Source organism: Amycolatopsis sp. NPDC047767 (assembly GCF_040704195.1).
GTDB lineage: Bacteria > Actinomycetota > Actinomycetes > Mycobacteriales > Pseudonocardiaceae > Amycolatopsis.
In genome coordinates this window covers 57672-281833 of record NZ_JBEYSJ010000001.1, presented here as the reverse complement: position 1 = coordinate 281833, position 224162 = coordinate 57672, and the positions used below count along the sequence as shown (strand labels likewise).

The window sequence follows — 224162 nt, the reverse complement described above, 5'->3', positions numbered from 1 at the left end:
TACAGTCTCGGATATGCGGACTTCGCCGACCCGGACCCCACGGTCCGCGCTGCTCACGGCGGTGCTCGCCGCCGTGGTGACGATGGCGGCGCTGGTGGTCGTCGTCGTGCTGCGGCCGAAACCCGACGGTGCGCCCGGCGTTCCGCCCGTGAGCCTGGAGCCGGCGGCGCCCACCACGGCGACCTGCGGCAGCGGTGCGTGCCGCCAGCTGGCCGCGATGACCGTGGGCGGTACCCCGGTCGTGTTGCTCTCCGACGCGTCCGGCGGTTGGGGGCGCGTGCAGGTGGGGCCGCAGCCGGGCACGGAGTTCGAGCTCGCGATCACCACGATGGGGGCGAAGCTCAACGCGCAGTCGTTGCGCTGCATCGCGGGGGAGACGTCGGCGTGCCTCGTGACCGGCGACGTCGGCGGGGGCGACGGCGCGGGTGGGGCGTACGGCGAGCTGCTCATCGGCTCGGGCGGCGTGTGGCGCGACTTCGGGAAGCCCTACTTCGCCGACGCCGGCACGCTTTCGCTGTTCGACGTCAACACCGACGGCCGGCCCGACGTGATCGTCGTGCGGCACGAGTGTCCGGATGCGACACCGGGCACGCCCAAGTGCCAGGCCGCACCGGTGCTCGCCGAGGTCTACCAGCTGAGCGGTACCGAGCTGGGCTGTACTCGGACGGTGGTGTCGCCGTCGGATCTGAGGGGGTGGCCGCAGGTCGAGGTGCGGGCCTCGGAGCTGCGGCCGTGTGCGGACGGCGGCTGAGCTCGGCTGTTGCTGCTTTCGCCGGTGCCCAGCCGCCGTCGGGTTCGTACTAGGCGCTGACGGGTTCGGCCTTGGCCTTGGCGACCGGCGCGTCGCGCACCGTGTCGTCGAGCAGGCCTTCGGCGCGCGCGACGATGGTCGGGACCACGATCTGGCCGGCGACGTTGGTGGCCGTGCGCATCATGTCCATGATCGGGTTCACGGAGTAGATGAGCGCGATGCCCAGCGCCACCTGCTTGGCGTCGAGGCCGATGAACGCGGTGGTGAGCGTGAGCGCCGTGAGCCAGCCCGTGGTGCCCGCGGTGGCGAGCGCGCCGAGCACGGCGACCACGACGATGCCCACGTACTGCCCGATGCTCAGCTGCACACCCGACAGGTTGGCGATGAAGATGGCGCCGATGGCAGGGAAAACGGCCGCGCAACCGTCCATTTTGGTCGCACTGGCGAGAGGGGTGGCGAAGGCGGCGTAGGACGGTGCGACACCCAGGTTCACCGCGGCCTGACGGGTGAGCGGCAGCGTCGCGGCGGAGGACTGCGAGGCGAACGCGAACTGGATCGCCGTGCCGGCCTTGGCGAAGAACGTGGCCGGGCTGATCTTGGCGACGAACCTCAGCAGGATCGGGTAGACGACGAACAGCACCAGCAGGCAGCCGACGTAGACCGCGGCCGTGGTGGACAGCAGCGGGCGGAAGAGGGCGTCGCCGTAGTTGGACACGGCCGCGCCGATCAGGCCGGCGATGCCGAGCGGGGCCAGGCGCACGATCCAGCCGAGGTAGCGCTGGATGATCTCGAAGACGCTCGTCGTGAAGTCGACGAACGGCTTCGCCTTGTCGCCGAGGCTGTAGGCCGCGGCGCCGATCAGCACGGCGAGGAAGAGCACCTGCAGCGTGTTGCCTTCGGCGAAGGCGGAGAAGAAGTTCTGGGGGAGCAGGCCGTCGATGAAGGCGTCCCAGGAGCCCCAGTCGCTCACGCTCTTCGCGGCCTTGTCGGCGTTCTTCGCCGTGGCCGCGATGCCCGCGCCGAGGCCGCCGGCGCCCGGGTTGAACAGCTTGCCGATCGCGATGCCGATGAGCGACGCGATGAACGACGTGATGGCGAACCACAGCACCGTGCGGCCGCCGAGCCGCGCGGCCGTGCGCCCGCCGCCGAGGCCGCGCAGGCTCGTGATGCCGACCACGATCGCCGTGAAGACCAGCGGGATCACCGCGATCTGCAGCAGCGTCGTGAAGATCGAGCCGATCTGGTGCAGCACTTCGGTGAGTGTGGTGGCGCCCGTCGTCCTGGCGAGAACGCCCAGCAGGGCGCCGACGACGAGCGAACCGATCACGGCGGCCGCGAAGACTCGAGGTTTGGTGTACGCGCGGAGGAAGGACACGAAGCCACCCCAGAGGTCGAAAGTTCCCGTTCAGGCCCGAACCGGGCCGAACATGAACTTTCTTCGATCACTCGGTGGAGTGAAAGTCTTCTCAGGATGTGGGAGCGGTCCAGAGATCCACGACACTCACGCCGACCTCGGTCAGCAGACGGCGTACGAGCGGCAGGCTGAGCCCGATGACACTCGACGGGTCGCCCTCGATGCCCTCGACGAACCAGCCGCCGAGCCCGTCGAGCGTGAACGCGCCCGCCACCTGCAGCGGCTCGCCGGTGGCGATGTAGGCGTCGAGCTCCTCGGCACTGGGCCGTCCGAAGTGGACGGTGGTGCGCTGCGTGCCGGCGGCTTCCTTGGTGCGGTGGCCGTTTTCGACGCGAATGATCGCGTGGCCGGTCAGCAGCTCGCCGGAGTTGCCGGCCATCACCTCCCACCGCCGCCGCGCGACCTCGGGCGTGCCGGGCTTGCCGACCATCTCGCCACCGATCGACAGCATCGAGTCGCACGCCACGATCACCGCGTCGGCGTGGATGCCGGCCACTTCGGCGAACACGGCGTTGCCCTTGGCCGCGGCCAGCGCCATCACCAGCTCGTCGGGCGCCGGATCGGTGAGCGCCGCCGCCACGGCGTCCTCATCGACACCGGACACCACGACACTCGGCTCAAGACCGGCGGCGCGCAACAACGCGAGACGGGCGGGGGACTGGGAAGCAAGTACGAGACGCACGGGTGAAAGCTACCGCGCGTAGCGAGCGTTGCCGAATTGTGACCTGCAACACCCGACCGTGGAGCTAGTTTGTTGTTGCTCGCAACATATCGACCTCAGCTCGCCTCGACGGTATCAAGGCAGATGCCGGGAAGGGACCACGGTGCCGCATGACGGTCCGGGTGACGGAATCCACGCCGCCGACCAGGCTGCGCTCCGCGTGGTGGTCGCGCCTGCGCGCGCCGAAACACCGCGACCCTGTTCGCGCTGGTGGCACTGAGGTCCTGAAGAGCTCCCCACCCCTGCGCGGCTGACCCTGCCGCCGGCCCCGCGCCCCTCGACTTTCTTCTCCCGCGGTAAACGTGCCGCCCCTCGGCCCCGGCTCCCGCACCGGCGGCCGAGGGGCAGCACGTCTTTGCACGCCGAGGCCGCGCAGGCTTGTTCGGACTGACTGGCCCGCTCGGCCGGAGACGAGCGCGGTGGCCCGCAGCTGTCGGCCGCCGCGGGCCGAGCCGGTCCACGCCGCCCTGGGGCCTACTGCCGGCCAACGCTCGTCCGCGGTGGTGCCGCCAGGGGCAACCCCGCCGCCGGGTGGCCTCGCGCTTGCTTTGCCGTACCCCAGCCGAGCCTCGTGAGCGCGAGTTGAAGCCAGGCGCTCACGAGGCTCGCCGTGCCTGTCGGGTCAGGCGGTGACCGGGGTTTCCGAGGTGGTCGGGGTGGTGGGTGTCGGGGCGGGGCGGGGGGTGACGCGGCGCAGGAAGGCGGCCGAGACGACGCCCAGGAGCAGCACGGCGATGGGCAGGATCAGGGTGGCACGGGCGGCGTCGGTGAGGCCGTTGTGGACGGCTTCGGAGGCGAGGCGGCCCGCTTGGGCGGCGACGTCGGCGGGGAGGCCCGGGATGGGCGCGGGGCCGGCGGAGGCGCCGAACTCGCCGGTGGACGCCGCGGCGTGGGCGATGCCGTCGGCGAAGGGCTGGCGGTACTGCTCGGGCAGCTGGGTCGCGGCGGTGGTGGCCTCGTCGGCGATGGAGGCGCTGATGCGGGCCTGCAGGAGCACGCCGATGGCCGCGCTGCCGAGGACGCCGCCGACCTGGCGGGCGGTGTTGAAGATGCCCGAGGCGGTGCCGGCGAGCTGGGGCTGCACCGAGGCCATGGTCAGGTTGCTCATCGGCGAGAAGATGCAGCCGATGCCGAGACCGCAGACGAGCAGCGCCGGGATCAGCGCCCACGGGCTGGTGTCCGGGCGGGCCTGCACGGCGATGATGCCGATGCCCAGCGCGAGCAGCGAAAGGCCGCCCATCACGAGGTACTTGCCGTTGATGCGGTCCGACGCGCGGCCCACGAATGGCGCGATGACACCCGACAGCAGCGACATCGGCGCGGTCAGCACACCGGCAAGCGTGGGGCTCAGGCCGAGCACCGTCTGGATGTAGATGATCAGCGGCAGGAACATGCCGGTCATCGTGAAGCCGACGGTCGTGGCCGTGAGCGTGCCCGCGGAGAAGTTGCGGTTGCCGAACACGGCGAGCGGCACGAGCGGTTCGCGGCGGTTGTACTTCTGCCACAGCACGAACGCCACCAGCAGCACCACGCCGGCGCCGATGAACTCGAACACCGTGATGCCGGCGAAGACCGTGCCCCAGTCGTACTGCTGGCCGTTCTGCACACCGAACACCAGGCAGAACAGGCCCGCCGCCGACAGGAAGATGCCGATGAAGTCGAACGCGTGCGCGTGTTTCGGCTGCCAGTCGGGCACGAGCAGCACCGTCAGGACGATGGCGATCACGCCGATCGGCACGTTGACGAAGAAGATCCACTCCCAGCCGAGGTGGTCGACCAGCACGCCGCCCAGCAGCGGGCCCGCAATGGTGGCCAGGCCGGCGACGCCGCCCCACGCGCCCATCGCCGGGCCGCGCTTGGCGGGCGCGAACAGGTGCGTGATGAACGCCAGCGTCTGCGGCGTCATCAGCGCGGCACCGAGGCCCTGCACGGCGCGGGCCGCGATGAGCATCTCGACGCTGCCGGACAGGCCGCACCACAGCGACGCGCCCGTGAACACGATCAGGCCGGCGAGGAACACCCGCTTCGGCCCGAAGCGGTCGCCCAGGCGGCTGGTGAACAGCATCGGCACGGCGTAGGTCAGCAGGTAGACGCTGATCACCCACACCACGGAGTTCAAGCCCGTGTTGAGCTTGCTCAGCATGTTCGGCACGGCGATGGACACGATGGTGGTGTCCAGCAGGATCATGAAGAACCCCAGGCACAACGCGCCCAGCGCGGCCCACGGGTTAGCTTGTCTTGCGTTCATGGTCTTCCTTGGTGATGAGACTGAGGGAGGGCTTCTCGTCCTGGAACCGGATGCGCCCTGAGGAAAGGTCGGCGTACAGGCGTTCGCACCACTCGAGCTCGAAAACCCGGTGGGCGGCGGCGTAGCGGAAGTCGAGCCAGTAGATCTCCGGGACCGCCTTGTTCCGCACCTTCTCGAACATGACCTGGTCCGCCGCGACGCTCGCGCGCAGCAGCGTGAGGCGGTGCTCCAGCTCGACCAGCGACTTGTCCCGGCCGAGGTCGTCGATGACCGCCAGCCCGCTGAGGAACTCCGGGTACTCCTGGGCGACGTCGCCCAGCATCTCCCGCGCCCGCTGCTCGAACACGTCCCGGCCGGCCGTCGTCATCGCGTACACGGTCCGCTCGGGCCGCCGGCCGTCGCGCTGCGTGTCGACGATCTCGACGAAACCGTTGTGCTGCAACCGTTCCACGGTGTGGTAGAGCGACCCGGCCTTCAGCTTCACGCGCTGGTCCACGTACCGCTCGCGCATGAGCTGAGCCATCTCGTAGGGGTGCATCGGCTTCTCGTGCAGCAGCTCCAGCACGGCCACCCCCAGAGCGGTCAGCTTCGCCGCAACCATGGCTGTTGATCCTTTCGAGTGATCCGGCGTGGTTATTCCGTGTGGACTATACGGTGTTGAGTAGAGGCGGGTCCAGTGCGATTTGCGCTGGTGAGCGCGTTGTCGCACACGGTGATGGCAAGGCTTGGACCCGATGCCGACACGGTAATCCGCGGCACCGACAAAAACGGCGGTCGCTGTGCGTGACCAGCGGAAATGACGCCGCCCGCCGCCCCCGAGAAGGGACGACGGGCGGGTGGTGCGGCGGATCGGCGCGGGCTGCGGTGCTGCGGTGGGAGGTGGCGCCGGGTGTCTCGGAGGATCGGCGTCTCGCGGTGCCGGGGCGGTGGCCGTGGCCACCGGGTGCGGCGGTGGCCACGGTTGCCGCGCTGTCGAGGTGGGTGGCCGCGGATCGGCGCGGTTCGCAGTACTGCGGTGCGCGGAGGCGGCGGCCGCAGCGGCTCGGCGGCCTGCCTGGCACCCGGAACGACGCAGCCCGTCAGCCAGCCACGTGCTGCAGCTGCTTCCGGGCCTCGCGCGCTCGCTTCCCCCACAGGGAGTACCAGCCGGAGATCCCCGTCCCCACCGTCAGTGCGGCTGCGCTCAGGCCCAGGGACCAGTGCACGCCCACCGCGGCGCCGAGGAGGCCGACGGTGAAGCCGCTGCCGGCGCGCAGGCCGTTGGCGGAGACGTTGTAGACGCCGATCACGCGGCCGCGTTCGGCTGGTTTCGCGAGCAGCTGCACCACCGTCTGGCCGATCGACATCGACGCCAGGTTCGCCACGCCGCCGATCACCAGCAGCACCAGGGCGAGTGGGTAGCTCGCGGTCAGGGCGAAGAAGAGGCTCGACAGCCCGTAGATCGCCGTGCTGACCACGGCCGCGAACACGCTCGGTTTGATGCGGCCCGTCGCCTCGAGCAGGATGCCGCCGAGGACGCCGCCGGCGCCGTTGGCGAACAGGAGCACGCCGTAGGCCGTGCCGGCGCTGCCGGCGCCCAGGTCCTGGGCGAAGATCGGCATCGAGCTCTGCAGGGACGCGCCCACGAAGAACGCGCCGAGCCCGGCCAGGATGATCATGCCGACCATCGTCGGGTTCGCGCCGACCTCGCGCAGCACCCGCACCGAGTCGAACAGCCCCACGCGCGGGCGCGCCACGATGCCGCCGTCGCGGGTGTGGCCGGTGAACTTGGTGCGGAACAAGAAGATCGTGAGCGGCAGGTAGAACGCGACGTTCACGAAGATCCCCGCCACCGGCCCCAGCCCGAGCAGCAGCGCCGACCCGACGACCGGGCCGAAGAGGATCCCCAGGCTGCGGAAGGTCGCGTTGAGCCGCACCGCGCTCGGCAGCTCGGCCGGGCCGACGAAGTCGTGCAGCATCAGCTGTTCGCCCGGACCCCACACGGCGCCCGCGACGCCGTGCAAGATCAGCAGCACGCACGCGCTCCAGACCTGCAGCGTGTCGGTGAGGATCAGCACCCCCCACAGCGCCGACACGAGCATGAACAACGCCTGCGCGGCCTGGATGATCCGCCGGCAGTCGTGCCGGTCGGCCAGCCCGCCGAAGTACACCGAGAACAGCAGGAACGGCACCCAGTGGCTGATCACCTCGAAGCCGGTGAGCGCGGGCGAGTGGAACTTCTCCCACAGCACCCAATACGTGATGACGTGCTCGATGTTGTCAGCCATCATCGCCAGCGCCGCGCCGAACAGGTACGGGCGGCAGTCCTTGTTGTACAGCGCGGCGAACTTGCGCGGTGCGGGCGCGACCGGGCTGTCGCCTTCCTCCAGGACGTGCGTCGGCACGCCACACGCGGAACACATGTCGAGTGACCCCCTTTTGCCGCGGCCTACGCTAGACGCGACGTTGCGTCTTGTCTAGAAGCGGATTAGGCTCGCCGAGGTGGGAAACACCACCGCACCGGACACGCGCCGGCACCACGGGAACCGCTACGGCCGCAGCGAGGACGCACGCCGCGCCGTACTGGAGGCCGCCGACGACCTGCTGGTGGAACACGGCTTCGCCGGGCTCACGATCGAGCGCATCGCGGCCGCCGCGGGCGTGGCGAAGCAGACGATCTACCGCTGGTGGCCGTCCAAAGTGGACATCCTGCTCGACGCGCTGGGCGACGACCTCGCCGAAGAGCTCGTGCCACCCGACCACGGCGACCTGCGCCGCGACCTGCGGGAGCACCTCGCGGCCGTCGCGACCTTCCTGACCACGGCCGACGCCGGCGCCGTGTTCCGCGCACTGATCGGCCAGGCGCAGCACGACCCGGAGCTGGCCGCGCGCCTGCGCGCGGAGCAGATCCACGGGCAGCACGAGCGCGACCGGCTGCCGTTCGAACGCGCGGTCGCCCGCGGCGAACTCCCGGCCGACACGGAGCTCGACAGCCTGGTGGAGCAGGCCATCGGGCCCGTCCACTACCGCGTGCTGGTCACCGGCGCGCCCGTCACGCGCGAGTTCACCGACGCGCTGGCCGACCGCGTGGTGAACGCCTGCGCCGGCATCTGACACACCGCCCCAACGCGGCTTCGGTTGCGCTCAACGCACCGAACGCCGCTTTGGGTGCGCTCAACGCACCGAACGCCGCATTGGGGTGTTTGACGTGCTGGGGTCAGCGGGGCAGGGCGGAGGCGCGCCAAGCGCCGTCGCCCGGTGCGGGCGAAGTGCCGAGCCGGGTCGCGCGGTCGTTCCACCACGACGTTCGCCGCCGAGGCGCGGGTGAGCCACCCGAAGCCGCCGCCACCGCCGCGACGACGGCGGTGAGGGCGGCGAGTTCGGCGTCGTCCGGGTTGCCGCGGACGACGCGGAGCAGGGGGCGATCGCTCACGGGAGACCTCACAGGGGGATGTTGCCGTGCTTCTTGGGCGGCAGCGTTTCGCGCTTGGTCTTCAGCAGCGCCAACGCCTTCGTGATGTGGCCGCGCGTGTGCGCCGGAACGATCACCGAGTCGACGTACCCGCGTTCGGCGGCGGCGTACGGGTTCAGCAGCGTGTCCTCGTACTCCTGGATCAGCTCGGCGCGCAGCGCGTCCACGTCGCGGCCCTCGGCCGCGGCGGCCGCGAGCGTCTTGCGGTGCACGATGTTCGCCGCGCCCTGCGCGCCCATCACCGCGACCTGCGCGGTCGGCCAGGCCAGGTTGACGTCGGCGCCGAGGTGCTTGGAGCCCATCACGTCGTACGCGCCGCCGTAGGCCTTGCGCGTGATCACCGTGACCAGCGGGACCGTGGCCTCCGCGTACGCGTAGATCAGCTTCGCGCCGCGGCGGATGATGCCGTTCCACTCCTGGTCGGTGCCGGGCAGGAAGCCGGGCACGTCGACGAAGGTGAGCACGGGGATGTTGAACGCGTCGCACGTGCGCACGAACCGCGCGGCCTTCTCCGACGCCGCGATGTCGAGGCAGCCGGCGAATTGCGTCGGCTGGTTCGCGACCACACCCACGCTCTGCCCGTCGACACGGCCGAAGCCCACGAGGATGTTGGGCGCGAAGAGCTCGTGGACCTCGAGGAACTCGCCGTCGTCGAGCACGCGGGTGACGACCTCGTGCATGTCGTACGGCGTGTTCGGCGAGTCGGGGATGATCGTGTCGAGCTCGCGGTCGGTGTCGGTCACGTCGTCGAAGAACCCGGCAGGCTCACCCGGCTCGAAGGCCGGCGGCTCGGACAGGTTGTTCTGCGGCAGGTACGACAGCAGTTCCTTGACGTAGGCGATCGCGTCCTCGTCGTCGGAGCCCAGGTAGTGCGCGACGCCCGACTTGGTGTTGTGCGTGCGCGCGCCGCCGAGCTCCTCGAAGGTCACGTCCTCGCCCGTCACGGTCTTCACGACGTCGGGGCCGGTGATGAACATCTGCGACGTCTCGTCGACCATCACCACGAAGTCGGTGAGCGCGGGGGAGTAGACGTGACCGCCGGCGTTGGCGCCCATGATCAGCGAGATCTGCGGGATCACGCCCGACGCGTGGGTGTTGCGGCGGAAGATCTCGGCGTAGAGGCCGAGGGAGACCACGCCTTCCTGGATGCGCGCGCCGCCGCCCTCGTTCATGCCGATGATCGGGCAGCCGGTCTTGATCGCGAGGTCCATGACCTTCACGATCTTCTCGCCGTACACCTCGCCGAGCGCGCCGCCGAAGACCGTGACGTCCTGGGAGAACACGCACACGGGCCGCCCGTTGACGGTGCCGTAGCCCGAGACCACGCCGTCGCCGTACGGGCGGTTCTTCTCCAGCCCGAAGTTCGTGGAGCGGTGGCGCGCCAGCTCGTCGAGCTCGACGAACGACCCCTCGTCGAGCAGCAGGTCGATGCGCTCGCGGGCCGTCTTCTTGCCCTTGGCGTGCTGCTTTTCGATGGCGCGCTCGGATCCGGCGTGCACGGCCTCGTCGTAGCGGCGGTAGAGGTCCGCGAGCTTGCCGGCCGTGGTGTGGATGTCCGGTTCTTCCTCGGGCGGAGTCCCGAGCGGCTGCGTCGCACTGCTCATGAAGCGGAGCTTAGCTACCGCCAGGTCGCTTCGCGTGTGGCGTACGCCTCCCCGGGCATAGGCTGGCGGCGTGCTTCCCGTCCGCCCGCTCGGGCCCGCCGACCTGTCCGCCTGCCTCGACCTCGGAGCCGACCGCGACTGGCCGCGGGAGCACCGCAAGTGGTCGATCCTGCTCGACGTCGGGCGCGGTTTCGGCATCGACGCGCCCGACGGCGGGCTCGCCGCCACCTCGATCCTGGTCGAGACGGGACCGGTCGCGTCGATCTCGATGGTCGTGGTCGCCGCCCGCTACGCACGCCAGGGCCTGGGCGGCCGCGTGACGTCCGAGGCCGTCGCGGCCGCCGGCGACGCCACGGTGTTCCTGCACGCGAGCGACTTCGGGCTGCGGCTGTACGAGTCCCTCGGCTTCGTGGCCGACGGCGGCTGCGAAGGCCACCTCGGACTGCTCGCCGACGACGGCGGCCCGGCTTCGCGGCCGATCACGCCGTCCGACGTCGCCCGGGTGTACTCGCTCGACGCCGACGCGCAGGGCTTCTCGCGAGAGGCGCTGCTGGACCGGCTGCTGTTCGAGGCCGAGCACGTCCACGTGACGGACGACGGGTTCGCGTTCGGCACCGTGCTGGACGGCGTGACGGTGATCGGCCCGGTGGTCGCTCCGGACGAGGAGCAGGCGCGCGCGTTGATCCGCGGCATCGCGCGGGCGGCCGGGGGCCGGATCCGCGTCGACGTGGATCTCGCCCACCCGGGTCTCTCCGACTGGTGCCGCGCGTCCGGCCTGCTGCCGATCGGCCCGGCTCCACGCCTGGTCCACGGTGGCCGGCCGCTGCCGGGTGACGCGGTGCGGCGGTTCGCGCCGTACAACCGCGCGCTGGGCTGAGCTCACCGCGCCAGCCAGGACGCCTCGGGTGGTGGCGATGTGGTGCATGTTCGTCTCGCCCCATTCGCCGAGGGTGAGGAGCGCGGTGTTGAGCGCCTGGCCGCGCTCCTCAGGCACGCCAGGCGAAGCCCGTGCCAAGGCGAAGCGGGCTTCGCAGCACGGCGAAGGCGTGACCCCGGAGCGGTTCACGCCGCCGGCGACGGGCGACTACCGCACGGAAGTGTCCTCTGTGGACATCAACGCCCGTGGGCTGGCGCACCGCCTCGAGACTTCTCGGGGCCTCGACGCGCGAGTGTCGGCGGCGGGTGCGTGAGCTGTTGGGCCAGGCAGTCGCGAAGGGGCACGGCAAGCACGGCGTCGCCAGCGTGATCGAGGTGATCCGGCAGCCGTCAGCCGAGGTGCGCATCCAGGCCTGAGCGTCCGGGTGCCACCTCGGGTCGAAGCACCAGGTCACGGCCGTAGTCGCCGCCGTTCTGGTGGCGGAACGGGAGAGGCTCCGTGCACGCGAGATCACGCAACCGCGAACGCAACCCGGAAACGGCCGCGGCGAAGGCGCACGGCGTCATCCGGTCCGCGTCGTACACGGCGAAGGGCGGCAGCACCGACATGCCGGTGTAGAAGAGCGTGCCGTGCTGCAGCCCGAACAGCAGGTCCGGCAATGGACCGTTCACGCCACGCGGGCCGAGCGCCGGGGCGGGCGAGCCGGTGGTGACGACGACCAGCGCGCGTTTGCCGGCCAGTGCGCCTTCGCCGTAGCGGAGGGTGCGGCCGTCTTCGCCGCGGACGTCGTAGGCGTAGCCCTTCACGAAGACGCGGTCGAACCAGCCTTTCAGCATGGCGGGCGTGCCGTACCACCAGAGCGGGAACTGGAAGACCACGGCATCGGACCAGGTCAGCTTGGCCTGTTCGGCCCGGACGTCGGCCGGGACCGCGGCGATCTCCTCGACGACCGGGTTCCACTTCATGGCGTACAGGTCCGACTCGCGCACGTCGTGGCCGAGGGCGCACAGCGTCGCCAGGCCCTCGTCGCGCAGCGCGCCGCCGAGGGAGTGCGGGTCGGGGTGGGCGAAGAGCCAGAGGACGTTCATGCCGCCAGGGTCGCTCGCGGGCCGGACCGGAAAAAGTGGCCCGATGGACAACCTGTGCAAGAATCGGGCCATGTCCGTTTTCCGGCACCCTGACAGGCACCACGTGGCGGTGCTCGTGCGCCACGGCATGCTCGTGATGGAGCTCGGCATCGTGCACCGCCTGTTCGGCCAGGCGCGCTCGGCCGAGGGCGAGCCGCTGTACGAGGTGGTCACGTGCACGCCCGAGCCCGGCGACGTCCGCACCGACTCCGACGTGGTCATCCCCGTCGCGGTGGGGCGGGAGGCGATCGCCGAGGCCGACACGGTGGTGATCCCGGCGTCGTCGCTCGAGTACGAGCCCACCGGCCGCGAGTACCCGCCGGCGCTGGCCGCCGCCATCGACCGCATCCGCCCCGACGCGCGTATCGCGTCGATCTGCACCGGCGCCTTCGTGCTCGCCGCCGCGGGCCTGCTCGACGGCCGCCGCGCGACGACGCACTGGCGTTCGGCGTGCGAGTTCCAGCTGGAGTACCCGCGGGTGAAGCTCAACCCCGACGTCCTCTACACCGAAGATGGCAACGTCTTCACCTCCGCCGGCGTCGCGTCCGGCATCGACCTCTGCCTGCACCTGATCCGGCGCGACTTCGGCGCGGCCGTGGCCAATGAGGTCGCGCGCGGCACCGTCGTCTCACCGCACCGCGAGGGTGGGCAGGCGCAGTTCATCCGCCGCCCGGTGCCCGAGCCGCAGACCGCGTCGACGGGCGCCGCGCGGGCGTGGGCGCTGGAGCACCTCGGTCGGCCGCTGACGCTGCGCGACCTGGCGGCGAAGGAGGCGATGAGCGTGCGGACGTTCACGCGGCGCTTCCGCGAGGAGGTCGGGATCTCGGCGTTGCAGTGGCTCACGCAGCAGCGCGTGGAACGCGCACGGCAGCTGCTGGAGGAGACGGACTTGCCGATCGACCGCATCGCGACCGACTGCGGCTTCGGCACGGCGGCTTCGCTGCGCCAGCACCTGCAGAGCGCGCTCGGGGTGTCGCCCAGCGCCTACCGGAGCACGTTCCGCCGCACCGCGTGAATCGGCGGTCCGTGGGGCACCCTTCGCCCGGGCCACCCCACGGACCGACCCCCAGAATCCGCCGAAGACGGTGGGAGGGTCGTCTTCGCTGCGACCCATTTTCCGGGCGGAATGGGGTGTTCGGTACCAACCTGACCAGGTCTTACAGAATCTGACAGCGTCAGGGAACGACGGTCACCAGCACGTACACCGGACGCTTCGTCGTGAAGAACTCCGTGCCCGCCGCGTCGACCATCTTCCAGCCGATCCAGCAACGGCCCGGTGCGTCCGACGCGGTCACCGGCACGCTGATCATCACGTGCTCGCCGGGCGCCGTGTCGCCGATCAGGACGCGGTCGGGCGTGCGGCAGGTGCCAGGCGCGGGCGGCAGGTCCATGCGCTGCAGGTAGCGCTCGTGCCAGCGCACCGAACCCGCGTTCTCGAGCTCCCACACCTTCTGCACGGTCACGCCGACGTGCACCGCCGTGCCATCGGGCACCGTCACGTCGGCGATGAACTTGGTGTTGTCGCCCGGGATGCGGGCGCTCGGGTCGCCCGCCGGGGTGCCCAGCTTGCCGGGGATGACGAACGCGGCCACGGCCGCCAGCACGGCGACCACGGCAGCGCCGACGACCAGCGCGTTCCGGCGGGTCGAGCGCTTGCGCGGCGGCGGGGCGAGGCGGACGCCTTCGACACCCGGCTCGACAGCATCCGACTCGACAGCATCCGACTCGGCAGGACCCGCCTCGACAGCACTCGCCTCGACAGCACTCGCCTCGGCCGCGCTGACCGGGGCCTCACTGACCTGGGCCACCGCGACGGGTTCCGGCACCGGCGGCACGCCCTTGAGCTCCACCCACCGCGCCCGCCACGGCTCTTCGTCCGCGCCACACGCCTTCACGAACTCCCGTGTGGTCTCCCACGACGGGAACCGCGTGCCCTTCACCGCCTCGTGCAAGGTGGTGTGGGAGATGCAGCCGGAACGTTCGGCCATCTTGCGGAACGACGGGTTGCCGGCGCTCGCGCGCAGCGCGGCCAGCTCCGCGGCGAGCACGTCGGCCGGGTCCGGCTCCGCGCTCATCGGTCTCCCTGGGTGTCAGATCCGCTCTTCCGGACAAGTCTGACACCCGGCGGGGCCTCGCCGGCGCCCGGGGAACGGTCAGCCCAGCGCGGCCGGCGACTCCGCGTCGGGCACCAGCACGCGCGGCACGCCACTGCCGTCGGCCGGCACCGTCCAGACGTCCGAGTGCTGCGTGCCACGCGGGATGGCGTACGCGACGGAGCGGTCGTCGAGCCACGCCGCCTGGTCGTCGACGCTGCGGGTCTCGGCCAACGGCGTCACGTGGCCCGAGGCGAGATCGAGCACCGAGAGGCGCCAGCCCTTCGCCGGGTCGTCGTCGATGGCCGACTTGAACGCGATGCGCGTGCTGTCCGGCGACAGCGAGGGGCACTCCACGTTCTCCCGGATCGACACGATCGTGTGCGCCCGGAAGTCGCCGCGGACCAGGTAGCGGTGACCGGCGGTGGACATCGTGGCGTAGAAGGTGTGGTCGTCGCGGGTGAACGTGACGCCCCAGAAGTTGAGGTCCACGGCCTGGTACGGCTTGCCGTTCAGCGTCACCGCGAAGTCCTCCAGCGTCGGCGCCAGCTCGCCCGTGCGCGTGTCGAGGATGCCGGCGCGGGTGGAGAACACGCCGCCGTTGTAGGAGTCGCCGGTGACGAACACCGTCCACGCCACCAGGTTGCCGCTCGGCGAGACACGCGCGCGGTTGGGCAGGCCGACCAGCGGGATCTCGCGTTTCGATGTGAGCCCGGAGTCGAGCACGGCCAGCTGGTACGTGGTCAGGTCGCCGTCCTGGCGCAGGCACAGGCCGGTGCCTGCGGCGGCGTACACGCGGGCGCAGGTCACCGGCGACACCGCGCGCGGGCCGCCCGGATCCGCCGCCGACACCGTGACGACGTGGCCGCGCGAAGCGTCGGCCGTGCTGCGCACCAGCAGCCGCGGGCCGGGAGCCAGGGACACCGTGCCGGTGGCCGCGACGTCGCGGTTGCGCGCCGCCGCCATCCCGACGTACACCGCCGCCGCGGCGACCAGCACCACGACGCCGGCCACCGCCACCAAGATCCGCGTTTTCATCGCGCCTTCCGAAGGAGTCCGAACGTCACCACGATCGCGAGCACGGCCGCGCCCGCCGCCACGGCCATCGACGGCCCGATGCCCCACACCTGCCACGCCAGCCCGAACAGCGCGGACGAGACGAAGTACGCCACGGCCTGGCCGGTCTGGATGAGCGAGATGCCCGTGGTGCGCAGGGCTTCCGGTAGGACCGGTCCCGCCAGCGCCATCAGCACACCGTCGGTGGCCGCGTAGAACGCGCCGTAGAGCGCGAGCGACAGCACCACCAGCGGCCAGCCCGACACGGGCCCGGCCAGCAGCAGGTAGACCACGACCAGCGCGCTGTATCCGCAGAGCACCACCGGCAGCCGCCCGAACCGGTCGGCCAGCGAGCCCAGCGGCGCGGCCAGCACGAGGTAGGCGAGGTTCGTGCCCACGGCCAGCAGCGGGAACCAGCCCGTGCCGATGTCCTCGCGGCGTTGCAGCAGCAGGTAGACGAAGCCGTCGCCGATGGTCGCCGTGCCGAGCACGCACGCGGCGATCAGCAGCCGCCGCACGGACGCCGACTTCAGCAACGCGGCCGCCGCACGCGGGGACACCGTGCCGGTGGCCGCGCGCGGCGTGCGGTGGTCCCGCACGAAGAGGATGAGCAGCAGCACGCCGATCGCCGCGATGCAGAAGCTGGTGACGAACACCGCGTCGAACGCGTCGGTGCTCGAAGCGCCGACCAGCGCGAGCACACCCAGCGCCACGAGCGGTCCGGCGAACGCACCGGCGCTGTCCATCGCGCGGTGCACGCCGAACGCCCGCCCGAGCATGTCCTGCGGCGCCGACAAGGTGATCAGCGCGTCGCGCGGGGCCGTGCGCAGGCCCTTTCCGGTGCGGTCCGCGGTGATCACCGCGCCGATCGCGCCCGCCGACGCGCCGGCCGCGACAAGCCCCAGCTTCGCGAGGGCCGAGATCGCGTAGCCGATCCCGGCGATGGTCTTGCGCCGGCTCACGCGGTCGGCGAGGTAGCCGCCGACGAGCCGCAGCAGCGCCGTCGCGCCGGTGTACAGGCCGTCGACGAGGCCGTAGATCGCGGGGCTCAGGTGCAGGCTGAGGACGAGGTAGATGGGCAGCACCGCCGTGACCATCTCCGAGGAGATGTCCGTGACGAGGCTGACGGTGCCGAGCGCGAGCACGTTCGCAGCGATCTTCCCCTTGGAGACCTTGTGCTCACTGCGGCCGATGGTGGAGAGGTACACGGACGCGCCCTTCTGGAGCCGCGGGCGCGCCCACTGTGTCTACAGTGGACGCGCCCGCGGAGGGATCACTGCCAGACGTCGAGGATCGGCGACTTGCTCGCCGCGCCCGCGATCCCCGGCAGGCCGTAGGAGGCCTCGATGGTGCGCAGGACCGTGTAGTGGTTGATGGATTCGGAGTAGCTGCCCGGCTTCACGTGGGCGCCGACGAACGTGGTGTAGATCTGGTTGACCGAGGTGCCGCTGTCCTCGTCGAACGTGACGATCAGCAGGCTGTTGTGCGTCTTGGCCCACTGCGCGTACGAGTCGAGGTGGCTCTTCAGCCAGGTGTCACCGGTGCCGATCGAGCAGTCGTGCATGTCGCTGCACATGTTCGGCGTCACGAAGGAGACCGTGGGCAGCTGCGTGTAGTCGGTGGGGAAGCTGGAGTAGCGGACGTTGCTGGCCGCCGGGACGTTCGAGAAGTCCACCCAGCTGTTGTGCTTGCGCTGGTAGTTGCCGCTCACGCAGCCGGTGTAGCCGTCGGACGGCATGGACTCCGAGTAGCCCTTGAACGTCTTGCCGGCGCCGATCAGCTGCTGGCCGAGGTTGGCCTTGCTGCCGAGGTTGGCGGGGCAGGAGTCGCTCGTGACGCCCTGGGTGGCGCCGGAGAACAGGGCGACGTAGTTGGGCTGGCTCGGGTGGGTGATCGCGAAGGAGCTGGTGAACTTCGCGCCCTGGCTGGCCAGGGAAGTGAAGTACGGGGCGGCCGACGAGGTGATGGACGAGGCCTTCTTGTTCTCGAACATCACCAGCACGATGTGGTCGAACGCCGGCACGGCCGCGGCGGCGGGCGCCACGTCCGGTTCGCCGGTGTTCGTGACGGCTGCCGTCACCACGCCGGCCGCGGCCAGCGTCGCCGCGGCGAGCGCGGCCACGATCCGCTTGCGGATCATGAGTCCTCCTGGGTCGGGGGGAAGGGCGACTCATGATGGGGACGCCAGCGGGCCGGGGCGTGCCCGGTTGGGGTCCGGGGCGTGGTCGGAAAATGAACAACAAGGGTGTGGAGTAGCGCATTCGTCCGCTTGGCGCGGTCTGTGGCCGGTTCAGACGGTGGCGACCAGGAAGTCCTCTCCGGTGGACGGCCGCAAGCCGTCCGCGCGGCCGGCGAAGTACCGCTCGGCCAGGGCGGTTCCGGAGACGTGGCGGACGTCGGCGAACACCGCGTCGCGGGCCGTCGCCAGCACCTCGTCGGGCCGGTAGAAGCTGACGAACGGGGTGCCGGCGGCCTTCGCGCCGTCTTGGCTGGCCCGCAGGCCCGGGTGGTCGGTGGTGTCGAGCAGGTCCTGGGGCAGCAGGAAGGTCATGGCCAGCGTCGTGCCTTTCGCCAGGCCGGCGACGGCGCGCAGGGTTTCCGCGGTGGTGGCCTTCGACAGGTACATGCTCACACCCGTGGACGCGAACACCGCGGGTTGTGCCGGGTCGAAGCCGGCGGCCGTCAGCTCGGCGGGCCACGACTGGCCGGATTCGAAGTCGACGGGCACCAACGTCGGCAGCGTGTAGCCGAGAGCCAGCAGGCGCTCGCGTTTCCAGGCCTGGGTGCCGGGTTGGTCGATCTCGAAGACGGTGGTCTTCCCGGGCTGACGCTGGGCGAACGAGTCCAGACCGGCGCCGAGGATCACGTACTGGCTCGCGTTTCGTTCCAGCACCAGCTCTTCGACGAACCGAGCGCGCGCGACCATGCTCGCCCGGAACCCCCGGGTGGTCACGGGATCCATGTCCGGGCGCCGGCGCCAGCCCTCGTCGGGCGCCGCGAGCTCCAGGCCGACGCGGTCTTGGAACACGTGTGGCGCGGCGTCCACTTCGAGGTGCAGGGCGCGCCACAACGCGGTGCGCAGCGCAGTGTTGTCCACACTCATGCCTGCAGTGTCCACAAGCGACCGTCGGGGTCGCGCACGGTCATCTCTTCCGTGCCGTAGTGCGTGGTTTCGTACCGGGTCACGACCTCGACGTCCGGGCCTGGTTCGGCGGCGCCGGGTGCCTTGAGCACGAGCCGCGTGCGGGTCTCCTGCGTTTCCGGCACCTCGGCGATGAACACCGACGGCCCCTGCTTGCCGCGGAACTGCCCCGAGTGGTGGTCGGTCTCGAACTCCAGCTCGAACCCCAGCGACTGGAAGAACTTCGCGGCCTTGCCCCAGTTGTGCGTTTCGAGGAACACGGCCTCGATGCCTTCGGTGGTCATTCGCTCTCCTCCTCGAGGTATTCGCGCAGCGCTTCCGCGACCAGCGCGGACAGCGACGAGCCCGTCTCGATGGCGCGGATCTTCACCTGCTTGATCAGGCTGACCGGCAGGTACACGTTGAACTGCTTCACGTCCTCGTCGCCCACCTCCTGAAGCTAGCATGCTAGCAAGCTAGCCCGCAACGGTTCGCCGCCAGTCCGACGGGCTGACGCCACGGGCGCGCTTGAACGCGACGCTGAACGCGAACGCGTCGGTGTACCCGGTCTCTCGGGCAACGTGGGCGATGGGTTTTTCCGTGTCCCGCAACAGATCCGCGGCCAGCGTCATGCGCCAGCCGGTGAGGTAGGTCAGCGGCGGCTCGCCGACGAGCGTCGCGAACCGGGCGGCGAACGCGGCCCTCGACAAGCCGACCTTGGCGGCCAGCTCGGCGACCGTCCACCGGCGCGCGGGATCGCCGTGCAACAGGCGCAGCGCTTCGCCGACGCTCGGGTCGGCCAGCGCGCGGTACCACGACGGCGGGGTCGGCGACTCGGCGCACCATGCCCGCAACGCCTGGACCAGCACCAGATCCAGCAGCCGGTTGAGCACGGCGTCCTGGCCCGGTTCGTCGCGGGAGACCTCGGCGGCGAGTAGATCGAGCGTCGCGCCGGTGCGGGGTCCCGCCGGCACCACGGCCAGCTCCGGCAGGAGGGCGAGGAGCCGGTCGCTGACCTCGCCGTGGAGCTCGTACGCGGCGCGAAGCATCACCGGCGCGCCGGGCAGCCCGTCTCCGTATGTGCGCGGGGCGAGGAACCAGTGCTCCGTCGTGGGTTCGCCGCTGGGCAGGTACTTGCGGTTGCCGCGGATCGTGACCTGCTCGGCCGTGCCCGGGTCGTCGGCGATCGTGTAGTCGCGGCTGGTGACCAGCGCGATGTCCCCGGCTTCGAGGCGCACGGGCTCGCCGCCGGCCCGGATCGACGCGCGGCCGCCGAGCGTGGCCATCACGGTGAGCGCGGGCGCGTCCGCGTACGAGACCGACCACGGCGGGCGCTGGACCAGCCGGCGCACCAGTGCGGTCCTCGCGCGGGCGCGGTGCAGGAGGTCGGTGAGCACGTCCATGACCTCGACGGTAGACGATCGCAAAGGAATCCTGGACTGTCGACCATGGATGGTCTGGCTGCGGCGGGGTTGGCTGGTCACCATGACCAAGTCGCTAGTCGTGTTCGGAGCCGGCCCGGGAGTCGGCCGCGCCATCGCCCGCCGCTACGGGAAGGCGGGTTACGACGTCGTCCTCATCGCCCGCCGCCGGGCTCCGCTGGAGGAGTTCGCCGCCGTGCTGGCGGCCGACGGCACCACCGCCCACGTGCTCACCGCCGATCTGTCCGAAACCACTTCGATCTCCGCTCTCGCCACGCAGATCCGCGCCCTCGTCGGAGATCCCGACGTCGTCTACTACGCCCCTTCACCCGGCGACCCCGACTTCACCTCCGCGGCGGCGCTCACCTCGGCCCGGCTGCACGCGTTGCTGCCACTGGCCCTCGACGCCCTGATCGCCGTCGTCGCGGAGTTCCTGCCCGCCATGCTCGCGCGCGGCGACGGCGCGATCCTCACCGCGCAGGGCGCCGCCGCCGTCAAGGGCCGGCCCCACATGAGCGGCTGGGGGCCGCTCTTGGCCGCGCAGCGCAACTACCTCCAGTCGCTGGCCGCGGAGGTCGCCGATCAGGGTGTGACCGTCGGCCAGCTCCACATCGGCGCGCGCATCACCGGCACGCCGTTCGACGATCACTACCGCGCTTCGGGCCGGCCGGAGGCTGCTTTCCCGGCCGCCGATCCGGCCGACCTGGCGGAGTTGTTGTGGACCATGCACGCCGACCGCAAACCGCGGGAGCTGCTGGTCCCGTCGGACTGGTGACGCGGTTCCGCCCGCCGTAACTCGGTTGAGCGCCGTCGTACGGTGATCGGTACCAGGGGAACTCGTCGAAGGAGCCGGCCGTGCCATTCACCGAATCGACCGAACCGGTTCCCCCGGAGCTGAGGACCGACGAGTTCTTCCTGCGGCCGATCGTCGTTGGTGACACGGAGAAGGACTACGCCGCCGTGATGGAAACGCGCGAGCCCCTGCGGTTGTGGCGGCAGTCGACGTGGCCCGAGGACGAGTTCACGGTGGAGGAGAACCGGAAAGACGTTCTCGACATGGAAGAACGCCATGCCGCGCACCGGGCGTTCAACTACACCGTGCTCGACCCGGCCGGCGCCCGGTGCGTGGGCTGCGTCTACGTCTTCCCCACGAGCGCCACTTTCCTCACGAAGGCCACGGTGGTCCCGGTCGGTGCCGACGAGTGGGCGGACGTCGACGCGGTCGTCTTCTTCTGGGCCCGGCTGCCCGAAATGGAGAAGGGCATGGACGAACGCCTTCTCGCGGCGCTGCGCACGTGGTTCAGGGACGAGTGGAAGTTCTCGAACACCGCCTACGCCACGAGTGAGCCGTTCACCCAGCAAGTGGAGCTCTTGAAGCGCGCCGGTCTGAACCTGAAGTTCGAGCTGCTCGAACCCGCCAATCCGGGAAAGCGGCTCGTCTTCGGCTGAGCGGAAAGCTCAGCCGAGTTCGGGGAAACACGCGGCGGCGAGCAGGCGCAGGTCCTTCGCGTTCCCGGCGGGCGATCGGTCGGGCGGCGGCCCCTCGGCCGCCGGGCCGGGTACACCCTGGGCGACGCGCCGGGTGTTCGGCGCCTTCTCCAAGGAGTGCGCGCGGTATCGCCACCGCTCGGCGCGGCGGGGCCGGACCCGGCCCGACAGCGCCGCGGGAGCCGGGAGCACCGGGAAAAGCCCGGCCAGGAACTCGACCTCCGCGTACGGCCGGGCGCCCGTCGAGTCGACCGACCAGACGTACAAGGTCACCCACCGGTCGGCGGCGATCCGCATGGCGTACACGTCGCCCGCCGCGGCCGGCTCCGTGCCGACGGATCGCGGAACCGCTGCGGCGCGGGTTTGCTTCGCCAGCTCCCGGACGCGTTTCCCGACGGCGGCCGCGATCGCCGGGCCAGGTGTCGGCCGCGGCGCGTCGAGATCCACGTCGCCGGTGTCGAAGTCCGCGAATACCTCGCGCACGACGTCCTCGCGCAGCCCGTCCGACGATCGCCACCACGCCAGCGGTCCCGGGACCTCGACCCGGTCGTTCGGGCGCTGGTCCCGCTCGACGTAGTCCGACCAACGCCGGGCCAACCCGGGGTGGTCCGCCGTCGCCACCACCCCGACGAGCGCGAGCTCTTCGAGCAGGCCGCCGTATGCGTGGACCGCGGTCGTGCCCAGCAGCCGGTGGCGCTTGAGCTCCGTGCGGGCAGCCCCGTAACCCTTGCCGGCGGGCAAGGTGCGAAGCACGGTCAGCACCGCGCGCAGCACCCAGCGGTCGTGCTCGGACGGAACCGGCCGCGGCTGCCCGGTCAGCTCTTCCAGCGCCAGAACGTGACCCGGCACGTCACCGTCGATCGGCGCGCCCTCAGTGTGCCGCCGGTACCAGGCATCCGTCGGCGCGAGCACCGGCAACGCCTTCGTCCCGCACACTCGGCAGACGTCCGACCCTGGATACGGAACGGACTCGTGCTCGGGCAGCCTGCGCGCGAGGAGCGCCCCGGTCAACGCGGGTCGCCAAGCCCACGACGCCGACCACAACCCGGCGACCCACACCGCTGCCGCATCTGTTGGGCCCCACGCTGCCCCGAGCTCCCGCAGCGTGGTGACCGCCTCGTCGTGGGTGGTCCGCCGGAGTGCGTCGTGCGCACGACCGGCGGCGGCCAGCACCTCCGCGTCGCCCTTCGTCGCGTCCGTGACCCTCGGCAGGGAGACGCCGGTCCGGTCCGCGCTCACCCGCGCGTAGCGCGCGAGCAGATCGACCAGCGCCTCACCGGATTCCTGGCTGTGCACGGCGAAAGGCTATCCGAGCTCGCCGTCGCCAAGACGGCCGAAGTAACGGTGATCAGGCCGGGCGGCCCGCACCCGCGTAGTCGTCGCCGGGGGAGTGGTAGGTGTGGATCTGGATGGCCTGGCCCTCGGTGGGCGCGTTGATCATCAGGCCGTTGCCCAGGTACAGGCCGACGTGGTGGATGCGCGTGGCGGGGGAGCCGTAGAAGACGAGGTCGCCGAGCTGGGGTTCGCCGGTGACCGGGGGCAGGGCGCGGAACTGGCTGTCGGCCGTGCGGGGCAGGGCGACGCCGGCGCTGTCGTAGGACGCCTTCGTCAGGCCGGAGCAGTCGAAGCCCGCGGCGCCGGCGTCGGGGCCGTTGCCGCCCCAGACGTATGGCAGGCCGAGCTGGCCGAGGGCGAAGCGGGTGGCGCGCACGGCCGGGCTGTTCGCCTTCGCGGGGTCGAGGGAGAGCGTGGCGTAGAGCTGCGCGTTGCCGAGCACGCGCTGGCGGAACAGCTCGCTGTCCTTGCTCGCGTACGCGGCGATGGACTTCCACCAGCCCGTGCCCGCGGACAGGTCGGCCCCGCCGGCGCACAGGGCGCGGCCCGCGGCGACCGACGCCGAACTCGGGTCGGTGAGAGCCGGCTTGTCGACTCCCGGGATTTTCGCGCCGTACTTCTTCCACGCCGCCGGCGAGAGGCCCATGGGGTTGTCGCCGTGGCGACCGTGGTCGGAGCCGGCCTCGCCGACGCCCGCGAGCGTCACCCACGACAGGTGGCAGCCGGGGTCTTCGGAGCGCAGCGCGAGCTCGCCGTTGGCGTAGCCGATCAGCGCGTCGGCGGGGATGTCGAGGGGGCCGGCGAGCGACTCGGCCCACTGCTGCAACGGCGTCTTGCCGCCACCGCCGGCAGCGCCCTGACCGGGTTCCTGTGCCGCGACGGGCGCGCTCACCTCGAGCACCGACGGTCCGGCCTGCGCCGTCGCGGCGGTCGCGACGGGAGTCTGCGGCGCGGGTTGGTCGCGGTCGGCCACGAGCCAGCCCGCGGTGACGAGGCCGGCCACGAGCGGCAGCGCGACGAGTCCACGGTGGAACGCACCGCGCGCCCAGGACTTGCCTGCCCCCTTGCCGGCAGCGGCAGACGAGGGCGCGGCTTTTTCATCCGGCACGGCTTTCGAGTCCGGCACAGCGTTTGAATCGAACACAGCGCTGTGCTCGGGGTCAGGCGGCGTCACGGCGTCCAATCTAGAAGAGCGCACCTCTGCGTAACGAGCGAGTCGCTTGCACGTTAGGGGGACTCTCATATTCTGGGCACATGTCTGGCATGGACGCAGCGCGACTGCGGGATGGACTCGGCGATCGGTACTCCCGGGTGGACGTGGTGGAGACCACCGGCTCCACCAACGCCGACCTGCGAGAAGCCCTGGAAGACGGGGGTGTCGACCGCACGGTGCTGCTCGCCGAGGAGCAGACCGCGGGCGTCGGCCGGCGGGCGCGTTCGTGGAGCTCGCCGAAGGGCGCCGGGCTGTACTTGAGCGTGGCGCTGCGGCCCGCGGGCGTGCCCTTCGCGGCACTCGGCTCACTGTCCGTGGTGGCGGGCCTCGCCGTGCGCGGGGTGGCCGCCCAGCTGGGGGTCGACGCCGTTCTCAAATGGCCCAACGACGTGCTCGCCGGACCCGGCCGCGCCAAGTGCGCGGGGATCCTGGCCGAGGCCGTCGCCGGCGGCGAGCCGGCGGTCGTGCTCGGCATCGGCCTCAACGTGCTGCCGCTCGGTGAAGACGTGCCGGCCGGCCCCGGCGGCCTGCCCGCGACGTCGCTCGCCGAGCAGGGCGCCCCCGACCCGGACCGCACCGAGGTCGCGCTCGCCTTGCTCAGCCGCCTTGACGACCTCGAACGCCGCTGGCGCGCCGCGGCCGGCGACCTCACCGCCGCCGGCCTGCTCGACGACTACCGCGCCCACTGCGCCACCCTCGGCCAGGAGGTGCGCGTCGAGCTGCCCGGCGACCGCGCCCTCACCGGCCGCGCCGTCGACCTCGACGCGATGGGCCAGCTGCTCGTCGACGCCACCGACGGCCGCCGCGTGACCGTGTCCGCCGGCGACGTGGTGCACGTTCGCCCGGCGTGACCCGCTGTGCTGATCGTTACCAATCCGACCACAGTCACGGCCGGATGGCTTCGCGGCAACAGTTAGGTGCCGCGCGGGGGTCGGCCTGCTTTTGGTCGGATCGGTGAACCGCGGCGTCCGCGCGCCGCGAGCGCCCTCGCGCCGGTACGGTGAGTCGACCAGCGCAGACACACACCAGGGGAGCGTCCGTCGTGGCCTATCCGGACGATTTGCTCAGTCAGAACGAGGAAGTGGTGGTGCACAGCCACCCGCATTTCAAGATGCTGATCTTCCCGTTCGTCGCCTTCGTGATCACGATCGCGGCCGCCGTCTGGCTCATCCTGCTCGTGCAGGACGCGACGGCGCCGTGGAACAACGTCGGCATGATCGCCATCGGCGTGGTGGCGCTCGTGCTCGTGGTGTGGCTGTTCCTCGCGCCGCTCGTGCGCTGGCGGACCACGCACTTCATCGTGACCACCGACCGCCTGATCGCGCGCGAAGGCGTGGTGAAGCGCACCGGCATCGACATCCCGATGTCGCGCATCAACAGCGTCCAGTTCGAGCACGGCCTGCTGGACCGGGTGTTCGGCTGCGGCACGCTGATCATCGAGTCGGCCTCGGACGAGCCGCTGCGGTTCGACGACATCCCCCACGTCGAGCGCGTGCACACGGTGATCTACCGCGAGGTCAACGACAACCCGTACGACGACTACCGCGGCGCACCCGGGCAGGCCGGCCCCCAGGACACCGAGCCGTTGCCGCCGACGAACCACCCGCCGCGCGGACGGCGGCGCTGACGTGGGCGCCCGCGAAGTCGGCCTGCCCGAACGGGTCCCCGCCGAAGGCCTGCCCCAGCGCGTGACGATCTGGGAGGTCGGTCCGCGCGACGGCCTGCAGAACGAGTCCTCCGTCGTCCCCGTCGAGGTGAAGCTGGAGTTCCTCGACCGACTGGCCGCCGCCGGCCTCACCACGCTCGAGGCCACCAGCTTCGTGCACCCGAAGTGGGTGCCGCAGCTCGCCGACGCCGAACAGCTCCTCGCCGGCCTCGACCGCCGCGAAGGCGTGCGCTACCCGGTGCTCGTGCCCAACGAACGCGGCCTCAACCGCGCGCTCGACGCCGGCGTCTCCGACATCGCGATCTTCGCCAGTGCTACCGAGACGTTCGCGCAGAAGAACCTGAACTCGACGCTCGACGAGCAGTTCGCCATGTTCGAGCCGGTCGTCACGCGGGCGCGCGCCGAGGGCCTGGACGTGCGCGGCTACCTGTCGATGTGCTTCGGCGACCCGTGGGAAGGCGTGGTGCCGGCCGAGCAGGTCGTGCGCGCGGGCAAGCGGCTGCTCGACTTCGGCTGCTCGCAGCTGTCGCTGGGCGACACCATCGGCGTCGCGACCACGGGCCAGGTCACGCGGCTGGTGCAGGAGTTCGAGAAGTCCGGAGTGGACGTCTCGGCGCTGGCTGTGCACTTCCACGACACCTACGGCCAGGCCCTGGCCAACACCGAGGCCGCGTTGCGCGCCGGCGTGTCCACTGTGGACTCGTCAGCCGGTGGCCTCGGCGGCTGCCCGTACGCGGAGTCGGCCACGGGCAACCTCGCCACCGAGGACCTGGTGTGGCTGCTGGAGGGCCTCGGCGTGGAGCACGGCGTGGACCTCGGCAAGCTCGTGGAGACGAGCGTGTGGATGGCCGGGCGGCTCGGCCGGCCGTCTCCGTCGCGGGTCGTGAACGCGCTCGCCGGCTGAGGTGCGCGAGTTCGTTCCGCTCGACGCGGCGTCGTGGCCGCTGTTCGAGCGGCTCTTCGGGCCGGGCGGGGTGCAGGGCGGCTGCTGGTGCGCGTTCTTCCGCCTGACCGGGCCGGAGTTCAAGGCCGCGGGCCGCGACGGACGCAAGGCGCATGTGCGCGGCGCGGCCGGGTCCGGCGTGCCGCTGGGCCTGCTGGCCGTGGTCGACCGCGAGCCGCTCGGCTGGGTCGCCGTGTCGCCGAAGCCGGACAATCCGCGGCTGGCGCGCTCGCCCGTGGCGGCTTCGGCCGAACCCGGGAACGTCTGGGCCGTGACGTGTTTCTACGTCGACCGCCGCGGCCGTCGGCGAGGACTGGCGGCCGAGCTGCTGCACGCGGCCGTCGCGTACGCGGCGGAGCACGGCGCCGACGTCGTCGAGGGCTACCCCGTGGCCGACGGCGACCGGCCGCCCGCGGGATCTCTACCACGGCACGCTCGGCCTGTTCACGCGCGCGGATTTCGAGGTCGTCGAACGACGCGGAGCGGCGCGGGCGTTGGTGCGGCGGAAGATCGCCCGCGCCGGATAAGGTGGAATCACCACCTTGTCCGGTGCCGCGCGGAAGTTCCCCCTATCGGGGAATTGTGTGGAACCGGCTGGCGCGGCGGACGTCTTTCCTGAAGCCGGAGCAACCGAGAAGAGGGTGTCCGTGTCCGAACACGCCGAACCGGTCGACACCGACTTGGCCACCGGGCCCATCCGGCTGCCCGCGCAGTACGGCGGCCTGCTCGACGGCGGGTTCGACGACGCCCCGACACCCCCGACCGGCACCCGTCTCCCGCCCGCACAGCCGGCGCCGCGGCTGCCGTTTCCCGGCCGGCCGCACAACCAGGTCTTCCGCGGGCCCGTGCCGTACCCGGCTCCGCCGCCGCCACCTCCGCCGATGGGCGCGCTGCGCACCGAGCGCGAGAGCGTGCTGGCGTTGTTCCTGGTCCACATGTTCCCGATCGGGCACCTGCCCGTGGCCGCGGACCGGCCCGCGCTGCAACTGCCGTTGCCGGACAACGGTTCCGGGCCGTTCGACCACCCGGACTCCGCGCTGCTCGACGACACCGCCACGCTCGAATACGTCTCGCGCGGCCTCCGTCGCGCGCCCGCCCCGCCGGCCGACCCGCAGCCGCCCGCCGCGCTCTTCGAGGGCTACGAGCCGGGCGCCGAGGACCCCGCGTGGCCACCGGTTCCGGAAGAAAACGCCGTGGTGCTCCCCGAAAACACCCTGCTCGACCGCTTCGGCGACGAACACGGCCGCCTCTTCGCCGCCGACGGCACGCCGTTCGCGCAGCGGTCGCTGCCCGAGTCCGCGCGCCACGCCGGCTACCGGCGCTACCGCGTGGTGAAGCCGGTGCCGATGTGGGGCTCGACCGCACCGGAGTGGTTCGGGCAGCCGGGCGGCGGGATCCGCTACCGTGCCGTGCTGGCCGCCGACGAGCTGGTCACCCTGGGGTTCCTGGCCGACGTCACGCGGGAGGCGCGATGAACACGCAGTCGATCCGGCGCTGGCTCGACCGGCTGGGCGTGCCCGCGGAGGTCGTCTCCGTCGGCACCGAGGCCGACAACGCGTGGTGCCTGATGCCGGCCGACGACGAGGGCTGGGAAGTCTTCTGGCGCGAGCAGGGCAACCGCTACGACTGGGCGCGCTTCACGTCCGAGCAGGTCGCCTGCCACTACCTCTTCGGCCGCCTCGCGTGGTCGCAGGTCGCGCGCGGCGCCGTCGGCGTGCTGCCCGGCCACTGAACCGATCGGGGCCGGGCAGCACCCGCCGGGCTAGCGCTTGAGGAGGCCGAGCGCGGCGTCGTGCAGCGCGCCGTTGCTCGACAACGCCGAGCCGCCCTCGTAGATCGCCGCGCCCGTGAGGTCACTGAACCGCCCGCCGGCTTCCGTCACGAGGACCTGCGCGGCCGCGACGTCCCACGGGTTCACGATGCACTCGGCCGCGAGGTCCAGCGCGCCCTCCGCGACGAGGCAGTGCTGCCAGAAGTCGCCGAACGCGCGGCTCTCCCAGCAGGCCTCCGTCAGGGCGAGGTACTTCTCGCGGGAGTGGTACTCGGTCCACGTGTTGAGGTCCGTCGTGGAGAGGTACGCGTCTTCCAGCGAAGCCACGGCCGACACCGCGAGCCGCCGCACGCCGGCCGTGTCGCTGCTGTACGCGCCGTCGCCGCGCGAAGCCCACCAGCGGCGGCCCAGCAGCGGCGCGGTGATCATGCCGACGACGGGCGAACCGTCCTCGACCAGCGCGATCAGCGTCGCCCAGACCGGCACACCGCGCAGGAAGTTCTTGGTCCCGTCGATCGGGTCGAGCACCCACGCGCGGCCGGTCGCGCCGGCCGTCCCGCCGCGTTCTTCGCCCGCGACGGCGTCGCCGGGGCGCTCTGTGGCGAGGATCGCACGGATGGCGTCCTCGACCGCGGTGTCGGCGTCGGTCACCGGGGTGCGGTCGGGTTTGCGGGACACCGAGAGGTCGAGCGCGCGGAAACGCGCTGTGGTGATCGCGTCGGCGGCGTCAGCCAGCCGGGTGGCAAGGGTCAGATCATCCTCGTAGCCAGGCACGGTCACGATGGTTTCACGGGTGTTCGCCGTAAGGTTGGCGAGGTGAGCATGGTCCTACTTGCCGAAGACGACCCCACCATCGCCGAGCCCCTGTCCCGGGCGCTCCAGCGAGAGGGGTACGAGGTCGAGGTCGTCACCGACGGACCGGCGGTGCTCGGCGCCACCTCCGCCCACCGCGTCGACCTGCTCGTGCTCGACCTGGGCCTGCCCGGCATGGACGGGCTCGAGGTGTGCCGCAGACTGCGCGCCGGCGGCACCGAGCTGCCGGTGCTGATGCTCACGGCCCGTACCGACGAGGTCGACTTCGTCGTGGGGCTCGACGCGGGAGCCGACGACTACGTGGCCAAACCGTTCCGCCTGGCGGAGCTGCTGGCCCGCATCCGCGCACTGCTGCGCCGCCGGGTGCCGGAGGTGCTCGAGTCCGGGGGCGTCCGCATGGACCTCGGCGCGCGGCTCGTCACCGTCGACATGCACGAGGTGCAGCTGGCGAACAAGGAGTTCGAGCTCCTGCGCGTGCTGATGAGCCGCGCCGGCCAGGTCGTGAGCCGCGACGAGATCCTCGCCGAGGTGTGGAACGACCTGGAGTCGAAGACGTCGAAAACGCTCGACATGCACATGTCCTGGCTGCGGCGCAAGCTCGCCGTCGCGGCGGACGAAGCCGCCGGGCGCCCGGCCAAGTCCACTCACTCCGACGGCGAACGGCGCATCGCGACCGTCCGCGGCGTCGGCTTCCGCTTCAACGTCGAATAGCGCCGCGCGATGAGCATGCGCCGCCGCATCCTGATGGCGATCCTGCTGGCCGTGCTCGTGACCGCGGCGGTGCTCGGGATCCCGCTCGGCGTCACGGCCTGGCGGCTGGTGGAGAACCTCAATCGCGAGAGCCTGGCCGAACGCGCGCGCGTGATCGCCGCGACCGTCGACACGCAGGTCGCCAACGGCGACGAGATCGACATCCAGCAGTTCCGCGTCGGCGTGCCGCACGGCGGCTTCCTGGAGGTCCGCGGCGACGGACTGATCGAGAAGCACCTCGGCGTGAACCCCGGGCCCGACCCGGTGGTCGAACGCGTGCCGACGGCACGCCACGGCGAGGTGGTCCTGTCGATCCCGCGGGGTCCGGTGCGCACGAAGCAGACGCAGGTGACGCTGCTCGTGGTGCTGCTGGTGGTGCTGTCCGTCGGCACCGGTGCGGTGGTGGCGACGGTGACCGCGCGCCGGCTCGCGAAACCGCTGCGGCACGTCGCGGACCGCGCCTCGCGCCTCGGCGGCGGCGACTTCCGGCCCGACCCGGGGCGCTACCGCGTGGCCGAGCTGGACATGGTCGCGGAGGCGCTGGACACGTCGGCGTCGGCGCTGGCGCAGCTCGTGCAGCGGGAACGGCAGCTCGTCGGCGACGTCTCGCACCAGCTGCGCAGCCGGCTCACCGCGTTGCAGCTGCGGCTGGAACCGCTGACGGTGCACGGCGACCCCGACGTCGTCGAGGAGTCGCGCGCCGCGCAGGAGCAGGCCGACCGCCTGGCCGAGGCCCTCGACGAGCTGCTCGCCGCCGCGCGCGCGGCCCGCGAGGTGGACGCCGAGCCCGTCGACCTGCACGCGACGCTGCCCCAGGTCGCGGAGGAATGGCGTCAGCTGCTGCGGGTCGAGGGCCGCAACCTGCGCCTGAAGGTCGCCGACGGCCTCATGGCCCGCGCGACGCCCGGCCGCCTGCGCGAGGTCATCGGTGTCCTCCTGGACAACGCCCTGCGCCACGGCGCCGGCACCGTGACGCTGGCCGCCCGCCGCGGCGAGTCCGACGCCACGGTGGTCATCGAAGTCGGCGACACCGGCTCCGGCGTGCCCGACGAGCTCGCCCCGCACATCTTCGAACGCGGCTTCTCCGGCGGCGGCTCCACCGGCGTCGGCCTCGCCCTGGCCCGCGCCCTCGTCGAAGCCGACGGCGGACGCCTGGAGCTGTCCAACAAACGTCCGGCGATCTTCAGCCTGTTCCTCAAGGTGCCCCGCCCGGACGACGTCGGCGAGGTCCGCTGGCCGGCGGAGCCGGTGCCGCGCTAGCGCGTCCGACGCGGGTAGCGGCCGAGGTGAACCGCCTGCTTCGCCCGTTCGAGCAGCGAGAAGCCGTTCTCCACCAGACCCGCGACGACGATCCGGGCGCCGTCGCGCAGCTCGACCTTGCCGCTGGCCGTCCAGCGCGTGCCGCCGGTGCGCTGGTGCACGTAGGCGACGTCGGCCCACTTGACCGTGCGCGTGCCGTGGCGGTCGGTGTGAACGAAACCGCCTTCGTGCAGCCGGAACTCCTCGTCGCCGTGCCGCACCTCGCTCACACCGACGCTCACGCCACTCGCCAGCACGGCGAACGCGAGCCCGGCCAGCCCCGCGTAACCCCCGATCGGCACCACGTGGTCGGACGAGTCGTCGCCGAGGGCGATGAAGGCGAACCAGAGCACGGCCGCGAGCCCGGCGAAGCCGATCACGGTGGCCCACAACGCGACCCGGCGTCGCCGGTGGCGGCCCGCCGTGCGGTGGACCGACACCAGCGAACCCAGCTCGGCGGGACCCGGCTTGGTTTCCCGGACCCGGGCGATCTGGCGCACCTGCTGTCGCCGAAACGCCCTGGACGAGCGGATCTTCGCGATGGTGTACCAGGTCATGCCCACCAGCCAGATCGCGCCGATCACGAGCACGACCTCGGGCACCGCCGGTTCCGCGTCCACCTCACGCCCCCTTCCGGCGGCCGAGGTTAAGGCCGCGGGCGGGGACCGGTCCCCGGCCCGGCGGCTTCCCGGGCCCACTGGGCGAACGTCAGCGGTTTGCGGCCGAGCAGCCGTTCCACCGTGTCGAACACGACGTCCTCGCGGCCGGCTGACTGGCGCTTGAGCTCGAACGCACCGTCGACCGCGTCCGCGGGCCAGCCCAGGGCGAGCAGGCGCGCGCGGGCGGCGGGTTCGGGCTCTTCGACGTAGCGCACCGGACGCCCCAGCGCGGCGCCGAGGATGGCGACCTGCTGGGCGGGCGTGAGGGCTTCGCCGCCGGTCAGTTCGTAGGTGGCGCGCTCGTGGCCGGGGGTGGTGAGTGCGAGCGTGGCGACGGCGGCGATGTCGCGGACGTGCACCAGCGCCGACGCGGGGTCGCCTTCGGGGACGTACACGGCGCCGTCCGTGCGGGCGGTATGGAGCCAGAAGCGGCGGTTGTCCATGAACGCGCCGGGGCGCAGGATCGTCCACGCCGGACCGGCTTCGCGGATCGCCCGCTCCCCGCGGGCGTGGGCGCGGGTGATCGGGTCCGTCTGTCCGAAGTGGACGCCCGCGGTGGACAGCTTCACGAGGTGTGTGACGCCGGCCCGCGCGGCAGCCCCGGCCAACGCGGTTTCCCGCGCGGCCAGGTCACCGCCGTGGCCGGAGGTCAGCACGAACACTCGGGAGACGCCGGACAGCGGCACGGAGTCGACGTCGTCGAGGTCGCCGCGCACCACTTCGGCACGCGGGTCGATGCGGGCGCGGGCCGGGTCGCGCGTGAGGGCGCGGACAGGGGCACCGGCGTCGAGCAGGGCGGGAACGAGGGCGCGGCCGACCTTGCCGGTGGCGCCGAGAACGAGGATCACGAAAAGAACTCCTTGAGACAGAACGAAAACGCACGAGGGCACGAGACGGGAAAAGGGTCCAACCGTCACCCGCGATCGGGTGCGGTCCTCTTCGCGCTCGGCGACCACCTCGGATTCGTCCCACCGGCCCGGTCGACCCCGGGCGGCGTCTCAAGAAGGAACAACGACGAACAGGACGCTAGGCAAACACAGGTCCGCGCACAACCGAGTTACCGCGGCAGCCGCGTGACCTGTTCACGCCGGCGTTCGCCCAGTTCGGCCGGGAAGACCCACTTCTTGAAGCCCCAGTACCGGAACACCATCGCCAGCAGCATGCCGATGATCGAGCCGCTCGCGAAGTCGGCGAACTCCTGCACGAACCTCGAGACGAACGGCTCTTCGAGGTGCAGCACGTACCGCGAGACGTACAGCGGGATCAGGTTCACCACCACCGCCACGCCGCTGATCACGAAGAACAGCGCGGCCTCGTGGGTCCGCTCGCGCCCGCCGCGGGTGCGGAAGGACCACTCGCGGTTGAGCACGTACGACACGATCGTGGCCACGATGATGGCGATGGCCTTCGCGGTCGTCGGCTTCGACTCGAGGACGCTGAGCTTGAGCAGGTACCAGACGCCATTGTCGACCACGAAGGTCGTGCCGCCGACGATCGCGAACTTCAGCATCTCCCGGTGCTTGATGAGCACCGAGCGCAATGGCTCCGGTGTGCGGGCCAGCACGGTCTCGACAACGGTCACGCCCGCCAGTTTAGAGAACCCGAGGTCACCGCGGGTCTCAGGCGGCCTTCCTGTCGGAAATGTCCGCATCGTCCGATGACCTCACCGCACGCAGGCGGGCACCCTCCGTGGGGAACACCCACTTCTTGAACGCCCACCAGCGGAACAGCGTGCCCAGCAGCGTCCCGAGGATCATGCCGCTCACGAAGTCGGCCACTTCCTGCCCGAGCAACGTGAGGTGCGGCTGCTGCAGGTCGAGCACGTAGCGCGAGATCCACTGCGGCAGCGCGTTGAGCCCCAGCGCGATGCCGCTGATGAGGAAGAACAACGCGGCCTCGTGCGTGCGCTCGCGGCCACCGCGGGTGCGGAAGGACCACTCGCGGTTGGCGACGTAGGAGAAGATCGTGGCGATCAGCACGCCGATGATGAGTGCCGTGACGGGATTGCTCCGCAGCACGGTGAACTTCAGGACGTAGGTGATCGCCGTGGTGATCAGGAAGCTGATCCCGCCGACCACGGCGAACCGCAGCAGCTCGCGGTGCTTCGCCAGGAACCCTCGCACCCGGGCGACGCTACCCCCTCAGCCAGTCGAAAAAGCCGCGGGGCTCGATCGACGGCGGGGTCTCGCCGGGTTTGCCGGAGTTGCCGCTTCCCGGGGTCGGGGGCGCGCTCGTGGTGGTCGACGGCGTGCTCGGCGGGGTGGTGGTGACCGGGTCCGTGGGCTTCGCCGGCGGGGTGCTCGACGGCGTCGGCTTCCGGTGCGGCGGCTTCTTCGACGAGCTGGCCGACTCGGGGGTGTCCGAGGTCGTCGTCGAGGAAGAAGGGGAAGAAGTCGGCGTCGGCGGGACTCCGGTCGTCGGGTACGGCACGTCGCAGATCCCGAGCCAGCAGCCGAACGACACCTTGGCCTGCTGCGCCGCCTTGCCGAGTGTGGCGTTCACGGTCACGGCCGCGTTGTGCGCCGGGCGGCCCTTGAGGCGCACCCACAGGTTCACGTGCTGGCCCGGCGCGAGCGCGCCCCGCGTGGTGCACGTGGCGCCCGTGTCGGTGGAGTGGCACGGGAAGCCGCTGAGGCTCCACGACTGGTACAGCGCGTGGTCGAAGGTGACGGTGACCGGCTTGGTGGTGTCGCCGGTGTTGCGGACGCGGACGTAGACGAGCGGGTTGCGCGTCCACGGGAACGCCGAGAGCCCGTCGGTGTCGGCCTGCAGCGCGAGCAGGTCGGGTGGCGACTTCACGGTGACCTTCACGCTCACGGCGACCTTGATCGTCGCGCCCGCCGTGACCGAACCCGTGACGGTGCCGCCCTGCGCGGAGTCGTCGGCCTGAAGGCGGAACGTGAGCACGGCCGTCTGACCGGGCTGCAGGCCGGAGCCCGTTTTGCACGTCACGGTGCCGGTGCCGCCGGGGCAGTCGATGCTGAGCTGGGTCGTCGCCGGGGTGTCGGCCTGGCGCGAGAACCCGCTCACGGCACCGCCGCCGCCACCCGCGGGCACGGCGGACACGCCGGGCGGCAGGTTCAACGCGACCTGGACGGGGTCGGACGGGCTGCCGCCGTCGTTGCGGACCGTGATCGGCAGGTTCACCGGCCCGGCGCCGGGCTGGAGTTCGAGATCACCCGAAGGTGTGGTCGCGGACATCTTCGCCGCCGCGGGTGCCGCCGGGGGAGGCGGTGCCGCGGGCGGAGCGGCGGGCGGCGGCTGGACCGGCGGGGGTGCCGGGACCGCCGGCGGCGGCGCCTGCGGAGGTGCGGGCGGGGCCGGCGGCGCGGGAGGCGCGGGCTTGGCCGGCGGCACCGCGGGCGCGGCGGCCGGCGGCGGAACCTGCGCGGCCACGGGGATCTCCTGCGGCGAGCCGGCCGCGGCCAGCGCGACCGCCACTGTCGCCACGATGGCGGCGCCCGAAGCCGCGACACCCACGAACTGACGGGGCGCGGAAGCGGCGGCCGCGGCACCGGCCTTGGCGCCACCCGCCGCGGCGGCGCCCGCACCCACGGCGGCACCCGCCGTGGCCGCGCCCGCCTTCGCGGCGCCGATCGTCGCGAGGTAACCCAGCGCGGCGCCGCCCAGCACGATCGGGGCGATGATCGCGCGCAGGCCGCCGTTGACGTCGGCGAGCTCGGCGGCCAGACCGCGGCAGTCCTCGCACTCGTCGAGGTGGCTCTCGACCTGGGCTCGCTCGCGTTTGGACAGCCCGTCGCGAGTCCACGCGCCGAGCCGCTCCGCGGTGGCGTGACAGCGTTCGGCGGCGGTTTCCTGCAGGTGGACCTGCAGGTACGCCTGGCGCAGGCCCTCGCGGGCGCGGTAGGCGAGGGCGGACACGCCATTCGCGGTCAGGCCCAGCAGCGGCGCGACCTCCGCCGGGCTCTGCTGCTCGATCTCGGTGTGCCAGAGCACGGCCTGCCAGCGTTCGGGCAGCCGCGCGAACGCCTTCGCTGCCAGCGTGCGCTCGAGCCCGGCCACGGCGGTGTCGGAGAACGGCACGGTCAGCGCCTCGCCGACGGCCCCGCCGACGTCGCTCATGTCCTCGTTGAGGTCGACGCGGCGGTCGCGTCGGGTCTTGTCGTACGCGGTGTGGCGAAGCGCGGTGAGGAGGTACGCGCGGAACGCGGTGTCCGGACCTTTGCCGCCGCGCAGCGTCTCGAGGACCTTCGAGAAGGCCTCGGACACGAGGTCGTCGGCCTCGGAGCTCGAGCGCGCGAGCTGGCGGGCGAGGTTGTGGGCGGCGCCGCTGTGGCGCTCGTACAGGGGCCCGTAGCTGGCGATGTTCCCTGAGCGGACCTCGGCGATCAGCTCGGCGTCGCTCTTACCGGACAGATCGGCGGGAACGGTGGACACGGGGCTCCTTCATCTGGCACACGCGGCCTTGGCCAGCCACGATCTACCTCTCCAACGCGAGCACAAGTGTGACGGACGCGGCGATACGCGTCACCTCGTGGTCGGCGTGTTGACTCCGTCGGCGCAACAAGTTCACCCGGGTCTGGGGTGTGTCGCTGCGGCGGTCCTGCGAAAAAGACCCCGGAACGCCGTCACGCGGACGGCGGTGTCACGTCCCCTGAGTGGAGCAGGACAAGATCGACATCGACCGGGAAGGAGCGGTGGCCAGTGGACGTACCGGCGACCGGGGCACTGTCCGGTCCCGCCGGCGAGCAGGAGTCCCGTGCCCGGTTCGACCGGGACCGGAACCTACGCGCCCTGCGGGCCAGATGGCGCACCGCCAGTCTCGCCGCGGGGTGGCGTTTCCCGAGCGACTGGGCACTGCCCGAAGTGGACGCCGTGTGCGCCGCGGTGGTCCGCCACGGCGCGACGGGCGCCGAGACGGCGCTGGCCGGCCTCGGCCGCGCCCGGGCCGCCGCGGGCGCGAACCTCGCGGAGACGCTGTCCGACCTGGCCGCGCTGCACGCCGTGCTCGACGACCCGGACGCGGTCGACGGCTTCGTCTCACCGGACGTCGACGCCACCCCCGCCCGGTTATTGCGCGTGACCGCACTGGCTTGGGCGGACGTCGCCACGGATCAGCTGGTGCACACCGAGGTGACGGATCCGTTGACCGGCTTGCCTTCCGCCTCGTATCTGCGGACGCGGCTGGCAGAGGTCTACCGGGCGAGCGCCGCGGACGAACACGTGCTGCTCGTGGTCGCAATGGACTTGACCACCGTGTCCGGCTGGCCCCGGCTCACGGGGATGATCTTGGTGGCCGACGCGTTGCGCGCGGTCTTCGACACCGGCGAGAGCCACGCGACGCTGGGGCCGTCGGTGGTCGCGGTGCTGTGCCGCCGGGACGGCCGCCTGGCTTCGCGAGGCGTGGCCCTGCGCCGGGCCCTGAACGACCGGCTGTCGGTCGACGCGCAGCTTCGCGAGGTCAACCGGCCGCGCGTCTCGGCGGTCCGCCTGCCGGGTTCGCACGACAGCGCGTGCGACTTGCTGTCCGACCTGGCCCGCGGCTGACGTTGTCCGGAGGTGCGCCGGATGTGGTTCTGATCTTGGCCCGGTGAAGGCTCGCGGCCCGACCCATCGGGCCTGCTGCGGCGCGTTCATGATTTCCTGGTGTGGTGACCAGGACCGTTCCCTCCGCCTTCGACGGCGAAGTTCCGGTGAGCGCTGCCCAGCCTCGCCTGGCCCTGCGCAGGTCACTCGCCAGGCTGTCGATGCGGCCGCGGTCGATCCTGATCCTCTCGGTGATCCCGCTGGTCGCGATCGGCGTCGGGATCTGGGGCTGGACGCACGAGTGGGGGCTGGGCGTCGACAGCGCGGTCTACCGCGGCGGCGCGCTCACCCTGCTGCACGGGGACTCGCTGTACGACACCAACACGCTGTCCACCGAACCGTGGTGGGCGCTGCTGCCGTTCACGTACCCGCCGACGGCCGCGTTGTTCTTCGTGCCGCTCGCGCTCGCGCCGACGCAGGTGGCGTGGGGGTTCCTGACAGCCGTGTCGCTGGGTGCCCTCGCGTTGTCGGTGCGGATCTCGATCGGTGCGTTGCCGCGTCCCGACGAGGACGGGCCGCGGTGGTGGGCCTCGCCCGCGCGGTCGACGATCGTGTTCTTCGTCGTGTTCCTCGGTCTGGAACCCGTGTGGCGCACGATCTTCCTGGGCCAGATCAACCTGATCCTCATGGCCATGATCCTGCTGGACATGCTCGTGCTCGGCGCGCGCGGCAGCCGGTGGGGCGGCGTGCTGGTGGGCGTCGCGGCGGCGATCAAGCTGACGCCACTGGTGTTCCTGGGTCACCTGTTCATCACCGGCCGCCGCAAGGACGCGTTGCGCGGGCTGGCGACGTTCGTGGTTCTGCAGGGCCTGATGTTCCTGATCAACTCCCACGACGCGTGGCGCTACTGGACCGCGACGCTGCCCGACACCGGCCGCATCGGTCCCGTGCACTGGGCCGGCAACCAATCGCTCAACGCGCTGATGAACCGCGCCACCGACCTCGCGCCGTGGGCGTCGAAGGCCGCGATGGGCATCGGCCTGCTGCTGGCGATTCCGGCGCTGTGGCTGCTGATCCGCTTCCACCGCAAGGGTCAGGCATTGGCCGCGCTGCTGGTGACGGCGTTCTGGACGCTCCTGATGTCGCCGATCTCGTGGTCGCACCACTGGGTGTGGGTCGCTCCGCTGATCGTGCTGCTCGTGTCGCGCCTGCCGAAGACGACACCCGCCACGGCGTGGAAACGCTGGCTGGGCACGGGGCTCGTGGCGTTCGTGTTCGTCAGCTGCGTGCTGCTGATCCTGCCGAACGGGCGCAACGTGGAGCTGCACTGGAAGGTGTGGCAGAACGTCCTCGGTGACGCGTACATCCTGATGCCGGTGGTGCTGGGGGTTGCCTTGATCCTGCGGTGGGGGCTGCAGCGGCGGGCGCGTAATCGCGGTTCCTCGCCGGATGCGGGGCCGGACACGGGACCGGGTTCCGGTTCCGCGCCGGGTTCCGGTTCGGGTTCGGGGGAGGCCGCGGACCGTGCCGACGCCACGCCGGCTCACTGACCCGCGCCTGCTGGCGCTGCCGTTCCTCGCACTTGTCCTCGGAGTCGTCGTCTGGCTCACGCATCGGCACCTCGGTGCCGACAGCGCCGTCTACCGGGCCGGGGCGCTGACCCTGCTCAAGGGCGAGCCGCTCTACACCACCGGCGACCTCACGACGCTGCCCGACTGGGTCCGGTTGCCCTTCACCTACACGCCCGCCGCGGCCGCGCTGTTCGTGCCGCTCGTCCTCGTGCCGGCCGGGCTGGTGTGGGGCGTGGTGGCGGTGTTGTCGGTGGTGTCACTGACGGTGGTGATCGCGGTCGTCGCGCACCCCTCGCGCTGGTGGCTGCTCGGCGGCACGGTGCTGGCCTTAGGCCTGGAGCCGGTGTGGAAAACGCTGTTCCTGGGCCAGATCAACCTGATCCTGATGGCGTTCGTCGTCGTCGACGTCCTGGTGCTCTCGCTGCGCGGCTCACGCTGGGCCGGCGTGCTGATCGGCGTCGCCGCGGCCATCAAGCTGACGCCCCTGATCTTCGTACCGCACCTGTTCTTCACCGGCCGCTGGAAAGACGGCCTGCGCGCCCTGGGCACCTTCGTCGGCCTCGAGGCGATCATGTTCGCCGTCATCCCGCACGACGCGTGGTTCTTCTGGACGAAGTCCGCCACCGACCCCAGCCGCGTCGGCTCGGTCACGTGGATCTTCAACCAGTCGCTCAACGGTCTCGTCAACCGCGCCTCCGCCCTCGCCCCGTGGTCGCTCACGGTGGCCGTCGCGGTCGGCGCGGTGCTCGCCGTGCCCGCCGTGTGGCTCGTGATCCGCCTGCACCGCCGCGGTGAACCGGTGGCCGCCCTGCTCGTGACGGCGTTCTACGGGCTGCTGCTTTCCCCCGTTTCCTGGTCGCACCACTGGGTGTGGGCCGTGGCGCTCATCGCCCTGCTCGTCACCACGGGCCGCCGCTGGTGGGCCCTCGCCGCCACCGCGTTGTTCGCCTCGCACATCGTCATGCTCGTCCCGAACGGCGCCGACATCGAGCTCAGGTGGGGCCTGGGCTGGTCGATCCTGGGCAACGCGTACGTCATCGCGGCGGCCGGCACGATCCTCGGCCTGGCGGTCCGCGAGGTGCGGATGAGCTCTCCGGTGGCGAGGCTGGCGAAATAGCGCCGCTCCCCAGCGTCGGATCCACGTCGTACAGTGGAACGACTGCCGGGAGGTGCATGGCGGTGGTGAACGGCGAGGCGGCCGAGCGGGCCTTCGCCGGACAGGCGTGGCGAGAGGTGTACGCGGGGCTCACCGGAGGTCGTGCGGCACTGACCGCGGACGATCTCGTACGCCTTTCGACGGCGGCTTACCTGCTCGGGCACGACGACGAGAGTTTCGAATCGCGGGAGCGCGCGTATCTCGAGTACGTGCGGGACGCCTGCCCGGCCGAGGCTGCCCGGTGCGCGTTCTTCCTGGCCCTGCCGCTGCTGTTGCGGGGTGAGCCGGCGCGCGCGAACGGCTGGCTGGCGCGGGCGCGGCGGCTGCTCGACGAGCACGGGCTGGACTGCGTCGAACGGGGTTACCTCCTGGTGCCCGTCGGCCTGCAGCGCATCCACGGCGGGGACACCCGGGGCGCGCACGACGCGTTCACCTCCGCGGTGGAGATCGCTGCCCGCTTCGGCGACGCGGACCTCCTGGCGCTGGGCCGGCACGCGCAGGGCCGCGCCCTGATCAAGCTGCACCGCACCGCCGAAGGACTGGCTCTGCTCGACGAGGCGATGGTCTCGGTGACCTCGGGCGAGGTGTCGCCGATCCCCGCGGGAGTCGTCTACTGCAGCGCGATCGAAGGCTGCCACGAGGTTTTCGACGTCGTCCGCGCACAGGAGTGGACGGCGTCGCTGAGCGCGTGGTGCGCGGCGCAGCCGGACCTGGTGCTCTTCCGCGGCCAGTGCCTGGTGCACCGTTCGCAGGTGCTGCAGGCGCTCGGCGCGTGGCCGGAAGCCCTGGTGGAGGCCCGCCGAGCCGGTGAGCGGCTTTCCGGTCCACGCCGCCAGCCGGCGCTCGGCATGGCGCTGTACCAGGAAGCCGAGCTGCACCGGCTGCGCGGCGAACTCGCCGCGGCCGACGACGGCTACCGGAGCGCCGGCGAGTACGGCCATCCCACCCAGCCCGGCTGCGCGTTGCTGCGCCTGGCCCAGGGCCGGATAGCCGCGGCGGTCTCGGCGATCGGCCACGCCGTGGTCGAGGCGGCCGACGACCACCTCGTGCGCGCCCGGATGCTCGCGGCGCAGGTGGAGATCGTGCTGGCCGCCGGAGAACCGGCTGCCGCCCGCGGCGCGGCCGACGAGCTGTCGGCGATCGCCGCCGAGATCGGCATGCCACTGCTGTGGGCGACGGCCGCGCACGCGCGAGGCTCGGTCCTGCTGGCGGAGGGCGATCTCTCGGCCGCGCTCGGTGAGCTGCGCGCCGCGTGCGAGGGGTGGGCCGAGCTGGACGCGCCGTACGAGGGAGCGCGCACACGCCTGCTCATCGGCCGGGCCCGGCAGCTGACGGGCGAGGAGGACGCGGCCGAAGTGGACTTCGCCACCGCGCGCGAGGTCCTGCAGCGGCTCGGTGCGGACGTCAGTGCTCCGCCGACTTCGCAGACCTCGCTCACCGAGCGGGAACTGCAGGTGCTGGCATTGGTGGCCGAGGGGCTGTCGAACCGGCAGATCGCGGCGCGGCTGGTGATCAGCGAACACACCGTGCGGCGGCACCTGCAGAACGTGTTCGCGAAGCTCGGCGTGCCTTCGCGCGCCGCCGCGGCCACCCACGCGGTGCAGCAGCACCTCATCTGACCCGTGGTACGGACGGACCATCCCACTTCGGGCGAAGTGGTACGGCTGTTCGATGCCGCAGGCGTCACCGGCTCCTAACGTGCTGGTCAGGAGGTAGGACTGATGAACGAGCACACCGAAACCGTGGTCATCGGAGCGGGGCAAGCGGGGCTGTCGGCGGGGTACCACCTCGCGCGGCGCGGCCGCGACTTCGTGATCCTCGACGGCAACGACCGGATCGGGGACAACTGGCGCTGCCACTGGGACACGCTGCGGTTGTTCACGCCGGCCCTGGCAGCCGGGCTGCCTGGCATGGCGTTCCCGGGTCCGCCGATGCACTACGCGACCAAGGACGAAATGGCCGACTACCTGGAGACCTACGCGCGCCGGTTCGCGCTGCCCGTGCGGGGTGGGCAGCGCGTGGCGCGGGTGTCGCACGACGGGGCCGGTTTCGAGGTGACCACGGAGACGACGACGTTCACCTGCGACAACGTGGTGGTCGCGACGGGCACGTTCGGCCGCGCGCCGCGCGTTCCCGAGTTCGCCGACCGGCTCGACCCCGGGATCCGGCAGCTGCACTCCAGCGAGTACCGCAACCCTTCGCAGCTGAAGCCGGGGCCGGTGCTGGTCGTCGGCGCTTCGCACTCGGGCGGCGACATCGCCTTCGAGGCCGCCCGGGCGGGCCATCCGGTGGTGCTCAGCGGGCCGATCCGCGGCGAACTGCCGTTCGACATCAACCGGCGCCCGGCGCGCGTCCTGTTCCCGGTGCTGTTCTTCGCGGCCAAACACGTGCTGACGCTGCGGACGCCGCTGGGCCGCGCGCTGCGGTCCGAAATCCGGGCACACGGCGGGCCGTTGATCCGCGTGAAGCGCGCCGACCTGACCCGCGAGGGCGTCGAGCACGTCGCCGACCGCACGACCGGCGTCCGCGCCGGTGCCCCCGTCCTCGCCGACGGCCGGGTGCTCGACGTCGCCAACGTCGTGTGGTGCACCGGCTTCCGCCAGGACTTCTCCTGGATCGACCCACCCGTCACGGACGACTCCGGCTGGCCGCGCGAGGACCACGGCGTGGCGACCACGGCCCCGGGCCTGTACTTCGTGGGGCTGTCCTTCCAGTGGGCCTTCTCGTCGATGCTCGTCGGCGGCGCCGGCCGCGACGCCGAGTACGTCGTGAAGCACCTGACCGCGCGCACCGACGCGGCGGCCCGGCCCCGAACCGGCCGTACACGCCTGGGCGCGGGTGCCGGTGGCGCCGGTCACTGAGCCGGTACCCGCAGCTCCGCCAGGTCTCGCCAAGTAACCTGAGCGGCGCTATGGACAAACGAACCGGTCTTCCCGTGGTGGGCATGGTGGGCGGTGGGCAGCTGGCCCGCATGACGCACCAGGCGGCGATCGCCCTCGGTCAGTCGCTGAGGGTCCTGTCGGCGAGCGCCGACGATTCGGCCGCGCTGGTCGCGTCCGACGTGGTCATCGGGCACCACACGGATCTCGAGGCGCTGCGGAAGTTCGCGCAGGGTGTCGACGTGCTCACGTTCGACCACGAGCACGTGCCCGGCGAGCACCTGCTGACGCTCGTGATGGAGGGCGTCGTGGTGCGGCCGGCGCCGTCGGCGCTCGGGTTCGCGCAGAACAAGCTCGTGATGCGCGAGATGATGGCCGGCATGGAGGTGCCGGGGCCGGACTTCGCCGAAGTGTCCACTGTGGACGACGTGATCGCCTTCGGCGCGGCGCACCGGTGGCCGGTGGTCCTCAAGGCCGCCCGCGGCGGGTACGACGGCCGCGGCGTCTGGATGCTCGACACGGCGCAGCACGCGCGAGAGGTGGTGCCGAAGCTGCTCGACGCGAGCACGGCGCTGCTGGTCGAGGAGAAGGTCGAGATGAAGCGCGAGCTGGCGGCGCTGGTCGCCCGCTCGCCGTTCGGCCAGGGGGCCGCGTACCCCGTGGTCGAGACGGTGCAGACCGGCGGCATCAACACCGAGGTCCTCGCCCCCGCGCCCGGCCTGTCCGAGGAGCGCGTGCACGAAGCGCAGGACCTCGCGTTGCGCATCGCGTCGATGCTGGACGTCACGGGGCTGCTGGCCGTCGAACTGTTCGAGACGGAGCGGGGCCTGCTCGTGAACGAGCTGGCCATGCGCCCCCACAACTCCGGCCACTGGACGATGGACGGCGCGCGCACATCGCAGTTCGAGCAGCACCTGCGCGGCGTGCTCGACTACCCGCTGGGCCGCACCGACCTCGTCGCGCCCGCGTGCGTGATGGCCAACGTGCTCGGCGCCGACGTCGCGCCGCAGATGAGCCCGGACGAGCGCGTGCATCACCTGTTCGCGCGCTACCCCGAGGTGAAGATCCACCTCTACGGCAAGCAGGACCGCCCCGGCCGCAAGCTCGGCCACGTCAACTTCGTCGGCGACAACATGGACGACCTGCGCAACCGCGCGCTGCTGTCGGCCCACTGGCTGTCCCACGCCGTCTGGCTCGACGGCTACGAGATCCACTGAGATCCACCGAGATCCACTGAGTCCACTGAAGGGAACACATATGGCGCCGCAGGTGGGCGTGATCATGGGCAGTGACTCCGACTGGCCCGTCATGGAGGCCGCCGGCCAGGCCCTGGCGGAGTTCGGCGTGGAGTACGAGGTCGGCGTCTACTCCGCCCACCGCACCCCGCAGCGCATGCTGGACTACGCCACGTCCGCCGCCTCCCGCGGCCTGCGCGCCATCATCGCCGGTGCCGGCGGTGCCGCCCACCTGCCCGGCATGGTCGCCTCCGCCACCGTGCTGCCCGTCATCGGCGTCCCGGTGCCGCTGAAGTACCTCGACGGCCTCGACTCGCTGCTGTCCATCGTCCAGATGCCCGCCGGCATCCCCGTCGCCACGGTCTCGGTCGGCGGCGCGCGCAACGCCGGCCTCCTCGCCGTGCGCATCCTGGCGGCTTCGGACCTGCAGCTGCAGTCGAAGCTGGCCGAGTTCCAGTCGAGCCTGGAGACGCTGGTGCTGGAGAAGGACGCGGCGCTGCGCGAGAAGGCCGGCCAGTAGGTCAGGGCAGCTGCTTGCGAAGCTCCCGCTTCAGCACCTTCCCCGCCGCCGACACCGGGATCTCGTCGACGAAGTGCAGCTCCCGGATCCGCTTGTACGGCACCACCTTCTCGTTCACGGCGGCGATCAGCCGGTCGGCATCGAGGTCGGCATCCGGCTGCCGCACCACGAACGCGACGGGCAGCTCGCCGACGTCGGCCTGCGGGCGGCCGACCACCGCGGCCGTCGCGACGCCCAGCAACGCGATGAGCAGCTCCTCCAGCTCGCGTGGGAAGACGTTGTACCCCTTGTACAGCAGCATGTCCTTCTTGCGGTCCACAATGGACAGGTAACCGTCGTCGTCGAGCACGCCGATGTCGCCCGTGTGCAGCCAGCCGTCGACGAGCGCGGCGGCCGTTTCGTCCGGCCGGTTGCGGTAGCCGCGCATCATCTGCGGCCCCCGCAGGCACACCTCGCCCTCGGCGCCGGCGGGCAGCGGGGTCTCGTCGAGGCCGACGATCTTCACCTCCGTGTCGAAGATCGGCCCGCCGACGGAGCCCACCTTGCGCACACCTGAGCGGTACGACGGTGAGATCACCGCGCCCATCGTCATCTCGGTCAGCCCGTAGCCCTCGGCGATCACGACGCCGGGGAAGCGCTCGTGGAGCGCGCGGATCATCTCGTGGTTCATCGGCGCCGCGCCGGAGCCGATGCTGCGCACGGACGACAGGTCGGCCGTGTGGAACGCGGGCGTCGCCAGCAGCGCGGCGAACAGCGCGGGCGCGCCGCCGAGTGAGGTGACGCGCAGGCGTTCGGCGTCGGCGACGTACGCGGCCGGGTCGAAGCGCGCGTGCAACACGGTCTGGGTGCCGCTGAGCAGCAGGGCGTTGAGGCCGGCGATCACGCCCATCGCGTGGAACCACGGTGTCAGGTTGATCGCGACGCCGGTGCCGAGGCGCCCGGGCCACTCGTCCTCGCTGCCGATCTGGTCGAGAATGACGTCACCGTGCGTGTCCAGCGTCGGGACGGACCCGCTGCTCCAGCACGCGCTCTGGAGCGTGTTGGCCACGATGTTGCGGTGCGTGAGCTCCACGCCCTTCGACCGGCCGGTCGTGCCGCCGGTGTAGGCGAGGTGGGCGAGGTCGCGGTGGACGTCGATGGCCACGTCGGGCCGGGTGGCGGGCGCTTCGGTGAAGAATTGTTTGAACTCCACGACGTCGTCGGACCAGGCGGGCGCGCTCGGCGCGACGACGATCGTCAGCCGGGCCGGGATCCGGTCCGCGACCGCCGCGACGGTGCCCGCGACCGGCCCGAACGTGACCACGGCGGCGGCTTCGCAGTCGGTGAGCTGGAAGGCCAGGTCGTCGGGCGGGAGCAGCGGGTTCGTGGGGCTGAAGGTCGCGCCGGCGAGCAGGGTGCCGTAGTAGGCGACGGGGTAGGCGAGGCAGTTGGGCAGGTGGATCGCGACCACGTCGCCGTGGCCGATGCCGCGGGCGAGCAGGGCGTTGGCGAACTTGCACGCACCTGCGTAGGTTTCGGTGAAGGTGAGGCTGTCGTCGCCCATGGCGAACGCGGTGCGATCACCGAAGCGGGCGGCGGCGCCGGCGAGTATCGAACCCACCGGAACCTCGGGGTAGGTGAGGGAAGCGGGCAATCCGGGCGGCGGCGTCGACGCGGTGATGGCCATCACCCGACCTTACGAAGAGTGCGGCCAAGGACACAAGATCGAGCGGAGCGCCCGGCGTGAACGAGCGCTAACATCGACAAAACTCTCCCCATTGCTGCAGAGAAGGTGACGGAAGTGGCCGAGGGCCTGTACCAGCTTGCCGAGGAGCACGAGGAGCTGCGGGCCGCGGTCCGGGCTCTGGCCGAGAAGGAGATCGCGCCCTACGCGGCCGACGTCGACGAGAACGAGCGGTTCCCGACCGAGGCGCTCGAGGCGCTGAACAAGTCGGGCTTCAACGCCGTGCACATCGGCGAGGAGTACGACGGCCAGGGTGCCGACGCCGTGGGCGCCTGCATCGTGATCGAGGAGGTCGCGCGGGTCGACGCGTCGGCGTCGCTGATCCCGGCGGTGAACAAGCTCGGCACGCAGCCGATCATTCTGTCGGCCTCGGAAGAGCTGAAGAAGATCGTGCTGCCGTCGATCGCGCGGGGCGAGGCGATGGCGTCGTACGCGCTGTCGGAGCGCGAAGCCGGCTCGGACACCGCCTCGATGCGTGCGCGGGCGAAGCTCGACGGTGATCACTGGGTGCTCAACGGCACCAAGGCGTGGATCACCAACGCGGGTGAATCTTCGTGGTACACGGTGATGGCCGTGAGCGATCCGGACGCGGAGAAGAAGTCCAACGGCATTTCCGCGTTCGTCGTGCACAAGGACGACCCGGGCTTCTCCGTGGGGCCGAAGGAGAAGAAGCTCGGCATCAAGGGCTCTCCGACGCGCGAGATCTACTTCGAGAACTGCACGATTCCGGCCGAGCGCATCATCGGCGAGCCGGGCACGGGGCTGAAGACGGCGCTGAAGACGCTCGACCACACCCGCCCGACCATCGGCGCGCAGGCGCTGGGCATCGCGCAGGGTGCGCTGGACGCCGCGATCGCGTACGTCAAGGACCGCAAGCAGTTCGGCAAGTCGATCTCGGAGTTCCAGGGCGTGCAGTTCATGCTCGCCGACATGGGCACGAAGATCGAGGCCGCCCGCCACCTCGTCTACGCCTCCGCCGCCGCCTCCGAGCGCGGCGACAAGCGCGCGGGCTTCATGGCGTCCGCCGCGAAGGCCTACGCGTCCGACATCGCGATGTCCGTGACCACCGACGCCGTGCAGCTCTTCGGCGGCGCCGGCTACACCCGCGACTTCCCGGTCGAGCGCATGATGCGCGACGCGAAGATCACGCAGATCTACGAAGGCACGAACCAGATCCAGCGCATGGTGATGGCCCGGGCTCTGCTCAAGGGCTGAGGTTCTCGGCTTTTCGGCCCGCGCACCTTTTCCGGGTGCGCGGGCTTTTTCATTGCCGTCGCCAGCCGGCGCGGATCTTGGCGGCGTCTTCGATCCGGTAGAGGACGTCGAGGCAGATCAGTTCTTTTTCTTCCAGTTGCAGCAGCCTTGACTCGGTTTCGGGGTCGGTCGCGTCGGCGTTCTTCGCCAGGTTGATGCGCTGTTGTTTGAACGATTCCCGCTGCTCGCTCCAGGTGCCGGCCAGACGGTGCAGGTCTCGGGCGGTGTAGCGCAGGATCTCTTGCATTCTGGGCACTTCGCGTTCGACGAAACGGCTTTGCAGCGTGCGGACTTTTTCCTCGGCGTCGTCGCGGTGGCGGTTGGCGGTGTCGGCGGCGTCGGTCGCGGATTCCAGTTCTTCCGTCGCTTGGGACAGTTGTTCGAACAGGCTTGACCGCGCGGGCTGGACCATGTTCGCGAGCGAAGTGTCGAGGACCTTCGCGATGGCGACCGCTTCACTGAGGCGAATTGTCCGGCCGGTGGTGCCGTCGGCGTGTTTCTCGATGCGGGTGATGGCCGTGCTGTCGAGTTGGATTCCCACTCGTTCCAGCTTCTTCGCGAGCCCAGCCTGGGACACGCCCAGCTCTTCTCGCAGCGCACGCATGTTGAGGGCGAAGGTGCGCTCGGCTTGGGCGCCGATGGCGTCGCCGGGCGCTTCGCGCGGTGGTTCCGGGAGATCCTGCACGAGGAGCAGTGTAGTGCTTGACGCGCAGCGCCGCTTGAGGCACGCTGGGTGACAGCGGTGCTGATGGAGCACTGTGCTGCACGAGGAGCAGTGGATGAGGAGTGTTGATGGCGAAGACGTGGTCCACCGAGCGGCAGACGGTGCTGGTGCACGTCGAAAACCGGGACTGCTGGGCCGACGTCGAGGTCGACGGCGCCGGGGCGCGCGAGCTTGCCGCGCAGCTGGTTGCCGCGGCGGAGTTGATCGAGGTGTCGTCGAGGGGGATCGAGGTGCCGTTGCGGGGAGCGGCGTGACGAAGAGGACTCGGCGGTCCTTCGCGCGATTCCCGGCGGAGGCAGAAGAATCGAGGTGAGGGGTGGAGAAATGAGGGCCGAGCTGTGGCCGCCGGGTGGCTTCCGGTGGGGCGATCGCTGGGCCGGGCGCTCGGCAGGAAGGGAGTGGGATGGCGTTTGCGGAAGAGGCGTTCGCCGCGTTCAGGCGAGGGGAGACCGACGCTGTCGAGAGGATGAGTCGCACGGAGCTCGCGCGGGCGAAGGCCGCGGGTGACGCGGTCGGCGAGGTCGATGCGTTGTGCATGTTGGCCCGGGTCGCCGTGCGGGGTGGGGACTTGGCCGGGTGCCGGGAGCTGGCCGTGGCGGCGCTCGAGGTTGCGCGCCGCAGTGGTGACTCGGCGTTGGAGCGGGGGCCGGTGCATGTGCTGGCGGCGGTGGCGCGGATGAAGGGAGAGCTGGAGGAAGCGAGGGAGTTGTTCGCGCGGAGCATCGCGTTGCGGGAGGAGGCGGGGCTGGCCGATCTCGTGGTCTGGGAGCAGCTGAACCTCGGGTACGTCGAGCTGGAGTCCGGCGATGTCGGGCGGGCGCGGGAGTTGTTCGAGGGAGTTCGGCGGTACGCGAGGGAACACGACGTCGGCGACCTGGTGCCGTACGGCGAACTCGCGAGTGCCGTGCTGGCGGAGAGGGATGGCGACGCCGCTGAGGCCGTGCGGTTGCTGGCGGAAGTGGACCGGGCGTTGCGGGAGCGGGGCCAGGTGCTCGATCCTGACGACGCCGAGGTGCGGGAGGCGTTGCGAGCGCGGCTGGTCACGACACTGGGAGAGGAGGGGTGTTCGACGGAAAGCTAACCGTCCACTTTGGCCGGTGACGTCCAGCTCGCCAGGAGGCGCAGGCGTTCCTCGGAAGGGGAGCCCGGCTCGACGGTCGTGATGCCGAGGGTCTGCTCGGGGTCGTCGACGGGGGTCATGGCTTCGTAGCCGAGGGTCAGCTCGCCGACGAGCGGGTGGTGGTAGTGCTTGACGCCGTGGGTGCGTTGGAAGACGTCGTGGTCGGCCCACCAGTGGCGGAAGTCCTGGTCGCGCACGGAGAGTTCGCCGATGAGCTCCGCGAGGGCGGGGTCGTGTGGGTAGCGGCCGGCGTACAGCTGGAGGGTGGCGACGACGCCGCGGGCGGCGCCTTCCCAGTCGGTGTAGAGGCCGCGGACGGTGTCGTCGAGGAAGATGAGCCGGGCCATGTTGCGGGAGCGAGGAGGAAGGGCGTCGAAGTCGGCGTAGAGGGCGCAGGCGAGGCGGTTGGCGGCGAGCACGTCCATGCGGCGGCCCAGCACGATGGCCGGCACGTGGTGGAGGCTGTCGAGCACGAGCTGCAGGCCCGGGCGCACGCGCTGGGGCGGCAGGGGCCGCGGCCGTGAGCGCGTGGGCTTGGCGAGGGTGAAGAGGTGGGTGCGCTCGAGGTCGTTGAGCTGCAGGGCTCGGGAGATGGCGTCGAGGACGGACTCGGAGACGTTGAGGTTGCGGCCGCGTTCGAGGCGGACGTAGTAGTCCACGCTCACGCCCGCGAGCTGCGCGACCTCCTCACGGCGGAGGCCGGGCACGCGCCGGGGGCCGGGGTGCGGGGTGAGGCCCGCGTCGGCGGGGGTGATCTTCGCTCGGCGCGAGCGCAGGAAGTCCCGGAGTTGCTCGCTCATGCGATCCAGCGTAGGGCCGATCGCCGCCGCGAGAGGGGGTCTGCTGGACCCCCGGTGGAGGGAGTCCTCTCACCTCGGGAGCGAACGGTGGTTGCGTGGGAACCATGAAACGACGCATTCTCGGCGGCACCGGCATCTCCGTGAGCGAATACGCGCTCGGCACGATGATGTTCGGCGCCATGGGCAACACCGACCACGACGAGTCGGTCCGCATGATCCACGCGGCGATCGACGCCGGCATCAACTTTCTCGACACGGCCGACGTGTACTCGGCCGGGGAGTCGGAGGAGATCGTCGGCAAGGCGCTCGCGGGGCGGCGCGACGCGGTGGTGCTGGCGACCAAGTTCGGCCTCCCCATGGGCGAGGATCCGAACCAGCGCGGCGGCTCACCGCGCTGGGTCAAGCGGGCGCTGGAGAACAGCCTGCGCCGGCTCGGCACCGACTACGTGGACCTGTACCAACTGCACCGTCCCGACCCGGACACCGACATCGACGAGACGCTCGGCGCGCTGTCGGACCTCGTGCGCGAGGGCAAGGTGCGGGCGATCGGCAGCTCGTTCTTCTCGCCGGAGGAGACCGTGGAAGCGCAGTGGACGGCCGAACGCCGCGGCCACCACCGCTTCCGCACCGAGCAGCCGCCGTACTCGATCCTCACGCGCGGCGTAGAGCAGCGCGTGCTGCCGACCGCGCAGCGCTACGGCATGGGCGTGCTCACGTTCGGCCCGCTCAACTCGGGCTGGCTGTCCGGCCGCGCGGACCCGACCGCCGGGCACCGCAACGCCGGCCGTGGCGCGCAGATGTTCGACCTCTCGCGGCCGGGCGTGCAGGCGAAGGCCGACGCCGTGGCCGAGCTGACCAAGCTCGCCGCCGACACGGGGATCTCCGTGCCGCACCTGGCGATCGCGTTCGTGCGCGCGCACCCGGCGGTCACGTCGGTGCTGATCGGCCCGCGCCGGCCCGAGCACCTCACCGATCTGCTGGCCGGCGCCGACGTGGAGCTGAGCGACGACGTGCTCGACCGCATCGACGAGATCGTGCCGCCGGGTGTCGACGTGCACTCGGGCGACTTCTACATCAACCCCACGCCGGCGATCCTCGACAAGCGTTTGCGCCGGCGCTGAACCACCGGCCGCGACGGGGCACTTCGCGAAGCGCTTGCGGCCGGCGCTGAACCACCCGGCCGCGGGTTACTTCGCGGTGGCGAGCAGCAGACCGATGACCTGGACGGCGTCGTCGAGCCGGGGTTCGCCGCCGAGGAGCTGGGAGTACATGAACGAGTCGCCGATGCGGATCACGGCCTGGGCGACGGCCTCGGTCGGGGCGTCGAAGTGGAGGCCGTTGCGGTCGAGCAGTTCGGTGAACAGGCGCGCCGCGCGGGACTCGACCTCGCCGGGTGACATGATCACCTTCGCGAACAGCACGGGGTCGCGGCGGGCGAGGTCCTTCAGGGGCGCGAGCGTGACGACGGTGCGCATGAACCGCTCGACCACCACGAGCGTCCGCGTGAGGCCCGGGGGACCGGTCACGCCGGACTCGATCGCGAGGTAGGTCCGTTCGGTGCTGTCGGCGAGCACGCGCCCGAGCAGCTGCTCGTGGTTGCCGACGCGGCGGTACAGCGTCGCGCGGCTCAGGCCGAGTTCGGCCGCCAGTGCCGACATGTCGATCGGCCGGCCGCGCAGGTACGCCTCGGTCGCCGCGCGGACGACGTCGTCGGTGGAGGGTGGGCCGGCCATCCGCGCAGTATGGCCGAGTCCGCTTGCCAAAACACCTCGAACGTGAGACAAAACGTTTGTCTGTCTCAATGCGGAGGTGCGGTGTGGCCACGGTGACCGTGAACGGTGGGCAACAGGTCCACTACGTCGACCACGGTGGCGACGGCCCGGCCGTCGTCCTGCTGCACAGCTTCCTGATGGACGTCGACATGTGGCTCCCGCAGGTCGAGGCGTTCCGCGGTGACCACCGCCTGATCGCGATCGACGAGCGCGGCCACGGCGAGACCCCCGCGGACGGACCGTTCGACTACTGGGACATCGCCCGCGACGCGCTCGCGGTGCTCGACCACCTCGGCTTCGACCGCGCCGCCGTGATCGGCACCAGCCAGGGCGGGTTCGTCGGCCTGCGCATGGCGCTGCTCGCCCCCGAGCGCGTGACCGCGCTGGCCGTGCTCGGCACGTCGGCCGACGCCGAGCCCGCCGAGGTCGCGGCCGTCTACCGGCAGCTCGGCGACGTGTGGGCACAGGACGGCCCCGACGGCGTGATCGACGGCGTCGCCGCCATCTGCTTCGGCGACAGCTTCGACGCCACGGCGTGGAAGGCCAAGTGGCGCGAGCACTACCAGGGTGAGCAAGCCCGCCTGCTGATCGGCGCCCTCGCCGGCCGCGACAGCCTCCTCGACCGCCTCGGAGAGGTCCAGACCCCGGTGCTGGTCCTGCACGGCACGGCCGACCGCGCCTACCCCCTCGAGAAGGCCGAAGAACTCGTCAACGGTCTGCCGAACGCGAAACCGCTGGTCACGATCGAGGACGGCGCGCACTTCCTCAGCCTCACCCACGCCGCCGACGTCAACCCGCACCTCAAGGGTTTCCTCGCCGCGCACGCCGCGCGCTGATCCACGCCACACCGGCGAATCGGCGGCGGAGACCAGGCATTCGGGTGAGGATTTCCCAGCCTCTTGCCCGACCCGGGCGCATGTGAGACATGTGCCATGCTGATCCCGAACGCGGAGGTGTCGGATGGCCACGGTGACCGTCAACGGTGGGCAGCAGGTCCACTTCGTCGACTACGGCGGTGACGGCCCCGCTGTCCTGCTGCTGCACAGCTTCCTGATGGACATCGACATGTGGCAGCCGCAGGTCGAGTCCTTCGGCGCGGACTACCGGCTCATCGCGATCGACGAACGCGGCCACGGCGCCACCCCGGCCGACGCGGACTTCGACTACTGGGACGTCGCCCGCGACGCGTTCGGCGTGCTGGACCACCTCGGCATCGAGCGCGCCGCCGTGATCGGCACCAGCCAGGGCGGGTTCATCGCCCTGCGCATGGCGCTGCTCCAGCCTGAGCGCGTGACCGCGCTGGCCGTGCTCGGCACGTCCGCGGAGAGGGAGGCCGAAGGCACCGCCACGGTCTACCGGCACCTGATTGCCGCTTGGCTCGAAGCCGGGCCGGAGCCGCTGGTCGACGGCATCGCCACGTTCTGCCTGGGCGACTTCGAAGCGTCCGACTGGAAGACGAAGTGGCTCAAGGTCCCTGGCGAGAAGTTCCAGCGGATCATGGAGACCCTCGTCAGCCGCGACAGCGTGCTCGAACGCGTGGGCGAGATCCAGGCGCCGGCGCTCGTGCTGCACGGCAGCGGCGACAACGAGTACCCGATGGCCCGCGCCGAGTCGCTCGTGGCCGCGCTCCCCAACGCCGAACCGCTGGTCACGGTCGTGAGCGGCGCGCACTTCCTCAGCCTCACCCACGCGTCGGACGTGCAGCCCCACCTGAAGAAGTTCCTCGAAGCCCACGCTGCGGGCAAGTAACCCACTTGGAGGAGTTTCCGTTCCTCTCTCAACGCGTTAACTGATCAGGTGACTGGGGTCACCATCGGTTCACGGAGAGGTGGAGCGGATGGGCGTGCGCGCGTTCGGGCGTCGGGTAGTGGTTCTCGTGGCGGCACTGGGAGCGGTCGCCCTGAGTACCGGCACCGCGGACGCGGCGGTGAAGGAGCCGACCGGCCCGGTCCAGCCGAACATCATCTCGGCGGCGCTGTACTCCGTGGTGCAGCCGACCATCGCGCCACCGGGCGCCAACGACTGGAACTGCAAGCCTTCCGCCGAGCACCCCAACCCGGTCCTGCTGTCCAACGGCACCACGGCCAACGCGTACGAGAACTGGGCCAATCTCTCGAAGGTGCTCGCCGACCACGGCTACTGCGTGTTCGCCGGCAACTTCGGCGGCTCGCCGGGCAGCTTCCTGCAGACCGTCGGCCCGGTCGCGGGCACGGCCACGCAGCTCGCGCAGTTCGGCGACAAGGTCCTCGCGGCCACGGGCGCGGCGAAACTGGACATCGTCGGGCACTCGCAGGGCGGCATGAACCCGCGCTACTGGATCAAGTACCTGGGCGGTGCCTCGAAGATCGGCAAGCTCATCGGTCTCTCGCCGTCGAACTACGGCACGAGCCTGTTCGGCCTGCTCAGCACCCTGCAGGCCATCCCGCCGGTGCGTGACCTCGTAGGCCTCGCGTGCGCGTCGTGCAACGAGCAGTCCACTGGCTCGGCCTTCCTGACCGACCTCAACGCCGGCGGCGACACCGTGCCCGGCATCGACTACACCGTGATCCAGACGAAGTACGACGACGTGGTCACGCCCTACACCAACGCGTTCCTCAAGCCGGCGCCGAACGTCAAGAACATCGTGCTGCAGGACGTCTGCTCGGCGGACTTCACCGACCACCTCGGCATCCCGTACGACCCGATCGCCGAGCGCGAGGTGCTCAACGCGCTCGACCCGGCGCACGCGCAGACCCCGAAGTGCGTGTTCGTGCCTCCGGTGATCAGCTGAGCGACTGGTACATCACGTGCAGCCCGACGTACCCGTGCGTCGGGTGGTGGAAGGCCCCGGGCACCGTGCCGATCACGGTGAAGCCGAGTGATTTCCACAGGGCGACCGCTCGGGTGTTGGTCTCGACGACGGCGTTGAACTGCACCCCGCGGTAGCCCTCGGCGCGCGCCCACTCCAGCATGTTCTCGCCGAGGGCGCGGCCGGCGCCTCGGCCGGCGGAAGCGGGCGCCACCATAAAGCTTGCGGTCGCGATGTGCGAGCCCGGTCCTTCGCGGTTCGGCCCCATCTTCGCGGAGCCGAGAATGTCACCGAAATTGTTCACAATCACGGCTGTGCGCGACGGCGGGGATGCCAGCCAGTAGTCGCGGGCGGCCTGTTCTCCCAGGTCACGGGGCAGCGCGTAGGTCTCACCAGCGGCGACGATGGTGTGCAGGAACGGCCAGATGGCGGGCCAGTCCTCGCCTGTCGCGTCGCGGATGAGCACGTAACGAGGATTCCAGAAGTAGGTACAAACGCGAACTCTTTTCGTCCCGTTGTGCCATTCCGGTTGTGCAGGCCCGCGGCAGAGTGTCACAGTCGTCGACATGTTCTGGCCGGTCCCTGACACCTGGAAGCCGAGCGACGACGCCGAGCTGGTCGCCGGCTGGCGCTTGTGGCTCGAGCTGAGCGACCGCGCCTGGCCCACGGCCGCGTGGGATGGCACCCCCGCCGACGCGGTCAAACAGCTGCGCGAACTGCTCGACGCCTTGGACGACATCGAGACCGTGTACCGCGAGTCCTCCGCCGACCCGTCGGAGGAGTTCGTGCACGTGATCCAGGCCCTGGCCCTGTGCGCGAGCGCCGTGATCGGCCTGTGGTGGGACGACTTCGCGCCCCTGGACTCCGACCGCGCGCCCAAGCTCCACGAAGACCTGCAGCGCTTCGCCGCGCACGCCGAACAGGTCCTGACGCTCCTGGCCACCCACGGCGGCTGGGCCGCCCTCGACTCCGTCCGCCGCGGCCCGGCCTGAGTCCACACGCGACAGTCGATTGAGCCGAACGGCCCAATCGCCGGGCTAATCCTGTCCAGGCGGGTAGCGGCGGTCATCGGCGGGTAAGCCTCCGGCAACGGAGGTGCCCGATGACCGCTCCCCAGTCCGCCGCAGCCGCGGCGAGATCGCACGTCGAAAACCCGCGCCGCAGCAAGGTCGCGCAAACGCTCGGCCGCGCCGGAATGGCGTGTTACGGCTTGGTGCACCTGATCATCGCCTACCTCGCGCTGCGCATCGCCTTCGGCGGTGGCACCGGTCAAGCCGCGGACCAGAACGGTGCGCTGCAAGAGATCGGCTCCAACGCGTTCGGCACCGCGGTGCTGTGGGTGCTCGCGGTCGGGCTGATCGCGTTCGGCTTGTGGCAGGTGCTCATGGCCGCGACCGGGTACGAGTGGGTGTCCGGCGGCAAACGGGTGCGCAAGCGCCTCGGCTCGGGCGGCCGCGCGATCGTGGTGTTCGCGCTGGGGTACAGCGCGATCCGGATCGCGGTCGGTGCCGGTTCGTCCGCGGGCAACCAGCGCCAGCAGGAGGCCACCGGGAAGGTGCTCGCGTTGCCTGCCGGGCCTGCCCTCGTGGTGGTCGCGGCGTGCTGCGTGGCCGCGGTCGCCGTCGCATCCGGTGTGAAGGGTGTGCGGCAGTCGTTCCTGGAGGACCTCGACACCTCAGAGCTGCCGCGGGGCACCCGGCGCTGGGTGGCCCGCCTCGGCACGGGTGGGTACGTGGCGAAAGGCGTGGTGCTCGCGCTGGTGGCCGTGCTGCTCGGGTATGCCGGTCTGCAGTCCGACGCTCGGGAGGCCGGCGGTCTCGACGCGGCGCTGCGGACGTTGGCCGGGCAGCCGTTCGGCGCGGTGCTGCTCACGATTGTCGCGTTAGGACTCGCGGCTTTCGGTGCGTACTGTTTCGGGGCGGCGTGGGCGCACAAGCGGTGACGCTCAGCGCGGCCGGTATTCGGCGAACTCACTGAAGAACACCCCCTCGCCCTGTGTGAGTGCGGGCAACGCCTGTTCGAACTCGTGCACGGATGCGGCCGGGATCGTGCCGGTGACGGTGCAGCCGGTGGCCGTGACCGCGGGCTCGTCAGGCACGGCGCGCAGCTCCACGAGCTTGCGGAGCACGCCGCTCACCGCGTTCGCCGGGGCCTCGACTTCGAAGCTGTGCACGGGTTCGTGCACGCGGGTGCCGGCGGCGCGCAAGGCTTCGGCGACCACGAGCGCGGTCATGCCGCGGAAGTCGCCGGCTGTGGTGAGTGGCGGGAAGAACGCGGCGTCGGTCAGGGTCACCACGCAGTCGATCACCGGGCGCGGGCGGTGGCTCAGCTGAGCGCGCACGGTCTCCTCGATGGCCTTGTGGAACGCCAGCGGCAGCGACCCGAGCTCCACGCCCAGCCGGTACCCGACGCCGGAGGCCGGCGGGCCGGGTTCCACGCGCAGGCCGACGGTGGCGAAGAAGTACACGCGTTCGTCAGGTGCGCGGTGGCCCACGGCGTGGCCCTCACGGCAGAGGCGTTCGACGAGCAGGATGCGGGACTCCTCGAACTCCGCGGCCACGCCGAAGTCCTCGGCCAGCGTCGAGCGGATCACCTCTTTCTGGACCTCGCCGTAGAGCCGCACGGAGACTTCGTGTTCGTGGCGGCGGACGCTGATCAGCGGGTCCTGTTCGGACAGTCGTTCCAGCGCCGAGTACAGGGCCACGGCGTCGTCCGGGTTGACGGGCCGCACCACCGTCTCCAGGCTGGGCGGGGCGAAGAATCCGGGCTCGGCCAGGGGGTCGGCGAGACCCAGGTGGTCGCCGATCCGCATGTCCTTCAGTCCCCAGACGCGGGCGACGTCGCCGGCGCACGCCAGGCCGTCGACCGGGGTGGCGCCGTGTTCGTAGACGCGCACGGCGGACGCGCGGCCGGTCAGCTCGGTGACCGTGCCGTCGGTTTCGCGGCGGTGGAAGGGAAACGGCGTGCGTGGGCTCAGCGAGCCCGACCGCACTCGGACGTACGCGATCTTCTCGCCGGCGCGCCCACGTTCGATCTTGAACACGGTGGCGGCCAGCTCTCCGGCGTCGGTGCGTTCCCGTGCCGGAAACAGGTCCCGGACGCGCGAGAAGAGCGCGGCCACGCCCGCGCCGGTGATCGCCGAGCCGAAAACCACCGGGTGCACGGCTCCGCGTGCGACCTGGCGAACGAGGGCCGCGTGGTAGTCCGGTTCCCGTCCCGCTACATAGGACGCGAGGAACTCGTCGTCGTCCGCCAGGGCTTCGGCCAGGTGCTCGCCGGGCGGCAGCGGCACGGGTTTCGCCTGCGGCGTCCCGAGCCCGGTCACCGTGTCGAGGGCGACGCAACGCGGGGAAAGCCGGGTGCGCAGGGCGTCGAGCAGGGTGGATTCCTGCGCGCCCAACCGGTCGATCTTGTTCACGAACACGAGCACGGGAATGCCGAGGCGGGTGAGAGTCCGCATGAGCACGCGGGTCTGCGCCTGCACACCCTCCACTGCGGACACGACGAGCACGGCGGCGTCGAGCACGCCGAGGGCACGTTCGACCTCCGCGATGAAGTCGGAGTGACCGGGGGTGTCGACGAGCGTGAGCCGGTGCTCGCCCGTGGTCACGGCGACCACGGCCGACTTGATGGTGATGCCGCGGCGGCGTTCGAGCTCCAGGGAATCGGTCTGGGTGTCGCCGGAGTCGACGCTGCCGAGCCGGCCGATCACGCCGGTCTCGAAGAGCAGGCGCTCGGTCAGGCTGGTTTTACCGGCGTCGACGTGCGCGAGAACGCCAAGGGTGAGGGTCTTCATGGGTGGGTGAGGTCCTCATCGATGCGATGGACAGGCCGAACTGGGGTCGGTCGGACTGTCGGCGCATCGGGGTCTCCTCACCGTCTCGGACAGGGCGGTCGGCACAATACCGCTCGGTGACGGACGCGTACAGCGAGTATTTTCCGGTGCCTGTCGGTTTCCTGTCGATCACTCGCCGAAGCGGGCTTCGGTGGTGCGACCCGACCTACTGTGGGCCGGGACAGTGGGAAGATCACCGATCAGGAGTTTTTGATGGACACTCGAGTCAAGGATGTCGCCCTGCTGCTCGGCCGGATCGGCGTGGCAGTGGTTTTCTTCGTCCACGGGGTGCAGAAGTGGAACAGTGGCATCGGCGCCACTGCGAACTTCTTCAGCCAGGTCGGTGTCCCGCTGCCCTCGGTCGCGGCGGTGTTCGTGATCATCCTCGAGGTGCTCGGCTCGATCGCCTTCGTCGCCGGCTTCCTGCTGCCGGTGATCGCCCTCGGCTACGTCGTCGACATGACGGGCGCGCTGCTCTCGGTCCACGTGTCCAACGGCCTCACCGGCGACAACGGCTACGAACTCGTGCCGGTGCTCGGCCTGGCCGCCCTCGCCCTCGGCTTCAACGGCGGCCGCCTGTCGGTGGACCACGTGCTGTTCTGGCGCAAGCGCGAGGCGCGGCCGGCCGAGCTGGAAACCGTCTGACGTCCGTCAGCCGAGGTCGGTCGTGGTGCGTTCGGCGTCGCGTTTGCGGTCGAGCTTCGCCGGGTCCGCGTGGGTGACCTGGACGAGGTGGGCGCTCGCGGCCAGGGGCACGAGGAAACCGTCGAGGACGCCGTCGGGGATGGTCCAGTCCAAGGTGGACAGAGCGCGGTCGGCGGCGGTCAGGCCCAGCTTTTCGGCGCGCGTACGGGCTTCCGAGAGAATGTCGTCCACAGTGGACGAGCCGAGCGCGGGAGTGTCACCCGGGATGGCCGACATCGGGGTGAACTGGTCGCCCGACATCCGCGCCTCGGTGAGGTAGTCGAGCGCGCCGCCCGCCGGGGGAGTGGACAGGCCGCGGCCCATCGGGTCGAGGGAGACCACGGCGACGGCCGGGGCGTCGACGGAAGCGTCGGGGCCGATGAATACCACGCGCGCGCCGTTGGGCTCGGGGACGACGCGGGCGCCGCACCACCAGGCGCCGAGCAGGATGCCGGCGGTCTGCCAGTGGGCGGGCAGCTGCACGGCGACGTCGTCGCCCGGCTCGACGTCGAACTCGTCGACGAGCCAGTTGGCCGTCTTCGCGGCCCAGTTCAGCGTGGTCGCCACCGACAGCTCGACGCGGCTGCCGAGCTGGTCGTCGTAATGCGTGATCAGCGGTTTCGCGGGCGACGCCAGCAGCGGGCGCAGCAGCTGTTCGGTGAGGCTCATGCAGTCCAGGCTAGCCGGGGCTTCAGTCGACGCACGGCACGCCGGGGATGCCCGATTGCAGTTGGAGTGCGGGCGCACCCGCCGCGGCCCCGCCGCCACCCATCGGCGCGCGCCCGACCAGGCCGGCCACGAACTTGCGCACCGCCGTCGGGTCGACCTCGACGATGCTCTGCCCGTCGGCGCTGCGGCCGTTGGCCGTGATCACCGGCACGGTCGTGAAGTTCAGGTCGCCCGACGCCACGCCCTTCACCTGCTGCGCGAAGTCGAGCACGTCGAGGCCGTCGTCGAGCGTGATCGAGCGGTGCACGGCGTCCATCAGGCTGCTCATCGTCGACGGGCTGGTCAGCGTGCCCGCCGACAGCACCTGGTGCAGCGCCGAGGACAGGAACGCCTGCTGCCGCACGATCCGGTCGAGGTCGCCGTGGGGTAGGTTCTTGCGCTGGCGCACGAACGACAGCGCCTCGCCGCCGGACACCGTCTGCACGCCGCGGCGGAAGTCCGCGCCCGAGTCCTTGTCCGACGTCGAGTGGTTCAGGCACACCTTCACGCCGCCGAGGGCCTCGGTGAGCAGGTAGAAGCCCAGCAGGTTGATCTCGGCGTAGTGGTCCACGCGGATCTGCGTGAGGTCCTGCACGGTCTGGACCAATACCCGGCGACCCTCGCTGTCGGAGTCGCGCTCGATCTTCGCCTGGTCGCGCTCGCCCTTGGCGCGCTCGGCGTCCGCGAACTGGGCCTTCGCCACGCCGTACGCCGAGTTGATCTTCGCCTGGCCGCGGCCCGGGATGTCGACCCAGCTGTCGCGCGGGATCGAGACGCCCGACGGCTTGCTGCCGTCCTTCGGGAAGCGCAGCAGGATGATCGTGTCGGTGTTGATCCCCGCCTTCTCCTCGGTGCGCAGCGACTTCAGCATGCTCGTCGGCAGCGGGTTGCCCTGCGCGTCGGTGCGCGCGTCGCTGCCGACGAGCAGGATGTCGGTGGCGCCGTCGTCGGCGGGCGGGGCCGGCGGTTCACCCGCGCGGGGGGTGAGGACGTCGGTGGTGGGGACGTTGCTCTGCAGCTGGTCCTTCGTCACGTACGCGTAGCCCGTGGCGCCCAGCGCCAGCACCGACACGAGCCCCAGCGCGATCCGCCGGGTGATGCGGCCGGCGCGGCCCGGGCGGACACGTGGGGTCCGCACCGTCGGCTGTGGCAGGTCCAACCGGGGGTAGGGCGACGGCTTCCACTCGGAAGACTCCGCGGATTCGTCACTGTCCGTGTCCGATTCCGGCGTCTCGTCAGCCTCAGCCGGCTCGACGGCTTCTTCCGGCGACGGCTCTGCCGGCTCCTCGCCCTCGACCCGGTCCGGCTTGTCCTCGTTCTCGTCCACCCCAAGTACCTCCCCATAGCCCAGCCTAGAGGCCCGCCCCGGCCGCCACGCTGAGTGCCCGACTCTAGTTGACGCAGGGCACTCCGCCGGCCGTGATCGGCGGAGTGGGTGGTGCGGCCGGCGCGGTGGGCGTTGTCGGGGTGGTCGTGACCGTCGATCCCGACCCGGCGCCCGCGCCGCGCCGGTCCTTGCCCAGCAGCACGCGCACGTGCCCGGCGGTGACGTCGGAGTCGGGCTCGGCCTCGAGGTCGCCGCCGAGGGCCTGGCGGACCAGCGCGAGCGCGGCGTCGTCGGCCGGGTTGTAGCGGATCACGGTGCTCGCCCGAGCGGACAGCTTCGTGTCACCCGCGAGCTTGAAGCCCTTGCCCTGCAACAGGGTGTGGGTCTGGGTCGCGACGTCGGCGCCGCTGCCGTCGAACAGCTCGACCGTCACGGCGCCGGCGCCGGGCAGCGTGGCGGGCGTCGAGGTCGGGGTGTCGGGCGTGCCGTCGGAGGTGAGCCGGTCGACCTCCGCCTGAACCTGGGCCGGGTCGACGCGCAGCACGTCGGCGCCGCCGATCACCGCGTTGCCCTGCGTGGGGATGGTGTGGAACTCGACGTTGCCACCCGTCAGGCCGCGCATCTGCTCCGCGAACTCGGTGAGGTCCCAGCCCTCGGAAAGCACCACGGACTTCTTCACCGCGGCCACGAGCTGCGCGATCTTGGCCGGGTTGGTGAGCACGTCGCCGGAGAGGACCTTGTTCGCCAGCCCCGAGAGGAACGCCTGCTGGCGCGCGATGCGGTCGAGGTCGCCGTTGGGCAGGCCGTAGCGCTGGCGCACGAACGCGAGCGCCTGCACGCCCGAGATGCTCTGGCGGCCCGCCGGCAGGTCCACGCCGGACTTCTTCTCCTTCACCGGCGCCTTGAGGCACACGTCCACGCCGTCGATGGCCTTCGTGATCTCGTAGAAGCTCGCGAGGTTCACCTCGGCGTAGCGGTCGATCATGCCCGGCTTGCCGATGAACTTCTCCAGCGTCGCCACGAGGTTCTTGCGACCGGCCACCTTGGACTTCTGGTCGACGTCCTTGAGGTCGGTGTCACCCTGGTTCTGCAGCGTCTTGAACGTGTCGTTGTAGGCGTACACATACGCGCTGTTGAGCTTGTGCTTGCCGAAGCCGCCGGTGATCTCCACCCACGAGTCACGCGGGAAGGAGATGGCGACGGCGTGCTGCCCGTTCTGGGGGATGTGCACCAGGATCATCGTGTCGGTCTGCTTTTCACCGTCCGCGATGCCGGCGTGGAGCATGTCGAGCACCTCGCGCGGCAGCGGGTTGCCCTGCGCGTCGGTGCGGCTGTCCTGGCCCACGAGGAGGATGTCGATGGCGCCGTCGAGCGGCTTGGCGTGCGCCTCGGGCTGGTCGAAGATCTGCGTGGTCGTGAACCCGGTCTGCGGGTCGCCGATGAACTGCCAGCCGTACCAGGTCAGGGCCAGGATCACGATCGAGAGGATCGAGAGCACGACCTTGCCACCGCGGCGCAGCCCGACGAGCACGCCGCGGCCGTGCGCTGCCGGTACCCGCTGCGACGGCAGCGGAGACCCAGGCCACTCGGTCACGCGTTCCTCCCCCACCCATGCCCCGTGGGCACCGGAGTGCCTTCGGGAGACTCTACCGAGTCTCGGGTGGGTCATCCGTAGTCTGGTGGTCGGATTGCCCGGTCGGGCACGAGAAGCGGGCACGAAGGGTGGAGAAGGATGCGAGTCCTGGTCACGGGCGGTGCGGGATTCATCGGATCGCACTACGTCCGGCAGGTGGTTTCGGGTGCCTACCCGACGCTGCGTGACGCCGAGGTCGTGGTGCTGGACAAGCTCACGTACGCCGGCAACGAGGCGAACCTCGACCCGGTCGCCGACAGCCCCCGCCTGCGGTTCGTCCGCGGCGACATCTGCGACGCGCCGCTGGTCTCGGACCTGATGCGGGGTATCGACCTGGTGGTGCACTTCGCGGCGGAGTCGCATGTGGACCGTTCGATCCTGGGCTCGGCCGACTTCGTGCTCACCAACGTGCTGGGCACCCAGACGCTGCTGCAGGCCGCGCTGGAGGCGGGCGTCGGCAAGTTCGTGCACGTGTCCACCGACGAGGTCTACGGGTCCATCGCGGACGGTTCGTGGTCGGAAGACCACGTGCTGGAGCCGAATTCGCCGTACTCCGCGTCGAAGGCGTCGTCGGACCTGATCGCGCGCTCCTTCTTCCGCACGCACGGCCTGCCCGTGTGCGTCACACGGTGCTCGAACAACTACGGCCCGTACCAGTTCCCTGAAAAGGTCATCCCGCTCTTCACCACCAATCTCCTCGACGGGCTGAAAGTGCCGCTCTACGGCGACGGCCTCAACGTGCGCGACTGGCTCCACGTCGACGACCACTGCCACGGCATCCAGCTCGTCGCCGACGGCGGGCGCGCCGGCGAGATCTACAACATCGGCGGCGGCACGGAGCTCACCAACCGCGAGCTCACCGGACGGCTGCTCGACGCGGTGGGCGTCGGCTGGGAGCGGGTGGAGCCGGTGGCGGACCGCAAGGGCCACGACCGGCGCTACAGCGTCGACATCACCAAGATCAGCTCCGAGCTCGGTTACGCGCCGCGGGTGTCCTTCGAGGACGGTCTGGCAGGTACGGTGCGCTGGTACGCCGACAACCGCGCGTGGTGGGAGCCGCTGAAGGGCCGCGCCGCGCTCGGTACGTCCTGAGGATTTTCGTGCTTTTCGTGTGGAGGTAAGACGGTGCGGCTCGCTCTGCTCGTCCCCGGCGGTTCCGGCCAGCTCGGCCGCGACCTGGCAGCGCTCGCGGGTCCCGAGGTGGAGGTGGTCGCGCCGGCTTCGGCGGAGCTCGACGTCCGCTCGGCCGGCGAGGTGGTCCGGGCGCTCGACGCGCTGGTTTCCCGGGCCGCCGCCTCGGGTGCGGCGCCGGTGGTCGTGAACGCGGCGGCGTACACGGCGGTCGACGCGGCCGAGCAGGACGAGGTCCGCGCGTTCGGGGTGAACGCCGACGGGCCGCGCGTGCTCGCCGCCGTGTGCTCGTCGCGGCGGGTGCCGCTGGTGCACGTGTCCACGGACTACGTGTTCCCGGGCGACGCTTCGCGGCCGTACGAGGTCACGGACGAGCTGGGACCGAAGAGCGCGTACGGGCGGACCAAGGCCGCCGGCGAGGACGCGGTGCTCGGGTCCGGCGCGTCGGCCTGGGTGGTGCGCACGAGCTGGGTCTACGGCAAGAGCGGGGCCAACTTCGTCAAGACCATCCAGCGGCTGGAGGGCGAGAAGGACCAGCTGACCGTGGTGGACGACCAGACCGGGTCGCCGACGTGGTCCGCGGACCTGGCCGCCGGGGTGGTGGAGCTGGCCGGGCGGATCGCGGCCGGCGAAGGTCCGTCGTCGCGGGTGCTGCACTGCACCGGCGAGGGCGAGGTGACGTGGTGCGGGTTCGCGAAGGCGATCTTCGAGGAGATCGGCGCGGACCCCGAGCGGGTGCGGCCGTGCACGACCGAAGAGTTCCCGCGGCCGGCGCCGCGACCCGCGTATTCGGTGCTGTCCAACGCGTCCTGGCGCGAGGCGGGGCTGACGCCGTTGCGGCCGTGGCGCGAGGCGCTCGCGGAGTACTTCCGGAGCTGACCGGTGAGGGCGCGGTGCGCCCTCACCGGCGGTTCAGCGCTTGGCGGCCCGGCGGTAGGCCTCGACGGTGAGCGTCGCGCAGTTGCGCCAGGTGAAGCCGGCGGCGTGCGTGCGGCGGGCCGTCGACGTGGCCGTCGCGTGGGGATCGAGCACGGCTTGCCGCAACGCCGTCGCCAGGCCGTCGACGTCGTCGTAGGGCACGAGCGTCGCACACGGACCGGCCACTTCCCGCAGCGCCGGAATGTCCGTGCAGACCACGGGAACGTCCGACGCCATGGCCTCCAGCACCGGCAGCCCGAAGCCCTCGTCGCGCGAGGGCAGCACCAACGCCGCCGCCCCGGCGACGACGGTCCGGAGGTCCACATCGGACAGATAACCCGTCTGCCCGGAACGCGGCAGCCGCGGGAACGGACCCGGCCCGGCGAACACCAGCGGCGGCAGATCCGGCGCGGACGCGTGCGTGCGGGCCAGCCAGTCGAGGCCCTTGCGTGGCCCGGCGGCACCGGCGAACAGCAGGTACTTCTCCGGCAGGCGGAGCTTCGCGCGCTGGCCGTCGTCCGGCGGACGCGCGGTGAACCACGCCGGGTTCACGCCGAGCGGGGTGACGACGATCTTGTCGCGAGCAACGTCCAGGCGCTCGGCCACCGAGTCGGCGACGGCCGCGGTGGGGGTGCAGATCACGTCGGCGCGGCGGGCGCCGCGGCGGACCAGCTCCGGCAGCGTCCGGTCGGACGGCGCGAGCTCGCCGGGTTCGTCGAGGAACGCCAGGTCGTGGATGGTCAGCACGCCGGCGGCGCGCAGCCGGCCGGGGAGGACGAAGTTGGTGCCGTGGACGACGTCGGTGGGGCCGGCGAACAGCTCGACCGGCGGCAGCTCGGACCGCAGCCACGCGCGTCGCAACAACCGCGCGGGCACGGGCATCCCGCGCGCCCGCGCGCCGTGGGGCAGGACGCCGCGCAGCTTTCGCCAGCCGCGCAACGTGAACGCGACCGCGCGAGGGTCCACTTCGGACATCGACGCGAGTTCCTCGCTCAACGCCGCCGTGTAGCGGCCGATGCCCGTGCGGGAGCCGAGCAGCGGGGTGCCGTCGAGCAGCACGCGCAGCGGTCGGTCAGCCACGGCGCAACCGTTGCCGGGCGACCTTCACGACGCGGCCGCCGACGCGGCGGGCCAGCTCGCTCGGGCCGCCCTGAGCGAGGTACTCGCGGACGAGGTCGACGTCGCGGCGGACCAGCGCCGTGCCGCGGACGGGGGCGGTGGTTGTAAGGTCCGCGCCGCCCGGCAGCCGGTCTGCGGCCGGGCGCGGGTTGCGGCAGAACTCCACCAGCGGCTTCAGTGCCTCCGGCCACGCGTAGCGGCGCGCGACCTCGGCGATCCGCTCGACGCAGCCGGCCGCGAACTCCTCGTCGTACAGAGACTTCTCCAGCGCGGCCGCGAGTGCCTCCGCGTCCTCGGCCGGCACGACGACCCCGAGCCGCTCGGTGCGGACCAGGTCGGCGAACGCGTCGCCGTCCGTGGTGACGATCGGCAGGCCCGCCCACAGGTAGTCGAGCACGCGGGTGCGGAAGGCGAACGTGGTCTCGACGTGCTCGTAGTGCGTGGTCACGCCGCAGTTGGCGTCGAGCAGCCAGTTCTGGCGCTCGCCGTAGGGCACCCACTGCTCGTTGAAGAACACGTGCTTGTCCGTGAGGCCGAGCGAGTCGGCCAGCCGGATCGTGCGGGCGCCGATGTCCATCTCGGCGACCTCGGGATTCGGGTGCTTCATACCGAGGAACACGAGCCGTGCGTCGTCGCGGTTCCGGCGGAGCAGATCCACGGCGCGGATGAGCGTGAGCGGGTCGAACCAGCTGTACACGCCGCCGGCCCACAGCACCACGCGGTCGGACTCGCCGAGCCCGAGCGACGCACGCAGGCCGGGGCCGGTGCGCACGGGTTCCTGCGGCGAGAGACCGAACGGCACCACGGCCAGCAGCGACTGCGTGGTCGGGTCGGCGTCGTAGAGCCGCGGCGAGAGCCGGCCCAGCGCGGCGAGGTGGCCCAGCCAGAAGTGGCGCTGGCGCTCGGAGGCGCAGAGGAAGAAGTCGGCGCGCTCCAGCTGTGCGTCGAGGACCTTCGTGACGCCCGCGAGGTCGAGTGCACGCTGGTCGTCGGCCCCGCCCTTGCCCTGCTCCAGCAGCTCGAGGTGCATGGGGTCGTAGACGTCGGCGACCACGATCTTGTTGGCGTGCTGCTTCTTCAGCGTCGGCGCGAGCTCCAGCACGTGACCCTGCAGGATGATCACGTCGGCCCACTCGATGGGGGCGTCGAGGTCGCGGAACTTGCCCGAGCTGATGCGGAACGCCGCGGCCGGCGGTGAGAGCAGCGGGTTGGTGGTCATCAGGTGCACTTCGTGCTCGGCGGCGAGCGTCGAGGCGATGTTCCACGCGCGGATCGCGGGGCCGGCCATGCGCTCGGTGATCGAATCGCCCGTGAGCACGAGGATCTTGCGGCGCTGCCCGAACACGGCCTCGATGCCGAAGGCCTCGACAAGGATTTCGTGGGCCCGCAGGTAGTCCGGCAGGGGATATGCGGGCTCCAAAGCCTTGCGCAGCAAGGGAAGCAGGTCGGCGTCGGTGCGGACGCGGGCGGCCTGCTCCTCGGCGCGGGACTCGGCGAGCGACGGCATCATTTCCACGAACCGGTCGATGGCCAGCACGCCCGCGACGGTCGTCCGCGGCACGGCGAGGTCACCCGTCTCGACCGGGCCGACACCCTTTTCGAGGTTCAGCTGCTCGGGGTCCAGGCCGCCGCGGGCGGTGGCGCGCCGGACGGCCAGCGCGAGCGCCGCGGGCAGCGCCTTGGCGAGCGACTCGTCGGAGAGGTTCTTGTACAGCGCGGCGAGCGCGTTGCGTTCCAGGAGAAAGGTCTCCCGGCCGGTCTCGGGCGCGTCGACGGCGGACATCGTGCCGTGGTGACGGTGGTACGCCAGCGATTCCGGTACGTAGCGCACGCGCCAGCCGCGCAGGTTCAGCCGCCAGCCGAGGTCGACGTCCTCGTAGAACATGAAGAATCGTTCGTCGAACCCGCCGAGCTCGGCGAACACCGAGGCGCGCACGAACATCGCCGAGCCGGTGCCGAAGAGCACGTCCTTGGCGACTTCGCGCTCGGCCTCGGGCACGTCGGCCAGCGGGCTGCCCGCGTGGCGCTTGTAGCCCATGCCGAACCAGGTCAGGCCCGCGTCGACGAAGTCGGTGCCGGTGCCGTCCCAGTCGACGACCTTGCTGGCCACCGCGGCGACGGTCGGCTGCGCCTGCAGCTCCGCGACGGCCGCGGAGACCCACGCGGGCGCCGGGCGGGCGTCGTTGTTGAGGAAGGCGAGCACGGTGCCGTTGGCGTGCTTCGCGCCGAGGTTGCAGCCCCCGGCGAAGCCGCTGTTCACGGGCGACTCGATCAGCTTCACGGCCGGCACGGCGGCGCGGATGCGCTCGGCGTCGTCGCCGCCGGAGGCGTTCTCGACGCAGATCAGCTCGACGTGCTCGTAGTCCAGGTCGGACAGCGCGCGAAGGCAAGTGATCGTGTCTTCGGCGCCGCGGTAGTTCACCACGATCACCGAGACGAGCGGTTGCGGTTCCCCCAGCGCCAAAACGAGCTCCTGTCCGTGATGTCGGGCCTCGCCCAGCTTAAAGGCCCGCCCAGGCGTCCCAGATCGCCCCTCGGCCGAGGGTGGTGATCTCGCCTGTGCGTCTGCGGGCGCGCAGGGTGGCGGGGAGTCTCAGGGCCACTTCGGCCAGCACGCGAGCGCGGAGGCCGACGCGGAAGTTGGCGGCGGCGGGCTTGTTGCGGCGCAGCGGGAGCAGCGCGGTGATCAGGGCGAACCGGACGATTTCGCGCACGGCGATCGCGGCCGGGGCGCAGCGGAGGAGCATGAGGAGGCGGTTGCGTTCGTTCCAGCGGTGGAACAGGGGAGAGCCGGGTTTGGTGCTGGCCCCGTGGCGGTGGTGGACGCGGGCCTTCGGGGCCGAGACGACGTGCCAGCCGGCCAGCCGCAGGCGCCATGCGGTGTCGGTGTCCTCGTAGTAGCAGAAGAAGCTCGCGGGGACGCCGCCGACGGCTTTGAGTGCGTCCGTGCGCAGGAGGGCGGCGCCGCCGCAGAAGCCGAAGACCTCGTCGGCGGGTTCGGTGAGGTCGGCGCCGTGGCCGTCGGCGGTGAGGCGGACGCCGGTCGACTGCGTGGTGCCGTCGGCCAGCTCCAGCCGGCTCGTGACGGCGGCGGCGAGCGGCTGTTCGGCCAGGGTGTCTTCGAGCTCGGCGAGCCAGGTGGGTTCGGGGGCGGCGTCGTCGTTGAGCCAGGCCACGTGTGGGGTGGTGGTGTGGTCGAGGGCCACGGCCATCGCGCCCGCGTAGCCGGTGTTGCGCTTGAGGCGGATGACCTGCGGTTTCGACGGGTGCGCCTGGAGGAGGGCGGCCGTGCCGTCGTCGGAGGCGTTGTCGATCACGAGCGTCCGATGTGGACGCGTCTGGGCGGCGAGGGCGTCGAGGCAGGCCTCGACGTGAGCCGCGCCACGCCAGGTGACCACGACGACGGTGCTGCCGGTTTCCGCGCTGGTCACCTGGGTGAGAATAGCGGCGTGCCCGAACTGGTAGTGCTCGCCGAGCAGCTGCTCGCCCCCGTCCCGGGTGGTACGGGCCGGTACACCGCCGAACTGCTGCCCGCGCTGGCGCGCACCGCGCCGCCGGGCTGGACGGTGTCGAGCGTGGTCGCGCGCCACGCGGATGTTTCTGCCGCCGTCGTCGAAGGCGTCGAGGGGCCGCGCGCGCTCCCGGTGCCGCCGCGCGCGTTGGTCGGCCTGTGGCAGCTGGGCGTGCCCTGGTGGCCGCGCGGCGACGCGGTCCACGCGCCGACGCCGTTCGCGCCGCCGCGCCCGCCCGCGGGCAAGACGCTGACCGTGACCGTGCACGACACCGTGCCGTGGACCCACCCGGAGACCCTCACCGCCCGCGGCGTGAGCTGGCACCGGTCGATGATCGCCCGCGCCGCGCGCCGCGCGTCGACCTTGATCGTGCCGACGCGCGCGGTGGCCGACGAGCTGGCCGTCCTGGTGGACGTGACCGTGCCGGTGCGCGTGGTGCCCCACGGCGTGACTGTGCCCCAGGGCTCGGCGGCGCTGGACCTGCCGTCGAAGTACGTCCTCGCGGTGGGGACCATCGAGCCGCGCAAGGGCATCGACGTGCTCGTGGACGCCGTCGCCGCGGTGGGCGACGTGGCCCTGGTGCTCGCCGGCCAGCCGGGCTGGGGCGGCATCGACCCGGTCGCGCTTGCCGCTTCACGCGGCCTGACCGACGTGCACGTGCTGGGCAAGGTCACCGACGCGGAACTGGCCACGGCCCTGCGCGGCGCGAGCGTGCTGGCGGTGCCCAGCTTGGCCGAGGGCTTCGGGCTGCCGGTGCTCGAAGCGATGGCCTCGGGGGTCCCCGTAGTGCACACCGACGTGCCTGCCCTGGTCGAGGTCGCCGGCGGCGCGAGCGTGGTCGTACCGCGCGGCGACGCGGTGGCCTTGGCCGCCGGGCTGCGCGAGGTCCTCGGCTCCCCTGCACGCGCGGCGGACCTGGCGCGGCTGGGCCGCGACCGCGCGCGGGAGTTCACGTGGCGATCCGCCGCGGAGGCGGTGTGGGCGGCGCACCGGAAGCGGACGTGACCGCGGGCCGGGTCTCTGGAGTCGGCTGGGAGCCGGACACGGGCCAGTCATCGACGTGGTCCGGTGCTGGATGGCGTGTGGTGGGAACTGGCGGCCGACCCGGTGTCGGCTCGGCGGGGACCGTCGCTCTGCGTGAGCGCTTTTCGTGAGCTGCTACCCGACGCGAGCGTAGGTTCGCCGCCAGTCGGCGTGAGTGCGGACGGCCGGGCGGTGCGCGAGCGCCCCATCGGCGCTGCCTGAGCTTGGGCAGCGAACGTGAGTGGCGCGCAAGATCGTTTGCGGCGATCTTGCCGCGTCGGCAGGCAACACAGTGCCGGAGGCGGACAACACAGCACAGTTCGTCGGTTCCTCACCTATGCGTTGGGTGATCGCCGTACTCTGCTCACGTGACCGGTGATCCCCGTGTGCTGATCGACGCGACCGCGGTGCCCGCGGATCGGGGTGGCGTCGGCCGGTACGTGGACTCGCTCGTCGCGGCGTTGGACCAGGACGGGGCGCGGCTGACGGTCGTGTGCCAGCCCCGGGATCTGTCGCTGTACGACCGGCTCGCCCCGGGGGCGCGAGTGGTGCCCGCGTCGCCCGCGACGTCCACTCGGACGGCCCGGCTGACCTGGGAACAGGCGACGTTGCCGCGGCTCGTGCGTCGCCTGGCGGCGGACGTCGTCCACTCGCCGCACTACACGATGCCCCTCGCGAGCCCCGCGGCTTCGGTCGTGACGCTGCACGACGCGACGTTCTTCACCGACCCCGTGTTGCACTCGTCGGTGAAGGCGCGGTTCTTCCGCGCGTGGACGGTGGCCGCCCTGCGCCGCGCGACGCTGTGCGTCGTCCCGAGCCAGGCGACGGCGCTGGAGCTCGGCCGCGTGACCCCCGTGCGGCACGCGGAACTGGAAATCATCCACCACGGCGTGGACTCGGAACGCTTTCACCCACCGTCCCCCGAGGAGATCGCCGCGGCGCGCGCGGCCGTCGGCATCGGGCGGACGCCGTACATCGCGTTCCTTGGGGCGCTTGAGCCGCGCAAGAACGTGCCGGCCCTGATCCGCGGTTACGCCCGCGCCGTCGCCGGCCAGCCGGACGCGCCCGCTTTGGTGCTCGCCGGCCAGCCCGGCTGGGACACGCAGGTCGAACGCGCGCTGGACGCCGTGCCGCACCGGCTGCGCGTGATCCGCGCCGGCTACCTGCCCTTCGGGACCCTCGCGGGCTTCCTGGGCGGGGCCGAGCTGGTCGCCTACCCGTCGCTGGGCGAGGGCTTCGGCCTCCCCGTGCTCGAAGCCATGGCCTGCGGCGCCGCCGTCCTGACCACCCGCCGCCTCTCCCTCCCGGAAGTCGGCGGCGACGCCGTCGCCTACTGCGGCGTCGGCGCGGGCGACGTGGCCGCCGCGATCACCGAACTCCTCGCCGACCCGCCCCGCCGCGCCTTCCTCTCCGCAGCCGCCCAGCAGCGCGCGAAGGACTTCTCGTGGGCCACAACGGCGGAACGTCACCGCGAGGCGTATGAGAAAGCGTGGGACCGGCACCGCCGGATGCACTGAGCCAGGTTCTGCCAGGTTCTGCTACCATGATCGTGCGAGGTCCCGGTGGGACCGAGAAGAGAGCCTGTGATGCGTCCGGACGGTCGTCTCACAGGCTTTTCGCCTTTTCAGAGCCGAATGTGCTCCTCGATCAACCCTTCGATCTTGTGCGTCCAGTTCCCGGCTGCGCCGAAGCACCAGGCGACGGCGTCGGAGATCCAGAGCAGGGGCTCGAGCGTTGAGTCCAGGTGTTCGTAGGTCAGCTCGGTCTTAGACGGTTGAGTACCCAGCGTCTCTTGAATCGTCCGGCGGTCGTGGTCGTCGCGCTCGTTCCTGGTGTCCAGGACGAGACGGTGCGCGCGGCTTTCGAGCAGGTCTTCGACAGCCCTGCGCAGGCATTGCTGCCGCACGGCTTCTTCGGTCTTGGGTGTGCACGACCCGGTGTACATGCGAACAGAGACCGACATCTTGGCCATTTGATCGATGAGTTGTCTTCGCCGAGGCTCCTTCTCCTTCTTGAAATGAAGCTCCCGCGCCACGGAGGAGCAACTCCGTCAACGCGCGCCGCGTTGGGCGGAGGTGGGCAGGTTCGACGAGGGTGACGCACAGCAGGAACTGGCGATTCCGCGCCGATTCGTCGACGAAAGCGTGCACAGACATCCGCTCATTCTGGCCGCCCTGCCATCACCCTTGGTGACGGGGTTGATCCATGCCCGTAGCCGTGCGTGAGCGGGGGACAATGGCGCCCGTGACCGAGCAGCAGCGCACCTACGGCGACAAACTCGCCGTCGTGACCGTGACCTACTTTCCCGGCGACATGCTCGAGAAGTTCCTCGACACGTTGGACAAGGCGACCGACCGGGACGTCCGCGTGGTGGTCGCGGACAACGCGTCCACGGATGGCGGGCCGGAGAAGGCGGCGGAGCGCGAGAACGTGCAGCTGGTCAGCATCGGCGAGAACGTCGGGTACGGCACGGCCGCCAACCGCGGCGTGGCGGCGCTCGACGACGGCTACGGGTGGGTCGTCGTGGTCAACCCGGATCTGGAGTGGGAGCCGGGGTCGTTGGACGCGCTGCTGGAAGTGGCGAAGCGGTGGCCGCGTGGGGGTGCGTTCGGGCCGTTGATCCACGATCTCGACGGGACCGTCTACCCGTCCGCGCGGTTGCTGCCGTCGTTCGGGCGCGGGATCGGGCACGCCGTGTTCTCGAAGGTCTGGCCCGGCAACCCGTGGACGCGCCAGTACCGTCAGGAGAACGCCGCGCCGCAGGAGCGCACGTCGGAGTGGCTGAGTGGCTCGTGCCAGCTGTTCCGGCGCGAGGCGTTCGACTCGGTGGGCGGCTTCGACACGCGCTACTTCATGTACTTCGAAGACGTCGACCTCGGCGACCGGCTGGCGAAGGCCGGCTGGCTGAACGTCTACGCGCCCTCGTCGAGCGTGATGCACATCGGTGGCGTGTCGACGGCGCGCGTGTCGAAGAAGATGCTGCGCGCGCACCACGCCAGCGCCTACCGCTACCTCGCCGACCGGCACCAGGGCGTGCTGTGGAAGCCCGTGCTGGCGGCGGTGAAGCTCGGGCTGGCCGTGCGCGTCAAGCTCGAAGGAGCCTGATCACAGCCCGTCGAGCCGCCGCGAGAGGTTCGACCTGCCGGTGCTCTGCTTGATCGTCGGCACCAGCCCGGTCAGCTCTTCCTCGGCCGGCTCCCGCAGCGGGCTCGGCACGGGCGCGGCCTGCGGACGCGGCACCAGCGGAGTGGTCACCTGCGCGGACGGCACCTCCAGCGGCGTGGTCGTGCTCGGCTTCGCCAGCGGGTGCTCGTCGTTCTCCTCGATCAACGACGCCGGGAGCTGCGTCGTCGTGTCGGGATCCTGCTGGTCGAGCTCCGAGACCACGGATCTCGGGATCTGCTGCGTGTTGGAGGCGTCCATCGGCGACGTCATGTTGTCCGGCGTCACCACGAAGGCGCCGCGGGAACGGGCGCGTGCGAGCAAAGCGTCCGCGCGATCGCGGGGGTCCATCCCCTCGGCCTCCCGACTGACCCGGGGCCTCTGGGGAAAGGCCCACCTGTTTCCTGTCTAGGGTAGGCCCTCGGGGGCGCAGCCGTCAGCGTTTCCCGCGGCTTGTCGCTCAGCGGTGCGTGATACAAGAGGAGTTTTCTGTGACGTCCGAGCTCGAGGTCGACGCCGTCGTGCTGGTCGGGGGCAAGGGCACCCGCCTGCGGCCGCTCACCCTGTCCGCGCCGAAGCCGATGTTGCCGACGGCCGGGACCCCCTACTTGAGTCACCTGTTCTCGCGAATTCGCGCGGCCGGGATCCGCCACGTCGTGCTCGGCACGTCCTATCGCGCCGAAGTCTTCGAGGAGTACTTCGGCGACGGTTCGGCCCACGGCCTCGAACTCGAGTACGTGGTCGAGGACGAGCCGCTGGACACCGGCGGCGCCATCCGCAACGTGTACGACAGGTTGCGCGCGGACCACGCGATCATCTTCAACGGCGACATCCTCTCCGGCGCCGACCTGCGCCATCAGCTCCAGACCCATGTGGACACCGGCGCCGACGTCACCCTCCACCTCCAGCGCGTGCCCGACCCGAGCCGGTTCGGCTCCGTCCCCACGGACGAGCACGGCCGCGTGCAGGCGTTCCTCGAGAAGACGCCCAACCCGCCGACGGACCAGATCAACGCCGGCTGCTACGTCTTCCGCCGCTCGGTGGTCGAGACCATCCCGGCGGGCCGGCGCGTGTCGGTGGAGCGCGAGACCTTCCCCGGGCTCCTCGAAGCCGGCGCGCACCTCCACGGCTTTGTCGACTCCTCGTACTGGCTCGACGTCGGCACGCCCGAGGCGTTCGTGCGCGGCAGCGCGGACCTGGTGCGCGGCATCGCGCCGACGTCCGCCCTGGCGGGCCCGACCGGCGAGTCGCTGGTCCTCGACGGTGCTTCCGTGGCCTCGTCCGCTCAGCTGACGGGCGGGACGACGATCGGGGAGAAGGCCGTGATCGGCGACGGGGTGACGGTCGACGGTTCGGTCGTGTTCGACGAAGCCGTGGTCGAGGCCGGGGCCATTGTGGAGCGTTCGGTGCTGGGTCGCGGCGCGTTCGTGGGGGCGGGCGCGGTGCTGCGGGGCGTGGTCCTGGGCGACGGCGCGTCCGTCGGCGCCGGCTGCGAGCTCCTCGACGGCGCCCGCGTCTGGCCCGGCGTCACCCTGCCCGACGGCGGCATCCGGTTCTCGAGCGACGCATGATCGAGTGGCGACCGCCCTTCCCGCTGGACCTGGCCGCGGTGCTGGGCCCGCTCAGCCGCGGGCGCGGTTCGCTGAACTTCCGCGGTGAGCGTGGCGTCTGGTGGCTGGCCGCCAACACGCCGTCCGGCGTGGGCACGCTGGCGCTGCTGCGCCGGCCCGACGGCGTCGTCGAGGCCGACGCGTGGGGTCCCGGCGCGGAGTTCCTGCTCGACGGCGTGCCGGCGCTGCTCGGCGCCGAGGACGACGACACCGGCTTCGTCGCGCACCACCCCGTGGTCGCCCGCGCGCGCCACGACGCCCCCGGCCTGCGCCTCGGCTCGACGCGGCGCGTGTGGGACTCGCTCGTGCTCGCGGTGCTGGAGCAGAAGGTCTCGGGCAAGGAGGCCATCCGGTCGTGGGCCGAGCTGTGCCGCTGGTTCGGCACGCCCGCACCCGGCCCGGGACCGGCTTCGCTGCGCGTACCCCCGTCCCCGGTGGCGATCAGGTCCATTGTGGACTGGAACTGGCACCGCATCGGCGTGGACCTCAAACGCCGGACAGCGCTGATCAACGCCGCCCGCGTGGCTCCGCGGCTGGAGGAAGCCGTGGCGCTCCGGGGTTCCGCAGGCCGGGCCCTGCTGCGCAAAGTGTCCGGCATCGGCGTGTGGACCGCCGCCGAAATCGCCCAACGCGCCTGGGGTGACCCGGACGCCGTCAGCTTCGGCGACTACAACATCCCGAACATGGTCGGCCACACACTGCTGGGCCGGCGCATCGACGACGAGACCATGGCCGAGTTGCTCGCGCCCTACGCCCCCCATCGCCAGCGCGCGATTCGGTACCTGGAAGTCGGCGGGGCCCGCGCGCCGCGGTACGGGCCCCGCATCGAACTCCGCGACTACCGCGCGATGTGACCTACTGCGGCGGCTGTTGACCCTGGCGGGGCTGCTGCTGCGGATACTGCTGCTGTGGCGGCGGATACTGCGGCCCAGGCTGCTGCTTCGGCTTCCGCCCCACGGTGAACTTCAGCACGAGGATGACCACCAGCACGATGATCAGCAGCGCTGGGAGCACAAAACGCAACACGACGGCTGAATCTCCTTCTCAGTTCCCGAATCCGGACGGCGGCTGTTGACCCGGCGGCTGCGGCGGATACGGCTGCTGCGGGTACTGGCCGGGCACCGGAGGCTGTTGTTGCGGAAAGCCGGGCTGACCCTGCGGATATCCCGGCTGTTGCGAAGAAAATGGCAGTTGGCCCGGGTACTGCTGCTGAGGGCCGGGCTGCGGCGGATACGACGGTTGCTTCGGCTTTCGCCACACCGTGAGCTTCAGGACGAGAAGGACTACGAGCAGAGCCACCAGCAGGATCGGCGTGATCAGGTTGTGGATGTTCACCGGTCGCCTCAGTTCCCGAATCCGGACGGCGGTGTTTGACCCGGCTGCTGCTGCGGGTACTGGCCGGGTACCGGAGGCTGTTGCTGTGGATAACCGGGCTGACCCTGCGGGTATCCCGGCTGTTGCGGATAGCCGGGTTGCTGCGCCGGCTGTCCCGGCGGGTAGCCGGGCTGTTGCGGGTAACCCGGATACCCCGCCTGCCCGGGCGGATAACCGGGGTCGCCCGGGTAACCCGGCGGTTGCATTCCTTGCCACGGCGGCGGAATCGGCGGCTGACGGCGTTTCTTCGAAGACCGCACGCCCACCACGATGGCCGCGACGATGCCTGCCAGCAGCAGCAAGATGATGAGATGCCAAGGCTGAATGGCGTTCACGACAAAAGTCCCCTCTCCCCGGCCCATGGTCATCGTAGGGGGAGTGGCCGTCGGGGGCTGGGCGAGACCGGAGCGGTCAGCGCAGCGCGGCCGTCACGATGGCGAGCGCCTCGTCCGTCGACAGGCCCAGCTGTCGCGTCACTGCTGCATAATCGGCGGCCGCCGACAGGGCCCGCGAACGCGACTCGTCCCCTGAGGCACCCACGAAGCTGCCGGCGCGGCCGCGCGTTTCGATCAGGCCGGCTTCCTCCAACTCCCGGTACGCGCGAGCCACGGTGTTCGGGGCGACGCCCAGGTCCGAGGCCAGCGCGCGAACGGTAGGGAGCTTGGTGCCGACGGCGAGGGTGCCGGCGTTGATCTGCGCGGCGATCGACGAGCGCACCTGCTCGAACGGCGGCACCGAAGAGGCGCTGTCGTAGCTCACGGTCACCGCGAAACCTCCCTAACGCCGGCGCTTCCTGCGCAGGCTGACGACCACACCCACGACGACCAGCACGAACGCCACCCCGAACCCCACGGCCACGACCCAGCCGCTCACGAACCCGCCGTCGCCGGTGTGGATGTGCGGGTTGGCGAGCACCAAGGGCATGCCGACCATGCTAACGGGACGAAACGGCCGCGTTCACGAGTTCGGCCAGATCCTCCGACCCCGCGGGCAGGGCGTCGACCGGCCACCAGCGCAGGTCGTCGGACTCGTCGCTGCGGACGGGCAGCGCCCCGGCCGGCGCGCGGACCGCGTAGCGCACGTCGAAGTGCCGCGTCGGCACGCCGAGGGAGCACGTGATCGGGTGGACGTCGAGGTGCACCGGCTCGGCGCCGATCTCCAGGCCCGTCATGCCCGACTCCTCCGTCGCTTCGCGCAGAGCCGCGGAGGCGACCGACGCGTCGGACGGCTCGCAATGCCCACCCAGCTGCAGCCAGCGGCCGACACGCGGGTGCAGCGTCAGCAGCACCTGCGTACCCGTCGAGTCGAGGACCACCGCTGAGGCCGTGAGGTGCCCGGCCGCGCACGAGCGTTGCACGGTGTCGTCCCGCGTGGCCAGGAAACCCAGGAACGCCTGGCGCAGCGATTCCTGCGAGCCCAGGGAAGGAGCCCACGCCGTCAGGATCTTCACCGCATCCGCATGCAGCGTCACAGTTCGACCAGCCCTTCGCCCGGCTCACCCAGCGAGCGCGCGGCAGGCGTTTCGAGCGGGTGCCCGATCGCGACCGCGCCCAGCGGCTCCCAGCGCGAGTCCAGGCCCAGCGTCGAGCGCACGAGGTCGGCCGCGAAGATCGTCGACCCGATCCAGCACGAGCCCAGGTCCTCCGCCGCCAAGGCGACCAGCAGGCCCTGCACCGCGGCGCCGGCGGCGACCGTGAACATCGTGTGCTCGCAGTCGTTGCGCCGCTGGTCGCGGTAGGTGTGGGCGCCCTCGGGCACGAGGAACGGGATCACGACCTCGGGCGCGCGGTACAGAATGTCCCCGCGCGACAAGCGTTTCTCGATCTGCGACGGCGTGAAGTCGTCGTTCGACAGGTCCGCCCGCCACGATTCGCGCATCGCGTCCAGCAGCTTCGCGCGCAGCCCGGTGTCGCGCAGCCACACGAACCGCACGGGGTGTGTGTGGTGCGGCGCGGGCGCGGTCAACGCCGCCGCGACCGCGCGCCGGACGACCGAAGGATCCACCGGCGCGTCGGAGAACGTGCGCACGGAACGCCGGTGCGGCACGGCTTCCCGCCGGCCCTGCGCCAGCGCTTCGTTGGTGCCCAAGCGGAACAGGTCCTCGTCGACGGGCCGGATCAGGTTCCGCGCGGTGGAGCCGTCGTCGGTGAGCTGCAGGCCGCGCACGACCGCCACCGGCAGGCCGCCGAGCTTGCCCTTCACCAGGTCCGCGGCGGCGGCGAGCTCGTCGGCCACCGCGATCTCCGTGACGGCCAGCTCGTTGCCCTGCGAGTCGACCTGCCCCGCGTACGCGTGCAGCACGCGCAGTCCCGAAGCGCCGATCGCCGCGTCGGTCTGCCCGACGCGCCACGCGCGGCCCATCGTGTCCGTGACGACAACGGCGACCTCGACACCCAGCCGGTCCCGCAGTCCGCCGCGCAGCGCGTGGGCCGACGCGTCCGGGTCCGCGGGCAGCAGCGCGACCTCGTCGCCCTGCACGTTCGACGCGTCGATCCCCGAAGCGGCCTGCACGATCCCCAGCGGGTTCTCCGTGATCACCGTGCGCGCCACCCGCGCGACGACCCGCACCGTCTCCTGGTCGATCAGCTCGCGTCGCGCCGCGTCCCGGGCCTCCGGGTCGCTCGGCACGCGCACGAGCCGGCCCTCGACCTTCGAGAACACCTTGCTCGTCACCACCACGACGTCGCCCGACCGCAGCCACGGCGCGGCCGCGACGATGGCGCCGGTGAGATCGTCGCCGGGACGGAACTCCGGCAGCCCGGTCACGGGCAGGATCTCGACCTTGGCCGACGCGTGATCACTGAACTCAGACACCGGACACTCCCGCAACGTCGAAGGCCGCCCGCACCATCGCGGCCGTGGCGTCCACATCGGACATCAGCAGCGGCACCGCGCGCACGTCGACGCCCGGCACCGTCACGTCGTGGTCCTCCTCGGCGACGAGCCAGCCGTCCAGCACCCCGCCGTCGGAGCGGGCGCCGTAGTGCCGGCCGACCGCCTCGGCGGAGGTCTCCACGCCGATCGCCGTGAGGCACGCGTCGGCCATGCCGCGCAGCGCCTTGCCGCCGATGATCGGCGAGATCCCCACGACCTTGGCCTTCGACTTGCGCAGCGCCTCGCGCACACCCGGCACCCCGAGCGTCGTCCCGACGCTCACCACCGGGTTCGACGGCGCGAACAGCACCAGGTCGGCCTCGCCCAGCGCCTCGAGCACACCCGGCCCGGGCTTGGCCTCGTCGGCGCCGACCGAAACGATCGAGTGCGCCGGACGGTCGGCCCGGTAGCGCACCCACCACTCCTGGAAGTGGATCGCCTTCTGCTGCTCCGGCTGGTCGGGGTCGTCGATCACCACGTGGGTCTCCACGCGGTCGTCCGACATCGGCAGCAGCCGCACGCCCGGGCGCCAGCGATCGCACAGCGCCTCGGTGACGGCCGAGAGCGGGTAGCCCGCGCGCAGCATCCGCGAGCGGATCAGGTGCGTCGCGATGTCCTTGTCGCCCAGCCCGAACCACGTCGGCTCCGCGCCGTACGCGGCGAGCTCCTCCTTGACGACCCACGTCTCACCCGCGTGGCCCCAGCCGCGTTCGGTGTCGATGCCACCGCCGAGGGTGTACATGCAGGTGTCGAGGTCGGGGCAGATGCGCAGGCCGTGCATCCACACGTCGTCGCCGGTGTTCACCAGCGCCGTGACCTCGTGCGGGGACGGGCTCTCCGGCTCGCCGATCGCGGGCATCCCGAGTGCGGTCTTCACGCCGAGCAGGAAGCGCGCGCCACCGACTCCACCGACCAAAACGACGATCTTCACGACTGCGGATCCTCGCACGCGCCCGGTCCCAGGCCCCAGTAGCGGTACCTGTGGTGCTCCGTACAGCCGAGCGCGGAATACAGCTTCAACGCGCCTTCGTTGTCCACGGCCACCTGCAACACCCACCTCTCCGCACCGTGCGCGCGACCCCACCCGGCCAGCGCGGACATGAGCGCCGACGCGAGCCCGCGCCGGCGGAACTCCGGCCGCACGGCCAGGCGCGACACGTGGAGCCACCCGTCCACGATGGCACCGCGCACGGCTCCGGCGGTGACACCGGCAGCGTCGTCCACGTCGACCACGCCATAACCCACCTTGCCCGTGCTCAGCACGTGGCGTTCGGCCGCGCCCGGCGACGGGCTGTCGGCCGCCAGCTCCCACCACGCCGTGGTCGGCTCGTCGAGGATCTCGGCGTCCTGCGCGGGCCCGGCCGGCAGCGGCCCGACGAGCACCGACACCTCGTGGCCCGCAGCGTGTTCGGTCCACTCGCGCCAACCGGCGGCTGCGACGGCACGCTCGGTGGCGCTGTCCTGGATCACCTGCGCAACAGGTGGGATCCCCCGATCGTGGGCGAAGTCACAGACGGCCGTCAACGCGGCGGCCACGCTCCGGCCGGGGTCGCCCACGGCGAGTGCGCTGTTGGCGCGCCCGGTGAAGCCGTCGGCCCAGCGCAGGCGCCAGTCGCCGAGGGGTTCGTCGACCACCGGGGGCCAGGCCCGCGCACACACGAGTTCGAGCATTTCCGAGTCGTTCACGGTTAGATTGTCCTTGACGCGGCACCCCATTTTCGCAGGGAGAACCGATGAGCTACGTGCGCAGGGACGACAAGCACAACGACGACCTGGTCGACGAGATCGCCGACGGTTTCGAACGCACGCTCAAGGAGAAGCGCGAGGGCGACACCAAGCCCACCGGCCCGGGGTTCACCATCACCGGCGACGCGCGCAACGCCCCGAAGCCCCGCCGCCGGGACCGCTGAGCGGGACATTCGGCCCCATACCAGGGGTATGGCTAAGGGTTGCCTAAGCACCACCGGTGCCTCGGGAAGCGCGTAATGTCCGCAGGGACTGGCTAAGCAGAGAAAAGCAGGAGTACGCAGTGACCTACGTGATCGCCGAGCCCTGCGTCGACGTGCTCGACAAGGCGTGTATCGACGAGTGCCCCGTGGACTGCATCTACGAGGGCGAGCGGATGCTGTACATCCACCCCGACGAGTGCGTCGACTGCGGCGCCTGCGAACCGGTCTGCCCGGTCGAGGCGATCTACTACGAGGACGACGTCCCCGACAACTGGGCCGACTACACCAAGGCCAACGTCGACTTCTTCGACACGCTGGGCTCGCCCGGCGGTGCCTCCAAGGTCGGCAAGACCAGCCACGACCCCGCCTTCATCAAGGCGCTGCCCCCGCAGGGCGAATGACGACCCGCCCCCTGCCCGACTTCCCCTGGGATTCGCTCGCCGAGGTCAAGGCCCGCGCGCAGGCGCATCCCGGCGGGATCGTCGACCTCTCCGTCGGCACGCCCGTGGACCCGGTTCCGGCCTCGATCCGCGACGCGCTGGCATCGGTATCGGAGATCCCGGGCTACCCGGCCACCCACGGCACGCCCGCGCTGCGGACGACCGCCGTGGAGGCGCTGGGCCGGCGCTACGGCGTCGAGGGGCTCGAGCCGGACGCGGTGCTGCCGACGATCGGGTCGAAGGAAGCCGTGGCCTGGCTGCCGCGGCTGCTCGGCCTCGGTCAGGGCGACACCGTGGTGATCCCCGAGCTGGCGTACCCGACCTACGAGGTGGGGGCGCTGCTGGCGGGCGCCGACGTCGTCCGCGCGGACGGGCTCACGCAGCTCGGGCCGCAGCGGCCGGCGATGATCTGGCTCAACTCGCCGTCGAACCCGACCGGCAAGGTGCTCGGGGTCGAGCACCTGCGCAAGGTCGTGGAGTGGGCGCGTGACCGCGACGTGATCGTGGCGTCGGACGAGTGCTACCTCTCGCTCGGCTGGGACGCCGAGCCCGTGTCGGTACTGCACCCGTCCGTCCACGGTGGACGGCTCGACGGGCTGCTGGCCGTGCACTCGCTGTCGAAGTCGGCGAACCTCGCGAGCTACCGCGCCGGGTTCATCGCCGGCGACCCGAAGCTGGTCAAGCAGCTGCTGGAGATCCGCAAGCACGCCGGGATGATCGTGCCGCGTCCGGTGCAGGAAGCCATGGTGGCCGGCCTGACCGACGACGAGGCCGTCGCCGCGCAGCGCGAGCGGTACCTGCGCCGCCGGCTCGTGTTGCGGAAAGCGTTGCAGGACAACGGTTTCGAGATCTCCCACTCCGAAGCCGGGCTGTACCTCTGGTCCACGCGCGGCGAACCGGCGCTGGACACCGTCGCATGGCTGGCCGAGCGCGGCATCCTCGTGGCGCCGGGCACGTTCTACGGCCCGGCCGGCGGTAACCACGTGCGCGTGGCCCTGACCGCCACGGACGAGCGCATCGACGCCGCCGCGGAGCGGCTGAACTCCTGATTCCCGGGCGGGCGCGCTTCGGTGCGCCCGCTCAGAAATCCCGTCCCGTGAAGCCCCGGTAGACGAACCTCGTGAGCGCCTCGACGGCCTCGTCGTCACTCGGTGCCGTCCAGCCCGTCGGCGCCGGCGCGGTGAGCCACATCTGCGCGAAGTTGTCGATCAGCTGGTACATCATCACGATGCTCAGCTGCGTCGACGCGGGCAGCTCGTACCCGGCCGCCGTGACCCGCTCGAGGTGTCCCGCGATGTCGGCCGCCTGCGTGACGCCGAAGCTCGCGAGCGTGCTCGCGAACCCGTCGTGGACCATCGACGCCTGGCGCAGCGCCTGCATCGTGGCCGCGTTTTCCTTGTAGAAGGCCCAGTACTGGCGCACGTGCCAGCGCACGGCCTCGGGGTCGCTGAAGTCCGACAGGTGGCCCTCGGAGGCCGCCTCCTCGTCGCCCGCCGCCGCCAGGTCGCCCAGGAGCGCCTCGAGCAGCTCCTCCTTGCTCGCGAAGTGGTTGTAGAACGAGCCCGCCGCCCGGCCGGCTTCCGCCGTGATGTCGGTGATCTTCGTGTTCAGGTAGCCCTTGCGCGCGAACACGCGCTTGGCGGCCTCCTTCAACGCGGTCTCCGTCTCGGCGGCCTTCTCCTTGCGGCTCGTCGCCGTCATCTCGGCACCTCCCTTGACAGGAACGCTAGCAGCGCGCATTCTGAATTCAGATTCACTGAATTTGAATTCACTGGAGGGGACATGGACACCACGGTGCTGATCGCGGGAGCCGGCCCGACCGGCCTGACCCTGGCGATCGAACTGGCCCGGCGCGACGTCGCGGTCCGGATTGTCGACAAGGCCCCGGCCTTCTTCAACGGCTCGAGAGGCGACGGCCTGCAGCCCCGCACGCTGGAGGTTTTCGAGGACCTGGGCGTGCTCGACGCGGTGCTGGCGGCGGGCTCGCCGCAGTACCCGATGAAGGTCTACCTGGACGGCGAGTTCGTGCAGGAGCGCTGGATGAGCGACACCGTCGAGCCGACGCCCGCGGTGCCGTACCCGAACATCTGGTTCCTCGGGCAGTCGCAGACGGAGGGCATCCTGCGCGAGCGGCTGTCGTCGTTCGGGGTGCGGGTGGAGCTCGGGGTGGGGCTGGTGGGGTTCACGCAGTCCGCTTCGGGCGTGACGGCTTCGCTGTCGACGGGGGAGACGGTCGAGGCTTCCTACTTGGTCGGTGCCGACGGCGGGAAGAGCTTCGTGCGCAAGGCACTGGGGATTCCGTTCGAGGGCACGACCGACGAGTCGATCCGGATGTTGCTGGGGGACGTCCAGGCTTCGGGCCTCTCGCACGACTCGTCGTACTGGTTCGCGCCGGCTTCGTCGCCGATGAGCGGGGTGGCGTTCACGCCGCTGGCCGGCACGCCGCACTTCCAGTTCGGGGCGCCGCTGGGGGACGGGGACCTGGCGGTGGAGACCTCGCTGCCGGCGTTGCAGGCGCGGCTGGACTCGGTGTCGGGCGGCGGGATCCGGCTGTTCGACCTGGCCTGGTCGACCGTGTGGCGGCCGAACATCCGCCTGGCCGCTTCCTTCCGCGTCGGGCGCGTGTTCCTCGCCGGCGACGCCGCACACGTGCACCCGCCGACGGGTGGGCAGGGGCTGAACACGGGGGTCCAGGACGCGTACAACCTGGGCTGGAAGCTGGCCTCCGGGTCTCCCTCGCTGCTGGACACCTACGAACCCGAGCGGCGGGCGGTGGCGGCGCGGGTGCTGGGCGTTTCGACGGCTCTGATGGAGAAGTACGCCGACGGCGACGAGGACGCCCATCGGCGGGGGTCGGAGACACAGCAGCTGGATGTCGGGTATCGGGGTGGGCCGTTGGCCGCTGCTGGTTCTGGCTCGCTTCGGGCTGGGGACCGGGCTCCGGACGCGCCGTTGGTGGACGCGAACGGGAAGCCGGTGCGGCTGTTCGAGCTGTTCCGGGGCCCGCACGCGACGGAGCTCGTCTTTGGTTCGGGTGCGGTGGGTTCCTCCCCGGAGGCGCACCGGATCTTGCCCGCCGGGTCGATGGCTTCGGGCTCGGATCTGGTGGACGCGGGCGGCCACGCGCACGCGGCTTACGAGGCCACGGCGGGGCGCCGCGTGCTGATCCGCCCGGACGGCTACGTCTGGTCGATCACGGCGGAGTGATCTGGCCGAGGGTCAGAGAGCCGTGTCTGCCGCCTTGTCGATGCGGGCCCAGACCGCCGGCCAGGCCGCGCGGGCCTCGGTGCGCTTGAGGAGTTCGTGTTCGGCGATGCGGCCCGCGATGAAGCCGACCTCGCTGTCGACGCTGGCCAGCACCGCGCGCACCCTTTCGGCGGCGATCACGGCGTCCTGGTGGTCGCCGAGGACGGTCTGGAGTTTGCGGGTCGACTTGACGAGTTCAGTGAGGGCGGTGGCCTGCTTCTTCTTCGCCGACGAGCGGGCCAGTTCGGCGGTGTAGCGCAGCTTCTTGCCGTAGATGCGCAGGGCGTGCAGGTCGTCGTCCGGCGGGTCCGCGGGCAGGGCGCGGACGGCCTTCGACAGGCGGCGGTACGGCTTGCGGACGTCGGTCGCCAGGCTGCCCGAGCCCAGCGGCGTGGGGTCGAGCTCGTGGTCCGGGATGCGCGTGAGCTGGGCGATGCGCTGCAGCAGCGTGGCGTAGCGGGCGCTCGACAGGGCGCGCGTCAGGCGGCGGCGGGCGGCGCCGCGTTCGGTGACGAACTTCGAGACCAGGCGGCGGCCCGCGGGCTGGTCGCGGACCTCGAAGGTGGCGATCACCTCGCGCAGGTGGCCGATCAGCACGTCGTAGTCGCGAACCTCGCCGAGGGACTGGCCGAGCCAGCCCAGCTCGGCGCGCACGGGCTCGGCGGACTCGCCCAGCAGCGCGCCGGAGGTCTTCAGCACGCTGCGCATGCGCCGGAGGGCGACGCGCATCTGGTGCAGGTCTTCGGGGTCCGTGCCGCTGCGGGTGCCGGGCTCGCGCGACAGCAGCTCGCGCAGCTCGTGGTCCAGCTTGGCCCGGATGTGGGTGGCCGCCGGGTCCCGGGGGCCGGCTTTCGCGGGCTCGTCGGGCAGGCCGAGCTCGGCCGGGGTCGTCGGCTCAGGTGCGCGGCGGCGGGTCGAGGAGGGCAACGATTCGGTGGTCACGACATGAATGGTAAGTGAACACGCAGGCAGAGTGGATGTGACTCGTGACGAAAAGGGCGCGACCCCGGTGGGGCGCGCCCTTTTCGGCAAGACGATCAGTTTGCGTGCAGCGCTTCGTTCAGTTCGATCCCGACGCCGGTGCGCGACACGACCTCCACCGCGCCCGTCGCCGAGTTCCGCCGGAAGAGCGCACCCGAAATACCCGAGATCTCCCGCGCCTTCACGGTCTTGCCGTCGACGACGACCTTCGTGCCGGCCGTGATGTACAGCCCGGCCTCGATCACGGAGTCGTCGCCGAGGGAAATGCCCACGCCGCCGTTGGCGCCGATCAGGCAGCGCTCGCCGATCGCGATGACCTCCTTGCCGCCGCCCGAGAGCGTGCCCATGATCGACGCGCCGCCGCCGACGTCGCTGCCGTCGCCCACGACCACGCCCGCCGAGATCCGGCCCTCGACCATGGACGCGCCGAGCGTGCCGGCGTTGAAGTTCACGAAGCCCTCGTGCATCACGGTCGTGCCGGAGGCGAGGTGCGCGCCCAGGCGCACGCGGTCGGCGTCGGCGATGCGCACGCCCGAGGGCAGCACGTAGTCGACCATCCGCGGGAACTTGTCCACGCCGTACACGGCCACCGCGCCACGCGAGCGCAGCCGCAGGCGGGTCTGCTCGAAGCCCTCGACGGGGCACGGGCCGTGGTTCGTCCACACGACGTTGGCCAGCTTGCCGAAGATGCCGTCGAGGTTCTGCCCGTGGGGCTGCACGAGCCGGTGCGACAGCAGGTGCAGCCGCAGGTAGGCGTCGTGCGCGTCGGCGGGGGCCGCGGCCAGGCTGCCGATCGTCACGCGCACCGCGACGACCTCGACGCCACGGTCGGTGTCGGGCCCGAGCAGCGCCGCCGCGGCGTCACCGAGCAGCTCGGTGGTCTCGGCGGCCGACAGCCGCTCGGTGCCACTGGTGCCGGTGCCGGTCAGCTTCGGGTGCGGGTACCAGGTGTCCAGCACCGTCCCGTCGGACGCGACGGTGGCCAGCCCGACGCCGACGGCGCCGGTCGTTTCGGGGTCAGGGGTCTGCTCGCTCACGCCGGTCACGGTAGTCGAGCCACGCGCCTCAACCCGTGGTGGCCTGCTGGTTCACGAGCTTCTTCACCGACGTGAGCGCAGCCGAGATGGTGATCAGCGCCTGCGTGCAGGCGCCGCCCGCGGTGGGCACGGTGGTGCAGCCCGCCCCGCGGAACGCGCTCACGCCCTGGTCGAGCGCGGCCGCCGCGTGATCGAGCGCCACGTCGACGGTCTTGCCGGCCGCCGCGCGCTCGTGCACCGACGCGGCCGTGCCGCCGACCTCCGTGACGAACTTCTCGCAGCCCTTGGGCAGCTGCGTCTGCGGGCTCGTGTAGCAGGCGTCGGCGGACAGCGCGTCGAGCTTGATCGGCAGCGCGTCAGGGCCCGGCGACCCGGGGTTCGGGCCGGGCGTGGGGCCCGCCTCGGAGCCGCAGCCGGTCAGGACCAGGGACAGGAGGACGCCGCCGAGAGCGACCAGGGAGCTTCGCGTGCGCACGTCCCTCACGGTAGCCCTCGGGCCGGGTCGGTACGGTGCCGGTATGACCTCGCTGGACCTGCGCGCCGACCCCGCCGACCTCACCGCCGCCCTCGTCGACGCGTTCAGCGTCTCCGGCGAGGAGGCCCGGCTCGCCGACGCCGTGCAGGCCGCGCTCACCGAGCAGGCGCCGCACCTCGAGGTGGTCCGCAACGGCGACGCCGTGCTCGCGCGCACGAACCTCGGCCGCAGCTCGCGCGTGATCCTCGCCGGGCACCTCGACACCGTGCCGGAGAACGCCAACCTCCCGTCGCACCGCACCGGTTCCGGCGACGAAGAGCTGCTCCACGGCCTCGGCTCCGTCGACATGAAGGGCGGCGACGCGGTGTTCCTGCACCTCGCCGCCACGCTGCCCGAGCCTCGCCACGACGTGACGTTCGTCTTCTACGACAACGAAGAGGTCGAAGCGGTCAAGAACGGCCTCGGCCGCATCGAGCGCGAGCTGCCCGAGTGGCTGGCCGGCGACCTGGCGGTGGTCGGCGAGCCCTCCAACGGCGTCATCGAGGCCGGCTGCCAGGGCACGCTGCGCGTCGAGATCCGCACGAGCGGGACCCGCGCGCACACCGCCCGCGCGTGGATGGGCGAGAACGCGATCCACGCCCTGGCCGAACCCCTGCGCCGGCTCGCCGAGTACGCGCCGCGCGTGGTCGACATCGACGGCCTCACCTACCGCGAAGGCCTTCAGGCCACCAAGATCTCCGGCGGCGTGGCCGGCAACGTCGTGCCCGACGCCGCCGTGCTCACGGTCAACTTCCGCTTCGCCCCGGACCGCAACCCCGCGCAGGCCGAGGCCCACGTGCGCGAGGTCTTCGACGGCTACGACGTGACGCTCACGGACCTCTCACCGGGCGCGCTGCCTGGCCTTTCGGCGCCGGCGGCCGCCGAGCTCGTGGCCGCCGCCGGTGGCCGCGCCGCCGCGAAGCTGGGCTGGACCGACGTCGCCCGCTTCGCCGCGCTGGGCATGCCGGCCGTCAACTTCGGCCCCGGCAACCCGAGCCTCGCGCACACGCAGCAGGAACACGTGCACGTCGCGGAGATCCGCCAGGTGGCCGACGTCCTGCGCAAGTTCCTGGGCTGACCCCCGGCCGAGTCCTGCGCACCGCACCCGACGTGGTGTTGGTTGCTGAACGCACCGAACGCCACATTGGGTGCGTTGGGTGCACCGAACGCCGCATTGGGGTGCTCGCCGCGACCCGGTGGCCGGGGGTGAGCGGCCGGGTGGCTAGGCCGTTCCCGCGCGGACGGCCTGGATGTCGAGCTGGATCTCGATCGTCGAGCCGACCATGACCAGGCCCTTGGCGAGCGTCTGCTGCCAGTTGATCGTGAAGTCCTCGCGGTGCAGCTCGGTCGTGGCGACGGCACCGAGGCGGTCGCCGTTCCACGTTCGCAGGCCCAGGTAGCCGGCGTCGAGGCGGACGCCGCGGCTGGCGCCGTGCAGGTTGAGCGTGCCGTCGATGCTCCAGCGGTCGCCGGGCGCGCGGCGGAACCGGTGGCCGTGGAAGCGGATCTGCGGGAAGCGGCGCACGTCGAGGAAGTCGGGGGAGCGCAGGTGGTCGTCGCGCTTGTCGGCGGAGGTGTCGATGCTCGCGGCGTCGATCACGACCTCGACGGTGGAGTCCTCGATCTGCTTGCCGACGACGATGCTGCCCTGGAAGCTGCGGAACCGGCCGTGGACCTCGCACAGCCCGATGTGCCGCGCGATGAACCGGATGGCCGTGTGGTCGGGGTCGAGCACCCATTCGCCCGGGTCAGGCAGCTGGCGGTTGTCGTCCGGCACGAGCCGCAGGTCTTCGAGGGAGGTGTGGTCGCCGCTCACGACCTCGACCGTGCTGTTGCGTGGCTGGTAGCCGCGCGCGCTCACGGTCACCGCGTACGTCCCGGCCGACAAGGTGCTCACCGCCAGGCCGAACTCGTCCGCGACGGCCTTCGTCTGCCGCTGGGTGCGCTTGTGCAGCATCACCATCTGCGTGCCCGGGAGCGGGCGGCCGTGCTCGTCACCGACCCGCACGCTGAGGAGTCCGGCTTCGGCGTTGAACGTCACGGGCCCGCCACGCTGTCCGTTGTTTCGCTTGCGCCCGAACACGTCGTCTCCTCTGCTCGACTTTGTCGGGGCACGTTATCAGCGACGTCAACGACAAGCCTTGGGCCACAGCGGGAACCGGGAGCGGTTCCGGCGCCGAGGCCTGGTGTTCGGGGCCCCGGCGCCGGATTTCAGCGGCCTTCGAGCGAGCGGACGTTGTCGCCGAACGTCCAGTTCTTCGAGCCGTCCCAGTTGATGGACCAGGTCATCAGGCCCTTCACGCCCGAAACAGCGCGATACGCCTGCGAGACGAGGTTCGGCGCCAGATACCCGCCGCCGGCACCCTGCTGGGCCGGGAGGCCGGGTACCTGCTTGTCGAGCGGCACTTTTAGCGTTGTGCCCTGCACGACCAGGCCGTTGGCGAGGCAGTTGGTCTGCGTGGTGAAGCCCTGCACGGTGCCGGCCTCGTAGGAGTCTCCGGAGCAGCCGTACATGGAGCCGTTGTAGTACTGCATGTTCAGCCACCACAGGCGGCCGTTGTCCGCGTACTTCTTGATGATCGGCAGGTACGAGCCCCAGATCGAGCCGTAGGTGACGCTGCCGCCGGTCACATAAGCGGTTTCGGGCGCCATCGTGAGGCCGAAGTTCGACGGCATCTGCGCGAGCACGCCGTCGATGATGCGGATGAGGTTCGCCTGCGAAGCCGAGAGCGAGTTGATGTTCCCGCTGCCGGTCAGGCCGGTCTCGATGTCGATGTCGATGCCGTCGAAGTTGTACTTCTTGAGGATCGGCACGATCGTGCTCACGACCTTGTCCGCCACCGCCGACGACGACAGGTCGATGCCCGCCGCCGCGCCGCCGATGGACATCAGGATCGTGGCGCCCGAGGCCTTCGCGGCGCACATGTCGGCCGGGGTCGCCACCTTCACGCCGGCGTCCATGCCGTCTTCCCACAGCACCGTGCCGTCGGAGCGGATGACGGGGAAGGCCGCGTTGATCACGTTGTAGCCGTGGGACTTGATGCGCGCGTCGGTGATCGGGACCCAGCCGAGGCCCGGGTGCACACCGTTGGCGGCGCCGTCCCAGTTCTCCCAGTAACCCTGCAGCACCTTCCCGGCGGGCTTCGACTTCACCGCACACGTGTCGGCCTGCACCGACGCGCCCGCGGTCCCCGTGAGCCCCGCCAACGGCAGGGCGAGCGCGGCGGCCACCACCGCACCGAAGATCCGTGACCTGCGACCGAACATCCCGGCTCCCGTCTCGCGACAACGCTGTCCCAGCACGCGGCGTTCCGACGAACGGTAGGCGGCGTATGGAGCAGTTGACTACCTACGAACGGGTGGTCTAGACAAATAAGTGGTCTGGACAAACCGGCCGAGGGCGGCGACGCCGCGTCGCCACCCTCGGCCTTGTCCTCACGTGGTCGCCAGCTGCCACACCGCGTAGCCGATCGCGTCGCTGTTGCGCTCCAATGGCGCGTCCGGGATGTTCGCGACGGTGTCGCACGCGCGGTGGTAGCAGTTGTCGAACGCCGCCCCCGCCGTCCCGCCCCACTTGCGTTGCTGCGCGGTGGTCTTCACGTCACCCGCGCCGGTGGCCAGACCGCCGACGGGAATCCCCGCACTCTTGAACGACGCGTGGTCCGAGCGCCCGTCGCCCTCGCGGTCGCCCTCGGTCTGGATCCCGACGGACGAGAAGTACCGGTCGAACACGTTCTTGATCGAAGCCACGTCGTCGTAGACGAAGTACCCCCAGTTCTTCGAGCCGATCATGTCGAAGTTGAGGTACGCGGTGATCTTCGCGCGCTCGGCCGCCGAGAGGCTGTTCACGTAGAACTTCGAGCCGCGCATACCCGACTCTTCGTCGGCCCACCACGCGAACCGCACGCGCTGGGCCATCGCCGGGTCGGTGCGGGCCAGCGTCAGCGCGACTTCGAGAATTGACGCGCTGCCGGAGCCGTTGTCGTTGATGCCCGGCCCGGCGCTGACGCTGTCGAGGTGCGCGCCCAGCATGAGCACGCGGTTCGAGTCGCCCTTCGGCCAGTCCGCGATGAGGTTCTGCGTGCGCCCGGCGCAGCTCGTGCACGTCTGGCGCGTCACGGTGTAGCCGGCGGCGCGCAGCTTGCCCTCCACATAGGACACCGAGGACGCGTAGCCGCCACCGGCCGACCGGTTGCCGCCGTTCTGGCGGGCGATGGCCTCCAGCTGGCCGAGGTGGGTCTTGATATTGGCGAGCGAGATGTCCGGCGCGACCGCGGCCGACGCGACCGGCGGTTGCGCCAGCGAGCTTACCGCGAATGCCAGCGTTGCCAGTCCCGCGACGGCTTTTTTCTTCCACAGCAATGGTTTCCCCTTCCACGGGGGGAGGCCGCCGCCCTGGGGAGCGGCGGCCTCCGGGCGGGCTAGACGGTCAGCGTCCAGGAGTCGAGCCGGCCGGTGTCGGCGCGGGCGACGTCGCGGGCGCGCAACTGCCAGGTGCCGTTGGCGGCTTCGGTGGAGGCGTTCACGGTGTAGGTGGTGTCGATGTTGTCGGCGGAGTCGTTGCTGGAGTTCTTCAGGCGGTACGCGGTGCCGTCGGGGGCGACGAGGTCGAGCACGAGGTCACCGACGTAGGTGTGCACGATGTGCACCTCGACCCGGGTCGAAGCGGAGGCGGCGCGAGCGCAACCCGCAACAGTGAGGCTGCTGGCCACGGTCGCGCCCGCGTCGGGGATCGCGACGTCGGTGCCGTTGGAGACGGCGGCGCAGTCGGTGGGCGGGGTGGTCGTGCCGCAGCTGGTCGGCTCACCGGTCGCCGCGGGCACGCTCACCGCGTCCCACGCCGCCTTCACGGTGGTGAACTCCGCGCAGCTGTCCGGGTACAGCGCGAGCGCCGTCTCCAGCGTCGCCTTGCGGGCGGCGCGGTGGTTCCACGACGAGGTCTTCTTCAGCAGCGCGTTGTAGAAGATCTTGCCGGCCTTCTGGATGCCGATGCCGGTCACGCTGCTGCCGTTGCACGTCGGGCTCGCCGGCTTGCCGACCGGGGCGGAACCCTCGGCCAGCAGGTAGAACCAGTGGTTCTGCGGCCCCGCGGCGGCGTGCACCTCGGGCGGCAGCGACGTCGAGTAGCAGTTGGGGTCGCGCACCAGCGACGGGTTGTACATGTAGCGGATCGGGCCCTGGCCGTCGAGGTTCACGCCCTCGCCCACCTCGTAGTCGGGCCGGTCCTTCGGGTTGTTCGCGTACGCCTCGGTGAGTGCGCCGAAGATGTCGCCGGTCGACTCGTTCATGCCGCCGTTCTCGATGCTGCCGCCGGCGCCGCCCGGGGTCGTCTGGAAGATGCCGTGGCCGAACTCGTGGCCGACGACGTCCATCGACGAGGCCTGGCGCTGGTTGTCCGACGAGTGCCCGAAGTGCGTGGAGCGCCCGTCCCAGCCGGCGTTGACGTCGTCGAGCCCGACCGACGCGGGGTAGCCGCCGCCGGTGCCGTTGATGCCGTTGCGGCCGAGCCAGTCGCGCAGCATGTTCCACTCGGTCTGCACGCTGTAGAGCACGTCGACGCACGCGGTTTCGAGGTCGGTGCCGTTGCCGTTGCCCCAGCTGTCGTCGGGGCCGGTGAACACCGAGCCGCCCTCGCGTCCGCAGCTGATGCCGGGACGGCCGGGGTCACGCATCGAGAACGACGAGCCGGAGCCGGTGGTGTCGATGCTGACGCTGCCGGCGTAGAAGCTGTTGCCGGCGGCGAGCGGGGCCGCCGCCGTGGTGCCCGCTTCCCGATCGCCCGCCTCCGACTTCCAGTCGTCGCGCTGCTGGAGCACGGCCCCGGTGGCGGCGTCGACGAACACGTGCAGGCTGCTCGGCGCCTTCGCGGTGCGGCCGGTGACCACGACCTCGTAGGCGAGCTTGGGCTGCTTCCCGGCGAGGACGACGAGGTCCGGCTTGGCCACACCGTCCACAGTGGTCAGTTGTCGGCGCGCGGTGTCGGCGGCGCGCGTGGCGTCGAGCGTCGCGATCGTCGCGACCGACAGCGGCGCGGTATCGGCCGCCGTGGTGTCGCGGACGCGCCCGGTGCCGTCGGCGACGACCACGGCGTCGCCGCCCACCACGCGCAGGCCGCGGTAGGTGCGTTCGTACGCGCTGTAGTAGAGCCCGCCCCCGCCGGCGGTGGTGCCGACGCGGTGGAACGCCTCGTCGGCGCTCGAACGCAGCGCGGAGAGGCTCGTGGCCTGGTCGGACGCGGTGGCCGCCAAGGTCAGGGGGTCGGCCGGTGGGGGTGCGGCCGACGCGGGCGCAGCCGGGACGGTGAACGCGGACAGGGCGAGCCCGGCGGTGGCCAGGCCTGCGGTGATCCCTCTTCTGCCGGTCATCGGGTTCCCTTCGGGGACGGGGATGATCACCGTGAGTAAAGGAGTCGTCACAGGGTCGGTCAATGCTCCGAATGGCCCAGGAAAGCATTACTCGGGCATTAATCAACCGCGAAAAACCCTTGAACATCAGGGCGTTTCCCGGTCCGCGGTACGCGGGGCTACTTTCGTCGGGACTTGCCGTGAACCGGCCGTTGGTAGGTGTGGACCGGTGGTCCACAAGGGACCGTTCACCTCGCGGTCACCGGCGTCGCCCAATGGTGGCGACGCTGGGGTTCTGCCTGGCGGGACGGCCCGTAGGCTGGGTTGGTGAGTGAACAGTCTGAGTTTCCGGACGGCCAGTACCCCGAGCGCCCGGTGGAGCGCCACAAGGGCCCGGTCGTGCTGCGGCGCGACCGTCGTGACCAGGGCAGCACCACCGACCAGCGGCTCCTGGACGCGCGCGGCCCGAGCGACTGGGTGCACACCGACCCGTGGCGGGTGCTCCGCATCCAGGCCGAGTTCGTGGAGGGCTTCGGCGCGCTCGCGGAGGTGCCGCGCGCGGTGACCGTGTTCGGCTCCGCGCGGACCAAGCGCGACGACCCTGAGTACGACCTCGGTCGCAAGATCGGCGGCGCGCTCGCCGAAGCCGGCTTCGCCGTGATCACCGGCGGCGGGCCGGGCGCGATGGAGGCCGTGAACCGCGGTGCCAACGAGGCCGGCGGCTTCTCCGTGGGCCTCGGCATCGAGCTGCCGTTCGAGCAGGGCCTGAACCCGTGGGTCGACCTGGGCGTGAACTTCCGCTACTTCTTCGCGCGCAAGACGATGTTCATCAAGTATTCGCAGGCCTTCATCTGCCTGCCCGGCGGCTTCGGCACGCTCGACGAGCTGTTCGAGGCGCTGGTGCTGGTGCAGACCAAGAAGGTGACCAAGTTCCCCGTGGTGCTGTTCGGCACCGAGTACTGGGGCGGGCTCTACGACTGGATCTCGAAGTCGGTGCTCGACGGCGGCAAGATCAGCGAGAAGGATCTCGACCTGCTGCACCTCACCGACGACATCGACGACGCCGTGCGCGTGGTCGAGGAGTCGTACCAGGCCTGGGAGGACACCCACTGATGAGCTCGTTGCGCCGGATCTGCGTCTTCTGCGGGTCCTCGATGGGCTTCTCCCCGGCGTACGCGGAGGCTGCCGCCGAACTGGGCAAGCTGCTGGCCCAGCGCGGGATCGGGCTCGTGTACGGCGGTGCGAGCGTCGGCACCATGGGCGTGGTCGCCGACGCCGCGCTGGCGGCGGGCGGTGAGGTGATCGGCGTGATCCCCGAGGCGCTGTCCAGCGTGGAGATCGCGCACGCGGGCCTCACGGAGCTGCACGTGGTCCCCGACATGCACCAGCGCAAGGCCAAGATGGCGGCGCTGTCCGACGGTTTCCTCACGCTGCCCGGCGGCGCCGGGACGTTGGAGGAGCTGTTCGAGGTGTGGACCTGGGCCCAGCTCGGCCTGCACTCGAAGCCCATCGGCCTCGTGGACGTCGGCGGCTACTACGGCCCGCTCGTGTCCTTCGCCGACCACATGGTCACCGAAGGGTTCCTCGGCGCCGGCTACCGCGACCTGCTGCTGATCGACTCCGACGTGTCGGCCCTGCTCGACCGCTTCGCCGAGTACGCCCCGCCCGCGCCCCCGAAGTGGAACTGACAGCTCAAGCAGCGCCCTCGCTCGGGCGCTTGTGGTAGGTGTCCACGTACTCCTGGCCCGACAGCTCGAGGATCGAGTACATGACTTCGTCGGTCACCGAACGCCGGATGGCCGACGACGAGTCCTGGCCCTCGTAGCGCGAGAAGTCCAGCGGCGTGCCGAACTTGATCTTGATCTTGCACACGCGCGGGATCTTCGAGCCGTTCGGCTGGATGCCCTCGGTGCCCCACAGCGCGACGGGCACGACCTTCGCGCCGGTGGACAGCGCGAGCGCCGCGACGCCCGTGTGGCCGCGGTGCAGGCGGCCGTCGAGCGAGCGCGTGCCTTCGGGGTAGATGGCGAACACGCCGCCGTCTTCGAGCACGCGCCGCCCGGCCTCCAGCGCGGCGAGGCCGGCGGAGGCGCTGCCGCGCTCGACGGGGATGTAGCCCAGCGCGTCGAGCGAGTTGGCGATGAAGCGGCCCTTCAGGCCCGTGCCGGTGAAGTACTCGGCCTTGCTGAGGAAACGCACCTTGCGCGGCGTGGTGAAGGTGATCACGCCGGTGTCCAGTGCCGCGCGGTGGTTGGCGGCGAGCAGCACCGGTCCGTCGGCCGGCACGTTCTCCACACCCTCGACCTCGGGGCGGTAGATCGCGCGGACCAGCGGGCCGAGCACGAAACGGACGAGCAGGGGCAGCAAGGGGTCTCCCTCCGGCGGGCAGGTCGGTGTCACCAGCATGGCACGATCGGCCGATGAGCTGGTTCGAACGTCGCACCTGGCAGGAACCCGCGTGGACGCCCGCGGACATCCTGGCGGCCAAGCGTGACCGCACGGTTTCGGTGGTGCTTCCGGCGCTGGACGAAGAGCGAACGGTCGGTGACGTCGTCGCGTCGGTGCGGCCACTGCTCGGCACCGTCGTCGACGAGCTCGTGGTGGTCGACTCCGGCTCCACCGACGCCACCGTGGAGGTCGCGGCCGCGGCCGGCGCGCGCGTGGTGCACCGCGAGGACGTGCTGCCCGACCTGCCGCCGCGCCCCGGCAAGGGTGAGGTGCTGTGGCGGTCGCTGGCCGCGACGACCGGCGACGTCGTCGTCTTCCTCGACTCGGACCTCGTCGACCCGGACCCGGCGTTCGTGCCGGCGTTGCTCGGGCCGCTGCTCACCGAACCCGGCGTGCACCTGGTCAAGGGCTTCTACCGGCGCCCGTTGCGGCTGGAGAGCACGGGCGGCGGCCGGGTCACCGAGCTGCTGGCCCGGCCCGTGCTGTCCGCGCTGCGCCCGGCGCTGGGCGAGCTCGTGCAGCCGCTCGGCGGCGAGTACGCGGGCACGCGCGAGTTCTTCGAGTCGGTGCCCTTCGCCGGCGGCTACGGCGTGGAGATCGGCCTGCTGCTCGACGCCGAGCAGCGCTACGGCCTCGACGGCCTCGCCCAGGTCAACCTCGGCGTCCGCAAACACCGCAACCGCTCGCTGCTGCAGCTGGGCGTGATGGCCCGGCAGATCCTCGGCACGGCCCTGGCGCGCTGCGGCGTGCCGACCCACGCCGAGGCGCGGCTGACGCAGTTCGTGCAGGTGTCGGGGGAGTGGCTGCCCGACGTCAGCGAGATCCCCGTGCTGGACCGGCCGCCGATGGCGCAGGTGCGGGCCGTCCGTCCTCGAGGCTGAGCACGCGGTCGAAGTTTTCGAGGTGCTCAGGCCGGTGCGTCACGAGGACGACGGTCCCTCGGGCGTTCGCGAGGACGCGGGCGAGGACCTCGTCGCCGTGGGTTTCGTCGAGGCCTTCCACCGGTTCGTCGAGCACGAGCACCGGCGGGGCGGCGAGGACGGCGCGGGTGAGGACCAGGCGCTGGCGCTGGCCGCCGGACAGCGTGGTGGCGTCGCGGTCGAGCGGCACGTCGAGGTCGGTGACGGCGCAGGCCGTGCGGAGCTCGCCGTCGGTCGCCTTGGGCGCGGCGATGAGGAGGTTTTCGCGGACGGTGGTGGCGAAGACGTGCGCGTCGGCGAGGGCGCCGGAGACCACCCGGGGGCTGGGGCCCTGGATCGGGTGACCATCCACTGTGGCCTGTCCGGACGTCGGTGCAGTGAAGCCGAGCAGGACGTGGAGCAGGGTGGTCTTGCCGGCGCCGGACGGGCCGAGCACGCCCAGCCGGGTGCCGGGCAGGAGGTCGAGGTCGATGTTCCGGAGAGCGGGTTGACGGCCCGGGTGGTGGACTGTGACGTTGTCCAGCTTCAGGTGACCGGGTCCGGTGTGTTCGGGGGTTTCCGGTGGCGTGGTCGCGAGCAGTTCACGCACGCGGCCCAGCGACGTCCGCAGTTCGGGAACGCGCTGGGCCGCGGCGGTCAGGGGAAGGACGATCTCGAACAGGGCCAGCACAGCGAGCGTCAACGCGGCCGTCACCGGCAGGCTCGCGCCGGCGAGCAAAGCCACGGCGGCGGTGGTCGCCAGCTGGACGAGGGCGCCGGCCGCGGTCAGCACGGACAGCCGGGCCGAGACACTGCGGGCCCGTGCGGCTATTCCGTCGATGATGGCGCCGGCGGCTTTCGTCGCCTGGGGCTCGACGCCGTAGGCCACCAGTTCGTGGCGCCCGGTGACCAGCTCGACCGTGCGCTCGGCCAGCTCCTGCCGCGCCGGCGAAGTGAGAGCCTGGCTCTTCGCCGTGACTCGCGCGGCCAGCCACGGCAGCAGCCCGCCCGCGAGGAGCAGCCCGGCCACGAGCACTGCCGCGGCCGCGAAGCTCACGAACCCCGTGACCACGGCCAACGCCAGGCCCACGAGCCCGGCCACCGCGGCCGGAAGCGCCAGCCGCAGCACCGCGTCCTGCACCGCGTCCACATCGGACACCAGCCGCGTCACCAGGTCGGCGCCGGAGTGCTCGGCGACGCGCCGCGGCACGAGCGCCGCGTACACCCGAGCACGCAACGCGCCGAGGTACCGCAGCACGACCTCGTGCCCGGCCAGCCGCTCGGCGTACCGCAAACCGCCGCGCGCCAAGGCGAACACCCGCACCGCCACGATCGCGACGGTCAACGCGGCGAGCGGCGGACGTTCGGCCGCCCGCATCAGCAGCCACACCGCCGTGCCGGTGAGCGCCAGCCCGGAGACCTCGGCCCCGGCGGCGAGCAGTGCGGCGCGCAGCAGGCGTGTGGTGTTCATCGGACCTCCAGCGGGACTCGGCCGCCCGCGAGTGGGATGGTGCGGGTGGCCATGGCGGCCAGCGCGGGGTGGTGGGCGACGAACAACGCCGTGCGGCCGGGCAGCAACGCCGCTGTTCCGGCGAGTACAGCCTGTTCGGTGCCGCGGTCGAGGCGGGCCGTGGGTTCGTCGAGCAGGACCAGCCCGGCGTCGGTGCGGGCGAGTGCGCGGGCGAGGCCGACGCGTTGCCGTTGGCCTGCCGACAATCCTGCGCCCAGCTCGCCGATGCGGGTCGCGTAGCCCTCGGGCAGGTCGGTGACCACGTCGTCGAGCGCGGCGGCGCGGGCGGCGGTGCGCACGTCGGCTGATGAGCCCAGGGCGATGTTCTCCGCGACGGTGCCGCTGAACAACGTCGGCCGCTGCGGTAGCCACGCCGTGTCGCGCAGCCAGGCCGCGTGGTCGAGGGACCGCAGGTCCACGCCGTCCACGAGCACGCGGCCGGCGGACGGCGTGACGAACCCCAGTAGCACGGCCAGCAGCGTCGACTTCCCGGAACCGCTCGGCCCGGTGAGGGCGACGTGTTCGCCGCGGCGGATCATCAGGTCCACTTCGGACAGTGCGGCGACTTCGCCGTAGTGCACGGAGACGCCGGCGAACTCGATCTCCGGCGGCCCCGCCGGCCGGGTGACCGTGCCACCGCGTCGAGTCGCAAGCGGCGTGGCCAGCGCTTCGCGCAGAGCCGTGAGCCCCTCGGCCGCTGCGTGGAACTTCGCGCCCGCCGCGCGCAGCGGCAGGTAGGCCTCGGGCGCGAGCACCAGCACGAGCATCGCGGTGTGCGCGGTGAGGGAGCCCTCCAGCAGGCGGAAGCCGATGGGCACGGCGATCAGCGCGATCGACAGCGTCGCCACCAGTTCCAGGACCAGCGACGACAGGAACGCGACGCGCAGCGTGCCCAGTGTCGCGTCGGCGTGCGCGTCGGCCATCGCCCGCACGTGCTGGGCTTGTGCGCGGGCGCGGCCGAAGAGCTTCAACGTGGGCAGGCCGCGCACGGCGTCGAGGAAGTGCCCGCCCAGCCGGGTCAGCAGCGCCCACTGCCGTTCCGTCCGCGCCTTCGCGCGAGCCCCGACCAGCGCCGCGAACACCGGGATCAACGGCAGCGTGGCCACCACGATCAACGCCGACGTGAGGTCCGTCGTGACCAGCCGCACCACCACGGCGATCGGCACGAGCACCGACGCGACGAGCGCCGGCAGGTAGCCGGTGAGGTACGCCGTGGTCGCGTCGACGCCCCTCGTGACCTGCGTGGTGACCACGCCGGCGTCGGCCGTCGACCCGAGCAGCCGCTGGCGCAGCCCGGCCTGGGCGCCGGCCGCGAACCGCCCCGTGACCACCCCCATCGCGAGTGCCAGCAGCACTCGCAGGGCCACAGCGACGACCAACGTGACACCCAGGCCGCCGCCGGTGAGCAGCGTCGCGAGGCCTTCGGCCTGCAGCAGGACCACGCCGGCGGTCAGCGCGCCGAGGAGTCCGAGCAGGACCAGGTACCGGCGCAAGCCGGGCAGTGACGGCATTTCGTTCCCCCTCTAGAAGTGCAGCAGCGACTGCCGGTCGACGGGCCCGCGGTTCGCCCGCCAGGTCAGCCACTGCACGACCACCAGCACCACGAGCACCGGCACCGCGAACCACACCAGCAACGACGCCGTCTCAGGTGCGGTGAACGCGTCGGAGACGGTGAGCGCGTACCCAGGGTCCGAAGTGGACACCAGGATCGTCGGGAATCGCAGCGCACCGACCACCAGCGCCGGGGTCGCCGACAGCAGCATCGCCGCGGGCAGTGCGAGCCGGTACCGCTTGGCTCGCAGTCCGAACAGGACGGTGCCGAACGCGGCGAACGCCAGTGCCGTCACCGCGACCGCGGCCCACGAGATCCCCGAAACGGCAAGCGCCCCCCACGCCGTGGCCACCACCAGGAACGTGCCGACGGGCGTGGTGAACGTCTTCGCGAGCCGCGCCGACCGGCCGGTGAGCTCCGCCGGCCCGCGCACGGCGAGGAACACCGCCCCCTGCAGCCCGAACAGTGCCACGAACCCGAGGCCCCACAGCACGGCGTACGGGTCGAAGAGCGCGAGCACGTCGTCGACCGGGTTGCCCTTAGCGTCGACCGGCAGGCCGAGCACGAGGTTGCCGAGGAACAGGCCCCACGCCAGCGTGGTCACGAGCGCGCCCGCCGTGATGCCGAACGACCACGGTCCGCGGCGCCCATCCGGCCGGCGGCTGCGCAGCTGCACCGACGCGGTGAACGTGACGAGCCCCAGCAGCAATGCCACCACCAGCACGTACGCGCCGGCGAACACCCGGCCCTCCAGGTGCGGGAACACCCCGAACAGCACCCCGACCGCCGCGATCAGCCACACCTCGTTGGCCAGGAAGAACGGCCCGAGCGCACCCAGCGCCCGCCGTTGCTTCGCCTCGTCCCGGCCGAGGCCGGGCAGCAGGAAGCCCACGCCGTAGTCGTAGCCGGCCAGCGCGAAGTACCCGCCGAGCAGCAGCCCGAGCACACCCCACCAGATGGTCGTCATCGTCAGACTCCGCTCAGTACGGGAAGTTCGGGTTCCGCGGGCGCCTCTTCCGGCTCGGGCCCGCGCCGCGCGACCCGCGACATCAGCACCCAGTCGGCCACGGCGAGCGCCGCGAACAGCAGGCCGAAGGCGATGAAGGAGAACAGGACCTGGCCGCCGGGCACGTCCGCGACCGCGTCGGCCGTGCGCAGCTTGCCCCAGATCAGCCACGGCTGGCGGCCGAGCTCCCGCACGAGCCAGCCGCAGATCGCGGCCGCGAACGGCAGCACGATCGCCGGGACCATCAGGTAGTGCAGGAACCGGGCGCGCATCAGCCAGCCGCGGATCAGCAGGATCGTGCCGGCCAGTGAGCACAGCAGCGCGACGAACCCGATCCCGATCATCGCGGCCAGCGGCACCCCGACGGCACTCTCGCCGAGCTTGTCCGGCTGGTACTTCGCCAGCTCGCCGAACTGCTCGAAGCCCTGGTTGATCGTGACGATGCTGCCGATCAGCGCCGTGACCACGCCGAACCGCATCGAGCGGGTGAAGAAGTCGACCTCCGCGGTGCGCTTGAGGAAGTGGTACGCGCTCACGCCGGTCACGAAGAAGCCGCCGGTCATCAGCGCGCCGCCGATCACGTGCGGCAGCGACGCCACGAGGGCCGGGTTGGTGAGCAGCGCGCCGAAGTCGTCGAGGTGCAGCACGCCGCCCTGCAGGTGGCTGCCGACCGGGTTCTGCAGGAACGAGTTGGCGACCATGATGAACAGCGCCGACGCGTACGCGGTGAGCGTGACCAGCCAGATCAGCGACAGGTGCAGCCACTTGTTGAGCCGGCCCCAGCCGAAGATCCACAGACCGAGGAATGTGGACTCGAGGAAGAACGCCACCAGCGTCTCGATCGCGAGCGGGGCGCCGAATACGTCACCGGCGAATGCGGAGAGCCCGGTCCATGTGAGCCCGAACTGGAATTCCATCACGATTCCGGTCGCGATGCCCAGCGCGTAATTGATCACGTACAGCCGGCCCCAGAACCGGGTCATGCGGAGCAGCTGCGGCGTGCCGCTGATCGTCGCGCGCGTCTGCATGACCGCGGTCACGGTCACCAGACCCAGTGTGAGCAGCACGAACAGGAAGTGGAACGACGTGGTGGTCGCGAACTGGAGTCTCGCGATGGGTAGGGGGTGCATGGCGAGCGAGTGTATAGGTAGTGCGACTACATGTAGTAGAGAAATCTATGAGACCAGGGTCATCTCAGGGTTTTCCCCGGGTCCCCTGCGAGGAACGGGGGATTACGCTTCCGGGGACAACATGAGTAGACTGCCCACCTATGAAGGCGGACACGTTGCGCGGGCACCTCGACGCGCTGCTGCTGGCTGTGCTCGACGGCCGGAAGCTGCACGGTTACGCGATCATCGAGGCGCTCTCGCTGCGGAGCGACGGCGCGCTCGACCTGCCGACCGGGACCGTGTACCCGGCGCTGCGCAGGCTGGAGCGGGCCGGTTATCTGGCCAGCGAGTGGGACGTGGTGTCGGGGCGCAAGCGCCGCACCTACCGGCTCACCCGCTCCGGGCAGCAGGCGCTCGCCGCCGAGCGGGCCGAGTGGCGGGAGTTCACCACGGTGATCGGCGGCGTCCTGCGGGCGGAGGCATGACGGCGGGGGAGGTCCGCGTGAACGCGATCGAGGGGTACCTGAGCGACCTCGACCGGCGGCTCGTCGGCTGCCGGTCGACGAAGGACGACCTGCTCGCCGAAGCGCGAGACGGCCTGCACGACGCGGCGGACGCGTACCGCGAAGGCGGCTGGCCGCACGACGAAGCCGAGCGCCGCGCGGTGGCCGACTTCGGTGGCGTCGACGTGGTGGCCGGCGACTACCAGGCGGAGCTGTCCATGCACAGCGGCGTGCGCACGCTGTGGAAGCTCGTGCTCGGTGTGCCCGCGATGCAGCTTTCCTGGGACTTCGCCCGGATCCTCACGTTCGGCGACTGGACGCGCCTGTCGACCCCGACGCCCGAGTGGTACCGCGTGGCCACGCACTTCTCCCACGGCGCGGTGTTCGTGGTGCCGGCCGTGGGGCTCGTCGCGCTGGTCTGCGCGCGGTGGCTGAGCCGGCGCGTCGACGGCGTCCGCCTGGCGCGCACGTGCGGGTTCTTCATCGCCGGCGCCGTCGGGATCAACCTCGCCTCGGTGCTCACTCTCGTGGTGGCGACGGGGTTCGTGGACGTCTCGCGGCTGTTCCTGTCCGTTCCGTGCGTGTTGCTGATGGTGGCGTATGTACTGCTGTCGGTGCGTCTGGTCGTGCTCGCGCGACGTTCCTGGGGCCGGTGTGCCACGATCGTGGCGTGACGACCGCGCTGATCTACCTCGTAGTCATGCTGCTGGTGGCCGCCGTGGTGTTCCTGCTCGCTGCCGTGGTGTTCGGCCGGGGCGAGGAGCTGGCCCCGCTGCCGCCGGGCAGCTCGCCCACGCGCCTGCCCGCCGAGGACATCACCGGCGAGGACGTGCGTCACGTGCGCTACCAGCTCGTGCTGCGCGGGTACAAGATGTCCGAAGTGGACTGGGTGATGCGCCGGCTCGGCGTGGAGCTCGACGAGCTGCGCGGCCGCGTCGCGGAGCTCGAAGCGGCCCAGCCGGAGCCGAGGCCCGCGGGTGAGTAGTGACCTGATCCTGTCCGTCGAGGTCGAGGCGCCGGCGGGCACGACGTGGCTGGCGCTCACCGACTGGCCGCGCCAGAGCGAGTGGGTGCTCGGCACCACCGTGCGCGTGCTCGAAGGCAACGGGCGCAGTGTCGGCTCGAAGATCGCGGCCACCACGGGGATCGCCGGCGTCGGGTTCACCGACACCATGGAGGTCACCGCGTGGGAGCCGCCGCTGCGGGTGACGATGCGCCACCTCGGGAGCCTCGTGCGCGGCACGGCGGCGTTCCAGGTCGTGGCCAACGGGCCGACGCGCTCCACGTTCGTCTGGGCCGAGCACCTCGACCTGCCGTTCGGGCTGATCGGGCGCCTCGGCTGGCCCGCGGTGCGCCCGGCGTTCTCGCTCGGGGTGCACCAGTCGATGAAGCGGTTCGCGAAGTTCGTGCAGGACTATTCGGTCGGTGAGCAGTGACCGAACTGCTGGGCCAGGACGGCGTCAAGCGCTGCTCCTGGGGGAACTCGACGCCGGACTACGTGGCCTACCACGACGAGGAGTGGGGCACGCCGCTGCACGGCGAGGCCCCGCTGTACGAGCGGCTGACCCTCGAGTCGTTCCAGTCGGGACTGTCGTGGATCACGATCCTGCGCAAACGGGAGAACTTCCGCAAAGCGTTCCGCAAGTTCCAGCCGGCGAAGGTCGCGCGCTTCGGCGACGCCGACATCGAGCGGCTGATGGCCGACGCCGGCATCGTGCGCAACCGCGCGAAGATCCTCGCGGCCATCAACAACGCCCGCGCGATCGCGGACCTGGACGTGCCGCTCGACGAGCTGCTGTGGTCGTTCGCCCCGGCGAAGCACAAGCGGCCGCGGACGATGGCCGACGTGCCGGCCGTGACCGACGAGTCGAAGGCGATGGCGAAGGAACTGAAGAAGCGCGGCTTCGCGTTCCTCGGCCCCACGACGTGTTACGCGCTGATGCAGGCGACCGGCATGGTCGACGACCACGTCTCGGGCTGCTTCCGGGCCAAGCGCTCGTGAGTGTTCCGTCCGGTTTCGGCCGGACGGAACACCCCCCGCGGACTACTTGCCCTGGAAATTCGGCTTGCGCTTGCCGACGAAGGCCTCCACGGCCTCGGTGTGATCGGCGGTGGCGCCGAGCGCGGTCTGGGCCTCGTCCTCGGCCGCGAGCGCTTCGTCCAGAGAGGACTGCGCGGCGACGGCCAGCACGTGCTTGATCTTCGAGTACGCCACCGTCGGGCCGGCGGCCAGCTTCGCGGCCACGGCCTGGGCGCGCGCGGCGAGCTCCTCGTCGGGCACGACCTCGCCGACCAGGCCGATGCGCTGGGCCTCGCTCGCGTCGACGGTGCGGGCCAGCAGCATCAGCTCGGCGGCGCGGCCGAGGCCGATTAGCCGCTGCAGCGTCCACGACGCACCCGAGTCGGGGCCGAGGCCGACGTTCGCGAAGGCCATGAGGAACGACGACGACTCGGCGGCGATCCGCAGGTCACTCGCGTAGGCGAAGGCGGCGCCAGCGCCGGCGGCCGTGCCGTTGACCGCGGCGATGACCGGCTTCGGCATGTCCACGATGGCCTTGACGATCGGGTTGTAGTGGTCGCTCACCGTGTGCAGCGGGGCCGGGTCGTTGGCCTGCAGCAGCCCGACGTGTTCCTTCAGGTCCTGTCCCGCGCAGAACGCCTTGCCCGCGCCGGTGAGCACGATCGCGCGCACGTCCGCGTCGTCGGCCGCGGCGCGCAGCTCGGCGAGCAGCCGTTCCTTGAGCTCGACGGTCAGCGAGTTGTACGCCTCCGGCCGGTTCAGGGTCAGGGTGCGCACGCCGTCTGCGTCGGCGGTCAGGAGGACGTCGGGTGTGGTCACTGTGGTGCTCCTCTTGGCGTAATCGTGGGTCCTCCGCCGAGTCTTTCAGCCCCGCGTGGCGCATACCAGCACCGATACGGCGGCAAATGATCGGTCCGCGTTCGCGCCCGGCCGCTGATGAGGGACAATGGGGGTCAAGACCCGGCTGGCATGGGAGTGCGCGACCCGGGCGCGCCGGTTGAGACGGAGGGAGCACGCTATGGCGGCCATGAAGCCCCGGACCGGAGATGGTCCCCTCGAAGTGACCAAGGAGGGGCGGGGCCTCGTGATGCGAGTGCCATTGGAAGGTGGCGGCCGTCTCGTCGTCGAGCTCTCCGCGGAAGAAGCGAAGGACCTCGGCGCAGCACTTCAGGAGGTCACCGGCTGATTCCGGCTCCCCTCCCCATCCACTCACCGAACCCCGGCCTCCTCATGGAGGCCGGGGTCGCGGTTCGTCTGCGCCCAAAGGTTGCTCACCGTGCGTAACTCACTACCGCCTGTCCCGACCAAGCTGCCCGAGATCGAGGTCGCCGACGCGTTCCGGCGCGGGGCCCCGCAAGTGGTGCTGGCACTTTCGTCCGCGGAGCTGGAGCTCGGCGGGGTGAAGGCGACCGGCAAAGCGGGCGACGTGCAGGAAGTCCCGTCCGACGGCGCGGTCCGCTGGGTCGCGGGCCTCGGCGCCGGCGAGCCGCGCGACTACCGCCGCGCGGGGGCGGCCCTGGCGCGCGCGGTGTCCTCCGTGGACCAGCCGGCTCGGACCGTCCAGGTGGGGCTGCCCGAGGACGTGGCCGCCGCGCACGTCGGCGAGCTCGCGATGGGTTTGCTCCTGGGCGGCTACCGGTTCGTCGTGACCACAGAGGACCCGAAGCCCGCGGTGCAGACCGTCCGGCTGGTGAGCCCTTCGGCCGCGGCTTACGCGGACGAGGTCGCGCGCGTGCGTGAGCTGGCGGCCGCCGCCGCGCTGACGCGGGACCTGGCCAACGCGCCGTCGAACATCAAGAACCCCGCGTGGCTCGCGAACACCGCCGCGAAGGTCGTCGGCTCGGCCGCGGTGACCGTGAACGTGCGCGACGAGAAGTGGCTCGCGGACAACGGCTTCGGTGGCGTGCTCGCGGTCGGGGGAGGTTCGGACTCGCCGCCGCGCCTGATCGAGCTCTCGTATTCTCCGCGCGGCGCCAAGACCCACCTGCTGTTCGTGGGCAAGGGCATCACGTTCGACACCGGCGGCCTGTCGGTCAAGCCCGCCGACGGCATGCACCTCATGCGCACCGACATGGCGGGCGGCGCGGCCGTGATCGCCTCCGTGCGCGCCATCGCCGCGCTGGGTCTGGCCGTGCGCGTGACGGCGTTGGTGCCCGCCGCCGAGAACCACGTCTCCGGTGGTTCGTACCGGCCCGGCGACATCGTCCGCCACTACGGCGGCCGCACCACCGAGGTCGGCAACACCGACGCCGAGGGCCGCATGGTCATGGCCGACGCCCTCGCCTACGGGATTCAGACGTACAAACCCGACCTCGTCGTGGACGCCGCCACCCTCACCGGCGCCATGAAGGTGTCCCTCGGCCTCCGCACCGGCGGCCTCTTCTCCACCGACGACGACTTGGCCGCCCGCGTCATCGCGGCCGGCACCCGCGCCGGCGAATCCTGGTGGCGCATGCCCCTGGTCGACGACTACGCCCCCTCCATCGAAGGCGAACTCGGCGACGTCCGCCAAGCCCCCGGCGGCCCCGGCGGCATCATGGCGGCCCTCTTCCTCCGCGAATTCACGGCCGGCCTGCCCTGGGCCCACCTCGACATCGCCGGCCCCGCCCGCGCCGACAAAACCTACGACGACGTGGTCCCCGGCGCCTCCGGCTTCGCCGCCCGCACCTTGGTGGAACTGGCCGCCTCCTACTCAGCCTGACCCCACACGAGGCCGCACACCCCAATGCGGCGTTGGTTGCGCTCAACGCACCGAACGCCACATTGGGTGCACCCAGCGCACCGAACGCCGCATTGGGGCGCTTTGGCGTCCCCACCCACCACCCACCCCAGGTGCCTAGGCTGGCCCGCATGCTCATATCCAGAACCGCCGACCGCGTGACGCTGGACATGGATCTCGCCGAAGCCAAACGCCTGGGAGTGGCCCTGCGCGAAGGCCCCCTCACGCTGTCCCGCGCCGAATTCTTCATCCGCACCGGCGTAGCGGCGGAATCCGCCTGCTCCGTCGCCGACACCCTCATCGACGCGAAGGACCTGACCACCGCCCCGGTCGAAGTCCCCTTCCCAGCCGGCGACGAGGCAACAGAAAACCCCCGCCGCCCTCGCCCGCAACGCAACCCTCAGGCCTGACCCCCCAGCCCCTCGCTCCGCCGCAGCGAATGCCACCCGCGCCCGCCGCACCCCAATGCGGCGTTGGGTGCGCCGAGCGCACCGAACGCCACATTGGGGCGCTTTGGCCACCACCAAACCGCCGCCAGCCTGCCCAACCCACGCCCCACCCAGGCCGCGCAAAACCCCACCAACCGCCGCCCACCTACGCGACGAAACCTGCACCCAGCCCCGCCCCGGCACCCCGATCCGAAGCCTCCTTGCGGCCGGCGAGCCGTTGTCAAGGCACGCTTTCCCGCCTTGACAACGGCTCACAGGCCGTCAACACAATCCAGCTTCGGGGTGCACCCCCAACGCAACACGCCCTGCGAGGACCAAGAACCCCTCACACCCCACCCAACACAAACTCCCGAAAAACCCCCACAGCCCGACTAACCGGCTCCCCTCTCCGCCAAGCCAGCCCGATCGTCCTCCCCACCCCCGGCTCGATCGGCACCTCCGCCACCCCCGCCGGCGCCCCCGGCTCAAAGTGCGGCAACAACGCCACCCCCAAGCCCGCCGCCACCAACCCCCGCACGGTGTCCGACTCCTGCCCCTCGAACGCCACCTTCGGCGAAAACCCCGCCTCCGCACACAACTCGTCCGTGATCCGCCGAAGCCCATACCCGGGCTCCAACATCACGAACTCCTCATCCGCCAGCTCCTCCATCCGCACGCCCGCCCGCCGAGCCAACCGATGCCCGGACGGCACCGACAACAAAATCGGCTGCGTCGACAACACCGCAGTCTCGAACACGACGTCGTCGGGAACCGGCGCCAGCAACGCCAAATCCAGCTCCCCACCCGCCAACCGGTCGACCATCTCCTGCCGCGACCCCTGCACCAACGTGAACCGCGCCCCCGGCACCTGCGCCCGGTACCCCCGCAGCAACGACGGCACCAACGACCTCCCCAGCAGATGCAGGAACCCGAGCACCACCCGTCCGCTCTCCGGCTCGATCTCCTCCCTCGCCAGCCGCGCCCCCGCGTCGACGGAAGCCAGCGCCCGCTCCGAAGCCTCCGCGAGCAACTCGGCCGCCCGAGTCAGCCGGATCCCGCGCCCGTCCGGCACCGTCAACGGCGCGCCCAACGACTCGCCGAGCGCGGCCAGCCGACGGCTCACTGTGGGCTGCGGCACCCCCAGCAACTCGGCCGTGCGTGTGACGTTCCTCGTGCTCCGCAGGGTCGCGAGGAGCAGCAGGTGGGGCGCGAGCTGGGAAGTCAGGCTTTCATGCGTCACAGTATGGATTATCGCGCACAACCGTATTGGACGTATTGGTTAGCTCTCCTTACTTTCGGCAGATGTGACCACTACCGCCAGTACCACCGTCCGGGTCAAGGTCGCCGTCGCCGCTGCCGGGTTCACGTCGTTCGCGCTGCTCTACGCGCCCCAGCCGGTGCTGCCGCAGCTCGCGCAGCAGTACCACCTCGACCCCGGTGGCGCGTCGCTCGCGGTGAGTGTGGCGACGGGGGCGCTGGCGATCTCCGTGCTGCCCATCGCGGCGCTGTCCGAGGTGGTCGGGCGCCGGTCGGTGATCATCGCGTCGGTGGTGATCTCGGCGGTGCTGGGGCTGCTGCTGCCGCTCGTGCCGTCGTACTCGGTGATGCTCGTGCTGCGGGCCGTCCAGGGCGTGGCGATCGCGGGGTTCCCCGGCGTCGCCACGGCGTACCTCGTCGAGCGGCTCGGCAAGGTCGGGGTGGCGGCGGCGGTGGGTGCGATGATCGCCGGCAACTCCATCGGCGGCATGACCGGCCGTCTCGCGACGGGCTTCACCGCGGGCCCGCTGGGCTGGCGGGGCGCGCTGTACGTCGTGGCCGGCATCTCGCTGGTCTGCGCGATCGTCACCGTCGTCGCGCTGCCGAGGGGCCGGCAGCACCGGGAAGACCGCCAAACCCTGCGTGACGTCGGCATCGGCCTGCTCCACGCCGTGCGCAAACCGGTGCTCCTGGCCCAGTACGCCGTCGCGCTGCTGGCCATGGGGTCGTTCGTCGCGCTCTACAACGCCGCCGGCTTCCGCCTCACCGGCGAGCTGCACCTCTCGCCGGCCATCGCGTCACTGGTCTTCCTCGCCTACGCGCTGGGCTCGGTCTCCTCGGCGACGGCCAACCGCCTGGCGACGAGGATCGGCCGCCGCCGCGCCATCATCGGCGCGCTGCTGCTCATGGCCGTCGGCGCGGCCCTCACGATTCCGGACTCCGTGGCCATGGTCGCCGTCGGTTTTGTAGTGCTGACCTGCTCGTTCTTCGCCGCCCACGCCATCGCCAACAGCTGGGCCGCCGCGGAGGCGCCGGAGAACGCGCGCGGGCAGACCGGCGGTTTCTACACGCTCATGTACTACCTCGGCAGCAGCGTCGGCGGCGCGGTCGGCGCGGTGATCTACGGCGAAGCCGGCTGGGCCTGGCTCATCGCCGCCGTGGCCGTGTGGCTCGTGCTCGCGGCGGCCGCCGTCGGGGTGGGCACCACCGTCCGGCTCCGCCCGCGCGAGCTCGCGCACACGTGAGAACTCAGCCGACCGCCGCCACCAGCAGCCCGCCGCCGACCGGCAACAGGGCCGGGACCAGGCGTTCGTCCTCCCGCATCGCCCGCGCGACCTCGCGCAGGGCGAGCGTCTCCGGGTCGCGGCGCGACGGATCGGCGACGCGGCCGCCGGCCAGCACGTTGTGGAAGGCGATGATCCCGCCGCGGCGCAGCAGCGAGACGCCCTTCTCGTAGTAGTTCGGGAACTCGAGGCGCGCCGCGTCGACGAACACCAGGTCGTAGCCACCGGGGGTGAGCCGGGGGAGCACGTCGAGGGCGCGGCCGACGATCAGCCGCGTGCGGCCGGGCGGGATGCCCGCTTCGCGGAACGTCGTGCGCGCCGCGCGCTGGTACTCCGGCTCGAGGTCGATCGACGTCAGCACGCCGTCGGGAGCCATCCCTCGCAGCAGGTGCAGGCCGCTCACGCCGACCCCCGTGCCGACCTCCACCACGGCCCGCGCGCCGAGCGTCGCGGCGAGGAAACGCAAGGTCGCGCCCGCCCCCGAGGCCAGCGGCGCGCAGCCCAGGTCGGCCGCGCGCGCCCGCGCCGCGGCCAGTACGTCGTCGTCGGGAAGGTACCCGTCGACGTACTCGGCGCCGACCGGCTCGGCCGCCGAGGCCGCATGCGTCCCGGAACTCACGCGCGAAGGTTAGCGTTGCTTGTCCATAAATCAGCGAAGGCTCCCTGGTAAGCCCGCCGAAATAACTTCTCAGGCTGCTCTCAGTCCCGTCTCACTAGAACCATAAGGAGACCCGACAAACTCAATCTCGACCGCGCGGGAACACCGTGCCCGAGAGCAGCGTTGGCTGAGCAGAAGAGGAGAGTCGCAGATGGAGGTGCCTGCTCCCCTGATGCAGAACGCCGACAAGTCGGAACCCGAGCCGGTGACCGTGGACTCGGGCGAGGCCACCTGGACGCCCCCGTCCTGGGACGAGGTCGTGCGCGAACACGCCGACCGCGTCTACCGCCTGGCCTACCGCCTCACCGGTAACACGCACGACGCCGAGGACCTCACGCAGGAGACGTTCATCCGCGTCTTCCGCTCGCTCGCGTCGTACAAGCCGGGCACCTTCGAGGGCTGGCTGCACCGCATCACCACGAACCTGTTCCTCGACATGGCCCGCCGCCGCTCGCGCGTGCGCATGGAGGGGCTGCCGGACGACACCGACCGCATCGTCGGCGACGACCCGAGCCCCGAGCAGGTCTACACCGACACGCACCTCGACCCCGACCTGCAGGAGGCGCTCGACGAGCTGCCCCCGGAGTTCCGGGCCGCCGTGGTGCTCTGCGACGTCGAAGGCCTCTCCTACGAGGAGATCGGCGCCACGCTGGGTGTCAAGCTCGGCACCGTCCGCAGCCGCATCCACCGCGGCCGGCAGGCGTTGCGTGCGTCGCTGGAGCGCCGCCGTGCGCTCCGCGACGAGTCTGCGAAGGTGTCGGTATGACCGCTGCGCGAGGGTGGGGTCTCCCCGAGTCGCACTTGCTTCCCGATGTCGTGGTCGCGCTCGTCGACGGCGAGCTGTCGCTCGGCGCGCAGGACCGCGCGTCGGCCCATATTGCCCGTTGCCCGGGCTGCGCGGCCGAGGTCGCCGCCCAGCGGCAGGCCGTCGAGGCCGTGAAGCGCGCCGGCGAGCCGTCGATGTCGGCCGGGTTCCTCGCGAGCCTGCGGTCGATCCCGGACCACACCGAACTGCCCGGCACCCCCGACAACCTGGCCATGACGGCCGACGGCCAGCTCGTCGCCATCCAGCGCCCCGACCGCGTCGCGGGCCTGCGAGACGCGGGGGTTCTCGGAGGTACTGCCCCGTTGGGCTCGTCCACGCCGCTCGGGCACTCGTCCCACGTGCTCGGCGGCGGCCGTTTCACCCTCACCCGTAAGCGCGCCGCCCAAGGCGCGGGCGTCGTCGTCTCCGGCTTGGTGCTGAGCGCCCTGGCCCTGGTCGGCACCACCGCCGACAGCGGCGAAGGCGCCCCGGACACCGGCGGCGTGCCGCAGCCGAACGCGAACCTGCTGCCCGCCCAGATGGCCGTACCCCGCTCCGAGCCGACGCTGCCACCCCCGTCCCCGACGTCGCCGACAGCCACGCCGGTGGTCGACCGGCTGACCCCGGTCCCGACTCGCTGAGCCGCCCGCACCGCTTCTCCAGGGGGAGGCAGCGGTGCGGGGCAACAGCCTGTGCTGCCGGTGTGTTCGACACTGCGCCGGTCGGCCTCCGGCATTCCAGCGCGCGGAGTCAGCCATCGACCATCGACTGTCACGTGGGTGGTCGCCCGCGTTCCAGCTCTCCGAGCCGACCCGCCGCAACGGAGCCAAATTGCCGTCGCCCGGCTACGCGGGCGGTCCCGAATCGACTCGATGAGCGGCCCCCGACCACCGCGCCAGATCGGGCCGGGAGCGCGGGGCAACAGCCATTTCACCGTCGTCTGGGCAGACTCGGACGTCGAGGCTTGGGTATCGTCACGCCCAGCCACCTGATCTCAGCCCCGGGGAATGATGACCGAGCAGCCGAACGCGAACTCCGCCCAGCCGCCTGCCGCGGGCGACGATCGGCTGGGGCCACGGCCGCTCGATCGCCCCGCCGTGGACCCGGCGCAGGAGGCGGTGTTCGGCCGGCCGCGTGGCGTCGACGGGGCGTTCGACAAGCTCTACACGCCCGCCGCCAACGGCAAGGGGAACCTCGACCTCGCCCCGCCCACGCCCGAGTCTCTGGCGGAGGCGTTCCGCCGGCCGCCGGGGGCCGAAGGGGTGGTGCTGGAGCGTCCGCGGGAGGCGACCGGCGAGCAGCCCGCGCCCGAGGATCCGCTGTGGACGGACAGTCGCGACCCGTGGCGTGATCCAGCGGCCGGTGCCGTGCTGGCCGGTCCGGCGATGCCGGCGGAAGACGAAGAGAAGCCCGGCAAACGCCCATCTGGTGCGCTGCTGAGCCTGCCCGAGGTGCTGTTCGGCCGTCGCGTGAAGCCGAAGGCGCTCGCGCTGCTCGGCGTGGTCGCGCTGCTCGTGGGTGCGGTCGGCGGGCTCGTCGGCTGGTGGATCGCCGACACGGGTTCGGCGCTCACCGGCAGCGCCACGATCTCCGAGGCCGAAGCGTCGAAGGAACGCCCGCCGGGGTCGATCGCCGACATCGCGAAGCGCGTGTCGCCCGCGGTCGTCTCGCTCGAGGTCTTCAAGCCCGGCGCCGACTCCGGTGAGCAGGGCTCGGGCGTGATGATCGACCCGCAGGGCTACATCCTCACCAACGAGCACGTGGTCACCACCGCCGTCGCCGACCCGACCGTGAAGATCACCGCCATCTTCAACGACGGCACGCGCACCGAAGCCAAGATCGTCGGCTCCGACCAGAAGACCGACCTCGCCGTGGTGAAGGTCAACGTGACCAACCCCGTGGTGATGCAGATCGGCAAGTCGGCCGACCTGCAGGTGGGCGACGCCGTGATCGCCGTCGGTTCGCCGCTGGCGCTGCAGAACTCCGTGACGTCCGGCATCGTCAGCGCGCTCGACCGGCCGATCACGGCCGGCGGCGACAGCGGCGAGCCGCCCGTGACCTACGAGGCCATCCAGACCGACGCCGCCATCAACCACGGCAACTCCGGCGGCGCGCTCGTCGACTCCACCGGCGCGCTGGTGGGCATCAACTCGTCGATCCGCTCCTCGAGCGCCGACGGCGGCAGCATCGGCATCGGCTTCGCCATCCCGAGCGACTACGCGATGAAGATCGCCAAGGCGCTGATCAAGAACGGCAAGGTCGTCCACGCGGACATCGGCATCAACGCCTCGTCCACGGTCGCCGGCTCGTCGACCATGGGCGCGCAGGTGAAGAACGTGGAGCCCAACGGTCCCGCGGCCGCGGCCGGCATCAAGGAGGGCGACGTGATCACGAAGATCGGCGACCGCCTGGTGCGCGACTCCGCGGAGCTGACCGTGGCCGTCCGCAACCACGACGTCGGTGAGGTCGTGCCCGTGCAGCTGGCGCGCGCCGGCGCGGTGCTGGTTGTCGACGTGACTCTCGGATCCGACTGATCGACGTCACATCGTCTTAAGCCCCGCTTCGTCCTTCGGGCCTGCCGGAACGCGGGGCGGCCCGGGTACTCTGACCGGGGAAGTACCGAGCGGAGGTTCACGGGTGTTCGACAGTGTCGGATGGGGCGAGATCCTCGTGCTCATCGTCGCGGGGCTCTTCATCCTCGGCCCGGAGCGACTTCCGGAAGCCGCGTCGTGGCTGGCGAAGAGCGTGAAAAAGGTCCGCGAGTTCGCCAACGGTGCGCGCGCGCAGCTGCGCGAGGAGATGGGGCCGGAGTTCGACCAGCTCCGCAAGCCGCTGGAGGACCTGCGCGGGCTGCGCAACTTCGACCCCAAGCGGGTCGTGACCCAGCACCTGTTCGACGGCGACGCGGATCCGTTGGGGCTCAACGGTTTCAACTCCACGAACGGTTCGAACGGGACGAACGGCTCCAACGGTTCCGCCGCCGTGAAGCCGCAGAGCGCCCCGCCGCAGGCCGAACCGCTCAAGCCGGGCGAGCGGCCCCCGGTCGACCCCGACGCCACCTGAGCGCCGGGTCCGTCCCCTTGCGACCCGTCCGGGTGTGACCTCGGCCGGACCTCGTGACGTCGGGTGCGCGCCGACTTGCGGCGCCGGGAACGGGCGAGTTGGCTGTGCCGGGTTGCCGATGTGGCGGCCGGCCCGGCGTGACCCGACCTCTCGCACGACCAGACGAACTTCCTGGGTAGCCTCGGGCAAACCGCCCATAACGACCCTGGAGGTCTCTGACATGTCACGCCGTGCGGGCGCTCTGGCCGCCATCATCGCCGCCGCGGGTGTCCTGGCCGCCGCGTGCACCGCGGACGACGAGCCCAGCACCCAGCCACCGGCCACCTACACGTCGGTGCCCGCCCCCGCGACGACCGGCGGCCCGTCCGGCTCGCCGTCCCCGAGCAGCACGCTGAACGCCCCCGCCGGCGACCAGGCCTTCGTGAAGCGCGGCGCCCAGACCGGCGTGCCCGACGTCGACGTCCTGATCACGCTCGACTGGGCCAAGGGCAAGATCAGCCCGCCGGCCGGCACCGTCGACGTGCAGGTCGGCAACCGCGTCCGGGTCGTGCTCACCTCGGACCAGCAGGTCGACGTGAACGTCGACGGCCACCCCGAAGCCGCCACCGCCGTCGGCCCAGGCGACTCCGCGAACATCGACTGGGCCGTCACACAGCCCGGCGCCACCGCGGTGACGCTGGGCGCCGACAAGACGCTGCTGACGACGGTCCGCGCCTCCTGACCTCAGGCGCGGACCCGGCGGACCCAGCGGTTCGAACGGCCGGGCTCAGCGGCCGGCGGGGCTGACGTTCAGCATCATCCCCGCCAGGCCGCGGGCCCGGACGGTGAGCTTCTTCGCCGCTTCCTTGAGCACGAGCGACGCCGGCGCGTCCGGCTCCGCCAGCACGATCGGCGTGCCCTCGTCGCCCTGCTCACGCAGGCGCGGGTCGAGCGGCACCTGGCCCAGCAGCGGCACCTGTGAGCCCACGGACTTCGACAGCGAGTCGGCCACGGCCTGGCCGCCACCGGAGCCGAAGATCTCCATGCGCTCGCCCGAGGGCATCTCCAGCCACGACATGTTCTCGATCACGCCGGCCACGCGCTGCCGCGTCTGCATCGCGATCGCGCCCGCGCGCTCGGCCACCTCAGCGGCAGCCTGCTGCGGCGTGGTGACCACGAGGATCTCCGCGTTGGGGATCAGCTGCGCCACCGAGATCGCGATGTCGCCGGTGCCCGGCGGCAGGTCCAGCAGCAGGATGTCGAGGTCGCCCCAGAACACGTCGGCGAGGAACTGCTGCAACGCGCGGTGCAGCATCGGGCCGCGCCACACCACCGGCGCGTTGCCCGGCGTGAACATGCCGATCGAGATCACCTTCACGCCGTGCGACTGCGGCGGCATGATCATCGTCTCGACCTTGGTCGGCTTCTCGCGCGCGCCCAGCATGCGGGGGATCGAGTGGCCGTAGATGTCCGCGTCCACGACACCCACCGAAAGGCCGCGCTCGGCCATCGCGACGGCCAGGTTCACGGTGACCGAAGACTTGCCGACCCCGCCCTTGCCCGAAGCCACGCAGTACACGCGGGTCATCGAACCCGGCTGCGAGAACGGGATCACCGGCTCGGCGGCGTCGCCGCGCAGCGACTTGCGCAGCTCCGTGCGCTGCTCGTCGCTCATCACGTCGAGCTCGACCCGCACGTCGGCGACGCCGGGGAGCTTCTTGACGGCCTTGGTGGTGTCCTCGGTCAGCGTCGCCTTGAGCGGGCAGCCCGCCACGGTGAGGTAGATGCCGACAGCGACCACGCCGTCTTCGCCGACCGCGACATCCTTGACCATGCCGAGGTCGGTGATCGGCTTTTTGATTTCGGGGTCGTACACGTCCTTCAGCGCGGTGCGGACGTCTTCGACGCTGGGGAGTTGCTGTGTACTCGTCACCAGACCCATGTTACGTACCGGTCGGCACGTCCGATTTCGCCGCCTGCTTCGCCTTGCGTGACTTCGGGCTCATCGCGAGGTCGTCGCGCAGCCGATCGAGCTCGCTGCGCAGGTAGTCGCGGGTGGCGACCTCGCCGACCGCGAGCCGCAGCGCCGCCAGCTCGCGTGCCAGGTACTCGGTGTCGGCCTTCGTCTGCGCGGCGCGCGTGCGGTCCTCTTCGAGGGAGACGCGGTCACGGTCGTCCTGCCGGTTCTGCGCCAGCAGGATGAGCGGCGCGGCGTACGCGGCCTGCGTGGAAAACGCCAGGTTGAGCAGGATGAACGGGTACGGGTCCCAGCGCAGCGACACCGCGGCCAGGTTCAGCACGATCCAGACGATGACGATGAGCGTCTGCCAGAACAGGTACTTGCCGGTGCCGAGGAACCGCGCGATGCGCTCGGTGAAGCGGCCGAAGGTGTCCGGATCGATGTTGAGGCGAAACCGCGCCTGGCTGCGCGGCTGGTCGAGCCGGCGGCCCGAGGTGAGTTCAGGCACGGTCGGCCTCCTGGATGTGGGCTTCGGCCTGGTCGTGGACTTCGGCGGGCACGTCGGCAACGTCGTGCAGGCCGGTTTCACGCCAGTCGTCGGGCAGCAGGTGGTCGAGCACGTCGTCGACGGTGACGGCGCCCAGCAGGTGTTCCTCGGCGTCGACCACGGGGCCGCACGCGAGGTTGTACGCGGCGAAGTAACGGGTGACCTCAGCCAGTGAGGCCTCGGGCCGCAGCGCGGTGAGGTCGGTGTCCACGGCGCTCGCCACGAGCTCCGCGGGCGGCTCGCGCAGCAGGCGCTGGAAGTGCACCACGCCCACGAACCGGCCGGTCGGCGTCGCCGTCGGCGGGCGGCACACGAACGCCATCGTGGCCAGCGCGGCGGGCAGGTCGGCGTTGCGGATGTGCGCGAGCGCCTCGGCCACGGTCGCGTCGGGCGTGAGCACCACCGGTTCCGGGGTCATCAGACCGCCGGCGGTGTCGGACGAGTAGGCCAGCAGCCGCCGGACCGGCTCCGACTCCTCGGGCTCCATCAACGCCAGCAGCCGGCTCTGGTCCGCCGGCGCCAGCTCGGCCAGCAGGTCGGCGGCGTCGTCGGGGCTCATCGCCTCGAGGATGTCCGCCGCGCGCTCCTCCGACAGGTAGGCCAGCAGCTCTTTCTGGTCGTCGTCGGGCAGCTCTTCGAGGACGTCGGCGAGGCGTTCGTCGTCCATCGCGTCGGCGACCTCGTGCCGGCGCTTCAGCGGCAGGTCGCGCACGGTGGCGGCGATGTCGACGGCCCGCATGGTGTCGAAGAGCATCAGCAGCTGGCCCGCGCCTTGGGGTTCCCGCGCCGACAGATCGGTGAGGCCCAGCCCGGCGACCTCGTTCCACGGCACCACGTGCATGGCGGTGCGGCGGCGGGCGATCCCGAGCCGGGTCTGGCGTTCGCGGATGGCGAGCTTCGCGAGCACCCAGTCGCGCGTGCGGGTGGGTTCCATCGCGGCGTCGACGACCGCCACGCGCGTGTCCGTACCGGCGAGCGACGCGTGCGCGTCGAGCAGCTGCCCGCAGACAAGGACTTCGTTGGGGCGCTGGGTGAAGTGCCGCATGTTCACCGATCCGGTGGCCAGCGTCACAGCCGTCGGCTCGATCGTGGTGACGCGCAGCATCGGCACGAAAACGCGCCGCCGCGTCGCGAGCTCGACCACCAGGCCGAGGATGCGGGGCGGCTGCTGGTCGAGCCGGAGGCCCGCGACGACGTCGCGGACCTTGCCGATCGACTCGCCGTCGGGCCCGAACACCGGCAGACCCGCCAGCCGAGCCACGAAAACCCTGTTCACGGCAGCCATGAGGCAGACACTATCCGCAAGCAGGCCCCGGCGCCCGCGTCGCGCGACCGTGTCTTGCCAGCGTCCTCTCAGCTAGGACTCGCAGGCCCAGGCGGTCAAAGCGGGCAGAGCCGCAGAGGAGGGCTGCTCGTCGCCGAGGTCGGTGAAGTCGCGCAGATCCGACTCGAACCACAGCCGGTTCTGCACCGCGCGCACGAGCGTCCACGCGCGGGCGCGATCGGGGTCGAGTCCCGTGGCGGCCAGCTTGGCGTCCACTGTGGATTCGCCGAACCGGTTCCACAGCAAGGAGAACACGCCGTACTCGAGGTCGCCGGCGATCGGTTTGGGGTCGATCACGAGCCACGGTTCGCGCCGGGCGGCCAGCACGTTCTCGTAGTGCAGATCCTCGTTCACGAGCAGCGCGCCCGCGGTGGGGCCGAGGTCGCGACACACGGCGAGGGCCGCGTCGAGCTCGCGGCGGGGGAACGGGCCGCCGAGGTCGTGCCAGGTCTTCGGCAGCTCCTCCAGGAGGCGTTCGGCTTCGCCGGTCAGCGTCCGCGACAACTCCGGTGGCGCCGGCACGGCCAGCCGGCGCGCGAGCTCGCTCATGATCTCCACGGCTTCGAGCACCGGCTCGGTGTGCAGGGTCCGCGTGTGGTCGAGGCGCTCCAGCAGCTGCACGCCTTCTTCCGGCGCGGACTCCAGCAGCAGCACGGCACCGCGACCGGCCCATGTGGACAGTGCCAGCGGCTCGTCCCGGGATTCCTCGTGCGGCCAGCCGAGTTTGAGCACGACCGGCGTGCCGTCGATCCGGCGCGCCGGCTGCACGACGCCGACGAACCCGTGCATCGCCTCGCCTTCGAACTCCAGGCCCCATTCGCGGGCGAAGCGATCGGCCAGGCCGGGCAGCGCCGCCAGCCACGGCTGGGACTCCGGTCCGAGGACCCGGGGCGCGCGGGTGGCGAACGACGGCGGGATCACGAGTCGGGGCACTCGACCATCGTGGCAGTCACGTCGAGTCATTTCCCTGGGCACCAAGCGCGCGTACAGTAAAAATCCAGGGGTTCTGCGATCCCGGGGAGCTGCCATGATCGTTGAAATTCTCAGCGCGGTGGTCGTCGTGGGCGGAGTCTGGCTCGCCTCCGGTGTGCGCGTGGTGAAGCAGTTCGAACGTGGCCTGGTGTTCCGCTTCGGGCGGGTTCGCCCGGAGGTGCGCGGGCCCGGCCTGACGCTGCTGGTACCGGTTGCGGACCGCATGCACAAGGTGAACATGCAGATCGTCACGATGCCCGTGCCGGGCCAGGACGGCATCACGCGTGACAACGTGACGGTCCGCGTCGACGCCGTTGTGTACTTCAACGTGGTCGACCCGGTGCTGGCCGCGGTCAACGTGCAGGACTACCGCGCGGCTGTCGGCCAGGTGGCCCAGACGTCGCTGCGGTCCATCATCGGCAAGAGCGACCTCGACGACCTGCTGTCGAACCGGGAACGGCTCAACCAGGGCCTCGAGATCATGATCGACAGCCCCGCGATCGACTGGGGCATCCACATCGACCGCGTCGAGATCAAGGACGTGGCCCTGCCGGAGTCGATGAAGCGCTCGATGTCGCGCCAGGCCGAGGCCGAACGCGAACGCCGTGCGCGCGTGATCTCCGCCGACGGTGAGCTGCAGGCGTCGGAAAAGCTCGCGCAGGCCGCGGCGGCCATGAGCGACCACCCGGGTGCGTTGCAGCTGCGCCTGCTGGAGACGGTGGTGCAGGTTTCGGCGGAGAAGAACTCGACGCTGGTGCTGCCGTTCCCGGTGGAGCTGCTGCGCTTCCTCGACGCGAACACCCCGCAGGGCAAGAAGCAGCCGGCCGAGGAGCCGGCCGCCCCCGAGGCACCCGAGCCCGAGCCGCCCGCGCTGGAGCGACCCGTGCCGCAGGTGACCGCGCCGGTGCCCAACGGGCACGCCGGCCCGCCGCAGCCGCGCCAGGAGGGTGACGCGCTGGCTGAGTGACGGCTGCTAGTTGTCGAGGTACCCGTTGGTCCCGAGGATCACGATCGTGACGAAGAAGCCCACGTACAGCGCCACGATCACGTAGCCGATCACCACGGCCGAGAGCGCCATGCCGCGGCCGCCCGCTTCGCCGCGGTTGGCCTTCGCGAGCGCGATGTGGCCCATGACGATGCCGGGGATCGCGATCAGGCACGTGAGCAGGCCCAGGAGCGAGCAGACGAGCGCGCCGATGGCGAGGCCGTTGGACTGCTGCGGGCCGTACGGCGAGTACGGCTGACCGTAGGGCTGCTGCGGGTAGGGCTGGCCGTACGGCGCGGCGGCCGGCACGCCCGGAACACCGGGACCTCCCGGCGCACCCGGGTACGAGGCGGTCGGGCCCGGGTACGGCTGGCCGGGGTAGGCCGGAGCCGCGTACGCACTGGACGGCTGGACACCGGGGTACGCGGCGGCCTCGGGCTGGCCGGGCGCCGCGAAGCCGCCGGAGGGCTGGCTTCCGGGCGCGGCGTACGGGGACGGCTGCTCACCGCTGCCCGGCGCCGCGTACGGCGATGCGGCCTCGGTCGAGCCCGGCGCGGCGAACGCGGTCTCGCTCGAAGACCCGGTGCTGTCCGGCGCTGCGAAGCTCATCGGCTGGTCGCTCGCCGTGCTGACGCTGTCGGGCGAGCCGAACCCCGTCGCGTCGGAAGCCGGCGGGTCGTACGGCGCCGGGTCCGCGGTGGCCGGCGGGTCGTACGAGCCGGGTTCGGCGGTCGCCGGCGGCTCGTACGCCGCGGTTTCGTTCGGCCGGTCCTGCGGCTCGGACGGGTTGGTCATCGGGTTCCCCCTCGGTTCTGGTGGTCGCCCACCGCGAGCCTTCTCAGCCGAAGGCGCCGTACTTGTCGAGCTCGTGCAGCACGAGCGGGATCATGATCCCCCACACGGCCAGCGCCAGGTAACCGATCACGAAGCCGGCGATCGCCAGCGCGCCGCCGGTCGCCCGCCCGTGGCGCGAGCGGTAGTAGGCGATGTGGCCCATCACGACCCCGGCGATCGCGGCGGGCGCGCACACGATGAAGCCCGCGATCGAGCACACCAGCGACCCGATCGCCAGGCCCGCGCCGGGTGGCGGACCCTGCGGCGGGTACGGCTGGTGCTCGAACGACGGGTGTTCGTAGCTCTCGTTCATCACGCTCCTTCCCAGCCACAGGTTGCCTGGAAACGCACTTTAACGGGGCAAACGCGGCTCGAGCGTGAGCACCCTCATAGGCGGGTACCCGCGCGGCCGTCCATACTCCGCGGTAACCCCGCGGAAGGAGCCCGTGATGGCCCGCCTCGCCCAGACCGCCGGCCTGACCGACGTGCAGTCCGAGATCCTCGCGACCGTGCGTTCGTTCGTGGACAAGGAGGTCATCCCGCGCGCGCAGGAGCTGGAGCACGCGGACGCCTACCCGGCGGAGATCGTCGAGGGCATGAAGGCATTGGGCCTGTTCGGCCTCACCATCCCCGAGGAGTACGGCGGCCTCGGCGAGTCGCTGCTCACCTACGCGCTCGTGGTGGAGGAGATCGCGCGCGGCTGGATGAGCGTCTCGGGCGTGATCAACACGCACTTCATCGTCGCCCACATGATTTCCCGTCACGGCACCGAAGAGCAGAAGCAGCACTACCTGCCGCGGATGGCCACGGGTGAGGTGCGCGGCGCGTTCTCGATGTCGGAGCCGGACCTGGGTTCCGACGTCGCCGCGATCAAGACCCGCGCCCGCCGCGACGGCGACGGCTACGTGATCGACGGCGCCAAGATGTGGCTCACCAACGGCGGCACCTCGAACCTCATCGCGTTGCTCGTGAAGACCGACGAAGGTGCGCAGAAGGCCCACCGCAACCTCACGACGTTCCTCGTCGAGAAGCCCGAGGGCTACGGCGAGGTGCTGCCGGGCCTCACCATCCCGGGGAAGATCGAGAAGATGGGGTACAAGGGCGTCGACACCACCGAGGCGGTGTTCGACGGCTTCCGCATCGACGCCGGCCAGGTGCTCGGCTGCGCGCCGGGCGAGGGCTTCGCGTACATGATGGACGGTGTCGAGGTCGGCCGCGTGAACGTGGCCGCGCGGGCGTGCGGCATCGCGATCCGCGCGTTCGAGCTGGCGGTGGAGTACGCGCAACAGCGCAAGACGTTCGGCAAGCCCATCGCCGAGCACCAGGCCATCGCGTTCAAGCTCGCGGAGATGGCGACGAAGGTCGAGGCCGCGCACCTGATGATGGTCAACGCCGCGCGGCTCAAGGATTCCGGCGCTCGCAACGACGTCGAGGCCGGCATGGCGAAGCTGCTCGCGTCCGAGTACTGCGCCGAGGTCACGCAGGACGCCTTCCGCATCCACGGCGGCTACGGCTACTCGAAGGAGTACGAGATCGAGCGGCTCATGCGCGAGGCGCCGTTCCTGCTGATCGGCGAGGGCACCAGCGAGATCCAGAAGACGATCATCAGCCGCGGCCTGCTGCGTGAGTACAAGTCGAAATCCTGAACACCTGCCTGACCACACCCCCTTCGCTGCCCGGAGTGCCCGAGTTCACGCGGAAGTGCACCGGACCGCTCGTACATTGGAGTGGTGAGCGAGCTTTCGGACGCCGAGCTGACGCGCGCCGCGCAGTCCGGTGACGTGACGGCGCTCGGTGTGCTCCTCGCGCGCCACGAAGCCGGCATGCGCGGCGTCGCGATCGCGCTCCTCGGCTACACCGCCGAGGCCGACGACGCCGTGCAGGACGCGGCCGTGGTGGCACTGCGGCGGATCGGCGACGTCCGCGACCCGGCCGCGGCCGGCGCGTGGCTGCGGATGGTGGTGCGCAACGCCTGCCGCGCGCGGCTTCGGTCCACACGCGACATTCCCGTCGCCGACGGCTGGGACCTCACCGCGTCGACGCTCGCCACTCCCGAGCAGCTGCTCGACGACCACGCCTTGCGCGACTGGGTCTGGCAGGCCGTCGAACAGCTCTCGCCGCCCGTGCGGATGGTGATGATCCTGCGGCACTTCTCGCTCGGCGTCACGTCGTACGAGCAGATCGCGCGAGCGCTCGGCGTCCCCGTCGGCACCGTGCGCAGCCGGCTGAACCACGGCCGCGCCAAGCTCGCCGAAGCACTGCGCGCCACCGCGGCTTCGGCCCACGACGACGCCGGCGCGCTCGTCGCCGGCAGCAAGCTCGACGCGCTGGACACCCTGGCCGCGGCCGAGCGCGGCGAGTTCACCCGGGTGCTCGCCGACCGGTGGGCCGAGGACGTCGTGCTCACCGCGGGTGACGTCCGCGGCGTGGGCCACGACTTCCTGCTGCGCGGCATGGAGGGCGATCTCGCTGCGGGCGTGCGCCAGCGACCGGTGCACGTCGTCGCGAGCCGTGACGTCGTGGTGTGGGAGATGGACCTGGTCAACCCGCCCGACGACCCGACGCACTGCCCGCCCGGCGTCGCCTGGCTGATGACGCTGGACGGCGGCCGCGTGTCGGAGCTGCGGCTCCACCACGCGCCTATGGTCGCCGTCACAGCGAACGGATCGAACTAACCGCCGCCGCTGCGCATCGTGCGGGTGTCCAGAACACCCGTACGAGACGGAGCACCCCGTGACCGACCCAGCTGTGACCGACCGACTTTCCCCCGGCACCCACACCGTCGAGCTCGACGGCCTCGCCCAGCGCTACCACGTGCACGGTTCCGGGCCCGTCCTGCTCGCGCACTCCGGTGGCCCCGGCGTCGACTGGGAGTACCTGCGCATGCCGGTCGTGGAGGAGCAGCTCACCGTCGTCTACCCGGAGCCGATCGGCACCGGCGGTTCGAGCCGGCTGGCCACGCACCCGGACGGCTACACCCGCGACCGCTACGTCCGTGCGGTCGTCGCGCTGCTCGACCACCTCGGGCTCGAGAAGACGCTCTTCCTCGGCCACTCCCACGGCGGGTTCGTCGCCCAGCGCCTCGCGCTGACACACCCCGAGCGCGTCTCCGGGATCGTGCTCTACGACAGCGCGCCCGTCGTCGGAGCAGAGCACGGTGAGGAGCTGATGCGTCAGCTGGAGGCGTACGCGGCCCGCTCCGAAGGCGACCGCGGTCTGCCGGACGTGCTCGCAGCGTTCCAGTCGATCGGCTCGATCTCGTCCGACGAGGACATGACCCGGGCCGTACGCGGGGTCCTGCCCGCGTACTTCGCCGACTTCCGCGCCCGCTTCGCCGAGTTCGGCCCGCTGCAGGATCAGGTCGGCGGCGTCTACATCTCCGGCCGCGACGCCGACGGCACCCCCGACCTGTTCGACGACCGTCCGGTGCTGACCACGATCGGGGTGCCGGCGCTCGTGGTCGTCGGCCGCTACGACGTGATCTGCGGCGTGCGCTGGGGCCGCGAGCTGCACGATGGGATCCCGGGATCGCAGCTCGTGGTCCTGGAGCACAGCGGGCACTTCGGCCACCTGGAGGAGCCCAGGCCGTTCGCCGACGCGGTGGCCGGTTTCGCGAAGGGGCTGGACCACTGACCCACCGCGGGTGAACGGCATTCACCAGTACGCGGTTCGCACGGTTCGCCGGTTCTTGACAAGATGGACCCCTCGGACCGGACGAGTACGCAGGTGATGATGGTGAGCAGTCCCTTTGGTGGTGGACGGCCGGCCGGGCCGCCGCGGCTCCCGACGCCGCCCACCGGCTGGCCGATCGGGTCGTACGGTACCTACGAGGAAGCCCAGCGCGCGGTGGACTTCCTGGCGGAGAGCGAGTTCGCGGTCACCGACGTGACGATCGTCGGCGTGGACCTGATGCTCGTGGAGCGCGTGATCGGCAGGCTCACGTGGGGCCGGGTCCTGGGCGCGGGCGCGATGTCCGGCGCGTGGTTCGGCTTGTTCGCCGGGCTGCTGCTGGGCCTGTTCGTGAACCAGGGCTTCGCGTTGCAATTGCTCACCGGGCTCGTGCTCGGTGTCCTTTCGGGTCTGTTGTTCGCGGGTATCGGCTACCGCGCGGCCCGCGGGCGCCGTGACTTCTCGTCGGCGAGCCAATTGGTGGCCGGCCGTTACGACGTGCTGTGCCAGCCGCGTTCGGCCGAACAGGGGCGGGAACTGCTCTCGAAGCTCGCGTTGAAGCCGCCACCCGCCACCGCCTGACGCCCGTTCTCCACTGCCCGGCGCCGCATCCCCGTGGTGCCGGGCAGTGAAGAAGAAGGGGCCGATTAGGGGCCTTCCTAGGCCGAATTCGGGTTGTGCCGATGGCGAATTCGTGCTGAGTCACCCGAATGGAAGCACTCCCGGTCCACAGTTCGCCCCAATAATTCCGGCGTTTCGCGCTGCACAAGCCTGAATCGTTACGGATACTGCTTGCGGGGTGTGATCGCCGGGCATAGGTTGTCCGACACCAGTCGGGCGGCCGCGTCCTCCAGCGCGACCGACCGAGCACTAGCACGTCGGGGTGCTGGCGCGACTCGCCTCATCGCGTCGTGATGCCTGGGGGCGTCACGGTAACCGGCGTGCGCGGGTGAGGAGGCTTTTGTTCGATGGGGAAGAAGAGGCTACGGGGTCGCTCGCCCGCCCGAACGGGCGCGCTGCTGGCCGCCGGATTGATGACCACGGGTCTGCTCGCCGCGTGTGGCACGGGCGGGGGACCGATGAAGATCAACGTGTACTACGCGCCTGAGGACAATTTCCAGACCGTTGTCGACAACTGCAACAAAGCCGCGAACGGGCGCTACGAAATCGTCTACAACAAACTCCAGCGCGGTGCCGACGACCAGCGAATCCAGATGGCGCGCCGGCTCGCCGCCGGTGACACCTCGATGGACATCCTCGGGCTCGACGTGACGTGGGTGTCGGAGTTCGCCGAGGCCGGCTGGGCGGAGGAGTGGACGGGCCAGAACAAGGCCGCCGCGTCCGACGGTGTGCTGCAGGGCCCGCTCGAGACGGCCACCTACGAGGGAAAGCTCTACGCCGCACCGAAGAACACCAACGTGCAGCTGCTCTGGTACGACGACCGCATCACCCCGAACCCACCGAAGACGTGGGACGAGATGATGCAGATGTCGCAGCAGCTCAAGCAGGAGAAGAAGCCGTACAGCATCGTCTTCACCGGTGCGCAGTACGAAGGCCTGGTCGTCATCTACAACACGCTCGTCGAATCGCTCGGCGGCCACATCCTGTCCGACGACGGCAAGTCCGTGGTGATGGACCAGGGCGCGGTCGACGCGCTGGCGCTGCTCAAGCAGGTCACGTCGTCGGGCATCACGGACCCGTCGCTGACCAACCAGAAGGAGGACGACGTCCGCCAGACGTTCCAGCGCGGCAACGCCGCGTTCGAGCTGAATTGGCCGTTCGTCTACGCCTCCTACGCCGAGGAGAAGCCGCAGGACCTGTCGCACTTCAAGTGGGCGGTCTACCCGGAGGCGAAGGCCGGCATGCCGGCGAAGACGACCATCGGTGGTTACGACCTCGCGGTGAGCACGTATTCGCAGCACAAGCCCGAGGCGTTCGAAGCCGCGTTGTGCTTGCGCAGCGCGGAGAACCAGAAGTTCTCGGCCATCAACGACGGTGTGCCGCCGACCATCGAATCGGTGTACCACAACGACGTTCCGCTCGACCCGTCGAAGCCGGCGTCGAACGACAACCCCAACATGGCCATCAAGTACCCGATGCGCGACACCATCCTCGACGCGTTGAAGACCGCCGCGGTGCGCCCGCTTTCCCCGGCGTACCAGAACGCGTCCACGGTCATGTCGAAGATCCTGTCGCCGCCTTCGGAGATCGACCCGCCCGTGACGGCGCAGCAGCTGCGGGAACAACTCAGTGACGCGCTCCAGTCGAAGGGAGTGATCCCGTGACCGTCCAGGACCCCTCAACCGGCACCGCCGACCCCGCCGAACCCACCGGCGCACCACCGGCCGCGCACGAGGCCGTGAGCCACCGCAAGGGAAAACCCGTTCTCAGCGAGGGGAAGAAGGCCGAACGACGGCTGGGCCTGTGGCTCTGCGCGCCGGCGTTCCTCGTGATGATCGCGGTGACGGGCTACCCGATCGTCTACTCGATCTGGCTTTCGCTGCAGCGCTACGACCTGAGGTTCCCGGCGCAGCAGGAGTTCATCGGGTTCGCGAACTACGGCGCCGTGCTCACCAGCTCCTACTGGTGGACGGCGTTCGGCACCACGATGTTCCTGACCGTGGTGTCGGTGGCGATCGAGTTCGCGCTCGGCATGGCGCTCGCGCTGATCATGCACCGCACGCTCGTGGGCCGCGGGCTCGTGCGCACCGTCGCCTTGATCCCGTACGGCATCGTCACGGTCGTGGCGGCGTTCTCGTGGTACTTCGCGTGGACGCCGGAGACCGGTTACCTCGCGAACGCCCTCGGTGAAGGCGCGGCGCCGCTCACCGAGCAGTGGCCGTCGCTGTTCATCATCATCCTCGCCGAGGTGTGGAAGACCACGCCGTTCATGGCGCTGCTGCTGATGGCCGGCCTCGCGCTGGTGCCGGAGGACCTGCTCAAGGCCGCGGCGATGGACGGCGCGAGCGCGTGGCAGCGGTTCACCAAGGTGATGCTGCCGGTGATGAAGCCCGCGATCCTCGTGGCGCTGCTGTTCCGCACGCTCGACGCGTTCCGCATCTTCGACAACATCTACGTGCTCACGAACGGAGCGCAGGATACGGGGTCGGTGTCGATGATGACCTACGACAACCTGGTCAAGGGTCTCAACCTCGGCATCGGGTCCACGATGGCCGTGCTGATCTTCATCACGGTGGCGATCATCGCGTTCCTCTTCATCAAGGTGTTCGGCACCGCCGCACCCGGCACGGACGACGGGGGTAAACGCTGATGGCCATCGGTGGTGCGGTCACGACCGGCCGCAAAGTGAGGTGGGGCCTCGTCGACATCCTCGTCGTGGCCTTCGCGCTGATCCCCGTGCTGTGGATCATCTCCCTGTCCTTCAAGACGAAGGACACGCTCAACGACGGCAGCTTCTGGCCCCAGCAGTGGACGCTGAAGAACTACGCCGACATCTTCCAGACGTCGGAGTTCCTGCGGGCCTTGGTGAACTCGATCGGCATCGCGGTGATCTCCACGGTGATCGCGGTGGTGCTGGGCACGATGGCGGCCTACGCCATCGCGCGCCTCGAGTTCCCCGGGAAGCAGCTGCTCGTGGGGCTTTCCCTGCTGATCGCGATGTTCCCGCAGGTCTCGCTCGTCACGCCGCTGTTCAACATCGAGCGCAACCTGGGCCTGTTCGACACGTGGATGGGGCTGATCCTGCCCTACATCACGTTCGCCCTGCCGCTTTCGATCTACACGCTCTCGGCGTTCTTCCGGGAGATCCCGTGGGAGCTCGAAAAGGCGGCGAAGATGGACGGCGCGACGCCGGCCCAGGCCTTCCGGAAGGTGATTGCGCCGCTGGCTGCGCCGGGCGTGTTCACCACGGCGATCCTGGTGTTCATCTTCTGCTGGAACGACTTCCTGTTCGCCATCTCGCTGACGTCCACCACGGCGTCGCGCACGGTGCCGGCCGCGTTGTCGTTCTTCACCGGGTCTTCGCAGTTCGAGGACCCGACGGGTCAGGTGAGCGCGGCCGCGGTCGTGATCACCATCCCGATCATCCTGTTCGTGTTGTTCTTCCAGCGTCGCATCGTGGCGGGGCTGACGTCCGGTGCGGTGAAGGGCTGAGCCATGGCTGAAATCGTCCTCGACAAAGTTTCGAAGCGTTACCCCGACGGTGCGCTCGCGGTGTCCGAAGTGGACATCACGATCGCGGACGGCGAGTTCATCATCCTCGTCGGCCCGTCCGGCTGCGGGAAGTCGACCACGCTCAACATGGTGGCCGGGCTGGAGGACATCTCGTCCGGCGAGCTGCGCATCGACGGCAAGCGCGTGAACGAGCGGGCGCCGAAGGACCGTGACATCGCGATGGTGTTCCAGTCCTACGCGCTCTACCCGCACATGAGCGTGCGCGAGAACATGGCGTTCCCGCTGCGACTGGCCAAGGTGGACGACGCGACGGTGCGCGCGAAGGTGGAGGAGGCGGCGAAGATCCTCGACCTCACCGCGCACCTGGACCGCAAGCCGTCGAACCTCTCCGGTGGCCAGCGCCAGCGCGTGGCGATGGGGCGCGCGATCGTGCGCAACCCCAAGGCGTTCCTGATGGACGAACCACTGTCCAACCTGGACGCTAAGCTGCGCGGGCAGATGCGCACGTCGGTGTCGAAGATCCAGAAGCAGCTGGGCACGACCACGCTGTACGTGACCCACGACCAGACCGAGGCCATGACGCTGGGCGACCGCGTGGTGGTGCTGCGGGCCGGGTACGTGCAGCAGATCGGCTCGCCGCAGTTCCTCTACGACAACCCGGCGAACCTGTTCGTGGCCGGCTTCATCGGCTCGCCGTCGATGAACTTCGTCCCGGCGACGCTGGAGAACGGCGAGCTGCACAGCCCGCTGGGCACCACGCCGCTCACCGACCGCGTCCGCCGCATGGCCGAGGCCGCCAACGCCCCGCGCGAGGTGATCGCCGGCATCCGGCCGGAGAACTTCGAGGACGCGTCGCTCGTCGACGCCGCCCAGCGCGGTGCGGGTTCCACGTTCACCGCGCACATCGACGTGCTGGAGTCGATGGGCTCGGAGAAGTTCGCGCACTTCACGGTGGAAGGCGAGGTGGCCACGTCGGCCGAGCTCGCCGAGCTGGCCGCCGACAGTGGTTCCGCCGACGTGCCGGGCGCCGCGTCGCTCATCGTGGCCCGGCTGTCGGCCGAGTCGCAGGCCGCGGAGAACGCGGACCTGGAGATCTGGTTCGACGCGGACAAGGTCAAGCTGTTCGACCCGAGCAACGGCCGGAACCTGACCTACCAGGACTAGGTTCCCGACCCGGAGGCCCCTTCACGCTCAGCGCGGGAAGGGGCCTTCGTCGTGCTCAGGGGATCTTCGCGAACACCAGCGCCGCGACCTGGCTCGCGGTGGGGCACGCGGCCGCGCCGCTCGAACCGCTCGTGTCCACCACGCTCACCACCGCCTGCTCGCCGCGCCCCGGGGTGTCCGGCGACGGCTGCGTGGTCGTCAGGTGGCAGAACGCGCCGTCGGTGCTCTGGCGCGCCGTGCGGCCGCCGAGGGTTTCGGTCGCGCCGGTGGGGGCTTGTTTCTGCACGGAGAACGCGACGCTCACCGTGCCGCGGATGCAGGAGTGGCCCGACAACCCGGCCGACGGTTGCGTGCCGGCTCCGGCGATCGCGTCGAGCTCGTGGACGTTGAGCAGCGCGCACGGGTCCACGCGGCCCCACGAACGGTCGGGGAACTGGTGGTGGCGCACCTTGCCGCCGCTCGCGGCGGCGAGGACCCCGCCCACCACGGCGTCGGCGTCGGAACAGCGGTCGGCCGACGCACCGGCGCCTTCGCCGTCGGTCACGGCGACGTTGAGGCGGATGCCGTCGGCGAACGTCACCACGCGCGAGCACGTCTTGTCGGGCGTGAAACCGGCCTGCTGCACGGCGACGCCGTCGGGGAGCGGGCCCGAGTACTCGTACGGCTTCACGTTCGGGTCGGCGTCGGCCGCCAGCGGGCCCACGCTCACCGTGTGCTGGCGCCCGCTGCGCACGTAATCGGTGCGGCAGTCGGTGAACGACGAGTCGGGGTCGTCGGCCGTCGCGCCGCGCAGGCGGGAGACGTCGAGCAGGCTGCAGTAGTCGAGCGTGGTGAAGTCGCCGAGCGCCGCCACAGCCGTCATCGGCGAGGGGGCTTGCGAAACGGGCGCGGGGGCGGCCGCCGAGGAACAGCCGGCGAGCAGCAGCGCGCCACCGAGCGCGACGACAACAGGTCCGAAGGGGGAGCGCACGGGGTGCAGTATCACCACGAATCGCGCGAAAAATCAGCCCTGACAGGGAAATCCCACACCGCGCTGTGGTGTTCGCGCAGGTCAGCGTCGTGAAATCGAACGCCGGCGCGAGCGTGGCGAGAAGACGGGCCCGGGCCCTTAGGGGTCCGAATCGTCCCGGGGAGCGATGTGCCCGCGGCGCGGTCCTGGTGTCCTGGAGTCACTGACCCAACGGGAGGGGACCACGATGACCGCACCTGTCACGCAGAGGCTGAGCCGCCCGCGCAACGACCGCATGATCGGCGGCGTGTGCGCCGGGCTCGCCCGCCGCTTCGGCACCACGCCGGGCAAGGTCCGCGTGCTCGCGCTGCTGTCCTGCCTGCTGCCCGGCCCGCAGTTCGTCGCGTACCTGATTCTGTGGGCCATCATGCCCAGCGAGTGACCCTGCCTTTGCGCGCCCCAATGCGGCGTTCGGTGCGTTGAGCGCACCGAACGCCGCGTTGGGGCGTTCGGTGCCGCGAGCGGGACTTACTGCTTCGGGCGAGGGATGGGCGGCGTCGCCGGGTGGGGGTGGCGGGGCTGGCGCCACGCGCACATCGCCTGGTCGATCTCATCCTGGTCGAGCCCGGGGTGCGGCAGCGCCGTCGCGCGGCCCGGCTCGGCGCGCAGGCCGTCGAGGATCAGGGCGAGGCAGCGGCGCCACAGGTGCGGCTCGACGGCGCTGGTGTACTCGATCGCCGCGCCGACCATCTGGTGGATGAGCGGCAGGTCGGTGGGCACGAGGTCCGCCCGCAGCTGGCCGGACTCCTGCGCGCGCTCCATCACCCGCGTGATGAGCGGCACCATGTGCGCCTTCACCTCGGCCACGTGCTCGTGGCCGAACGCCTTGGACAGCATGATCTCCCGCAGCCCGCGGTCCGCGGAGTGCAGCTCGACCGTGCGCCACACGAAGTCGACGAAGCCGTCCCACGGGTCTTCGGCGCCCAGCGCCTGCTCCGCGAGGTCGGCGATTTCCTGCAGCCGCTCGACGAACATCGCCTCGACCAGGTGTTCCTTGCTGGGGAATCGCCGGTAGACGGTGCCGACGCCCAGACCGGCGTGGTGTGCGACGTCGTCGAGCGTCGCCTCCAGCCCGCGTTTGCCGAAGACGGCGCGAGCGGCTTCGAGGATGCGCCTGCGGTTGAGCTCGGCGTCACGCCGCAGCGGCCGCGCCGGTGCGGCGGGAGCAGCGTCCCGTGTCATGACGCCCAGGTTACCAAAAGAAGTCGAGACACTGTCTCCGGTTTTTGTGTACCTTGGGTCGAGTAAGGGGAGGTATCTACTCCACATAGCGCTGTGATCACTATCCGTGAGGGAAATCCGCATGCCTGACTCGACGGCCACGCTCGAGCGTCCGGGGGAGGACGCGCCGAGCCACGCCCAGAACCCGCACCATTCCAGACGCTGGGCCATCCTCGTGGTGATCGGCCTGGCCCAGCTGATGGTGGTGCTCGACGCCACCGTCGTGAACATCGCGCTGCCTTCGGCGCAGGTCGACCTCGGCTTCTCCAACGACGCCCGCCAGTGGGTCGTCACCGCGTACGCGCTCGCGTTCGGCAGCCTGCTGCTGCTCGGCGGCCGGCTCGCGGACCTGTTCGGCCGCAAGAACGCGTTGCTCGTGGGCCTCGCCGGCTTCGCCGCGGTGTCCGCGATCGGCGGCGCGGCGAGCAGCATCGAGATGCTGCTCATCGCCCGCGCGGCGCAGGGGGTGTTCGGCGCGCTGCTCGCGCCGGCCGCGCTTTCCTTGCTCACCACCACGTTCACCGACCCGAAGGAACGCGGCCGCGCCTTCGGCGTGTTCGGCGCGATCGGCGGTGGCGGTGCCGCCGTCGGCCTGCTGCTCGGCGGTGTGCTCACCGAGTACCTCGACTGGCGCTGGTGCATGTTCGTGAACATCGTGTTCGCGGTCATCGCCTTCATCGGCGGCGCCCTGCTGCTGCGCCGCCAGGAGTCCGACGGCCCGCGCCCGAAGCTCGACCTGCCGGGCACGATCAGCGCGTCGGCCGGTCTGTTCGCCCTCGTCTACGGCTTCTCCAACGCCGAGCACGACTCGTGGGGCTCGGTCTCCGTGTGGGGCTTCCTCGCGGCGGGGCTGGCGCTGCTGGCGACGTTCGTCGTGCTGCAGCAGCGCGTGAAGCACCCGTTGCTGCCGATGCGCGTCCTGCTCGACCGCGACCGCGGCGGCTCGTACATCGCGATGTTCCTCATCGCCATCGGGATGTTCTCTATCTTCCTGTTCCTCACGTTCTACGTCCAGCAGAACCTGAAGTTCACGCCCATCGAGAGCGGCTTCGGCTTCCTGCCGATGGTCGCCACGCTGATGGCTGCCGCCACCACTGCGACAAGCGTGCTGCTGCCGCGCTTCGGGCCCAAACCGCTGGTGCCCACGGGCATGCTGATCGCCGCCGGCGGCCTGCTGTGGCTGAGCGCGATCGACGTCGACAGCACGTACGTCGGGGGAGTGCTGGGGCCGCTCATGGTGCTCGGTGTGGGCATCGGGCTGTCGATGGCGCCGGCGATGAGCGTCGCGACGTTCGGGGTCGAGCTGCACGACGCGGGCGTCGCGTCGGCCACGGTCAACACGATGCAGCAGGTCGGCGGCTCGATCGGCACCGCGCTGCTGAGCACCCTCGCGGGCAACGCGGCGACGTCCTTCCTGGCCGGGCGCACGCCCACCCCGCAGCTCGCCGCGGCGGCCGCCGTGCACAGCTACACCACGGCGTTCACCTGGGCCGCGGTCATCTTCGCGGCCGGCGCCGTGATCACCGGCCTGCTGCTGCGCCCAGGTGCGCCTCGCGGCGCGGCCGTGGTGCCGGCGGTTCACGTGTGATCACTGATCGGGGGTGAACGGTCCCTTCCCGGCTCGGCCGGGGAGGGACCGTTCGTTTTTCAATGCCGGTAACCCGTGTCGTGGCGTGCCCGACTGACCGGGCATGACGGATCCGGCGAAGGTGTTCTTCAGCGATCCCGGCTACGACGGCCAGTTCACGCGCACGCTCAACGCCGCGGTGGTGCACGCGGCCGACCTCGGCGAGGCGTTCGCGACGGCGCGCGGCGTCGGCAAGCTTTCCGGCGGCGGCTGGTACGACGCGTGGTCGGCCCCGGCGGATCGGGCCCGGGTGGCGGCGGACTCGGCGCTGGCGGCGGGTGACCGCGTGAGCGCGCGGCACGCGTTCCTGCGCGCGAGCGAGTACTTCCGCCAGGCGTACTTCTTCATCCGGTCCGATGTGGACGATCCGCGGCTGCAAACGGCCTACCGTGGTCACGTCGAGGCGTTCGCCGACGCCGTGAAGCTCCTCGAACACCCGGCCGAGGCGGTGCGGATCCCGTACGAGGACACGACTCTGCACGGCTACTTCTTCGCGCCGCACGCCTCCGATACACCGCGGCCCACCGTCGTGCTGCCGTGCGGCTACGACTCCACGGCCGAGTCCGGCTGGCTCGACGTGCCCGCCGCCGTCGACCGCGGTTACAACGTGCTCGTCTTCGACGGCCCCGGGCAAGGCGAGACGCTCTACGTCCAGCACCGGTACCTGCGCCACGACTTCGAACACGTGCTCACCCCCGTCCTCGACTGGCTGCTCGACCGGCCCGAGGCCGACCCGGCGAAGGTGGTGCTCGTGGGCCGGTCGTTCGCCGGCTACCTGGCCCCGCGCGCCGCGACCGCCGAGCACCGGATCGCCGCTCTCGTGTGCGACCCGGCGCAGCCGGACCTGGGCGCGCGGGTGCCGTCCGGTGCCGCGGCGCTGGCGGCCGCACCCGTGGTGCGCGTGCAGATGCGCCGCAACGCCGACCGCGCGGAGTTCTTCCGCGCCCGGATGGCGGCGCACGGCCTCGACTCCGTCCGCGAGTACTTCGCCGAGCTGCGCCGCTTCACGATGCTGGCCGACGCGGCGAACATCACCTGCCCGGCCCTGCTCGTGGAGTCGGAACACGACTTCACGGCCGGCGGCGGACCGCAGCTGCGCGACGCGTTGACCACAAATGCCCAGGTCGTGCAGCTCACCGCGGCCGAAGGCGCCGACGGCCACTGCGCCGGCCTCGGCCAGCAGGTGTGGACGGGCACCGTCTACCCGTGGCTGCGAAAGACGCTGGCCGCTTGATCGAGCCATTGGACGGGTCCGGCCATGTCCTGGAGGCTCAGGTCGCGACGCGATACCGGAGATGCACGACGCCGTTGTCGAATCGGCGCTCATCGAGGAGTTCCAGATCGGCGCGAACGTCACTGGGCATCGCCGGCTTTCCGCCGCCGATGATGCTGGGCCAGACGAACAGCCGGCACTCGTCGACCAACCCGGCCGTGAACGCCTGCGCCGCCAGGTGTGCGCCCCCCACGGTGAGATCGCTGGTGGCTGAGGCCTTCATCGCGCGCACCGAATCAGCATCGAAGCGTTTTTCGAGCCGGGTCTTGGCGGTTGACGCCGCGGCCAGTGTCGTGGAGTAGACGACTTTGTCCGCCGCTTGCCAGGCGGTCGCGAAGTCGGCGGTGAGGCCGGACTGCGCGGCGAGGGCGGCGTCGGTTTCCCAAGGGGCCATCGTTTCGTACAGCCGGCGTCCATAGAGGAACGTGCCCACGGCACGGATGAGGTCGGTGGTGGCCGCGAACACGTCGTCGTTGTGCGGGTACAGGTTGAAGGCGCCGTGTTTGTCCTCGATGTACCCGTCGAGAGACATGTTCGTCACGTAGATCAGCTTGGCCATGTCACAACACCTCGACGCTCGACGGCGAGGTGCGGGTACCGATCAGAGCGGCGTCCAGCTTGGTCAACGCTTCGCGCCAACCCTGCTCGGCATTGCCGGTCTGGTGCCGGGGGAGCCACTGGCGGATCTCGAGTCGCGTCCGCCCGTCGGCCTCGTCGGAGAACTCGACCCGGAGTCTCGTCTCGAACGGCTCGATGCCGTCCGGGAGCTGACCGGTGACGTGCATGCGGCCGTCGAGGAGCTCGCCGTCGGTGACGTCTGTGAGCTCGACGTAGACGTGGACCCGAATGCCGGGATCGGCTGGGGAGACCTCCGTCCATCGCTGGTGGCCGCCCGGGCGCACGTCGAAGTCGATCTCCTTGCGCGGCAACGAATTGCCGATCGGGCCCCACCAGGCCACGAAGTGGTCCGGCTCGGTGAAGGCTCGGTAGACGAGCTCCCGCGGCGCGTCGAGCACGCGCGAGATGTCGATCTGCGGGGGTTCTGCCTGCATCAGGGCTCCTTGTGGTCCGAGGCCGTGTCGGTGGGCGTTGTGGGGTCGCCCTCCGTCGAGTCCGTTGCGCGTTCAGCGGCCTGCACGGCGGCGAGGTGCGCGTCGAGGCGGGTGAGCGACGTGTCCCAGAACTTCCGGTAGCGCTCGATCCAGTCGGCCGCCTCGCGCAGCGGGGCAGCTTCGAGGTGGCTCGCGCGCCACTTGCCGGAACGCGTCCGCGAGATGAGCGTGGCGCGTTCGAGCACCTTCAGATGTCGCGATACCGCCGGCATCGAGATGGCGAGAGGCGCGGTGAGCTCGGTGACCGTGGCATCGCGCTCGGCCAGTTCGGCGAGGATCGCCCGCCGAGTCGGGTCCGCGAGTGCCGAGAAGACGGCGCTGAGCTGATCGGTGCCGGCCACTCCCGCCTCCCATACATTTAACCAACACGTTAAACGTATGGGAGGGGAGCGAGGTCCGTCAAGGCAGCTGCGTGCGCCGATGGGCCTGAGGCCGACGATCGACCCATGGCTCACTTGTCGGCTGAGAACCGTTCCCACGCCGACTGCCGCGTCACGCCCAGTGCTTCACCGATGCGCGCCCAGGCGACGCCGCGCGAACGCAGCAGATCCACCTGCGCCTGGATGCGTGCGTCGGCCTGGGCGCTCACCATGGCCATGCGCGGGATGCTCTGCAGGATCTCGTCGTCGGACTTCCGTTCCCACAGCGTGACTTCCGGTGTGGCCGGCTCGTGCTGCCCGGCGAGGATCTCGCCGCACAGGCCCACGCAGCCGTCGCAGATGTACACACCGGAGCCGGAGATGAGTTTGCCGACCTCGTCGGCGGGCTTGAGGCAGAAGGAGCAGTAGCTGTCGTCGGTCATCGCGGGACCTCCCCAGGAGCGTGTCAGGACTGCCCTGACGCTAGCGACGTCAGGGCGATCCTGACAAGAGCTCAGTGGCGACGAGAGCGCAGTGCCTCGATCACGTCGTCGTCCCAGCGGTGGGTGCGGATGAGCCGGTACCGCTCGGCGGCGACCCACAGGTAGGCCTCGGCGTCGGTGCGGTCGCCGACCAGGTCGGCCTGGCGCAGCATGCCGGTGACGGGCGTGAACTCCTCGTCGAACCAGCGCTGCGCGAGCTTGGCGCGGTCGGTGAAGCGGCCCTCGTCCTGCATGAGCCGGAAGCCCCAGGCTTCCACGTGCTCGCCGAGCTGCGCGTAGTCCCACGGGTCCGACATGATCACCGACGCCCGCGCGTGGCCGGTCAGCGGCACGCGTTCGAGGAACAGCCGTCGGTAGTCCTTCACGATCAGGTCGCCGCGGTAGCGGATGCCGGTGGGGTTGAGCTTCGTGCGCACCACCGTGACCTGGGCCTCTATTGTGGACACACCCTGCGCGTGGGCGACGGACACGCGGTGGTGGCCGTCGATGATGAAGTGCAGCTCGCCCACGCGGTACACCTCGATCGGCGGGATCGCCTCCCCGCGGCGGGCCGCGAGCGCGAGCCGTTCCCAGCGTTCGCGCACGCGCCCGGACGTCGGGCGGAAGCGGCGGTCGAAGTCGCGGCTGCGGTCCACCGTGCCCACGATCGAATCCAAAGTGATCACTCGCAGCCCGATGCGCGACTCGCCCGCGTAACCCAGCGCGTCGACGACTTCGTGGAACGGCAGCATGATGTTCACGTCGTCGGGCTCGCGGCGCAGCCAGGTGGACAGTCGCGAAAGGACCTGGCCGCGACGGGCACGCAGGAAGTCGTGTTCGGCGTCGGCGCGAGGGAAACCCGTGGGTCTGGTCATCGCGGGAACTCCATGATCCGGTGGCCCACCACGTTGCGCACGCGGGTGGTGCCGACCACGCGGTCGGGCACCGGTTCGCCGTGCGGGTGGATGTGGCCGTGCAGCAGCCAGCTCGGCCGCAGCGTGGCGATCGTGCGGTGCAGGCAGGCGAAACCGCGGTGTGGTGGGTCTTCGCGGTCCCCGAGGTGCAGCGGAGGGGAGTGGGTGAGCAGCACATCGACCTCGCGCCCGTCACGGCGGCGCCGCCACTTCGCGCGCCGCTCCAGCCCGCGGGCGCGGCGCGACTGCTGGCGCTGCGTCCACTGGTTCGGGCCGTCGTTGTAGCGGATCGAGCCGCCGAGCCCGGCGAACCGGAGGCCGGCGACGTCGACCACGCGTCCGTCGGCGTTGATCCCGCCCGCGGGGCCGGGCCACTCGGTCGGGAAACCGTCCTTCATGGACAGTCCGCCGTACCGGGTGTAGCCGCTCAGGTCGGGATCGTGGTTGCCCGGCACGAACACGCACGGCACGTCGAGCGCGCCGGCGAGGAATTCGAGGTAGTCGTAGGGCAGGTCACCGGCGGCGACGACGAGGTCGACGTCGAGCGAGCGGACCGCACCGGTCCACAACCGCTCGTCGACCTCGTCGGCCACCACCAGCGCCTTGGGCATGCGCCCAGGGTAAGGCCTGGTGGCGTCACTTCATGCCGTGCGAGAACCCCGGGTTGAGGCTGATCACGGTGACGATGCCGAGGATCCAGACGATCCCGAGGGCCAGGGCCCAGAACTTGAGGTTGGTCAGCAAACGAGGCATGGGGGTGCTCCTGTAGCGCTACCGGGTGAAGGAACGGGGACCGCGTGGCGGCCTAGAGCCAGCCGTTCTTCCGGAATATTCGGTACAGGAGCAAGCAGATCGCGAAGATCACCGTGACCGCGATCGGGTAGCCGAACTTCCAGTGCAGCTCGGGCATGTAGTCGAAGTTCATGCCGTAGATCCCCGCGCCCATCGTGGGCACGGTGATGATCGCCGCCCACGCGGTGATCTTGCGCATGTCGGTGTTCTGCTGCAGCGAGATCTTCGCGACGGTGGCGTCGACCAGGGTGCTCAGCAGCTCGTCGAACGCGGCCACGCGCTCGGACACCGTCACGAGGTGGTCAGCGACGTCGCGGAAGTACGAACGCACCTCGTCGGGCACCAGCCGCGTGTAGCCCTCGGCCAGACGCGAGACGGGCGTGGCGAGCGGCAGCACGGCGCGGCGCAGCTCCAGCACTTCCCGCTTCATCAGGTAGATCTGCTCGGCGCTCACCAGTGAACGCGGCGCGAAGACCTGCGCCTCGATCTCGTCGATGTCGGACTCGATGCGGCTGGAGACCTCGAGGTAGTGGTCGACCACGTGGTCGGCGATGGCGTGGACCACCGCGGCCGGGCCGAGGCTCAGGCGCTCGTGGTCGTCGTCCATGTCGCGGCGCAGCCGGGCGAGACCGGAGTGGTTGCCGTGGCGCACGGTGATCACGAAGTCGCGGCCGAGGAACACCATGAGCTCGCCGGTCTCGACGATCTCGTTGGCTGTGGTCGGCGACTCGTGCTCCACGTAGCGGACGGTCTTGAGCACCAGGAAGAGCGTGTCGTCGTAGCGCTCGAGCTTCGGGCGCTGGTGGGCTTCGAGCGCGTCTTCGACGGCCAGCTCGTGGAGCCCGAACGTGTCGGCGATGCCCTGGATCTGCTCTCCGTCCGGTTCGTGCAGTCCGATCCAGACGAACCCCGCGTGCCGCTTGCGCACCTCTTTGATGGCCTCGGAATGCGTCCAGCGGCCGGGCAACCGAGCGCCGTCGACGTACACCGCGCAGTCGACGACGTACGCCGACAAGGGCACGGGGATGGGCCGCTCGAGCATCGGCTTGGTGCGGCTGCCGCCGCGGCCGCGAAGGCCTCCGAGGGAGGGGATGGCAGGCATGGGATCTCCTGGGCTGGCGTCGTGGTGGAACCCGAAGACGACGGCCAGGCGGACTTCAGCGTCCGTCCGGCATCACCGGCGTTCCCTGTTCGCCGGACCTACCAGGAGAAAAATCGGCCGGCCGGCTGGGCGGGAACGCTGGGACTACTAGGGAGCGGACTATCGCCACTACTCATGGGGCGTTCCTCACCTCCTTCGGGCCGGCGCGATCGTGAGACGCGGAGAGTGGTGGGGCTCGCGTTGACGCACGAACACCAATGGTCGAGGGTACTCCTCACCACCGGTGAGTGTCGCAAGTGGCTCAGGCGGCGTTACCCCGGTACGGAGCTGTTCGAGGAGGAGCGCGGGTGGCCATCGCCCTGGAAGAGATCAAGCGGCGGTTGCGAACGTTCGCCGAGGTCGAGGCGCGCGGCGTTTCGCCGCTGTACGACCACCTCGCCACGCAGGCGGCCGAGGACGACGACGTCGCCGGCCTGCTCACCGACGCCCGCGGCGGCGAGGCTCGCGGCACCCTGCTGCTGGCCGCCGCCCACCGCCTCATCCAGGCCGACCCGATCCACCCGCTGTCGCGCTACTACCCGTCACTGGGCGGGTTCGACGGCGTGGACAACGAGACGTGGCCGCTGTTCCGCACCTTCCTGCTGGAGCGCGCGGACAAGGCCCGCGAACTGATTTCGACGCGCTACACCCAGACCAACGAGGTCCGCCGCGCGTCGCTCGTCTACCCCGCGGTCGCGGCGGCGGCCAAGGAAGCGGGCGGCAAGATCGCCCTGCTCGAGGTCGGCTGCAGCGCGGGCCTGCTGCTCGGCCTCGACCGCTTCTCCTACCGCTACCAGTGCGACGGCGGCGAACAGCTCGTCGCCGGGCCGGCCAAGGCCGCCGTCGGCCTGCACTGCGCCCTGGACCTCGCGCCCGGCGCCGTGCTGCCGAAGCTGCCGAAGAAGGTCGCCGTCGCCGCGCGCGCCGGTCTGGACCGCGCGCCGGTCGACCTCGCCGACGAGGACGAGCTGGCCTGGCTGGAGGCCTGTGTCTGGGCCGACCAGCCGGACCGCATCCGCCTGCTGCGGACGGCCGCCGCGGAACAGCGCAAGCACGTCCCGCCCCTGATCGCCGGCGACGGCGTGGACGACCTGGCCGCGGCCGCGGCGACGCTGCCGGCCGAGCTGCCCTTGGTGGTCCTGACCAGCCACGCGCTGGCCTATTTCGGTGACCGCCGGGCCGACTTCGTGGCCGAGCTGGCCGCGCTCGCGGCCACGCGCCCCCTGTGGTGGGTCACGCAGGGCTTCTACGAAGCGGGCCTCAAGCTGCTGCTGCCCGACCGCACCGACCTGGACGCCCTGGCACCGGACCCGTCGGACGCCGGCGTACTCGGCCTGGTCACGTGGTCGGACGGGAAGCCGGTCGTCCGCACGTTGGCCCGGACGTCGCCGCACGGCCAGCGCATGACCTGGCTGCCGGCCTGACCGCCGGCGCAGGTGCACCGGCTGCACGCTGTGTCACCTGTGTCACATTCACCCCATCAGTCACACCCGTGGACCGTGCGCGCTTGCGTCTTCATATGCATGTGCATTGATACGGAATTGCTCAACTCCGCATTTCCCGTGCTCATCCGGCGGTCTGTGCGGAGATAACACCATTCACCGGCGTGCGAAAACCACGAACATTCGCGCAAGCAATCGCCGTGTCGCGCAATTACACCGATGGAATCAGGCTCGCGGCAACGCACCCCAGTCACGCAGCGTGATGAAAAGCAAGTCCACGAGCCGGCCCGACGTGTCCAAATCCACCAGTTCGGCCGAGTCGACCCAGCGGGCGTCGTCGGCGTCGTCGCCGGCGGTGAGGGTTCCGGCCGTGACGACGCACTCGTAGTCCCGGATGTCGTAGGGGCCCCGGGCGACCATGCCCACGAATGTGTGCGGGCTCACGTCGAGTCCGGTCTCTTCGCGCAGCTCGCGGACGACGGCTTCGGCGTCCGTTTCGCCCTGTTCCACGCGGCCGCCGGGCAGTGACCAGAGGCCTTTGCCCGGATCGTGGCCACGCTGGATGAGCAGCAGTCTGCCCTGGTCGTCGAACACGATGCCGCCCACGCAGGGCACTCGGGTGTCCATGGGTGTCAACCATAGATTCGTCACGCTGTACACGGAGAGTAGCCGTACGGTACACTTCGGACGGCCTGCTGACCCATGCGCGGGACTTTCCTGCCGCGTGGGTGGTTGGTGCGGTACAACGTAGAAAGTCAGTTTTCCGGTGCCACGTTTAGAGACGGGATTGATCGCTGTGAACGCGAAGAAGCTTGCGGGTCTCGTGGGTATCGCGTTGGTGCTGTTCTTCGTGATCGCTCAGCCGAACCAGGCGGCAGGTCTCGTCGGCAACATCGTCGACTTCCTCCGTAGCTCGGCCGAATCGGTGGTCTCGTTCGTCAGCAACGTCTTCAACGGCTGACGGGGGATAACCTCGAGACATGTTCGCGCCACGCGACCCCGACGAGTACCTGCTCGACACCGAGCGGCGGGTCATCCGCATCCGCCGCCACTGGGCAGTGCTGCTCTGGGACACGTTCGAGGCGGCGGCCCTGCTCGCCGTCTGCGTGCTGGTCTCGTACCTGTTGCCACCGTCGTTGTGGGTGGTGCAGAACATCCTCTGGTACGTCGCGCTGCTGGTCGTGCTGCGGTTCGCCTACGCGGTGGTCCAGTGGTGGGTGGAGCGCCTCGTCGTCACGGACAAGCGGTTCGTGCTGACCAAGGGCGTCATCACCACGAAGGTGCTGATGATGCCCATCACGAAGGTCACCGACCTCACCTACGAGCGGCCCGGCTGGGGCCGGGTGCTCGGGTACGGGACGATGGTCGTCGAGTCCGCCGGTCAGATCCAGGCGCTGAACCGCATCGACTACCTGCCGCGGCCCGAGGAGTTCTACGACACGATCTCGGAGCTCGTGTTCGGCGACAAGCAGAAGCAGGCCGAGCGCTTCTCCATGATCAAGGCGCAGCGTGCCGCGAGGGGCAAGAAGCCCGTCGGCTGACCTGCGGGCGTTGTCCCAGGTACCGGCGTCGCTGTGACGCAGCGCATCGTCGAGAATGGTCACGATGCGCATCGACCTGCACGCCCACTCCACGGCCTCAGACGGCACCGACAGCCCTTCCGGGCTCGTCGAAGCTGCCGTCCGGGTCGGCCTCGACGTGGTCGCGATCACCGACCACGACACGACCGCCGGCTGGGCGCCGGCGGCGGAGGCCGTCCCGCCCGGGCTGACTCTCGTTCCCGGCGCCGAGCTGTCCACCGTGTCCGTCGACCCGGAAACGGGCTGGCGGATCAGCGTGCACCTGCTCGCGTACCTCTTCGACCCGACCGCGCCCGCGCTCGTCGCAGAGCAGACGCGCCTGCGGGCCGAACGACGCACGCGGCTGTGCGCGATGGCGGACCGCATGGCCGCCGACGGGCTCCCGATCGACGCCGACGAGATCATGGGCCTGCTGCCTGCCGACTCGCCGGCGGGTCGCCCGCACCTCGCGCAGGCGCTCGTGCGCGCCGGGCTGGTGTCGAGCGTCGACGAGGCCTTCGCGGAGTACCTCGGCAGCCGCCGCGGTTACTACGTGCCGCGCCACGACACCCCCGTCGAGGAGGCGATCGACATGATCGTCGCCGCGGGCGGCGTCACGGTGATCGCGCACCCGTTCGCGTACAGCCGCGGCGCGACGATCAGCGAGGACACCCTGCGTGATCTGGCCCGTCGCGGCCTGACCGGCGTCGAGGTCGACCACCCCAACCACGAGCCGGCCACGCGCGTCCGCACGCGTGAACTCGCCGACGAGCTGGGGCTCATCCGCACCGGGTCGAGCGACTACCACGGCACGAACAAGACGATCGGCCTCGGCCAGGAGACGACCGACCCCGGTCAGTTCGAGCAGCTCGTCGCGCGCGCCACCGGGTCGCAGATCGTGAAGGGCTGAGATGGGCGTCGCGCAGTTCTTCGACGCGAAGCTGTTCATCAGCGCCACCATCACGCTCATCGTGATCATGGACCCGCCGGGCACCGTGCCGGTGTTCCTGAGCCTGGTCGGCCGCAAGCCGATGGCCACGCGCGTGAAGGCGGCGCGCCAGGCCGTGCTGGTGTCGCTGCTGGTCATCACGCTGTTCGCGGTGGCCGGGCAGGCGATCCTCGCGTACCTCGGCATCGGGATCCCCGCGCTGCAGGGCGCCGGCGGCCTGCTGCTCCTGCTCATCGCGCTGCAGCTGCTCACGGGCAAGGGCGGCACCGAACCCGAGGCGGCCGACGACGTCAACGTCGCCCTCGTGCCCCTCGGCACGCCGCTGCTCGCCGGCCCGGGCGCCATCGCGGCGACGATCGTGTTCGTGCGCCAGGCCGACGGTCACCTCGGCGCGTACATCGCGCTGGGCTGCGCGATCGTCGCCGTGCACTTCGTGATCTACACGTGCATGCGCTTCTCGGGTGTGGTCATCCGGCTGATCAAGGAAAGCGGCATCACGCTCGTCGCGAAGATCGCGGGTCTGCTGCTGGCGGCGATCGCCGTGGAGCTGGTGGCGAACTCGGTGAAGGGCTTCATCGCCGGGAACTTCTGATCAGCGGAGCTTCCTGGGCTCCGTCAGCAGTTCACTCGCCGAAGTGTGCACCTGGGCCAGGAGGCCCAGAAGTCGGTCTCGCTCGGGTTCGGTGAGGTTCGCCGTGAGCTTGGCTTCCAGCTCGCGCCGCTCGGCCTCCACCGGCTCCTGGAGCGCGCGCCCGGCGTCGGTGAGCCACAGCCGGACGAGGCGGTTGTCCTTGTCGTCGCGGCGGCGCGTGAGCAGGCCTGCGGCGGTCATGCGGGTGGCCATCTTGACCACGGTGGGCGTGGTGACGTGCACCTGGGCGGCGATCTCGCCGGGGGTGGCTCCGTCGGTGGCCCAGAGCGCGGCGAGGAGCACGTTCTGGCCCTCGTGCAGGCCGTGGTCGCGCATCGCCGAATCGGAGAGCGCGCGGACCGCCTTGTGCGTCTTGCTGAACAGGTCGAGGAACTCGGGCACCACGCCTCCCCAATCGATTGACGGCTAATCATTTCCCGGCTAACGTTTTCTTGAAGTCGATAGACGGCAAACGATCTGGGGAGTTCATGCTACTGGTCATCGGAGCCACCGGGAACATCGGCCGTGATCTCGTCCGCGAGCTGGCGGACGTGGGTGCGGACGTCCGCGTGCTGACCCGCGATCCCGCCCGCGCGGCGGACCTGCCCGCGCAGGTCGTTGTCGGCGATGTGGAGGAGCCGTCGACGCTGCCGGCGGCGTTCGCGGGGGTGGAGCGGTTTTTCCTGCTGACACCCGGGCTGGGCACCACCGGCGTGGCCAACGCCGTTGTGGCGGCACGCGAAGCCGGCGTGCGTCACGTCGTGCACCTGTCGTCCAGCAACGTGCTCGGCGACCCGATGCCGATGATGGGCCGCTGGCACCACGAGCGCGAGGAGCTCGTGCGGGCGTCGGGAATCCCGTTCACGATCCTGCGGCCGGGCGGTTTCATGCTGAATGCGTTGGAGTGGCGAGAATCCGTGCGGGCCGGGTACGTGCTGGACGCCCTCGGACCCGGCCGGCAGGCGCCGATCGACACCGCCGACATCGCGGCCGTCGCGGCGTTGGTGCTGACGTCGGACGGGCACGAGGGCGCGGAGTACGTGCTGGACGGAGGCGAACTGCTGACGGTCGCGGACCAGGTGGCGATCCTGTCCGCCGTATTGGGGCGGGAGATCGAGGTGCGGGAGCCGAGCTCGCCCGACGAGATCGTGCGGTCGCGCTTCCCTGCGGGGGCGCCGCCGGCGCTCGCCGAGGCCTTGCTGGAGGCCGCCGCGCTGATGCGGGCCGACGTCGAAGGTTCGCGCACCGACACGGTTTCGCGGCTGCTGGGGCGTGAGCCGCGGACGTTCGCCGCGTGGTGTGAGCGCAATGTGGCGGCGTTCGGTTGAGAGGCCGCCCCCGCGCCGGAAAGTGTCGGTGGTGGTGCGTAGCGTGGGCGCCGGAACCGAACGGGGGTCGAGTGAAGGAACAGCTGGGGTTCGATTTCGGCGTCGAGCAGCCGCAGCGGCTCACGAAGGTGTCGCCGGCGCGGTTGAGCACGTTCGAGGACTGCCCGCGCCGCTACCGCCTGAGTTACCTGGAGCGCCCCATGCCGCAACGCACCGGCCCGTGGGCGCACAGCACGCTGGGTGCGGTGGTGCACAACGCGTTGCGGGCGTTGTTCGACCTGCCCGTCGCCAAGCGCACGGCGCAGCGCGCGATGGCGCTGGTCGGCGAGTACTGGAAAGACGCGGGGTTCGAGGACGCCGAGCAGGCCGCGCGTTACCGGGCGCGGGCCAAGGGCTGGGTCGGGGAGTACGTGGAGGACCACGACGTCACCGAGGATCCGATCGGCCTCGAGCGCTGGGTGTCCGCGCCGGTGAGCACCACTGGCGGACGGCCCACGATGATCATCGAGGGCCGCGCCGACCGCATCGACCAGCGCGGCGGCGAGCTGGTGATCGTGGACTACAAGACCGGTCGCCGCGCTCCCGACGAGTACGAGGCCCGCGCTTCGCAGGCGTTGGCCATGTACGCGGTGGCTTCGTCGCGCACGCTTCGCTTGCCCTGCACCAAAGTCGAGCTCCACCACCTGCCCACCGGCACGATCGCCGCGGCCGAACACACGCCCGAGTCGCTGAACCGCCATCTCCAACGCGCCGAAGAAACCGCGGGCGACTTGCGGTTGGCCACCGATACCCTCGATGCAGGCGCCGACGGCGACGCCCTCTTCCCCGCCCGCCCCGACCGCCGCTGCTCCTGGTGCGACTTCCGCCCGAGCTGCGCGGAAGGCCAGCAGGCGGGCCCCGCGTCCCAGCCCTGGGACCTCCTGGCGCCCTGACCACCCTCCCTCCGAGTCGATGATTGGACGGACCCCCACCGTGGCCTCACCCGACACCGAGGAACTGACCGCCGCCCCCCTGGCCGCGGCGGACGTGGCCGCTCCTGCGGCGGGCGGCGCCGACGTGTCGGACAACGCGACGGCGCCTTCGGCCGAGGCCGTGGCACCGGCTGAGCGCGCTTCTGCCGCCCCGGCGCAGACCACGACCGACGCCTCGCAGGGCAGCAGCGTCTTGCCACAACCCGTGGACGCCCCGCCGCCCGCCAACGAGATGCCCCGAACCGATTCCGGAGCTGCCGCCGCCTCGGAGCGCGGCGAGGTAGCTGAGGACGCCTCTGCCTCCGCGGCCCAGACCGGCGAGGCCGCAGCTGAGTACATCCCCGCCTCCGCGGCCCAGACCGGCGAGGCGGCGGCTGAGTACGTGCCTGTCGCGCCGCCGCAGCGGATCGAGGCCGTCAGTACGGGAAAGCCGCGTGGGCGTTGGTGGCGCGGCTTCACCGGGTCGATCGCCGCGGGGCTGGCCGTCCTGGCGGTGGGCGTGCTGGGCGTCGGCGCGGTCTGCCTCGCCACCGGGGCGCCGGGGCCGAGCGTGCTGTTGCTGGTGGGCCACCCCGTCGCCGCGGTGGCCGCGTTGGTGCTGCAGCGGGTCGCCGACCGGCGCTACGGCCGCACGGCCGGCCTGGCGGGCCTCGGCGTGCTGGTGGTCGCTTTCGTGGCGCTCACGGTGTTCTGGTGGGCCTGACGCCCCGGGCGCTCTCCGACGACGAAGCCGCCGAGCTGTACGACGTCCTCAACACCTGGGGCGACTTCCCCGCGGACCGCTTCTACGACGGCCTCGTCGAGAGCGCGCAGGACGTCCTCGACGTCGGCTGCGGCACCGGCGGCATGTTGCACCACGCCCGCGAACGTGGCCACCGAGGTCGGCTGGTCGGCCTCGACCCCGATCGTGCGGCGCTCGCCCGCGCGAGGCGGCGCACGGACGTCGAGTGGCGGGAAGGAACGGCCGCCGCGCTCAGGTCAGAGGCCGAGTTCGACCTCGTCACGATGACCGGCCACGCGTTCCAGTGCCTGACCACCGATGAAGACCTGCGCTGCTCCCTCAGCGCCATCCGCCGCGCATTACGGCCTGGCGGAAGGTTCGCGTTCGAGACGCGCCACCCGCAGGCAAAGGCTTGGGAGGACTGGACTCCCGCGAACCAGGTCACGGTCTCGCGGCCACGCCCGCTCCGCCTGTGGCACGAGGTCGAGTCGGCCGTCGGCGACGTCATCACGTTCACTGAGACGTCGGCCGACCCCGAAGGCGCCGTGCTGCGCGTCGACCGCGCAGCGCTGAGGTTCCTCGGCCCCGAAGAGCTGGACGCGTTCGTCGCGGCAGCCGGATTCGCCGTCGAGGAGCGGTTCGGCGACTGGGAGCGCGGCCCCCTGACCGAGCAGAGCCGCGAGATCGTCACGATCGCTAGCGCAGTGCGGCAACCACAGGGCCGCGCTGCTCAAGCAGCACCGGGCCCAAAGCCGTGAGCCGGACGACGCCGTTGTAGCCGCCGCGGTCGACGCCGACCGTGCGGATGGTGGAGCCGTTGGATTCGTTGAGCACGGCCAGGCCGCCGTTGATGGGCACGACGAGCTGGCGCGCGAAGGTGATGCCGGGGCCGCGGGTGCTGTCGAGGGTCCAGCGCGGGGTGAGGTCGTCGCGGGACAGGGCGACGGTTTTGGTGCCCGTGAACCAGTACACGCCGCTGTCGGTGCGGGTGGTCTGTTCGACGCCGCCCGCGGGGTCGCCCGCGAGATCACTCGCGGGGAGGTCCATGGGGTAGGCGGAGCGCTCGTTGCCGTCCGGGCCGTAGATGACCAGCAGCTTCTGGTCGGGCAGCAGCACGGCCGTGAAGTCGCCCGACATGGCGATCACGCGGGCGCGCGAGCCGGCCAGGACGGAGCTGAAGACGACCTGCGGCTCGTCCTCGTGTTCGGCCGTCGCCTTGTAGACGGTGAGGCGGTCGTGGGGGTCGCCGGGGCAACGCTCGATCACGCCGACCTTGTCGGCGGCCGCGGCGACCGTGCCGTACGTGCAGCCCGTGCGCGGCTGCTTGTTCGGGTTGACCAGGAACGGGACCTGGCCGTACTCCATGCTCTTCACGAGGTCGTCGCGCCAGGTGTCGAGCAGGTGCTTGCCGGTGGTGGTCACGTGGCTGCCGTCGCTGACGAGCTGGGTGCCGAGCTCCGCGTCACCGTTGCGCTGGGCCGTGATCTGGCCCGTGGTGGGGTCGAGCTGCGTGACCTCGCTGCAGCCCATTGCCTTGTGGTACACCGCGTTCACGCGGCCCCACGCAGTGTCCACAGTGCACAGTTGCAGGTTCTCGCGCGTGTAGTGCCAGCGGATCTTGCCGGTGAGCGGGTCGCGGCCCGCGACCTCGCCGCCGTCGGCGGTGGTCACGGTGTCGCCCTCGCCGATCGGCACGGGCGTGGCCGAGCTGGGCGCCTGCCACAGCTGAGCCATCGAACCCGGCACGGCCGCGGGCGCCGGCGGCAAGGTCGGCGGCGTCGAAGCGAGCGCGCGGCTGGTGTGCAGGTTGTCGCTGTTCAATGCGACAACCAGCGCCACGACCACCACGACCACGGCGATCAACGCCGCGATCACCCGATCCCGCCCGCGGTTCCACGGCGAACGCCGCACGCGGACGGGAGGCCCCGTCACCGGGCTCGGAAAGCCCTGCGACGGGGGCAGAACATCTTCGGTGCCGAGCGGGCGGTGCGAAACCACCCCGGAGTCCGAAGGCGGGACAAAAGCCGGAACGTCCGGTTCAGACTGGTCCGGTGCGCCGTCCTTGTGGTCGCTCACGTACCTGACTCCCGCCGTCGGCTCCGCTGTTCCCCTCAGTCTGCCGACGCAGGTGTATCAGACGTCGCGGAGGGGCGGCGACGACGGCGCCGACGTGCCGGACGCTCACCCGTTTCTCCGGTTTCTCCCGAAACCGAGGCCGACGCGGTGGCCGCACCGGCGGGACCGGTCGACTCACCACCGCCGCCACTGCGGGTGCGGCGACGCGAGCGCGTGCGCTCCTCACCCGAGGCGGAAGCCGAGCCCGTCGCAGCGGCCTCGGAGGACGAAGCAGCAGCGGCGTCCGCCTTCTCGACCGCCTCAGCGGCCTTCGCGCCACCACGGGTGCGCTTGCGCGGCGCCCGCGTGCGCTTGCGCGGCGCGTCTTCCGAGCCGGCACCGGCGCCCCGACCACCACGGCCGCGGCGCTTGCCGCCCAGGTCCTCTTCCTCCTCGGCGGCCAGCCCGGCGCGGGTCCGCTTCGCGAGCGGGAGCCGGCCGGTGGTGCCCTCCGGGATGCCGAGGTCGCTGAACAGGTGCGGCGACGACGAGTACGTCTCCACCGGCTCCGGCTTGTCCAGACCCAGCGTGTCGGAGATCAGCTTCCAGCGGGGGATCTCGTCCCAGTCGACGAGCGTGACCGCGACACCCGTGCGCCCCGCGCGGCCGGTGCGGCCGATGCGGTGGACGTAGGTCTTCTCGTCCTCGGGGCACTGGTAGTTGATGACGTGGGTGACGTCGTCGATGTCGATGCCGCGCGCGGCGACGTCGGTGGCCACCAGCACGTCGACCTTGCCCGAGCGGAACGCGCGCAGCGCCTGCTCGCGGGCGCCCTGGCCCAGGTCGCCGTGGACGGCGGCCGCGGCGAACCCGCGCTCCACCAGGTCGTCGGCCACCTTCTGCGCGGTGCGCTTGGTGCGGCTGAAGATCATGGTGAGCCCGCGGCCCTCGGCCTGCAGGATGCGCGCGATGACCTCGGGCTTGTCCATCGAGTGCGCCCGGTAGACGAACTGGGTGGTGCGCTCGTGGATCGCGCTCGCGTCGTTCTCTTCGGCGCGGATGTGCGTGGGCTGGCGCAGGAACGTGCGCGCCAGCGTGATGATCGGGCCCGGCATCGTGGCGGAGAACAGCATCGTCTGCCGCTCGTCCGGCACCATGCGCAGGATGCGCTCGATGTCGGGCAGGAAGCCCAGGTCGAGCATCTCGTCGGCCTCGTCGAGCACGAGCCCGCGGACCTTGCCCAGCACCAGGTGCTGCTGCTCGGCCAGGTCGAGCAGGCGGCCCGGGGTGCCGATCACGACGTCGACGCCCTTGCGCAGGGCCTCGATCTGCGGCTCGTACGGACGGCCGCCGTAGATGGCCAGCGTGCGGATGCCGAGGTGCTTGCCGGCGCCCTTGAGGTCGTTGGCGACCTGGATGCACAGCTCGCGGGTCGGGACCACGACGAGCACCTGCGGGGTGCCGTCGCCGGGGACCTGCACGCGGTGCAGCAGCGGGACGCCGAAGCCCAGCGTCTTGCCCATGCCGGTGCGGGCCTGGCCGATGAGGTCGTCGCCCGCCATGGCCAGCGGGAGCGTGAGCGCCTGGATGGCGAACGTACGCTCGATGCCGGCCTCGCTCAGCGCCTTCACGATCTCCGGCTTCACGCCGAACGAAGCGAACGTGGGCGCCTCGGGCTCGACCTCGACGCCCGCTTGCAGCGGGTGCGAGGTGTCGAGCGCGGCCGGGCCGGACTCGCTGTGTTCCAGCGCGACCGCGGGGGTGGTGGTTTCTTCGGTTGTGGACTGTTCTGCGGTCAGGGTGATCGCCTCTCTCGTGACCAGCGCGCACAGGCCGGTTGTCACTCGACACTCGACCGGGGGTCTGACGGGCACCGGAGAGTTACGCTCGGCGCCGCAGCCGCCCTCCCGGGAATGCCGCTGGAGGCGTGCACGCACAAATTTCGGCGAACCCCGGCAGCCCTGGTGGCGCCGGTCGCCCGCCTGTTTCCCGCAGCCATGAGACGTGCGGAAGCCTTGTTTATCTTTCCGCAGTGTACCTGGTCAGGAGTTTTTCAACAGTACCGGGCGCGACGGCGCGGCGTGGGATCGGTCTCTTCACGGCGTCGACCACGGGTTCGGCGATACCCTCGTCGCCGTGACCGACCCGAAAGAGATCAGCGAAGGCGTCGTCGACCTGCTCGGCGTGATCGCCTATCTCGAGCTGTCCGCGTTCGACCGGATGGCCGAGGACGCCCGCACCGCGCCGACGCTCGCCGGCCGCGCCGCGCTCGCCTCCATGGCCGCGGCCGAGATCGGTCACTTCGACATGCTTTCGGCCCACCTCGCCGCCCACGGCGTGTCCGTCGACGACGCCATGCGCCCCTTCGTGGCCCAGGTCGACGCCTGGCACGCCTCGACGCGGCCCAAGTCGTGGCTGGAATCGCTGGTCAAGGCCTACGTCGGCGACGGCCTCGCGGCGGACTTGTATCGCGAGATCGCCAGCTGGCTCGACCCGGAGACGAAGGACCTGGTGCTCACCGTCCTCGCCGACACGGGGCATTCCGCGTTCGCCGAGCGCGAAGTCGCCGCCGGCATCAAGGCCGACCCGAAGGCGCGCGACAAGCTCGCGCTGTGGGGTCGGCGGCTGCTGGGCGAGGCTCTCACACAGGCCCAGTACGTGGTCGCCGAACGCGATGGCCTGGCCGAACTCATCGTCTCCGGCTCCGGCGACCTGTCGGGAATCGCCGGGTTGTTCCGGCGGTTGCAGCAGGGGCACACGAAGCGCATGCAGGCGCTCGGTCTGGGCTGAAGTGCCGGTTCACCACGCGGTGGCGCGACACCGCAGCGCTGCGGTTGGGCTAGCCTTGCCAGGCGTAACGACAACGAATTTCCAGCGGAGGTCCCACGTGGAGGTCAAGATCGGCATCAAGGACACGCCGCGCGAGCTGGTGGTGTCCAGTGGCCAGACCGCCGACGAGGTGGAGAAGCTGGTCGCCGAGGCCCTGACGGCCGGTGACGGGCTCTTCCGCCTCAACGACGAGAAGGGCCGCAAGTACATCGTCCCGTCCGACCGCATCGCGTACGTCGAGATCGCCCCCTCGGACGTCCGCAAGGTCGGCTTCGGCGTCGGCGACTGAGGTCTCGCCGGTTCTGGCGGTTCTTGAGGCTTTACCGGAAAGCCGCCCTGGGCTTTGGCCTGGGGCGGCTTTTTCTTGCCCTTGGTCGGGCCTGGGCGGTCGTGCTCTGAAGGTCCGGCGGTTGCCAGCTGGACCTAGGCGGTCGCCGCTTCCACTTCTTCCAGGCTCGTCGGCACCGAGAACGGCGGAGTGGACGTCCCCATGATCCGGTAGCGGCCCCACGGGTCCGGGTCCGAAAGCTCGCCGGCAGCCGAACGATCACCCACCACCACCGTGCAAGCCGTCTTCCGGCCGCCCACCGCAGCGGAGAGCTCGGGGGAGGTGGAAACCCGTCCGTACCAGTGGTAATACCCGTCGATCGGCTGGAAATAGCCGCGCAGGTCGATCTGCACAGCCATTTCCACGCCGTCGACAACAAGGGTCGCAGTGCCGGCGTAACCGTCTTCGTCGCTCATAAAAAGCCTCCCAACGAAAGAAACCGAGAGAAAGCGGCTCAGCCCGCGTCGCTGTCCGCGGGGGACTCGGTTTTGCGGCCGAGCTGGACGACCTTGTTCTCCTCCAGCGGCAGGTTCGGGTCGATCACCACGCCGTGCTGGCGGGTGAGTCCGTCGATGGCCGCCCAGATGATCTGCGTGAGGTATTCGACCACGGAGTCGCGGCTCATGGAGCGGCGGTCGAGCCACCATTCGCCCGTGCTCTGGACCATGCCGACGATGCCGTGCGCCCACGGTTCGGCCGCGCCGGAGTCCATGGAGAACATGCGCATGTAGTCGCCGAGCAGGGCGGTCAGGGCGGTGGCGATGACCTCCTTGTCCTCCGCGACGACGTCGGCGTCGGTCACCGTCTTCTCCTGCAGGCCGCCGCGGGCCAGGAGGCGGTAGAGGTTCGGGTGCTCCTCGATCACGGAGAAGAACGCGTCCAGCGCCATGCGGATGCGTGGCACGGGCGCGAGCTCCGCGTTGATCGCCGGGATCAGGCGCTCGAACAAGATCTCCGTGCCGCGCTGCCCGAGGGCCACGTACAGGTCGGCCTTGTCCTCGAAATGCCGGTACAGCACGGGTTTCGTGACGCCGGCCTCGGCCGCCACGTCCTCCATTCCGAGGTCCGGACCGTGGCTGTCGAGCGCTCGCAGCGCGGCCTCCACGAACTCCGCCCGTCGCGCGATGCGGTGCTTGCGCCACCGGTCCCGCCGGGCGTCGCCGGTCGCGGCCTCCCCCGGAGCAGGGTGCTTGCCGGACTGCTTGCTGGCGCGCTTGACACGTTCGATCACCCGGGTCATGCTACCAGAGGTAACTGTTACCTCAAGTTACAGCTACAAGAGAGAGGGCGAGCGATGACGCGGACGCTCAAGGAGACCGACCGGGAGAAGACCGCCGACCGGCTGCTGAAGTCTTCGGCGAACAAGTTCTACGACCCCGACGTCGACATCGACTGGGACGCACCGCTCGTCGACGGCAAGAACTACATCCTCCCCGAGCGCTCGTCGCTCTACGGCACGAAACTGTGGGACACCCTCACCCCCGAGCAGCGCATCGAGCTCGGCAAGCACGAGGTCGCGAGCGTCGCCACCACCGGCCTGTGGTTCGAGATCCTCCTGATGCAGATGCTGCTCAAGGAGGTCTACGACGAGGACCCCACGAGTTCCCACGCGCAGTTCGCCCTCACCGAGATCGCCGACGAGTGCCGCCACTCCACGATGTTCGCCCGCATGGCCGCGCGCATCGGCTGCCCCGCCTACGGCCCGGTGCCGGCGCTGCGCCAGTTCGCGAAGCTGATGCCCACGATCTCCTACGGCCCCGCCCGCTACGGCGCCATCCTCGTGGCCGAAGAGGTGCTCGACCGCCTGCAGCGCGAGCAGATGGTGAACGAGGACGTGCAGCCGCTGGTGCGCATGGTCAACCGCATCCACGTGCTCGAAGAAGCGCGCCACGTGACCTTCGCGCGCGAAGAGGTCACGCGCGGGATGGCGAAGCTGGGCAAGCACGAGATCACCTACCAGCAGTTCATCATCGCGTTGATCTCGTACTTCGTCACGCGCGCGTTCATCAACCCCAACGTCTACAAGGCCGTCGGCATCCGCCCGCGCGACGGCGTCGAAGCGGCGTTGAACAACCCGCACTGGCGGGGGACGATCGCGTGGGCCGGGGAGAAGATCATGCCGTTCCTGCAGGAGTCGGGCCTGGTCGGCTTGCCGGGGCGCTACTTCTGGAAGAAGTCCTTCCTGCTGCCGGAGGGCAAGTGACCACCCTCGAACGGCTCCGCAACCCTTCGCGGGAGCACCGGTTCGTGACCGGCGACGGGGCCGCGCTGCACGTAGAAACCTCCGGTCCCGCCGACGCGCCGGTCACGCTCGTGCTGGTGCACGGCTGGACGCAGGACCACCGCACGTGGGACGGCGTCGTCGGGCACCTCGGACCGGCCACGCGGGTGGTGCGCTACGACCTGCGTGGCCACGGGGGATCGTCGTCGGCTCGACGGGGGGCGGCGACGATCCCACGACTCGCGGACGACCTCGCCGAGCTGATCGCCGAACGCGTCCCGAACGGCCCGCTCGTGCTCGCCGGCCATTCCATGGGCGGCATGACGATCATGGCGCTCGCCGAACGTCATCCGGACCTGGTGAAGGCGCGCGTCGCCGGCGTGGCGTTCGTGGCCACGTCGTCGGGCCAGATGGACCGCATCACGCTCGGGCTGCCGGGGCCGGCCGGGTCGATATCGGCGCGGTTCGAGCGCCGGCTGGCCAAGGCGCTGGCCCACCGCAAGGGCGACCGGCTGCCGCTGAGCCCGGCGATGGTGCGGTCCGGCGCGCGGTTCCTGGTGTTCGGCGACAAGCCGAAGCGCGGCGACGTGGACAGCGTCGTCGACCAGCTGCTGTGCGCGCATCCAGCGTCATTGGGGGAATTCCAGGACGCGATCTCCGTGCACGACTGCCGCGTGGCGTTGCGCGCGCTGCGGACCGTGCCGGCGGTGGTGCTGGCGGGGGAGAAGGACCGGCTGTGCCCGCTGCCGCACGCGAAGGTGATCGCCGACGAGCTGCCCGACGCCGAGTTCGTCCGCTACCCGGGCGCCGGGCACATGCTGCCGCAGGAACGCGCGGCCGAAGTCGCCACGCGCGTCAAGACCCTGCTGAACGCCGCTAGGACCCTTGCCCCATAAGAGACTTCAACGCGGCAACGGTCGCGGGCACATCCTCGAACACCGGCGTGTGTCCAGTGTCCACTGTGGTCAGTTCCGCCGCGGGCAGGTGTTCGACCAGGTACCGCGCGTCCGCCACGGACCGGGCCCGGTCGCGGACGCCGTGCAACACCTCGACCGGACACCGGATCGACGCGAGCTCCGGCGTCAGATCGAGATCGCGCTGGCTCGTCAGCACCTCCAGCGCGGCCTCCTGCGGCACGCGCGCGGCGTAGGCGAGCAGGTCGTTCCGCAGCTCCACCGGCAACGGTGAAGCGAACGACCGGTCCAGCACCGCCGCGTGCAGCTCCGGCCCCCAGGCCTGCGAAATCGTCGTCAGGATCCCGTCGACGTCACCGTGGCCCCGCATGTGTGCGCCGGTGTTCGCGAGCAGCAACCCGGCCACCAGCTCAGGGTGATCAGCTGCCAGCCGCAACGCGATGCAGCCACCCGTCGAATGCCCCACGAGCAGCACCGGCCGGTCGATCCGGGCTGCGATCCGCGAGGCCACGTCGTCGATCCGCCACGGCCCGGGCGCCGTCATCCAGTCCACGGCGTGCACCACGCCCGGCCACGCCCGCGCGAGCGGACCGAAGACCGCCGGGCTGCAGAGCGTGCCGGGGACGGCCACCACGAGCGGGGTCAAGCGCGTCAGCCGTCCTTGAGCGGGAAGCCACCGCCGATGCCGCGCCACGCGAGGTTGGCCGTGAGCGCCACGGCTTCCTCCTGCGACATCGCCTGGTTGTGCTGCAGCCAGTAGCGCGCCGAGACCTGCGACATGCCCACGAGGCCGACGGCCAGCAGCCGGGCCTTGTGGTCGTCGAGCCCGGCGTCCGCGGTGATGGTCTCGGTGATGGCCTCGACGCTGGCCGAAGTCGCGCGGTCCACCGCCTCCTGCACGGCCGGCTCGCCGCGCAGGTCGCTTTCGAAGACCATCCGGAACGCGCCGGCGTCTTCACTCACGAAGTCGAAGAAGGCGCCGACCGTGGCCGGCACGCGCTGGCGGTTGTCGCTCGTCGAGTCGAGCGCCCCCTTCACGCGGCTCACCAGGTCGTCGACGTGGCTTTCGAGCAGCGCGATGTAGAGGTCGAGCTTGCCGGGGAAGTGCTGGTACAGCACGGGCTTGCTGACGCCCGCCTCCTCGGCGATCTCGTCCATGGCCGCGGCGTGGTAGCCGTTTTCGGCGAAGACGCGTTGCGCGGCCGTCAGCAGCTGGGCGCGGCGTTCGGTCCTGGGCAGCCGGACGCCTCGTTGCTGCAGTCGCGCCATTTCCGTCATTCTTCCTCCCGTCCACGGCTTCGCCGGGCAGTAGCACCACCGCGTGAAGCGGGTTTGAGATTACTCGCGGGTACGCCTGAAACGCCAAGTGTCGGGCATCCTGGGGTGGTGACCACATCCACGACGCGCCCGGCGACCGCGACGGCGGTGCGCCCGGCCGTGACCCACGTGCCGCTGTCCACGGCGCCGTTGCCCGCGCTCGAGCCGGTGCTGCCGCCGTGGCCCGGTGTCGTCGAGGACGTGGGCGGAGTTTCCCTGAACGTACGCCGCACCCCCGGACCCGACGGTACCGTCGCCGTCTACGTCCACGGGCTCGGCGGGTCGTCCAGCAATTGGACCGACCTCGCCGCGCTGCTCGCACCCACCGCGAGCGGCCGCGCGATCGACCTGCCGGGCTTCGGCTTTTCCGAGCCGGCCCCTGGCTTCGATTTCAGCCTCGACGAGCACGCCGAGGTCGTCGCGCGCTACATCGAGGGCCTCGACGCGGGGCCGGTGCACCTGGTCGGCAACTCCATGGGCGGCGCGATCGTGCTGCTCGTGGCCGCCGCGCGCCCCGAGCTGGTCTGCACGCTCACGCTGATCTCGCCGGCGATGCCCGACCGCCGCCCGGACCCGCGGCGGCTGTCGGACCCGATGATGGCGCTGGCGTACCTGCCGGTGATCGGCGCGCGCGTGCGCCGCCGGCTGGCTTCGGCGACGGCCCGCGAACGCGCGGCCCAGGTCATCAAGCTGTGCTTCTACGACCTGGCGAAGTTCCCCGAGCAGCGGCTCGACGAGCTGACCGAGGAACACGGCGCCCGCGCCGCGCTGGCCTGGGCCGCGCCCGCCATGGCGCGCAGCACGTTCGGCATCTTCCGGCGGTGGACCGCGGTCGGCGACGCGTCGCTGTGGTCCGTGGCGGCGCGGGTGAGCATCCCCACACTCGTCGTCTGGGGTCTTCACGACCGGGTGATCTCCGTGCGACGCGCCCCGCGCACCGCCCGGCTGCTCCGACACGCCCGGCTGCTGGTCCTTCCCCGAACCGGGCACGTGGCTCAGATGGAACGCCCGAATGTCGTAGCGCGGGCCGTCCTGGGGCTGTGGGAGGCCGCCGAGAAGGGCACCTGGTAGTCCGAACGGGTGACAGATCATCTCTCGGTCATCAGCCGGTCGCCGAGAGCATCACGGTTCGGATATGGCACCCTGGGGCGGTGGACCGGCCCAAGGACGCACGAGGAGACGACCGGCGAGCCTCGTACGCCGGTTCAGCCAGGCGTGCGACGTCGGCCTCGGCAAAGAATTCGTCGAGCAGTTCGTCGACCAGCTCGAGGAGCTCTCGCAACTCACCCCTCACGGACACGGGCTCGCCGCGCGTCGGCCAGTTCCGGCCGTCGAAGCCGCCCGCCCAGCGCGTCGGCGAAGACCGCTACCGCCCCGGCTCCCGGCGCACCAGCGCGGAGCCGCTGAAGGCGTCGTGGCAGCCGAAGGGCGACGAGGAGAAGCCCGCCGCCCGCAGGCCGGCCGCGAAGAAGCGCGGTGTCGGCGGGTTCGTGAAGACCTACGGCTGGCGCGTGTACGCGTTGCCGATCCTGGTCGTCATCACCGCGCTCGTCGTGGTGAACACGGCCACGAGCCCGGCCGAGCCCGGGTCGACCACCACCGCGGGCACCGGCGAGTCGGCGGTGGGCGACGCGGCGGCCGGCGCGATCGACGGCGGCCAGGCCATCCCCGAGAACCCCGCCAAACCGGCGGACGTGAACGTGCCGACGGCCGAGCTGCCCACGGGCGGCAACTACACCGAGAGCGGCAAGGGCACCTGGCACGTCGTGCCGGGCTCGGGCCCCACGGTCGGCAAGAGCGGCAAGCTGTACACCTACACCGTCGAGGTCGAAGACGGTATCGACCCGTCGAGCTACGCCGGCGACGACAGCTTCGCCACGGCCGTGCAGGGCATCCTGTCCGACCCGCGTAGCTGGACGTGGAACGGCAAGATCCGGCTGCAGCGCGTGGACGCGAGCTACCCCGACCCGAGCTTCCGCGTGAGTCTCACCACGCCGAACACGACGCACCGCGCCGACGCGTGCGGGTTCCAGATCAAGTTCGAAGCCTCCTGCTACCGCCGCAGCATGGGCCGCGTGCTCATCAACCTCGCCCGCTGGGTGCGCGGCGCGAAGGCCTACGGCGCCGACATGACCGGCTACCGGCAGTACGCCATCAACCACGAGGTGGGCCACGCGCTCGGCAACAACCACGTGGGCTGCCCCGCCAACGGCGATCCGGCGCCCGTGATGATGCAGCAGTCGTTCGGCGTGGCCGACGACTACGTGGCGATGCTCAACAACATCCCCGGCGGCGACAAGGGCAAGGTCGCGGCCGACCACCACGTCTGCGTGCCCAACGCCTGGCCGAACCCGACGCCGCAGGCGTAACCACGGTCTCGCCGAACAAAGCAACCCTCGTCCCACGATCCGGACGCCGGGAAGCCCACCTTGCCTGCGAGCGTTGTGGATACTGGGATTGACTACGCGATCCACGCGAGTATGGAGGACCCGATGTCAGACACGGCACTGCCGCCGCTCGTTGAGCCGGCTGCGGAGCTCACGAAGGAAGAGGTGGCCCGGTACAGCCGCCACCTCATCATCCCGGACGTCGGGGTGACCGGGCAGAAGCGGCTGAAGAACGCGAAGGTCCTGGTCATCGGTGCCGGCGGCCTCGGCAGCCCCGCGCTGCTGTACCTCGCCGCGGCGGGGGTCGGCACGCTCGGCATCATCGACTTCGACGTGGTCGACGAGTCCAACCTGCAGCGCCAGGTCATCCACGGCGTGTCCGACGTCGGCAAGCTCAAGGCCGCGTCGGCGCAGGAGTCGATCGCCGAGATCAACCCCCTCGTCAAGGTGCACCTGCACGTGGAGCGGCTGGAGTCGTCGAACGCGCTGGAGATCTTCAGCCAGTACGACCTGATCCTCGACGGCACCGACAACTTCGCCACGCGTTACCTGGTGAACGACGCCGCCGTGCTGCTGGGCAAGCCGTACGTGTGGGGCTCGATCTTCCGCTTCGAAGGCCAGGTCAGCGTCTTCTGGGAAGACGCGCCCAATGGCAAGGGCCTGAACTACCGCGACCTCTACCCGGAGCCGCCGCCTCCCGGCATGGTCCCCTCGTGCGCCGAGGGTGGCGTGCTGGGCGTGCTGTGCGCGTCCATCGGCTCGATCATGGTGACCGAGGCGATCAAGCTCATCACCGGCATCGGTGATCCCCTGCTCGGGCGGCTCATCAGCTACGACGCGCTGGAGATGAAGTACCGCGAGGTCAAGATCCGCAAGGACCCGGAGACCCCGAAGATCACCGAGCTGATCGACTACGAAGCCTTCTGCGGTGTCGTGTCCGACGAGGCCGCGCAGGCCGCTTCGGGCAGCACGATCACGCCGGCGGAGCTCAAGGCCAAGTTCGACAACGGCGACGACTTCGCCCTCATCGACGTCCGCGAGCCCGGCGAGTACGAGATCGTGAACATCAAGGGCGCCACGCTGATCCCGAAGGACCGCATCCTCTCGGGCGAGGCGCTGGCCGAGCTGCCGCAGGACAAGCCGATCGTGCTGCACTGCAAGTCGGGTGCGCGTTCGGCGGAGGCGCTGGCCGCGCTGCACGCGGCCGGGTTCAAGGACGCCACGCACCTCGGTGGCGGCATCCTGTCTTGGGCCAAGCAGATCGACCCGAGCCTGCCCACCTACTGACGGTTTCCGCCCAGGAAGGCCTTCCCGGTTCGCCGGGGAGGCCTTCCTGGCGTTTTGGGCCGGTGGCGGCGGCTGTGTCTGAAATATGAAAGCGGTCCGTGACCAGCGCGTCTTCTCGTTCGTGGGGCGCACAGGCGGGTACCTTCGGTTCTCGTGCGGTCCACTCTCGAACGGCCACCCGAGCGGGTGTGCGCGGCCTTCGGCGGCGACATCGGCCTCGTTTCGGCGTTGCCGGATTCGACGGCCTGGCGCTGCGGCGACCTCGTGCTGAAGCCGGTTTCGGACCGGTCGCGCACGCTGTGGACCGCCCGCGCGCTGGAGCACGCCGAGGATCCGGGCCTGCGGATCGCGAAACCGGTGCGCGCGAGTGACGGCCGCTGGATCGTCGGTGACTGGTCGGCCTGGCGCTACGTCTCGGGCACGGCCGAGAACCACGTCGACGGCGCCATGCTCGCCGCGGTGAAGCTGCACCGCGCCACGGCCGACCTGCCGCGGCCCGATTTCCTGTCCGCGCGCGACGACCTCGACGCGGTGGCCGACCGCATCGCGTGGGAAGAGCTCGACCGCCCGCTCGACGAGGCCAAGGGCGGCCGCTGGTTCGAGGTGCTCGCGCCTTCGCGCCGGCCGATCAAGCTGCCGTTGCAGGTCGCGCACGGTGAGCTGCTCGCGGGCGTGCTCTTCGACGGTGACGCGGCGCCCGGCATCGTCGACTTCGTGCCGTACTACCGGCCGGGCGAGTGGGGCGCGGCGATCGTGGCCGTCGACGCCCTGGCGTGGGGCGGTGCCACCGGCGAGCTGCTCGACCGCTGGGCGCACCTGCCGGAATGGCCGCAGCTGCTGCTGCGCGCAGTGCTGTTCCGGTTGGCGGCCAACGCGTTGAACCCGCGCTCGACGGGCGCGGCGCTCGACGGTCTGCGCGCCGCCGCGCGCGAGGTCAGCGCGATCCTGTAGTTCTCACCGCGGGCGCGCGGGAAGTGGCGAGTGATGTCAACTGCCTGAAACAATCAGGCATCTTCAGGTAACACGGCGTGCTTAGCGTCGGGGCCATCGCCGACCCCGAGGAGCGCCCGTGCCGCACGTCGACACGCATTGCCCCTACTGCGCGTTGCAATGCGGGATGCGCTTGGCCGGCACGCGCGTCACGCCGCGCGACTTCCCGGTCAACGCTGGCGGTCTGTGCCAGAAGGGCTGGACGTCCGGGGAGCTCCTGCGGTCCGGCGATCGGCTGACCACGCCGCTGATCCGGCGCGACGGTGAGCTGCAGCCGGCGAGCTGGGCCGAGGCGCTGGATCTCGTGGCGGCGAAGCTGCGTGAGCTGCGTTCGTCGCACGGGCCCGACTCCGTCGCGGTGTTCGGCGGCGGCGGGCTGACCAACGAAAAGGCTTACCTGCTGGGGAAGTTCGCGCGGGTCGCGCTCGGGACCTCGCAGATCGACTACAACGGCCGGTTCTGCATGTCGTCGGCCGCGGCGGCGGGGCTGAAGGCGTTCGGCGCGGATCGCGGACTGCCGTTCCCCGTCACGGATCTCGCGGACGCGGACGTCGTGCTGCTCGCCGGGGCGAACCCGGCGGAGACGATGCCGCCGTTCGTGCAGCACCTGCGAGGTGCCGAGCTGATCGTGATCGACCCGCGGCGCACGCCGACCGCCGAGCTCGCGAGCCTGCACCTCGCGCCGGCGCCGGGGACGGACCTGGCTCTGGCGTTGGGAATCCTGCACGCGGTGGTCGCCGAGGGACACCTCGACAAGTCCTATGTGGATCTCCGGACGGCCGGGTTCGACGAAGTGTGGCGCCTGGCCGCTGCGTGGTGGCCGGAGCGGGCCGAGCGCGTGACGGGTGTTGCCGCGGCGGACCAACGACGGGCCGCCGCGACGTTGGGTGAGGCGCACAACGCGTATGTCCTCACTGCGCGGGGGACCGAGCAGCACGCGACGGGGACGGCGAACGTCGGCGGGTGGATCAACCTGGCGCTCGCATTGGGGCTGCCCGGTCGCCTCGGCTCCGGGTTCGGCTGTCTCACCGGTCAGGGCAACGGCCAGGGCGGGCGCGAGCACGGGCAGAAGGCCGACCAGCTACCGGGATACCGGAAGATCGACGACCCGGCCGCGCGCGAGCACGTCGCCCGAGTCTGGGGCGTCGCGCCGGAGAGCCTGCCGGGGCCGGGGCGTTCGGCGACGGAGCTGCTCGACGCGCTGGGGCAGGAGGGCGGGCCGAAGGCGTTGCTGGTGTTCGGCAGCAACGTCGTGGTGTCGGCGCCGCGCTCGCGGCGGGTCCAAGATCGACTGTCCGCTTTGGACTTCCTCGTGGTCGCCGACTTCGTGCGGTCGGAGACGGCCGAGCGCGCCGACGTCGTGCTGCCCGTGACGCAGTGGGCCGAGGAAGACGGCACGCTCACCAACCTCGAAGGCCGGATCCTGCTGCGCCGCAAGGCCGTCGACGCGCCGGCGGGCGTCCGGTCCGACCTCGACGTGCTGCGGGAGCTCGCGATCCGGCTCGGCCAGCCGGCCGAGCGGTTCCCGGTCCACGCGGAAACCGTCTTCGAGGAGCTGCGCGCGGCGTCGAAGGGTGGCACGGCGGACTACTCGGGCGTCACCTACGACCGGCTGCGCGCCGGTGACGCGCTGCACTGGCCGGTGCCTTCCGCGGAGCATCCCGGAACCCCGAGGATGTTCCTCGACCGTTTCGCCCACCCGGACGGCCGGGCGAGGTTCGTCGCCGTCGACCACACCGGGCCCGCTGAGCTGCCCGACGCAGAGTTTCCCTTGCAGGCCACCACGGGCCGCGTCTTGCAGCATTACCAGTCCGGTGCCCAGACACGCCGGATCCCGGAGCTGGTGGACGTCGTGCCCGAGATGTTCGTGGAGGTCCACCCCGACACCGCCGACCGCGCCGGTCTCGCCGAGGGGGAACGGGCGCTGGTCCGTTCGCGGCGCGGCGAGACGGTCGCGCGGGTGCGGTGCGTCGCCTCGCTGCGGCCCGACCTGGTGTTCCTGCCGTTCCACTTTCCCGGTGAGGGGCGCGCGAACCTGCTGACGAACCCGGCGCTGGACCCGGTGAGCCGTATGCCGGAGTTCAAGGTGTGCGCGGTCGCACTGTCCAGAGTGGATGCTGGAGTGGACGCATGAGCGCCCGGCACGTGGTCGTGGCCGGCTACGGCATGGCCGGGGCGCGGCTGGCCGACGAGATCCGCCGCCGGGACCCGTCGGCGGAGCGGGCGCGGCTGACGATCGTCGGAGCCGAGCCGCATCCCGCGTACAACCGGGTGCTGCTGTCGTCCGTGCTCGCCGGCGGGCTGAGTGCGGCGACGGTGCGGCTGCACGACGAGGACTGGGCGGCTCGCGCGCACGTCGACCTGCGGCTGGGGACGTCCGTCACGGGTCTCGACCGCGCGAACCGCCGCGTGGAGACCACCGACGGACCGCTGGACTACGACGCGCTCGTGCTCGCGACCGGCGCCACGCCGTGGCTGCCGCCGGTGGAAGGGCTCGAGCCGGGGCCGGGCGTCGCGACGTTCCGGACCCTCGACGACTGCACCCGCATCGTCGACGCCGCCCGGCCCGGCGCACCCGTCGTGGTGCTCGGTGGTGGGCTGCTCGGCCTCGAAGCCGCGCGCGGCCTGGCCGGGCGCGGCGCGAACGTGACCGTGGTGCACCCGCACGGCCACCCGATGGAACGCCAGCTCGACGCCGGTGCCGGCCGCGTGCTCGCTCGGCGGCTCGCCGAGCTGGGCGTGACCTTCCGCTTCGACGCGACGGCCGCGCGCCACCTGCCCGGCGACGGCGTGAAGCTCGACGACGGCAGCTTCGTCCCGGCTGATCTGGTCGTGGTCGCCGCAGGCGTCCGGCCGGAGACCGCGCTCGCCGAGGCAGCGGGGCTCGAAGTGGACCGCGGCGTGCTCGTCGACGACCTGCTCCGCACGAGCGACGGCCGCGTCCACGCCCTCGGCGACTGCGCGCGCCACGCGAACGCGCCGGCCGGGCTCGTGCAACCCGCGTGGGAGCAGGCGGCGGTCCTCGCGGATCTCCTCACGGGCACCGACACCGCAGCGCGCTACCGCGGCACGACCGTCGTCACGCGGCTGAAGGCTCGCGGTGTCGACCTGACCGCGCTCGGCGAGACGCACGCGAGCGACGACGCCGACGTGCTCACGATCGACGACCCGTCCGGCGGCCGCTACGGCAAGCTCGTGGTCCGCGACAACCGAGTGACCGGCGCGATCCTGCTCGGCTTGCCCGACGCCGCCGCGACCGTCACGCAGTTCCACGACCGCGGCATCCCGCTGCCCGAAGACCGGCTCGCCGTGCTGCTCGGCCGCGCGCTGCCCGCGGGCACGCCGGCCGCCGCGAGTCCGGCCGACCTGCCGGCGTCGGCGTTGATCTGCCGGTGCAACGCCGTGACCAAGGGCCGGCTCGTCGACGCGTGGCGCGGCGGCGCCACCGACGTCGCCGCGCTCGCCCGTACCACCCGCGCCACCACCGGCTGCGGCGGCTGCCACGACACCGTGTCGGCCGTGGCGGGCTGGCTGGCCGCGCAGTGACCATCCGACTCTCTCTTGCCAAGGAGGACGCCGTGAAGAACCGCTGGATCGAGCACTGGGCACCCGAGGACGAGACCTTCTGGGAGACGACCGGAAAGCGGATCGCCCGCCGCAACCTGTGGTTCTCCGTGTTCGCCGAGCACATCGGCTTCTCGATCTGGACACTGTGGTCGGTCATCGTGCTGTTCATGGGGCCCGCCTACGGGTTCTCGGCGGCGGACAAGTTCCTGCTGGTGTCCACACCGACGCTTGTGGGCGCGATCATGCGGCTGCCCTACACGTTCGCGGTGGCGAAGTTCGGTGGTCGCAATTGGACGATCTTCAGCGCGGCGCTGCTGCTGGTGCCAACGGTACTGACGGCGATCGTGCTGCACCCGGGAACGTCGTTGGGCACCTTCGTGCTCATGGCCGCGCTGGGCGGCGTCGGCGGCGGGAACTTCGCGTCGTCGATGACGAACATCAACACGTTCTATCCCGAGCGGTACAAGGGCTGGGCGCTCGGCCTCAACGCGGGCGGCGGCAACCTGGGTGTCGCCGTGATCCAGCTGGTCGGGCTGCTGGTGATCGGCACGGCCGGGGCGACCGCGCCGCGGCTGGTGCTGTTCATCTACCTGCCGCTGATCGTGATCGCGGCCCTGTGCGCCGCGCTGTTCATGGACAACCTCGCCACCGTCCGCGGTGACACCAGGGCCATGCGCGAGGTCGTCCGATATGGACACACGTGGGTGATGTCGCTGCTGTACGTCGGCACGTTCGGCTCGTTCATCGGCTACAGCTTCGCGTTCGGGCTGGTGCTGCAGAACCAGTTCGGCCGCACGCCGTTGCAGGCCGCCGCGGTGACGTTCCTGGGGCCGCTGCTCGGCTCACTGGCGCGGCCGCTGGGTGGCCGGCTGTCCGACCGGCTCGGCGGCGGCCGGGTCACGTTCGCCACGTTCGGCCTGATGGCACTGGCCACGGTGGTGCTGGTGCTGGCGTCGTCGGCGAACTCGCTGGTGTTGTTCACGATCGCGTTCATCGTCCTCTTCGTCCTGACGGGCGTCGGCAACGGCTCGACGTACAAGATGATCCCGGCGATCTTCCAGGTGAAGGCGCGCGCGGCCATCGACCTCGGCGGTGACGAGGCCGCGGAACTGCTCAAGGCCCGCCGCCTGTCCGGCGCGTTGATCGGGCTGGCGGGGGCGATCGGCGCGTTGGGCGGGTTGTTCATCAACCTCGCCTTCCGGCAGTCGTTCGCCGACGCGCACAGCGGGATCCCCGCGTTCATCGGGTTTCTGGTCTTCTACGCGGTGTGTGTGGGCGTGACGTGGCTGGTGTACCTGCGCAAACCCGCAGTGCGGGCGCAGGTGGCGCTGGCCGGGGCGGAGGTCTGATGAGGACACTCGTGGTGGCCGGGCACGGCATGGTCGCGCACCGGCTCGTGGAGGCGCTGCGCGCGGCGGATCGGGCGGGCGAGTGGCGCGTCGTGGTGCTGGCCGAGGAGAACCGGCCGGCGTACGACCGGGTGGCGCTGACGTCTTATGTGGACACCTGGGACCCGGCGGCCTTGGCCCTGCCCGGCTCGGACTATGCGGAAGATCCCCTCGTGGAGCTCCGGCTGGGTGACGCTGTGGCAGCGGTGGACCGCGGAGCTCGCACGGTGACCACCGCGTCCGGCCGCGTGCAGGAGTACGACGCTCTGGTGCTGGCCACCGGGTCGCGGCCGTTCGTGCCGCCGGTGCCGGGTCGCGACCTGCCGGGTGTGTTCGTGTACCGGACGATCGAAGACCTCGATGCCATCCGGGTGGCCGCCTCGAAGCCGGGCCGTGGGCGCCGGTCCGCGGTGGTGATCGGGGGCGGGCTGCTCGGGCTGGAGGCCGCGAAGGCGTTGCGGGATCTGGGCTTGTCCCCGCACGTGGTGGAGATGGCGCCGCGGCTGATGCCGTTGCAGGTCGACGAGGGCGGTGGCGCGCTGCTGCGGCGGCTCATCCAGCAGCTCGACGTGACCGTCCACACGGGAACGTCGACGGACTCTCTCGAAGCCGACGGGTCCCGGCTGCTGGCCAAGCTCGGCAACGGCACCGAGCTGGACGTCGACCTCGTGGTGTTCTCCGCGGGGGTCCGGCCGCGCGACGATCTGGCGCGGGAGTGCGGCCTGGCCGTGGGCGAACGTGGTGGGGTGCTCGTGGACGCCGAGTGCCGCACCAGCGATCCGGCGGTGTTCGCGATCGGCGAGTGCGCGGCCGTCGAGGGGCGGGTGTACGGGATCGTCGCGCCGGGGTACGCGATGGCGGAGGTCGTCGCGGCGCGGCTCACCGGGGGAGCGGCGTCGTTCCCGGAGCCGGACACGGCCACCAAGCTGAAGCTGATGGGAGTGGATGTCGCCAGCTTCGGCGACGCGCACGCGGCGACCGAGGGCGCGCTCGAAGTCGCGGTGAACGACGCCGTGGCCGGCACGTACAAGAAGCTCGTGGTCACCGACGACGGCCGGACGCTGCTCGGCGGCGTGCTCGTGGGCGACGCGGCCGAGTACCACACGCTGCGGGCGCTGGTCGGCCGTCCGCTGCCCGCGGAGCCGGGTGCGCTGCTCGCCCCGGCCGGCGGCGGCGCGGCGGTCGGGGTCGAGGCGTTGCCGGACGAGGCGCAGATCTGTTCGTGCAACGGCGTTTCCAAGGGTGCGCTGACGCGGGCGATCCACGAGGACGGCTGTGACTCGGTCGGCAAGCTCAAGGCGTGCACGCGAGCGGGCACGTCGTGCGGCTCGTGTGTGCCGATGTTGGGGAAGTTGCTCAACGCGTGCGGAGTCGAACAGTCGACGGCGCTTTGCGAACACTTCAGCCAGTCGCGGGCGGAGCTGTTCGAGATCGTGCGGGCCACGCGCATCACCACGTTCAGCGAGCTGGTCAGCCGCTACGGCACGGGCTCGGGCTGCGCGGTGTGCAAGCCGGCCGTCGCGTCGATCCTGGCGACGCTCGGCAACGGCCACATCCTCGGCGGTGAACAGGCGACGCTTCAGGACACGAACGACAAGTTCCTCGCCAACCTGCAGCGCAACGGCAGCTACTCCGTGGTCCCGCGCATCCCCGGCGGTGAGATCACGCCGGAGAAGCTGATGGTGATCGCTCAGGTCGCGAAGGACTTCGGGCTGTACACGAAGATCACCGGCGGCCAGCGGATCGACCTGCTGGGTGCCACGGTGGACCAGCTGCCGGAAATCTGGCGGCGGCTCGTGGACGCGGGGTTCGAGTCCGGGCACGCGTACGGCAAGGCGCTGCGGACGGTGAAATCGTGTGTCGGTTCGACGTGGTGCCGCTACGGCGTGCAGGACAGCGTCGGCCTCGCGATCGAGCTGGAACTGCGGTATCGCGGGCTGCGTTCGCCGCACAAGATCAAGTCCGGCGTCTCCGGCTGCGCGCGGGAATGCGCCGAGGCGCGCGGCAAGGACTTCGGCGTGATCGCGACCGAGCACGGCTGGAACCTCTACCTCGGTGGCAACGGCGGCGCCACCCCGCGGCACGCGCAGCTGTTCCTGTCCGATGTGGACACCGAGACGCTGATCCGCACGATCGACCGGTTCCTCATGTTCTACATCCGCACCGCCGACCGGCTGCAGCGCACGGCGCCGTGGCTGGAGGAGCTCGACGGCGGCCTGGAGCACCTGCGCGCGGTGATCGTCGACGACAGCCTCGGCATCTGCGAGGACCTCGACGCCGCGATGGCCAAGCACGTCACGGACTACGAGGACGAGTGGCGTGGTGTGCTGGAGGATCCGGAGAAGCTGGCGCGGTTCAGCTCGTTCGTGAACGCGCCGGGCACACCGGACCCGTCGATCTCGTTCCGGCCGGAGCGCTCGCAACGGGTTCCGGTGCTGCTGGGCGTGCCGCAGCTCGGGAAATCGGAGGTGCGGCGATGACAACGTCGATCGAACGGACCTGGACGGCCGTGTGCGCGGCCACGCGAGTGGGCGACTGCTCCGGCGTGGCGGCGCTGGTCGAGGGCGAGCAGGTGGCCGTGTTCCACGTCGGCTCGGAGTGGTTCGCGCTGTCCAACTGGGACCCGTGCAGCGGCGCGGCGGTGCTGTCGCGCGGGATCGTGGGTGACGCCGGGGGTGAGCCCGTGGTCGCGTCGCCGGTCTACAAGGAACGGTTCTCGCTCCGCACTGGACAGTGCCTCGACTCGCCGGGCGTTTCCGTGCCTGTCTACCGCGTGCGGGTGCGGGAAGGAATCGTCGAGGTGGGCTCCCCGTGACGGACGTGCTCCCGCTGGCGGGTTTCGTCGCCGGCATCACGGCGGCGCGCCGGGCCGACGAGCTCGGCGCACTGCTCGTGCGCAAGGGAGCTGGCGTGCGGTACGGGCCGGCCATCCGCATCGTCCCGCTCGCCGACGACACCGAACTGCACGCCGCCACCGTGCGCTTGCTGGAGTCCACAGTGGACGTCGTGGTCGCCACCACCGGCATCGGCTTCCGCGGCTGGGTGGAGGCCGCCGAGGGCTGGGACCTCGGCGAGGCGTTGCTGACCCACCTCGCCCGCGCCCGCCTCGTCGCGCGCGGCCCGAAAGCCACGGGCGCCTTGCGGGCCGCGGGCTTGTCGGAGGACTACTCCCCGCCGTCGGAAAGCAATGCCGGCGTGCTGCAGTACCTCCTTGAGTCCGGTGTGGACGGCTTGACGATCGCCGTGCAACTGCATGGCGAACCTCTGCCGTTCTTCACCGAGGCCCTGCGCGCGGCAGGCGCGGCCGTGATCGAGATCCCTGTCTACCGCTGGGTCGGCCCGGCCGACCCCGGCCCGCTCGACCGCCTGCTGGACGCCGTGCTCGACGGCACCGTCGACGCCCTGCCCTTCACTTCCGCACCGGCCGCCGCGTCGACGCTCGCCCTGGCCCGCCGCACCGGCCGCCTGCCCGGCTTGGTCGACGCCCTGACGTCTCGCGTGGTCGTCGCCTGCGTCGGCCCCATCACGGCCGCACCCCTTGCCGCGCTGGGCATCCCCACCGTCCAGCCCGCGCGCTCCCGCCTCGGCGCCCTCGCCCGCACCGTCGCCGATGCGCTCCTGGCCCGCACCCCGTGCCTCACCGTCGCCGGCCACGCCCTCGAACTGCGCGGCCACGCCGTCCTCCTCGACGGCGACTGGCACGACATCGCCCCGGCCCCCATGGCCCTGCTCCGCGCCCTGGCCCACTCGCCCGGCCGGGTCGTCTCCCGCCGTGAACTCACCACGTCCCTCCCCGGTGGCGGCGAGGAACACGCGGTCGAGACCGCCATCGGCCGCCTGCGCACCGCCCTCGGCGGGCCGGCCGTCATCCAGACCGTGGTCAAACGCGGCTACCGGCTTGCGGTGGATCGGTGAGATCGGCGGGGATACTGGAGCCATGCCGCACCCGCACGAGACCGCGATCACCCACGTGGCAGCACGCGCGGCTGGTGCGCCCGCGGACCCGTCGTGGCGAGTGACCCTGCACTTCCACCCGGACCGGCTCGTCGCCGGGGCCCCGATTCTGGACCTGATGGCTCGTGACGGCGTGTACCGGTCGCAGTTCGAGACCGGCACCGGAAACGGGGGCCTCACCGCGCATCCCGGCGGCGACCGCTGGCGCTGGGAGAGCCGGATCTTCGGCGGCGCCTACGACGACGCACCGCCGGCGCAGCGGCCGAAGTACGGTTCGCTGAACTTCCGCCGCCGCCGGATCGGCGGCTCACCGCGGTTCGGGTCGGCCCACCTGCGCCTCGCCGCGCCGGTTCTGGTCCGCACCACGTTCTGCTACCCCGACAGCTTCTTCCAACCCCGGCGGTTCGGCGTCGCGGCAAGCCTGTCCGCGCTGATCACCGCAGCCCTGAGCGACGATCCGGATCCGCTCGACGACTACGTCGAAGCGCACGTCCACGGCGTGCTCGATCTTCGCGCCGACGTCGAAGCCGTGGTGCTGGATCCCTGCTACCGCGGCACTCCGATCGAGGCCGCCGCCGCCCGGTTGCCGTGTGCCGTCGAATGGCACGGCGGCTTCGTCCTGACCACGAGCGAACTGCGCCGGCTCCCGGAGTACCGCGGCCCGGAGTTCGTGCGGCTCGGGGAATCGCTGGCTCGCGACGGACGTCTCGATCCCCGTGTGCTCGGCGACGCGTCGCGCACCGGCCGTCACGACGAGCAGGCGCTCAAGCGGGTGTGGCACTGCGTGGCGAGGTTCGGCTCCGCCGAGTTTCGAGACTGAGCACGTACCGGACCGTCCGAAAAGGACGCAACCGGTCACGCGCGGCTCCTGGCCGGCCGTCGGCCGCTGAAGTCCGGCAGCTCCAGTGCACTGTGCTCCGGGCGGCCCGGGCCGCCGGGCAACGTCGTGAGTTCGCGCAGGTAGGCGTTGCGCTCGGCCAGCGCTTCGGCCGTGGCGGGGAACATCGTGGCGTTGCCTTCGGAGACCAGGGCCTGGTTGGCCTCGACGAACGGACGCGCGGTCTGTTCGTAGGCCTCGAACGCCGTCGTGTGGTCGGCGCGGGTGGCCAGCTCACCCGCAAGCACGTACGCACCGACCAGCGCGGTGCTGGAGCCCTGGCCCGTGAGGAACGACGGCGCGAACGCGGCGTCGCCGACGAGCGCGACGCGCCCCGCGGACCAGCGCGGCAGGTGGATCTGGCTGACGACGTCGAAGAACAGGTCGTCGGCCGTGCGCATCCCCTCGACCAGGCGGGGGATTTCCCAGGCGTCGCCCGCGAAGACCTCGGCGACGAGTTCGCGCTGCGCGTCCGGGTTGCGGAACGCCGCGAAGGGCGGCTCGGGACGCGCGAAGGTGAGGAAGCCGTGGATCTGCTCGCTCTCGCCCGCCGCGTAGAGCGCGGCGCCGCGGCCGGGCAAGCTCCAGAGGACGCCCTCGCGGTGCAGGCCGAAGGTGTTGGGCACCGTGAAGCCGGCGAAGCAGTAGCCGAGGTAGGTGTGGAACTGCTCTTCGGGACCGAACTTCAGGGCGCGGACACCCGAGTGCAGGCCGTCGGCGCCGATGACCAGGTCGAACGTGCGGCGCCGGCCGGTGCGGAAGGTCACGGCGACTCCGTCGTCGTGGTCGTCGAGGGCCGCGACGCTGTCGTTGAAGAGGAACTCGACGCCTTCGCGGATGGTGCTGTAGAGCGCTTCGGCGAGGTCGCCGCGGCGCACTTCCAGGTCGCGGCCCTCGATGCCGCCGGTGATGGCGTCCGGGCGCAGCGAGGCGATTGTGCTGCCGTCGGCGCCGAGAAAGGTGAGCTGCCGCGTGTTGACGTCGGCCTCACGCAGCCGCGGCATCAGGCCCATCTGCTCGACCACGCCGAGGGCGGTGCCGCGGATGTCAATGGGGTAACCGCCGCCGCGCAGGGCCGCGGCCTTCTCGACGACGGTGACGGCGAAGCCGTATTCACGCAGCCAGTAGGCCAGCGCGGGACCGGCGATGCTGGCGCCGGAGATCAGGACGGTGGTCATGGTGACTCCTCGATAGCTAAGTTAGGTATGCTTCTCGCGAGCACAAGGGTCCCTGGTTCGGCCTTGCGCCTTGAGGCAACTATATAGCTAACTTAGGTATGTAAGAGGTGTGATGAGCGACACAGAAGACCGGCTCGACCCGATGACGGTGCTGCCGCGCCTGATGCAGCTGAGCACGGTGCTCAACCGCAGCCATATCGCCGAGCGCGCCATGGAGCAGGCCGGCCTCACCCTCGACCGGCCGGCGCTCACCGTGATCATCACCCTCCAAATGGCGGGCAAGCCGCTTCGCGTCGGCGAGATCGCCACGCGCATGCAGGTCGTCGGCCCGCACGTCACGCGCCACCTGAACGCCCTGGAGAAGCGCGGCCTCGTCCGCCGCGTCGCCGACCCCGACGACCAGCGCGCCCGCCTCATCGAACTCACCCCGGACGGCGCCGCCGCGGCCGGGCGCTACCTGCAGACCGTCCTGAGCTGGTTCACCGAGGCGGTCGCCGACTGGTCCATCGAGGACCAGCGAACGTTCGGCACGCTGCTCAACCGCTTCGTCGACGACCTGACGGCTCGGGTGTCCGAAGTGGACTAAGCCGTGTCTCTGAACGTGCGACGCAGTAATCGCCGATAGCCCCACAGTGTCCTGTGTGACCACGAAACTGTCCCACGGGGCATCGGGGGCGCTGCGGCGTTTCGCGGGCCGGGTTGCTCGCGGCTCGGTCGGGCATCCGCTTCTCGACGGGATCGACTATGGGGACGATCTGCGCGACTCCCCGAGCCAGATGGAGGCTCTGTTCGCGATCTTCGCCAACGTGCTGGAACTCGACGATCAGGGCGAACCCGTGAACGATGATGACGGCCACTACGACGGCGCCGCGGTTCGGAGATCACGGCCCTGATCCCGCACCCGCGCAGTTCGGTCGGTTGGCTGCGGAGGTGTAAGTCTTGTCCTCCGGCTAGATTCGCGGCTGCCCACCTTCGACGCGGGGTACCCGGATGCCGGGCAGAACCGCCTGCAACTGCTTGCCGTCGCAGCCCGGCCCAGCAGCGACCACGGCGGCCCTTGCCGTCCACCGCGTAGCGGACCTTGGTCGTCGGTCCGCCGCGCGCGCGTCACTCAACGGTTTGAAGACACGGACTAGGCCCAGGTGACCGAGAAGTCCGCGTACCCCCGCGCCGTGGCGGCCCGGGAAGCTTCTGCCTCAGCCGCATCCCGATCCGCCGCGCGGAGTGGGTCGAAGGCGGTCACGGTGAAGGCCAGGCGTTTGCCCGAGCCGCGGGTGCGCCAGACGCCCATCAGTTCGCCGTCCACCAGCAGTGCGCCGGGGCTGCCGAGGATTTTCCACACTTCCTTCGCGCGGGCCTTGTCCGGCACCAGCACGGTTTTGTCGCGGGCCTGAGTGAACGGGTCCAGCGGCGGCAGCAGCCGGACCACCGACGGGGTCGGCGGGTTCTCCAGCGCGGTCACCTGGTCGGCGGGCAGGAACGCCCGGCGACCGTCCACTTTGACCTCGGCCAGATCGTCAGGCCAGGCGGCCGACAGGGCCGTCTTCGCCGTGCCCACGAAACCCGCCGCGTCGCCCTGGGTGGCGGGGCCGTTGGCGACCAGGTAGCCGCGCACGACGCGTGATACGGCGGCCGCGTCGGGTGAAGTCCGCATGCGGCCGCGGTTTTCCAGCGGCGCGAGCGTCGCCGGGGACTGGTCGGCCTCCAGGCGCACGCCGCCGTGGAGGGTGGCCAGGCGCATGAGCTGCTCCTGGATGTGCGTGGCGTTGCAGGGCCGGCACCAGCGCGAATACGAATCCGGCAGCTCACGCGTGGCGGCGGCGCTCGCGGCGCCCTTCGACATCGGCTGCGTCACGACCTTGCGGATGGCCCGAGCGGCGGTGAAGAGCACCTCCGACGCGGGCACGCCCGTCGCGCCGATTTCCTTCTTCTGCCACAGCATCCGGGCCAGGGCGTCGGCGTCGTCGAGGGGGATCAGCGACGTCACGAGCTCGCGCAGGTCCTCGCGCCGGTGGAAGTGCGGGGCGCCGCGGTGGGACCAGACGAGCACCACGCGTGGATCGTCCACAAGGGACGTCGGTACCACCGGCGACGAAGACCGCGCCGAGAGGGCGAGCAGGGCGGTGTCACGCATGCTGTCCTGCAGGCCGAGGTCGAACAGCGGCGACGCCACCGGGTCCGCCAAGTCCCGGTGCAGCCCGTGCCGCGCGACCCGGTACGCCATCACCTGCTTGCGTGACACCTCGAGCACAGCGGCCTCCTTCAGCTCAGCGCGTAGTCGAAGGTGTACGACACCGTCGGCTCGCCCATCGTGCCCTTCACCGTGCCCGACCCGGTCAGGCCGGTGAGCTCGCCCGTCGCCGAGCCGGCCACGACGTCGAACTTCGACCAGATGCCCTTCGGGTCGAAACCGCCCTCGTGCCGGACCACGAACGTGCCGCGGCGGCCGTCCACGGTCGCGTCGAACCGCTCGAAGCTCGGTGACGTGGTGCCGCCGCCGTCGTAACCCTCGCCCGCGTAGTACAGCAGGTAATCGCAGATCGACTCACCTTCGATCACGCCGCTGTACTCCATCGTGGCGTGCGCGTAGGCCACGCGCGGGCCGCCTTCGCTGCCGCTGGCGAGGTGTTCGTCCCAGTTCTTCATGCTGAACGTGTTCATGGGGACCACTCAACCGCCCATACCTGTCAGCTTGTGTCAGGATTTTCGGTCATACTCGATTCATGCGCGCGTCCCGGCTGCTCACGGTGCTTCTCCTGCTGCAGAACCGCGGCCGGATGACGGCCGAGGAGCTGGCGGCCGAGCTGGAGGTCTCCGTCCGGACGGTCTACCGCGACATCGACGCGCTGTCGGCTTCCGGCGTGCCCGTCTACGCCGATCGCGGCCGCACCGGCGGCTACCAGCTGGTCGACGGCTACCGCACGCGGCTGACCGGGCTCACCGAGGAGGAGGCGCAGTCGCTTTCGCTGGCCGGGCTGCCCGTCGCCGCCGCGGAGCTGGGGCTAGGCACGGTGCTGGCGGCGGCGCAGCTCAAGCTGTACGCCGCGTTGCCGAAGGAGCTGCGCAGCCGTGCGGGCCGCGTCGCCGAGCGGTTCTACCTCGACGTGCCCGGGTGGCACCGCGGGATCGAGAGCCTGCCGGTGCTGTCCGAGGTCGCCGACGCCGTGTGGACGAGCCACCGCGTCCGGATCCGCTACGAACGCTGGGGCCAACGCGAGGTCGAGCGCGTACTGGAGCCGCTCGGCCTGATTCTCAAGGCGGGCAACTGGTACCTCGCCGGGCGGTGCGAGGGGACCGATCGCACGTACCGGATTTCGCGGATCCGGGAGCTCACGGACCTCGGCGAGGACTTCGAGCGACCGGCGGATTTCGACCTGCCTCGTTACTGGCAGGAGTGGTCGGAGCAGTTCGAACGGCGCATGTACCCGCGGCTCGCGACCGTGCGCCTGTCGCCGCGGGCGCAGGGGCTGCTGCCGTTCTACGCGGGCAGCGTCGGCGCGCGGGCGCTGCGCGAGGCCCGGGACGGCGGCGCCGTCGCGGATGAGGAAGGCTGGCTCACGATGCAGCTGCCGGTCGAGCCGGGGGAGCCCGCGATCGGCGAGTTGCTGCGGTTCGGGCCGCACCTGGAGGTGCTCGAGCCGGTGGACCTGCGGGCGCAGCTCGCGGAGGCGATCAGGGAGATGGGCGCGACCTATGGGTGAGCTGGACGGGGTGCGGATCGGCGTCACGGCCGAACGCCGCGCCGACGACCTCATCTCGGCGCTGCTTCGCTACGGCGCGCAGGTGCGCCACGCGCCGACGATCACCATCGTGCCCCTCGCCGAAGATCCCGAGCTGCGGCTCAGTACCGAAGCCGTGCTCGCCGCGCCGGTAGCGTTCACGGCCGTCACGACCGGCGCCGGCTTCCGCGGCTGGCTCGCCGCCGCCGACGGCTGGGGCCTCAAAGCCGACCTGCTCACGGCTCTGGGCGCGTCCCGCATCTTCGCGCGCGGCCCGAAAGCCGTCGGCGCGGTGCGGGGCGCGGGCTTGCGCGAGGAGTTCTCGGCGCCGGGGGAGAGCAACGCCGAGCTGTTCGGAGAGCTGGTCTCCGCGGGAGTGGTCGGTTCCCGCGTTGCCGTCCAGCTCCACGGCGCCCCGCTGCCGGAGTTCACCGGTCTTCTGGTCGGCGCCGAGGTCGTCGCCGTGCAGCCCTACCGCTGGCACTCACCCGCCGACACCGCCCCGGTCGTCTCCCTGGCCCACGACATCCTCGCCGCCGAGGTCGAAGCCCTCGTCTTCACCAGCGCGCCGGCCGCCACCAACTTCCTCACGCTGACCGCCGGCACCGGCGCCCACGACGTCCTCCGGCGTGGTGCGATCAAGACCTTCTGCGTGGGCCCGGTGACCGCGGCGCCGCTGGAAGCGCAGGGCATTCCGACGGTTCAACCCGACCGGCAACGGCTCGGCGCTTTGGTGAAGCTGGTGGTCTCGACACTGGGGAGGGCTTGATGGGTGAGTTCAGGGGTTCGTTCGCGGTGCCGCTGGACGACGAACGGACCCAGCTCGAGGCGTTCATCGAGGAATACCGCGTGGGCCTCGAGAAGACGCTCGGAGGGCTCACCGAGGAGCAGGCCCGCCGCCGCCTCGTGCCGTCGGCGACCACGCTGCTCGGGCTGCTCAAGCACGTCACGTGGATGCAGCGCGTGTGGTTCGAGGAATGCGTCGGCGGCACGTCCCGCGGTGAGCTGGGGCTGGTGCGGAGCCCGGACGAGTCGTTCCGTCTCGCCGACGACGACACCGTCGCCTCGGTCACGGCGGCCTACCGGGAAGCCTGCGCCACGGCGCGGACCGCGGTCGCGGACCTGGCGCTGGACGCCGTCGTGACCGGCCACCGGTCCGGCCCGCGCACCGTTCACTGGGTGTACCTGCAGGTGCTGCGCGAGCTGGCCCACCACTGCGGCCACGCCGACATCCTGCGGGAGCAGGTCCTGGCCGCCTGAGGTCAGGACGCCGCTTCCACGCGCTCGCGCCCGACCGCGTCCTCGCTGAGGCCGTGGCGCCAATAGCCGGTGAAGCAGATGGCCGCCTTGTCGAAGCCGCGGTCGCGGACGAGGTGGCGGCGGACGTGTTTCACGATGTCGGCCTCGCCCGAAACCCAGGCGTACGGCGCACCACTCGGCAGCCTTGCGGCGCGGACGGCATCGAGCAACGCTTCGCCGTGAGGCCGGTTGCCGCGCACGATCCAGTGCAGCTCGACGGCGCCGGCGGTTTCGAACGTCTGGCGTTCGGCGCGATCCGGGATCTCGACGTAGATCGACGCGCGGGCCGAGCGCGGCAGGTGCTCCACGATCGCGCCGATCGCCGGCAGTGCGGTCTCGTCGCCCACGAGCAGCTGCCACTCCGCTGCTTGCGGCACCTCGTACAGACTGTGCGGGCCCACGAACGCCACCAGGTCGCCGACCGCCGCCCGCGCGGCCCACGCCGAAGCCGGGCCCAGATTGTCGTCGTGCAGGACGAAGTCGACGTCGACCTCGTCGAGCTCGGGCCGCAGCGCGCGCACGGTGTAGGTGCGCATCGGCGGCCGGGCGCCGTCGGGCATCGCGAGGTAGGTCTTGTACCAGGACACCACGTCGCCGCTCGACGGCGCGGGCGGCAGCTGCGGCTCGTCCTGGCCCGGCAGCGGGAAGAACACCTTCACGTACGCGTCGGGCCCGAAGCCCTCGGTCGCGGCGAGTGTTCTGCAGTCGAACGTGATCCTCACCATCTGCGGGGTGACCCGCCGGACCGCGGTGACCCGGCCGCGGTGCGAAGCTAGCAGCGCCATTAGGCAAACCTAACCTAAATATCGGGGATCTCAAAGAGCCCGACGGGAGCGTCCTCGTCCACCAACCCGTCCGGCTGCCAGCGGTACTTGCGCAAGTCCACGCGCTGGCCGTCCGCGAGCACGCCCTCCGCGCGCAGGAGTTCGAGCTGGCGGTGGGCCAGATGGGGCGCCGGAGTGCCGTTGGCGCGCAGGATCCGCTGCCACGGCAGGTCGTGCCCGTCTTCGGCGAGCACCCGCCCGACCAGCCGGGGCGAGGGTGCACCGCTGAGCGTGGCGATGTCGCCGTACGTCGCGACGGTCCCCGCGGGGACGTCCTTGATGACAGCCCGGATCCGTTCGTGCAGTTCGTCGTCCATCCCCGCACTTTGCCGCACCACACCGACAGTTCAACGTCCCGACCCGGGAAAGGCGTGCCGGTGCGCCACCCGTGCGTGTCAGCATGGTTCCATCGCTGGTGTGAACGGGCGGAGAACGGCACACGGACAGGCGCGGCTCGTGCGCCCGCCCGCCGCCGGCGCACCCACGTTCACCTGGGACGCGGGCGCGCGCCGGCTGCTGTCCGCGCCCGCCGGGTTCCTCCGCGTGCTCGGCGGCCCCGGCACGGGCAAGACGACCTTGCTCGCCACCGCGGCCGCGCGCCGCATCGCCGACGGCGCCGACCCGGAGAGCGTGCTCGTGCTCACCTCGTCGCGCCGCGCGGCCGACGCGCTGCGGGCCGACATCACGCGCCGCCTCACGTCCGATCCGGAGCAGTCGTCGGTGCTGCCGCGCACGGTGAGTGAACCACTCGTGCGCACGGTGCACTCGTACGCGTTTTCGCTGCTTCGCCTCGAAGCCCGCGCCGAAGAGCTGCCGCCGCCGCGGTTGCTGGCCGGCGCGGAACAGGACGTGGTCGTGCGCGAGCTGCTGCAGGGTGACCTCGATGTCGGCGCACCCGACTGGCCCGACCAGCTGCGGCCGGCGCTGCTCGTGCCGGGCTTCGCCGAAGAGCTGCGCGACCTGCTGATGCGCGCGGCCGAGCGTGGGCTCGGCCCCGAGGACCTCGTGGAGCTGGGCCACCGCAAGGACCGCGAGGAGTGGGTCGCGGCCGGGCACTTCTGGGCGCAGTACGAAGAGGTCACGCAGCTGCAGGGCGCGGGCGGCAACGCGCTCGGCGTCCGCAGCGCGCCCGCGCTCGACGCCGCCGAGCTGGTCACCTCCGCCCTGCTCGCCCTCGAAGACGACGAGGAGCTGCGGGAGCGCGAGCGCGGCCGCGTGCGGCACCTGTTCGTGGACGACGCCCACCACCTCGACCCGCTGCAGGTGCAGCTGATCCGCCAGATCGGCCAGACCGCGGCCGAGTTCGTGGTGGCCGGCGACCCCGACCAGTCCGTGTTCTCCTTCCGCGGCGCCGATCCCCGGCTGTTCGCCGACACGGACGCCGAGGGCGACCGCACGGTCACGCTCACCACCTCGCACCGCCTCGCCCCGGCCGTGCGCGAAGCCGTGACGAAGCTCGGCGCGACGCTGCCGGGCGCGTCGCAGCATCGGAAACTCGCGTCACCCCCGGGAAAACGCGGCGGCAAGGTCCGCGTCCGGCTGATGCCGACGCCCGCCGCCGAGGCGAGCTGGATCGCCGACCAGCTGCGCCGCGCCCATCTCGTCGACGGCGTGCCGTGGTCCGAAATGGCGGTGCTCGTGCGCTCGCCCGCGCGGACTTTCCTGGTCCTGCAACGAGCTTTGCGCGCGGCGGGGGTGCCGATCGGCTCGGCGACGCAAGAGCTGCCGCTGGCCAAGCACTCCGCCGTCCGGCCGCTGCTGGCCGTGCTGCGGATCGCCGCTCAGCCGGAGCTGCTCGACGTCGACCTCGCCGAAATGCTGTTGTCCTCGGCGCTGGGCGGTGCCGACCCGCTCGCGTTGCGCCGCGTCCGGCGCGGTCTGCGCCGGCTGGAGCTGGCCGGCGGTGGCCAGCGCTCCAGCGACGAGCTGCTCGTGGAAGCCCTGCGCGGCGGCGACATCCTGGTCGGGCTCCCCGACGCCGAAGCGACGCCCGTGCGCCGCGTCGGCAAGCTGCTGAGCGTCACGCACCAGGCCGTCGCGCGCGGCGAAGGCGTGGAACAGGTGCTGTGGGAGCTGTGGGAGGCCAGTGGCCTGCAGGAACGGCTGCTGCGGTTCGTCGACCGCGGCGGGTCGCTCGGCGCGCAGGCCGACCGCGACCTCGACGCCGTGGTCGCGTTGTTCGACGCCGCCGGTCGTTATGTCGACCGGCTGCCGCGCGCGAGCGTCGCGTCGTTCGCCGACTACCTGTCGTCGCAGAACATCGCGGGGGACACGCTGGCGCCCGCGGCGATCCCGGGCGAGGGCGTGTCGCTGCTGACCGCGCACGCGGCCGCGGGTCGCGAGTGGACGGTCGTGGCCGTGGCCGGCGTGCAGGAAGGCGCGTGGCCGGACCTGCGGCTGCGCGGTTCCCTGCTCGGCGTGGAGCGGCTCGTCGACCTGCTGTCCGGAGTGGACGATGGTGACAAGGTGTCGGCCATCGCCCCGATCCTGGCCGAGGAGCGGCGCTTGTTCTACGTCGCCGCCGCCCGCGCGCGCCGGACGTTGCTGGTCACCGCGGTGGCGGGCGAAGACGAGCAGCCGTCGCGCTTCCTCGACGACCTGGAGGAGAACGGCGCCGACGACGGTGCGCTCGATTCCCGCATGAAGCCACCCGGCCGGTCGCTGGTGCTGGCCGAGCTCGTCGGCGAGCTGCGCGAGGTCGTGTGCGACGACAAGGCCGACCCCGAGCGGCGGGCCCGCGCGGCGAAGCAGCTCGCGCGGCTGGCCGACGCCGGCGTGCCCGGCGCGCACCCCAGCACGTGGTACGGCCTGCTGCCCTCCTCCACCGACGACCCGGTGCACAAACCCGGCGACCTCATGCGGATCTCACCGTCCACAGTGGAAATCCTGGTCAAGTGCCCGCTGCGCTGGCTCGTCGAGCGCCACGGCGGCAGCGACCCCGCGCAGCTCGCCGCCGTCACGGGAACGCTGGTGCACGGCCTCGCGCAGGCCGTCGCCGGCGGCCGCACCGAAGACCAGATCCAGGCCGCGCTCGACGACGCGTGGGTGCGCGTGGACGCCGGCGCCCCGTGGTTCTCCCGGCGCGAGCGCAACCGCATCGAGCAGATGCTGCGCAACTTCGTCGCGTGGCTGGAGGGCAGCCGCAAGGAGCTGATCGAGGCCGGTGTCGAGCAGGACATCGAGGTCGAGTTGCCGATGGGCGACGACGAGGTGCGCGTGATGCTGCGCGGCCGCGTCGACCGCGTGGAGCTGGACAAGGACGGCCGGCCGGTGATCGTGGACATCAAGACCGGCAAGGTGCCCGTGTCCAGCGCCGACGCCGAGCAGCACCCGCAGCTCGCCGCGTACCAGCTCGCGGTGCTGCTCGGCGCGATCGAAGGCAAGAACACCCCGGGTGGCGCGCGGCTGGTGTACGTCGCAAAGACGAACAACAAGACCGGTGCCACGCAACGCGACCAGCCGCCGCTCGACGACGACGGTGGCCGGCAGTGGCTCGACCTCGTCCGCTCGGCGGCGGCCGCCGCGGCCGGGCCCGACTACCAGGCCCACGAGAACCCCGACTGCGACCGCTGTCCCGCCCGTGGGTGTTGCCCGCTGCGCCCCGAGGGCAGGCAGGTGACCGGCCCGTGAGCTTCCGGCTCATCGCCAACCCGGTCGAGCCCGCGGAGATCGCCGACGCGCTCGGCCTGCACCGCCCGACCCCCGAGCAGGCCACGGTCATCGCCTCGCCCGTCGAGCCGTCACTCGTCGTCGCCGGTGCCGGCGCGGGCAAGACGGAGACGATGGCCGCGCGCGTGGTGTGGCTGGTGGCCAACGGGATCGTGAGCCCCGAGCGCGTGCTGGGCCTGACGTTCACGCGCAAGGCCGCGCGCCAGCTCGGCGAACGCGTTCGCGCCCGGCTGCGGCGCCTGGCCGGGTCCGGACTGCTGGAGAAACTCGACCCGTCGGGCGGGTTGCGCGCCACGGTCGTTGCGGGCGAGCCCACCGTACTGACTTATCACGCCTACGCCGGGCGGCTGCTGTCGGAACACGGCCTGCGGCTGCCGGTGCAGCCGGGTGTACGGCTGCTGTCGGAGACGTCTTCGTGGCAGCTCGCGCACCGCGTGGTGTCCACTTGGGACGACGACCTCGACACCGACCGGGTGCCGTCGTCGGTCACGGCGCAGCTGCTCGCGCTGGCCGGGGAGCTCGGCGAGCACCTCGTGTCGACGGAACGGCTCGCGGAGTACACGACGTGGCTGTGCGAGGTGATCGAGAACGCGCCGCGCGCCAAGGGCCAGCGGGCGGCGCTGCCGCAGAAGCTGCAGGAAGTGATGGCGGCGCAACGGTTCCGGCTCGCGTTGCTGCCGCTCGTCGAGGCGTACCACCGGCGCAAACGGGCCGAGGGCGCGCTCGACTTCGCCGACCAGATGTCGCTGGCGGCGCAGCTGGCCGACGGCTACCCGGCCGTGATCACCGGCGAACGCGAGCGTTACGGCGCCGTGCTGCTCGACGAGTACCAGGACACCGGCCACGCGCAGCGCGTGCTGCTGCGGTCGCTGTTCGGCGGGGGAGACCACGCGCCGATGCCGGTCACGGCCGTGGGCGACCCGGCGCAGGCCATCTACGGCTGGCGTGGCGCTTCGGCGGCCAACCTGCCGCGCTTCACCACCGACTTCCCGCGCCGCGACGATGGACGGCTCGCGCCCGCGCACGAGTTCGGCCTGCTCACGAGCTTCCGCAACCCACCACAGATCCTCGACCTGGCCAACGCCGTGGCCGAGCCGCTGCGGGCGCGCGGCCTCGGCGTCGAACCGCTGCGGGCGCGCGACGGCGCCGGCCCGGCGGACATCGCCGTGGCGCTGCTGCCGGACGTGCGCGCCGAACGCGAGTGGGTGGCCGACGCGCTGGCGCGGCGCTGGCTCGCCGAAAAGGAGGAGACGGGCAAGCCGCCGACAGCCGCCGTGCTGGTGCGCCGGCGCGCGGACATGGCGCCGATCGCGGCCGAGCTGCGGATGCGCGGGCTGCCGGTGGAGGTCGTCGGCCTCGGCGGGCTGCTCGACGAACCGGAGGTCGCCGACCTCGTCAGCACGCTGCGGGTCCTGGCCGATCCGCTCGCCGGCAGCGCGGCGGCCCGCCTGCTCACGGGTGCACGGTGGCGGCTCGCGGCGGCGGACCTGGCCGCGCTGTGGCGACGTGCGGGGGAGCTGTCCTCGCCCGCACCGCAGGGGGATTCCGAAGACGAACCCGTGCTCGTCACCGAACGCGCCGAGCAGGCCGGGCTCATCGACGCCGTCGACGAACCCGGCAAGCCCGAGCGCTACTCCGAGGACGGCTACCGGCGGATCCGGCGCATCGGCGCGGAGCTGGCCGCGTTGCGCCGGCGCCTCGACCAGTCGTTGCCCGAGCTGGTGGCCGACGTCGAACGCACGATGCTGCTCGACGTCGAGTCCCTGGCCCGCCCCGGCTCGGCCGGCCGCGCGCACCTCGACGCGTTCGCGGAGGTCGTCACCGACTACGCCGAGACGGCGCCGACCGCGACCCTGCTGTCCTTTGTGGACTACCTCAACACCGCCGCCCACGCCGAGGACGGCCTCACGCCCGGCGAGGTCGAGGTCGTACCCGACCGCGTGCAGGTGCTCACCGTGCACTCCGCCAAGGGGCTGGAGTGGGAGGTCGTGGCCGTGCCGCACCTCGTGGCCGAGGTGTTCCCGAGCAAGCGCCGGTCCTCCTCGTGGCTGCGCACGTCGACGTCGCTGCCCGCGTTGCTGCGCGGCGACTCGGCCGACCTGCCGGAGCTGCGAGTTTCCGACGGGTTCGACCGCAAAGAGGTGCAGGAGGCCCTCGAACTGCATGAGGAGGGCTTCGCCGAGCGGGAGGCCGACGAGGAACGTCGGCTCTGTTACGTCGCCCTCACGCGCTCGGAACGCGCGCTCATCGTGTCCGGCCACTGGTGGAACGAGAGCAGTACACGCGCGAAGGGACCGTCGGTGTTCCTCACGGAGATCGCCGACGTCGTGCGCGAGGCCGACCCGCCGATCGGCGTGCTCGACGCGTGGGCCGACGAACCCGCCGACGACGAGGAGAACCCGCTGGTCGCGGACTCCCGCAAGGCGAGCTGGCCCGTCGACCCGCTGGGCGACCGGCGGACCGGGGTGTCGACGGGCGTCGAGATGGTGTTCGCGGCGATGGCGGCGTTGCCTGAAACACCTGAAACACCCGACACGCCCGAAGGGCCCGAACCCGCGAAGGCCGAACCCGAGCAGCCGGAACTCTTCGGCATCGGCGAGGACGACGAGGTGCCGCTCCCGCCCGAACCCGACGAGTTCGACGAAGAACCTTACGAGGACGAAGAAACCTACGACGAAGACGACGATTCCGACGAAGACGAAGACGAAGTCGACCCCGAAGACCCCGACGGCTGGGCCGCCGACACCGACGTCCTGCTCGCCGAACGCGCCCGCGCCCAGGCCACTGTGGACCGGGTCGTGCTCCCGGCCCAGCTTTCCGTGAGCCAGCTCGTGGAGCTCGCCGCCGACGCCGAAGCCCTCGCGCGGAAGCTGCGCCGCCCGCTTCCCTTGCCGCCCAACACTTTCGTCCGCCGCGGCACGGCGTTCCACACGTGGCTCGAACAGCGCTTCTCCGGCGAGGGCCTGCTCGACATCGACGACCTGCCCGGCGCCGCCGACCTCGGCGAGGCCCCCGACTCGGATTTCGAGGCGCTGCAAGAAGCCTTCGAACGCAGCGAGTGGGCCGAACGCGTGCCGCTGGCCGTGGAGGTGCCGTTCTCGGCCGACGTCGAGGGCATCACCGTGCGCGGCCGGATGGACGCCGTCTACGCGGATCCCGACGGCGGCTGGACCGTGGTGGACTGGAAAACCGGCTCCGTGCCGTCAGCCGACCGCCTGCCCGCGCTGGCCGTGCAGCTCGGCGCGTACCGGCTCGCGTGGGCCGCGCTGAAGAACGTGCCGGTGGACCGCGTGCGCGCCGCGTTCCACTACGTCCGCCACGGCCACACGCTCAGCCCCGCGGACCTCCTCGACGCCGAAGGCCTGCGCGACCTGCTCCGCAGCGTCCCGCGGGAGTGAGCTTCAAGCGTTGTCGCGGACCTTCAACGCCCACTTGACGAGCGGCCACTGCGCCGTCAGCCGGAACCACGCCGCCGCGCGCACCGGCGCCGCCAGCTTCTTGCGCTCGAAGTCCAGCGCCATCTTCACGTTGCCCGGGAACACGCCCACGAACAGCAGCGCCGCCGCGAGCCCGCCCAGCCGGCGCGTCCGGGGCAGCGCGATGGCCGCGGCCACGCCGAGCTCCGCCGCACCCGAGGCGTACGTCCACGCGCGACGCGAACCGGGGAGCTCCTCCGGTACCAGCGCGTCGTACTGCTTGGGGCGCAGGAAGTGCGTCAGGCCGGCGGAGGCGAGGAAACCGGCCAGCCAGTAGGCGGGCCGTTGCGGCCTGCTGGAGTCGGACATGCGTCCAGCCTGCCATAACGTGATCACCGCGACGGGTGTGCGGGAGATGACCTTCGGCTATCCTCCCCGCTGTGAGTGACGCCGAACACCCGCGGGGAGCCGGTGCATGAAAGCCCTGAAACGGCTGCCCCTGAACGTCCGGCTCAACGACCGCCCCGACCACGAGCTCGTCGGCGTGATCCGGATGCCGGAGTTCACGTCGAGCCCGATGCGCTCGATCGTCAAGCGGATCATCGGCGCACTGCTCGCGCTGCTGGCCACGGTGCTGATCGTGTTCGCCGACCGCGGCGGCTACCGCGACGTCAACGGCGACGGGGTGTCCTTCCTCGACGCGATCTACTACTCCACCGTCTCGCTCTCCACGACCGGCTACGGCGACATCGCGCCGATGTCGGCCTCCGCGCGGCTGGTGAACGTCCTCATCATCACGCCGTTGCGCGTGCTCTTCCTCATCGTCCTCGTCGGGACCACGCTGGAGGTGCTCACGGAGCGCTCCCGGCAGGCATTCAAGATCCAGAAGTGGAGGACGAAGGTGCGCGACCACACCGTCGTCGTCGGGTTCGGCACGAAGGGCCGCTCGGCCGTCAACGCGCTGCTCGGTGACGAGGACGTGCAGCCCAGCCGCATCGTCGTCGTCGACACCGACCAGCAGGCGCTGGAGGCGGCCAGCTCGATGGGCCTGGTGACCGTGCACGGCTCGGCGACCAGGGCCGACGTGCTGCGCGTGGCCGGCGTGCAGCACGCGAAGGCCGTGGTCGTGGCCCCGAACCGCGACGACACCGCCGTGCTGGTCACGCTCACCGCGCGTGAGCTGGCGCCGAAGTCGCACATCGTGGCGTCGGTGCGGGAGGCGGAGAACGTCCACCTGCTCAAGCAGTCGGGCGCGAACCAGGTCGTGGTGTCGAGCGAGACGGCCGGGCGCCTGCTGGGCATGGCGACGTCGACGCCGCTCGTGGTCGACATGGTCGAGGACCTCATTACGCCGGAGTCGGGCCTGGCGATCGCCGAGCGCGCCGTGGAGCCGTCCGAGGAGGGCGGTTCGCCGCGGCACCTGCCCGACATCGTGCTGGGAGTGGTCCGCGACGGCGTGCTGTACCGCGTCGACGCTCCGCAGGCCGACGCGATCGAACCGGGCGACCGGCTGCTGTACGTCAAGAAGGTCACCTCGGCCGACAAGGTCGAATCCTGAGCCGTCGAATCCTGAGCCGTGACTTCCTGACCGCTGGGTGACGGCCGATCGGCGGACGGTGACCGGGCCGCCGGGACCTCACTGGGTTTTGCCCCGTGGATCTGGAACCATGGCGGCGTGCAGCTCTCCGACCTCACGAGCAAGACCTCAGTCCAGAGGTGGCTGCAGGTGGGCATCCCGGCTGCCGCCGGCGTGCTCGTGGTGGTGCTGGCGTGGCTCGCCGGGCCCGGCCTGTTCGGCATCGCGGGCAACGACGCCGGCGCGCCCGTGCAGGCGGAGGTGACCCAGCCGGCCGAGTGTTCGGCGGGCAACCCGGTCGAATCCGTCACGTTCAGCCTCGGCGGAAAGCCGCGCCAGGGCACGCTCAACGGTTGCGGCCACGCCAAGGGCGAACGCGTCGAGGTCGGCGTGCCCGTGGACGCTCCGGCCGACGGCGCGATCACCGTCAGCGCGGCCGACGCCTCGGCGGGCGCTCAGGACGCGCGCGGCCCGGTCGCGCTCGTGCTGCTGGTGTTCGCGTGCTTCGCGGGCGGCATGTACGCGTTCCTGGTCATCCGGGGCTCGGGGAAACTGGCCCTCCTGCACTGAGTGCGCGCTCGATCTCGCCGAGCTGCCGCCGGGCACCGTAGGCGTCCGGCACGTCGTGTTCCTCGATGAGGTCGACGGCCTCGCGCAGGAAGCGCCTTGCCTGCTCGTGGTCACCGGCTTCCGCGTGCGCCTTGACCACCTGCTCCAGCACTTGCAGCGCCCAGCGCCAGCCTTGCGACGCACGGAACCGATCGATCGAGGTACGCCAGATCTCCGTGGCCCCGGCCAGGTCGCCCGCCGCCAGCCGGACCTGAGCGATCGCCCCCTGCGCGGTGCGCAGCGCGAGTTCTTCGCCGGCCGCTTCGCAGAGCTCGGCCGCGTGCTCCGCCAATGCCACCGCCGCGTCGAGCCGGCCGAGCTTGGCCAGGGGGTAGGCGATCCCGGCCATCGCGATCATCTCGGCCTTGGTGTTGCCGACGGCTCGATGCAGCTCCATGCCCCGCCGGAAGTGGTCGACGGCTTCGGCGTACCGGTCCGGGCCGCCGACATCGCCCAGGATCTGCCCGAGGTTGATGTGCAGGTAGGCCCGCTCGGCGTCGTCGGTCTGCAGGTCCATCGAGCGGCCCAGCTCACGCAGGCAGTCCTCGTGACGCTGCACGGTGTAGTACGCCAGGCCGAGGCTCCGGTGCAGCTGTGCGACCAGCGGGTCGGCGCCGTCGATGGTCTCCAGTGCCAGCTCGATGCCCGAGGCCCATTCCTCACCGCGGACGAACTGCTCGTAGGGCATGGCCAGCGAAAGCGCCAGCGGCGCCGTTTCGCAGCGCAGTGCCGGGGTCGCGGCCAGCTCCCGGACCAGCAGGGTGAGGGTGGGCAGCTCGGCCTCGTACCACGCCACGCCGTCGTCGTACCCGCCGATCCGGGTCACGGTCACACCCGGCTCCGCCACCGGTACGCGGTCGTTGGGTGGCCGCACCGGGCGCAGCGCCAGGGTGGCCGCGTGGGCGACGCACCGGTAGTGGTTGACCAGCCGCCGCAGCGCCGCCGCCCGCTCCTCGGGTGAGTCCGTGGCCTCCATCAGCTCCAGGGCGTACGCGCGAACCAGATCGTGGGCGGTGAAGCGGTCCGGCCGGTGCTCGGTGAGGTACCGGACGCGCGTGAGTTCTTCCAGCAGTTCGCGGCCCTGCGGCAGCGGCACGCCGGCGAGGCTCGCCGCGGCCTCGGCGGAGATGTCGGTGCCGTGGTGCAGGGACAGCAGCCGGAACAGCCGCGCCGCCGCCTCGCCGAGAGTCCGGTACGACCAGGAGAAGACGGTGCGGACGTCGCCCACGTCGTCGGTGCGGAAGGCCGCCAAAGTGCCGCGGGTTTCGCGCAGCGTCGTGGCGAGGGCGGCCAGGGTGAGCTGCGGACGCGTGCGCACGCGGGCCGCGACCATCGCCAGCGCGAGCGGCAGCCGGCCGCACAACCGGATGATCTCGGTGGCGGCCTCGGGCTCGGCCGTCACCCGCTCTTCGCCGAGCCGCCGGCCGAGCGCGTGGCGGGCTTCGTCCTCGGTGAGCGTGTCGAGCGTCAGCACCTCGGCGCCGTCGGAGACGACCAGGGACGCGAGGTTGTTGCGGCTGGTCACGATCACCGCGCAGCCCGGTGTCCCGGGCAGCAGCGGCCGCACTTGCTCGGCGTCGCGGACGTTGTCCAGCACCACGAGCATCCGGCGGCCGACCAGCAGGCTGCGGTACAGACCGCTGCGTGCGTTCAGCCCGGTGGGCACCGAGCCGGGCGCGAGCACTTCGAGGAAACCCCGCAACGCGTCGGCCGGGTCCACCACCGCCCCGCCGGGGTCGAAGCCGCGCAGGTCGACATACAGCTGGCCGTCGGGGAACTGCGCCGCCACCCGGTGGGCCACGCGGACGGCCAGGGACGTCTTGCCCACGCCCGCGAGGCCGTCGATCACCGCCAGCGGCATGGTCCCGGCGTCCGCGGCCGGCTCCAGGACGCGGGACAACGTGGTCAGCTCGGCGTCGCGCCCCGTGAAGGCGGCCAAACCCGGTGGCAGCTGCGCGGGCCGCACTCGCGGAGCGGCCGGCCGTTCGGGCCGGCGCTCCGGTTCGGCGAGCAGCTCCCGTTGGACTCGGGCCAGCTCGGGCCCGGGCTCCACGCCCAGCTCGTCGACGAGCCGGTCCCGGATCGCCCGGTGGACCTCGATGGCGAGCGCTCGGCGTCCGAGCGCCGCGAGCACGCGAATCAGGCGCGCGTGCACGCCTTCGTCGAACGGGTCCAGCGCGGCCACCCGCTGCAGGTGCGGCAAGAGCGGCTGCGGCGACTGCCCCGTTTCGAGGGCGAGATCGGCGGCCTGCATCAGGACCGCGGCGACCTCGCGGGCGATGCCGGTCAGCAGCGCGGCGACGCGCGACGGCACGGCCGCCCCGGCTCCGGCGGTGGCGCGGCACAGGTCCAGGGCGTTGACGAACCAGGCCATCGCCTCGCCCGGCTCCTCGACCTGCCGGGCCTGCTCGGCGAACGCGCGGAACTCGGCGAGATCCGACGTCGTGGCACCGGGCCGCAGCGCGTACCCACTCGAATCGCGCACCAGCCACGAGCCCTGCGTCCGCGCGGGCAGGCCGGGTTCCACCAGCCGCCGCAACGCGCCGACGTAGCGCTGGATCACGTTGGCCGCGCTGGCCGGCGCGTCGTCCTCCCACAGCAGGCCGACGAGCTCGTCGAGCCCGGCCGGGTGGCCGCCGCGCGCGAGCAGGACCGTCAGCAGCAGGCGCTGCGCGGGCGGGCCCAGGGTGAGCTCACGATCTCCCCGCCACGCGCGCAGGTGGCCGAGCAGCTCGAACCGCACCTGCGGTGCGCCGGGCGTGCTCACCTGATCCCTAGCTGACCAGGGACGAGGGCGCCGCGAACGTGTTGCAGTCGGCGATCCGGTTGGCCTTCGCGCCTTGGCGCCACCAGTAGGCGTAGTGGGCGTTGGTGCCATGGTCGTGGCTGTGGGAAGTGTTGTCGCCGCGGGTTTCCTGGTCGTTCCAGGCCTTGTTGTACATGTCGCGGGTGATCGTGCCGCCCTGGTCCACGTGGGCGCCGAGGAACATGCCCGAGAAGCACTGGGCCTGCAGCTCCTTACGGCGCGACATCTCCAGGCCTTCGGGGCTGTTCTGGCCGGCCGCGTAGATCTTCTGCCACGCGGCGTCCATGATCCCGGCGACCTCCTGCACGTGGTGGCCGTACTCGTGCGCGAACAACGCCAGGTAGACGCCCGGGTTGTTGCCGTACTGATCGGTCTGCAGCCCGGCGAAGGGCACGTACAGGTTGTCCTCGCAGTAGTACGCCGCCGTCGCGATACCGACCTGGATGGTGCCGCACGCGGTCTCGAAGCTCGGCCCGGTCGGGAAGTGCAGCGCGGGCGGGGTGAACGGCAGGTCGTAGGCCTGGAGGAACGGGCCCCACGCCGCGTCGAGGCACTTGCTGGCCGCGGTGAAGAACGCTTCCGCGCCCGACTGCGTGCTCTGCCACGCCGGCAGGTCGCAGACGCGGTTCTGCAGCCCGGCGTTGGGGTCCTGCAGGATCGGGTGGTCGGCGAGCTTGAGGATCTTCTGCGGGCCGGTGGAACTCGGCTCGGACGTCTCGGTCGGCGCCGACGACGCGGTGGAGGACGAGCCGTTGTTCGGCGGCAGCTCGAACGCGCTGGTCGGCGCGGACGCCGGCGGGTTCTGGTAGCCGGTGGCGTTCACGTTCTGGCTCGGCCGGTTCAGCGCGACGATCGCGACGACCCCGAGCACCAGCACCGTGACGGCACCGAGCGCGATCCCGATGATCGCGCCCGGCGACTTCTTCTGGTGCTGCGGAGGGAAGCGCTGCGGTGGGTACTGACCCATCCACGGGCTCTGCGGCGGCGGCCCCTGCGGAGGTCCCTGGGGCGGACCCGGCACCGACGGACCCTGCCGCGGGGGCCCCTGGGGTCCCTGCCTGCCGGGCCCGTGACCCGGGACCGGCGGCGGTTGAACGGTCCCGCGAGGCGGCACCTGGCCGTAGGGCGGTTGCGTCATCAGGGCAGTCCCGGAGGGTCTCGGCACGGGCCGGGCGGCCCCCGGCTTCCGTTCAGCATATCGGGGGAACGGGGGCCGTACGCAGCGCTCGTGCCGACGCCGTCACCCGACCCGGGTGTCACCCCAGGTCTGGCCCGGTTTGGGCGCCTCTGGAAGAGTGAGCGGCAGCAAGTGACGGGTCGTGAGTACGAGGGGCTTCGATGACAGACACACCCGGTTCGCCGGGGTCCGGCGCGCCCGACGACGACGCGCCCACCCCGAGCCAGGGTTTCCAGCGCCCCGAACCGACCAGCCCTGACCAGACCGGCACCTCCGCGTCCGGCACTCCTGGGTCCACCGCTCCTGGTTCCACCGCTCCTGGGTCCAACAGCGCGCAGCCCGAAGGCGCGCGACAGACGCCGGGCACCGACGGCGTTCCGCAGCAGCCCCAGACCCCGCAGACCCCGCCGCCCGGCTGGCAGTCGCCGGGCGGGCAGACGCCGCCGTCCGGTGGCCAGTGGCAGTCGCCCGGTCAGCAGTACGGGCAGCCGATGCCGCAGTACCCCGGTGGCGCCTACGGGCAGCAGGGCGGCTGGACTCCGCACGGCCTCGGCAAACCCGGCGTGATCTCGTTGCGCCCGCTCAACGTCGGCGACATCCTCGACGGCGCGATCACCGCCATCCGCCGCTACCCGGTGCTGATCCTGGGCACCTCGGCGGTCATCGCGGTGATCGTGGCGGGCCTGACCCTCATCGTGCAGCTGGTGGTGCAGCCCGACCTCAACCGCGTCGCGACGCTCGGCCCGGCCGCCACGCAGCAGGAAGCGCTCGACGCGATGTACAACGTGCTGGGCAGCACCGCGTTGTCGCTGATCCCGGCGCTGATCATCACGCTGCTCGGCCAGACGTTCCTCACCGGCTTCCTCACGGTCGTGATGGGCAAGGCCGTGCTCGGCCGCCCGGTCGACTTCCGCTCGGCCATGCAGGAGGTCACGCCGCGGCTGCTGCCGTTGCTGGGCCTCACGATCCTGTACGGGCTGGCCACCATGGTCGCCGCGATCTTCTGCCTGCTGCCGGCCGTGATCCCGTACGTGTTCTGGGCGCTCGCGAGCCCCGCGCTGGTGCTGGAGCGCGGCACGATCCGCCAGGCCTTCGGCCGTTCACGCACGCTCGTGTCGGGCGCGTTCTGGCGCGTGCTCGGCATCCTGCTGCTCGCCGCCGTGATCGGCTGGCTGATCACAGCGATCATCGGCATCCCGTTCGACCTGGGCTCCGGCGCATTCTCGGGCCTGTTCGACCCGCAGGCCACGGCGCCGGTCCAGACCACCGGCGGCCTGGTGCTGAGCGCGGTGGGCTCGGTGATCGCGAGGACGATCGTCGCGCCGTTCATCGCGCTGGTCACGGTGGTCCTCTACATCGACCAGCGGATGCGCCGCGAGGGCATGGACATCGAGCTGGCGCGGGCCGCGGGCCTCAACCCGCCGCCGGCGCCGCGGCAGGCGTGGTGACGTTCCTGCTCACCGACGTCCCGGTCGACATCGACCGGGACCCGGCCCGCCTGCGAGCGATCCAGGAGCTGAGCGACCCCGCGTACGCGGCCGCGCGACCCGGGCTGCTGCAGCGGGTCGCGCAGTGGCTGGGCGAGAAGTTCAGCGAACTGCTGAACAGCCTGTCCGGGGTGCCGGGCGGGCCGTTGGGGCTGCTGCTGATCATCGGGCTCCTGATCGTGCTGATCGTGGTGGTGCGGCTGCGTGTCGGGAAGGTCGGGCGCGCGGCACAGGCGGCGCGGCAGGTCTTCTCGGGCCGTCGCCGCAGCGCCGCGGAGTACCGGAAGGCGGCCGAACAGGCTGCCGCGCAAGGACAGTTCGCCGACGCCGTGCGTGAGCGGTTCCGCGCGATCGTGCGGGGTCTCGAAGAACGGGCGCTGCTGGACTCGCGGTCCGGCCGCACGGCCGACGAGGCCGCCGCCGAAGCGGGCGCGCTGCTGCCGGACCTCGCCGCCGGGCTCGCGCTCGCCGCGCGGCACTTCGACGACGTGCACTACGGGGGCCGGCCCGGCACCGAAGCCGCGTACCTCTCCGTGACCGCGGTCGAAGACCGGGCCCGCTCCGCGCGGCCGGTGCTGGTGGGCGCGTGACGAGCACTTCGGTTTCGCCCGATCTGCGGCGCATCTGGCGCGGCGTGCGCGTTCCACTCGCGCTCCTGCTGCTGATCGTGCTCGCCGGGCTCGTGCTCGTGCTCAGCCGCGGCGACCAGACGAGCGGCGAGCTCGAACCGGGTTCCTACGAACCGAACGGCAGCCACGCGCTTTCCCACCTGCTGCAGGAAGAAGGCGTCGACGTCCACCCCGTCCACACCATCGCCGAGGCGCTGGCGCAGGTCGACGGCGGCACGCTCGTGATCACCGCGCCGGACCGGGTGCCGGGCGACGGGCTCGTGGACCTGCGCCGCCGCGTCGCGCACCTCGTGCTGCTGGCGCCGGGTCCGGAGGCACTGTCCAAAGTGCTCCCGACGGTGAGCGCCGTCGGCAGCGGCGATGTCGCCACGCTCGACCCCGGCTGCACGGTCGGCGCGGCCGTCGGCGCGGGACCCGCCACGCTCGGCGGCACGCGCTTCCGCACCGACGACCCCGAAGCCCGCCAGTGCTACCGCGACGGCTCGGCGCCGACGTTCGTTCAGGTCGCCGACCGTTCGGGCACCGTCACGGTGCTCGGCACGGGCGCGCCGCTGACCAACGACCGTCTCGCCGACGAAGGCAACGCCGCGCTCGGCATGCGGCTGCTGGGCGACCACCAGCGGCTCGTCTGGTACGTGCCGTCGCCGGCGGATCCCGCGCTCGGCGGCGGGCAGAAGTCCTTCTACGAGCTCATCCCGCCCGGCTGGCGCTACGGCGCCTTCACGGCCGGGATCGCCGTGGTACTGCTGGCTTTGTGGCGTGCACGCCGCCTCGGCGCGGTGGTGACCGAACCGTTGCCGATCGTGGTGCGGGCGGCGGAAACGGCCGAGGGCCGCGCGCGGCTGTACCGCCGGGGCGGCGCGGCCGGACACGCGGCGGAGACGCTGCGGGAAGCGGCCCGCGCGCGGCTGCGCACGAGGCTCGGCTTACCGCGCGACGCCGAAGCGGCCGCGGTCGTGGAGACGGTGAGCGCGCGCACGGGCCGCAACCCGGCCGAGGTCGGCGGCGTGCTCTACGGTCCGCCCCCGGCCGACGAAGCCGGGCTGGTCCGGCTGGCGGACGAACTGGACAGCGTGGAACGAGAGGTGGAGCGGTCTTGAGTACCGAACAGACGCAGGCGCCGAATCAGGCTCAAGACGCGCGAGCGGCCCTGATCGCCCTGCGCGCCGAGGTCGGCAAGGCCGTGGTCGGCAACGACGCGGCCGTCACCGGGCTCATCCTGGCGCTGCTCTGCCGCGGCCACGTGCTGCTGGAGGGCGTGCCCGGCGTCGCGAAGACGTTGCTGGTGCGGGCTCTGGCGGCGTCGCTCGACCTGAAGACCACGCGGGTGCAGTTCACGCCCGACCTGATGCCGGGCGACGTGACGGGTTCGCTCGTGTACGACGCGCACAGCGGCGAGTTCTCGTTCCGCGAGGGCCCGGTGTTCACGAATCTGCTGCTGGCCGACGAGATCAACCGCACGCCGCCGAAGACGCAGTCGTCGCTGCTGGAGGCGATGGAGGAGCGGCAGGTCTCGATCGACGGCACGCCACGGCCGTTGCCCGATCCGTTCATGGTCATCGCGACGCAGAACCCTGTGGAGTACGAGGGCACCTACCCGCTGCCGGAGGCGCAGCTGGACCGGTTCCTGCTCAAGCTCACGATGCCGGCGCCCTCGCGTGAGGACGAGATCGGCATCCTCTGGCGTCACGCGCAGGGCTTCGACCCGCGTGACCTCGCCGCCGCGGGCCTGCGTCCCGTCGCCGGCGCCGAGCAGCTCGCGACCGCGCGCCAGGCCGTGGCGCGCGTGACGATCGGGCCCGAGGTGATCGGTTACGTCGTGGACCTGTGCCGCGCGACGCGGGAGCTGCCGGCCGTGCGCATCGGCGTTTCCCCGCGTGGCGCAACGGCTTTGCTCGCCGTCACGCGCGCGTGGGCCTGGCTCGCCGGCCGCGACTACGCGACGCCGGACGACGTGAAGGCGCTGGCCCGGCCGGCGTTGCGGCACCGGCTCGACGTGCGGCCCGAGGCCGAGCTCGAGGGCGTGACCGCCGACGGGGTCCTCGACCGGGTGCTGGCCTCCGTGCCGGTGCCGCGCTGAGCGGTGGCCCTCACCGGGCGGCTCGGGCTGCTGGCGCTGCTGGGTGCGCTGGTGGTCGGGCTCCTGTTCCCGTCCGCGACCGGCGTGCTCGGCGTCGTCGTGGTGCTGCTCGTGCTGGTGGCCGTGGACCTGCTGCTCGCCGGCAGCGTGCGTGCGCTGCGGTTTTCGCGCAGTGGCACCACTTCCGTGCGCCTCGGCGAGCCGGCCGAGGTCACGCTGACCGTCACGAACCCGGGCCGGCGCGCGGTGCGCGGGCTGCTGCGCGATGCGTGGCCGCCGAGCGCGGGCGCCGACGACCGGCACCGGATTTCCGTGCCACCGGGCGAACGACGGGTCTTCACCACCGCGATGCTGCCCACTCGCCGCGGCGACCGCGTGGCGTTCCGCGTGACCGTGCGCGCGGCGGGACCGCTCGGGCTCGCGGCGCGCCAGGGTTCGCACGAGGTGCCGTGGTCGGTGCGCGTGCTGCCGCCGTTCCACAGCCGCAAGCACCTGCCGTCCCGGCTGGCGCGGCTGCAGCAGCTCGACGGCCGCAGCGCCGTGATGATCCGCGGCCAGGGCACGGAGTTCGACTCCTTGCGCGAATACGTCGCCGGCGACGACGTCCGCTCCATCGACTGGCGCGCCACGGCCCGCGCGGCCGACGTGATGGTCCGCACCTGGCGTCCGGAACGCGACCGGCACGTGGTGCTCGTTCTCGACACGGGCCGCGTCTCCGCCGGCCGCGTCGGCGACGCACCCCGCCTCGACGCCGCCATGGACGCCGCGCTGCTGCTGGCCGCCTTGGCCTCGCGCGCCGGCGACCGCGTCGACCTGCTGGCCTACGACCGCCGCGTGCGCGCCGCCGTGCCGGGCTCGTCGGCCACGACGTTGCTGCCGTCGCTCGTGAACGCCATGGCGCCACTCGAACCGTCCCTCGTCGAGACCGACTCCCGCGGCATGGTCGCCGAAATCCTCCAGCGCACCCGCCGCCGCGCCCTGGTCGTACTCCTGACGGGCCTCGACGCGGCACCGCTGGAGGAGGGCCTGTTCCCCGTGCTCAGCTCCCTGACCTCCCGGCACCAGGTGATCGTCGCGTCCGTGGCCGACCCGCGCGTCGCCGAGATGGCCGCGGGCCGCGGCGACGCCGAAGCCGTCTACGACGCCGCCGCGGCCGAGCGCACCCTGGCCGAACGCGCCTCCGTCACCGCCCGCCTGGGCCGCCGCGGCGTCGACGTGGTGGACGCCGTGCCGGAGGACCTGCCCCCGGCGCTGGCGGACCGGTACCTGGCGCTGAAGGCCGCCGGCCGGTTGTAGGGGATCCGGCACTCGATGGAGTGGCTTCCCTTGGTGCCCCGCACTCCCTGCTGTTAAGCCGGAAGCAACTTCGGCTCCGAGGGAGTGCGCGTGCGTCGGCTGGTGTTCGTGGTGGTAGTGCTGCTGTTCGTCGGATCGGGCGGGGTCGCTGAAGCGGCCGACGGTGCGCCCGTCTACCTCGCCGACGGTGGGGGCACGGTCTCCCTCGCCGCCGCCGGCGGCAAGGTGCAGCTGGCCGACGCGAAGGACCCCGGTGCGGCCTGGACGTACGACAAGGCCTCCCAGCACTACCGCAATGTCGCGAGTGGACAGTGCCTCACCGCGCAGAGTCCGGTCGACGGCGTGGGCGTGCTGCCGGCCGCGTGTGCCGACGGGGACCACCGGCAGCAGTGGCGCCGTGTCGCGGGCAACCCGGGGCTGGTGACGATCGCGAACGTCGCGACTGCGCGTTGCCTCACCGCCGAGGCGCCGACGCCGGGCGCGCGGCTGTACCAGGAAGTCTGTTCGCTGCCGGGCCTGTCCAACGCGTGGGCCGCCGGCGGCCGCACACTCGCCATCCTGTCCGGCAACGGCCAGCACCTGGCCACGAAAGACCCCGCGAGCCCGTTCGTGGTGCGGGTGATCGGCGACAACGGCCAGCCGGCGCCCGACGTGCCCGTGACCTTCTACGTCCACGCCGCCCGCGCGCAGAACGTCCTGGTCTTCGAAGGCGGCAAGGAAACCGCGCAAGCCAAGACTGGCGCCAACGGGGAAGCCACGAGCCCCAAGCTCGTCCTCACCGACCCCGGCGAGTTCGACATCCGCTTCACCGGCAGCGCCACCCTCGACGACGGCAACTCCATCGCCTTCGAGGGCAGCTGCCTCTGCTAACCCGCCTCGGGCAGCGCGTCGCCGGTGTAGCGGCGGTCGAGGTCGCCCAGCTCGCCGTCGCGGGCGGCGCGGCGGCCGAGGGTGAAGACGTAGGTCAGGAACAGCAGCTCGACGACCGCGCCGATGCCGATGCGCACCCACGTCGGCCAGCCCGAAGGCGTCACGAAGGCTTCGATCACGCCGGACACCAGCAGCACGCACGCCAGCCCCAGCGCGATCACGACCACGGACCGGCCCTGTTCGGCCAGTGCGGCGCTGCGCGAGCGGTGGCCGGGGTCGATCACGGTCCAGCCGAGCTTCAGGCCGGTGCCCGCGGCGATGAACACGGCCGTGAGCTCCAGCAGGCCGTGGGGCAGCAGCAGGCCGAGCAGCACGTCGCCGCGGCCGGCCGAGGACATCAGGCCGATGGCGATGCCCGCGTTGAGCGAGTTGAGCCACAGCGCGCTGATCACGGGCAGGCCGAGCGCGACACCCAGGAACAGGCAGGTCGCGGCCACCCAGGCGTTGTTCGTCCACACCTTCGCGGCGAACGAGCTCGCCGGCCCGGTCGAGTAGTACGTCTCGTACTGGCCGCCGGGCGCCGTCATGGCCTTGATCTCATCGGGGGAGACCAGCGCCGAACGCACGGACTCGTCGCCCGCGATCCACACGCCGAGCACGGCCATCACGACCACCGACGCCAGCGCGGCGGGGATCCACCAGCGCCGGCTGAGGTACACCGCGGCCGGGAACCGGCGGGTGAAGAACAGCGCGACCTCGCGCCACGCCGGGCTGTGAGAGCCGGTGACGGCCGAACGGCCCCGCGCGACCAGCGTCGACAGCCGCGCCAGCAAGGCCGGGTCGGGCGCCGTCGAGCGGATGATCGACAGGTGCGTCGCCGTGCGCTGGTAGAGCGTCACGAGCTCGTCGGCCTCGGCCCCGGACAGCCTGCGCTGCCGCACGAGCTCGCCGAGCCGGGCCCACTCCGCACCGTGCGCCGCGACGAAGACGTCGACGTCCACCCGATCACCTCCTGGAACACCAGCCTAGGGCTCACCGCGCCGTGACTGTTGCCGATCCGGCCACAGTCACGGCGGAAGCGCCGCGACATACTGGCGGCGCTCTGCCGGGTATTCGCCTGCTTTCGGGCCGGACCGCCAACTAGGCTGGCCCGGTGCAGGAAGAGTCCGATCTCGTCACCGGTGAGGCCGTGGTCCTCGACCTTCGGGTGGCCAAGCTCGCCAGCCGCGGCGTCGCGATGTTGCTCGACGTGCTGGTGCAGGGCGCGCTCCTGCTGATCGTCGTGGTCACCGTGACCCTGACCTCGTCCGATCTCGACCCGGCGCTCACGATCGCGCTGCTGCTGTCGGTGTTCGTGCTGATCGTGATCGGCTACCCGGTGCTGTTCGAGACGCTGACGCGCGGCAGGTCGCTCGGCAAGATGGCGCTCGGCCTGCGCGTGGTTCGGCTCGACGGCGGCCCGATCCGCTTCCGCCACGCCCTCACCCGCGCGCTCGCCGGCTTCTTCGTCGACTTCTGGGCGCTCGGGTTCCTGGGCGCGGTGGCCGTGATCGTGTCGCTGAGCTCGTCGAACGGCCGCCGCGTCGGCGACTACCTGGCGGGCACGCTCGTGATCCGCGAACGCGTGCCGCAGAGCGCGCAGGCCTACGTCGCCATGCCGCCGGGCCTCGAGGACTGGGCCGCACAGCTCGACCTCAGCCGCCTGCCCGACGACCTGGCGCTCGCCGCACGCCAGTACCTCAACCGCTTCCACGAGCTGCGCCCCGACGCCGCCCACGCGCTCGGCCAGGGCCTCGCCGACCAGACGGCCCACGCCGTGGGGGTGGCGGTGCCACACGGGATGCCGGCGTGGGTGTTCCTCTCGGCGGTGCTGGCGGAACGGCGCAACCGCGACCAGGCGCGGCTGGCGCAGCAGGTGTACGCGGGGCCGCCACCGGCTTACGCGGGGCCTCAGCCGGCCTATCAGCAGACTCAGCCGCAGCCGTTCCAGCAGCAGCAGTCGCCTTCCCAGCAGTTGCAGCCGGTCGTCCAGCAGAGCCAGCAGCAGTTCCAGCCGACGGCCCAGCAGACCCAGTCCCAGCACTCCCCACCGTCAACGGCCGAGCAGCCCCAACCGTCCCAAGAACCCCAGGCGACGGCCCCGCAGCCGGAGAACCCCTTCACCCCGCCGAGCTGACCCGTGCTCCTCGAACTCGCCACGGCGCTCGCCGGGCTCACCGCCGACGTCACCGCCACGGCTCACCCCGACGGTTCCGTCACGGTCACCGAACAGGTCACCACGGCCACCCCCGCCACCCACCGCATCGCCCTGCGCGTGGCCACCACCGACGACGAGGACCGCGTCTACACCGTCCGCGACGCCCGCCTCACCGGCTCCGGCCACCTCGACGAGAACTCCGACGGCCTCGTCGCGACCTACACCGGCCCCGCCACCCTGTCGTACACAGTGGACGGTGCCGTCGCCGACGGCGGGCAGCTGCGCTGGCAGGTCACGGGCGGCTGGGACCAGGACCTCACCCGCCTGACCACGGCGTTCAGCGCCCCCGGGATCTCCACTGTGGACTGCTACGCCGGCGCCATCGGCTCGGCGCGCCACTGCACGTTCTCCGAGCTCGGCGCCGGCGGCATCGCCCGCGTCGAGCAGGACGGCCTGCGCCCCGGCGAGCGCGTGGACCTCGCGGTCGCGATCCCGCCCGGTGTGCTGCCCGTGAACGCCCGGTTCGTCGCGGTCTCCCCGGTCGCCGAGTTCTTCAAAGGGCCGGGCATTCCGGTGCTCGCCCTCGTCCTGCTGCTGATCGCCGCCGTGCCGACGTGGCTGCACCGCCGTCGCGGCAAGAACCGCATCGAGGTGCTCAGCCGTGGTTAGCCTCCGTAGCTTCGCCGTCGTCCTGGCGATCCCGGCCCTGGTCCTCGCCGCCGCCCCGGCCCAGGCCCAGGACCTGCCCGCCCTGCCGCAGAGCGCCGAGGTCACGCTCAAACTCCAGCGCGACGGCAGCCTCTCGGTGACCGAGGCCGTCTCCGTCCCGGCCGGCACCACGATGACGCGCACCCTCCCGCTGCGCACGTCCGCCGACGCCGGCCACGACCGCGTGCTCACCGTGCGCGACCTCAGCATCGAGGGCGCCGGCAGCGCGCAGACCACGGACGACCAGATCGTCGTCGACCTGCGTGGCGGAACTTCGGTGGTGCGCTACACCGTCGTCGGCGCTGTCGGCCGCTCGCTCGGCGTCGAGCACCTGACGTGGGACCTCGCCGGCGGCTGGGACACCCGCCTGGAGCTGCTGCGCGCGACCTTCGCCGCGCCGAACCTGCCCGACGCCGTGACCTGCCTCGCGGGCCCGCCCGGCTCCGCCACGCCGTGCGGCGCCGCGCAGCTCGACCACTCCGGGCTCACGCGCGTCTCGGTGTCGAAGCTGGCGCCGGGCGACCGCGTGGAGCTCACCGCGGAACTGCCCGCCGGCACCGTGCCCACGACCGAGCAGCTGGTGCCCGCGAAGTCCGTGGCCGGCGCCTTCCTCGTCACCGCACCGATCCTGGCCGCGTGGCTCGCCTTGGCGGTGCTCGTCCTCGCCGGCCTCGTGACGGTGCCGGTCCTGCGCCGTCGCGACCGGGCCGCCGCGCTCCCGGTCCGCCTCGAAGCCGACGGCCAGTTCTCCTCACCCCAGGGTGTGCTGCCCGGCCACGTCGGGTTCCTGCTCACCGGCCGCACCGACGACCTCGACGTCGCCGCGACCGTGCTCGACCTCTGCGTGCGCAACTACCTGTGGGTCAGCGAAGACGGGGAAGAAGGCTGGACGCTCCACCGCCGCAACCCGCCCGACGAGTACCTCACTGCCTTCGAACGGACGGTCTACGAAACCGCCGTCCCCGGCGACTCGGCGCCGCTGGCCACCATCACGCCGGACATCGAGGACGAACTGCGCACGGCCGTCGTCCGCCGCGGCTGGCTCACCCGCCGGCCGGCCCTGCTGGCCAAGATCGCCGTCCGCCTCTGCTTCTACGGCGTCTTCCTCACTGCCCTGCTCGCCTTCACCGCCGGCTACGCGCAGCTCGGCCTGGTCGTGGTCGCCACCGGTGCCGCGCTCGGCCTTTTCACGCAGTGGCTGCCGCCGCGCACCCAAGACGGCAGCCTCCTGCGCGACCAACTCCTGGGCCTGCGCACCGAACTGGCCAACCCGGCCGAAGTCACGGAACTCATCTTCTCCCGCGCCCTCCCGTACGCCCTCTCGCTCGGCGAAACCGACCAGTGGCTCGGCACACTCGCGGCACCGGATTGTTCGCTTCAGGCGTACTGGTTCGGCGCTCCCGCCACACCTGCCCGGACCAGCGCTTTCCTGGCCGCGCTCGGCGCCGCGACGACGAGCGCGCGCCACACGCTGGGAGCGGTGCCACCAGCCGAGCCGAGGGTCGGGTCCTCTGCGTAGGGTGGGGGGCATGGCCGATCCCGAGCTCGTCCGTTTCACTATTGACAACGGTCTGCGCGTGGTGCTCGCCCCGGACCCGACCGCGCCTGTTGTCGGGGTCAGCGTGCACTACGACGTGGGCTTCCGTTCCGAGCCGGAGGGGTTGACGGGTTTCGCGCACCTCTTCGAGCACTTGATGTTCCAGGGCAGTGAAAGCCTGGAGAAGCTGGCCCACTTCCGCCACGTGCAGTCGAGCGGCGGGACCTTCAACGGGTCCACCCACCCCGACTACACCGACTACTACGAGGTGCTGCCGTCCGCGGCCCTCGAGCGCGCGCTGTTCCTCGAAGCCGACCGCATGCGCGCCCCGAAGCTGACGGCGGAGAACCTGGCGAACCAGATCGAGGTCGTCAAGGAGGAGATCCGCCTCAACGTGCGCAACCGTCCGTACGGCGGGTTCCCCTGGATCCTCCTGCCGCCGGTGCTGTACTCGACGTTCGCCAACGCCCACGACGGCTACGGCGCGTTCGAGGACCTCGAAGGCGCGACACTGGACGACTGCGCCGCCTTCTTCGACACCTACTACTCGCCGGCCAACGCGGTGCTCACCGTCGCCGGCGACTTCGAGGTGGAGAACGCCAAGGCGCTCATCCAGAAGCACTTCGGCGACGTGCCGCACCGGCCCGCGCCGGTCCGCCCGTCGTTCGCCGAGCCGCTGCCCACCACGGAGCTGCACGGCGAGCACGAGGACGCGCACGCGCCGCTGCCCGCGATCGCCGTGGGCTACCGCATGCCCGACCCGATCAACGACCTCGACGGTTACCTCGCGTACCTCGTGCTGGCCGGCGTTCTCACCGACGGTGACGGCTCCCGCCTGCAGCAGCGCCTGGTGCACCGCGAGCCGCTGGTGGTCGACATCGGTGCCGGTGCCGGGCTGTTCGGCCCGTTCGAGGCGCGCGACCCCGACACGTTCACGATCACCGCGATCCACCCGCCGGACGTGGAGCGCGAGCGCGTGCTGGCCGCCCTCGACGAGGTGCTGGACGAGCTCGCGACGACGCCGCCGGACGAGCAAGAGCTCAAGAAGGTGACCGCGCGCTGGGCCGCGAGCCTGCACTCGGAACACGACCGGCTGGTGTCGCGCACGCTGGCGCTGGGTGCGTTCGAGCTGCTCTACGGCGACGCGTCGCTGGTGCACCGGCTCGCTGACCGCATGTCGGCGGTCACCGGCGAAGCCGTGTCGGCCGCGGCGAAGGCGCTGCGCCCCGACGCGCGCGCCGTGCTCGTCGTGAAGCCCGCCGCCCACACCGAAGGGATCGAAGAGCAGTGACTTCGGCAACGCATCGCAGCGCGCAGGAGATCGGCCGCACGTCGACCGGTCCGCGCCCGCTGCCCCCGCTGGGCGAGCAGCGCGCCGCCACCGACCTGTCCCACGTGGACACCACGCTGAGCAACGGCCTGCGCGTGCTGGCCGTGCGCAAGGCTTCGGTGCCGCTGGTGGAGGTGCGGCTGTGGATCCCGTTCGCGGGTGAGGACGCGCTGCACCCGGCCACCGCGGAGGTGCTGGCCGAGACGCTGCTCACCGGCACGGCGAAGCGCGACCGCGTGGAGATCGACGCCGAGCTGGCGCTGATCGGCGGCGACCTCGGCGCCGGCGTGGACCCGGAACGCCTGTACCTCAACGGTTCCGCGCTCTCCGATGGCCTGCCGACGCTGCTGGACGTGCTCGGCGACGTGCTCACCGGCGCCACCTACGGCGAGCCCGAGGTGACCCGCGAACGCGAGCGGCTGATCGAGCGCATCGCGGTGTCGCGCACGCAGCCGCGCACGATCGCGCGGGAAGCGTTGCAGAAGCAGCGCTACGGGGATCACCCCGTCACGCGTGAGGTCCCGCAGGCCGACGATGTGGCCGTCGTGACGCCGGAGCAGGTGCGGGCGCTGCACGCGGCTTCGGTGCTGCCGCGTGGTTCCGTGCTGGTCATCGTGGGCGACATCGACCCCGACGCCGTGCCGGCCGAGCTCGAACGCGCACTCGGTGGCTGGGCCTCGGACCGCTCGGCTCTCGTGCTGCCGCCGCTGCCGGAGCTGACCGGCGGCAACGTGCTGCTGGTGCCGCGCGCCGGCGCCGTGCAGTCGCAGATCCGGCTTTCGGCGCAGACGGTGGCGCGCACGCACCCGGCGTACCCGGCGCTGCAGATGGCGAACCTGGCGTTCGGCGGGTACTTCTCCTCGCGTCTGGTCGAGAACATCCGTGAGGACAAGGGTTACACCTACGGCGCCCACTCCGGCTTCGAGTTCACCGGCGACAACGCGGTGGTGAACGTCGACGCCGACACGGCCAACGAGGTCACCGCCGCCGCGCTGCTCGAAACGCGCTACGAGCTGGCGCGCCTCGGGCTCGTGCCGCCGACGGCCGAGGAGGTGGAGTCGGTGCGCCAGTACGCGATCGGCTCGCTGCTCACCTCGACGTCGTCGCAGTCGGGCCTCGCCGGGCAGCTGATGGCGCTGGCGACCACGGGCCTCGGCGTCGAATGGCTGCAGGAGCACCCGGCGCGGCTCGCGGCCGTGACGGGGGAGCAGGTGGCCGAGGCGGCGCTGGAGTACTTCGCGCCCAAGCGGTTCACGGGCGTGGTGGTCGGCGACGCGGAGCTGCTCGCGCCGAAGCTGACCGCGCTGGGCGACGTGACGGTGGGTTCGGAGTGACCGTCCCTTTCGAACTGGCGGCGCTGCCGACCCTGTCGCGGTCCACTGTGGACCGTCAGGAGACGTTGCGCACCAACCCGGAACGCCTGATCTCGAAGTGGTCCGAAGCCCGCGTGGTGCTGCTCGACGACACCGGCCGCACGCCGGTCGTCGAGGGCAGCTCTTCGCTGGCCGCTCGCAAAGCCGTTGATTTCGGCACGGAACCCCCGGCTGACGCGGTGTTCCTCGGCGAGTGGGAGGACACCGACTACTGGTCCCTGCCCGGCCGCCCCGAGGGTGACGCGGAAACCGTGCAGATGGCCGGCAGCTGGGGCGTGGTCGAAGAGGTGCCCCGGGTCGACGGCGAGATCTGGGTCGAGCTGCGCGGCTACGGCGACCAGCTGGACGACACGTCGGCCGGCCTGTTCACCACCGCGCAGGCCCTGCGCCACTGGCGGCGCCAGTCCCGCTTCTGCACCCGCGACGGCTCACCCACGAACCTGATCCAGTTCGGCTGGGCCAGCAAGTGCGAGGCCAAGGGCCACGAGGAGTACCCGCGCACCGACCCGGCCGTGATCTGCCTCGTGCACGACCAGGACGGCGTCAACGGCTCCCACGTGCTGCTCGCCCGCCAGCCGGTGTGGCCTGCCGGCCGCTACTCGGTGCTCGCCGGCTTCGTGGAGGCCGGCGAGTCCCTGGAGGGCTGCGTCTCACGGGAAATCCGCGAGGAGGTGGGCGCGGAGGTGTCGGACATCCGCTACCTGGGCAGCCAGCCCTGGCCCTTCCCCCGCTCGATCATGCTGGGCTTCACCGCCCGCGCCGACCGCTCCGCCCCACTGGTCCCCGCCGACGGCGAAATCGAGGAGGCCCTCTGGGTCTCCCGCGCCGAGGTCCGCGCCGCCTTCCACAACAGCGGCACGAACACCCCGACCCCCATCGCGGGCGGCGCTTCGGAGATCATCCTGCCCGGCAACTCGTCGATCGCCCGCGTGATGCTGAAAGCGTGGGCAGACGCGGAGGAGTGAGCTTCGGCTTGTCCGTGACAGGGCCCTTCCCGGCTTGAGCCGGGGAGGGCCTTTGTCGTTCGCCGCTGGGTGTTTCGCTGTCCCCGGTTTCCGGGACGGACGGCGCCCGGCGAGCCTCCGCCGACCGCGCTCTCCCGGTGCCAGCATGGGGCTCATGGACACCGTCGCCGTCCCGCGGAGCGTCGTCAGTGCGCTGAAGCAAGCCAGCGTCACCGGAACAGCCACCGTGCTGATCGACCGTTTCCGCACCACCGCCCGGGACGAGGTCGCCCGCCCGCCGGCCGCGTTCGGCGAGGTCCTGGCGTGGCTGTGGCAGACCGATGCCGATGCCGCCGTGATCCACATCGCCGAGCTGATGAAGCAACTGCGCGAAAACCATCCGCTCGCCCACGTCGTGACGCCGCCCGTCGGATTCGCTGAGCTCCTCGACGGCGTGCGCGAGTGCTTGCCTGCCGAATTCACCCAGGCCGACCTGCTGATCTCCTACACCCGCACCACGCTGGGCGACTTCTACGGCGGTTGATCGCCCCCCCCCCCCGGCTTCGCACCGCACCCGAGGCCGACCCCCGTGGGCCGGTCGTGCCGGCGGACTCGGAAGTCGAAACTGGGCAAGCGGTTCGGCGGGTAGGGATCAGCTATCAGACGGCGAAACCGTGGCCAGGGGCGGTGGTCGAGCGCGCTGGCCGGTTCGGGATGCTGCGGCACCCGCCCGACGGTTACGCACCTGGCTTGGTCCGTGACACCGGGGCGCCAAGCTCGGGCCCCGCCTGCTGCTCGCCGTCTAGCGCAGCTGTTGCAAACACCGCAACAGCTGCGGCCCCTCGCCGGATGCTCCCGGCCGCACACGCTGAGCACTCACCCCATCACCCACCGCTGCGCCCGAAACCTCCCCGACTCGAAGTGTTACCCGCTCGTTCCGGATGACCATTGACGCGGTGTGGCCCCGCTCACTACAGTCGCCCGAAACCGTCTGTAAAGTATCCTAATTAAGGGGCCACGAGTGCGCGCCGGAAGTCCGCGGATGTTGCGTGAGATCAACGATCGCGCGGCGATCGAGGCGTTGTTGCGGGGCGGGCCGCTTACGAGGGCGGAGCTCGAGGTCGTGATCGGGCTGTCGAAGCCGGCCACGGCGCAGCTGTTGACGCGGCTGGAGCAGGACAACCTCGTGGGCAAAGCCGGCGAACGCGCGGGTGGCGGGCGCGGGCCGCGGGCGCAGCTGTGGGCCGTCAACGGCAGTCTCGCCCACGTCGCGGCCGTGGACCTCACGCCGCACGTGGCCGATTTCGTGATCGCGGACGTCGCGGGGACCGTCCAGGCCGAGTACCAGGTCGAGCTGCCCGTGCACGAAGGCGCCGACGTGATCGGCACGTTCGGCAAAGCGCTCAAGCACGTCACCCGAAAAGCGGGCAAGAGCCTCGACGACCTGGCCAACGTCGTGATCGGCGCCCAGGGCGCGTTCGATCCGCGCACGGGCCTGCTCTCCTCCGCGCCGCACATCCCCGGCTGGCTCGGGTTCGACGTGCCCCGGAAACTCAGCGAAGAGCTCAGCATCGCCGTCACCATCGAGAACGACGTGAACCTGGTGGCCGTCGAGGAGATGACGGTCGGGAAAGCCCAGGACGTCGACGACTTCGTGATGGTCTGGCTTTCCGAAGGCGTCGGTGGCGCCGTGGTCATCGGCCGGCGGTTGCTGCGCGGCGCGACCGGCGGTGGCGGCGAGATCGACTGGATGCGCGTGCCCGATCCGGCCACTGTGGACACCGGCGACCGCTGGCCCGAGGCCGGCGCGCGCTTCGGCAACCTCGTCGACTCGCCCGCCATCGCCAGGCTCGCCCACGCTCACGGCCTGGCCGCGAAAACCGGCCCCGAAGCCGTCGAACAGGCGACAATCCAGAGCCACCACCGCTTTCTCGACGATCTGGCCCGCCGCGTCGCCGGTGGCCTCGCGAGCCTCGTCGCCGTGGCCGACCCGCAGCTCATCCTGCTTTCCGGCGACACGAGCCGGGCCGGCGGTGAGGAGTTCGCCGCGAGAGTCGCGACCAAGCTCCACGAACTGGTCCTGCCCCGCACCCCCGTCGCACTCGCTTCGGTGCAGGGCAACGCCGTGCGCGCGGGCGCGTTGCAGTCCGCGCTCGCCACCGCCCGTGAAGACGTCTTCGGCGTCGTCACCCCGACGCTCCGCGGGCCGAGCCGACCCGCAGAGGACACAGCGGGAGCGCCGCGCGCGGCACTTCCGAGCTCTGCCCCGTCCCCGACCGAGTAACCACCATGAGGAGGAGGGTCATGGCCCCCACGACCCGCATCCGGAGGATCGCGCGAAGGCGTGGTTCTCTGCTGCTGTCCGCCGCGGCCGCCGCCACGCTGCTGGCGACCGCCGCGTGCGGCGCGGCCGCGCCGAGCGGCTCGGGCGACGCCGCCGCGCCGCCGAACAAGGACGACAAGCTCACCCTCACCGTGTACAGCAAGTTCACCGACCGCGAGTACGGCGTGGTCACGGCCGCGTTGAACAAGCTGAAGGCCAAGTACCCCAACATCACCATCAACCACGAGGGCAACCAGGACGACGACAAGCTCACGCAGTCGATCCGCGGCGGCAACCCGCCCGACGTGGCCATCTCCTTCTACACCGACAACCTCGGCGCGTGGTGCTCCACCGGCAGCTTCCAGGACCTCAAGCCGTACCTGGACCGCGACAAGATCGACGTGAACCAGATCCCGCAGGCGGTGCGCGACTACACGTCGTACCAGGGCAAGCGCTGCGCCATGCCGATGCTCGCCGACGTCTACGGCCTGTACTACAACAAGGACATGTTCGCGGCGCACGGCATCTCCTCGCCGCCCAAGACCACGACCGAGCTGTTCGAGGACGCGAAGAAGCTCACCGAGTTCAACGCCGACGGCTCGATCAAGACGATGGGCTTCATCCCGTCGATGCCGTTCTACGCCAACCAGGCCCAGTACTGGGCCCCGAACTTCGGCGCGCAGTTCATCGGCCCGGACGGCAAGTCGTCGATCTCGTCCAGCCCCGGCTGGAAGGCGATGTTCGAGTTCCAGAAGAAGCTCATCGACTTCTACGGCGGCCACGACAAGGTCGAGAAGTTCAAGGCCGGCCTCGGCGACGAGTACTCCGCCGACAACGGCTTCCAGAAGGGCAAGCTGGCGATGATGTACGACGGTGAGTTCCGCACCGCGTTCATCAAGGACCAGACCCCGACGCTGAACTACGCCACCGCGCCCGCGCCGGTGCTCGACAGCATGGCCGACCACTACGGCGCCGGCTTCGCCACCGGCACGATCATCGCGATCCCCAAGGGTGCCAAGAACCCCGGCGCCGCGTGGGAGCTGATCAAGCAGGTCACGCTCGACACCGACACGCTCGTGGACATGGCCAACGGCCTCAAGAACGTGCCCAGCACCACGGCTTCGCTGTCCTCGCCGAAGCTCGACGCTCCGCCGCAGTTCAAGACGTTCCTCGACATCTACGGCAGCGGCAAGCTGGTCGCCAACCCGTCGACGCCGATCGGCGACGCCTTCCTCAAGGCGGTCAACGACTTCGCCGAGAAGTGGCAGGCCGGTTCGGTACCGGACCTCGACGCCGGCCTCAAGCAGGTCGACGCCCAGGTCAACGACGAGCTGGCGCAGAAGGGCGCCGGCGGATGACCTCCGTCCTAGAAGCCAAGACCCCGTCCGCACCCGCCAAGGTGCGGGCGGGGTCGGCCCGGGCCAAGCGCCGTCGCACGGTGTTCTACTTCATGGCGCCGGCGACGCTGGGGTTCCTGATCTTCTTCGGGTACCCGCTCATCGCCACGATCTACTACTCCTTCACCCGCTACGACCTGATCAATCCTCCACAGTGGATCGGGTTCGACAACTACGTGCGCATGTTCACCAGCGAGCCGCTGGTGAAGACGGCCGCGTACAACACGTTGTGGCTCGTGATCATCCTGACCATCTGCCGGGTGCTGTTCTCACTCGGCGTCGCGTCGGTGATCTCGCGGCTGAAGTCGGGCGTCGGCCTGGTGCGCACGTTGTGCTACCTGCCCGCGCTCGCGCCGCCGGCCGCGGCGACGCTCGCGTTCGTCTTCGTGTTCAACCCGCAGTTCGGCCCGGTGAACCGGTTCCTGCACCTCGTGGGCATCGACGGCGGGCTGTGGTTCAACAGCCCCGTGATGTCGAAGCCCTCGCTCACCCTGCTGGCGCTGTGGGGTTCCGGCGAGCTGATGATCATCATCCTGGCCGCGCTGCTCGACGTGCCGGCCGAGCAGTACGAAGCGGCCGAACTCGGCGGCGCCGGTCCGGTCCGCCGGTTCTGGCACGTGACGCTGCCCTCGATCTCGCCGGTGCTGCTGTTCGGCGTGGTCAACTCGATGATCTACGCGCTGCAGTTCTTCACCCAAGCGATCGTGGCCGCGTCCGCCTCGGCGGGCACAGCCGACGTCGCCGGGAACTCGAAGCTGATCGGCGCACCCGAGAACTCGACGCTGACGTATCCGATCTGGCTGTACGTGCAGGGTTTCCGCTACTTCAACATGGGTTACGCGGCGGCGATGGCCGTGCTGCTGTTCATCGTGTCCGCGGCGTTCACGTGGGTGCTGGTTCGGCAGCTGCGTAAATCCCAGCACCAGGAGGAGGGCGCATGACCACCATTTCGGCCCCAGCACCCGCACCGGCGCCGCCCCGCGTCCAGTTCAAGCGTCGTTGGGACAAGCGGCTGGGCTTCATCGCGACGCACGCCATCGGCATCGCGCTCGGTGTGATCTTCGTGCTGCCGCTGCTGTTCGTGTTCCTCACCGCGGTGATGAAGAGCGACCAGGCGATGACGTCGAGCCTGTGGCCCACGGAATGGCACTTCGAGAACTTCGTCGAAGTGTTCAAGAAAGCACCGCTGCTGGAGTACTTCGGCAACAGCCTGCTCTACTCGTCTCTCGCGACGATCGGCGCGCTCGTGTCCGCCATCCCGGCGGCGTACGGCCTCGCGAAGCTCAAGTGGCGCGGCCAGAACTTGTTCTTCATGCTCACGGTGGCCGCGATGATGCTGCCTCCGCAGGTCACGGTCGTGCCGCTGTACGACCTGTGGGTGCGGATGGGTCTCACGGGCACTCTCGTTCCGCTGATCGTGCCGTACTTCTTCTTCGACGCGTTCTCGATCTTCCTGCTGCGCCAGTTTTTCCTTACCATCCCCAAGGATTACCTGGAAGCGGCGAAGATCGACGGCTGCAACGAGTTTCGCGCGATGACCCGGGTGCTGCTGCCGATGGCTCGCCCCGGGATCGCGGCCACCGCGATGTTCTGTTTCCTGTTCACCTGGAACGACTACTTCGGACCGCTGCTCTACACCGGCGAGAACCAGGACAACTGGCCGCTTTCGCTGGCCATCGCCTCGTTCCGCGGCATGCACCACGTGGAGTGGAACCTCACGATGGCCGCGACCGCGCTGATCATGGCGCCGGTGATCGTGCTGTTCGTGTTCGCGCAGAAGTCGTTCGTCAAGGGCATCACGTTCACGGGAGTCAAGGGATGAAGCTGGCAGTCGTCGGTGGCGGGTCCACCTACACGCCGGAGCTGGTCGACGGCATCGCGGGCCGCAGGTCCACTTTGGATGTCGACGAGATCGTGCTGATCGACCCGGACGCCTACCGCGTGGAGACCGTCGGGGGGTTCAGCCGGCGGCTGCTCGACCACGCCGGGCACCCGGCGCGGGTGCGCACCACCGCGAACCTGGAGGAAGGCGTCGAGGGCGCTTCGGCCGTGCTCATCCAGCTGCGGGTGGGCGGGCAGAAGGCGCGGGCGTCGGACGAGACGTTCCCGCACGCGTGCGGCTGCGTCGGCCAGGAGACCACGGGCGCGGGCGGCCTCGCCAAGGCCCTGCGCACGGTGCCGGTGGTGCTCGACATCGCCGAACGCGTGCGCAAGGTCGCGGGTGACGACACGTGGATCGTGAACTTCACGAACCCGGTCGGCATCGTCACGCGGGCGCTGCTGCAGGAGGGCCACCGCGCGGTGGGGCTGTGCAACGTCGCGATCAACCTGCAGCGGAAGTTCGCCAAGCTGCTGGGCGCGTCGACCGACGACGTGCGGCTCGTCCACACGGGACTCAACCACCTGAGCTGGGAACGCGGCGTGCTCGTCGACGGTGTCGACCGGCTGCCCGAGCTGCTGGACCAGCACGCGGAGTTCCTGGGTGAGGAGGTGACCGCGCCCGTCGAGTGGATGCGCCGGATGAACGCCGTGCCGTCGTACTACCTGAAGTACTACTACTCGCACGACGCGCAGGTGGCCAAGCAGCTCACCGAGCGACCGCGCGCCGAGGTGGTGAGCGACGTCGAGGAAGAGCTGCTGAAGATCTACCTCGACCCGGAGCAGGTCACCAAGCCAGACTCGCTGGAGAAGCGCGGCGGTGCGTACTACTCGGAGGCCGCCGTGCAGCTCGTGCACGCGCTGACGGCGGGCGGGCCGGCCGAGGAGCACGTGGTGAACGTGCGCAACGACGGCACGTTCTCCTTCCTGCCCGACGACGCCGTGATCGAGGTCTCGTCCACTGTGGATTCCGAGGGTGCCCGCGCGATTCCCCAGCCGACGGTGGAGCCGCGCTTCGCCGGCCTCATCGCCGCGGTGACGGCGTATGAGAACCTCGCGCTCGAAGCCGCCGTGAAGGGCGGACGCGACCGCGTGGCCGACGCGCTGCTGGCCCACCCGCTCATCGGCCAGTACACGAAGGCCGACCAGCTGGCCGACTCCCTCGTGTCGATCAACCGCGATTTCCTGCCGTGGGCGCGCGGATGAGCGAAGCCGGACCCGCGGTCGTCGCGATCGACGGGGGGAACAGCAAGACCGAGGTGCTCGTGGTGTCGCGCGAAGGCGTCGTGCTCGCCGAATCGCGCGGCCCGGGCGCCTCACCGCAGAACATCGGCGTCGACGGCTGCGTCGCGGCGTTGGAGACGTTGGTGCTGTCGGCCTTGACGTCGGCGGGTTTGCAGACGGCGCGGCCGTTCGGCGTGCACACGTCGGCTTACCTCGCGGGCCTGGATTTCCCGCGTGAGGAAGCGGCGCTGCACGCCGCGTTGTTCGCGCGCGGCTGGAGCTCCACCCTGCACGTGGGCAACGATGTGCTCGCCCTGCTGCGCGCGGGCAGCTCCGACGGCACCGGCGTGGCCGTGGTGTGCGGCGCCGGGATCAACGGCGCCGGCGTCGGCCCGGACGGGCGCGTGCACCGCTTTCCCGCGCTGGGCAAGATCTCCGGTGACTGGGGCGGCGGTTACCGCCTCGGTGAGGAAGCCTTGTGGTGGGCCGTGCGCGCGGAGGACGGCCGCGGGCCGTCCACGGCGTTGCAGGCGGCGGTGTCGGGCTTCTTCGGTGTTTCGCGGGTGTTCGACGTGGTGCAGGGCCTGCACTTCAAGGAGATCGACTCCGCCCGGATCCACGGCCTGTGCCCGCTGCTGTTCGACGTCGCCGCCGACGGCGACGAGGTCGCGCAGCAGGTCGTGACGCGGTTCGTGGAGGAGGTCAGCGTGTTCGCCGCCGTGATCCTGCGGCGGCTCGACCTGACCCAGTCGGCGCCGGAGGTCGTGCTCGGCGGGGGAGTGCTGACGGGCGTCGGCCCGTCGGTGATCTCGGAGATCGAGCGGCGCTGCCTGAAGGTGGCTCCGCGGGCGGTGGTGCGCGTGGTCGACGTGAACCCGGTCGTCGGCGCGGCCCTGTTCGGCCTCGACGAGCTGGGCGCCTCCCCTGCGGCCAAGGCCGCCCTCAAGGCGGCCACTCAACGCGCCCCAATGTGGCGTTCGGTGCGTTGAGCGCACCCAATGCGGCGTTCGGTGCGTTGAGTGCACCGAACGCCACATTGGGCGCTGGGGGCCGGGCCTCAGCCGACGATGTTCTTGCCGGTCTCCAGCACGGACTTGAGGTCGGACAGTACCCAGGCCCAGCCGCCACCGGCGTTCTCGCCCGGACCGGCGTCGACGTTCTCCATCGCCCCCGACACGAGCGCCGCGTGTCCGGGCGCGCCCGTGACGTCGTGGGTCACGGTCAGTCTGGTGCCGGCGGTCTTGGTTTCCTCGATGTCGTAGGTGAGCGTGGTGTAGGGCTCCGCGACGAGGCTGGGGTCCATCAGCAGCTTCCACGTGATCACGAGCTTGCGCGGCGGGTCGGACTCGAGCACCTCGCCGTCCAGCAGGTCACTCGTGAAGCCCGCGTCGATGAACTCCTGCGTCGGCTTGGTGCGGTGCTTGCCGCCCGTCTTGAGGTCGAACTCGGCCAGCCCGGAGTACCCGTACTTCTGCGTCCACTCCGGCTTGGTGATCGCGTCCCAGATCGCCTGCGGCGTCGCCTTGATGTACACGCGGTTGACCTGCACGGTCTTGGTCTCGGTCATTTCGGTGGCTCCCTCTCCAGATCGGTCTTGAGCTCCATCAGCGCCGACACGTGGCGCTCGGTGTACTTGTCGATCCACCGGTCGTGGATCTCCCGGATCGGCACGGGGTTGAGAAAGTGGAGCTTCTCCCGCCCCTCCTTGCGCGCGACGACGAGACCGGCTTCCTCGAGCAGCTTGAGGTGCTTCATCACCCCGAACCGCGTCATGTCCACTTCGGACTCCAGCTCGGTGAGCGTGCGGCCGTCACGCTCGAACAGCCGGTCCAGCAGGCCCCGGCGGGTCGGATCCGCCAGCGCCTTGAACACCAGGTCATCGTCAGGCACTCGCCGAGAATAGGTGACCAAAAGGTCACATGTCAACCCGTGCTCGAACCAGGGTGTGGTGTTTGTGCTGATCAGCGACCGCGGCTGCTCGCCGGCGTCCGGCCCGTCACCCGCTTGAACGCCGCGCTGAACGCGCTCTCCGAGCCGTATCCCCAACGCGAAGCCACGGAAGCGACCGTCCGGCCCTCGGCCAGGTCCCGGGTGGCGCCGGAGATCCGCCGGTGCAGCAGGTAGTCCATCGGCGACAGTCCGACGAGTGCCTTGAACCGCGTCGCGAACACTGTGCGCGACAGGTGCGCCTCGCTCGCCAGGTGGGCCACCGTCCAGCCGAACGCGGGGCGCCGGTGCATCGCGGCGAGCGCGGCGCCGATGGCCGGGTCGCGGAAGCCGGCCAGCCAGGCGGGGCGCGCGTCGGCGCCGAGGAGGCTGCGCAGCACGTGGAGGGACAGGATCTGCGTGAGGTGCTCGCGCATCGCGCCGCCGCCCGGTCGGCCGGCGGTTTCGAGCGCCAGCAGCCGCAGCGTCGAGTTCAGGACCTCGGCGGTGTCCGGGTCGGTGATGCGGGCCGAGGAACCGAGGTCCTCCAGCAGCACCGCCGCCACGGGGTCGGTGAAGTCCAGGGTGGCGCCGACCAGGGCGACGTCGGCGGCGGAACCGGCCCGCCCGTCGTTGCCGGCGAACACGCTGCGGGCCTCGATCGGCGCGACGTCCGGCGTGCTGGCCGTGACGTACGCGGCGTCGCGGCCCACGAGGTAGCAGCCACCCGCCGTCAAGAAGACCGGCGCCGATCCCTCGGGCAGCACCCAGCACGAACCCGCCGTCACGGTGATCACCTTGGGGTGCGAGCCGCCGAACCGCACCGCCCAGTCGCCGCCCGCCGTGAGCCGGGCCGGCAGGGCCGGGCGGACGTCGGCCATCGACAGGACGCCGGCGAGGGGATCCGGACGATCCAGCACGAGCTCCGAACGCTCACTCATGGTCCGCACCCTCCGCTCTGCCTAGCGTGGGAAGCACCGAAGAAAGGAACCTCCGTGCAGTACCAACAACTCGGCGCCACCGGAACTTTCGTGTCCAGGATCGCACTCGGCACCATGACGTTCGGCGGCTCCGGCCGGAAGCCGTGGGACGTGATCGGCGGACTGGACCTCAAGGCGGCCGACGAGCTGGTCGGCATCGCCCTGGACCACGGCGTGAACCTCATCGACACGGCCGACATGTACGCCGGCGGCGAGACCGAGGAGCTGCTGGGCAAGATCCTCAAGGGTCGCCGCCGCGACGTGGTGCTCGCCACCAAGGCGTACTCGCGCATGGGCGCCGGCCCCAACGAGGTCGGGCTCTCCCGCGTGCACCTGCGCCACGCGATCGACGACAGCCTCCGCCGCCTGGGCACCGACCACATCGACCTCTACCAGATCCACGCCCACGACCACCTGACCCCGCTCGACGAGACCCTCTCGGCCCTCGACGACGCCGTCCGCCAAGGCAAGATCAGCTACATCGGCACGTCCAACACCTTCGCCTGGCAGCTGGCCAAGGCTCTCGGCGTCGCCGACTTGCACGGCTACTCGCGGTTCGTGTCGCTGCAGGCGTACTACTCGCTCGTCGGGCGTGACCTCGAGCGCGAGCTGCTGCCGCTGGTCAACGAGGAGAAGCTCGGCCTGCTCGTCTACAGCCCGCTGGCCGGCGGCTTCCTCTCCGGCAAGTTCACCCGCGGCAGCCAAGACGCGTCCGGCCGCCGCGCCCAGGCCGACAACCCGCCCATCGACCGCGAGCGTGGTTACGACATCGTCGACGCGCTGCGCAAGGTCGCCGAGCGCCACGACGTCGGCGTCGCTCGCGTCGCGCTGGCCTGGGTGCTCGCGCAGCGCGGCGTGACCAGCGTGATCGTCGGCGCGAAGCGGCCCGACCAGCTGCACGAGAACCTCGCCGCCGTCGACCTGGAGCTCACCGAGCAGGACCTCGCCGAGCTCGACGCCGTCAGCGCGCTGCGCCCGGAGTACCCGGCCTGGACCCTCGACGGCGCCTACCCGTCGCGAACGCCCTAGAGCAAGCCGCCCAGCGGCAGGATCAACGCGATCGACACGACCGAGATCACCGTCTCCATCACCGACCACGTCTTCAGCGTCTGCCCCACGGACATGCCGAAGTACTCCTTGACCAGCCAGAACCCGGCGTCGTTCACGTGCGAGAAGAACAGCGAACCGGCGCCGATGGCCAACACCAGCAGGGCGTTGTGGGTCGGGTCGAGGGTGGCGGCGAGCGGCGCGACGATGCCGGCGGCGGACACCGTGGCGACGGTCGCGGAGCCCGTCGCCAGCCGGATCGCCACGGCGACCAGCCAGCCGAGCAGCAGCGGTGACAGGTGGGCGCCGGTGGACAGGTTGGTGATCACGTCGCCGACGCCGGCGTCCACCAGCGTCTGCTTGAAACCACCGCCCGCGGCCACGATGAGCAGGATGCCCGCGATCGGCGCGAGCGAGTCGCTGATGATCGACGACAGCTTCGCGCGGTGCAGGCCCGCCGGGCGGCCCAGCGTGACCATGCCGACGAGCACCGCGAGCAGCAGCGCCACCAGCGGGTCGCCGACGAAGTCGAGCACGCGGCGCACGGCGTTTTCCTTGCCCAGCAGGATGTCCGAGAGCGCCTTCAGCAACATCAGCGCCACGGGCAGCAGCACCGTGGTCAGCGTGGCGCCGAAGCTGGGCCGTTTGTCGACCTCGGTGCTCTCCGACTCGGGCACCAGGCGCTGCGGCGGGGTGGCGTCGGGCACCCACCGCGCGGCGACGCGCCCGAACAGCGGGCCGGCGATCACCACCGTCGGGATGCCGACGAGCAGGCCGAGCGCGAGGGTGATGCCCACGTTGGCACCGAGCGCGCCCGCCGCGGCCAGCGGGCCGGGGTGCGGCGGGATCAGCCCGTGGAGCACCGACAGGCCCGCGAGCGCCGGGATTCCCAGCAGCAGCACGGGTTTCCCGCTGCGCATGGCGACCAGCAGCACCACCGGGATCAGCATCACGAGGCCGATCTCGAAGAACATCGGCAGCCCGATCAACGCGGCCACCAGCGCCATCGCCCACGGCAGCCCCTTGCCGTGCACGCGCCCGAGGATCGTGTCCACGATCCGGTCCGCACCACCGGAATCGGCCAGCAGCTTGCCGAGCATCGCGCCGAACGCGATCAGCAACCCGACCGAAGCGACCGTGCTGCCGACGCCGCTTTCGAAGCTCTTCAACAGCTTGTCCACGGGCATGCCGGCCACGAGGCCCAGCACGCCGGAGCCGATCGTCAACGCCAGCAGCGGGTGGAGCTTCAGCTTGCTGATCAGCACCACGATCACGGCGATGGCGAGCACCGTCGCCAGGATCAGGCGGGTGTCGTGGCCGGTCCAGCCGGCGGCGAAGGTGGTCATGCACGCTCCTGGAACGCGTGAATCGCCGCCTCGACGAGGGCGGCGGGGCTTTCGGTGATCTCCAAGACGAGGCCCGGCTCGTCCGGCTGCAGCGGTTCGAGGTCCGCGAGCTGGGAGTCGAGCAGCGACACGGGCATGAAGTGGCCCTTGCGGGTCTGCATGCGCTCGGCGAGCACGTCGCGATCGCCGTGGAGGTGGAGGAACCAGACGTTGCCGCCGGCTCTCAGCTCGTCGCGGTACCGGCGTTTCAGCGCGGACGACGACACGACCCCGCCGGATTCCTGGTGTTCCGCAATCCAGTGCGCGATCGCCTGCAGCCAGGGCTCACGGTCGGCGTCCGTCAGCGCGTGGCCGGCGGACATCTTCTCGATGTTCGCCTTCGAGTGGAAGCTGTCGGCCTCGGCGTACTCCACGCCGAGGTGCTCGGCCAGGGCCTCGCCGACCGTCGTCTTCCCCGAGCCGGACACGCCCATCACGACGATGACGGTCATCCGCACCTCCTTGTGTCCGGAAGAGTCAAACCCAAAAGTAGTACTTATTCAAGAAGAAGTACTACTTAATCGAATCAGAGCGGTACGTTGGCCGCGTGGGGAGCGACCGGCACGAAGAAGTCCTCGACGCGCTGGGCGCGGCGATCGCCAACGGCGAGCTGGCGCCGGGCGCCGTGCTGCGCTCCGACGAGCTGCAGGAACGCTTCGGCGCCTCGCGCACGGTGGCGCGCGAGGTCGTGCGCGTGCTGGAGACGATGGGGCTGACCACGAGCCGCCGCCGCGTCGGCGCGATCGTGAGCGACCCGGGGGAGTGGAACCACTACGACCCGCGCCTGATCCGCTGGCAGCTCGACGGTTCGGGGCGCGCAGTGGCGCTTCGGACGTTGACGGAGCTGCGCTCGGGCGTCGAGCCGTGCGCCGCGCGGTTCGCGGCGCTGCGCGCGACACCGGAGGTCCGCGGGCGGCTGCGTGCGCTGGGCCACCGCCTGGAGGAGACGGCCCGGGCCCGCGATCTGACGACGTTCCTCGGCCACGACATCGCGTTCCACGACCTGCTGCTCACCGCGTCGGGAAACCCGATGTTCGCGCAGCTGTCCTCGGTGGTCGCCGAGGTGCTCGCGGGCCGCACCTCCCACGGCCTGATGCCCGAGGAACCGCAGCCCGAAGCAGTCGCGCTGCACGTGGAAGTCGCCGTGGCCGTGGACGCCGGCGACGCGGACCGGGCCGAGCGCGCCATGCGCGACATCGTGGACCAGGCACGGGACGAAATCGCCGCCGCGGTGTCGAGTAATCTCGGCGGGCAATAACTCGCCAGGCCATCGCGTCGGCGGCATCGAACCACGTTCCCGGGGGGCACTGTGCCGATCGTTACCAATCCGGCCACAGTCACGGCCGAATGGCTTGGTGGCAACGGTTACGTGCCGCGTGGGGGTCAGCCTGCTTTCGGCCGGATTGGTAACTGGTGAGCGCGGCACGCGCGATCGGCTTGGTGCTCGGCCTGGCGGCCGACGGCGTCCTCGGCAACCCCCGGCACCGCCCGCCCGTCACCGCGTTCCGCCGCGTGGTGACGCTGGGCTCCGGCGCCGCGGTGCGCGCCGGGAGCGGTGTTGCTGTTGGGGCGTCTGGGGAATCCGCAGGCGGTGCGCCCGCCGGAGAGCGCTCCACCACGATGTCCGCCCGCGCCGCCGTCACCGGTCTTGGCCTGGCGGGTGCCGCGGTCGCGGCCGGGCTGTTCGCCGAACGCGCCGCTCGCGACCGGCCCGTGGTGCAGGCCGTGGCCACGGCGGTCACGACGTGGGCGGTCGTCGGTGCCGCCGGTCTCGCGACGCAGGGCACGGAGCTCGCGCGCGACCTCGAAGAGGGCCGGCTCGAACCTGCGCGCGGCACACTGTCCGAACTGGACCCGCGCGTCGCCGACGGGCTCGGCATGATCGCGCTTTCCCGTGCGTCCGTGGAGACTCTGGCCGAGAACACGTCCGAAGTGGTCGTCGCGCCGCTGCTGTGGGGAGCGCTCGCCGGCGTGCCGGGGCTGCTTGCGTCCCGGACCATCAGCGTCCTCGCGCGCGGCTCGGCGGGCCACTGGCTGGTCGCCCGGCTCGACGAGCTCGTCCACCTCGTGCCGACGCGGATCGCCGCGGCCCTCACCGTGCTGGCCGCCCCCGTCGTCGGCGGTTCCGCGGGCGGCGCGTGGCGGGCTTGGCGGCGCGACACGATCGCCCACCCGAGCCCCAACGCGGGCCGCGTCGAGGCCGCGTTCGCCGGTGCGCTGGAGATCCGCGTGGGCGGGCGCACGGTGTACCCGCACGGGGTGGTGGAGCTGCCCGTGCTGGGCGTCGGTCGCAACCCCGACGCCGGGCACGTCACGCGCGCGGTGGAGCTGTCGCGGGTGGTCGGCTGGCTGGCGGGCGCGACCTCGGTGACGGTGGCCGTCCTCGTCGGCGCGCGCCGCCGCCGTCGTAGGTGAGTCAGCTGCGCCGCTGAAGGTGCTCCAGCGCGGCCGCGTCCAACGGCCCGCCCCGAGCCGCCAGGTTCCCCGAGATCCGCTCCCGGTCGGCCGGCGTCTTGTTGCCGCCGTACTTGAACTTCGCCTGCACGGACGTCACGGTCAGCTCGATCCCGCGGATCCCCGGCAGCAGCCGCCGGTCCGGCGCGTCGACCGACGACACCGGGGTCCGGCCGCTGCCCGGCTCGAAGTGCCCGAGCTGCCGGTTGAGCACCTCCGCCTTCTCGGCCGGGTCGTCGACGATCCGCACGTCGCAGGCGAGCTGCGCGCTCGCGTAGTACGACGTCGGTACGCCCACGGCCGGGTCGTCCGCGGTGTTCCAGTCCGACGGGATGTAGGTGTACTCGCCGATCACCGTCAGCAGTGCGCGCGGGTGTTCCTCCAGCAGCGGCCACACCGGGTTGGGCCGCGCGAGGTGCAGCCACACGGTGGCTTCGCCGTCGAAAGTGAAGTGCGTGGGGACGACCACCGGGAGGTCACGGCCGCGGCCACCGGCCACGAGCTGACCGAAGTCGTGGCCCTTGAGCCACTGCCGCCATTCCGCGTCGTCTCCGGCGTCCCAAGGGTGGATCAGCATGTCACCGAGTATCACCCGGCGAAGTGGCCCCGAGAAAGGGCCAGTTCCGGGCTGGAGCAGGAGACCACTTGCCTACGCCGAGGGAGTGAACTCTTCCTCGTCCTCGGCCAGCATCTCCGCCACGGACTTGCGGCGCGTGCGCTCCGGCTTCTCCGTGGTCAGCGCACCGCCGGGCTTGAGCTCCCGGATCGTGAAGTACAGCCAGCCCAGGACCGCCATGCTGCCGAACGCCAGCCACTGCAACGCGTAGGAGAAGAACGGCCCCGAGTCCAGCTGCGGCAGCGGCAGCGCGCCGAGCACACCGGGCTGGTTCTGGTCGAGCTGGAAGTAACCGGGCCGGATCTTCAGGCCGGACGAGCGCGCCACCACCTGCGAGTCGACGGTGTAGCTCTGCAGCTTCCCCTTCGTCGACGCGTCGGAGAACGCGTCGCGGTGCTTCGGGTCCACCTCGTCGCTGCGCACCCGCGCGACCACGGTGACCTGGCCCCCGGGCGCGGCGGCGTAGGGGAGGACCCCGGACTGGTCGTCGAGCCGCACGTAACCGCGGTCGATGAGGTACACGGTCCCGTCGGCCGCGCGCAACGGCGTGAGCACCTCGAACGCGGCCTCACCCTGCACGGTCCGCAACCGCGCGACGACCTCCGCCGACGGCAGGTACGTGCCCGTGATCGACACGAGGTGCCACTCCGTCTGCTGGCCGGGCGTCGAGCCGGCGGGCAGCAGCTGCGCGACGGGCGCCGGCTGGGCCGTGAACGACGCGGTGAGCGCGTTGTTCTGGGCCTCCTGCTCGGCGTCGCGCCGGAACTGCCAGGGCGCGAGAAGGGTGTAGCAGCAGACGGCGAAGGTGAACACCACCACCGTCAGTGCCAGCCAGCCGGGCCGGAGCAGAAACCGCAACCGCACCCCTCCACGGTAGGCCGTCGTCCCCACGGACCGCGCGGCGACCTCTCCCACCTGTGATTTCGTGCGGGACAAACCGGTCCTAACCGTGCGCGCGGACCCACTCGATCAGGCCGGGCATCGCGCGCTCGATCATCGCGAGCACGTCCTCGAAACCCTCGTCACCGCCGTAGTACGGGTCCGGTACCTCTGCGCCGACCTTCGCCGACGGGTCGAACTCGCGCAGCAGCCGCACCTTCGCCGGATCCTCGACGCGTCCGCGCAGGAAGTCGAGGTGCCCCTCGTCCGCCGCCAGCAGCAGGTCGGCCTCGAGGTCTTCGTCGTTCACCTCCGACGCGACGTGCTGCGTCGGGTAACCGTGCGCGCGCAGCGTCGCCTGCGCCCGCCGGTCCGCGGGCTCTCCGGCGTGCCACGGCCCGGTCCCGGCGCTGGACACCCGCACGGCGTCCGCCAGCCCCGCCTCGGCGAGCTTCGCCCGGAACACCAGCTCCGCCATCGGGGAGCGGCAGATATTGCCTGAACAGACGAACACCACTGAAGTCACGGGTCCCGAGTCTGCCGCAACCGTCGTGGGAAGATCCCCTTGTGCCTGCCCTAGCCGAG

231 protein-coding genes and 1 pseudogene (1 of these 232 only partly in view) are annotated in these 224162 nt (G+C 71.2%); 129 read left to right on the top strand and 103 right to left on the bottom strand.

Annotated features, from left to right (window positions below; genetic code table 11):
* Positions 1–13: 13 nt before the first annotated feature.
* Complete coding sequence (locus AB0878_RS01380; RefSeq protein ID WP_366575433.1) at positions 14–751, top strand: hypothetical protein; 738 nt, start codon at positions 14–16, stop codon at positions 749–751.
* A gap of 49 nt (positions 752–800) precedes the next feature.
* Here the strand turns inward: AB0878_RS01380 and AB0878_RS01375 are convergent, their stop codons facing one another.
* The 5 genes from AB0878_RS01375 to AB0878_RS01355 form a co-directional block, all read right to left on the bottom strand.
* Entirely contained in the window at positions 801–2126 is a 1326-nt protein-coding gene (locus AB0878_RS01375; protein ID WP_366575431.1) for a dicarboxylate/amino acid:cation symporter, read from the bottom strand.
* Between the two features lie 91 nt (positions 2127–2217).
* Complete coding sequence (locus AB0878_RS01370) at positions 2218–2847, bottom strand: nucleoside triphosphate pyrophosphatase (protein WP_366575429.1); 630 nt, start codon at positions 2845–2847, stop codon at positions 2218–2220.
* A gap of 661 nt (positions 2848–3508) precedes the next feature.
* Positions 3509–5134: a DHA2 family efflux MFS transporter permease subunit gene (locus AB0878_RS01365; protein WP_366575427.1), complete on the bottom strand. Its 1626-nt coding sequence runs from the start codon at positions 5132–5134 to the stop codon at positions 3509–3511.
* Positions 5115–5735 (bottom strand): helix-turn-helix transcriptional regulator, encoded by a 621-nt coding sequence (locus AB0878_RS01360; RefSeq protein ID WP_366575425.1) that lies wholly within the window; start codon positions 5733–5735, stop codon positions 5115–5117. Before AB0878_RS01360 ends, AB0878_RS01365 begins: the two co-directional genes overlap by 20 nt.
* A gap of 478 nt (positions 5736–6213) precedes the next feature.
* Positions 6214–7518 (bottom strand): MFS transporter, encoded by a 1305-nt coding sequence (locus AB0878_RS01355; protein ID WP_366575423.1) that lies wholly within the window; start codon positions 7516–7518, stop codon positions 6214–6216.
* A 97-nt stretch (positions 7519–7615) separates the two neighbouring features.
* Here AB0878_RS01355 and AB0878_RS01350 point away from each other — a divergent pair, with 97 nt between their 5' ends.
* Entirely contained in the window at positions 7616–8227 is a 612-nt protein-coding gene (locus AB0878_RS01350; protein WP_285970429.1) for a TetR/AcrR family transcriptional regulator, read from the top strand.
* Positions 8228–8330: 103 nt separating this feature from the next.
* Here AB0878_RS01350 and AB0878_RS01345 read toward each other — a convergent pair whose 3' ends face one another.
* Positions 8331–8546: an acyl-CoA carboxylase subunit epsilon gene (locus tag AB0878_RS01345; protein WP_366575421.1), complete on the bottom strand. Its 216-nt coding sequence runs from the start codon at positions 8544–8546 to the stop codon at positions 8331–8333.
* Between the two features lie 8 nt (positions 8547–8554).
* Positions 8555–10189, bottom strand: coding sequence for an acyl-CoA carboxylase subunit beta (locus AB0878_RS01340; protein WP_220246313.1), 1635 nt, complete (start codon positions 10187–10189; stop codon positions 8555–8557).
* Positions 10190–10259: 70 nt separating this feature from the next.
* Between AB0878_RS01340 and AB0878_RS01335 the strand changes: the two genes are divergently transcribed.
* Entirely contained in the window at positions 10260–11066 is an 807-nt protein-coding gene (locus AB0878_RS01335) for a GNAT family N-acetyltransferase (RefSeq protein ID WP_366575419.1), read from the top strand.
* 88 nt (positions 11067–11154) lie between these two features.
* Positions 11155–11379, top strand: a complete 225-nt coding sequence (locus AB0878_RS01330) for a hypothetical protein (RefSeq protein ID WP_366575417.1) — start codon at positions 11155–11157, stop codon at positions 11377–11379.
* Between the two features lie 76 nt (positions 11380–11455).
* Here AB0878_RS01330 and AB0878_RS01325 read toward each other — a convergent pair whose 3' ends face one another.
* Positions 11456–12154, bottom strand: a complete 699-nt coding sequence (locus tag AB0878_RS01325; RefSeq protein WP_366575415.1) for an NAD(P)H-dependent oxidoreductase — start codon at positions 12152–12154, stop codon at positions 11456–11458.
* 70 nt (positions 12155–12224) lie between these two features.
* Here AB0878_RS01325 and AB0878_RS01320 point away from each other — a divergent pair, with 70 nt between their 5' ends.
* The gene (locus AB0878_RS01320) at positions 12225–13208 is read left to right on the top strand and encodes a helix-turn-helix domain-containing protein (RefSeq protein ID WP_366575413.1); all 984 of its coding nucleotides are present in this window, start codon (positions 12225–12227) and stop codon (positions 13206–13208) included.
* 160 nt (positions 13209–13368) lie between these two features.
* On the opposite strand, the gene AB0878_RS01315 is transcribed toward AB0878_RS01320, so the two are convergent.
* From AB0878_RS01315 to AB0878_RS01280, 8 genes are all read right to left on the bottom strand, one after another.
* The gene (locus AB0878_RS01315; protein WP_366575411.1) at positions 13369–14268 is read right to left on the bottom strand and encodes an NBR1-Ig-like domain-containing protein; all 900 of its coding nucleotides are present in this window, start codon (positions 14266–14268) and stop codon (positions 13369–13371) included.
* Positions 14269–14346: 78 nt separating this feature from the next.
* Complete coding sequence (locus AB0878_RS01310; protein ID WP_366575409.1) at positions 14347–15324, bottom strand: hypothetical protein; 978 nt, start codon at positions 15322–15324, stop codon at positions 14347–14349.
* Positions 15321–16550: an MFS transporter gene (locus AB0878_RS01305; RefSeq protein WP_366575407.1), complete on the bottom strand. Its 1230-nt coding sequence runs from the start codon at positions 16548–16550 to the stop codon at positions 15321–15323. Before AB0878_RS01305 ends, AB0878_RS01310 begins: the two co-directional genes overlap by 4 nt.
* Positions 16551–16615: 65 nt before the next feature.
* Positions 16616–17482: an alkaline phosphatase family protein gene (locus tag AB0878_RS01300; protein WP_366575405.1), complete on the bottom strand. Its 867-nt coding sequence runs from the start codon at positions 17480–17482 to the stop codon at positions 16616–16618.
* A gap of 150 nt (positions 17483–17632) precedes the next feature.
* The gene (locus tag AB0878_RS01295) at positions 17633–18445 is read right to left on the bottom strand and encodes a class I SAM-dependent methyltransferase (protein WP_366575404.1); all 813 of its coding nucleotides are present in this window, start codon (positions 18443–18445) and stop codon (positions 17633–17635) included.
* Positions 18442–18768: a VOC family protein gene (locus AB0878_RS01290; RefSeq protein WP_366575402.1), complete on the bottom strand. Its 327-nt coding sequence runs from the start codon at positions 18766–18768 to the stop codon at positions 18442–18444. The genes AB0878_RS01295 and AB0878_RS01290 overlap by 4 nt, the downstream gene beginning before the upstream one ends.
* Positions 18765–18914 carry a CopG family transcriptional regulator gene (locus AB0878_RS01285; RefSeq protein ID WP_366575401.1) on the bottom strand — a complete coding sequence of 50 codons (150 nt, stop codon included), beginning with the start codon at positions 18912–18914 and terminating at the stop codon, positions 18765–18767. The genes AB0878_RS01290 and AB0878_RS01285 overlap by 4 nt, the downstream gene beginning before the upstream one ends.
* A gap of 25 nt (positions 18915–18939) precedes the next feature.
* Positions 18940–19866: an AraC family transcriptional regulator gene (locus tag AB0878_RS01280; protein WP_366575399.1), complete on the bottom strand. Its 927-nt coding sequence runs from the start codon at positions 19864–19866 to the stop codon at positions 18940–18942.
* 82 nt (positions 19867–19948) lie between these two features.
* Between AB0878_RS01280 and AB0878_RS01275 the strand changes: the two genes are divergently transcribed.
* Both AB0878_RS01275 and AB0878_RS01270 read left to right on the top strand, forming a co-directional pair.
* Positions 19949–20659 carry an SDR family NAD(P)-dependent oxidoreductase gene (locus AB0878_RS01275; protein WP_366575397.1) on the top strand — a complete coding sequence of 237 codons (711 nt, stop codon included), beginning with the start codon at positions 19949–19951 and terminating at the stop codon, positions 20657–20659.
* Positions 20660–20739: 80 nt separating this feature from the next.
* Positions 20740–21333 carry a hypothetical protein gene (locus AB0878_RS01270; RefSeq protein ID WP_366575396.1) on the top strand — a complete coding sequence of 198 codons (594 nt, stop codon included), beginning with the start codon at positions 20740–20742 and terminating at the stop codon, positions 21331–21333.
* 9 nt (positions 21334–21342) lie between these two features.
* On the opposite strand, the gene AB0878_RS01265 is transcribed toward AB0878_RS01270, so the two are convergent.
* Positions 21343–22668, bottom strand: coding sequence for a hypothetical protein (locus tag AB0878_RS01265; protein WP_366575395.1), 1326 nt, complete (start codon positions 22666–22668; stop codon positions 21343–21345).
* 52 nt (positions 22669–22720) lie between these two features.
* On the bottom strand, positions 22721–23815 hold the full coding sequence (locus AB0878_RS01260; protein WP_366575939.1) for a C40 family peptidase: 1095 nt from the start codon (positions 23813–23815) through the stop codon (positions 22721–22723).
* 146 nt (positions 23816–23961) lie between these two features.
* On the opposite strand from AB0878_RS01260, the gene AB0878_RS01255 reads away from it, so the two are divergent.
* From AB0878_RS01255 to AB0878_RS01230, 6 genes are all read left to right on the top strand, one after another.
* A complete protein-coding gene (locus AB0878_RS01255; RefSeq protein ID WP_366575393.1) occupies positions 23962–24771 on the top strand; it encodes a biotin--[acetyl-CoA-carboxylase] ligase in 810 nt (269 codons plus the stop codon).
* Positions 24772–24962: 191 nt separating this feature from the next.
* Complete coding sequence (locus AB0878_RS01250; protein WP_366575391.1) at positions 24963–25547, top strand: PH domain-containing protein; 585 nt, start codon at positions 24963–24965, stop codon at positions 25545–25547.
* 1 nt (position 25548) lies between these two features.
* Positions 25549–26490: a hydroxymethylglutaryl-CoA lyase gene (locus AB0878_RS01245; RefSeq protein ID WP_366575390.1), complete on the top strand. Its 942-nt coding sequence runs from the start codon at positions 25549–25551 to the stop codon at positions 26488–26490.
* Position 26491: 1 nt separating this feature from the next.
* Positions 26492–27148, top strand: coding sequence for a GNAT family N-acetyltransferase (locus AB0878_RS01240; protein ID WP_366575389.1), 657 nt, complete (start codon positions 26492–26494; stop codon positions 27146–27148).
* 28 nt (positions 27149–27176) lie between these two features.
* Positions 27177–28004, top strand: a complete 828-nt coding sequence (locus AB0878_RS01235; protein ID WP_366575387.1) for a TNT domain-containing protein — start codon at positions 27177–27179, stop codon at positions 28002–28004.
* The gene (locus tag AB0878_RS01230; protein ID WP_220246333.1) at positions 28001–28261 is read left to right on the top strand and encodes a hypothetical protein; all 261 of its coding nucleotides are present in this window, start codon (positions 28001–28003) and stop codon (positions 28259–28261) included. The genes AB0878_RS01235 and AB0878_RS01230 overlap by 4 nt, the downstream gene beginning before the upstream one ends.
* A gap of 30 nt (positions 28262–28291) precedes the next feature.
* Here the strand turns inward: AB0878_RS01230 and hisN are convergent, their stop codons facing one another.
* Entirely contained in the window at positions 28292–29080 is a 789-nt protein-coding gene (hisN, locus tag AB0878_RS01225) for a histidinol-phosphatase (protein WP_366575386.1), read from the bottom strand.
* 42 nt (positions 29081–29122) lie between these two features.
* Between hisN and AB0878_RS01220 the strand changes: the two genes are divergently transcribed.
* Both AB0878_RS01220 and AB0878_RS01215 read left to right on the top strand, forming a co-directional pair.
* Positions 29123–29824 carry a response regulator transcription factor gene (locus AB0878_RS01220; RefSeq protein WP_366575938.1) on the top strand — a complete coding sequence of 234 codons (702 nt, stop codon included), beginning with the start codon at positions 29123–29125 and terminating at the stop codon, positions 29822–29824.
* 15 nt (positions 29825–29839) lie between these two features.
* Positions 29840–31123 (top strand): ATP-binding protein, encoded by a 1284-nt coding sequence (locus AB0878_RS01215; RefSeq protein WP_366575936.1) that lies wholly within the window; start codon positions 29840–29842, stop codon positions 31121–31123.
* Here the strand turns inward: AB0878_RS01215 and AB0878_RS01210 are convergent.
* From AB0878_RS01210 to AB0878_RS01190, 5 genes are all read right to left on the bottom strand, one after another.
* Complete coding sequence (locus tag AB0878_RS01210) at positions 31120–31782, bottom strand: hypothetical protein (RefSeq protein WP_366575384.1); 663 nt, start codon at positions 31780–31782, stop codon at positions 31120–31122. The genes AB0878_RS01215 and AB0878_RS01210 overlap by 4 nt on opposite strands.
* 26 nt (positions 31783–31808) lie before the next feature.
* Complete coding sequence (locus AB0878_RS01205) at positions 31809–32669, bottom strand: NAD(P)H-binding protein (RefSeq protein WP_366575382.1); 861 nt, start codon at positions 32667–32669, stop codon at positions 31809–31811.
* Positions 32670–32878: 209 nt separating this feature from the next.
* Complete coding sequence (locus tag AB0878_RS01200; RefSeq protein ID WP_366575380.1) at positions 32879–33403, bottom strand: GtrA family protein; 525 nt, start codon at positions 33401–33403, stop codon at positions 32879–32881.
* A gap of 37 nt (positions 33404–33440) precedes the next feature.
* Entirely contained in the window at positions 33441–33944 is a 504-nt protein-coding gene (locus tag AB0878_RS01195) for a GtrA family protein (protein ID WP_366575378.1), read from the bottom strand.
* Positions 33945–33954: 10 nt separating this feature from the next.
* Positions 33955–36219, bottom strand: a complete 2265-nt coding sequence (locus AB0878_RS01190; RefSeq protein ID WP_366575377.1) for a sigma-70 family RNA polymerase sigma factor — start codon at positions 36217–36219, stop codon at positions 33955–33957.
* A 267-nt stretch (positions 36220–36486) separates the two neighbouring features.
* Here AB0878_RS01190 and AB0878_RS01185 point away from each other — a divergent pair, with 267 nt between their 5' ends.
* From AB0878_RS01185 to purE, 7 genes are all read left to right on the top strand, one after another.
* Positions 36487–37329 (top strand): GGDEF domain-containing protein, encoded by an 843-nt coding sequence (locus AB0878_RS01185; RefSeq protein ID WP_366575375.1) that lies wholly within the window; start codon positions 36487–36489, stop codon positions 37327–37329.
* A gap of 104 nt (positions 37330–37433) precedes the next feature.
* Positions 37434–38858: a glycosyltransferase 87 family protein gene (locus AB0878_RS01180; protein WP_366575373.1), complete on the top strand. Its 1425-nt coding sequence runs from the start codon at positions 37434–37436 to the stop codon at positions 38856–38858.
* Positions 38859–38865: 7 nt separating this feature from the next.
* Positions 38866–39996: a glycosyltransferase 87 family protein gene (locus AB0878_RS01175; RefSeq protein ID WP_366575934.1), complete on the top strand. Its 1131-nt coding sequence runs from the start codon at positions 38866–38868 to the stop codon at positions 39994–39996.
* 56 nt (positions 39997–40052) lie between these two features.
* Positions 40053–41654, top strand: coding sequence for a LuxR family transcriptional regulator (locus AB0878_RS01170; protein ID WP_366575371.1), 1602 nt, complete (start codon positions 40053–40055; stop codon positions 41652–41654).
* A 102-nt stretch (positions 41655–41756) separates the two neighbouring features.
* Positions 41757–42896, top strand: coding sequence for an FAD-dependent oxidoreductase (locus AB0878_RS01165; protein WP_366575369.1), 1140 nt, complete (start codon positions 41757–41759; stop codon positions 42894–42896).
* Positions 42897–42946: 50 nt separating this feature from the next.
* On the top strand, positions 42947–44131 hold the full coding sequence (locus AB0878_RS01160; protein WP_366575367.1) for a 5-(carboxyamino)imidazole ribonucleotide synthase: 1185 nt from the start codon (positions 42947–42949) through the stop codon (positions 44129–44131).
* A gap of 40 nt (positions 44132–44171) precedes the next feature.
* Positions 44172–44669, top strand: a complete 498-nt coding sequence (gene purE, locus AB0878_RS01155) for a 5-(carboxyamino)imidazole ribonucleotide mutase (protein ID WP_364053176.1) — start codon at positions 44172–44174, stop codon at positions 44667–44669.
* Between the two features lies 1 nt (position 44670).
* Here the strand turns inward: purE and AB0878_RS01150 are convergent, their stop codons facing one another.
* Complete coding sequence (locus AB0878_RS01150) at positions 44671–46335, bottom strand: AMP-binding protein (RefSeq protein WP_366575365.1); 1665 nt, start codon at positions 46333–46335, stop codon at positions 44671–44673.
* Between the two features lie 105 nt (positions 46336–46440).
* On the opposite strand from AB0878_RS01150, the gene AB0878_RS01145 reads away from it, so the two are divergent.
* Positions 46441–47607, top strand: a complete 1167-nt coding sequence (locus tag AB0878_RS01145) for an acyl-CoA dehydrogenase family protein (RefSeq protein ID WP_366575363.1) — start codon at positions 46441–46443, stop codon at positions 47605–47607.
* Positions 47608–47656: 49 nt separating this feature from the next.
* Here AB0878_RS01145 and AB0878_RS01140 read toward each other — a convergent pair whose 3' ends face one another.
* Complete coding sequence (locus AB0878_RS01140; protein ID WP_366575361.1) at positions 47657–48331, bottom strand: helix-turn-helix transcriptional regulator; 675 nt, start codon at positions 48329–48331, stop codon at positions 47657–47659.
* A 107-nt stretch (positions 48332–48438) separates the two neighbouring features.
* Here AB0878_RS01140 and AB0878_RS01135 point away from each other — a divergent pair, with 107 nt between their 5' ends.
* Complete coding sequence (locus AB0878_RS01135) at positions 48439–48624, top strand: hypothetical protein (protein WP_366575360.1); 186 nt, start codon at positions 48439–48441, stop codon at positions 48622–48624.
* A 149-nt stretch (positions 48625–48773) separates the two neighbouring features.
* Positions 48774–49451 carry a hypothetical protein gene (locus AB0878_RS01130; protein ID WP_366575358.1) on the top strand — a complete coding sequence of 226 codons (678 nt, stop codon included), beginning with the start codon at positions 48774–48776 and terminating at the stop codon, positions 49449–49451.
* On the opposite strand, the gene AB0878_RS01125 is transcribed toward AB0878_RS01130, so the two are convergent.
* Positions 49448–50290, bottom strand: a complete 843-nt coding sequence (locus AB0878_RS01125; protein ID WP_366575357.1) for a helix-turn-helix transcriptional regulator — start codon at positions 50288–50290, stop codon at positions 49448–49450. The two genes, AB0878_RS01130 and AB0878_RS01125, sit on opposite strands and share 4 nt — an antisense overlap.
* 104 nt (positions 50291–50394) lie before the next feature.
* Here AB0878_RS01125 and AB0878_RS01120 point away from each other — a divergent pair, with 104 nt between their 5' ends.
* The gene (locus AB0878_RS01120) at positions 50395–51411 is read left to right on the top strand and encodes an aldo/keto reductase (RefSeq protein ID WP_366575355.1); all 1017 of its coding nucleotides are present in this window, start codon (positions 50395–50397) and stop codon (positions 51409–51411) included.
* 66 nt (positions 51412–51477) lie between these two features.
* On the opposite strand, the gene AB0878_RS01115 is transcribed toward AB0878_RS01120, so the two are convergent.
* On the bottom strand, positions 51478–52023 hold the full coding sequence (locus tag AB0878_RS01115; RefSeq protein ID WP_366575353.1) for a QsdR family transcriptional regulator: 546 nt from the start codon (positions 52021–52023) through the stop codon (positions 51478–51480).
* 83 nt (positions 52024–52106) lie between these two features.
* Here AB0878_RS01115 and AB0878_RS01110 point away from each other — a divergent pair, with 83 nt between their 5' ends.
* From AB0878_RS01110 to AB0878_RS01100, 3 genes are all read left to right on the top strand, one after another.
* A complete protein-coding gene (locus AB0878_RS01110) occupies positions 52107–52898 on the top strand; it encodes an alpha/beta hydrolase (protein ID WP_366575351.1) in 792 nt (263 codons plus the stop codon).
* A gap of 124 nt (positions 52899–53022) precedes the next feature.
* Positions 53023–53811, top strand: a complete 789-nt coding sequence (locus AB0878_RS01105) for an alpha/beta hydrolase (RefSeq protein ID WP_366575349.1) — start codon at positions 53023–53025, stop codon at positions 53809–53811.
* An 88-nt stretch (positions 53812–53899) separates the two neighbouring features.
* Positions 53900–54832, top strand: coding sequence for an alpha/beta fold hydrolase (locus tag AB0878_RS01100; RefSeq protein WP_366575347.1), 933 nt, complete (start codon positions 53900–53902; stop codon positions 54830–54832).
* Here the strand turns inward: AB0878_RS01100 and AB0878_RS01095 are convergent.
* Entirely contained in the window at positions 54825–55316 is a 492-nt protein-coding gene (locus tag AB0878_RS01095; protein ID WP_366575345.1) for a GNAT family N-acetyltransferase, read from the bottom strand. The genes AB0878_RS01100 and AB0878_RS01095 overlap by 8 nt on opposite strands.
* 100 nt (positions 55317–55416) lie before the next feature.
* On the opposite strand from AB0878_RS01095, the gene AB0878_RS01090 reads away from it, so the two are divergent.
* Positions 55417–55842, top strand: coding sequence for a hypothetical protein (locus AB0878_RS01090; protein ID WP_366575343.1), 426 nt, complete (start codon positions 55417–55419; stop codon positions 55840–55842).
* 110 nt (positions 55843–55952) lie between these two features.
* Positions 55953–56792: a DUF1206 domain-containing protein gene (locus AB0878_RS01085; RefSeq protein ID WP_366575341.1), complete on the top strand. Its 840-nt coding sequence runs from the start codon at positions 55953–55955 to the stop codon at positions 56790–56792.
* Positions 56793–56795: 3 nt separating this feature from the next.
* Here AB0878_RS01085 and AB0878_RS01080 read toward each other — a convergent pair whose 3' ends face one another.
* A complete protein-coding gene (locus AB0878_RS01080; protein ID WP_366575340.1) occupies positions 56796–58646 on the bottom strand; it encodes a translation factor GTPase family protein in 1851 nt (616 codons plus the stop codon).
* A gap of 252 nt (positions 58647–58898) precedes the next feature.
* Here AB0878_RS01080 and AB0878_RS01075 point away from each other — a divergent pair, with 252 nt between their 5' ends.
* On the top strand, positions 58899–59330 hold the full coding sequence (locus tag AB0878_RS01075) for a DoxX family protein (RefSeq protein WP_366575338.1): 432 nt from the start codon (positions 58899–58901) through the stop codon (positions 59328–59330).
* A gap of 6 nt (positions 59331–59336) precedes the next feature.
* Here AB0878_RS01075 and AB0878_RS01070 read toward each other — a convergent pair whose 3' ends face one another.
* The 3 genes from AB0878_RS01070 to AB0878_RS01060 all read right to left on the bottom strand — a co-directional run bounded on the left by AB0878_RS01070 (position 59337) and on the right by AB0878_RS01060 (position 62998).
* Positions 59337–60038: a TIGR03089 family protein gene (locus tag AB0878_RS01070; RefSeq protein WP_366575336.1), complete on the bottom strand. Its 702-nt coding sequence runs from the start codon at positions 60036–60038 to the stop codon at positions 59337–59339.
* A 22-nt stretch (positions 60039–60060) separates the two neighbouring features.
* A complete protein-coding gene (locus AB0878_RS01065) occupies positions 60061–61215 on the bottom strand; it encodes an LCP family protein (RefSeq protein WP_366575933.1) in 1155 nt (384 codons plus the stop codon).
* 253 nt (positions 61216–61468) lie between these two features.
* Positions 61469–62998 (bottom strand): LCP family protein, encoded by a 1530-nt coding sequence (locus tag AB0878_RS01060; protein ID WP_366575334.1) that lies wholly within the window; start codon positions 62996–62998, stop codon positions 61469–61471.
* A gap of 138 nt (positions 62999–63136) precedes the next feature.
* Here AB0878_RS01060 and rfbB point away from each other — a divergent pair, with 138 nt between their 5' ends.
* Both rfbB and rfbD read left to right on the top strand, forming a co-directional pair.
* Positions 63137–64129, top strand: a complete 993-nt coding sequence (gene rfbB, locus AB0878_RS01055; RefSeq protein ID WP_366575332.1) for a dTDP-glucose 4,6-dehydratase — start codon at positions 63137–63139, stop codon at positions 64127–64129.
* Positions 64130–64162: 33 nt separating this feature from the next.
* The gene (gene rfbD, locus AB0878_RS01050) at positions 64163–65047 is read left to right on the top strand and encodes a dTDP-4-dehydrorhamnose reductase (protein ID WP_366575330.1); all 885 of its coding nucleotides are present in this window, start codon (positions 64163–64165) and stop codon (positions 65045–65047) included.
* Positions 65048–65080: 33 nt separating this feature from the next.
* Here rfbD and AB0878_RS01045 read toward each other — a convergent pair whose 3' ends face one another.
* From AB0878_RS01045 to AB0878_RS01035, 3 genes are read right to left on the bottom strand one after another with little or no spacing between them, the layout of a single operon-like run.
* Complete coding sequence (locus tag AB0878_RS01045; RefSeq protein WP_366575329.1) at positions 65081–66166, bottom strand: glycosyltransferase family 1 protein; 1086 nt, start codon at positions 66164–66166, stop codon at positions 65081–65083.
* Positions 66159–68669, bottom strand: a complete 2511-nt coding sequence (locus AB0878_RS01040; RefSeq protein ID WP_366575327.1) for a glycosyltransferase — start codon at positions 68667–68669, stop codon at positions 66159–66161. Before AB0878_RS01040 ends, AB0878_RS01045 begins: the two co-directional genes overlap by 8 nt.
* 37 nt (positions 68670–68706) lie before the next feature.
* Entirely contained in the window at positions 68707–69636 is a 930-nt protein-coding gene (locus tag AB0878_RS01035; protein WP_366575325.1) for a glycosyltransferase family 2 protein, read from the bottom strand.
* Between the two features lie 18 nt (positions 69637–69654).
* Between AB0878_RS01035 and AB0878_RS01030 the strand changes: the two genes are divergently transcribed.
* Both AB0878_RS01030 and AB0878_RS01025 read left to right on the top strand, forming a co-directional pair.
* Positions 69655–70722, top strand: a complete 1068-nt coding sequence (locus AB0878_RS01030; RefSeq protein ID WP_366575323.1) for a glycosyltransferase family 1 protein — start codon at positions 69655–69657, stop codon at positions 70720–70722.
* Positions 70723–71126: 404 nt separating this feature from the next.
* Complete coding sequence (locus tag AB0878_RS01025) at positions 71127–72257, top strand: glycosyltransferase family 1 protein (RefSeq protein ID WP_366575931.1); 1131 nt, start codon at positions 71127–71129, stop codon at positions 72255–72257.
* Between the two features lie 107 nt (positions 72258–72364).
* On the opposite strand, the gene AB0878_RS01020 is transcribed toward AB0878_RS01025, so the two are convergent.
* The gene (locus tag AB0878_RS01020; protein WP_366575322.1) at positions 72365–72775 is read right to left on the bottom strand and encodes a hypothetical protein; all 411 of its coding nucleotides are present in this window, start codon (positions 72773–72775) and stop codon (positions 72365–72367) included.
* Positions 72776–72975: 200 nt separating this feature from the next.
* On the opposite strand from AB0878_RS01020, the gene AB0878_RS01015 reads away from it, so the two are divergent.
* A complete protein-coding gene (locus AB0878_RS01015) occupies positions 72976–73845 on the top strand; it encodes a glycosyltransferase family 2 protein (protein ID WP_366575930.1) in 870 nt (289 codons plus the stop codon).
* Here AB0878_RS01015 and AB0878_RS01010 read toward each other — a convergent pair whose 3' ends face one another.
* Positions 73846–74253 (bottom strand): hypothetical protein, encoded by a 408-nt coding sequence (locus AB0878_RS01010; protein WP_366575320.1) that lies wholly within the window; start codon positions 74251–74253, stop codon positions 73846–73848. It abuts the gene before it with no gap.
* A 140-nt stretch (positions 74254–74393) separates the two neighbouring features.
* Between AB0878_RS01010 and AB0878_RS01005 the strand changes: the two genes are divergently transcribed.
* Both AB0878_RS01005 and AB0878_RS01000 read left to right on the top strand, forming a co-directional pair.
* A complete protein-coding gene (locus AB0878_RS01005; RefSeq protein ID WP_366575319.1) occupies positions 74394–75473 on the top strand; it encodes an NDP-sugar synthase in 1080 nt (359 codons plus the stop codon).
* Positions 75473–76366, top strand: coding sequence for a DNA-3-methyladenine glycosylase 2 family protein (locus AB0878_RS01000; protein WP_366575928.1), 894 nt, complete (start codon positions 75473–75475; stop codon positions 76364–76366). The genes AB0878_RS01005 and AB0878_RS01000 overlap by 1 nt, the downstream gene beginning before the upstream one ends.
* 1 nt (position 76367) lies before the next feature.
* Here the strand turns inward: AB0878_RS01000 and AB0878_RS00995 are convergent, their stop codons facing one another.
* From AB0878_RS00995 to AB0878_RS00955, 9 genes are all read right to left on the bottom strand, one after another.
* Positions 76368–76538: a hypothetical protein gene (locus AB0878_RS00995; protein WP_366575318.1), complete on the bottom strand. Its 171-nt coding sequence runs from the start codon at positions 76536–76538 to the stop codon at positions 76368–76370.
* Between the two features lie 18 nt (positions 76539–76556).
* Entirely contained in the window at positions 76557–76847 is a 291-nt protein-coding gene (locus AB0878_RS00990) for a hypothetical protein (protein WP_366575316.1), read from the bottom strand.
* A gap of 8 nt (positions 76848–76855) precedes the next feature.
* Entirely contained in the window at positions 76856–77221 is a 366-nt protein-coding gene (locus AB0878_RS00985) for a hypothetical protein (RefSeq protein WP_366575314.1), read from the bottom strand.
* 76 nt (positions 77222–77297) lie between these two features.
* On the bottom strand, positions 77298–77651 hold the full coding sequence (locus tag AB0878_RS00980; protein ID WP_366575312.1) for a GntR family transcriptional regulator: 354 nt from the start codon (positions 77649–77651) through the stop codon (positions 77298–77300).
* Between the two features lie 12 nt (positions 77652–77663).
* A complete protein-coding gene (locus AB0878_RS00975; RefSeq protein ID WP_366575310.1) occupies positions 77664–77810 on the bottom strand; it encodes a hypothetical protein in 147 nt (48 codons plus the stop codon).
* A 10-nt stretch (positions 77811–77820) separates the two neighbouring features.
* Positions 77821–78357: an NUDIX hydrolase gene (locus AB0878_RS00970; protein WP_366575308.1), complete on the bottom strand. Its 537-nt coding sequence runs from the start codon at positions 78355–78357 to the stop codon at positions 77821–77823.
* A complete protein-coding gene (locus AB0878_RS00965) occupies positions 78354–79700 on the bottom strand; it encodes a coenzyme F420-0:L-glutamate ligase (RefSeq protein ID WP_366575306.1) in 1347 nt (448 codons plus the stop codon). Before AB0878_RS00965 ends, AB0878_RS00970 begins: the two co-directional genes overlap by 4 nt.
* Entirely contained in the window at positions 79693–80691 is a 999-nt protein-coding gene (cofD, locus tag AB0878_RS00960; RefSeq protein WP_366575304.1) for a 2-phospho-L-lactate transferase, read from the bottom strand. The genes AB0878_RS00965 and cofD overlap by 8 nt, the downstream gene beginning before the upstream one ends.
* On the bottom strand, positions 80688–81431 hold the full coding sequence (locus AB0878_RS00955) for a GNAT family N-acetyltransferase (protein ID WP_366575926.1): 744 nt from the start codon (positions 81429–81431) through the stop codon (positions 80688–80690). Before AB0878_RS00955 ends, cofD begins: the two co-directional genes overlap by 4 nt.
* 62 nt (positions 81432–81493) lie before the next feature.
* On the opposite strand from AB0878_RS00955, the gene AB0878_RS00950 reads away from it, so the two are divergent.
* From AB0878_RS00950 to dapC, 3 genes are all read left to right on the top strand, one after another.
* Positions 81494–81670: a hypothetical protein gene (locus AB0878_RS00950; RefSeq protein WP_366575302.1), complete on the top strand. Its 177-nt coding sequence runs from the start codon at positions 81494–81496 to the stop codon at positions 81668–81670.
* Between the two features lie 119 nt (positions 81671–81789).
* Positions 81790–82110, top strand: coding sequence for a ferredoxin (fdxA, locus tag AB0878_RS00945; protein ID WP_366575301.1), 321 nt, complete (start codon positions 81790–81792; stop codon positions 82108–82110).
* Positions 82107–83198, top strand: a complete 1092-nt coding sequence (gene dapC / locus AB0878_RS00940) for a succinyldiaminopimelate transaminase (protein WP_366575299.1) — start codon at positions 82107–82109, stop codon at positions 83196–83198. The genes fdxA and dapC overlap by 4 nt, the downstream gene beginning before the upstream one ends.
* 31 nt (positions 83199–83229) lie before the next feature.
* On the opposite strand, the gene AB0878_RS00935 is transcribed toward dapC, so the two are convergent.
* On the bottom strand, positions 83230–83850 hold the full coding sequence (locus AB0878_RS00935; RefSeq protein ID WP_366575297.1) for a TetR/AcrR family transcriptional regulator: 621 nt from the start codon (positions 83848–83850) through the stop codon (positions 83230–83232).
* A gap of 81 nt (positions 83851–83931) precedes the next feature.
* Between AB0878_RS00935 and AB0878_RS00930 the strand changes: the two genes are divergently transcribed.
* Positions 83932–85356: an FAD-dependent monooxygenase gene (locus AB0878_RS00930; RefSeq protein ID WP_366575296.1), complete on the top strand. Its 1425-nt coding sequence runs from the start codon at positions 83932–83934 to the stop codon at positions 85354–85356.
* Positions 85357–85368: 12 nt separating this feature from the next.
* On the opposite strand, the gene AB0878_RS00925 is transcribed toward AB0878_RS00930, so the two are convergent.
* The 3 genes from AB0878_RS00925 to AB0878_RS00915 all read right to left on the bottom strand — a co-directional run bounded on the left by AB0878_RS00925 (position 85369) and on the right by AB0878_RS00915 (position 87888).
* Positions 85369–86337, bottom strand: a complete 969-nt coding sequence (locus AB0878_RS00925; RefSeq protein WP_366575294.1) for a CHAD domain-containing protein — start codon at positions 86335–86337, stop codon at positions 85369–85371.
* A gap of 95 nt (positions 86338–86432) precedes the next feature.
* On the bottom strand, positions 86433–87413 hold the full coding sequence (gene dapD, locus AB0878_RS00920) for a 2,3,4,5-tetrahydropyridine-2,6-dicarboxylate N-succinyltransferase (RefSeq protein WP_366575292.1): 981 nt from the start codon (positions 87411–87413) through the stop codon (positions 86433–86435).
* Positions 87414–87441: 28 nt separating this feature from the next.
* Entirely contained in the window at positions 87442–87888 is a 447-nt protein-coding gene (locus AB0878_RS00915) for a hypothetical protein (RefSeq protein ID WP_366575290.1), read from the bottom strand.
* 43 nt (positions 87889–87931) lie between these two features.
* Between AB0878_RS00915 and dapE the strand changes: the two genes are divergently transcribed.
* Positions 87932–89005 (top strand): succinyl-diaminopimelate desuccinylase, encoded by a 1074-nt coding sequence (gene dapE / locus AB0878_RS00910; RefSeq protein WP_366575288.1) that lies wholly within the window; start codon positions 87932–87934, stop codon positions 89003–89005.
* A 144-nt stretch (positions 89006–89149) separates the two neighbouring features.
* Here dapE and AB0878_RS00905 read toward each other — a convergent pair whose 3' ends face one another.
* From AB0878_RS00905 to AB0878_RS00890, 4 genes are all read right to left on the bottom strand, one after another.
* A complete protein-coding gene (locus AB0878_RS00905) occupies positions 89150–90010 on the bottom strand; it encodes a YceI family protein (RefSeq protein WP_366575286.1) in 861 nt (286 codons plus the stop codon).
* 128 nt (positions 90011–90138) lie between these two features.
* Positions 90139–91194 (bottom strand): chitinase, encoded by a 1056-nt coding sequence (locus AB0878_RS00900; RefSeq protein WP_366575284.1) that lies wholly within the window; start codon positions 91192–91194, stop codon positions 90139–90141.
* A gap of 168 nt (positions 91195–91362) precedes the next feature.
* On the bottom strand, positions 91363–92289 hold the full coding sequence (locus tag AB0878_RS00895; RefSeq protein WP_366575282.1) for a M28 family metallopeptidase: 927 nt from the start codon (positions 92287–92289) through the stop codon (positions 91363–91365).
* A gap of 59 nt (positions 92290–92348) precedes the next feature.
* The gene (locus tag AB0878_RS00890; protein ID WP_366575280.1) at positions 92349–94292 is read right to left on the bottom strand and encodes a M4 family metallopeptidase; all 1944 of its coding nucleotides are present in this window, start codon (positions 94290–94292) and stop codon (positions 92349–92351) included.
* 306 nt (positions 94293–94598) lie between these two features.
* Here AB0878_RS00890 and AB0878_RS00885 point away from each other — a divergent pair, with 306 nt between their 5' ends.
* Positions 94599–95384, top strand: a complete 786-nt coding sequence (locus AB0878_RS00885) for a TIGR00730 family Rossman fold protein (protein ID WP_354871266.1) — start codon at positions 94599–94601, stop codon at positions 95382–95384.
* Positions 95384–95959, top strand: a complete 576-nt coding sequence (locus tag AB0878_RS00880) for a TIGR00730 family Rossman fold protein (protein ID WP_366575279.1) — start codon at positions 95384–95386, stop codon at positions 95957–95959. The genes AB0878_RS00885 and AB0878_RS00880 overlap by 1 nt, the downstream gene beginning before the upstream one ends.
* Before the next feature lie 4 nt (positions 95960–95963).
* On the opposite strand, the gene AB0878_RS00875 is transcribed toward AB0878_RS00880, so the two are convergent.
* Complete coding sequence (locus AB0878_RS00875) at positions 95964–96638, bottom strand: lysophospholipid acyltransferase family protein (protein ID WP_366575277.1); 675 nt, start codon at positions 96636–96638, stop codon at positions 95964–95966.
* A gap of 53 nt (positions 96639–96691) precedes the next feature.
* On the opposite strand from AB0878_RS00875, the gene AB0878_RS00870 reads away from it, so the two are divergent.
* On the top strand, positions 96692–97600 hold the full coding sequence (locus AB0878_RS00870) for a glucosyl-3-phosphoglycerate synthase (protein WP_366575275.1): 909 nt from the start codon (positions 96692–96694) through the stop codon (positions 97598–97600).
* On the opposite strand, the gene cydC is transcribed toward AB0878_RS00870, so the two are convergent.
* Genes cydC through AB0878_RS00850 form a run of 4 tightly spaced genes read right to left on the bottom strand, consistent with a single transcriptional unit; the run spans position 97533 to position 102816 of the window.
* The gene (gene cydC, locus AB0878_RS00865) at positions 97533–99089 is read right to left on the bottom strand and encodes a thiol reductant ABC exporter subunit CydC (RefSeq protein ID WP_366575274.1); all 1557 of its coding nucleotides are present in this window, start codon (positions 99087–99089) and stop codon (positions 97533–97535) included. The genes AB0878_RS00870 and cydC overlap by 68 nt on opposite strands.
* On the bottom strand, positions 99086–100639 hold the full coding sequence (gene cydD, locus AB0878_RS00860) for a thiol reductant ABC exporter subunit CydD (protein WP_366575272.1): 1554 nt from the start codon (positions 100637–100639) through the stop codon (positions 99086–99088). Before cydD ends, cydC begins: the two co-directional genes overlap by 4 nt.
* Positions 100640–100651: 12 nt before the next feature.
* The gene (locus AB0878_RS00855) at positions 100652–101647 is read right to left on the bottom strand and encodes a cytochrome d ubiquinol oxidase subunit II (RefSeq protein WP_366575270.1); all 996 of its coding nucleotides are present in this window, start codon (positions 101645–101647) and stop codon (positions 100652–100654) included.
* Positions 101648–101649: 2 nt separating this feature from the next.
* Entirely contained in the window at positions 101650–102816 is a 1167-nt protein-coding gene (locus AB0878_RS00850) for a cytochrome ubiquinol oxidase subunit I (RefSeq protein WP_366575268.1), read from the bottom strand.
* A gap of 140 nt (positions 102817–102956) precedes the next feature.
* Here AB0878_RS00850 and AB0878_RS00845 point away from each other — a divergent pair, with 140 nt between their 5' ends.
* From AB0878_RS00845 to AB0878_RS00825, 5 genes are read left to right on the top strand one after another with little or no spacing between them, the layout of a single operon-like run.
* Positions 102957–103280: a helix-turn-helix transcriptional regulator gene (locus AB0878_RS00845; RefSeq protein ID WP_220246405.1), complete on the top strand. Its 324-nt coding sequence runs from the start codon at positions 102957–102959 to the stop codon at positions 103278–103280.
* 17 nt (positions 103281–103297) lie between these two features.
* Positions 103298–103972 (top strand): permease prefix domain 1-containing protein, encoded by a 675-nt coding sequence (locus AB0878_RS00840; RefSeq protein ID WP_366575266.1) that lies wholly within the window; start codon positions 103298–103300, stop codon positions 103970–103972.
* A complete protein-coding gene (locus AB0878_RS00835; RefSeq protein WP_360603028.1) occupies positions 103969–104283 on the top strand; it encodes a DivIVA domain-containing protein in 315 nt (104 codons plus the stop codon). The genes AB0878_RS00840 and AB0878_RS00835 overlap by 4 nt, the downstream gene beginning before the upstream one ends.
* Positions 104276–104734 (top strand): SRPBCC family protein, encoded by a 459-nt coding sequence (locus AB0878_RS00830; RefSeq protein ID WP_366575264.1) that lies wholly within the window; start codon positions 104276–104278, stop codon positions 104732–104734. The genes AB0878_RS00835 and AB0878_RS00830 overlap by 8 nt, the downstream gene beginning before the upstream one ends.
* Complete coding sequence (locus AB0878_RS00825; RefSeq protein WP_366575262.1) at positions 104731–105300, top strand: DNA-3-methyladenine glycosylase I; 570 nt, start codon at positions 104731–104733, stop codon at positions 105298–105300. Before AB0878_RS00830 ends, AB0878_RS00825 begins: the two co-directional genes overlap by 4 nt.
* Positions 105301–105342: 42 nt before the next feature.
* Here the strand turns inward: AB0878_RS00825 and AB0878_RS00820 are convergent, their stop codons facing one another.
* Positions 105343–106137, bottom strand: coding sequence for an enoyl-CoA hydratase-related protein (locus tag AB0878_RS00820; protein ID WP_366575260.1), 795 nt, complete (start codon positions 106135–106137; stop codon positions 105343–105345).
* Between the two features lie 199 nt (positions 106138–106336).
* Here AB0878_RS00820 and AB0878_RS00815 point away from each other — a divergent pair, with 199 nt between their 5' ends.
* The 3 genes from AB0878_RS00815 to AB0878_RS00805 all read left to right on the top strand — a co-directional run bounded on the left by AB0878_RS00815 (position 106337) and on the right by AB0878_RS00805 (position 108447).
* Positions 106337–106504 carry a DUF3117 domain-containing protein gene (locus AB0878_RS00815; RefSeq protein ID WP_005155393.1) on the top strand — a complete coding sequence of 56 codons (168 nt, stop codon included), beginning with the start codon at positions 106337–106339 and terminating at the stop codon, positions 106502–106504.
* A gap of 90 nt (positions 106505–106594) precedes the next feature.
* A complete protein-coding gene (locus AB0878_RS00810; RefSeq protein ID WP_366575257.1) occupies positions 106595–108019 on the top strand; it encodes a leucyl aminopeptidase family protein in 1425 nt (474 codons plus the stop codon).
* Positions 108020–108168: 149 nt separating this feature from the next.
* On the top strand, positions 108169–108447 hold the full coding sequence (locus tag AB0878_RS00805) for a hypothetical protein (protein WP_366575255.1): 279 nt from the start codon (positions 108169–108171) through the stop codon (positions 108445–108447).
* A 364-nt stretch (positions 108448–108811) separates the two neighbouring features.
* Here AB0878_RS00805 and AB0878_RS00800 read toward each other — a convergent pair whose 3' ends face one another.
* Positions 108812–109705: a LysR family transcriptional regulator gene (locus AB0878_RS00800; RefSeq protein ID WP_366575253.1), complete on the bottom strand. Its 894-nt coding sequence runs from the start codon at positions 109703–109705 to the stop codon at positions 108812–108814.
* Between the two features lie 64 nt (positions 109706–109769).
* Between AB0878_RS00800 and AB0878_RS00795 the strand changes: the two genes are divergently transcribed.
* Complete coding sequence (locus AB0878_RS00795) at positions 109770–110966, top strand: MFS transporter (protein ID WP_366575252.1); 1197 nt, start codon at positions 109770–109772, stop codon at positions 110964–110966.
* Positions 110967–110970: 4 nt separating this feature from the next.
* Here AB0878_RS00795 and AB0878_RS00790 read toward each other — a convergent pair whose 3' ends face one another.
* The gene (locus tag AB0878_RS00790; RefSeq protein ID WP_366575250.1) at positions 110971–111624 is read right to left on the bottom strand and encodes an O-methyltransferase; all 654 of its coding nucleotides are present in this window, start codon (positions 111622–111624) and stop codon (positions 110971–110973) included.
* 190 nt (positions 111625–111814) lie between these two features.
* Between AB0878_RS00790 and sigE the strand changes: the two genes are divergently transcribed.
* The 5 genes from sigE (at position 111815) to AB0878_RS00765 (ending at position 116252) form a co-directional block, all read left to right on the top strand.
* Positions 111815–112429, top strand: a complete 615-nt coding sequence (sigE, locus tag AB0878_RS00785; RefSeq protein ID WP_366575248.1) for an RNA polymerase sigma factor SigE — start codon at positions 111815–111817, stop codon at positions 112427–112429.
* Positions 112426–113109, top strand: coding sequence for a zf-HC2 domain-containing protein (locus tag AB0878_RS00780; protein ID WP_366575246.1), 684 nt, complete (start codon positions 112426–112428; stop codon positions 113107–113109). The genes sigE and AB0878_RS00780 overlap by 4 nt, the downstream gene beginning before the upstream one ends.
* Before the next feature lie 369 nt (positions 113110–113478).
* Positions 113479–115002, top strand: a complete 1524-nt coding sequence (locus tag AB0878_RS00775) for a trypsin-like peptidase domain-containing protein (protein ID WP_366575244.1) — start codon at positions 113479–113481, stop codon at positions 115000–115002.
* Between the two features lie 103 nt (positions 115003–115105).
* Positions 115106–115531 carry a Sec-independent protein translocase protein TatB gene (gene tatB / locus AB0878_RS00770; protein ID WP_366575242.1) on the top strand — a complete coding sequence of 142 codons (426 nt, stop codon included), beginning with the start codon at positions 115106–115108 and terminating at the stop codon, positions 115529–115531.
* Positions 115532–115751: 220 nt separating this feature from the next.
* Positions 115752–116252, top strand: a complete 501-nt coding sequence (locus tag AB0878_RS00765) for a hypothetical protein (protein WP_366575240.1) — start codon at positions 115752–115754, stop codon at positions 116250–116252.
* Positions 116253–116297: 45 nt separating this feature from the next.
* On the opposite strand, the gene AB0878_RS00760 is transcribed toward AB0878_RS00765, so the two are convergent.
* From AB0878_RS00760 to AB0878_RS00745, 4 genes are all read right to left on the bottom strand, one after another.
* Positions 116298–117443: an Mrp/NBP35 family ATP-binding protein gene (locus AB0878_RS00760; protein WP_366575238.1), complete on the bottom strand. Its 1146-nt coding sequence runs from the start codon at positions 117441–117443 to the stop codon at positions 116298–116300.
* Between the two features lie 10 nt (positions 117444–117453).
* On the bottom strand, positions 117454–117978 hold the full coding sequence (locus AB0878_RS00755; RefSeq protein ID WP_366575236.1) for a DUF1003 domain-containing protein: 525 nt from the start codon (positions 117976–117978) through the stop codon (positions 117454–117456).
* Positions 117971–119302: a CBS domain-containing protein gene (locus AB0878_RS00750; protein ID WP_366575234.1), complete on the bottom strand. Its 1332-nt coding sequence runs from the start codon at positions 119300–119302 to the stop codon at positions 117971–117973. Before AB0878_RS00750 ends, AB0878_RS00755 begins: the two co-directional genes overlap by 8 nt.
* A gap of 72 nt (positions 119303–119374) precedes the next feature.
* Positions 119375–120274 carry an aminoglycoside phosphotransferase family protein gene (locus AB0878_RS00745; RefSeq protein ID WP_366575232.1) on the bottom strand — a complete coding sequence of 300 codons (900 nt, stop codon included), beginning with the start codon at positions 120272–120274 and terminating at the stop codon, positions 119375–119377.
* 94 nt (positions 120275–120368) lie between these two features.
* Here AB0878_RS00745 and AB0878_RS00740 point away from each other — a divergent pair, with 94 nt between their 5' ends.
* Entirely contained in the window at positions 120369–121280 is a 912-nt protein-coding gene (locus AB0878_RS00740) for a slipin family protein (RefSeq protein ID WP_366575230.1), read from the top strand.
* Positions 121281–121286: 6 nt separating this feature from the next.
* Here the strand turns inward: AB0878_RS00740 and AB0878_RS00735 are convergent, their stop codons facing one another.
* Both AB0878_RS00735 and AB0878_RS00730 read right to left on the bottom strand, forming a co-directional pair.
* A complete protein-coding gene (locus AB0878_RS00735; RefSeq protein WP_366575228.1) occupies positions 121287–122093 on the bottom strand; it encodes a DUF4190 domain-containing protein in 807 nt (268 codons plus the stop codon).
* 43 nt (positions 122094–122136) lie between these two features.
* Complete coding sequence (locus tag AB0878_RS00730; protein WP_285970319.1) at positions 122137–122445, bottom strand: DUF4190 domain-containing protein; 309 nt, start codon at positions 122443–122445, stop codon at positions 122137–122139.
* 136 nt (positions 122446–122581) lie between these two features.
* On the opposite strand from AB0878_RS00730, the gene AB0878_RS00725 reads away from it, so the two are divergent.
* From AB0878_RS00725 to ugpC, 8 genes are all read left to right on the top strand, one after another.
* A complete protein-coding gene (locus AB0878_RS00725) occupies positions 122582–123778 on the top strand; it encodes an acyl-CoA dehydrogenase family protein (protein WP_366575226.1) in 1197 nt (398 codons plus the stop codon).
* Between the two features lie 84 nt (positions 123779–123862).
* Complete coding sequence (locus tag AB0878_RS00720; protein ID WP_366575225.1) at positions 123863–124807, top strand: sigma-70 family RNA polymerase sigma factor; 945 nt, start codon at positions 123863–123865, stop codon at positions 124805–124807.
* A 58-nt stretch (positions 124808–124865) separates the two neighbouring features.
* Positions 124866–125765 (top strand): alpha/beta hydrolase, encoded by a 900-nt coding sequence (locus AB0878_RS00715; RefSeq protein ID WP_366575223.1) that lies wholly within the window; start codon positions 124866–124868, stop codon positions 125763–125765.
* 96 nt (positions 125766–125861) lie between these two features.
* Positions 125862–126383, top strand: coding sequence for a general stress protein (locus AB0878_RS00710; RefSeq protein ID WP_366575924.1), 522 nt, complete (start codon positions 125862–125864; stop codon positions 126381–126383).
* Between the two features lie 386 nt (positions 126384–126769).
* Positions 126770–128086 (top strand): ABC transporter substrate-binding protein, encoded by a 1317-nt coding sequence (locus AB0878_RS00705; protein WP_366575222.1) that lies wholly within the window; start codon positions 126770–126772, stop codon positions 128084–128086.
* Positions 128083–129072, top strand: a complete 990-nt coding sequence (locus tag AB0878_RS00700) for a sugar ABC transporter permease (RefSeq protein ID WP_366575220.1) — start codon at positions 128083–128085, stop codon at positions 129070–129072. Before AB0878_RS00705 ends, AB0878_RS00700 begins: the two co-directional genes overlap by 4 nt.
* Positions 129072–129914: a carbohydrate ABC transporter permease gene (locus tag AB0878_RS00695; RefSeq protein WP_366575219.1), complete on the top strand. Its 843-nt coding sequence runs from the start codon at positions 129072–129074 to the stop codon at positions 129912–129914. The genes AB0878_RS00700 and AB0878_RS00695 overlap by 1 nt, the downstream gene beginning before the upstream one ends.
* 3 nt (positions 129915–129917) lie before the next feature.
* Positions 129918–131099 (top strand): sn-glycerol-3-phosphate ABC transporter ATP-binding protein UgpC, encoded by a 1182-nt coding sequence (ugpC, locus tag AB0878_RS00690; RefSeq protein ID WP_366575217.1) that lies wholly within the window; start codon positions 129918–129920, stop codon positions 131097–131099.
* 55 nt (positions 131100–131154) lie between these two features.
* On the opposite strand, the gene AB0878_RS00685 is transcribed toward ugpC, so the two are convergent.
* Positions 131155–132069 carry a hypothetical protein gene (locus AB0878_RS00685; protein ID WP_366575215.1) on the bottom strand — a complete coding sequence of 305 codons (915 nt, stop codon included), beginning with the start codon at positions 132067–132069 and terminating at the stop codon, positions 131155–131157.
* 226 nt (positions 132070–132295) lie between these two features.
* Here AB0878_RS00685 and AB0878_RS00680 point away from each other — a divergent pair, with 226 nt between their 5' ends.
* Entirely contained in the window at positions 132296–132490 is a 195-nt protein-coding gene (locus AB0878_RS00680; RefSeq protein WP_360583287.1) for a PspC domain-containing protein, read from the top strand.
* A gap of 86 nt (positions 132491–132576) precedes the next feature.
* On the opposite strand, the gene AB0878_RS00675 is transcribed toward AB0878_RS00680, so the two are convergent.
* Positions 132577–133290, bottom strand: a complete 714-nt coding sequence (locus tag AB0878_RS00675; protein WP_366575213.1) for a TetR/AcrR family transcriptional regulator — start codon at positions 133288–133290, stop codon at positions 132577–132579.
* A gap of 121 nt (positions 133291–133411) precedes the next feature.
* Between AB0878_RS00675 and AB0878_RS00670 the strand changes: the two genes are divergently transcribed.
* Complete coding sequence (locus AB0878_RS00670) at positions 133412–134917, top strand: MFS transporter (protein ID WP_366575211.1); 1506 nt, start codon at positions 133412–133414, stop codon at positions 134915–134917.
* A 103-nt stretch (positions 134918–135020) separates the two neighbouring features.
* The gene (locus AB0878_RS00665) at positions 135021–136190 is read left to right on the top strand and encodes an alpha/beta fold hydrolase (RefSeq protein ID WP_366575209.1); all 1170 of its coding nucleotides are present in this window, start codon (positions 135021–135023) and stop codon (positions 136188–136190) included.
* Between the two features lie 37 nt (positions 136191–136227).
* On the opposite strand, the gene AB0878_RS00660 is transcribed toward AB0878_RS00665, so the two are convergent.
* The 7 genes and pseudogenes from AB0878_RS00660 to corA form a co-directional block, all read right to left on the bottom strand.
* Positions 136228–136788 carry a dihydrofolate reductase family protein gene (locus tag AB0878_RS00660; protein ID WP_366575207.1) on the bottom strand — a complete coding sequence of 187 codons (561 nt, stop codon included), beginning with the start codon at positions 136786–136788 and terminating at the stop codon, positions 136228–136230.
* A 1-nt stretch (position 136789) separates the two neighbouring features.
* On the bottom strand, positions 136790–137281 hold the full coding sequence (locus tag AB0878_RS00655) for an SRPBCC domain-containing protein (RefSeq protein WP_366575205.1): 492 nt from the start codon (positions 137279–137281) through the stop codon (positions 136790–136792).
* A complete protein-coding gene (locus AB0878_RS00650; RefSeq protein WP_366575203.1) occupies positions 137281–137682 on the bottom strand; it encodes a metalloregulator ArsR/SmtB family transcription factor in 402 nt (133 codons plus the stop codon). The genes AB0878_RS00655 and AB0878_RS00650 overlap by 1 nt, the downstream gene beginning before the upstream one ends.
* Before the next feature lie 341 nt (positions 137683–138023).
* Positions 138024–138143 (bottom strand): annotated as a pseudogene (locus AB0878_RS00645) (ClpX C4-type zinc finger protein); the annotation flags it as partial.
* A gap of 71 nt (positions 138144–138214) precedes the next feature.
* A complete protein-coding gene (locus tag AB0878_RS00640; RefSeq protein WP_366575201.1) occupies positions 138215–139057 on the bottom strand; it encodes a chromosome partitioning protein ParB in 843 nt (280 codons plus the stop codon).
* Positions 139054–139707, bottom strand: a complete 654-nt coding sequence (locus AB0878_RS00635) for a metallophosphoesterase (protein ID WP_366575199.1) — start codon at positions 139705–139707, stop codon at positions 139054–139056. The genes AB0878_RS00640 and AB0878_RS00635 overlap by 4 nt, the downstream gene beginning before the upstream one ends.
* Positions 139708–139901: 194 nt before the next feature.
* Positions 139902–140990: a magnesium/cobalt transporter CorA gene (gene corA, locus AB0878_RS00630; RefSeq protein ID WP_366575197.1), complete on the bottom strand. Its 1089-nt coding sequence runs from the start codon at positions 140988–140990 to the stop codon at positions 139902–139904.
* 347 nt (positions 140991–141337) lie between these two features.
* On the opposite strand from corA, the gene AB0878_RS00625 reads away from it, so the two are divergent.
* Positions 141338–142453: a DUF2332 domain-containing protein gene (locus tag AB0878_RS00625; protein WP_366575195.1), complete on the top strand. Its 1116-nt coding sequence runs from the start codon at positions 141338–141340 to the stop codon at positions 142451–142453.
* Between the two features lie 243 nt (positions 142454–142696).
* Here AB0878_RS00625 and AB0878_RS00620 read toward each other — a convergent pair whose 3' ends face one another.
* On the bottom strand, positions 142697–143098 hold the full coding sequence (locus tag AB0878_RS00620) for an NUDIX domain-containing protein (protein WP_366575193.1): 402 nt from the start codon (positions 143096–143098) through the stop codon (positions 142697–142699).
* A 169-nt stretch (positions 143099–143267) separates the two neighbouring features.
* On the opposite strand from AB0878_RS00620, the gene AB0878_RS00615 reads away from it, so the two are divergent.
* Genes AB0878_RS00615 through AB0878_RS00600 form a run of 4 tightly spaced genes read left to right on the top strand, consistent with a single transcriptional unit; the run spans position 143268 to position 145571 of the window.
* Positions 143268–143432 carry a hypothetical protein gene (locus AB0878_RS00615; RefSeq protein ID WP_285970301.1) on the top strand — a complete coding sequence of 55 codons (165 nt, stop codon included), beginning with the start codon at positions 143268–143270 and terminating at the stop codon, positions 143430–143432.
* A gap of 19 nt (positions 143433–143451) precedes the next feature.
* Positions 143452–144012 (top strand): PH domain-containing protein, encoded by a 561-nt coding sequence (locus AB0878_RS00610; RefSeq protein ID WP_220246440.1) that lies wholly within the window; start codon positions 143452–143454, stop codon positions 144010–144012.
* 55 nt (positions 144013–144067) lie between these two features.
* A complete protein-coding gene (locus AB0878_RS00605; RefSeq protein ID WP_366575191.1) occupies positions 144068–144940 on the top strand; it encodes a PHP domain-containing protein in 873 nt (290 codons plus the stop codon).
* A gap of 1 nt (position 144941) precedes the next feature.
* Positions 144942–145571: a MarC family protein gene (locus AB0878_RS00600; RefSeq protein ID WP_364059240.1), complete on the top strand. Its 630-nt coding sequence runs from the start codon at positions 144942–144944 to the stop codon at positions 145569–145571.
* Here the strand turns inward: AB0878_RS00600 and AB0878_RS00595 are convergent, their stop codons facing one another.
* Entirely contained in the window at positions 145572–146012 is a 441-nt protein-coding gene (locus AB0878_RS00595) for a MarR family transcriptional regulator (protein ID WP_366575189.1), read from the bottom strand.
* Between the two features lie 86 nt (positions 146013–146098).
* Here AB0878_RS00595 and AB0878_RS00590 point away from each other — a divergent pair, with 86 nt between their 5' ends.
* The 4 genes from AB0878_RS00590 to AB0878_RS00575 all read left to right on the top strand — a co-directional run bounded on the left by AB0878_RS00590 (position 146099) and on the right by AB0878_RS00575 (position 149388).
* Positions 146099–146938, top strand: coding sequence for an NAD(P)H-binding protein (locus AB0878_RS00590; protein WP_366575187.1), 840 nt, complete (start codon positions 146099–146101; stop codon positions 146936–146938).
* 71 nt (positions 146939–147009) lie between these two features.
* Complete coding sequence (locus AB0878_RS00585) at positions 147010–147870, top strand: PD-(D/E)XK nuclease family protein (protein ID WP_366575185.1); 861 nt, start codon at positions 147010–147012, stop codon at positions 147868–147870.
* Positions 147871–147910: 40 nt separating this feature from the next.
* Positions 147911–148612: a hypothetical protein gene (locus tag AB0878_RS00580; protein WP_366575183.1), complete on the top strand. Its 702-nt coding sequence runs from the start codon at positions 147911–147913 to the stop codon at positions 148610–148612.
* Positions 148603–149388 carry a class I SAM-dependent methyltransferase gene (locus AB0878_RS00575; protein WP_366575181.1) on the top strand — a complete coding sequence of 262 codons (786 nt, stop codon included), beginning with the start codon at positions 148603–148605 and terminating at the stop codon, positions 149386–149388. Before AB0878_RS00580 ends, AB0878_RS00575 begins: the two co-directional genes overlap by 10 nt.
* Here AB0878_RS00575 and AB0878_RS00570 read toward each other — a convergent pair.
* Positions 149327–150706: a hypothetical protein gene (locus AB0878_RS00570; RefSeq protein ID WP_366575179.1), complete on the bottom strand. Its 1380-nt coding sequence runs from the start codon at positions 150704–150706 to the stop codon at positions 149327–149329. The two genes, AB0878_RS00575 and AB0878_RS00570, sit on opposite strands and share 62 nt — an antisense overlap.
* Before the next feature lie 35 nt (positions 150707–150741).
* The gene (locus tag AB0878_RS00565) at positions 150742–152529 is read right to left on the bottom strand and encodes a DEAD/DEAH box helicase (protein WP_366575177.1); all 1788 of its coding nucleotides are present in this window, start codon (positions 152527–152529) and stop codon (positions 150742–150744) included.
* Positions 152530–152821: 292 nt separating this feature from the next.
* Here AB0878_RS00565 and AB0878_RS00560 point away from each other — a divergent pair, with 292 nt between their 5' ends.
* Positions 152822–153475, top strand: coding sequence for a ferritin-like fold-containing protein (locus AB0878_RS00560; protein ID WP_366575175.1), 654 nt, complete (start codon positions 152822–152824; stop codon positions 153473–153475).
* Between the two features lie 97 nt (positions 153476–153572).
* Positions 153573–153803 (top strand): DUF3107 domain-containing protein, encoded by a 231-nt coding sequence (locus tag AB0878_RS00555; RefSeq protein ID WP_220246448.1) that lies wholly within the window; start codon positions 153573–153575, stop codon positions 153801–153803.
* 134 nt (positions 153804–153937) lie between these two features.
* Here AB0878_RS00555 and AB0878_RS00550 read toward each other — a convergent pair whose 3' ends face one another.
* Together AB0878_RS00550 and AB0878_RS00545 are read right to left on the bottom strand one after the other, a co-directional pair.
* Complete coding sequence (locus tag AB0878_RS00550) at positions 153938–154258, bottom strand: DUF4873 domain-containing protein (RefSeq protein ID WP_366575173.1); 321 nt, start codon at positions 154256–154258, stop codon at positions 153938–153940.
* 38 nt (positions 154259–154296) lie between these two features.
* Positions 154297–155082: a TetR/AcrR family transcriptional regulator gene (locus AB0878_RS00545; protein ID WP_366575171.1), complete on the bottom strand. Its 786-nt coding sequence runs from the start codon at positions 155080–155082 to the stop codon at positions 154297–154299.
* Positions 155083–155136: 54 nt separating this feature from the next.
* Here AB0878_RS00545 and AB0878_RS00540 point away from each other — a divergent pair, with 54 nt between their 5' ends.
* Both AB0878_RS00540 and AB0878_RS00535 read left to right on the top strand, forming a co-directional pair.
* On the top strand, positions 155137–156045 hold the full coding sequence (locus AB0878_RS00540) for a diiron oxygenase (RefSeq protein ID WP_366575170.1): 909 nt from the start codon (positions 155137–155139) through the stop codon (positions 156043–156045).
* The gene (locus AB0878_RS00535; protein WP_366575168.1) at positions 156042–156959 is read left to right on the top strand and encodes an alpha/beta hydrolase; all 918 of its coding nucleotides are present in this window, start codon (positions 156042–156044) and stop codon (positions 156957–156959) included. Before AB0878_RS00540 ends, AB0878_RS00535 begins: the two co-directional genes overlap by 4 nt.
* On the opposite strand, the gene AB0878_RS00530 is transcribed toward AB0878_RS00535, so the two are convergent.
* Together AB0878_RS00530 and AB0878_RS00525 are read right to left on the bottom strand one after the other, a co-directional pair.
* Complete coding sequence (locus AB0878_RS00530; protein ID WP_366575166.1) at positions 156940–157623, bottom strand: alpha/beta hydrolase; 684 nt, start codon at positions 157621–157623, stop codon at positions 156940–156942. The genes AB0878_RS00535 and AB0878_RS00530 overlap by 20 nt on opposite strands.
* 5 nt (positions 157624–157628) lie before the next feature.
* Positions 157629–158255: a TetR/AcrR family transcriptional regulator gene (locus AB0878_RS00525; protein WP_364059285.1), complete on the bottom strand. Its 627-nt coding sequence runs from the start codon at positions 158253–158255 to the stop codon at positions 157629–157631.
* A 189-nt stretch (positions 158256–158444) separates the two neighbouring features.
* Between AB0878_RS00525 and AB0878_RS00520 the strand changes: the two genes are divergently transcribed.
* From AB0878_RS00520 to AB0878_RS00470, 11 genes are all read left to right on the top strand, one after another.
* A complete protein-coding gene (locus AB0878_RS00520; RefSeq protein WP_366575923.1) occupies positions 158445–159365 on the top strand; it encodes an alpha/beta fold hydrolase in 921 nt (306 codons plus the stop codon).
* A gap of 80 nt (positions 159366–159445) precedes the next feature.
* Positions 159446–160663, top strand: coding sequence for a DUF3152 domain-containing protein (locus AB0878_RS00515; RefSeq protein ID WP_366575164.1), 1218 nt, complete (start codon positions 159446–159448; stop codon positions 160661–160663).
* Positions 160664–160786: 123 nt separating this feature from the next.
* Positions 160787–161968, top strand: a complete 1182-nt coding sequence (gene moeZ, locus AB0878_RS00510; RefSeq protein WP_366575162.1) for an adenylyltransferase/sulfurtransferase MoeZ — start codon at positions 160787–160789, stop codon at positions 161966–161968.
* Positions 161969–162121: 153 nt separating this feature from the next.
* Entirely contained in the window at positions 162122–162919 is a 798-nt protein-coding gene (locus AB0878_RS00505) for a TIGR02569 family protein (RefSeq protein WP_366575160.1), read from the top strand.
* A 118-nt stretch (positions 162920–163037) separates the two neighbouring features.
* Positions 163038–165092 carry a molybdopterin oxidoreductase family protein gene (locus tag AB0878_RS00500; RefSeq protein ID WP_366575158.1) on the top strand — a complete coding sequence of 685 codons (2055 nt, stop codon included), beginning with the start codon at positions 163038–163040 and terminating at the stop codon, positions 165090–165092.
* A complete protein-coding gene (locus AB0878_RS00495) occupies positions 165089–166504 on the top strand; it encodes an FAD-dependent oxidoreductase (protein ID WP_366575156.1) in 1416 nt (471 codons plus the stop codon). Before AB0878_RS00500 ends, AB0878_RS00495 begins: the two co-directional genes overlap by 4 nt.
* Before the next feature lie 32 nt (positions 166505–166536).
* Positions 166537–167874, top strand: coding sequence for a nitrate/nitrite transporter (locus AB0878_RS00490; RefSeq protein ID WP_366575154.1), 1338 nt, complete (start codon positions 166537–166539; stop codon positions 167872–167874).
* Complete coding sequence (nirB, locus tag AB0878_RS00485) at positions 167874–170393, top strand: nitrite reductase large subunit NirB (RefSeq protein WP_366575152.1); 2520 nt, start codon at positions 167874–167876, stop codon at positions 170391–170393. Before AB0878_RS00490 ends, nirB begins: the two co-directional genes overlap by 1 nt.
* Entirely contained in the window at positions 170390–170728 is a 339-nt protein-coding gene (gene nirD / locus AB0878_RS00480; RefSeq protein WP_366575150.1) for a nitrite reductase small subunit NirD, read from the top strand. Before nirB ends, nirD begins: the two co-directional genes overlap by 4 nt.
* Positions 170725–171828 carry a uroporphyrinogen-III synthase gene (locus AB0878_RS00475; RefSeq protein WP_366575149.1) on the top strand — a complete coding sequence of 368 codons (1104 nt, stop codon included), beginning with the start codon at positions 170725–170727 and terminating at the stop codon, positions 171826–171828. Before nirD ends, AB0878_RS00475 begins: the two co-directional genes overlap by 4 nt.
* A 22-nt stretch (positions 171829–171850) precedes the next feature.
* Complete coding sequence (locus tag AB0878_RS00470; RefSeq protein ID WP_366575147.1) at positions 171851–172687, top strand: DUF3626 domain-containing protein; 837 nt, start codon at positions 171851–171853, stop codon at positions 172685–172687.
* A 35-nt stretch (positions 172688–172722) separates the two neighbouring features.
* Here AB0878_RS00470 and AB0878_RS00465 read toward each other — a convergent pair whose 3' ends face one another.
* On the bottom strand, positions 172723–173922 hold the full coding sequence (locus tag AB0878_RS00465; protein WP_366575145.1) for an FAD-dependent monooxygenase: 1200 nt from the start codon (positions 173920–173922) through the stop codon (positions 172723–172725).
* 112 nt (positions 173923–174034) lie between these two features.
* Here AB0878_RS00465 and AB0878_RS00460 point away from each other — a divergent pair, with 112 nt between their 5' ends.
* Together AB0878_RS00460 and AB0878_RS00455 are read left to right on the top strand one after the other, a co-directional pair.
* On the top strand, positions 174035–174508 hold the full coding sequence (locus AB0878_RS00460; protein ID WP_366575143.1) for a MarR family transcriptional regulator: 474 nt from the start codon (positions 174035–174037) through the stop codon (positions 174506–174508).
* A 55-nt stretch (positions 174509–174563) separates the two neighbouring features.
* Positions 174564–174815 carry a hypothetical protein gene (locus AB0878_RS00455; RefSeq protein ID WP_366575141.1) on the top strand — a complete coding sequence of 84 codons (252 nt, stop codon included), beginning with the start codon at positions 174564–174566 and terminating at the stop codon, positions 174813–174815.
* A 239-nt stretch (positions 174816–175054) separates the two neighbouring features.
* Here the strand turns inward: AB0878_RS00455 and AB0878_RS00450 are convergent, their stop codons facing one another.
* Together AB0878_RS00450 and AB0878_RS00445 are read right to left on the bottom strand one after the other, a co-directional pair.
* Positions 175055–176173, bottom strand: coding sequence for a crosslink repair DNA glycosylase YcaQ family protein (locus tag AB0878_RS00450; protein ID WP_366575139.1), 1119 nt, complete (start codon positions 176171–176173; stop codon positions 175055–175057).
* An 11-nt stretch (positions 176174–176184) separates the two neighbouring features.
* Positions 176185–176583 carry a DUF3224 domain-containing protein gene (locus tag AB0878_RS00445; protein ID WP_354871478.1) on the bottom strand — a complete coding sequence of 133 codons (399 nt, stop codon included), beginning with the start codon at positions 176581–176583 and terminating at the stop codon, positions 176185–176187.
* Between the two features lie 62 nt (positions 176584–176645).
* On the opposite strand from AB0878_RS00445, the gene AB0878_RS00440 reads away from it, so the two are divergent.
* The 3 genes from AB0878_RS00440 to AB0878_RS00430 are packed head-to-tail and all read left to right on the top strand — an operon-like array spanning position 176646 to position 178901.
* A complete protein-coding gene (locus AB0878_RS00440; RefSeq protein ID WP_366575136.1) occupies positions 176646–177623 on the top strand; it encodes a YafY family protein in 978 nt (325 codons plus the stop codon).
* The gene (locus tag AB0878_RS00435) at positions 177616–178410 is read left to right on the top strand and encodes a uroporphyrinogen-III synthase (protein WP_366575134.1); all 795 of its coding nucleotides are present in this window, start codon (positions 177616–177618) and stop codon (positions 178408–178410) included. Before AB0878_RS00440 ends, AB0878_RS00435 begins: the two co-directional genes overlap by 8 nt.
* Entirely contained in the window at positions 178410–178901 is a 492-nt protein-coding gene (locus AB0878_RS00430) for a DinB family protein (RefSeq protein WP_366575133.1), read from the top strand. The genes AB0878_RS00435 and AB0878_RS00430 overlap by 1 nt, the downstream gene beginning before the upstream one ends.
* Positions 178902–178903: 2 nt before the next feature.
* Here AB0878_RS00430 and AB0878_RS00425 read toward each other — a convergent pair whose 3' ends face one another.
* Entirely contained in the window at positions 178904–179725 is an 822-nt protein-coding gene (locus AB0878_RS00425; RefSeq protein WP_366575131.1) for a siderophore-interacting protein, read from the bottom strand.
* A 14-nt stretch (positions 179726–179739) separates the two neighbouring features.
* Positions 179740–180081, bottom strand: a complete 342-nt coding sequence (locus AB0878_RS00420) for an MGMT family protein (protein WP_366575129.1) — start codon at positions 180079–180081, stop codon at positions 179740–179742.
* 139 nt (positions 180082–180220) lie between these two features.
* On the opposite strand from AB0878_RS00420, the gene AB0878_RS00415 reads away from it, so the two are divergent.
* Together AB0878_RS00415 and AB0878_RS00410 are read left to right on the top strand one after the other, a co-directional pair.
* Positions 180221–183394, top strand: coding sequence for an ATP-dependent DNA helicase (locus AB0878_RS00415; protein WP_366575921.1), 3174 nt, complete (start codon positions 180221–180223; stop codon positions 183392–183394).
* Positions 183391–186831 carry an ATP-dependent DNA helicase gene (locus AB0878_RS00410; RefSeq protein ID WP_366575127.1) on the top strand — a complete coding sequence of 1147 codons (3441 nt, stop codon included), beginning with the start codon at positions 183391–183393 and terminating at the stop codon, positions 186829–186831. The genes AB0878_RS00415 and AB0878_RS00410 overlap by 4 nt, the downstream gene beginning before the upstream one ends.
* Before the next feature lie 3 nt (positions 186832–186834).
* Here AB0878_RS00410 and AB0878_RS00405 read toward each other — a convergent pair whose 3' ends face one another.
* Positions 186835–187218, bottom strand: a complete 384-nt coding sequence (locus tag AB0878_RS00405) for a hypothetical protein (RefSeq protein ID WP_366575125.1) — start codon at positions 187216–187218, stop codon at positions 186835–186837.
* A 106-nt stretch (positions 187219–187324) separates the two neighbouring features.
* Here AB0878_RS00405 and AB0878_RS00400 point away from each other — a divergent pair, with 106 nt between their 5' ends.
* On the top strand, positions 187325–188407 hold the full coding sequence (locus tag AB0878_RS00400; RefSeq protein WP_366575123.1) for an NAD-binding protein: 1083 nt from the start codon (positions 187325–187327) through the stop codon (positions 188405–188407).
* 168 nt (positions 188408–188575) lie between these two features.
* Positions 188576–188995: a hypothetical protein gene (locus AB0878_RS00395; protein ID WP_366575919.1), complete on the top strand. Its 420-nt coding sequence runs from the start codon at positions 188576–188578 to the stop codon at positions 188993–188995.
* Here the strand turns inward: AB0878_RS00395 and AB0878_RS00390 are convergent.
* Together AB0878_RS00390 and AB0878_RS00385 are read right to left on the bottom strand one after the other, a co-directional pair.
* Entirely contained in the window at positions 188958–191801 is a 2844-nt protein-coding gene (locus AB0878_RS00390) for a BTAD domain-containing putative transcriptional regulator (RefSeq protein ID WP_366575121.1), read from the bottom strand. The genes AB0878_RS00395 and AB0878_RS00390 overlap by 38 nt on opposite strands.
* 7 nt (positions 191802–191808) lie before the next feature.
* The gene (locus tag AB0878_RS00385; protein WP_366575119.1) at positions 191809–192807 is read right to left on the bottom strand and encodes a neutral zinc metallopeptidase; all 999 of its coding nucleotides are present in this window, start codon (positions 192805–192807) and stop codon (positions 191809–191811) included.
* 371 nt (positions 192808–193178) lie between these two features.
* Between AB0878_RS00385 and AB0878_RS00380 the strand changes: the two genes are divergently transcribed.
* From AB0878_RS00380 to AB0878_RS00355, 6 genes are all read left to right on the top strand, one after another.
* On the top strand, positions 193179–194465 hold the full coding sequence (locus AB0878_RS00380; RefSeq protein WP_366575117.1) for a hypothetical protein: 1287 nt from the start codon (positions 193179–193181) through the stop codon (positions 194463–194465).
* Positions 194462–195094 (top strand): DUF4129 domain-containing protein, encoded by a 633-nt coding sequence (locus tag AB0878_RS00375; RefSeq protein WP_366575115.1) that lies wholly within the window; start codon positions 194462–194464, stop codon positions 195092–195094. Before AB0878_RS00380 ends, AB0878_RS00375 begins: the two co-directional genes overlap by 4 nt.
* Positions 195091–196233 carry a DUF4350 domain-containing protein gene (locus tag AB0878_RS00370; RefSeq protein WP_366575113.1) on the top strand — a complete coding sequence of 381 codons (1143 nt, stop codon included), beginning with the start codon at positions 195091–195093 and terminating at the stop codon, positions 196231–196233. Before AB0878_RS00375 ends, AB0878_RS00370 begins: the two co-directional genes overlap by 4 nt.
* The gene (locus AB0878_RS00365; RefSeq protein WP_366575111.1) at positions 196230–197213 is read left to right on the top strand and encodes a MoxR family ATPase; all 984 of its coding nucleotides are present in this window, start codon (positions 196230–196232) and stop codon (positions 197211–197213) included. Before AB0878_RS00370 ends, AB0878_RS00365 begins: the two co-directional genes overlap by 4 nt.
* A gap of 3 nt (positions 197214–197216) precedes the next feature.
* Positions 197217–198509: a DUF58 domain-containing protein gene (locus tag AB0878_RS00360; RefSeq protein ID WP_366575109.1), complete on the top strand. Its 1293-nt coding sequence runs from the start codon at positions 197217–197219 to the stop codon at positions 198507–198509.
* 90 nt (positions 198510–198599) lie between these two features.
* Positions 198600–199379, top strand: coding sequence for an RICIN domain-containing protein (locus AB0878_RS00355; protein ID WP_366575107.1), 780 nt, complete (start codon positions 198600–198602; stop codon positions 199377–199379).
* Here the strand turns inward: AB0878_RS00355 and AB0878_RS00350 are convergent.
* The gene (locus tag AB0878_RS00350) at positions 199376–200380 is read right to left on the bottom strand and encodes a stage II sporulation protein M (RefSeq protein ID WP_366575105.1); all 1005 of its coding nucleotides are present in this window, start codon (positions 200378–200380) and stop codon (positions 199376–199378) included. The two genes, AB0878_RS00355 and AB0878_RS00350, sit on opposite strands and share 4 nt — an antisense overlap.
* Positions 200381–200532: 152 nt before the next feature.
* Between AB0878_RS00350 and AB0878_RS00345 the strand changes: the two genes are divergently transcribed.
* The 13 genes from AB0878_RS00345 (at position 200533) to AB0878_RS00285 (ending at position 215279) form a co-directional block, all read left to right on the top strand.
* A complete protein-coding gene (locus AB0878_RS00345; RefSeq protein WP_366575103.1) occupies positions 200533–201555 on the top strand; it encodes an RDD family protein in 1023 nt (340 codons plus the stop codon).
* 3 nt (positions 201556–201558) lie between these two features.
* Entirely contained in the window at positions 201559–202245 is a 687-nt protein-coding gene (locus tag AB0878_RS00340; protein WP_366575101.1) for a DUF2207 domain-containing protein, read from the top strand.
* Complete coding sequence (locus AB0878_RS00335) at positions 202238–203803, top strand: DUF2207 domain-containing protein (protein WP_366575099.1); 1566 nt, start codon at positions 202238–202240, stop codon at positions 203801–203803. The genes AB0878_RS00340 and AB0878_RS00335 overlap by 8 nt, the downstream gene beginning before the upstream one ends.
* Before the next feature lie 10 nt (positions 203804–203813).
* Positions 203814–205112 (top strand): pitrilysin family protein, encoded by a 1299-nt coding sequence (locus AB0878_RS00330; RefSeq protein ID WP_366575097.1) that lies wholly within the window; start codon positions 203814–203816, stop codon positions 205110–205112.
* Positions 205109–206485, top strand: a complete 1377-nt coding sequence (locus tag AB0878_RS00325) for a pitrilysin family protein (protein ID WP_366575095.1) — start codon at positions 205109–205111, stop codon at positions 206483–206485. The genes AB0878_RS00330 and AB0878_RS00325 overlap by 4 nt, the downstream gene beginning before the upstream one ends.
* Positions 206482–207489 carry an NAD(+) diphosphatase gene (nudC, locus tag AB0878_RS00320; protein WP_366575093.1) on the top strand — a complete coding sequence of 336 codons (1008 nt, stop codon included), beginning with the start codon at positions 206482–206484 and terminating at the stop codon, positions 207487–207489. Before AB0878_RS00325 ends, nudC begins: the two co-directional genes overlap by 4 nt.
* A 154-nt stretch (positions 207490–207643) precedes the next feature.
* Positions 207644–208012: a hypothetical protein gene (locus AB0878_RS00315; RefSeq protein ID WP_366575091.1), complete on the top strand. Its 369-nt coding sequence runs from the start codon at positions 207644–207646 to the stop codon at positions 208010–208012.
* A 498-nt stretch (positions 208013–208510) separates the two neighbouring features.
* A complete protein-coding gene (locus AB0878_RS00310; RefSeq protein WP_366575090.1) occupies positions 208511–209752 on the top strand; it encodes an ROK family transcriptional regulator in 1242 nt (413 codons plus the stop codon).
* A 20-nt stretch (positions 209753–209772) separates the two neighbouring features.
* Complete coding sequence (locus tag AB0878_RS00305) at positions 209773–211149, top strand: extracellular solute-binding protein (RefSeq protein ID WP_364059392.1); 1377 nt, start codon at positions 209773–209775, stop codon at positions 211147–211149.
* Positions 211146–212129: a sugar ABC transporter permease gene (locus AB0878_RS00300; protein WP_366575088.1), complete on the top strand. Its 984-nt coding sequence runs from the start codon at positions 211146–211148 to the stop codon at positions 212127–212129. The genes AB0878_RS00305 and AB0878_RS00300 overlap by 4 nt, the downstream gene beginning before the upstream one ends.
* Complete coding sequence (locus AB0878_RS00295) at positions 212126–213010, top strand: carbohydrate ABC transporter permease (protein WP_366575086.1); 885 nt, start codon at positions 212126–212128, stop codon at positions 213008–213010. Before AB0878_RS00300 ends, AB0878_RS00295 begins: the two co-directional genes overlap by 4 nt.
* Positions 213007–214272: a 6-phospho-beta-glucosidase gene (locus tag AB0878_RS00290; RefSeq protein WP_366575084.1), complete on the top strand. Its 1266-nt coding sequence runs from the start codon at positions 213007–213009 to the stop codon at positions 214270–214272. The genes AB0878_RS00295 and AB0878_RS00290 overlap by 4 nt, the downstream gene beginning before the upstream one ends.
* Positions 214269–215279 (top strand): BadF/BadG/BcrA/BcrD ATPase family protein, encoded by a 1011-nt coding sequence (locus tag AB0878_RS00285; RefSeq protein WP_366575083.1) that lies wholly within the window; start codon positions 214269–214271, stop codon positions 215277–215279. The genes AB0878_RS00290 and AB0878_RS00285 overlap by 4 nt, the downstream gene beginning before the upstream one ends.
* Positions 215280–215347: 68 nt before the next feature.
* Here the strand turns inward: AB0878_RS00285 and AB0878_RS00280 are convergent, their stop codons facing one another.
* The 3 genes from AB0878_RS00280 to AB0878_RS00270 form a co-directional block, all read right to left on the bottom strand.
* Entirely contained in the window at positions 215348–215857 is a 510-nt protein-coding gene (locus AB0878_RS00280; protein ID WP_354871544.1) for an SRPBCC domain-containing protein, read from the bottom strand.
* Positions 215854–216180, bottom strand: a complete 327-nt coding sequence (locus AB0878_RS00275) for a metalloregulator ArsR/SmtB family transcription factor (protein WP_366575080.1) — start codon at positions 216178–216180, stop codon at positions 215854–215856. Before AB0878_RS00275 ends, AB0878_RS00280 begins: the two co-directional genes overlap by 4 nt.
* A 71-nt stretch (positions 216181–216251) precedes the next feature.
* The gene (locus AB0878_RS00270; protein WP_366575078.1) at positions 216252–217157 is read right to left on the bottom strand and encodes an AraC family transcriptional regulator; all 906 of its coding nucleotides are present in this window, start codon (positions 217155–217157) and stop codon (positions 216252–216254) included.
* A gap of 90 nt (positions 217158–217247) precedes the next feature.
* Between AB0878_RS00270 and AB0878_RS00265 the strand changes: the two genes are divergently transcribed.
* Complete coding sequence (locus tag AB0878_RS00265; RefSeq protein WP_366575076.1) at positions 217248–218225, top strand: aldo/keto reductase; 978 nt, start codon at positions 217248–217250, stop codon at positions 218223–218225.
* Here the strand turns inward: AB0878_RS00265 and AB0878_RS00260 are convergent.
* Entirely contained in the window at positions 218222–219589 is a 1368-nt protein-coding gene (locus AB0878_RS00260; RefSeq protein ID WP_366575074.1) for a gluconate:H+ symporter, read from the bottom strand. The genes AB0878_RS00265 and AB0878_RS00260 overlap by 4 nt on opposite strands.
* Positions 219586–220080, bottom strand: coding sequence for a gluconokinase (locus AB0878_RS00255; protein ID WP_366575072.1), 495 nt, complete (start codon positions 220078–220080; stop codon positions 219586–219588). The genes AB0878_RS00260 and AB0878_RS00255 overlap by 4 nt, the downstream gene beginning before the upstream one ends.
* Before the next feature lie 95 nt (positions 220081–220175).
* Between AB0878_RS00255 and AB0878_RS00250 the strand changes: the two genes are divergently transcribed.
* Together AB0878_RS00250 and AB0878_RS00245 are read left to right on the top strand one after the other, a co-directional pair.
* The gene (locus tag AB0878_RS00250) at positions 220176–220886 is read left to right on the top strand and encodes a FadR/GntR family transcriptional regulator (protein ID WP_366575071.1); all 711 of its coding nucleotides are present in this window, start codon (positions 220176–220178) and stop codon (positions 220884–220886) included.
* Positions 220887–221041: 155 nt separating this feature from the next.
* Complete coding sequence (locus AB0878_RS00245; RefSeq protein ID WP_366575070.1) at positions 221042–222043, top strand: cobalamin biosynthesis protein; 1002 nt, start codon at positions 221042–221044, stop codon at positions 222041–222043.
* A 1-nt stretch (position 222044) separates the two neighbouring features.
* Here the strand turns inward: AB0878_RS00245 and AB0878_RS00240 are convergent, their stop codons facing one another.
* The 3 genes from AB0878_RS00240 to AB0878_RS00230 form a co-directional block, all read right to left on the bottom strand.
* On the bottom strand, positions 222045–222659 hold the full coding sequence (locus AB0878_RS00240) for an FMN-binding negative transcriptional regulator (RefSeq protein ID WP_366575068.1): 615 nt from the start codon (positions 222657–222659) through the stop codon (positions 222045–222047).
* 72 nt (positions 222660–222731) lie between these two features.
* The gene (locus AB0878_RS00235) at positions 222732–223562 is read right to left on the bottom strand and encodes an SURF1 family cytochrome oxidase biogenesis protein (RefSeq protein ID WP_366575066.1); all 831 of its coding nucleotides are present in this window, start codon (positions 223560–223562) and stop codon (positions 222732–222734) included.
* Between the two features lie 79 nt (positions 223563–223641).
* Positions 223642–224103 carry a low molecular weight protein-tyrosine-phosphatase gene (locus AB0878_RS00230; RefSeq protein ID WP_366575064.1) on the bottom strand — a complete coding sequence of 154 codons (462 nt, stop codon included), beginning with the start codon at positions 224101–224103 and terminating at the stop codon, positions 223642–223644.
* Between the two features lie 41 nt (positions 224104–224144).
* On the opposite strand from AB0878_RS00230, the gene AB0878_RS00225 reads away from it, so the two are divergent.
* Positions 224145–224162 carry the start of a Nif3-like dinuclear metal center hexameric protein gene (locus AB0878_RS00225; protein WP_366575062.1) on the top strand. 798 nt of this gene lie beyond the right edge of the window, so the window shows 18 of its 816 coding nt (coding positions 1–18); its start codon is at positions 224145–224147; its stop codon lies beyond the right edge, outside the window.

Bases quoted from the DNA above. Each gene is read 5' to 3' on its own strand.
- AB0878_RS01380 (WP_366575433.1), top strand. From the start codon at position 14: ATGCGGACTTCGCCGACCCGGACCCCACGGTCCGCGCTGCTCACGGCG.
- AB0878_RS01365 (WP_366575427.1), bottom strand. From the start codon at position 5,134: ATGAACGCAAGACAAGCTAACCCGTGGGCCGCGCTGGGCGCGTTGTGC.
- AB0878_RS01360 (WP_366575425.1), bottom strand. From the start codon at position 5,735: ATGGTTGCGGCGAAGCTGACCGCTCTGGGGGTGGCCGTGCTGGAGCTG.
- AB0878_RS01340 (WP_220246313.1), bottom strand. From the start codon at position 10,189: ATGAGCAGTGCGACGCAGCCGCTCGGGACTCCGCCCGAGGAAGAACCG.
- AB0878_RS01325 (WP_366575415.1), bottom strand. From the start codon at position 12,154: ATGAACGTCCTCTGGCTCTTCGCCCACCCCGACCCGCACTCCCTCGGC.
- AB0878_RS01320 (WP_366575413.1), top strand. From the start codon at position 12,225: ATGTCCGTTTTCCGGCACCCTGACAGGCACCACGTGGCGGTGCTCGTG.
- AB0878_RS01315 (WP_366575411.1), bottom strand. From the start codon at position 14,268: ATGAGCGCGGAGCCGGACCCGGCCGACGTGCTCGCCGCGGAGCTGGCC.
- AB0878_RS01310 (WP_366575409.1), bottom strand. From the start codon at position 15,324: ATGAAAACGCGGATCTTGGTGGCGGTGGCCGGCGTCGTGGTGCTGGTC.
- AB0878_RS01300 (WP_366575405.1), bottom strand. From the start codon at position 17,482: ATGATCCGCAAGCGGATCGTGGCCGCGCTCGCCGCGGCGACGCTGGCC.
- AB0878_RS01295 (WP_366575404.1), bottom strand. From the start codon at position 18,445: ATGAGTGTGGACAACACTGCGCTGCGCACCGCGTTGTGGCGCGCCCTG.
- AB0878_RS01290 (WP_366575402.1), bottom strand. From the start codon at position 18,768: ATGACCACCGAAGGCATCGAGGCCGTGTTCCTCGAAACGCACAACTGG.
- AB0878_RS01280 (WP_366575399.1), bottom strand. From the start codon at position 19,866: ATGGACGTGCTCACCGACCTCCTGCACCGCGCCCGCGCGAGGACCGCA.
- AB0878_RS01275 (WP_366575397.1), top strand. From the start codon at position 19,949: ATGACCAAGTCGCTAGTCGTGTTCGGAGCCGGCCCGGGAGTCGGCCGC.
- AB0878_RS01255 (WP_366575393.1), top strand. From the start codon at position 23,962: ATGTCTGGCATGGACGCAGCGCGACTGCGGGATGGACTCGGCGATCGG.
- AB0878_RS01230 (WP_220246333.1), top strand. From the start codon at position 28,001: ATGAACACGCAGTCGATCCGGCGCTGGCTCGACCGGCTGGGCGTGCCC.
- AB0878_RS01220 (WP_366575938.1), top strand. From the start codon at position 29,123: ATGGTCCTACTTGCCGAAGACGACCCCACCATCGCCGAGCCCCTGTCC.
- AB0878_RS01215 (WP_366575936.1), top strand. From the start codon at position 29,840: ATGCGCCGCCGCATCCTGATGGCGATCCTGCTGGCCGTGCTCGTGACC.
- AB0878_RS01170 (WP_366575371.1), top strand. From the start codon at position 40,053: ATGGCGGTGGTGAACGGCGAGGCGGCCGAGCGGGCCTTCGCCGGACAG.
- AB0878_RS01165 (WP_366575369.1), top strand. From the start codon at position 41,757: ATGAACGAGCACACCGAAACCGTGGTCATCGGAGCGGGGCAAGCGGGG.
- AB0878_RS01160 (WP_366575367.1), top strand. From the start codon at position 42,947: ATGGACAAACGAACCGGTCTTCCCGTGGTGGGCATGGTGGGCGGTGGG.
- purE (WP_364053176.1), top strand. From the start codon at position 44,172: ATGGCGCCGCAGGTGGGCGTGATCATGGGCAGTGACTCCGACTGGCCC.
- AB0878_RS01150 (WP_366575365.1), bottom strand. From the start codon at position 46,335: ATGGCCATCACCGCGTCGACGCCGCCGCCCGGATTGCCCGCTTCCCTC.
- AB0878_RS01135 (WP_366575360.1), top strand. From the start codon at position 48,439: ATGGCGAAGACGTGGTCCACCGAGCGGCAGACGGTGCTGGTGCACGTC.
- AB0878_RS01130 (WP_366575358.1), top strand. From the start codon at position 48,774: ATGGCGTTTGCGGAAGAGGCGTTCGCCGCGTTCAGGCGAGGGGAGACC.
- AB0878_RS01125 (WP_366575357.1), bottom strand. From the start codon at position 50,290: ATGAGCGAGCAACTCCGGGACTTCCTGCGCTCGCGCCGAGCGAAGATC.
- AB0878_RS01120 (WP_366575355.1), top strand. From the start codon at position 50,395: ATGAAACGACGCATTCTCGGCGGCACCGGCATCTCCGTGAGCGAATAC.
- AB0878_RS01115 (WP_366575353.1), bottom strand. From the start codon at position 52,023: ATGGCCGGCCCACCCTCCACCGACGACGTCGTCCGCGCGGCGACCGAG.
- AB0878_RS01105 (WP_366575349.1), top strand. From the start codon at position 53,023: ATGGCCACGGTGACCGTCAACGGTGGGCAGCAGGTCCACTTCGTCGAC.
- AB0878_RS01100 (WP_366575347.1), top strand. From the start codon at position 53,900: ATGGGCGTGCGCGCGTTCGGGCGTCGGGTAGTGGTTCTCGTGGCGGCA.
- AB0878_RS01090 (WP_366575343.1), top strand. From the start codon at position 55,417: ATGTTCTGGCCGGTCCCTGACACCTGGAAGCCGAGCGACGACGCCGAG.
- AB0878_RS01085 (WP_366575341.1), top strand. From the start codon at position 55,953: ATGACCGCTCCCCAGTCCGCCGCAGCCGCGGCGAGATCGCACGTCGAA.
- AB0878_RS01080 (WP_366575340.1), bottom strand. From the start codon at position 58,646: ATGAAGACCCTCACCCTTGGCGTTCTCGCGCACGTCGACGCCGGTAAA.
- AB0878_RS01075 (WP_366575338.1), top strand. From the start codon at position 58,899: ATGGACACTCGAGTCAAGGATGTCGCCCTGCTGCTCGGCCGGATCGGC.
- AB0878_RS01070 (WP_366575336.1), bottom strand. From the start codon at position 60,038: ATGAGCCTCACCGAACAGCTGCTGCGCCCGCTGCTGGCGTCGCCCGCG.
- rfbB (WP_366575332.1), top strand. From the start codon at position 63,137: ATGCGAGTCCTGGTCACGGGCGGTGCGGGATTCATCGGATCGCACTAC.
- AB0878_RS01015 (WP_366575930.1), top strand. From the start codon at position 72,976: ATGGCGCCCGTGACCGAGCAGCAGCGCACCTACGGCGACAAACTCGCC.
- AB0878_RS01010 (WP_366575320.1), bottom strand. From the start codon at position 74,253: ATGGACCCCCGCGATCGCGCGGACGCTTTGCTCGCACGCGCCCGTTCC.
- AB0878_RS00975 (WP_366575310.1), bottom strand. From the start codon at position 77,810: ATGCCCTTGGTGCTCGCCAACCCGCACATCCACACCGGCGACGGCGGG.
- AB0878_RS00955 (WP_366575926.1), bottom strand. From the start codon at position 81,431: ATGCTCGAACTCGTGTGTGCGCGGGCCTGGCCCCCGGTGGTCGACGAA.
- AB0878_RS00950 (WP_366575302.1), top strand. From the start codon at position 81,494: ATGAGCTACGTGCGCAGGGACGACAAGCACAACGACGACCTGGTCGAC.
- dapC (WP_366575299.1), top strand. From the start codon at position 82,107: ATGACGACCCGCCCCCTGCCCGACTTCCCCTGGGATTCGCTCGCCGAG.
- AB0878_RS00935 (WP_366575297.1), bottom strand. From the start codon at position 83,850: ATGACGGCGACGAGCCGCAAGGAGAAGGCCGCCGAGACGGAGACCGCG.
- AB0878_RS00930 (WP_366575296.1), top strand. From the start codon at position 83,932: ATGGACACCACGGTGCTGATCGCGGGAGCCGGCCCGACCGGCCTGACC.
- dapE (WP_366575288.1), top strand. From the start codon at position 87,932: ATGACCTCGCTGGACCTGCGCGCCGACCCCGCCGACCTCACCGCCGCC.
- AB0878_RS00900 (WP_366575284.1), bottom strand. From the start codon at position 91,194: ATGTTCGGTCGCAGGTCACGGATCTTCGGTGCGGTGGTGGCCGCCGCG.
- AB0878_RS00890 (WP_366575280.1), bottom strand. From the start codon at position 94,292: ATGACCGGCAGAAGAGGGATCACCGCAGGCCTGGCCACCGCCGGGCTC.
- AB0878_RS00880 (WP_366575279.1), top strand. From the start codon at position 95,384: ATGAGCTCGTTGCGCCGGATCTGCGTCTTCTGCGGGTCCTCGATGGGC.
- AB0878_RS00870 (WP_366575275.1), top strand. From the start codon at position 96,692: ATGAGCTGGTTCGAACGTCGCACCTGGCAGGAACCCGCGTGGACGCCC.
- cydC (WP_366575274.1), bottom strand. From the start codon at position 99,089: ATGAACACCACACGCCTGCTGCGCGCCGCACTGCTCGCCGCCGGGGCC.
- cydD (WP_366575272.1), bottom strand. From the start codon at position 100,639: ATGCCGTCACTGCCCGGCTTGCGCCGGTACCTGGTCCTGCTCGGACTC.
- AB0878_RS00855 (WP_366575270.1), bottom strand. From the start codon at position 101,647: ATGACGACCATCTGGTGGGGTGTGCTCGGGCTGCTGCTCGGCGGGTAC.
- AB0878_RS00850 (WP_366575268.1), bottom strand. From the start codon at position 102,816: ATGCACCCCCTACCCATCGCGAGACTCCAGTTCGCGACCACCACGTCG.
- AB0878_RS00845 (WP_220246405.1), top strand. From the start codon at position 102,957: ATGAAGGCGGACACGTTGCGCGGGCACCTCGACGCGCTGCTGCTGGCT.
- AB0878_RS00815 (WP_005155393.1), top strand. From the start codon at position 106,337: ATGGCGGCCATGAAGCCCCGGACCGGAGATGGTCCCCTCGAAGTGACC.
- AB0878_RS00805 (WP_366575255.1), top strand. From the start codon at position 108,169: ATGCTCATATCCAGAACCGCCGACCGCGTGACGCTGGACATGGATCTC.
- sigE (WP_366575248.1), top strand. From the start codon at position 111,815: ATGGAGGTGCCTGCTCCCCTGATGCAGAACGCCGACAAGTCGGAACCC.
- AB0878_RS00780 (WP_366575246.1), top strand. From the start codon at position 112,426: ATGACCGCTGCGCGAGGGTGGGGTCTCCCCGAGTCGCACTTGCTTCCC.
- AB0878_RS00775 (WP_366575244.1), top strand. From the start codon at position 113,479: ATGACCGAGCAGCCGAACGCGAACTCCGCCCAGCCGCCTGCCGCGGGC.
- AB0878_RS00765 (WP_366575240.1), top strand. From the start codon at position 115,752: ATGTCACGCCGTGCGGGCGCTCTGGCCGCCATCATCGCCGCCGCGGGT.
- AB0878_RS00750 (WP_366575234.1), bottom strand. From the start codon at position 119,302: ATGGCTGCCGTGAACAGGGTTTTCGTGGCTCGGCTGGCGGGTCTGCCG.
- AB0878_RS00740 (WP_366575230.1), top strand. From the start codon at position 120,369: ATGATCGTTGAAATTCTCAGCGCGGTGGTCGTCGTGGGCGGAGTCTGG.
- AB0878_RS00735 (WP_366575228.1), bottom strand. From the start codon at position 122,093: ATGACCAACCCGTCCGAGCCGCAGGACCGGCCGAACGAAACCGCGGCG.
- AB0878_RS00730 (WP_285970319.1), bottom strand. From the start codon at position 122,445: ATGAACGAGAGCTACGAACACCCGTCGTTCGAGCACCAGCCGTACCCG.
- AB0878_RS00725 (WP_366575226.1), top strand. From the start codon at position 122,582: ATGGCCCGCCTCGCCCAGACCGCCGGCCTGACCGACGTGCAGTCCGAG.
- AB0878_RS00710 (WP_366575924.1), top strand. From the start codon at position 125,862: ATGATGGTGAGCAGTCCCTTTGGTGGTGGACGGCCGGCCGGGCCGCCG.
- AB0878_RS00705 (WP_366575222.1), top strand. From the start codon at position 126,770: ATGGGGAAGAAGAGGCTACGGGGTCGCTCGCCCGCCCGAACGGGCGCG.
- AB0878_RS00695 (WP_366575219.1), top strand. From the start codon at position 129,072: ATGGCCATCGGTGGTGCGGTCACGACCGGCCGCAAAGTGAGGTGGGGC.
- ugpC (WP_366575217.1), top strand. From the start codon at position 129,918: ATGGCTGAAATCGTCCTCGACAAAGTTTCGAAGCGTTACCCCGACGGT.
- AB0878_RS00680 (WP_360583287.1), top strand. From the start codon at position 132,296: ATGACCGCACCTGTCACGCAGAGGCTGAGCCGCCCGCGCAACGACCGC.
- AB0878_RS00675 (WP_366575213.1), bottom strand. From the start codon at position 133,290: ATGACACGGGACGCTGCTCCCGCCGCACCGGCGCGGCCGCTGCGGCGT.
- AB0878_RS00670 (WP_366575211.1), top strand. From the start codon at position 133,412: ATGCCTGACTCGACGGCCACGCTCGAGCGTCCGGGGGAGGACGCGCCG.
- AB0878_RS00665 (WP_366575209.1), top strand. From the start codon at position 135,021: ATGACGGATCCGGCGAAGGTGTTCTTCAGCGATCCCGGCTACGACGGC.
- AB0878_RS00660 (WP_366575207.1), bottom strand. From the start codon at position 136,788: ATGGCCAAGCTGATCTACGTGACGAACATGTCTCTCGACGGGTACATC.
- AB0878_RS00655 (WP_366575205.1), bottom strand. From the start codon at position 137,281: ATGCAGGCAGAACCCCCGCAGATCGACATCTCGCGCGTGCTCGACGCG.
- AB0878_RS00640 (WP_366575201.1), bottom strand. From the start codon at position 139,057: ATGACCAGACCCACGGGTTTCCCTCGCGCCGACGCCGAACACGACTTC.
- AB0878_RS00635 (WP_366575199.1), bottom strand. From the start codon at position 139,707: ATGCCCAAGGCGCTGGTGGTGGCCGACGAGGTCGACGAGCGGTTGTGG.
- corA (WP_366575197.1), bottom strand. From the start codon at position 140,990: ATGCCTGCCATCCCCTCCCTCGGAGGCCTTCGCGGCCGCGGCGGCAGC.
- AB0878_RS00620 (WP_366575193.1), bottom strand. From the start codon at position 143,098: ATGGACACCCGAGTGCCCTGCGTGGGCGGCATCGTGTTCGACGACCAG.
- AB0878_RS00610 (WP_220246440.1), top strand. From the start codon at position 143,452: ATGTTCGCGCCACGCGACCCCGACGAGTACCTGCTCGACACCGAGCGG.
- AB0878_RS00605 (WP_366575191.1), top strand. From the start codon at position 144,068: ATGGTCACGATGCGCATCGACCTGCACGCCCACTCCACGGCCTCAGAC.
- AB0878_RS00600 (WP_364059240.1), top strand. From the start codon at position 144,942: ATGGGCGTCGCGCAGTTCTTCGACGCGAAGCTGTTCATCAGCGCCACC.
- AB0878_RS00590 (WP_366575187.1), top strand. From the start codon at position 146,099: ATGCTACTGGTCATCGGAGCCACCGGGAACATCGGCCGTGATCTCGTC.
- AB0878_RS00550 (WP_366575173.1), bottom strand. From the start codon at position 154,258: ATGAGCGACGAAGACGGTTACGCCGGCACTGCGACCCTTGTTGTCGAC.
- AB0878_RS00545 (WP_366575171.1), bottom strand. From the start codon at position 155,082: ATGACCCGGGTGATCGAACGTGTCAAGCGCGCCAGCAAGCAGTCCGGC.
- AB0878_RS00540 (WP_366575170.1), top strand. From the start codon at position 155,137: ATGACGCGGACGCTCAAGGAGACCGACCGGGAGAAGACCGCCGACCGG.
- AB0878_RS00525 (WP_364059285.1), bottom strand. From the start codon at position 158,255: ATGACGGAAATGGCGCGACTGCAGCAACGAGGCGTCCGGCTGCCCAGG.
- moeZ (WP_366575162.1), top strand. From the start codon at position 160,787: ATGTCAGACACGGCACTGCCGCCGCTCGTTGAGCCGGCTGCGGAGCTC.
- AB0878_RS00495 (WP_366575156.1), top strand. From the start codon at position 165,089: ATGAGCGCCCGGCACGTGGTCGTGGCCGGCTACGGCATGGCCGGGGCG.
- nirB (WP_366575152.1), top strand. From the start codon at position 167,874: ATGAGGACACTCGTGGTGGCCGGGCACGGCATGGTCGCGCACCGGCTC.
- nirD (WP_366575150.1), top strand. From the start codon at position 170,390: ATGACAACGTCGATCGAACGGACCTGGACGGCCGTGTGCGCGGCCACG.
- AB0878_RS00470 (WP_366575147.1), top strand. From the start codon at position 171,851: ATGCCGCACCCGCACGAGACCGCGATCACCCACGTGGCAGCACGCGCG.
- AB0878_RS00465 (WP_366575145.1), bottom strand. From the start codon at position 173,922: ATGACCACCGTCCTGATCTCCGGCGCCAGCATCGCCGGTCCCGCGCTG.
- AB0878_RS00460 (WP_366575143.1), top strand. From the start codon at position 174,035: ATGAGCGACACAGAAGACCGGCTCGACCCGATGACGGTGCTGCCGCGC.
- AB0878_RS00445 (WP_354871478.1), bottom strand. From the start codon at position 176,583: ATGAACACGTTCAGCATGAAGAACTGGGACGAACACCTCGCCAGCGGC.
- AB0878_RS00440 (WP_366575136.1), top strand. From the start codon at position 176,646: ATGCGCGCGTCCCGGCTGCTCACGGTGCTTCTCCTGCTGCAGAACCGC.
- AB0878_RS00435 (WP_366575134.1), top strand. From the start codon at position 177,616: ATGGGTGAGCTGGACGGGGTGCGGATCGGCGTCACGGCCGAACGCCGC.
- AB0878_RS00430 (WP_366575133.1), top strand. From the start codon at position 178,410: ATGGGTGAGTTCAGGGGTTCGTTCGCGGTGCCGCTGGACGACGAACGG.
- AB0878_RS00425 (WP_366575131.1), bottom strand. From the start codon at position 179,725: ATGGCGCTGCTAGCTTCGCACCGCGGCCGGGTCACCGCGGTCCGGCGG.
- AB0878_RS00420 (WP_366575129.1), bottom strand. From the start codon at position 180,081: ATGGACGACGAACTGCACGAACGGATCCGGGCTGTCATCAAGGACGTC.
- AB0878_RS00405 (WP_366575125.1), bottom strand. From the start codon at position 187,218: ATGTCCGACTCCAGCAGGCCGCAACGGCCCGCCTACTGGCTGGCCGGT.
- AB0878_RS00400 (WP_366575123.1), top strand. From the start codon at position 187,325: ATGAAAGCCCTGAAACGGCTGCCCCTGAACGTCCGGCTCAACGACCGC.
- AB0878_RS00385 (WP_366575119.1), bottom strand. From the start codon at position 192,807: ATGGGTCAGTACCCACCGCAGCGCTTCCCTCCGCAGCACCAGAAGAAG.
- AB0878_RS00380 (WP_366575117.1), top strand. From the start codon at position 193,179: ATGACAGACACACCCGGTTCGCCGGGGTCCGGCGCGCCCGACGACGAC.
- AB0878_RS00330 (WP_366575097.1), top strand. From the start codon at position 203,814: ATGGCCGATCCCGAGCTCGTCCGTTTCACTATTGACAACGGTCTGCGC.
- AB0878_RS00315 (WP_366575091.1), top strand. From the start codon at position 207,644: ATGGACACCGTCGCCGTCCCGCGGAGCGTCGTCAGTGCGCTGAAGCAA.
- AB0878_RS00310 (WP_366575090.1), top strand. From the start codon at position 208,511: ATGTTGCGTGAGATCAACGATCGCGCGGCGATCGAGGCGTTGTTGCGG.
- AB0878_RS00305 (WP_364059392.1), top strand. From the start codon at position 209,773: ATGGCCCCCACGACCCGCATCCGGAGGATCGCGCGAAGGCGTGGTTCT.
- AB0878_RS00300 (WP_366575088.1), top strand. From the start codon at position 211,146: ATGACCTCCGTCCTAGAAGCCAAGACCCCGTCCGCACCCGCCAAGGTG.
- AB0878_RS00295 (WP_366575086.1), top strand. From the start codon at position 212,126: ATGACCACCATTTCGGCCCCAGCACCCGCACCGGCGCCGCCCCGCGTC.
- AB0878_RS00290 (WP_366575084.1), top strand. From the start codon at position 213,007: ATGAAGCTGGCAGTCGTCGGTGGCGGGTCCACCTACACGCCGGAGCTG.
- AB0878_RS00285 (WP_366575083.1), top strand. From the start codon at position 214,269: ATGAGCGAAGCCGGACCCGCGGTCGTCGCGATCGACGGGGGGAACAGC.
- AB0878_RS00280 (WP_354871544.1), bottom strand. From the start codon at position 215,857: ATGACCGAGACCAAGACCGTGCAGGTCAACCGCGTGTACATCAAGGCG.
- AB0878_RS00270 (WP_366575078.1), bottom strand. From the start codon at position 217,157: ATGAGTGAGCGTTCGGAGCTCGTGCTGGATCGTCCGGATCCCCTCGCC.
- AB0878_RS00260 (WP_366575074.1), bottom strand. From the start codon at position 219,589: ATGACCACCTTCGCCGCCGGCTGGACCGGCCACGACACCCGCCTGATC.
- AB0878_RS00255 (WP_366575072.1), bottom strand. From the start codon at position 220,080: ATGACCGTCATCGTCGTGATGGGCGTGTCCGGCTCGGGGAAGACGACG.
- AB0878_RS00240 (WP_366575068.1), bottom strand. From the start codon at position 222,659: ATGCTGATCCACCCTTGGGACGCCGGAGACGACGCGGAATGGCGGCAG.